At 71.0% G+C, this 196,650-nt stretch carries 182 protein-coding genes, 14 tRNA genes, 1 other RNA gene and 3 pseudogenes (1 of these 200 only partly in view); 106 read left to right on the forward strand and 94 right to left on the reverse strand.

The annotated features are described in order from the left end of the window. A protein-coding gene (locus OTB20_RS00770; RefSeq protein ID WP_267754439.1) for a M24 family metallopeptidase crosses the window boundary here: on the reverse strand, positions 1-454 show its 5' portion. 416 nt of this gene lie to the left of the window's left edge; the window shows 454 of its 870 coding nt (coding positions 1-454); its start codon is at positions 452-454; its stop codon lies beyond the left edge, outside the window. A gap of 227 nt (positions 455-681) precedes the next feature. On the opposite strand from OTB20_RS00770, the gene OTB20_RS00775 reads away from it, so the two are divergent. The 5 genes from OTB20_RS00775 (at position 682) to OTB20_RS00795 (ending at position 4,979) form a co-directional block, all read left to right on the forward strand. Further along, the gene (locus OTB20_RS00775) at positions 682-1,710 is read left to right on the forward strand and encodes an ABC transporter ATP-binding protein (protein ID WP_267814476.1); all 1,029 of its coding nucleotides are present in this window, start codon (positions 682-684) and stop codon (positions 1,708-1,710) included. After that, positions 1,700-2,587, forward strand: coding sequence for an ABC transporter permease subunit (locus OTB20_RS00780; RefSeq protein ID WP_267814478.1), 888 nt, complete (start codon positions 1,700-1,702; stop codon positions 2,585-2,587). The genes OTB20_RS00775 and OTB20_RS00780 overlap by 11 nt, the downstream gene beginning before the upstream one ends. Then, a complete protein-coding gene (locus tag OTB20_RS00785; protein ID WP_267814479.1) occupies positions 2,584-3,495 on the forward strand; it encodes an ABC transporter ATP-binding protein in 912 nt (303 codons plus the stop codon). The genes OTB20_RS00780 and OTB20_RS00785 overlap by 4 nt, the downstream gene beginning before the upstream one ends. A 14-nt stretch (positions 3,496-3,509) precedes the next feature. Next, a complete protein-coding gene (locus OTB20_RS00790; RefSeq protein ID WP_267754432.1) occupies positions 3,510-4,229 on the forward strand; it encodes an ABC transporter permease in 720 nt (239 codons plus the stop codon). Positions 4,230-4,328: 99 nt separating this feature from the next. Continuing rightward, positions 4,329-4,979, forward strand: coding sequence for a rhomboid-like protein (locus OTB20_RS00795; RefSeq protein ID WP_267814480.1), 651 nt, complete (start codon positions 4,329-4,331; stop codon positions 4,977-4,979). A gap of 204 nt (positions 4,980-5,183) precedes the next feature. Here the strand turns inward: OTB20_RS00795 and OTB20_RS00800 are convergent, their stop codons facing one another. The 9 genes from OTB20_RS00800 to OTB20_RS00840 form a co-directional block, all read right to left on the reverse strand. Beyond that, the gene (locus OTB20_RS00800; RefSeq protein WP_267814482.1) at positions 5,184-5,996 is read right to left on the reverse strand and encodes an HAD family hydrolase; all 813 of its coding nucleotides are present in this window, start codon (positions 5,994-5,996) and stop codon (positions 5,184-5,186) included. Beyond that, a complete protein-coding gene (serS, locus tag OTB20_RS00805) occupies positions 5,993-7,270 on the reverse strand; it encodes a serine--tRNA ligase (RefSeq protein WP_267814484.1) in 1,278 nt (425 codons plus the stop codon). Before serS ends, OTB20_RS00800 begins: the two co-directional genes overlap by 4 nt. 527 nt (positions 7,271-7,797) lie before the next feature. Then, positions 7,798-8,733: a prephenate dehydratase gene (gene pheA / locus OTB20_RS00810; RefSeq protein WP_267814486.1), complete on the reverse strand. Its 936-nt coding sequence runs from the start codon at positions 8,731-8,733 to the stop codon at positions 7,798-7,800. Positions 8,734-8,775: 42 nt separating this feature from the next. Beyond that, positions 8,776-10,065 carry an iron uptake transporter deferrochelatase/peroxidase subunit gene (gene efeB, locus OTB20_RS00815; protein WP_267814487.1) on the reverse strand — a complete coding sequence of 430 codons (1,290 nt, stop codon included), beginning with the start codon at positions 10,063-10,065 and terminating at the stop codon, positions 8,776-8,778. Between the two features lie 5 nt (positions 10,066-10,070). Next, entirely contained in the window at positions 10,071-12,068 is a 1,998-nt protein-coding gene (locus OTB20_RS00820; protein ID WP_267814488.1) for a copper resistance CopC/CopD family protein, read from the reverse strand. Positions 12,069-12,090: 22 nt separating this feature from the next. Beyond that, positions 12,091-12,591, reverse strand: coding sequence for a copper chaperone PCu(A)C (locus tag OTB20_RS00825; protein WP_267814490.1), 501 nt, complete (start codon positions 12,589-12,591; stop codon positions 12,091-12,093). Continuing rightward, positions 12,588-13,241 carry an SCO family protein gene (locus OTB20_RS00830; protein WP_267814492.1) on the reverse strand — a complete coding sequence of 218 codons (654 nt, stop codon included), beginning with the start codon at positions 13,239-13,241 and terminating at the stop codon, positions 12,588-12,590. Before OTB20_RS00830 ends, OTB20_RS00825 begins: the two co-directional genes overlap by 4 nt. 69 nt (positions 13,242-13,310) lie before the next feature. After that, positions 13,311-14,030: a YcnI family protein gene (locus OTB20_RS00835; RefSeq protein ID WP_267814494.1), complete on the reverse strand. Its 720-nt coding sequence runs from the start codon at positions 14,028-14,030 to the stop codon at positions 13,311-13,313. A 110-nt stretch (positions 14,031-14,140) separates the two neighbouring features. Continuing rightward, complete coding sequence (locus tag OTB20_RS00840) at positions 14,141-14,956, reverse strand: hypothetical protein (RefSeq protein WP_267814495.1); 816 nt, start codon at positions 14,954-14,956, stop codon at positions 14,141-14,143. Positions 14,957-15,256: 300 nt separating this feature from the next. Between OTB20_RS00840 and OTB20_RS00845 the strand changes: the two genes are divergently transcribed. Next, positions 15,257-15,727 carry an ATP-binding protein gene (locus tag OTB20_RS00845; protein WP_267814496.1) on the forward strand — a complete coding sequence of 157 codons (471 nt, stop codon included), beginning with the start codon at positions 15,257-15,259 and terminating at the stop codon, positions 15,725-15,727. Between the two features lie 56 nt (positions 15,728-15,783). Here the strand turns inward: OTB20_RS00845 and OTB20_RS00850 are convergent, their stop codons facing one another. Beyond that, positions 15,784-17,250: an aminopeptidase P family protein gene (locus OTB20_RS00850; RefSeq protein ID WP_267814497.1), complete on the reverse strand. Its 1,467-nt coding sequence runs from the start codon at positions 17,248-17,250 to the stop codon at positions 15,784-15,786. A 249-nt stretch (positions 17,251-17,499) separates the two neighbouring features. Then, entirely contained in the window at positions 17,500-19,110 is a 1,611-nt protein-coding gene (locus tag OTB20_RS00855; protein WP_267814498.1) for a PP2C family protein-serine/threonine phosphatase, read from the reverse strand. A 408-nt stretch (positions 19,111-19,518) separates the two neighbouring features. Here OTB20_RS00855 and OTB20_RS00860 point away from each other — a divergent pair, with 408 nt between their 5' ends. Both OTB20_RS00860 and OTB20_RS00865 read left to right on the forward strand, forming a co-directional pair. Further along, the gene (locus OTB20_RS00860) at positions 19,519-20,217 is read left to right on the forward strand and encodes a bifunctional DNA primase/polymerase (RefSeq protein WP_267814499.1); all 699 of its coding nucleotides are present in this window, start codon (positions 19,519-19,521) and stop codon (positions 20,215-20,217) included. A 206-nt stretch (positions 20,218-20,423) separates the two neighbouring features. After that, positions 20,424-21,047 (forward strand): hypothetical protein, encoded by a 624-nt coding sequence (locus OTB20_RS00865; RefSeq protein WP_267814500.1) that lies wholly within the window; start codon positions 20,424-20,426, stop codon positions 21,045-21,047. 241 nt (positions 21,048-21,288) lie between these two features. On the opposite strand, the gene OTB20_RS00870 is transcribed toward OTB20_RS00865, so the two are convergent. From OTB20_RS00870 to OTB20_RS00880, 3 genes are all read right to left on the reverse strand, one after another. Beyond that, a complete protein-coding gene (locus OTB20_RS00870; protein WP_267814501.1) occupies positions 21,289-22,263 on the reverse strand; it encodes a DUF5926 family protein in 975 nt (324 codons plus the stop codon). Positions 22,264-22,446: 183 nt separating this feature from the next. Further along, entirely contained in the window at positions 22,447-22,953 is a 507-nt protein-coding gene (locus OTB20_RS00875) for an ATP-binding protein (RefSeq protein WP_420716298.1), read from the reverse strand. 179 nt (positions 22,954-23,132) lie between these two features. Next, complete coding sequence (locus OTB20_RS00880) at positions 23,133-23,933, reverse strand: glycerophosphodiester phosphodiesterase (protein ID WP_267814502.1); 801 nt, start codon at positions 23,931-23,933, stop codon at positions 23,133-23,135. 233 nt (positions 23,934-24,166) lie between these two features. Here OTB20_RS00880 and OTB20_RS00885 point away from each other — a divergent pair, with 233 nt between their 5' ends. The 6 genes from OTB20_RS00885 (at position 24,167) to OTB20_RS00910 (ending at position 29,698) form a co-directional block, all read left to right on the forward strand. Next, positions 24,167-25,729, forward strand: a complete 1,563-nt coding sequence (locus OTB20_RS00885; RefSeq protein WP_267814503.1) for a S1C family serine protease — start codon at positions 24,167-24,169, stop codon at positions 25,727-25,729. Between the two features lie 103 nt (positions 25,730-25,832). Further along, positions 25,833-26,738, forward strand: a complete 906-nt coding sequence (locus tag OTB20_RS00890; RefSeq protein WP_267814504.1) for a LysR family transcriptional regulator — start codon at positions 25,833-25,835, stop codon at positions 26,736-26,738. Positions 26,739-26,847: 109 nt separating this feature from the next. After that, positions 26,848-27,402 (forward strand): cysteine dioxygenase family protein, encoded by a 555-nt coding sequence (locus tag OTB20_RS00895; protein ID WP_267754395.1) that lies wholly within the window; start codon positions 26,848-26,850, stop codon positions 27,400-27,402. After that, entirely contained in the window at positions 27,402-28,460 is a 1,059-nt protein-coding gene (locus OTB20_RS00900) for a YeiH family protein (RefSeq protein ID WP_267814506.1), read from the forward strand. Before OTB20_RS00895 ends, OTB20_RS00900 begins: the two co-directional genes overlap by 1 nt. 137 nt (positions 28,461-28,597) lie before the next feature. Next, the gene (locus tag OTB20_RS00905; protein ID WP_267814507.1) at positions 28,598-29,551 is read left to right on the forward strand and encodes a trypsin-like serine peptidase; all 954 of its coding nucleotides are present in this window, start codon (positions 28,598-28,600) and stop codon (positions 29,549-29,551) included. A 57-nt stretch (positions 29,552-29,608) separates the two neighbouring features. Continuing rightward, positions 29,609-29,698, forward strand: a tRNA-Ser gene (locus OTB20_RS00910). Positions 29,699-29,838: 140 nt separating this feature from the next. On the opposite strand, the gene OTB20_RS00915 is transcribed toward OTB20_RS00910, so the two are convergent. From OTB20_RS00915 to OTB20_RS00975, 13 genes are all read right to left on the reverse strand, one after another. Further along, positions 29,839-31,224, reverse strand: coding sequence for a tyrosine-type recombinase/integrase (locus OTB20_RS00915; protein WP_267814509.1), 1,386 nt, complete (start codon positions 31,222-31,224; stop codon positions 29,839-29,841). A 60-nt stretch (positions 31,225-31,284) separates the two neighbouring features. Continuing rightward, positions 31,285-31,473 (reverse strand): helix-turn-helix transcriptional regulator, encoded by a 189-nt coding sequence (locus OTB20_RS00920; protein ID WP_267814511.1) that lies wholly within the window; start codon positions 31,471-31,473, stop codon positions 31,285-31,287. Between the two features lie 176 nt (positions 31,474-31,649). Beyond that, positions 31,650-32,900 (reverse strand): DUF3631 domain-containing protein, encoded by a 1,251-nt coding sequence (locus OTB20_RS00925; protein ID WP_267814513.1) that lies wholly within the window; start codon positions 32,898-32,900, stop codon positions 31,650-31,652. 349 nt (positions 32,901-33,249) lie between these two features. Continuing rightward, the gene (locus OTB20_RS00930; protein WP_267814514.1) at positions 33,250-34,170 is read right to left on the reverse strand and encodes a bifunctional DNA primase/polymerase; all 921 of its coding nucleotides are present in this window, start codon (positions 34,168-34,170) and stop codon (positions 33,250-33,252) included. Positions 34,171-34,246: 76 nt separating this feature from the next. Continuing rightward, on the reverse strand, positions 34,247-34,411 hold the full coding sequence (locus tag OTB20_RS00935; RefSeq protein ID WP_267814515.1) for a hypothetical protein: 165 nt from the start codon (positions 34,409-34,411) through the stop codon (positions 34,247-34,249). Positions 34,412-34,422: 11 nt separating this feature from the next. Continuing rightward, positions 34,423-34,908 carry a hypothetical protein gene (locus tag OTB20_RS00940; protein WP_420716290.1) on the reverse strand — a complete coding sequence of 162 codons (486 nt, stop codon included), beginning with the start codon at positions 34,906-34,908 and terminating at the stop codon, positions 34,423-34,425. Between the two features lie 209 nt (positions 34,909-35,117). Continuing rightward, positions 35,118-37,208, reverse strand: a complete 2,091-nt coding sequence (locus tag OTB20_RS00945; RefSeq protein WP_267814516.1) for a hypothetical protein — start codon at positions 37,206-37,208, stop codon at positions 35,118-35,120. Further along, positions 37,208-38,824 (reverse strand): hypothetical protein, encoded by a 1,617-nt coding sequence (locus tag OTB20_RS00950; RefSeq protein ID WP_267814517.1) that lies wholly within the window; start codon positions 38,822-38,824, stop codon positions 37,208-37,210. Before OTB20_RS00950 ends, OTB20_RS00945 begins: the two co-directional genes overlap by 1 nt. Positions 38,825-38,903: 79 nt before the next feature. Then, positions 38,904-40,133 carry a DNA cytosine methyltransferase gene (locus tag OTB20_RS00955; protein WP_267814518.1) on the reverse strand — a complete coding sequence of 410 codons (1,230 nt, stop codon included), beginning with the start codon at positions 40,131-40,133 and terminating at the stop codon, positions 38,904-38,906. Beyond that, positions 40,130-41,002, reverse strand: coding sequence for a DUF2637 domain-containing protein (locus tag OTB20_RS00960; protein ID WP_267814519.1), 873 nt, complete (start codon positions 41,000-41,002; stop codon positions 40,130-40,132). Before OTB20_RS00960 ends, OTB20_RS00955 begins: the two co-directional genes overlap by 4 nt. Next, entirely contained in the window at positions 40,999-41,262 is a 264-nt protein-coding gene (locus OTB20_RS00965; protein ID WP_267814521.1) for a hypothetical protein, read from the reverse strand. The genes OTB20_RS00960 and OTB20_RS00965 overlap by 4 nt, the downstream gene beginning before the upstream one ends. Next, complete coding sequence (locus tag OTB20_RS00970; protein ID WP_267814523.1) at positions 41,259-41,528, reverse strand: DUF6284 family protein; 270 nt, start codon at positions 41,526-41,528, stop codon at positions 41,259-41,261. The genes OTB20_RS00965 and OTB20_RS00970 overlap by 4 nt, the downstream gene beginning before the upstream one ends. Before the next feature lie 85 nt (positions 41,529-41,613). After that, positions 41,614-41,784 (reverse strand): hypothetical protein, encoded by a 171-nt coding sequence (locus OTB20_RS00975; protein WP_267814524.1) that lies wholly within the window; start codon positions 41,782-41,784, stop codon positions 41,614-41,616. Between the two features lie 658 nt (positions 41,785-42,442). Here OTB20_RS00975 and OTB20_RS00980 point away from each other — a divergent pair. Next, positions 42,443-43,573 (forward strand): helix-turn-helix domain-containing protein, encoded by a 1,131-nt coding sequence (locus OTB20_RS00980; RefSeq protein WP_267814525.1) that lies wholly within the window; start codon positions 42,443-42,445, stop codon positions 43,571-43,573. On the opposite strand, the gene OTB20_RS00985 is transcribed toward OTB20_RS00980, so the two are convergent. From OTB20_RS00985 to OTB20_RS00995, 3 genes are all read right to left on the reverse strand, one after another. Further along, on the reverse strand, positions 43,557-44,333 hold the full coding sequence (locus OTB20_RS00985) for an NUDIX domain-containing protein (protein WP_267814697.1): 777 nt from the start codon (positions 44,331-44,333) through the stop codon (positions 43,557-43,559). The genes OTB20_RS00980 and OTB20_RS00985 overlap by 17 nt on opposite strands. 499 nt (positions 44,334-44,832) lie before the next feature. Then, a complete protein-coding gene (locus OTB20_RS00990; RefSeq protein WP_267814527.1) occupies positions 44,833-45,951 on the reverse strand; it encodes a helix-turn-helix domain-containing protein in 1,119 nt (372 codons plus the stop codon). A 30-nt stretch (positions 45,952-45,981) separates the two neighbouring features. Then, on the reverse strand, positions 45,982-46,311 hold the full coding sequence (locus tag OTB20_RS00995) for a type II toxin-antitoxin system RelE/ParE family toxin (protein ID WP_267814528.1): 330 nt from the start codon (positions 46,309-46,311) through the stop codon (positions 45,982-45,984). 625 nt (positions 46,312-46,936) lie between these two features. Here OTB20_RS00995 and OTB20_RS01000 point away from each other — a divergent pair. The 9 genes from OTB20_RS01000 (at position 46,937) to OTB20_RS01040 (ending at position 56,091) form a co-directional block, all read left to right on the forward strand. Next, the gene (locus tag OTB20_RS01000) at positions 46,937-47,350 is read left to right on the forward strand and encodes a DUF6344 domain-containing protein (RefSeq protein WP_267814530.1); all 414 of its coding nucleotides are present in this window, start codon (positions 46,937-46,939) and stop codon (positions 47,348-47,350) included. 941 nt (positions 47,351-48,291) lie between these two features. Then, positions 48,292-48,603 (forward strand): hypothetical protein, encoded by a 312-nt coding sequence (locus tag OTB20_RS01005; RefSeq protein WP_243331303.1) that lies wholly within the window; start codon positions 48,292-48,294, stop codon positions 48,601-48,603. A 182-nt stretch (positions 48,604-48,785) separates the two neighbouring features. Further along, on the forward strand, positions 48,786-49,943 hold the full coding sequence (locus OTB20_RS01010) for an acyl-CoA dehydrogenase family protein (RefSeq protein WP_267814533.1): 1,158 nt from the start codon (positions 48,786-48,788) through the stop codon (positions 49,941-49,943). Continuing rightward, positions 49,940-50,986 carry a bifunctional MaoC family dehydratase N-terminal/OB-fold nucleic acid binding domain-containing protein gene (locus OTB20_RS01015; RefSeq protein WP_267814535.1) on the forward strand — a complete coding sequence of 349 codons (1,047 nt, stop codon included), beginning with the start codon at positions 49,940-49,942 and terminating at the stop codon, positions 50,984-50,986. Before OTB20_RS01010 ends, OTB20_RS01015 begins: the two co-directional genes overlap by 4 nt. Further along, positions 50,986-52,032: an acyl-CoA dehydrogenase family protein gene (locus OTB20_RS01020; RefSeq protein WP_267814536.1), complete on the forward strand. Its 1,047-nt coding sequence runs from the start codon at positions 50,986-50,988 to the stop codon at positions 52,030-52,032. The genes OTB20_RS01015 and OTB20_RS01020 overlap by 1 nt, the downstream gene beginning before the upstream one ends. Beyond that, a complete protein-coding gene (locus tag OTB20_RS01025) occupies positions 52,029-52,478 on the forward strand; it encodes a MaoC family dehydratase (protein ID WP_267814537.1) in 450 nt (149 codons plus the stop codon). Before OTB20_RS01020 ends, OTB20_RS01025 begins: the two co-directional genes overlap by 4 nt. Then, complete coding sequence (locus tag OTB20_RS01030; protein ID WP_267814538.1) at positions 52,475-53,641, forward strand: lipid-transfer protein; 1,167 nt, start codon at positions 52,475-52,477, stop codon at positions 53,639-53,641. Before OTB20_RS01025 ends, OTB20_RS01030 begins: the two co-directional genes overlap by 4 nt. Positions 53,642-53,776: 135 nt before the next feature. Further along, positions 53,777-54,310: a SigE family RNA polymerase sigma factor gene (locus OTB20_RS01035; protein WP_267758926.1), complete on the forward strand. Its 534-nt coding sequence runs from the start codon at positions 53,777-53,779 to the stop codon at positions 54,308-54,310. Between the two features lie 131 nt (positions 54,311-54,441). Next, on the forward strand, positions 54,442-56,091 hold the full coding sequence (locus tag OTB20_RS01040; protein WP_267814539.1) for a long-chain fatty acid--CoA ligase: 1,650 nt from the start codon (positions 54,442-54,444) through the stop codon (positions 56,089-56,091). 74 nt (positions 56,092-56,165) lie between these two features. Here the strand turns inward: OTB20_RS01040 and OTB20_RS01045 are convergent, their stop codons facing one another. The 3 genes from OTB20_RS01045 to OTB20_RS01055 all read right to left on the reverse strand — a co-directional run bounded on the left by OTB20_RS01045 (position 56,166) and on the right by OTB20_RS01055 (position 60,759). Next, a complete protein-coding gene (locus OTB20_RS01045; RefSeq protein ID WP_267814540.1) occupies positions 56,166-56,744 on the reverse strand; it encodes an antibiotic biosynthesis monooxygenase in 579 nt (192 codons plus the stop codon). A gap of 14 nt (positions 56,745-56,758) precedes the next feature. Continuing rightward, positions 56,759-60,199, reverse strand: coding sequence for a PAS domain-containing protein (locus tag OTB20_RS01050; RefSeq protein ID WP_267814541.1), 3,441 nt, complete (start codon positions 60,197-60,199; stop codon positions 56,759-56,761). A gap of 119 nt (positions 60,200-60,318) precedes the next feature. After that, positions 60,319-60,759 carry an SSI family serine proteinase inhibitor gene (locus OTB20_RS01055; RefSeq protein ID WP_267814542.1) on the reverse strand — a complete coding sequence of 147 codons (441 nt, stop codon included), beginning with the start codon at positions 60,757-60,759 and terminating at the stop codon, positions 60,319-60,321. 183 nt (positions 60,760-60,942) lie between these two features. On the opposite strand from OTB20_RS01055, the gene OTB20_RS01060 reads away from it, so the two are divergent. Both OTB20_RS01060 and OTB20_RS01065 read left to right on the forward strand, forming a co-directional pair. Further along, positions 60,943-61,033, forward strand: a tRNA-Ser gene (locus OTB20_RS01060). Positions 61,034-61,261: 228 nt separating this feature from the next. Then, a tRNA-Arg gene (locus OTB20_RS01065) sits at positions 61,262-61,334 on the forward strand. An 80-nt stretch (positions 61,335-61,414) separates the two neighbouring features. Here the strand turns inward: OTB20_RS01065 and OTB20_RS01070 are convergent. From OTB20_RS01070 to OTB20_RS01130, 13 genes are all read right to left on the reverse strand, one after another. Next, complete coding sequence (locus tag OTB20_RS01070) at positions 61,415-62,698, reverse strand: tyrosine-type recombinase/integrase (protein ID WP_267814543.1); 1,284 nt, start codon at positions 62,696-62,698, stop codon at positions 61,415-61,417. Further along, entirely contained in the window at positions 62,698-62,895 is a 198-nt protein-coding gene (locus OTB20_RS01075; RefSeq protein WP_267814544.1) for a helix-turn-helix domain-containing protein, read from the reverse strand. Before OTB20_RS01075 ends, OTB20_RS01070 begins: the two co-directional genes overlap by 1 nt. A gap of 247 nt (positions 62,896-63,142) precedes the next feature. Beyond that, positions 63,143-64,540, reverse strand: coding sequence for a DNA primase family protein (locus tag OTB20_RS01080; protein WP_267814545.1), 1,398 nt, complete (start codon positions 64,538-64,540; stop codon positions 63,143-63,145). Further along, positions 64,537-64,854: a hypothetical protein gene (locus OTB20_RS01085; protein WP_267814546.1), complete on the reverse strand. Its 318-nt coding sequence runs from the start codon at positions 64,852-64,854 to the stop codon at positions 64,537-64,539. The genes OTB20_RS01080 and OTB20_RS01085 overlap by 4 nt, the downstream gene beginning before the upstream one ends. Next, a complete protein-coding gene (locus OTB20_RS01090) occupies positions 64,851-65,750 on the reverse strand; it encodes a bifunctional DNA primase/polymerase (protein ID WP_267814547.1) in 900 nt (299 codons plus the stop codon). Before OTB20_RS01090 ends, OTB20_RS01085 begins: the two co-directional genes overlap by 4 nt. Beyond that, on the reverse strand, positions 65,747-66,430 hold the full coding sequence (locus tag OTB20_RS01095) for an SAM-dependent methyltransferase (protein ID WP_267814548.1): 684 nt from the start codon (positions 66,428-66,430) through the stop codon (positions 65,747-65,749). Before OTB20_RS01095 ends, OTB20_RS01090 begins: the two co-directional genes overlap by 4 nt. Positions 66,431-66,726: 296 nt before the next feature. After that, positions 66,727-68,844 carry an ATP-binding protein gene (locus tag OTB20_RS01100; protein WP_267814549.1) on the reverse strand — a complete coding sequence of 706 codons (2,118 nt, stop codon included), beginning with the start codon at positions 68,842-68,844 and terminating at the stop codon, positions 66,727-66,729. Between the two features lie 96 nt (positions 68,845-68,940). After that, positions 68,941-69,174 carry a DUF6257 family protein gene (locus OTB20_RS01105; protein ID WP_267814550.1) on the reverse strand — a complete coding sequence of 78 codons (234 nt, stop codon included), beginning with the start codon at positions 69,172-69,174 and terminating at the stop codon, positions 68,941-68,943. A gap of 78 nt (positions 69,175-69,252) precedes the next feature. Further along, on the reverse strand, positions 69,253-69,768 hold the full coding sequence (locus OTB20_RS01110; protein WP_267814552.1) for a hypothetical protein: 516 nt from the start codon (positions 69,766-69,768) through the stop codon (positions 69,253-69,255). Then, on the reverse strand, positions 69,765-70,151 hold the full coding sequence (locus OTB20_RS01115) for a DUF6251 family protein (protein ID WP_420716299.1): 387 nt from the start codon (positions 70,149-70,151) through the stop codon (positions 69,765-69,767). The genes OTB20_RS01110 and OTB20_RS01115 overlap by 4 nt, the downstream gene beginning before the upstream one ends. Positions 70,152-70,162: 11 nt before the next feature. Beyond that, entirely contained in the window at positions 70,163-70,534 is a 372-nt protein-coding gene (locus tag OTB20_RS01120; protein ID WP_267814555.1) for an RRQRL motif-containing zinc-binding protein, read from the reverse strand. Beyond that, positions 70,531-71,370 (reverse strand): DUF2637 domain-containing protein, encoded by an 840-nt coding sequence (locus OTB20_RS01125; protein WP_267814556.1) that lies wholly within the window; start codon positions 71,368-71,370, stop codon positions 70,531-70,533. Before OTB20_RS01125 ends, OTB20_RS01120 begins: the two co-directional genes overlap by 4 nt. Beyond that, a complete protein-coding gene (locus tag OTB20_RS01130; RefSeq protein WP_267814557.1) occupies positions 71,367-71,636 on the reverse strand; it encodes a DUF6284 family protein in 270 nt (89 codons plus the stop codon). Before OTB20_RS01130 ends, OTB20_RS01125 begins: the two co-directional genes overlap by 4 nt. 417 nt (positions 71,637-72,053) lie before the next feature. Here OTB20_RS01130 and OTB20_RS01135 point away from each other — a divergent pair, with 417 nt between their 5' ends. Then, positions 72,054-72,899 carry a sigma factor-like helix-turn-helix DNA-binding protein gene (locus tag OTB20_RS01135; RefSeq protein ID WP_267814558.1) on the forward strand — a complete coding sequence of 282 codons (846 nt, stop codon included), beginning with the start codon at positions 72,054-72,056 and terminating at the stop codon, positions 72,897-72,899. A gap of 184 nt (positions 72,900-73,083) precedes the next feature. Further along, the gene (locus OTB20_RS01140) at positions 73,084-73,722 is read left to right on the forward strand and encodes a hypothetical protein (protein WP_324290318.1); all 639 of its coding nucleotides are present in this window, start codon (positions 73,084-73,086) and stop codon (positions 73,720-73,722) included. 12 nt (positions 73,723-73,734) lie between these two features. Here OTB20_RS01140 and OTB20_RS01145 read toward each other — a convergent pair whose 3' ends face one another. Then, a complete protein-coding gene (locus OTB20_RS01145; RefSeq protein WP_267814562.1) occupies positions 73,735-74,790 on the reverse strand; it encodes a response regulator in 1,056 nt (351 codons plus the stop codon). A gap of 861 nt (positions 74,791-75,651) precedes the next feature. On the opposite strand from OTB20_RS01145, the gene OTB20_RS01150 reads away from it, so the two are divergent. The 9 genes from OTB20_RS01150 to OTB20_RS01190 all read left to right on the forward strand — a co-directional run bounded on the left by OTB20_RS01150 (position 75,652) and on the right by OTB20_RS01190 (position 84,865). Beyond that, a complete protein-coding gene (locus tag OTB20_RS01150; RefSeq protein WP_254381969.1) occupies positions 75,652-76,017 on the forward strand; it encodes a PH domain-containing protein in 366 nt (121 codons plus the stop codon). A gap of 102 nt (positions 76,018-76,119) precedes the next feature. Beyond that, complete coding sequence (locus tag OTB20_RS01155; RefSeq protein ID WP_267814563.1) at positions 76,120-76,554, forward strand: Lrp/AsnC family transcriptional regulator; 435 nt, start codon at positions 76,120-76,122, stop codon at positions 76,552-76,554. Then, positions 76,551-77,441 carry a DUF2797 domain-containing protein gene (locus tag OTB20_RS01160; RefSeq protein WP_267814564.1) on the forward strand — a complete coding sequence of 297 codons (891 nt, stop codon included), beginning with the start codon at positions 76,551-76,553 and terminating at the stop codon, positions 77,439-77,441. Before OTB20_RS01155 ends, OTB20_RS01160 begins: the two co-directional genes overlap by 4 nt. A gap of 130 nt (positions 77,442-77,571) precedes the next feature. Beyond that, a complete protein-coding gene (locus tag OTB20_RS01165; protein ID WP_267814565.1) occupies positions 77,572-77,913 on the forward strand; it encodes an antibiotic biosynthesis monooxygenase family protein in 342 nt (113 codons plus the stop codon). Then, positions 77,894-78,775, forward strand: a complete 882-nt coding sequence (locus tag OTB20_RS01170; RefSeq protein ID WP_267814567.1) for an amidohydrolase family protein — start codon at positions 77,894-77,896, stop codon at positions 78,773-78,775. Before OTB20_RS01165 ends, OTB20_RS01170 begins: the two co-directional genes overlap by 20 nt. Before the next feature lie 76 nt (positions 78,776-78,851). Beyond that, positions 78,852-79,619 (forward strand): response regulator transcription factor, encoded by a 768-nt coding sequence (locus tag OTB20_RS01175; protein ID WP_267814569.1) that lies wholly within the window; start codon positions 78,852-78,854, stop codon positions 79,617-79,619. Between the two features lie 185 nt (positions 79,620-79,804). Further along, positions 79,805-81,400: a sensor histidine kinase gene (locus tag OTB20_RS01180; RefSeq protein WP_267814570.1), complete on the forward strand. Its 1,596-nt coding sequence runs from the start codon at positions 79,805-79,807 to the stop codon at positions 81,398-81,400. Positions 81,401-81,425: 25 nt separating this feature from the next. Then, the gene (locus OTB20_RS01185) at positions 81,426-82,664 is read left to right on the forward strand and encodes a glycosyltransferase (protein WP_267814572.1); all 1,239 of its coding nucleotides are present in this window, start codon (positions 81,426-81,428) and stop codon (positions 82,662-82,664) included. Next, on the forward strand, positions 82,661-84,865 hold the full coding sequence (locus OTB20_RS01190; protein WP_267814574.1) for an ArnT family glycosyltransferase: 2,205 nt from the start codon (positions 82,661-82,663) through the stop codon (positions 84,863-84,865). The genes OTB20_RS01185 and OTB20_RS01190 overlap by 4 nt, the downstream gene beginning before the upstream one ends. Before the next feature lie 120 nt (positions 84,866-84,985). Here the strand turns inward: OTB20_RS01190 and OTB20_RS01195 are convergent, their stop codons facing one another. Continuing rightward, on the reverse strand, positions 84,986-86,590 hold the full coding sequence (locus tag OTB20_RS01195; RefSeq protein ID WP_324290319.1) for an MDR family MFS transporter: 1,605 nt from the start codon (positions 86,588-86,590) through the stop codon (positions 84,986-84,988). A gap of 15 nt (positions 86,591-86,605) precedes the next feature. Then, a complete protein-coding gene (locus tag OTB20_RS01200; protein ID WP_267814698.1) occupies positions 86,606-87,067 on the reverse strand; it encodes a MarR family winged helix-turn-helix transcriptional regulator in 462 nt (153 codons plus the stop codon). 191 nt (positions 87,068-87,258) lie between these two features. Here OTB20_RS01200 and OTB20_RS01205 point away from each other — a divergent pair, with 191 nt between their 5' ends. Then, on the forward strand, positions 87,259-87,498 hold the full coding sequence (locus OTB20_RS01205; protein ID WP_267758953.1) for a hypothetical protein: 240 nt from the start codon (positions 87,259-87,261) through the stop codon (positions 87,496-87,498). Positions 87,499-87,592: 94 nt separating this feature from the next. Here the strand turns inward: OTB20_RS01205 and OTB20_RS01210 are convergent, their stop codons facing one another. The 10 genes from OTB20_RS01210 to OTB20_RS01255 all read right to left on the reverse strand — a co-directional run bounded on the left by OTB20_RS01210 (position 87,593) and on the right by OTB20_RS01255 (position 94,466). Beyond that, positions 87,593-88,390: a hypothetical protein gene (locus tag OTB20_RS01210; RefSeq protein WP_267814575.1), complete on the reverse strand. Its 798-nt coding sequence runs from the start codon at positions 88,388-88,390 to the stop codon at positions 87,593-87,595. Between the two features lie 94 nt (positions 88,391-88,484). After that, positions 88,485-89,339: an RNA polymerase sigma factor SigF gene (locus OTB20_RS01215; RefSeq protein WP_267758955.1), complete on the reverse strand. Its 855-nt coding sequence runs from the start codon at positions 89,337-89,339 to the stop codon at positions 88,485-88,487. A 245-nt stretch (positions 89,340-89,584) separates the two neighbouring features. Continuing rightward, positions 89,585-90,517, reverse strand: a complete 933-nt coding sequence (locus OTB20_RS01220; protein WP_420716291.1) for a SigB/SigF/SigG family RNA polymerase sigma factor — start codon at positions 90,515-90,517, stop codon at positions 89,585-89,587. A 211-nt stretch (positions 90,518-90,728) separates the two neighbouring features. Continuing rightward, positions 90,729-90,890 (reverse strand): hypothetical protein, encoded by a 162-nt coding sequence (locus OTB20_RS01225; RefSeq protein ID WP_267758958.1) that lies wholly within the window; start codon positions 90,888-90,890, stop codon positions 90,729-90,731. Positions 90,891-91,278: 388 nt separating this feature from the next. After that, on the reverse strand, positions 91,279-91,599 hold the full coding sequence (locus OTB20_RS01230) for a hypothetical protein (RefSeq protein WP_267814577.1): 321 nt from the start codon (positions 91,597-91,599) through the stop codon (positions 91,279-91,281). 102 nt (positions 91,600-91,701) lie between these two features. Further along, positions 91,702-91,788 (reverse strand) — tRNA-Ser (locus tag OTB20_RS01235). Positions 91,789-91,834: 46 nt separating this feature from the next. Beyond that, positions 91,835-92,263, reverse strand: coding sequence for a tRNA adenosine(34) deaminase TadA (tadA, locus tag OTB20_RS01240; protein WP_267814699.1), 429 nt, complete (start codon positions 92,261-92,263; stop codon positions 91,835-91,837). A 77-nt stretch (positions 92,264-92,340) separates the two neighbouring features. After that, entirely contained in the window at positions 92,341-92,922 is a 582-nt protein-coding gene (locus OTB20_RS01245) for a hypothetical protein (protein ID WP_267814578.1), read from the reverse strand. Positions 92,923-93,198: 276 nt separating this feature from the next. Beyond that, positions 93,199-93,372: a hypothetical protein gene (locus tag OTB20_RS01250; protein ID WP_243341832.1), complete on the reverse strand. Its 174-nt coding sequence runs from the start codon at positions 93,370-93,372 to the stop codon at positions 93,199-93,201. Between the two features lie 140 nt (positions 93,373-93,512). Beyond that, on the reverse strand, positions 93,513-94,466 hold the full coding sequence (locus OTB20_RS01255; RefSeq protein ID WP_267814579.1) for a universal stress protein: 954 nt from the start codon (positions 94,464-94,466) through the stop codon (positions 93,513-93,515). A 178-nt stretch (positions 94,467-94,644) separates the two neighbouring features. Here OTB20_RS01255 and upp point away from each other — a divergent pair, with 178 nt between their 5' ends. Then, positions 94,645-95,280, forward strand: coding sequence for a uracil phosphoribosyltransferase (upp, locus tag OTB20_RS01260; RefSeq protein WP_267758966.1), 636 nt, complete (start codon positions 94,645-94,647; stop codon positions 95,278-95,280). A gap of 21 nt (positions 95,281-95,301) precedes the next feature. On the opposite strand, the gene OTB20_RS01265 is transcribed toward upp, so the two are convergent. Both OTB20_RS01265 and OTB20_RS01270 read right to left on the reverse strand, forming a co-directional pair. Then, the gene (locus OTB20_RS01265; RefSeq protein ID WP_267814580.1) at positions 95,302-95,943 is read right to left on the reverse strand and encodes a LytR C-terminal domain-containing protein; all 642 of its coding nucleotides are present in this window, start codon (positions 95,941-95,943) and stop codon (positions 95,302-95,304) included. A 199-nt stretch (positions 95,944-96,142) separates the two neighbouring features. Further along, positions 96,143-96,439: a type II toxin-antitoxin system VapB family antitoxin gene (locus tag OTB20_RS01270; protein ID WP_112446725.1), complete on the reverse strand. Its 297-nt coding sequence runs from the start codon at positions 96,437-96,439 to the stop codon at positions 96,143-96,145. 88 nt (positions 96,440-96,527) lie between these two features. Here OTB20_RS01270 and OTB20_RS01275 point away from each other — a divergent pair, with 88 nt between their 5' ends. Both OTB20_RS01275 and opcA read left to right on the forward strand, forming a co-directional pair. After that, positions 96,528-98,099 (forward strand): helicase HerA-like domain-containing protein, encoded by a 1,572-nt coding sequence (locus tag OTB20_RS01275; RefSeq protein WP_267814581.1) that lies wholly within the window; start codon positions 96,528-96,530, stop codon positions 98,097-98,099. A 111-nt stretch (positions 98,100-98,210) separates the two neighbouring features. After that, positions 98,211-99,146, forward strand: a complete 936-nt coding sequence (gene opcA, locus OTB20_RS01280; RefSeq protein WP_267814584.1) for a glucose-6-phosphate dehydrogenase assembly protein OpcA — start codon at positions 98,211-98,213, stop codon at positions 99,144-99,146. On the opposite strand, the gene OTB20_RS01285 is transcribed toward opcA, so the two are convergent. Both OTB20_RS01285 and OTB20_RS01290 read right to left on the reverse strand, forming a co-directional pair. Then, complete coding sequence (locus OTB20_RS01285) at positions 99,092-99,568, reverse strand: cupin domain-containing protein (RefSeq protein ID WP_267814585.1); 477 nt, start codon at positions 99,566-99,568, stop codon at positions 99,092-99,094. The two genes, opcA and OTB20_RS01285, sit on opposite strands and share 55 nt — an antisense overlap. Positions 99,569-99,622: 54 nt before the next feature. Further along, positions 99,623-100,261: an HhH-GPD-type base excision DNA repair protein gene (locus tag OTB20_RS01290; protein WP_267814587.1), complete on the reverse strand. Its 639-nt coding sequence runs from the start codon at positions 100,259-100,261 to the stop codon at positions 99,623-99,625. Between the two features lie 109 nt (positions 100,262-100,370). Between OTB20_RS01290 and OTB20_RS01295 the strand changes: the two genes are divergently transcribed. Continuing rightward, positions 100,371-101,183: a VOC family protein gene (locus OTB20_RS01295; protein WP_267814589.1), complete on the forward strand. Its 813-nt coding sequence runs from the start codon at positions 100,371-100,373 to the stop codon at positions 101,181-101,183. Positions 101,184-101,256: 73 nt separating this feature from the next. Here the strand turns inward: OTB20_RS01295 and OTB20_RS01300 are convergent, their stop codons facing one another. Together OTB20_RS01300 and OTB20_RS01305 are read right to left on the reverse strand one after the other, a co-directional pair. Beyond that, complete coding sequence (locus tag OTB20_RS01300) at positions 101,257-101,604, reverse strand: DoxX family protein (protein WP_267814700.1); 348 nt, start codon at positions 101,602-101,604, stop codon at positions 101,257-101,259. 117 nt (positions 101,605-101,721) lie between these two features. Then, a pseudogene (locus OTB20_RS01305) lies at positions 101,722-102,024 on the reverse strand (molybdopterin-dependent oxidoreductase); the annotation flags it as partial. A 244-nt stretch (positions 102,025-102,268) separates the two neighbouring features. Here OTB20_RS01305 and OTB20_RS01310 point away from each other — a divergent pair. Next, positions 102,269-103,114, forward strand: coding sequence for a universal stress protein (locus OTB20_RS01310; RefSeq protein WP_267814591.1), 846 nt, complete (start codon positions 102,269-102,271; stop codon positions 103,112-103,114). Between the two features lie 58 nt (positions 103,115-103,172). Here the strand turns inward: OTB20_RS01310 and OTB20_RS01315 are convergent, their stop codons facing one another. Continuing rightward, the gene (locus OTB20_RS01315) at positions 103,173-104,873 is read right to left on the reverse strand and encodes an aspartate:alanine exchanger family transporter (RefSeq protein ID WP_267814592.1); all 1,701 of its coding nucleotides are present in this window, start codon (positions 104,871-104,873) and stop codon (positions 103,173-103,175) included. Positions 104,874-105,162: 289 nt separating this feature from the next. On the opposite strand from OTB20_RS01315, the gene OTB20_RS01320 reads away from it, so the two are divergent. From OTB20_RS01320 to OTB20_RS01380, 13 genes are all read left to right on the forward strand, one after another. Beyond that, entirely contained in the window at positions 105,163-105,345 is a 183-nt protein-coding gene (locus tag OTB20_RS01320) for a hypothetical protein (RefSeq protein WP_267814594.1), read from the forward strand. 71 nt (positions 105,346-105,416) lie between these two features. Continuing rightward, entirely contained in the window at positions 105,417-106,667 is a 1,251-nt protein-coding gene (locus OTB20_RS01325) for an ATP-grasp domain-containing protein (protein ID WP_267814595.1), read from the forward strand. After that, positions 106,664-107,839: a branched-chain amino acid aminotransferase gene (locus OTB20_RS01330; RefSeq protein ID WP_267814596.1), complete on the forward strand. Its 1,176-nt coding sequence runs from the start codon at positions 106,664-106,666 to the stop codon at positions 107,837-107,839. Before OTB20_RS01325 ends, OTB20_RS01330 begins: the two co-directional genes overlap by 4 nt. 261 nt (positions 107,840-108,100) lie before the next feature. After that, entirely contained in the window at positions 108,101-109,117 is a 1,017-nt protein-coding gene (locus tag OTB20_RS01335; protein WP_267814597.1) for an amino acid--tRNA ligase-related protein, read from the forward strand. 107 nt (positions 109,118-109,224) lie between these two features. After that, positions 109,225-109,950 carry a hypothetical protein gene (locus OTB20_RS01340; protein WP_267814598.1) on the forward strand — a complete coding sequence of 242 codons (726 nt, stop codon included), beginning with the start codon at positions 109,225-109,227 and terminating at the stop codon, positions 109,948-109,950. Then, entirely contained in the window at positions 109,947-111,401 is a 1,455-nt protein-coding gene (locus OTB20_RS01345) for a hypothetical protein (protein WP_267814599.1), read from the forward strand. The genes OTB20_RS01340 and OTB20_RS01345 overlap by 4 nt, the downstream gene beginning before the upstream one ends. A 66-nt stretch (positions 111,402-111,467) precedes the next feature. Then, positions 111,468-113,054 carry a GNAT family N-acetyltransferase gene (locus tag OTB20_RS01350; protein WP_267814600.1) on the forward strand — a complete coding sequence of 529 codons (1,587 nt, stop codon included), beginning with the start codon at positions 111,468-111,470 and terminating at the stop codon, positions 113,052-113,054. After that, the gene (locus OTB20_RS01355) at positions 113,051-114,121 is read left to right on the forward strand and encodes a S66 family peptidase (RefSeq protein WP_267814601.1); all 1,071 of its coding nucleotides are present in this window, start codon (positions 113,051-113,053) and stop codon (positions 114,119-114,121) included. The genes OTB20_RS01350 and OTB20_RS01355 overlap by 4 nt, the downstream gene beginning before the upstream one ends. Then, on the forward strand, positions 114,109-115,383 hold the full coding sequence (locus tag OTB20_RS01360) for an MFS transporter (RefSeq protein WP_267814602.1): 1,275 nt from the start codon (positions 114,109-114,111) through the stop codon (positions 115,381-115,383). Before OTB20_RS01355 ends, OTB20_RS01360 begins: the two co-directional genes overlap by 13 nt. A 41-nt stretch (positions 115,384-115,424) precedes the next feature. Then, the gene (locus tag OTB20_RS01365; protein WP_267814604.1) at positions 115,425-116,642 is read left to right on the forward strand and encodes a hypothetical protein; all 1,218 of its coding nucleotides are present in this window, start codon (positions 115,425-115,427) and stop codon (positions 116,640-116,642) included. A gap of 5 nt (positions 116,643-116,647) precedes the next feature. Beyond that, positions 116,648-117,865, forward strand: coding sequence for a cytochrome P450 (locus tag OTB20_RS01370; RefSeq protein ID WP_267814606.1), 1,218 nt, complete (start codon positions 116,648-116,650; stop codon positions 117,863-117,865). 60 nt (positions 117,866-117,925) lie between these two features. Beyond that, positions 117,926-120,589, forward strand: a complete 2,664-nt coding sequence (alaS, locus tag OTB20_RS01375; protein WP_267814607.1) for an alanine--tRNA ligase — start codon at positions 117,926-117,928, stop codon at positions 120,587-120,589. Continuing rightward, a complete protein-coding gene (locus OTB20_RS01380; RefSeq protein ID WP_324290320.1) occupies positions 120,586-121,227 on the forward strand; it encodes a YbaK/EbsC family protein in 642 nt (213 codons plus the stop codon). The genes alaS and OTB20_RS01380 overlap by 4 nt, the downstream gene beginning before the upstream one ends. A 4-nt stretch (positions 121,228-121,231) precedes the next feature. On the opposite strand, the gene OTB20_RS01385 is transcribed toward OTB20_RS01380, so the two are convergent. Next, a complete protein-coding gene (locus OTB20_RS01385) occupies positions 121,232-122,272 on the reverse strand; it encodes a helix-turn-helix domain-containing protein (protein ID WP_267814609.1) in 1,041 nt (346 codons plus the stop codon). A 93-nt stretch (positions 122,273-122,365) separates the two neighbouring features. On the opposite strand from OTB20_RS01385, the gene OTB20_RS01390 reads away from it, so the two are divergent. The 4 genes from OTB20_RS01390 to OTB20_RS01405 all read left to right on the forward strand — a co-directional run bounded on the left by OTB20_RS01390 (position 122,366) and on the right by OTB20_RS01405 (position 124,618). Continuing rightward, a complete protein-coding gene (locus OTB20_RS01390; protein WP_267814610.1) occupies positions 122,366-122,695 on the forward strand; it encodes a hypothetical protein in 330 nt (109 codons plus the stop codon). A gap of 103 nt (positions 122,696-122,798) precedes the next feature. Continuing rightward, entirely contained in the window at positions 122,799-123,062 is a 264-nt protein-coding gene (locus OTB20_RS01395; RefSeq protein ID WP_267814612.1) for a hypothetical protein, read from the forward strand. Positions 123,063-123,590: 528 nt separating this feature from the next. Continuing rightward, complete coding sequence (locus OTB20_RS01400) at positions 123,591-124,037, forward strand: GntR family transcriptional regulator (RefSeq protein WP_267814613.1); 447 nt, start codon at positions 123,591-123,593, stop codon at positions 124,035-124,037. A gap of 11 nt (positions 124,038-124,048) precedes the next feature. Next, a complete protein-coding gene (locus OTB20_RS01405) occupies positions 124,049-124,618 on the forward strand; it encodes an HD domain-containing protein (protein ID WP_267814614.1) in 570 nt (189 codons plus the stop codon). On the opposite strand, the gene OTB20_RS01410 is transcribed toward OTB20_RS01405, so the two are convergent. Both OTB20_RS01410 and OTB20_RS01415 read right to left on the reverse strand, forming a co-directional pair. Next, positions 124,606-125,079 (reverse strand): NUDIX hydrolase, encoded by a 474-nt coding sequence (locus OTB20_RS01410; RefSeq protein WP_267814616.1) that lies wholly within the window; start codon positions 125,077-125,079, stop codon positions 124,606-124,608. The two genes, OTB20_RS01405 and OTB20_RS01410, sit on opposite strands and share 13 nt — an antisense overlap. Next, positions 125,076-125,846 carry a helix-turn-helix domain-containing protein gene (locus OTB20_RS01415; protein WP_267814617.1) on the reverse strand — a complete coding sequence of 257 codons (771 nt, stop codon included), beginning with the start codon at positions 125,844-125,846 and terminating at the stop codon, positions 125,076-125,078. Before OTB20_RS01415 ends, OTB20_RS01410 begins: the two co-directional genes overlap by 4 nt. Before the next feature lie 569 nt (positions 125,847-126,415). Here OTB20_RS01415 and OTB20_RS01420 point away from each other — a divergent pair. The 15 genes from OTB20_RS01420 to OTB20_RS01490 all read left to right on the forward strand — a co-directional run bounded on the left by OTB20_RS01420 (position 126,416) and on the right by OTB20_RS01490 (position 137,437). Then, positions 126,416-126,736, forward strand: a complete 321-nt coding sequence (locus OTB20_RS01420; RefSeq protein WP_267814619.1) for a hypothetical protein — start codon at positions 126,416-126,418, stop codon at positions 126,734-126,736. Beyond that, positions 126,733-126,921 carry a hypothetical protein gene (locus OTB20_RS01425; RefSeq protein WP_267814620.1) on the forward strand — a complete coding sequence of 63 codons (189 nt, stop codon included), beginning with the start codon at positions 126,733-126,735 and terminating at the stop codon, positions 126,919-126,921. The genes OTB20_RS01420 and OTB20_RS01425 overlap by 4 nt, the downstream gene beginning before the upstream one ends. Continuing rightward, positions 126,918-127,562 carry a GGDEF domain-containing protein gene (locus tag OTB20_RS01430; protein ID WP_267814621.1) on the forward strand — a complete coding sequence of 215 codons (645 nt, stop codon included), beginning with the start codon at positions 126,918-126,920 and terminating at the stop codon, positions 127,560-127,562. The genes OTB20_RS01425 and OTB20_RS01430 overlap by 4 nt, the downstream gene beginning before the upstream one ends. Beyond that, a complete protein-coding gene (locus OTB20_RS01435; protein WP_267814623.1) occupies positions 127,562-128,659 on the forward strand; it encodes a conjugal transfer protein in 1,098 nt (365 codons plus the stop codon). Before OTB20_RS01430 ends, OTB20_RS01435 begins: the two co-directional genes overlap by 1 nt. Next, on the forward strand, positions 128,659-129,003 hold the full coding sequence (locus tag OTB20_RS01440) for an RRQRL motif-containing zinc-binding protein (RefSeq protein WP_267814624.1): 345 nt from the start codon (positions 128,659-128,661) through the stop codon (positions 129,001-129,003). The genes OTB20_RS01435 and OTB20_RS01440 overlap by 1 nt, the downstream gene beginning before the upstream one ends. Before the next feature lie 80 nt (positions 129,004-129,083). Next, positions 129,084-131,240, forward strand: coding sequence for a cell division protein FtsK (locus OTB20_RS01445; RefSeq protein WP_267814625.1), 2,157 nt, complete (start codon positions 129,084-129,086; stop codon positions 131,238-131,240). Positions 131,241-131,380: 140 nt separating this feature from the next. After that, positions 131,381-131,662, forward strand: a complete 282-nt coding sequence (locus OTB20_RS01450) for a hypothetical protein (protein ID WP_267814627.1) — start codon at positions 131,381-131,383, stop codon at positions 131,660-131,662. Positions 131,663-131,665: 3 nt separating this feature from the next. Beyond that, entirely contained in the window at positions 131,666-131,866 is a 201-nt protein-coding gene (locus tag OTB20_RS01455) for a hypothetical protein (protein WP_267814628.1), read from the forward strand. Next, entirely contained in the window at positions 131,863-132,468 is a 606-nt protein-coding gene (locus OTB20_RS01460) for a hypothetical protein (RefSeq protein WP_267814631.1), read from the forward strand. The genes OTB20_RS01455 and OTB20_RS01460 overlap by 4 nt, the downstream gene beginning before the upstream one ends. After that, positions 132,465-132,767: a hypothetical protein gene (locus tag OTB20_RS01465; protein WP_267814632.1), complete on the forward strand. Its 303-nt coding sequence runs from the start codon at positions 132,465-132,467 to the stop codon at positions 132,765-132,767. The genes OTB20_RS01460 and OTB20_RS01465 overlap by 4 nt, the downstream gene beginning before the upstream one ends. A gap of 12 nt (positions 132,768-132,779) precedes the next feature. Continuing rightward, positions 132,780-133,070, forward strand: a complete 291-nt coding sequence (locus tag OTB20_RS01470) for a hypothetical protein (protein ID WP_267814633.1) — start codon at positions 132,780-132,782, stop codon at positions 133,068-133,070. A gap of 86 nt (positions 133,071-133,156) precedes the next feature. Continuing rightward, positions 133,157-134,083, forward strand: coding sequence for a bifunctional DNA primase/polymerase (locus OTB20_RS01475; protein ID WP_267814635.1), 927 nt, complete (start codon positions 133,157-133,159; stop codon positions 134,081-134,083). Further along, the gene (locus OTB20_RS01480; protein ID WP_267814637.1) at positions 134,080-135,630 is read left to right on the forward strand and encodes a YfjI family protein; all 1,551 of its coding nucleotides are present in this window, start codon (positions 134,080-134,082) and stop codon (positions 135,628-135,630) included. The genes OTB20_RS01475 and OTB20_RS01480 overlap by 4 nt, the downstream gene beginning before the upstream one ends. A 272-nt stretch (positions 135,631-135,902) precedes the next feature. Further along, complete coding sequence (locus OTB20_RS01485) at positions 135,903-136,127, forward strand: helix-turn-helix domain-containing protein (protein ID WP_267814638.1); 225 nt, start codon at positions 135,903-135,905, stop codon at positions 136,125-136,127. A gap of 26 nt (positions 136,128-136,153) precedes the next feature. Next, the gene (locus OTB20_RS01490) at positions 136,154-137,437 is read left to right on the forward strand and encodes a tyrosine-type recombinase/integrase (protein ID WP_267814639.1); all 1,284 of its coding nucleotides are present in this window, start codon (positions 136,154-136,156) and stop codon (positions 137,435-137,437) included. Between the two features lie 63 nt (positions 137,438-137,500). Here the strand turns inward: OTB20_RS01490 and OTB20_RS01495 are convergent. Next, positions 137,501-137,588, reverse strand: a tRNA-Ser gene (locus OTB20_RS01495). 118 nt (positions 137,589-137,706) lie between these two features. Here OTB20_RS01495 and ffs point away from each other — a divergent pair. The 6 genes from ffs (at position 137,707) to OTB20_RS01525 (ending at position 146,019) form a co-directional block, all read left to right on the forward strand. Further along, positions 137,707-137,805: signal recognition particle sRNA small type (gene ffs, locus OTB20_RS01500), an RNA gene on the forward strand. Between the two features lie 155 nt (positions 137,806-137,960). Next, on the forward strand, positions 137,961-140,150 hold the full coding sequence (locus tag OTB20_RS01505; protein ID WP_267814640.1) for a DNA polymerase III subunit gamma and tau: 2,190 nt from the start codon (positions 137,961-137,963) through the stop codon (positions 140,148-140,150). 60 nt (positions 140,151-140,210) lie between these two features. Further along, complete coding sequence (purD, locus tag OTB20_RS01510; RefSeq protein ID WP_267814642.1) at positions 140,211-141,464, forward strand: phosphoribosylamine--glycine ligase; 1,254 nt, start codon at positions 140,211-140,213, stop codon at positions 141,462-141,464. A gap of 300 nt (positions 141,465-141,764) precedes the next feature. Continuing rightward, positions 141,765-143,372: a hypothetical protein gene (locus tag OTB20_RS01515; RefSeq protein WP_267814644.1), complete on the forward strand. Its 1,608-nt coding sequence runs from the start codon at positions 141,765-141,767 to the stop codon at positions 143,370-143,372. A gap of 130 nt (positions 143,373-143,502) precedes the next feature. Continuing rightward, positions 143,503-144,990: a N,N-dimethylformamidase beta subunit family domain-containing protein gene (locus tag OTB20_RS01520; protein WP_267814646.1), complete on the forward strand. Its 1,488-nt coding sequence runs from the start codon at positions 143,503-143,505 to the stop codon at positions 144,988-144,990. Between the two features lie 126 nt (positions 144,991-145,116). Continuing rightward, positions 145,117-146,019, forward strand: coding sequence for a phosphoribosylaminoimidazolesuccinocarboxamide synthase (locus OTB20_RS01525; protein ID WP_267814648.1), 903 nt, complete (start codon positions 145,117-145,119; stop codon positions 146,017-146,019). A 109-nt stretch (positions 146,020-146,128) separates the two neighbouring features. Here OTB20_RS01525 and OTB20_RS01530 read toward each other — a convergent pair. The 6 genes from OTB20_RS01530 to OTB20_RS01555 all read right to left on the reverse strand — a co-directional run bounded on the left by OTB20_RS01530 (position 146,129) and on the right by OTB20_RS01555 (position 148,850). Continuing rightward, positions 146,129-146,201: transfer RNA gene (locus OTB20_RS01530), tRNA-Gly, on the reverse strand. Positions 146,202-146,223: 22 nt separating this feature from the next. Then, positions 146,224-146,835, reverse strand: coding sequence for a response regulator transcription factor (locus OTB20_RS01535; protein ID WP_267757073.1), 612 nt, complete (start codon positions 146,833-146,835; stop codon positions 146,224-146,226). Further along, positions 146,832-148,076 carry a sensor histidine kinase gene (locus OTB20_RS01540; protein WP_267814649.1) on the reverse strand — a complete coding sequence of 415 codons (1,245 nt, stop codon included), beginning with the start codon at positions 148,074-148,076 and terminating at the stop codon, positions 146,832-146,834. The genes OTB20_RS01535 and OTB20_RS01540 overlap by 4 nt, the downstream gene beginning before the upstream one ends. A gap of 146 nt (positions 148,077-148,222) precedes the next feature. Next, positions 148,223-148,295, reverse strand: a tRNA-Gly gene (locus OTB20_RS01545). 79 nt (positions 148,296-148,374) lie between these two features. Then, positions 148,375-148,446: transfer RNA gene (locus OTB20_RS01550), tRNA-Gly, on the reverse strand. Positions 148,447-148,532: 86 nt separating this feature from the next. Next, entirely contained in the window at positions 148,533-148,850 is a 318-nt protein-coding gene (locus tag OTB20_RS01555; RefSeq protein WP_267814650.1) for a histone-like nucleoid-structuring protein Lsr2, read from the reverse strand. A gap of 356 nt (positions 148,851-149,206) precedes the next feature. On the opposite strand from OTB20_RS01555, the gene purS reads away from it, so the two are divergent. The 6 genes from purS to OTB20_RS01585 all read left to right on the forward strand — a co-directional run bounded on the left by purS (position 149,207) and on the right by OTB20_RS01585 (position 154,827). Beyond that, positions 149,207-149,458: a phosphoribosylformylglycinamidine synthase subunit PurS gene (gene purS, locus OTB20_RS01560; RefSeq protein WP_267757070.1), complete on the forward strand. Its 252-nt coding sequence runs from the start codon at positions 149,207-149,209 to the stop codon at positions 149,456-149,458. A 2-nt stretch (positions 149,459-149,460) separates the two neighbouring features. Further along, positions 149,461-150,141: a phosphoribosylformylglycinamidine synthase subunit PurQ gene (purQ, locus tag OTB20_RS01565; protein WP_267757069.1), complete on the forward strand. Its 681-nt coding sequence runs from the start codon at positions 149,461-149,463 to the stop codon at positions 150,139-150,141. Next, on the forward strand, positions 150,138-152,387 hold the full coding sequence (gene purL / locus OTB20_RS01570; protein WP_267814653.1) for a phosphoribosylformylglycinamidine synthase subunit PurL: 2,250 nt from the start codon (positions 150,138-150,140) through the stop codon (positions 152,385-152,387). Before purQ ends, purL begins: the two co-directional genes overlap by 4 nt. Positions 152,388-152,581: 194 nt before the next feature. Next, entirely contained in the window at positions 152,582-153,112 is a 531-nt protein-coding gene (locus tag OTB20_RS01575) for a hypothetical protein (RefSeq protein WP_267814655.1), read from the forward strand. 44 nt (positions 153,113-153,156) lie between these two features. After that, positions 153,157-153,948 carry a maleylpyruvate isomerase family mycothiol-dependent enzyme gene (locus OTB20_RS01580; RefSeq protein WP_267814656.1) on the forward strand — a complete coding sequence of 264 codons (792 nt, stop codon included), beginning with the start codon at positions 153,157-153,159 and terminating at the stop codon, positions 153,946-153,948. 48 nt (positions 153,949-153,996) lie between these two features. Continuing rightward, on the forward strand, positions 153,997-154,827 hold the full coding sequence (locus OTB20_RS01585; protein WP_267814657.1) for an META domain-containing protein: 831 nt from the start codon (positions 153,997-153,999) through the stop codon (positions 154,825-154,827). Positions 154,828-154,909: 82 nt separating this feature from the next. On the opposite strand, the pseudogene OTB20_RS01590 reads toward OTB20_RS01585, so the two are convergent. Then, positions 154,910-156,145 (reverse strand): annotated as a pseudogene (locus OTB20_RS01590) (sulfatase-like hydrolase/transferase). A 142-nt stretch (positions 156,146-156,287) separates the two neighbouring features. Next, positions 156,288-156,383 carry a putative leader peptide gene (locus OTB20_RS42685; RefSeq protein ID WP_420716292.1) on the reverse strand — a complete coding sequence of 32 codons (96 nt, stop codon included), beginning with the start codon at positions 156,381-156,383 and terminating at the stop codon, positions 156,288-156,290. Positions 156,384-156,531: 148 nt separating this feature from the next. Between OTB20_RS42685 and purF the strand changes: the two genes are divergently transcribed. Both purF and purM read left to right on the forward strand, forming a co-directional pair. Further along, on the forward strand, positions 156,532-158,049 hold the full coding sequence (gene purF / locus OTB20_RS01595) for an amidophosphoribosyltransferase (protein WP_267757064.1): 1,518 nt from the start codon (positions 156,532-156,534) through the stop codon (positions 158,047-158,049). A gap of 161 nt (positions 158,050-158,210) precedes the next feature. Next, a complete protein-coding gene (gene purM, locus OTB20_RS01600; RefSeq protein ID WP_267814659.1) occupies positions 158,211-159,281 on the forward strand; it encodes a phosphoribosylformylglycinamidine cyclo-ligase in 1,071 nt (356 codons plus the stop codon). Between the two features lie 112 nt (positions 159,282-159,393). On the opposite strand, the gene OTB20_RS01605 is transcribed toward purM, so the two are convergent. Continuing rightward, on the reverse strand, positions 159,394-159,666 hold the full coding sequence (locus OTB20_RS01605; RefSeq protein ID WP_214946570.1) for a DUF3073 domain-containing protein: 273 nt from the start codon (positions 159,664-159,666) through the stop codon (positions 159,394-159,396). Positions 159,667-159,988: 322 nt separating this feature from the next. After that, complete coding sequence (locus tag OTB20_RS01610) at positions 159,989-161,098, reverse strand: Leu/Phe/Val dehydrogenase (RefSeq protein WP_324290321.1); 1,110 nt, start codon at positions 161,096-161,098, stop codon at positions 159,989-159,991. A gap of 209 nt (positions 161,099-161,307) precedes the next feature. Between OTB20_RS01610 and OTB20_RS01615 the strand changes: the two genes are divergently transcribed. Both OTB20_RS01615 and bldC read left to right on the forward strand, forming a co-directional pair. Then, the gene (locus tag OTB20_RS01615; protein WP_267814660.1) at positions 161,308-162,162 is read left to right on the forward strand and encodes a hypothetical protein; all 855 of its coding nucleotides are present in this window, start codon (positions 161,308-161,310) and stop codon (positions 162,160-162,162) included. A 745-nt stretch (positions 162,163-162,907) separates the two neighbouring features. Next, the gene (gene bldC, locus OTB20_RS01620; protein WP_003949541.1) at positions 162,908-163,114 is read left to right on the forward strand and encodes a developmental transcriptional regulator BldC; all 207 of its coding nucleotides are present in this window, start codon (positions 162,908-162,910) and stop codon (positions 163,112-163,114) included. A 651-nt stretch (positions 163,115-163,765) separates the two neighbouring features. Here bldC and OTB20_RS01625 read toward each other — a convergent pair. Further along, positions 163,766-163,839: transfer RNA gene (locus tag OTB20_RS01625), tRNA-Asp, on the reverse strand. A 69-nt stretch (positions 163,840-163,908) separates the two neighbouring features. After that, positions 163,909-167,868 (reverse strand): ATP-dependent RNA helicase HrpA, encoded by a 3,960-nt coding sequence (hrpA, locus tag OTB20_RS01630; protein WP_267814661.1) that lies wholly within the window; start codon positions 167,866-167,868, stop codon positions 163,909-163,911. A gap of 278 nt (positions 167,869-168,146) precedes the next feature. Between hrpA and OTB20_RS01635 the strand changes: the two genes are divergently transcribed. The 3 genes from OTB20_RS01635 (at position 168,147) to OTB20_RS01645 (ending at position 170,208) form a co-directional block, all read left to right on the forward strand. After that, positions 168,147-168,587: a hypothetical protein gene (locus OTB20_RS01635; protein WP_267814662.1), complete on the forward strand. Its 441-nt coding sequence runs from the start codon at positions 168,147-168,149 to the stop codon at positions 168,585-168,587. 62 nt (positions 168,588-168,649) lie between these two features. Further along, positions 168,650-169,372, forward strand: a complete 723-nt coding sequence (locus tag OTB20_RS01640) for a DsbA family protein (RefSeq protein WP_267814663.1) — start codon at positions 168,650-168,652, stop codon at positions 169,370-169,372. Next, on the forward strand, positions 169,369-170,208 hold the full coding sequence (locus OTB20_RS01645; protein ID WP_267814664.1) for a cytochrome c biogenesis CcdA family protein: 840 nt from the start codon (positions 169,369-169,371) through the stop codon (positions 170,206-170,208). The genes OTB20_RS01640 and OTB20_RS01645 overlap by 4 nt, the downstream gene beginning before the upstream one ends. A gap of 48 nt (positions 170,209-170,256) precedes the next feature. Here the strand turns inward: OTB20_RS01645 and OTB20_RS01650 are convergent. From OTB20_RS01650 to OTB20_RS01665, 4 genes are all read right to left on the reverse strand, one after another. Beyond that, a tRNA-Phe gene (locus OTB20_RS01650) sits at positions 170,257-170,330 on the reverse strand. A gap of 22 nt (positions 170,331-170,352) precedes the next feature. Further along, a tRNA-Asp gene (locus OTB20_RS01655) sits at positions 170,353-170,426 on the reverse strand. A 39-nt stretch (positions 170,427-170,465) separates the two neighbouring features. Next, positions 170,466-170,538, reverse strand: a tRNA-Glu gene (locus OTB20_RS01660). 158 nt (positions 170,539-170,696) lie between these two features. After that, the gene (locus OTB20_RS01665) at positions 170,697-171,047 is read right to left on the reverse strand and encodes a metallopeptidase family protein (RefSeq protein WP_250751922.1); all 351 of its coding nucleotides are present in this window, start codon (positions 171,045-171,047) and stop codon (positions 170,697-170,699) included. Between the two features lie 106 nt (positions 171,048-171,153). Here OTB20_RS01665 and OTB20_RS01670 point away from each other — a divergent pair, with 106 nt between their 5' ends. The 8 genes from OTB20_RS01670 (at position 171,154) to OTB20_RS01705 (ending at position 178,769) form a co-directional block, all read left to right on the forward strand. Beyond that, positions 171,154-171,663: a FluC/FEX family fluoride channel gene (locus OTB20_RS01670; RefSeq protein ID WP_420716300.1), complete on the forward strand. Its 510-nt coding sequence runs from the start codon at positions 171,154-171,156 to the stop codon at positions 171,661-171,663. Then, a complete protein-coding gene (gene crcB, locus OTB20_RS01675; RefSeq protein ID WP_267757056.1) occupies positions 171,660-172,034 on the forward strand; it encodes a fluoride efflux transporter CrcB in 375 nt (124 codons plus the stop codon). The genes OTB20_RS01670 and crcB overlap by 4 nt, the downstream gene beginning before the upstream one ends. Before the next feature lie 108 nt (positions 172,035-172,142). Then, complete coding sequence (locus OTB20_RS01680; RefSeq protein ID WP_267814667.1) at positions 172,143-172,700, forward strand: hypothetical protein; 558 nt, start codon at positions 172,143-172,145, stop codon at positions 172,698-172,700. 269 nt (positions 172,701-172,969) lie between these two features. Further along, positions 172,970-175,495: a DEAD/DEAH box helicase gene (locus OTB20_RS01685; protein ID WP_420716293.1), complete on the forward strand. Its 2,526-nt coding sequence runs from the start codon at positions 172,970-172,972 to the stop codon at positions 175,493-175,495. A gap of 212 nt (positions 175,496-175,707) precedes the next feature. Next, positions 175,708-175,780: transfer RNA gene (locus OTB20_RS01690), tRNA-Lys, on the forward strand. Positions 175,781-175,995: 215 nt separating this feature from the next. Beyond that, positions 175,996-176,069 (forward strand) — tRNA-Met (locus tag OTB20_RS01695). Positions 176,070-176,261: 192 nt separating this feature from the next. Then, on the forward strand, positions 176,262-177,443 hold the full coding sequence (locus OTB20_RS01700; RefSeq protein ID WP_420716294.1) for a PP2C family protein-serine/threonine phosphatase: 1,182 nt from the start codon (positions 176,262-176,264) through the stop codon (positions 177,441-177,443). Positions 177,444-177,725: 282 nt separating this feature from the next. Continuing rightward, on the forward strand, positions 177,726-178,769 hold the full coding sequence (locus OTB20_RS01705) for a M23 family metallopeptidase (protein WP_267814669.1): 1,044 nt from the start codon (positions 177,726-177,728) through the stop codon (positions 178,767-178,769). On the opposite strand, the gene OTB20_RS01710 is transcribed toward OTB20_RS01705, so the two are convergent. The 4 genes and pseudogenes from OTB20_RS01710 to OTB20_RS01725 form a co-directional block, all read right to left on the reverse strand. Further along, positions 178,720-180,117, reverse strand: a complete 1,398-nt coding sequence (locus OTB20_RS01710) for a PrsW family intramembrane metalloprotease (RefSeq protein WP_420716295.1) — start codon at positions 180,115-180,117, stop codon at positions 178,720-178,722. The genes OTB20_RS01705 and OTB20_RS01710 overlap by 50 nt on opposite strands. 43 nt (positions 180,118-180,160) lie before the next feature. Then, positions 180,161-180,982, reverse strand: coding sequence for a tRNA (guanosine(46)-N7)-methyltransferase TrmB (gene trmB / locus OTB20_RS01715; RefSeq protein ID WP_267814671.1), 822 nt, complete (start codon positions 180,980-180,982; stop codon positions 180,161-180,163). A 98-nt stretch (positions 180,983-181,080) separates the two neighbouring features. Continuing rightward, positions 181,081-182,280 carry an L-2-hydroxyglutarate oxidase gene (lhgO, locus tag OTB20_RS01720; RefSeq protein ID WP_267814706.1) on the reverse strand — a complete coding sequence of 400 codons (1,200 nt, stop codon included), beginning with the start codon at positions 182,278-182,280 and terminating at the stop codon, positions 181,081-181,083. Positions 182,281-182,361: 81 nt separating this feature from the next. After that, a pseudogene (locus OTB20_RS01725) lies at positions 182,362-183,901 on the reverse strand (sporulation protein). A 645-nt stretch (positions 183,902-184,546) separates the two neighbouring features. Here OTB20_RS01725 and OTB20_RS01730 point away from each other — a divergent pair. Beyond that, complete coding sequence (locus OTB20_RS01730) at positions 184,547-186,820, forward strand: asparagine synthase-related protein (RefSeq protein WP_267814673.1); 2,274 nt, start codon at positions 184,547-184,549, stop codon at positions 186,818-186,820. Between the two features lie 611 nt (positions 186,821-187,431). On the opposite strand, the gene OTB20_RS01735 is transcribed toward OTB20_RS01730, so the two are convergent. Together OTB20_RS01735 and OTB20_RS01740 are read right to left on the reverse strand one after the other, a co-directional pair. Then, positions 187,432-189,372 carry a sigma-70 family RNA polymerase sigma factor gene (locus OTB20_RS01735; protein ID WP_267814676.1) on the reverse strand — a complete coding sequence of 647 codons (1,941 nt, stop codon included), beginning with the start codon at positions 189,370-189,372 and terminating at the stop codon, positions 187,432-187,434. A gap of 315 nt (positions 189,373-189,687) precedes the next feature. Next, positions 189,688-190,479 carry a TetR/AcrR family transcriptional regulator gene (locus OTB20_RS01740; protein WP_267814677.1) on the reverse strand — a complete coding sequence of 264 codons (792 nt, stop codon included), beginning with the start codon at positions 190,477-190,479 and terminating at the stop codon, positions 189,688-189,690. 342 nt (positions 190,480-190,821) lie between these two features. On the opposite strand from OTB20_RS01740, the gene OTB20_RS01745 reads away from it, so the two are divergent. Beyond that, positions 190,822-192,213 carry an NAD(P)/FAD-dependent oxidoreductase gene (locus OTB20_RS01745; protein WP_267814678.1) on the forward strand — a complete coding sequence of 464 codons (1,392 nt, stop codon included), beginning with the start codon at positions 190,822-190,824 and terminating at the stop codon, positions 192,211-192,213. A 147-nt stretch (positions 192,214-192,360) separates the two neighbouring features. Then, on the forward strand, positions 192,361-194,172 hold the full coding sequence (locus tag OTB20_RS01750) for an ATP-binding SpoIIE family protein phosphatase (protein WP_267814707.1): 1,812 nt from the start codon (positions 192,361-192,363) through the stop codon (positions 194,170-194,172). Between the two features lie 65 nt (positions 194,173-194,237). Here OTB20_RS01750 and OTB20_RS01755 read toward each other — a convergent pair whose 3' ends face one another. Next, positions 194,238-195,524, reverse strand: a complete 1,287-nt coding sequence (locus OTB20_RS01755) for an MFS transporter (RefSeq protein WP_267814679.1) — start codon at positions 195,522-195,524, stop codon at positions 194,238-194,240. 111 nt (positions 195,525-195,635) lie between these two features. Here OTB20_RS01755 and OTB20_RS01760 point away from each other — a divergent pair, with 111 nt between their 5' ends. Continuing rightward, a complete protein-coding gene (locus OTB20_RS01760) occupies positions 195,636-196,172 on the forward strand; it encodes a MarR family winged helix-turn-helix transcriptional regulator (RefSeq protein ID WP_267814681.1) in 537 nt (178 codons plus the stop codon). Positions 196,173-196,650 lie beyond the last annotated feature (478 nt).

The following is a 196,650-nucleotide window of genomic DNA, read 5'->3' on the forward strand; positions in this document are numbered from 1 at the left end:
AGCGGCGCTCGCGCACCTGGTCGAGGATCAGCGCGCGGTGGTCCTTCAGATCGGACATGAGCCGGTCCTGCACCGGGTTGAGGCCGAGGCTGCCCGAATATCCGATGTCCGCGGTGTAGCCCTTGTAGACCGGGGCCATGTCGAGGATGAACGGCATCCCCGGCTCCAGGGCCCGGTTCGTCGGGAAGAACTGCAGGGGGATCTTGAAGTTGGTGAAGGCGGTCCGGTCTCCGAACCAGGCGAACGGCATGTGGAACCAGTCCCTCACCCCCCGCTCGCGCAGCCACTCGCGCTGCATGCGCGCGGCCTCGCGCTCGGTCACTCCGGGGCGCAGCTGCGCCGCGACGGCCTCCGCGCACTCGTAGGAGAGGCGCTGCACTTCCCTGAACCCGCGCAGCTCGGCGGAGAGTTCCGTGGTGCGTCGCTTCGTGCGTTGCTTGGTGTCCCCAGCCATGCCAGCCGTCCGTCCGTGTAGCCGTACGCGCCCGTAACTTGACACTGATGAATGTGACAATGACCGGAGGTCACGTCAAGGCCCGTGCGTGGACCTGTGGACAAAGTTGTCCGGTACGCATCAGCCGTGAGTCAGCCTCATGTCAGGGTCCGTAGTCCTGAAGGCGGAGAAGAGATCCAGCTCCAGGTCTGACGATCCGGCCCCGGAGCGCCGCTAACGTCTTCCACGTGACTGTCATCGCGACCGAAAGCCTGAGCAAGCGGTACCCCCGAGTGACCGCCCTCGACCGGCTCTCCCTGGACATCGGGCCCGGCGTTACCGGGCTCGTGGGCGCCAACGGAGCCGGCAAGTCCACGCTGATCAAGATTCTGCTGGGACTCTCCCCCGCCACCGAGGGCACCGCCGCCGTGCTCGGACTCGACGTAGCCACCCATGGCAGCGCGATCCGCGAGCGCGTCGGCTACATGCCCGAACACGACTGCCTGCCCCCCGACGTCTCGGCCACCGAGTTCGTCGTGCACATGGCGCGCATGTCCGGGCTCCCGCCAACCGCCGCACGTGAGCGCACCGCGGACACGCTGCGCCACGTGGGGCTGTACGAGGAGCGCTACCGCCCCATCGGCGGCTACTCCACCGGCATGAAGCAGCGCGTCAAGCTCGCCCAGGCGCTTGTCCACGACCCGCAGCTGGTCCTCCTCGACGAGCCCACCAACGGCCTCGACCCGGTCGGCCGCGACGAGATGCTGGGCCTGATCCGCCGCGTCTACACCGACTTCGGCATCTCGGTCCTGGTCACCTCCCACCTGCTCGGTGAGCTGGAGCGGACCTGCGACCACGTCGTGGTCGTCGACGGCGGCAAGCTGCTGCGCTCGAGCTCCACCAGCGACTTCACCCAGACCACCACGACCCTCGCGGTCGAGGTCACCGACTCCGACGCCCACCCGGACGGCACCACCGCCCTGCGCAAGGCGCTCACGGAGGCGGGAGTGAAGCTGCACGCAGGCGAGGAGGAGGGTCTGCCCGGAGCCGGCCACATCCTCCTCGTCGAGGCCACCGGCGACGCCACCTATGACACCGTCCGCGACACGGTGGCCGATCTCGGCATCGGCCTGGTCCGCATGGAACAGCGCCGCCACCACATCGCGGAGGTCTTCCGCGACAGCGACGCGGCCGCCGCCCAGTCCGCCGCCCAGTTCGCCCAGGCCGCTGCCTGGGCGGCCACCCAGCAGAAGGGAGCCGGTTCCGATGGCGCCTGACACCTCGACCCAGATCCACAACATCGGCTACCGGTCCTACGACGGCCCCCGGCTCGGCCGCGCCTACGCCCGCACGTCGCTGTTCTCGCAGTCCCTGCGCGGGGCCTACGGACTGGGCCGCTCGGCCAAGTCCAAGGTGCTGCCGATGCTGCTCTTCGCGGTGATGTGCGTTCCCGCGCTGATCCTCGTCGCGGTGGCCATCGCCGTACCCGGCTCCACCGACCTGCCGATCAAGTACACGACGTACGCCCTGACCACCCAGGTGATCATCGGCCTCTACCTCGCGTCGCAGGCGCCCCAGTCGGTCTCCCGCGACCTGCGCTTCAAGACGGTGCCGCTGTACTTCTCGCGGCCGATCGAGCGCGTCGACTACGTGCTCGCCAAGTTCGCTGCCATGGCCTCGGCGCTGTTCATCCTCACCGTGACCCCGCTGGTGATCATGTACGTCGGCTCGCTGCTCGCGAAGTTCGACTTCGGTGACCAGACCAAGGGATTCGGACAGGCACTGGTGTCGGTACTCCTGCTGTCGCTCCTCTTCTCCGGCCTCGGCCTGGTCATGGCCGCGCTCACCCCGCGCCGCGGTTTCGGCGTCGCCGCCATCATCGCCGTGCTCCTGATCCCCTACGGCGCGGTGACCGCGGTCCAGGGCATCGCCTTCAGCACCGGCTCGACCGGAGTCGTCGAGTGGCTGGGGCTGTTCTCCCCGATCACCCTCATCGACGGGTTCCAGGCCGCGTTCCTCGGTGCGACCTCCGCCTTCCCCGGCCAGGAGGCCCCCTCGGCCGCCGCCGGCTGCGTCTACCTGCTCGTCATCCTCGGCCTCATCGCCGGCTCCTACGCCGCCCTGATGGCCCGCTACCGGAAGGCCGGGCTGTGACCATCATCGACATCGACCACACCTCCCGCTGGTTCGGGAACGTCGTCGCCGTCAACGACGTGACCATGCGCATCGGTCCCGGAGTCACCGGTCTGCTCGGCCCCAACGGCGCCGGCAAGTCCACCCTCATCAACATGATGGGCGGCTTCCTCGCCCCCTCGACCGGCACCGTCACCCTCGACGGCACCCCGATCTGGCGCAACGAGCAGGTCTACAAGCAGATCGGCGTGGTGCCCGAGCGCGAGGCCATGTACGACTTCCTCACCGGCAAGGAGTTCGTCGTCGCCAACGCCGAACTGCACGGCCTCGACGACGCGGCCGCCCAGCGGGCCCTGGCCACGGTCGAGATGGAGTACGCCCAGGACCGCAAGATCTCCACGTACTCCAAGGGCATGCGCCAGCGCGTGAAGATGGCCTCCGCCCTGGTCCACGACCCGTCGGTGCTCCTGCTCGACGAGCCCTTCAACGGCATGGACCCGCGCCAGCGCATGCAGCTCATGGACCTGCTGCGACGCATGGGCGACGACGGCCGCACCGTGCTCTTCTCCTCGCACATCCTGGAGGAGGTCGAACAACTCGCCTCCCACATCGAGGTGGTCGTCGCCGGCCGGCACGCCGCATCGGGCGACTTCCGCAAGATCCGCCGCCTGATGACGGACCGCCCGCACCGCTATCTCGTCCGCTCCTCCGACGACCGGGCCCTCGCCGCGGCCCTGATCGCCGACCCGTCCACCGCCGGGATCGAGGTGGACCTCAAGGAAGGCGCCCTGCGCATCCAGGCCGTCGACTTCGGGCGCTTCACCGAGCTGCTGCCGCGGGTCGCCCGCGAGCACGGCATCCGGCTGCTGACGGTCTCGCCCTCCGACGAGTCCCTAGAGTCGGTCTTCTCCTACCTCGTCGCGGCCTGAAGGAGCTGGCACTGATGTACAACCCCACCGTTGCCCGGCTCACCTACCGGGCCCTGCTCGGCCGCCGCCGCGCGCTGATCCTCTGCGCGCTGCCCGTCCTGCTGATCGCCATCTCCATCGCCGTCCGTGCCTTCACCGGCCTCGACGACAAGGTCGCCGCCGATCTCCTCGGAGGCTTCGCCCTGGCCACGATGGTCCCGCTGATCGGCGTCATCGCCGGCACCGGAGCCATCGGGCCGGAGATCGACGACGGCTCGATCGTCTACCTGCTCTCCAAGCCGGTGAAGCGCCCGACGATCATCATGACGAAGCTGACCGTCGCGATCGCCGTCACCATGGTCTTCTCCGCGATCCCCACCCTGATCGCCGGCTTCATCCTCAACGGCAACGGCCAGCAGATCGCCGTCGCCTACACCGTCGCGGCCCTCGTCGCCTCGGTCGCCTACAGCGCCCTGTTCCTGCTGCTGGGCACCGTCAGCCGGCACGCGGTCGTCTTCGGCCTGGTCTACGCCTTGATCTGGGAGTCGCTCTTCGGCAGCCTCGTCGACGGCGCCAAGACCCTCAGCGTCCAGCAGTGGTCGCTGGCCCTCGCCCAGAAGGTCGCGGGCGAGGGGTACGTGGACGCCACCGTCGGGCTGCCCACCGCGGCGATCCTGCTCGTCACGGTCACCGTCGGCGCCACCTTCTACGCCGGACAGAAGCTGCGCCGTCTGACCCTGGCGGGCGAGGAGTAAACCTCCCGCACCGGCGTCCACCGGATGTTTCACGTGAAACTGTGCCCCGCCCGGCCCACCGGCCGGGCGGGGCACAGTTTTGCGCGAGATGCTCGGTGCATGATCGAGTACTCCGAGCCCGAGCCGTCCAGGCCAGTGCGGTCCTGGATACGCTCCGCGCCCGGCACCCACATCTGGCTGCTGATCATCATCGTCACCAGCCTCGTGGTCGTGATCGTGCCCGACCATCTCGAACACGTGCTGCTCCACCGCAACAGCAGCAACATCCACGAGCTCGCCCAGCACCCCATAAGGGCACTGCTCAGCAGCGCGTTCTGGATCGCGGATCCGGCCTCGCTCCCGCTCTACCTCGTCCTCTTCGAGATCTTCCAGGCCAACGTCGAACGCTGGCTCGGCACCCTGCGCTGGCTCTTCATCATCGCGACCGGACACATCACGGCGACCCTGATAAGCCAGAAACTGGTCCTGATGGCGATCGAGGACCACCGCGCCCCGCGCAGCATGGTCCACGTCGTCGACATCGGTGTCAGCTACGGACTCGCGACCGCCGTCGGGGTGCTGACGTACCGCCTGCCCGGCCCCTGGCGCTGGTTCTACCTGGCCGGATCGGTGGCGTTCTTCGGACTCCCGCTCGCCACCGGCGGCACCTTCACGGACCTCGGCCACGCCATCGCACTCGCCGTCGGCCTCCTTGCCTGGCCCCTGACCCGGCACCCGCATCCCAAGCACCCGCAGCGCACGGCCCCGTAGACCGCGCCGCACCGATGTTTCACGTGAAACATGATCAGGAGCGCTCGGATCTCACGTCTCAGCCACGGAAATTGACTGGTACGAGGCGTGCGGCAGGGGCAGAGTGAGCCGTGCGGGGAGCAACAAAAAGGGTCCGGAACAGCCACTTCGAGCGCGCCTCGCGGCGCGGGCCGTTCCGGACCCTTCCCTACGTCGTGCGCGTCGTTAAGTGGCGCCCAGCAGACGCTCCAGGACCACGGCGATGCCGTCCTCCTCGTTGGAGGTGGTGACCTCGTCGGCCACCGCCTTGAGCTCCACGTGGGCGTTGGCCATCGCGACCCCGTGCGCGGCCCAGCCGAACATCGGGATGTCGTTGGGCATGTCGCCGAAGGCGATCGTGTCGGCCGCCTTCACCCCCAGCCGGCGCGCGGCCAGCGAGAGGCCGGTGGCCTTGCTCAGGCCCAGCGGCAGGATCTCCACGACACCCGGACCGGCCATGACGATGCCGACCAGACTGCCCACGGTCTCCCGGGCCACCTGGACGAGAGCGTCCTCGTCCAGCTCGGGGTGCTGGATGTACAGCTTGTTCAGCGGAGCCGACCACACCTGCGAGGTGTCCTCCAGGTAGAGCGCCGGAAGGTCCCCCTGGACCTTGTACCCGGGGCCGAAGAGCACCTCGCCCTCGACTCCGTCCCGGCTGGCCGCGATCGCCAGCGGGCCCACTTCGGCCTCGAGCTTCTCCAGCGCCAGCGCGGCCAGCTTCCGGTCGAGCGTCACCGAGGTCAGCAGCCGGTGCGCGCCCGCGTCGTAGACCTGCGCGCCCTGTCCGCAGACCGCGATGCCCTTGTAGCCGAGGTCGTCCAGGATGTGCCGGGTCCACGGCACGGCGCGGCCGGTGACGATGATGTGCGCTGCGCCCGCCGCGGTGGCGGCGAGGAGCGCCTCACGCGTGCGTTCCGAGACGGTGTCGTCGCCGCGCAGCAGCGTCCCGTCGAGATCGGTCGCGACGAGCTTGTACGGGAACGGGGCCGTGCTCACTTGGCGATCGGCTCCAGGATTTCCCGGCCGCCCAGGTAGGGGCGGAGCATCGGGGGAACTCGGACCGTACCGTCGGCCTGCTGGTGGTTCTCCAGGATCGCGACGATCGTGCGCGGGACCGCGCACAGCGTTCCGTTCAGCGTGGCCAGCGGCGCGGTCTTCTTGCCGTCGCGGTAGCGGATCGACAGGCGGCGGGCCTGGAAGCCGTCACAGTTCGAGGCGGAGGTCAGCTCGCGGTACTTGCCCTGGGTGGGGATCCACGCCTCGCAGTCGAACTTGCGGGAAGCGGAGGAACCCAGGTCGCCGGTGGCGACGTCGATCACCTGGAACGGCAGCTCGAGGGCGGTCAGCCACTGCTTCTCCCAGTCCAGGAGCCGCTGGTGCTCGGCCTCGGCGTCCTCCGGCGCGACGTAGGAGAACATCTCGACCTTGTCGAACTGGTGGACGCGGAAGATGCCGCGGGTGTCCTTGCCGTACGTGCCGGCCTCGCGGCGGAAGCACGGGGAGAAGCCGGCGTAGCGCAGCGGCAGCTTGTCCGCGTCGATGATCTCGTCCATGTGGTACGCGGCGAGCGCGACCTCGGAGGTGCCGACCAGGTAGTAGTCGTCCTTCTCCAGGTGGTACACGTTCTCCGCGGCCTGGCCGAGGAAGCCGGTGCCCTCCATGGCGCGCGGGCGGACCAGCGCGGGGGTGAGCATCGGGATGAAGCCGGCCTCGGTGGCCTGTGCGATGGCCGCGTTGACGAGGGCGAGCTCCAGCAGGGCGCCGATACCGGTGAGGTAGTAGAAGCGCGAGCCGGAGACCTTGGCGCCGCGCTCGACGTCGATGGCGCCCAGGGACTCGCCGAGCTCCAGGTGGTCCTTGGGCTTGAAGCCCTCGGCGCCGAAGTCGCGGATGGTGCCGTGCGTCTCCAGGACGACGAAGTCTTCCTCGCCGCCGACGGGCACGTCCGTGTGGACGATGTTGCCGAGGCGCAGGAGCAGCTGCTTGGCGGCTTCGTCCGCCTCGTTCTGCTCGGCTTCTGCCGCCTTGACGTCCTGCTTGAGCTGATCGGCCTTCTTCAGCAGCTCTGCCCGTTCCTCCGGAGAGGCCTTGGGGATGAGCTTGCCGAGCGACTTCTGCTCGCTGCGGAGTTCGTCGAATCGCATGCCGGAAGACCTGCGGCGCTCGTCGGCGGAGAGCAGCGCGTCGACGAGGGCGACGTCCTCTCCACGGGCGCGCTGCGAGGCGCGGACACGGTCAGGGTCTTCACGGAGCAGCCGGAGGTCAATCACCCCACCAGGCTACCGGGCCGTGCTTCCCGGGAGAGCACCGATATCACGCTGCGTGTCGCTTTGTCTCAATTGCCGCGAATGGAAAACTTCCGGCCGGGGACTGGAACCGATCCTTCCGCCGGGGCCGATAAAACAGGCCCCATTCGTCGAAAAGGGGCAGGGTGGCAGCGATCGGGCGGCCTCTGAGCAGGACGGGAGGGCCTTCCTTGTCCACAGGAATTCCCCGGAGAACCGGCTTATCCACAGGCTGTGCGCCAGATCTGTGGACACAGGAATAGATCCATCTCGACTGTGGAGCGAGCGAGCTCAATCAGGGTTCAAACCACCCTCACACACTCATTCGGGTGGGAATGACTCGCCCCAAAGAGTTGATCGGTGATACACGGGTGACGCCGTTCACCTCCCGCTCGTCAGCGCGAAAGCTGCGCCCCCCGACCGATTTGTCGACCTTGTCGTGCCACTCTGTCGACTTATCCCCAGGCCCGCATCCGCCCCTGTGGATAACTCTGTGGACAGTGGACAGAGCGTTAGGGGCGCCCGTCGAGGCAGCGCGACAGCCAGTCCGAGGCCGCGGTGAACTCGCCGTCCGAGGTGCCGGCCCGGGCGGCCTGAACGTCACCCTGAGCGACACCGGCGCGCGGGTAGGAGCCGAGGAACCGGATCTGGGGGCAGGTGCGCTTGAGGCCCATCAGCGCCTCGCCGACCCGGCGGTCGGAGATGTGCCCCTCCGCGTCGACGGCGAAGCAGTAGTTGCCGATGCCCGCACCCGTCGGCCGGGACTGGATCAGCATCAGGTTCACCCCGCGGACGGCGAACTCCTGGAGCAGCTCCAGGAGCGCACCGGGGTGGTCGTCGTCCATCCACAGCACGACGGAGGTCTTGTCCGCGCCGGTCGGCGCGGCCGGCCGGGCAGGACGCCCGACGAGCACGAAGCGGGTCTCCGCGTTCTGCGCGTCGTGGATCTCGGTCACGAGCGGGACCAGCCCGTAGGTGGCGGCCGCGAACTCGCCCGCGAAGGCGGCGTCGAAACGGCCCTCCTGGACCAGCCGGGCACCGTCGGCATTGGACGCCGCCGACTCCCACAGGGCGTCTGGAAGGTTCGACCGCAGCCAGTTGCGCACCTGCGGCTGGGCGACCGGGTGCCCCGTGACGGTTTTGACGTCCGACAGCTTGGTCCCGGGCCGCACCAGCAGCGCGAACGCGATGGGGAGGAGCACCTCGCGGTAGATCATCAGCGGTACGCCGGCGGCCAGCTCGTCCAGGGTCGAGGTGACCCCGCCCTCCACCGAGTTCTCGATCGGGACCAAGGCCGCCGCGGCCTCGCCGTTGCGCACGGCGTCCAGGGCGGCCGGCACCGAAACCATCGGGACGAGCTCCCGGGTCGCGGCTTCGGGGAGGGTTCGAAGGGCGGCTTCGGTGAACGTGCCCTCGGGACCGAGATAGGTGAAGCGGGTGGCCGACATGCGATCAGCCTAATGCCGGGGCCCGGACGCCACCCGGGCTGTTCACCCTTCGAGCAGCCGCTGGCCCACGTACTCCCCCGCGCTCGCACCGGGCGGCACCGCGTACAGGCCGCTCGACTCGTGCCGGATGAATTGCGACAGGGCGTCGCCGCGGTCGAGCTTGCGCTGGACGGGGACGAAGCCGCGCGTCGGATCGGCCTGCCAGCAGATGAAGAGCAGTCCCGCGTCGGGTGTTCCGTCCGCGGCGATCCCGTCGTGGAAGGAGAAGGGGCGCCGGAGCATGGCCGCCCCGCCGTTCTGTGCGGGCGCGGAGATCCGGGCGTGCGCGTTGGAGGCGATGACCGGCTTTCCGTCGGAGCCGATCTTGTCGAGGGCCATGGCGGTGGTCTCGCCGCCTCCGGTCAGCGGGGCACCGGTGGCCTTCGTACGGCCGATGACCTGCTCCTGCTGGGCGAGCGACTGCTGGTCCCAGTCGTCGAGGAGCATGCGGATACGGCGTACGACGGCGTACGAGCCCCCGACCATCCAGGCGTGCTCCGGGGGCACCGTCCCCTGGACGAAGATCCGCTTGTCGAAGTCGGCCTCGGTGGGCTTCGGATTGTTGGTGCCGTCGACCTGGCCCATGAGGTTACGGGCCGTCATGGGTGCCGCGGTGGCACCCGGAGAGCGGTTGAAGCCGTTCATCTGCCAGCGCGGCCGGGCCGCCTCTCCGGCGTCCTTCTGCAGTGCGCGCAGCGCGTGGAAGGCGACCAGCGCGTCGTCGGACCCGATCTGCACCCACAGGTCGCCGTTGCTGCGCTGGGCATCGAGCCGGTCTGAGGAGAAGCCCGGCAGCGGGTCGAGGGCGGCGGGGCGGCGGCCGGTGAGGCCGGTGCGTTCGAAGAAGGAGTAGCCGAAACCGAAGGTGACGCTGAGGGACGAGGGGCCGGAGCCGAGGGCGATGCCGGTGTCGGCGACCGGCGCCGTCCCGCCCGCCATGAGCCGGCGCGCGGTATCGGACCACCGCCGCATCAGGGCGGCGGCCTCGGTACGCCCGGCGCCGGGCGCCAGGTCGAAGGCGAGTACGTGCCCCTTTGCCTGAAGAGGTGTGGTGATGCCGGACTGGTGATCACCTTGGAAGGCGACCTGTGTGGCGCCGAGGCTGCCGGGAGCGCCGCCGGAGCCCGTCGTCCCGGACCCGGGCCCCTCGGACTGGACCAGGGCCGCGCCGGCGGCGCCGAGTGCGAGCCCGGCGGCGCTCGCGGCGCCCACCGTGCCCAGCAGGCGGCGCCGGGAGATCTCGATGCCGGGGAGCCCTGTGGTGGTCTCGGTGGTGTCGCTGTTCTGGGTCATGCTGGTCAGCCGATCTTCACGTTCTTCTGGACGGTCGTCTGGTCGATGTCGGAGGTGCGGACGGTGACGTCGATCCGCCAGTCGCCGGCCAGCGGAAGCTGGACACCCGACGCGCTCCAGTGCCCCGGAACGGCGCGCTCGGGGAGGACGGGAAGCGGGCCGATCTCCTTGGCCTCCAAGGTGAAGGACACCTTGAGCTCGGGCAGATCGAGCGGCTTGCCGTCGGGGGTCTCGGCCCAAACGTGGAGCGTGTTCGCTCCGACGCGGCCCGGGTCCAGCTGAAGCCTGACCGAACCCTTGCCGTTCTGACCGCCGGTGTCGAAGGGCAGCGTGACCTTGACCGCGCGGTCCGGAACGGCGGTCGCGGTGGAGCCGCGGCCGGCCTCCAGCTCCGCGGCGCGGCCGGGCTCGGTGCTGGTGAGGATGGTGGTGACGGCCAGCAGGACCACGGCGACACCGGCCTCGGCGAGGACGGACCGGCGCAGGCCGGAGCGGCCCGGGTCGGCGTCGCGCGCCTGCTTCTCCCGCGCGGTGCGCCGGGCGGCACTCTGGCGGGCGAGCTGCGCGGCTCGCCGGGGGTTGGAGGCGCCGCTGTCGGGGACGGCGGTGGCAACCGGGGTGACGGTCGATGTTTCACGTGAAACATCGGAGGCGCCCTCAGCCTCAGCCTCGGTCTCGGCCGCTCCCTCACCCTCGGCCGCTCCCTCGCTCCCGGCCAGCCGCGAGGTCCACTTCCGGGAGGTGTAGGCGATGGCTACGACGGTGCCGACGAGGCCGATCTTGATGAGCAGCAGCCGGCCGTAGTCGGTCCCCGTCAGTGCGGACCAGCTGCCGACCTGGCGCCAGGCCTGATAGGTGCCGGTGCAGGCCAGGACGAGGACGCTGGTGAAGGCGACGGTGGAGAAGCGCCGGATGGCTGCCCGCTCGATCCCGGGCACCTTGTGGAGCGCGACGAGCAATGCAGTGAGTCCGCCGAGCCAGGTGGCGACGGCCAGCAGGTGCAGGATGTCGACGGGCATGGCCAGGCCGGGCTGGATACCGGTGGACGCGTGCTCGGACAACGCCCAGGTGGCGGCGATACCTCCTGCGACGACGGTTCCGCCGATACCGAGCCCGAAGACGAGGTCGCTCTCCGCCTTAACGTCCTCTTCGGGGCTGTCGGAAGCCGCGTCCGAGGTGTGGCGCCGGGCATAGGAGCCGAACAGGACGGTGATGAACAGCGCGGCGGCGCCGAGGAGAAGGAGTCGCGAGACGAGCGAGGCCCCGGACTTGGTCTCCAGGACGGCCTTCAGCCCGGTGAGGTCGAAGGCGTCGGCGAAGTTCCCCGACCCCGTGTAGGGGTTGCGGAGCAGCAGCATCACGAGGGTGGCCGCGGTGAGCGCGACCCAGGCCCGTACGACCAGCTTCTGCATGGGCCGTTCGGCGGCGCCCCGGCGCCAGCACAGGAGGATGAAGGCGGCGCCGCCGACGAGCACCGCGAACCCGGCGTAGGCCACGTAGCGTGCGATGCCGTAGGCGATGGCGACGGGCCCGTCGCCCGCCGTGCGCGAGGGCAGTGAGAAGGCGGTCTCGGAGGGGGCCCCGATGGAGAAGGTGAAGGCGCCGGAGACCGGATGGCTGTCGGCGGATATGGCCTGCCAGGCGACGGTGTAGGTGCCGTCCGGCAACCCCGGGCGCAGGGCGGTGCCGTACTGGATGGTGTTCCCGCTGCAGAGGTCGCGCAGCTCACCGGTGTCGATGCGTTTGCCCTGGGGATCCAGGACGCGGATGGAGTCGCCGTTCATGGCGACCCCCTCCGAGAAGGTGAGGGTGACCTGGGCGGGCGCCGTGGCGACCACCGCCCCGTCCGTGGGGTCGCTCGCGGTCAGGGCGGCATGGGCCGAGGCCGGGCCGGCCGCGGCGAAGAACGCCGTCAGCAGGGCCGCGAGGACCAGCGTGAGCCGCGGCAGGAGAGCCGTGGCACGGACGCGGGCCGTGGATGGGGTCGGGGCGGTGGCCGTCATGGCGTTTCAGTCCCTCGGTCCGTCAGTGGGAGGTGCCATCGGTGGATGCCGGAGCCTTGTACGTCCGCTCCTTGACGTCCAGCTCGACCTTGACCGGGCCGGACTTCTCGAAGCGCAGTTCGACGGTGACCTTGTCGCCGACCTTGGGGGTGTTCTTGAGCCCCATGAACATGACGTGGCTGCCACCGCGCGCCAGCCGCAGCTCGCCCTTCGCGGGCACGTCCAGGGACTGCACCTGCTGCATCTTCTGATCCTTGGTCTCGTGGACCTGCAGATCGTCGGAGAGCGGGCTCGTGACTCCGGTCAGCTTGTCGGCCGTCTTGGAGTCGTTCTTGATGACCATGAACGCGCCGGCCATCTTGTCGTTCACGGGCTCCGGCATGTAGCCGCCGCTGACCGTCAGCTTCGGCTGGTCGCCGGAGCCGGACGCCGAGTCCTTGGTGTCCGCGGAGCAGCCGGATATGGCGAGCGCAGCCGTCAGGGAGAGGGCGACGGCGAGGGTGCGGGTGGTGCGGGCGGTCACGGGTTCTCTCCCTTGACGATCTTCGGCAGATCCTTGGTGTAGTCATCGACGGTGGTGCTCTCGCCGTAGAGGAGGTAGCCCTCGTCGGTCTTGGGCGAGAAGGCGATGACCTGGGCGCCGTGCATGGAGACGACGTTGCCGTTGGCATCCTTCTTGGCGGCCTCGATACCGATGCCGAGCGTGCGCGCGGCCGCCTGGATGGTTGCGAAGTCCCCGGTCAGCCCGGTGAACGCCGGGTCCTGGCCCTTGAGCCACGCGCCGAGGGACTCGGGATTGTCCCGTTCCGGGTCGGTGGTGATGAAGACGACCTGGAGCTTGTCCTGGTCGGCCTTGGGAAGTGCCTTCTTGGCAACGGCGATGTTGCTCATCGTCAGGGGGCACACGTCGGGGCAGAGGGTGTAGCCGAAGTAGATGAGCGTCGCCTTGCCCTTGGTCTGCTCGCGCAGGTTCCACGGCTTGCCGGTGGTGTCCGTCAGGACGACGTCCGGCTTGTCGAAGGGGCGGTCGAGCACGGTGGCGGGGCCGGCTTTCGCCTGGCCCTCGCTGATCTGGGTGACCTGGCCGGTCTTGGCCGGTTCACCACCGCAGGCGGTGAGGGTGAGGGCGGCCGCCGCCACGAGGGCGGCGAGCGTCACACGTGTGGTGCGCATGGGAAAGTCCCTGAGATCGGGGGTTGTACGGGTGGATCCGCAGCCGGCCGGCTGTGCGGGATCGGCAGGTCAGGAGGTGCGGCGGCGCGAGGCGATACCGAAGGCCACGCCACCGAGTCCGATGACGATGCCGGCGACGCCGAGCGCGCGTGCGGTGGTGTCGGAGCCGGTCTTGGCAGCCGCCTCGTCGTGGCTGTCCTTGGGGTCGGCGGCGGCGTTCTTGTCGCCGTCCGTCTTCGCGTCGTGGTGGTCGCCCTCCGCCGGGGCGGCGTTCAGCTTGAGGACGGGGGCCGGGTTCTGCGGTTCCGCAGCGCCTTCCTTGGCCTCCTCGATCCAGCGGACGACCTCGCCGTTGTCGTAGGTCTGGATCGCCTTGAAGACCATCTTGTCGGCGTTGTCGGGGAGCTTGCCGATGGAGAGCGGGAACTGCTGGAACTTGCCGGACTCGATCTTGCCGCCTGTCCAGGTGACCTTGGTGACGGCTTCGTTGATCTGCTTGCCGTGCACGGTGAGCGGCTTGTCGAGCTTGGTCTTCTCGACGTTCACGATCCAGCCGGGAACGTCCTGCGGCATGACGGAGGAGAGCGGCTGGTCGACGGGGAAGTTGACTTCCAGCTGGGTCGTCGCGGCGCCGTCCCGCTCGTTGGGGACCTTGAAGTTGATCGTGGCGTAGCCGCCCTTGGTGGCCTCGCCGGGCTGCACGCCGACATGGGCGAAGGCGGTGCCGGACAGGAGGAGGACGGAACCGGCGGCGAGGGCGGCGGCGAAGGAGACGCGAGAGGTCTTCACGGCAGAAACACTCCACGGAAGCGGTGGTGACGGCGGCTCCGCACGCGGCGCGCACGGAGTTCGCGGCACCGGTACTCCCGATGTGAGTCCCGGGGAGAACAGATGCCGCTTCAGGCTGCGAGGGCGAATGCCGTCGGCGGCCCGCGCCTGATCACCGTGTGCTGGAGTGCGTCCCGGCCCGTGAAGAGCGCGGGACCGGTCCCGGCTCCCGCGGCCCGCGGGGTACGGGCAGGCCTGCCCGCGAGCCCCGCGCCGAGGGCCCGTACGTAGGCCAGCGCGGCGCGCAGCGGGCGCACCGGTCCGGCTCCGGCGGAGAGCCTGGACAGTTCGAGGAGGCGGAACAGCGCGGCGTCGCCGCGCCCGAGCAGCCAGCCGGCGGCGAGTGCGGCCAGCAGGTGCCCGATCAGCATGGCCGGGCTGAGCAGGCCGACGAGTCCGGTGGCCGGCTCCACGAGGCCCTGCCCCATGGAGGCGTGGGCCATGTGGCCCTGAGCCTCGGCCTGCGCGGCCACGGCGTCCGGGTCCAGCCCGGCGCTCTCCACGATCCGCCGGGCATCCGCCGGGTTGAGCGGGACGGAGTTGCCCCCGCACACCAACTGGGCGGCCAGTGCCGCGAGCGAGGTCTCCGAAGAAGTACCGCCGCCCGCCGGGGCCTTGTGCTGGCCGAGGCCGAAGAGGGTGTGCAGCGCGAGCTGTCCGCCGGCCAGCGCCGCGGCGATGCCGGGCAGCGACCGGCGGCGTCCCGCGAGCGGGGCCGCGACCGCGAAAACGGAGAGGAAGCCGGCGCACAGGGACCACCAGGGCACCGTCGCGCAGGAGGCCAGGGCGTGCCCGACCGCGGACAGCACGACACAGACCGCGGTGAACACCGCGGCCCGGATCAGCCTGAGGCCGAGTCCGGCCTGCGTCGCGTGGGGGGCAGTCATGGCTGGGCCATCATCGCACTGGGCTCAGGCGCCTCATACGGCAGGTGCGACAGATAGTTGCATCCCCGCGCACGGATGCCTCGTACGCGTTCCGTGTACGGATGCCCCCCGCACCTCTCCCCGTGGATGCCCGTACTCACTTCTCGCGGATGCTTGTGCGCGCCCCCGTACGCGCTCCCGCGCACTCCCCCATGCGCAGCCCCGCATACACCGCCGCCCGGGAGAGCCGCATCGGCCGAATGAGGGCTCTGTCGCCCCTGGGGGGCTTAGCCCCGGCGCGGGGAGGCAATACGTAACCCTATGAGCATCTGGTGGTCTCTCCACTTGAGGCGCGAAGCAGCGAGTGTGCCCCTCGCGAGGCGGCTGCTGTTGGGGACGATGGAGACGGCGGGGGTGGACCCGGACATCTCCTTCGACCTGTCGGTGGCGTTGAGCGAGGCGTGCGCGAACGCGGTGGAGCACGGTGGCCGCGAAGCCCCGTGCTCGGGATTCACGGACGGCGAATCTCCGGAAGGGACCGGGGCGTACCACGTCACGGCCTACCTGGACGGGGACCGCTGCCGCATCGAGGTGAGCGACTCGGGTCCGGGGTTCCCGGCCGCGACGGTGTCCCGGCGCAGACCCTCGCTGTCCGAGCACGGCCGGGGCCTGCACCTGATCGAGGAACTCGCCGACCACGTCCGGTTCCGCAACCGGCCGGGCCGGGGCGCGGTGGTCAGCTTCGACAAGATGCTGAAGTGGCGCGACGGCGCACTGCTGAAGGTGTCGTAGACGCGCCGATGGGCGGAACCCGACGAGGGTTCCGCCCATCGGCGCGTACGGGGGCGTCAGCTCTTGAGCCGCGCCATCCACGCCTCGACCTCGTCCGAGGTGCGGGGCAGCCCGGCCGACAGGTTCCGGTTGCCGTCCTCCGTGACGAGGATGTCGTCCTCGATCCGGACGCCGATGCCGCGGTACTCCTGCGGCACCGTCAGATCGTCGGCCTGGAAGTACAGACCGGGCTCGACGGTCAGGCACATGCCCGGCTCCAGCGTGCCCTCGACGTACGCCTCGGTGCGCGCGGCGGCGCAGTCGTGGACGTCCATGCCGAGCATGTGGCCGGTGCCGTGCAGGGTCCAGCGGCGCTGCAGACCGAGCTCCAGGACCCGCTCGGCCGGTCCCTCCACCAGGCCCCACTCGACGAGCTTCTCGGCGAGCACGTGCTGCGAGGCGTCGTGGAAGTCGCGGAACTTCGCACCAGGCTTGACGGCGGCGATGCCGGCTTCCTGGGAGGCGTAGACCGCGTCGTAGATCTTGCGCTGGATGTCGGTGTACGTGCCGCTGATCGGCAGCGTGCGCGTGACGTCGGCGGTGTAGAGGGAGTGGGTCTCCACACCGGCGTCGAGCAGCAGCAGGTCGCCGGAGCGGACGTCGCCGTCGTTGCGGACCCAGTGCAGGGTGCAGGCGTGCGGGCCGGCGGCGCAGATGGAGCCGTAGCCGATGTCGTTGCCCTCGACGCGGGCACGCAGGAAGAAGGTGCCCTCGATGTAGCGCTCGGAGGTGGCCTCGGCCTTGTCGAGCACCTTCACGACGTCCTCGAAGCCGCGGACGGTGGAGTCGACGGCCTTCTGCAGCTCGCCGATCTCGAACGCGTCCTTCACGGCGCGGGCCTCGGAGAGGTAGACGCGCAGCTCCTCGTCGCGCTCCTTGGTGACCTTGTCGGTCAGGGCGGTCTCGATGACGGAGTCGTGGGCGCGCACGGTGCGGACCGGGCCCTCGGCCTCGGCCAGCTCCTCGGGGAGCTTGCGGACGTCCTTGGCCGGCATGCCCAGGAGCTGCTCGGCCTCCGTGAGGGAGTGGCGGCGGCCGACCCACAGCTCGCCGCTGCCGGAGAGCCAGAACTCGCCGTTCTCGCGGTCGGAGCGGGGCAGCAGGTAGACGGTGGCGGTGTGGCCGGTCTCCCCCGTGGGCTCCAGGACCAGGACGCCGTTCTCGGTCTGGTCGCCGGTGAGGTACGCGTACTCGGTCGAGGCGCGGAAGGGGTACTCGGTGTCGTTCGAGCGCGTCTTCAGCCGGCCGGCGGGGACGACGGGGCGCTCACCGGGGAAGCGCCGGGACAGCGCGGAGCGGCGGGCGGCGGTGTGCACGGCCTGAGCGATCGGCTCCAGTCCACGCAGCTCGGTGTCTGCCCAGCCGGTGCGCATGCTTGCCGCGAGTTCCTCGCTGACACCCGGGTACAGCCCGTTCTTGCGCTGCTTGTGCTTCTTCTTGGGCTGCTCTTCTTCCGGGGTCTCCGGGGTGAGCTCGTCAGCCACGTCTTCTCCTCAGTACGACGGACACGGACCGGGTATGGACCTCATCCATCGTATGTGTGAGCGGACTCCCCCCGACGGGTCGTGTGACAAATCCGCCAAACCGGGTCACACGCCCCGGGCCGCTCGAACCGTCTCACGTCCCGCGTCTCACGTCCCGCGTCACACGTCCGCATCACACCTTCTGTGTCCCGTGTGGCCCGTCCCGCGTGACCCGTGCCGTATCACCCGTCCCGCATCACCCGTCCCGCATCACTCGAACCGTGCCGCGAGCAGCACGATGTCCTCGGAGGTGTCCGCGGGCGAAATGCCGCCGCCCCCTTCGCCGTCCGGCAGCACCGTCCGCAGGATGTGGTCGCAGATGGCGGCCGGGTCCTCGCGGGCGCTACGGGGAATCCCCGCGGCGGCGGCGTGCAGCCGCGCGTACGCCCGGTCCATCGGGTCCCCGGTCCGACGGAGCAGCCCGTCCGTGTAGAGCAGCACCGTTTCTCCGGGCGCGGGCTCGATCTCCACGCTCGGGGCCTCCCAGCAGGACAGCATCCCCAGCGGCGCGGAGAGGGTGGTCTCCACGTACTCGGTACGCCGCTCGCCGATCAGCAGCGGCGGAGTGTGCCCGGCTCCGGCCAGGATGAGCTTGCGTCCCCGGTCGCCCGGCCGGCCGCCGGCCTGGCCACCGGCGGGCTCGCAGTAGGCGAAGAGCGCGGTCGCCGAGCGCGCGGGCTCGGTCAGGCGCAGCAGCAGCTCCAGGTCGGAGAGGACGGCGACGGGGTCCTCGCCCTCCATGACGGCGTACGCCCGCAGCGAGGCCCGCAGCCGGCCCATCGCGGCGATGGCGCTGGGGCCCGACCCGGTGACGGAGCCGACGGCCAGCCCGAGGGCGCCCTCCGGCAGCGGCAGCGCGTCGTACCAGTCGCCTCCGCCGTGCGGGCCGGTGTGGTGCCGGGCGGCGAGCTGGACCCCGGGGATCCGCGGGAGCCTGCTGGGCAGCAGTTCCTCGGCGACGATGGCCAGGCTGGACCGGGCGCGCTCCACCTCCAGCATCCGGGCGAGATGCTCGGCGGCGTGCCGGACGTAGAGCCCGGCCAGGTCGCGCTGGCGGTCGCTGGGCTCGGCCTGTTCGTCGTAGAGCCAGACGGCCGCACCGAGCCGGCCGATGGCCTCGGCGGTCAGCGGCAGCGAGTAGCTGGCGGCGTAACCCAGGCGGGCGGCGACCTCGCGGTGCCGGGGGTCGACCGGGGTGGTGTGCCCCCCGGCGCCGGGGCCGGGGTTCGTTCCGGGCTCGGGGAGGACCTCGGAACCGCCGTGGGCGTCGGGCAGGCCGTCGAGGATGCGGCCGTGCGAGGTGGCGCTGCGCGGCACCGTCTCGATGTGGCCGAGGTCGGCGTGGCCCAGCCCGAGGCCGATCGTGGTGGTGGGGCCGAGTCCGTCGGAGGGCTCCAGGACGATCAGGCCGCGCCGGGCGCCGACGAGGGAGGCACCCGCTCGCAGGAACTCCTGGAGGGAAGAGGTGAGGTCACAGGCGCGGGCGAGCCGCTCGGTGAGTTCGTGGAGGGTGGTGAGGTCGGAGACCATGCCCGCGAGCCGGTCCTGAATGACCGAGCTCGCGGCGGGGCCCTGTGCCGGAGCGTGGGCCGTCCGCGGGGTCGTGGTCGTGGTGGTGGGCACCGGTGTGGGCGCCACAGTGTGCGGGGACGCTGTGACAGCTGGATCGATTCCAGCCACTTTCGGCAGATGCGGGGCGCTCATGGCGTCCGCCTTTCCAGCTGGTGCGATTCGCCATATAGCATCGCAAACCCCCAGATCATGCTGCGCCGCTATCAATGAATCCACATCTACACGCACACGAGGAGCGATGTCCAGCATTGCCCAGCTGGGAATCCTGGTGTCCGTGGGGCGGCAACTCACTGTTCGGTCAAGGCTAGAACTTGGCCGGAAAGGGCAGGGAGCGGGCGGTTTTTGCGGTCGACTGGGCGAGTCCTTCAGCCTGTCCGGGTACGTAATCGGTTGCACCCGGGGAGAGTTGGCGCAGCCCGGTGCCCGCCGGGAACCGCCGGGCACGGCCCGTCGTCCCCATCGACGACAGCCGTTCCCCCGCGCAGTCCCGGGTCGCGTACCGCCTTCGCCGGACGTTTCATGGACCCGTAAGACAACTGCACGAACCGTGTGAACCTGCTTCAGGCGGACAGTGACGCGAAACGTGCACGTGTGGTGAACCACCGCTTACATGGTGTGATGTGGCCCTCGGCGTTCAACGGAAAGGAACGAGCGCTCATGCGCGAGATCCTCGGAAGGCGTCTCCAGCGGCTCCGCAATCGTTTGCGAACCCTGCGCCCCGCCCCGCCGCAGGGCAGCGGGCCCGCTCTGCTCGACGCGGCGCTCACCTGCGCCACCACCTGGCGCTGGCCCGTACTGCCGGGCGTCGGACGCTCCGGCACCGACAGCACCCGGTGCGCCTGCCCCGACCTCGACTGCGCCGTGCCCGGCGCGCACCCCTTCGACCCCGGGCTGCTCGCGGCCACCACCGACCCGCGGATGGTGTCCTGGTGGTGGGCCAACCGGGCGGGCGCCCCGATCCTGCTGGCCACCGGCGGGACCGCGCCCTGCGCGGTGAGCCTGCCCGCCGCGGCGGCCGAGCGCGCCGTCGTACGACTGGACGCCCTGGGAATGCGCCTCGGGCCGGTCGTGGCCACGCCCACCCGGTGGTCGCTGCTCGTGGCGCCGTACTCGCTGGAGCGGCTCGGCGAGGTCCTCTATGCCAAGGACCACGTGCCTTCCTCGCTGCGTTTCCACGGCGAGGGCGGCTACTTGCTGCTGCCGCCCTCCGCCGCCATCGGCGGCGGCCAGGTGCGGTGGGAGCGCGAGCCCGCACGGGCCGGGGAGATCTGGCTGCCGGAGGTGGAGGCGCTCGTGGACGCGCTGGTGGAGGCGAGCAGCGAGGCACCGGGCGGCGGGAGCCGGCTCGCGTACTGAGGCCGGTGCGCCAAATCCGGTGTGCCGAACCCGGCGTACCAAACCTGACCCACCAAACCTGACCCACCAAACCCAATGCACCGAGGCCCGCGTACTGGCGCCTGTGCACTGGCGGATCACTCGTACGGGTGTCAGCGAGACGAGTTTCCAAGGGAATTGGGCGCGGGGATCTCCGCGCCCCATTCCCGCATCGCTATCTTCGGCGAATGAATCTCCGCCTGATCGGTATCGGCGCCGGTGTGTTGATCATCTTGTCGCTCCCGTTGGCGGGAGCGATCGCCGGGCCGGATTTCGCCGGTCAGGGCGATGGAAAGGGTGGAGGACTGCTCTCCACTTTCGGGCTCGGTCGCCCTTCCGCGGATGACCCGAAGTCTTCGGGCTCCGCGGATTCGGGCGGCGAGGGCGCGAGTTCCGCCTCCGGCCGGCCCCGTACGCTGGCAGCAGGCGGGGCGCCGGCCCGCCCGGGTCCGGCCGAGCAGTCGCGTACGGACGCGCGCTGCGGACCCGAACTGTCCTCCCCGCAGGGGGTGGAGGCGCAAACCTGCGTCCTGTCCGGTGACGGCCGGACGTGGGGGCGCAGCTACTACCGCAACACCAGCGGCCGCGCGCTCGACGCGGTGCTCACGGTGATGGGTCCCGCGGGGCGCACGGTGCAGATCCGCTGCGCGGTCGGCGCGGGCGACGAGCCGGGGCTGTGCGAAACGCCGAGGGAGGAGTCGGCCGGGTCTCCGGGCGATTACTCGGCCGTAGCGGAATTTGCAGTTCCGGATGATGAAGGAGCCCTGCTCCTGCGGTCCGGGAGCAACTCACCGGAACCGGGTGACGGTTGAGCGTCACCGAAAAATCAAAGGCCCGGTCGCTGGCGACGGGGGATGCACCAGCGACCGGGCTACAAGAACGGTAACAAGAGATCGCCTGTTCGCAAATTCGATCTCTGATATTCGGACACCGATTTGCAGGCGATTAGCGGGAGTTGTGACCCCGATCACCGGTGGCGGGTCACCGGTGACCCGCCTGTGGGACCTCCCGCAGGCTCTCGTGCCGGGCTCCCGAAGAGGCCCGGCGTCCCGGTCAGCTGAGCGTGACCTGGCGGTTGGTGAGGCCGCCGCGTGCCCGGCGCTCCTCCGTGGTCAGCGGCGCGTCCGTCGCGAGGGCCGCGGCAAGGCGCTCCGCGAGCTCGGCCGCCGGCTTCTCCACATCCTCCGCCGAGACTCCGGTGGGCAGGTCCCAGACGGGGACCATCAGGCCGTGGGCGCGGAAGGAACCGACCAGCTTGGTGCCCTCGCCGAGCGAGGACGTGCCCGCCGCGTGCAGTCGCGCGAGCGCGTCGAGCAGCTTCTCCTCGGGGTGCGGCATGACCCAGCGCAGGTGGTTCTTGTCCGGGGTCTCGCACCAGTAGGCGGCGTCCGCACCGGTCAGCTTGACGGTCGGGATGGCGGCCGCGTTGGCGCGCTCCAGGGAGGCGGCGATCTCCGGGGAGGCGTTCTGGGCGCTCTCCGCTTCCGGAATCCAGAATTCGAACCCGCTGTGTACAACCGGCTCGAAACCGCCGTCCGCGGACAGGAGATCCTGAAGTCGCGGACCCTCGGCCGGCACCCGGCGGGCCGCGATGACGGTGCCCGGCTCGGCGACGAGCGCGCGCTCCAGGGTGTCGGCCATGTCCCGGGCGAGGTCGCCGGTGGTCGAGTCGTTCTGCAGGCCGAGCAGGACGGAGCCGTCCTCGCGGCGCAATGCCGGGGAGGCCAGCGGGAGTACGGTCACCAAGGTGACGGAGGGGACGCCCTCGGGCAGTCCGCCCTTGAGGGTGAGCGGCACGGTGGCGGCGGGGACGAGCTCGCGCAGCGCCACCCAGTCGCACTCGCCGGGCAGGCCCTCGAACGGGCGGGCCACGTGCTCGGTGACGGCGTGCGCGGCGGCGGCGCCGTGGCAGGCCTTGTAGCGGCGCCCGGATCCGCAGGGGCAGGGCTCGCGAGGGCCCACCACCGGGATCTCCCCGCTGTTGAGCTGCGGCTTTGCGGACTTCGCGGCGGGGCGCTTCTTGGCCATCGTGGGTGTCTCCCGGTTGCGGCGGTACGGCGTCGGTCTGGGCGCGAGCCTAGCCGTTCGTACCGCCACAACCGGTGCCCAGCCGTTCGTACCGCCACAACGGGTGGGGGCGGCCGGAAGCACGGTCGGCGTGTGCTCCCGGTCGGTCGCCATCTGTCCACCCGCGGTCGGGTACCGATCGGATCAGGGATCCAGATCGTCGAAGGCCGTACTGAAATCGATCGCCGGGGGCGCGACGCGCGTAGCGAAATCCTCGTGCCGGGTCCCACAGGCGACGATCGCCCAGACGGTGACCTCACCCGCCGCTCCGTCCCGGACACCCCAGTCCTGGGCCAGGGCGCTGATGATGTTCAGCCCCCGTCCGCCCCGTGCGGTGACCGAGGGTTTGGCCGGGATGGGGCGGGTGGGCCCGCCGCCGTCCGTGACCTCGACCGTCAGACGCCCCGCTTTGTCCACGCGCCACGACGCCTGTATCCCACCGTCGCCGATCTCCCGGATGGCCAGCGGTCTGCCGTGCCGGCAGGCGTTGCTGAGCAGTTCGGAAAGGATCAGTACTGCGTCATCCACGATCGATTCGGACAGTCCGCTGATGCGCAACTGCTCGCGCATCCGGTGCCTTGCCTCACCCACGCCCGCAGGACCATGGGACACGTCCATGCACGACGACGTGGGCACTTCTTGTGCCACCATCAACGCCACCCCCGGAACCTCCTTAGCCCCACGCATGGTCTGGATGCCCCAATGGCCTGGACCGGAAACCGCCGCACGGGCGCCCGCTGACGCATTCGCGGCGCCGAATGCGGAGCGGATGCGCCGGTGCACACCCTGTAACGGATGGTTCGTGTGTGACGGATGCGCAAAACGGGACGTCAGCGGCCTAGCTGTGACAGAACTTGTCGTGGTCTGTTCGTGATGATGGCTTCTACACCTAGATCAGCGCAGAGCTGAACATCTTCCGGATCGTTCACGGTCCACGCGTGTACGGAGTACCCGGCGGCCTGAAGTTTTCGGATGAAGCCCGGATGGCCGCGGACGATCCGCATCCCCGGCCCGGCGATCCGGATCCCGGCCGGCAGCCTTCCGTCCCGCATCCGGGGCGAGATGAACTGCATCAGGTAGACGGTCGGGACCGTCGGGGCGGCCGCCCGGATCCGGTGCAGGGAGCGCGCGGAGAAGCTCATCACCCGGACCGGGTGCGGGCCCTCGGCGGGCGGGGCGTCCAGCGCGAACCGCTTCAGGAGGAAGAGCAGGCGCTCCTCCACCTGTCCGGCCCAGCGGGTCGGGTGCTTCGTCTCGATCGCCAGCTGTACCGGCCGCCCGGCGTCCGCCACCAGTTCCAGGAGCCGCTCCAGGGTGAGTACTGAGGTCCGCTCGGGGTCCGAGTCCCAGTCGGGAGACTCTTCGCGGTCCTTCCACGAGCCGAAGTCGAGGGCGGCGAGATCGGCCAGCTCCAGGGCGGAGACGGCGCCCCGGCCGTTGGAGGTGCGGTTCACCCGCCGGTCGTGGACCAGGACCAGGTGGCCGTCGGCCGTGAGCCGGACATCGCATTCGAGGGCGTCGGCCCCGTCCTCGATGGCCTTGCGGTAGGCGGCCAGGGTGTGTTCGGGGGCATCCTCCGAGGCGCCGCGGTGGGCGACGACCTGGATGGGGCGCGGCGTTGCGTGGGTCACCGGCTCATGGTGCCACCGAGAGGGCCGCGGATGTCGGGGGAGCCCTGTGGGTGCTTCTGGGGATGCGCCCGAAATGTCGGAGATAAAGGATGGGGGAGACTCACAGGTCCGGCTTACAGTGCTCTGACGGGCCATGGGAAAGGCTTTGCCCAGGAACTTGTACGGCACGTCGAACGTTCAGCCGGACCGATCGCCCGTATTTCTGAAGCCGTGTGTGACGAGGAGACAGCGCTGTGAGCACCGAGAACGAGGGCACCGCGGCCCCGACGCCTCCCGCGGGTCCGCCCGTACACCCGGTGGCCGCGCCCGTCGACGCCGCGCCCGCCGCACCGGCCCCCGTGGAGCCGCCGACGCAACAGCTGCCGCCGACGCCCGTGCCCGGCGCCGAGCCGACTCAGCAGCTCCCCCACACCCAGGCAGCGCAGCCCGCGGTTCCGGCCTACGCCGAGACCCCGGCCCCGCCGGTCACGCCGGCCTACGCCGAGAGCCCCGCTCCGCCGGTCACCCCGGCCTACGCCGAGAGCCCCGGTCCTGCGCCGCAGGCGACGGGCGCCGAGGGCTGGCCTCCCCCGCCGCCCGCGGCCCCCGCTTACGGGGCTCCCGGGTACGGGGCCGGTGACGGCCATGGCGGTGGCGGCTGGGGCGCGCCCCTGGGCACCGAGGGTGCACCGCAGCCCAAGCGGAAGGGCAAGGGCGGCCTGATCGCGGGCGTGGTCGCGGCGGCGCTCCTCGCGGGCGGCGTCGGCGGCGGCGTCGGCTACTGGGCCGCCGACCGGAGTGCCAACGGCTCCGGCTCCACCACGGTCAGCGCCGGCAACACCCCCAAGGAGCTCAAGCGGGATCCGGGATCGGTCGCGGGCCTGGCCGCCGGCGCGCTGCCCAGCGTCGTCACCATCGAGGCCTCGGCCGGCGACGGCGAGGGCGGCACCGGCACCGGGTTCGTCTACGACCAGCAGGGCCACATCCTCACGAACAACCACGTGGTCGCCTCCGCGGCGAACGGCGGCAAGCTCAGCGCGACCTTCTCCGACGGCAAGAGGTACGAAGCCGAGGTCGTGGGCCGGGCCCAGGGCTACGACGTGGCCGTCATCAAGCTGAAGACCCCGCCGTCCGGCCTCAAGCCGCTGCCGCTCGGCGACTCGGACAAGGTGGCCGTCGGCGACTCCACCATCGCGATCGGCGCCCCGTTCGGCCTGTCCAACACGGTCACCACCGGCATTGTCAGCGCCAAGAACCGCCCGGTCGCCTCGGGTGACGCCACCGGCGGCAAGAACTCGTACATGAGCGCGCTGCAGACGGATGCCTCGATCAACCCGGGCAACTCCGGTGGCCCGCTGCTCGACGGCCGTGGCGCGGTCATCGGCATCAACTCCGCTATCCAGTCTGCGGGCAGCGGCGGCGTGGGCGGCCAGGCAGGCTCCATCGGCCTCGGTTTCGCCATCCCGATCAACCAGGCGAAGAACGTCGCCGAATCGCTGATCAAGACGGGCAAGCCGGTCTACCCGGTGATCTCGGTCTCCGTGGACCTCGCGGCCAAGACCGACGGCGCGAAGATCTCCGAGACGGGAGCGTCGGCGCGCGAGCTGGTCGACCCGAACGGCCCGGCGGGCAAGGCGGGGCTGAAGCCCGGCGACATCATCACCGAGCTCGGCGGCAAGCCGATCGACAGCGGCCCGACCCTGATCAGTGAGATCTGGACGTACAAGCCGGGTGACACGGTGAAGCTGACCTACCTGCGCGGCGGAAAGCCGACCACGGTGGACATCACGCTCGGCTCGCGGGTCGGCGACAAGTAGCGGCCGGCCGTCGGTGGACGGCAGACCCAACTGGCTTGATGGTGAGGGGCCGTAGGCGCGATTGTGCCTGCGGCCCCTCCCAACGTCCGCTTATGCTTCGACCGTGTTCGATTCTCGGCACATACGGACGTTCCACGAGGTGGTCGCCTCGGGGTCCTACTCGGCCGCCGCCCGCGTCCTCGGGTACACCCAGCCCGCGATCACCCAGCAGATGAAGGCGCTCGAACGCGCCGTCGGCACCCCGCTGTTCACCCGCGTCGGGCGCCGCATGCAGCTCACCGAGGCCGGGGAATCGATGGCCCGGCACGCCGAGTCCATCCTCGGCAGTCTCGCCGCCGCCGAGGCCCAGCTGAAGGCGTACGCCCGGCTGCGGACCGGCCGTGTCCGGCTGTGCGGGTTCCCCAGCGCCAACGTCACCCTCGTCCCGGAAGCCCTGAGCAGCCTGGCCAAGGACCACCCGGGCATCCAGGTCGAGCTGCTGGAGGGGGAGCCCCCGGACTCCCTGCGCAGGCTGGAGCGGGGCGAGTGCGATATCACCCTGGCCTTCACCTATCCCGGCCTGCACGAGGAGGTGCCGGAGGAGGTCGCCGAGGTCAAGCTCATGGAGGACCAGCTGACGGTGCTGCTGCCGACCGGGCACCCGCTGGCCCGGCGGCGGGCCGTGAACCTCGCGGACCTTTCCGAGGAGCGGTGGATCGCCGGCTGCCCGCGCTGCCGGGCGAATCTGCTGCACGAATGCGCGGGGCTGGGCTTCGTCCCCGACATCCGGTTCGCCACCGACGACAACCTGGTGGTCCAGAGCCTGGTCGCACAGGGCCTGGGCGTGGCCATGATGCCCGCGCTGGTGCTGCCCTCGCTCTCACTCAGCAAGGTGTGCGGGCGGGCCCTGCTGCCGGCCGCCCGCCGCCACATCGCCGCGCACGTGTACCGCGACCATCTGCGGGTCCCGGCGACGGCGGTGGTGCTGGAAGCCCTGAGGCAGGCGGCCTCGAACCGCGTCGGCTGCTGAACCGGCCGACGGACGGGTCCGGCATCTTTCCCAACCCATAAGCGGGTCTTTGGATTTCAGCTGAGAACTGTCGTTGGACGTGATGGGTCGGCTCCCCGACCCTCCCCATATGACCACCACCACGCCGGCCCGCACGACCGCGAGGACGGCCGCCCTCGTCAGTGAGATCCGTTCGGTCGTGGACCGGGGGCTGGCCCCCGATCTGACCGCCTACCTGGTCGGCGAACGGCTCGCCCCACACCTGGGGACGCCCGGTCTGCTCACCGCCGAGCAGCGCGAGGGACACCCCGACCGCTACCGGCAGCACGTCCTGCACGCGGAACCGGACGGCAGCTTCTCCGTCGTGGCCCTGGTGTGGCTGCCGGGCCAGGAGACCGCCATCCACGACCACGTCTCGTGGTGCGTGGCCGGTGTGCACGAGGGCGAGGAGAGCGAGCTCCGCTACCGCCTCGCCCCCGCCACGGCCACCACCGGCGCCCGGCTGGTGGCGACCGAGCACGTGGTCAACGGCCCCGGAGACGTCTGCGGGTTCGCCCCGCCGGGAGACATCCACAAGGTCCGCAACTCCTGTCGCACGAAGGCGATATCCCTCCACGTGTACGGAGCCGACGTCAGCCGTCTGGGCAGCAGCGTCCGCCGCGTCTACACCCTCCCGACCGACTGATGGCCCTGCTGAACCGCCCGGTACGCGGGGCGGCCTCGCGGGAACCGATCGATGTTTCACGTGAAACATCGTCACCGTGGCCCGGATTGGGACTGGCGGCGGCCGGCGTGCTGGCGGCTTGGTCGGTGCATCGGCTGGCCCCCTGGGCCCCGATGCTGACGGTGTCGGTGCTGCTCGGCATCGCCGCGGCTCACCTCCCCGGCCTACGGGGCTTCGTACGGGGAACCGCGCGCCCCGGCCTCTCCCTGGCCGGGCGGCGCCTGATGCGGATCGGAATCGTCCTGCTGGGTCTGGCGCTGGGCCTGGACGAGGTGCTCCGGCTGGGCTGGGCCACTGTGGCGATGGTGGCCGCGGTGGTGGCGGCGACCTTCCTCGGCACTCTCTGGCTCGGCCGGCGACTCGGGCTGCCCGGGGACCAGCCGTTGCTGATCGCCACCGGGTACTCGATCTGCGGGGCCTCGGCCATCGGAGCCGTCAGCCAGGTGTCGGGCAGCGACGAGGAAGACGTGGCCTCCTCGGTGGCGCTGGTCACCCTGTGCGGCACCCTGGCCATCGCCGTACTTCCGTTGCTCCAAGCCCCGTTGGGCCTCTCGGACCCGGAGTTCGGCCGCTGGGTGGGCGCGAGCGTCCACGACGTCGGCCAGGTGGTGGCTACCGCTCAGACGGCCGGCCCGGGGGCCCTCGGCGAAGCGGTGCTGGTCAAGCTGATGCGGGTGGCGATGCTGGCCCCGCTGGTCGCGGCGGTGGCCTTCTCGGTACGGGCCCGCAACCGCGGGGTGCGTACGTCCTCGGGCCGCCGGCCGGCCCCGGTGCCGCTGTTCGTAGCCGGCTTTCTCGCGGCGGCCGCGCTGCGGGCCACCGGGACACTTCCCGACGTAGCGCTGGAATGGGCGCACACCGCCCAGGAACTGCTCCTGGCCGCAGCCCTGTTCGGCCTGGGCAGCGCGGTCCACCTGCCCACTCTGTCCCGTACCGGCGGCCGGGCCGCACTGCTGGGCCTCGCGGCCTGGGTGGTGGTGGCCGGAGCCTCGTACGCGGGCGTCCTCCTCACCTCCTAGGACGTGGAGTTGGCCAATTCCTGGCCGGAACCGACCGAACGTTCCGACTGGTGCCTGACTTCTCGTTCCCGGCGTGCCACCCTGCCCCGGATCCGCACCGACAGCTCTTCATCCGGGCACGGCAGAAGGAGTCATGCGTGAATCACCATCGGACAGCCATATCGGTCTTGCTCGCTACGGGGGCCCTGCTCGCGGGTGCGTTGACGGCGGCCTCCCCCTCGGCCGCCGCGCCCCGCCCCGCCCCGGGCTTCTGGTCGGCCGAGCAGATGCGGGCCGCCGCCCCGCTGGACATCACGGCCGCCCCGGGCGCGGCCACCCGCACGGCTCCCGTCACCGCGGAGCGCCCCACCACCATCGCCCCGACGCCGGCGAGCGCCTCCCCCACGGGGTCGGTCGCCTCCCCCGCGGCCTTCCCCCAGCCGGGCGGAGCCTGGACGTCCGGCGGCGCGGTGGTCAAAACCTCGGGCCGGGTCTTCTTCACCTTCAACGGGAAGAGCGCCTCCTGCTCGGGCGACTCGATCACCAGCGTCAACGGCAGCACGGTGATCACCGCCGGCCACTGCGTGAAGTACCAGGGCGCCTGGCACACCAACTGGATCTTCGTCCCGGGGTACGAGAACGGGAACGCGCCCTACGGGCAGTGGACGGCGACCAAGACCTTCGCGACCGACCAGTGGGTGGCGAGCGAGGACATGAACATGGACGTCGGCCTGGCGGTCGTCGCCCCGCTGAACGGCCAGACGCTCAGCCAGGCAGTCGGAGCCCAGGGCATCGTGTTCAACGGCGGCTACAACAAGAAGATGTACGCCTTCGGCTTCCCGGCGGCGGCCCCGTACGACGGCACCAAGCTCGTCTACTGCAGCGGCAACACAAGCAAGGACTTCCTGCTGACGAAGGACCACGGCCTACCGTGCAATATGACCGGCGGCTCCAGCGGCGGCCCCTGGTTCCAGGACTTCAACGAGGCGACGGGCCTGGGCGTCCAGGCCTCGGTGAACAGCTTCGGCTACACCTTCCTGCCGAACCGGATGTTCGGCCCCTACTTCGGCAACGAGGCGAAGGCTGCCTACGACAAGGCCCAGACCGCCTGACCCCCCGAGAAACCCAGCGCCGCCCCACCCCCACGGCCCGGTACTCTGTACCGGCCAGGTGGGTTGCCCGAGCGGCCTAAGGGAACGGTCTTGAAAACCGTCGTGGCAGCGATGTCACCGTGGGTTCAAATCCCACACCCACCGCCAGGTCAGAGAAGTAGCAGGTCAGAGGGCGTGAACCCGATTCGGGGTCACGCCCTCTCTGCTCACCCTGTCTCACCCTGGAGCACTTGTATCCCGCTGTTGACCAGCGCGTATGGGCCATGTGTGGGCCAGGACCACAAGACTCACGCGCCGCTCAGACCCTTCTCGATGAGCTCGTTCGCTCGGGACTGCTGGCCCTTCAGGATCTTGGCGTAGAAGCGGAAGAGCACGGTGAGGCTGTGTCCGGCCCGTTGCGCGACCTCCATCGGATCCACCCCGGAGTTGATCCACAGGGACACCCCCGCGTGCCGGAGCGAGTACGGCACATCTGCGAGAGGCGTCTTGGCATCCTCCGCTGGCAGGGCCTTGATCCGTGCCGCGTCCCAGAGGTTGCAGTACTCCGTCGAGCGGATCCGTCCCCCCTGTGCAGCCCGGAAGAGTCGCCCGTCGTCGGCGACCCCGTACTTCTCCTTGTGGTCGCGGAGCATCGCGGTCAGTACCGGCGGGATAGGAACGGACCTGGTCGCGGTCCGGGCCCGGCGCTTCAGCCCGCGCTGCTCGTACGACTGCCCGTCGTCGGTCCACCCCGAGCCGACCTCGGGGCGACTCCCCGCGAGGACAAGCTCTCCCCACCCGGTTGAGGGCAAGATGCAGTCCGCAGCGCGAAGGGCAGCGATCTCCGAAGGACGCATGGCCGCGTAGTACAGGCAGCCGAAGAAGCCGGCCATGTGCTCCCCTCGCCCGCTGGACTGCTTCACGGCGTCGATCAGAGCTGCGGCCTGATCGGGGTTGGGGACGTACCGGAAGTCGACCTCGTCGTCCTTATCGGGCGCGGTCCAGTCGAGACGGCCAAGAGGGTTAGCGGGGAGGGTGCCACGCTCGACGGCGTATCGCAGGGCGTTGCTCATGACCATGCGCTTCCGGTTCACCGTGTTGTCCGCAGCGGGCTTCCCGTTGAGCTTCTTGGACAGAGCATCAAGAGCCCCACGTAGGCGTTCCGACCGCGCGACCTCGGTCATCTTGACCGTGTTCGATGCGATCCAAGTAAGGGCGGCCGCGATGTCCTCCGGCGGCTTCTCGATCTCGTGCCGCAGACGAAGGGGGCCGTCGTCTGCCTGCACCGCGCGGAACGCCCACCCGTACAGCGCCTGCCGCAAGACGGCGGAGTCGGGAGCGCCGCGTGAGCTGGATACGAACGCCGGTGTCACGGTGGCGAACGTCTCGGCGATGCTCGCGCGGTGCTTGGCTGCGGCCTTCGGCCACTTCATCAGCACGTAGGCCGTGGCGTGCTCGTACCAAGTAGGTGTACTCAGCGCCTCGAACTCCGAAGCCGGCAGCCCGGTCTGCTCGTCGAACCGCTCCCGATTGCGAAGCGCGGTGAGCAGCTCGGAACGTCGACCGTCGGCCTGCACCTTGAGCTTGAAGCTTCTGGAGTGCGGCCGCTCTCCCGCTCGCCACCGCAGTTCGAACGGCTTGGGGCGCCCCTTCCGCTCTCGGATGGACCAGATATCAACGTCGTACGTCAGCATTTCTCTCCAATTGGAGAGAGGGCCCACCGAAGGGTGGGCCCTCTCTCTGAGTGGGGCGGGTCAGGCGGCGACTTCCTCGCACCCGGACAGCCAGGTGTCCAGGTCCGCACGGCGCACGCGGAGCTGGCCGTTGGGGAGCTTGATGAGACGCGGGCCTTGTCCACGGGCGCGCATCCGGTAGAACGCGGCTCGGCTCATGCCGATCTCCGTCAGCACTTCGGGGAGCTTGAGCATCTGGGGGCGCGCCATGAATGTCTCTCCTTCGCGAGCACTGGGAGGGTCTCCCCTCCCTCACGGGGGATCCGCAACATCCGCCACGCCGCAACATTGCTGGTCAGCGGCTCGGGTCTGTGGCGGATCGGGATTCTGTGGCGGATAGGTGCCGCCACACGCGTGGTGTGGCGGCACCTGGGGCCGATGGCCGGTTATCCGGCGACGGGGAAGAGCGGTGTGGCGGTTTCTGCGTGCGTGTGGCGGATGGCCGTGGCGGTATCCGCCACAGATTCACCCCCGCTGACCTGCGGTGTGGCGGATGTTGCGGCTGTTGCGGATTTCAGGAGGGGCGGGGGACAGTAGCGCTCCCACGCGTCCGTGAGGTCCTCGGCGTAGTAGCCCTTGGGGGTGCCGGAGGCGGTACGGATCCCACGCGGCTTGATGGGCTTGTTGCCGGGGGTGACGTATTGGCCGAGGAGGCGGGCCAGGGTCCGGGAGTTGAGCGGCTTGTCGTCCAGGTCGGCCCAGGGCGCTTCGTCCATGCGGAGGAGGCATTCGAGGATGACGGCGGTCGACATGCGGTCGGCGCCGCAGAACACGTGGTCGCGAAGGTCCGTGAGGAGGCGGACCCCGGTGGAGGACTCGTCGTTGTCCTTCGCCGCGGCAACGAGTTCGAGGCAGGCGGTACGAGCACGGGCGGGCCAGTCGCCTCCGGCGGCGTCGGCGACGGCGAGGAGCGGCTCCCACACGTCCGCCGGCCGGTCCGTCACCCCTTCCGGCATCGCGGGCCAAGCTCCGGCCACGCGGTCGCGGACGCTGTCGGCCCACTTCGCGAGGCGGTCGCGCAGCGCGTGGCCCTGCTGCTCGTGGACGCGCTGACGGTAGGGCTCGACCTTCTCGTTCGGGGCGCGCTTGCGCATGCGGACGATGACCGAGCGGGTCAGGACGGTGTCGGGCAGGGAGCCGAGTCCCGCCATGGCCACGGCGCAGTACGAGGGGAAGATCTGCGCAGTCTGGTTCGAGCCGTCTCCCACGCACCGCAGCGCGCCGCCGCTGCGCCGGTAGCCCGCGTTGAGGAACCCTCGCAGCGCTTCGTCGGGCCCTGCCTTCGGGCCGAAGATGGTGTCGACCTCGTCGAAGAGGACCGTGGGCAGGCCCTCAGGGGCGCCGACGAGGCGGTAGAGCCCGTTGGCGGAGGCGGACACGGTGGTGACCGGGCGCGGGGTGAGGATCTCCACGATCTCCAGTGCCCGCGACTTCCCCGATCCGGGCTCCGGGGACAGGAACGCGATCCGAGGTGTGGTCTCGAAGCAGTCGATGAGGTGGGCGTGCGCGTCCCACAGGACCACCGCCACATAGGCGGCTTCGCGGGGGAAGATGTTGAACCGGCGGTGGAAGGCTTCCACCTCGTCGAGCAGCGCGGCCCCATCGATGGGTACGACCGCGGGCTTGGGGTCGCTCATCAGGCGGCCTTCCCTTCCTGGGATACGAGCAAGGGGCAGACGGTCCGGTGCCGCACGTGGTCGTCGATCAAGGCGAGTGCGCGGCTCTGGCCAGCGGCGAAGAGGTCGCGGCCGCACGTGCACCACGACCGGGCGGACGGGGTCGCTCCTCGTCCGGGTGCGCTGATGTGGAGCCAGGCGACCGGCCGACGTCCGTCGTCCCGGCGCGGGTCAGGGCGAACAGATGAAAGGACGCCTTCGGCGACGACTTTCAGCGCGCCACTGCCGCCGGTGGCCGGGGCTGGTTCGGCGATGCTGGGGCCGGTGGGTGCCGGGGTGGGGCCTTCCAAGGGGGGATGAGGGTGGGTGCTCATGCCGCATCCCGGGCCCGGACCGTACGGGCGGAGCTGTCTAGGGCGCTTCGGATCGTGGAGCGGCACTCGGCAGCGGTGAGTCCCCGATCCTCCCCTGCCGCTTGGAAGGCCTCCTCCACCACGTCGCGGGGGAGGTCGCCCCACGCGACGAAGCGCCCCACCTTGAAGGCGCTCCGGTTGAGCGTGTTGTTCGCCTGACCTGCGGGGGCGGTACGGACGACGTTGCACTCGGCGTCCAGCGCGGCGCGGGCCGCGCTGGTGCCGCTGACGGCCGGCGCCGCGAGCCGACGGGCCGGGACCGGGGCGGGCGGCTGGAGCAGGAGCAGAAGCCAGCCGGGGAGCTCTGCGACCGGGGCGGGGTCGGTCACCTCGTACATCCCGGCCGGGATGCTGCTGCCGGGGGCGACGACGTATCCGCCGGCGGCTCGGGTGTCGATGAGCGGGCCGAGCTTGCCCGCCGTGTTCCCCAGCCGGATCCCGGCCGGGGCGGTGAAGTACAGGTGGGCCCCGTCGGAGGGGGTGCGGGTGCGGTAGGTGGTGGGGACGGCCTGCCCGGCGCGCTCGCAGAGCGCCGTAAAGGTCTCCGCGCCGCCAGGCGCGTCCTGACTGCTGTTGGGCTTGGGGGTGTCCAGGTCGATAACGATGAGTCCGGCGGGGCCGGTGGCCAGGCCGATGTTGTACGGCTTGTGCGTCCAGCAGCGGACGATCGCGTCCTGGTCAGTGGTCGCGCGCTGCTCCCACTTCAGGTGTCCGTCGGCGCAGCCTTCGGTGCGGGGGCAGCGTTCCGCGCTGTGGAGAGCTGGGGTCTTCGATCCGGGCCGCAGGGGGAAGAGGGGCCAGCCTCGGGCGGCGAGGCTGAGGGCTTCGGCCAGGAGCCGTACGCGGTCGTCTCGCCGGATGGGGGCGGGTTGGGTCATGCTTGGGGTCTCCAGTTCTGAGGTTCTGGAAGAGGGCGGCCCGGACTTTGCCGAGAGCGGGCCGCCCTTGGTGCGTCTACTGGCAGGTGCAGTCGGGGCGTTCGCTGCTGCCGTTGGCTCCGCAGCCGCAGCAGTGCGCGTAGGGGTACGGGTCACCGCCGTCGAGGGGCTCGCACAGCTCGCAGTCGACGCCGTCGTAATCGGGGTCGCAGTCGGGGTTGTCGGGGCTCCAGGCAGTCATGGGCTGGCCTTTCAGCGGTTGTTGATGGTGCCGGTGGCGCGGCCGAACATCCCGGACGCGCTGATGTTCTGCGTGACGTGCTGCACGGGCGTCGCACCCCTGCCACTGGTTCCTCGTGTGGTGCGGAGGAGGAGCGGTGCGAGGGTGCCGGCGGCGATGAGGGCGATGGTTGCCCAGAGGGCTTCGGTCATGGCGATCAGTCCCGGGGCGGCGTAGGAGATCCCGAACCCGGCCGCGGCGATCCCGCCGCCGACGGTCGGGGCGAGCAGGGCAGTGGTCTTGGCCCACGCCGGGACCGGCTGCGCGACCGGGGCGGGCGCGAGGGTCTGGGGCTGGGTGTAGGCGAGGGTCCGGGAGCCGTTCGGCAGGGTCACCATCTCGACTCCGGGCGGGAGTTCAGCGAGCGGCATGACTGGCTGCTGGATGGCGGTGGGGTAGTAGATCGGGTCGCCGTAGCGAGTGGCGGGGGTGGTGCTCGTGCGGGTGTGTCCATGCACGGCTGGGCTCCCTCATGAGCACGGGACCACACCTCAACGCTTAGGTGTGGTCCCGTGGCGGCTTGTCTTGTCGCTTGTCGTCTGACTTGTCGCGTGCCCTTGTCTTGTCGCTTGTCTTGTCGCTTGTCGCCTCCCAGGTCAGAGCCCGCTTACAAGCCCCTAGGGGGGCCGGGAGGGTTGTTCTGCGGGGGTGGCGACAAGCGACAAGGTCAGTCCTCGTCGGGGATGCTGTGGGCGTGCGTGCGGTGCACGTAGCGGGTCTTCGTCCCGGCCCCGACGCGGACGGCTTCGCCTTCATCCGTCCAGGCCTTGAGCCACCCGGCGACGGTCTGGCGGGAGGTCCCGTACCGCTCAAGCTGCCGGGCGATCGCGGACGCTCCGGTCCCTTCCGGCCCGGCCGCGATGAGCACGGTCAAGGCGGCCTGCCGGGCGGCGTTGTCCTCCTCTCGGTGCGCGGACAAGTTCAGCCCCGGCCGCCGTGCCGGCTCCTCCTCCGGCTCCGTCTGGGGGGCGCTGGTGAACTCGACGGACATGAGGCGCTCGAACTCGGCGTCCACGCCATCCGTCTCCGTGACGGCCGGGGCCTGGTTGCGGTGGGCGGAGAGGTTCAGCCCCGCGCCCGCAGACGCCGTGGCCGACGTGCTGGGGGTGGGGTCGGTGTGCTGATGGTCGTTGATCCATGCGGTGCGGCCGTGGTCCCAGCGGCGGGCGTAGTCGGCACCGGCCGCCTTCGCGGAGACGGCGTCCAGTCGGGGGTGGCGGTCGGAGGTGGCGTGGACGATGTCGCGGATCTGGGCGGGCAGGATCCGCCACGTCCCGAACAGTGCAGCGGGGGATTCGGGGGTGCCCATGAAGCCGGTGCCCTTGTGCGGGGCCTGCTCGATCCGCAGACCGCGCGCGTCGGGGAACAGCTTGGACAAGTCCATGCCCTCGGTCGCGCCACCGGTCAGAGCTACCCGCGTTTTGGCTTCCCGGCGGATCATCATGTTGCCGAGGACGGCGCCGGTCGCGCCGAGTGCGGTCAGGACGGTGCGGATGCCCATGGCGCGGAGCATCCGGATCACTTCGAGGATCTTCTTGGCGAGCTTGCGCTTCTCGGGCTCGTTGCTGACGAGGATCTCGGCGCCCTCGTCGATGACGAGCATGATCTGCGGAATCTCGTGGCTGATCGGCAGCAAGTCCGTGTTCGCCTTGGCCATCAGGTCCTGATAGGCGCGCTTGCGGTACAGCCCGACCCGCAGCGCGGCGTCGAGCATGAGGTCGGCTTCCTCGTGGGAAGCGGCCAGCCAGTCGATCCCCGGCCGCACCGCGGCTCCCTGGCCGGAGCTGTCCATCGCGGGGCGGACCCAGGGAAGGCCGGCGGATCCGGCGTTGAGGTCGATGACCCAGGTCAGGATGTCGGTGGCGCGGGCGAACCCGGCCAGGATGACGTGGACCATGTTCGTCTTGCCCGACCCGGTCGGCCCGACCACGAGCGCGCACTGCTCGCGGAGGTAGGTGAGGATCGCGTCCGCGTTGGTGCGGTAGCCCCACGGGATGCCGGTGTGGACTGAGAGGGCGCTGTAGTCGGAGGGGTAGGGGACTTCGGCGGCGAGGACGTTGACGGTGGTGACGTCGATCAGGACGCGGCCCTGGTCGATGCCCGGGGAGGCGGCGGCGGTGCAGCCGTGCGGGAGGCGGGCATCGGCGGAGAGGCGGGCGTTCTCCTTCGCGATCCGGTCGTAGGTGGTGCCGCCGGCGGGGAGTTCGGCGTCGATGGTGAAGCCGGTGTTCGTGGGCCACATCTCCACCGCCACGACCCGCAGGGTGATCCCGCAGACCCGCTGGACGCGGTCTACCCACTCCGCGGCGATGCCCCGGCGTTCCGCCGACAACTCCCGGGCTACCTGCCGCTCGGCGAGGGCCAGGGCTTCGAGTTCGCGGGCTTCCTCGTAGAGGCCGACGGCGCGGGAGGAGGCGCCCATGCCGACGCCGATGACGGCGAGGGATCCGAGGGCGGTCCAGTTCAGGGGGCCGGTGGCCAACGCCCATGTGGTCCAGCCGGAGCCGAGCAGCCAGGAGGCGGCGCGGGAGCCGATGGTGCGGGCGGCGAGCTTCTGCCGCAGCCCCGACGCGGTGTGCCCGATCGCTCCGACGGTGCCGACGGCCAGTGCCCAGGTGGGGGGCATGTGGGCGAGGGTTCCGACGGTGGCGACGGCGTAGGCGCCGGTGGTGGCGGACAGGGCGCCGGTGATGGGGCCGTGGCCGGCGGCCCAGTCCAGCGCGAGCCCATTGTGTTCGATGGTGTGGGTGGTGGTCATCAGACGTTCCAGCCCTTCTCGGCCTCGGGCCCGTTGCGAGGGTCTTCGTGGCGGGCGATGTCGGCCTCGTGGGCCTGGCGGAACGCCGGTCCCAGGTCTTCGGCGACCGCGACGGCGCTGTTGAGGGCGCCGTAGATGTCGGCGAAGCCGTCCGCGACGGTCTTCTCCAGCGGGAACTCGGTGTCGGAGCGCTCCGCGAGGATCTGCATGACGTTCGCGATCGAGGTGAGGGCTTCGGGCAGGCCCTCGATCATCGCGAGGATCTCCATGGCGCTCTCGGGCTCGTAGGCCTGCGCCGCGGCTTCCATCTCGGCGGCCAGCTCTTCGAACCTGAACCCGGATGCGTTGCTCACAGCTACTCCTTGGCTGGCGGGAGGTGCGGGAACGTGCGTGGTGGGACGAGCGGCCCGGTCACCGAGCAGGTCACCCTCGATGTCCTGCTCGCGCTCGGCGGTGGCCTGTTCTTCGGCGGCCTGCTCGTCGGCTTCGAGCTGGGCGCGGATCTCCTCATCCCGGGCTTCGCGCTCGGCGCGGGCCCGGCCGACGAGGAACTGGTAGAGACGCCGGCCGGGGAACATCAGCCAGCTCCAGCGGAGCTTGCGACCGATCGGCGTGGACACCAGCCCAAGGACGCCGAGCGCCGCGCCGAGCACGGCGGATGCGGCCCGCCGGGCCTGGAAGCGGGCGGCAGACCGGCGCAGGGCCTTCCGCGCGGCCTTCTGCGCGGGGGCCTTCAGCGTCGCGATCCGCTTGCGGTGCGCCGCTTCCTGCACCCCGGCCCGACCCTTGGCGACGGTCCGGCCCGTGCTGCGGTCCCGTATCGAGCGGGCGGTACCGACGGCCTTGTCGCGGATGGCTGCGGCTTTGCCCATGGTCTTGGCGAGGGTCCGAGCCGACGGGCCACGGCCGGTGGCCCGTGCTCCTGCAGCACGCTCGGCAGCCTTCACCGCCCGCCGGGTGTCCGCGACCTGCCGCCGGGCCTGAACCGCCGCCGTCCGCGCGGCGGAACGAGTCGGAGTTTGAGTCCTGGCCTGCGAGCGCAGCGCCCCGACCTGCCCTGCCCGGCCACCGGCCAGACGTCCGACGGTCTGCGTGGCACGCTGACGGGCTGAGGGCGACCCCGACTTCCCGAAGGAGGTGCCGGACTGGCCAGCGGCTCCGCCGCCCGCACGGTGCCGGGCCTGCCCGGCGGCCCTACGGGATCCGGTACCGGCCCCACCGCTGCTTCGGGGGCTGGTGCGGGGCTGGGTCGGGATCCGACCCGAGACACCACGGCCCGCGCCGCTGCCGGAGGTTCGGGTGCCGGTCGGGGTGGACTTGGCTGCGGGCTTCTTCTTGCCGGCCTTGCTGCGGCGGTGGGCGGCGGCGGTTCCCAGGACGGCGGCGCCGGTCATGGCGATCGCAGCGGCGACCGGGCCCCCGGCCAGAGCGGCCGTGGCCAGCAGACCCGCGGCCGTGTTCGTCCCCGACAAGGACAGCGGCACCACGGGGAACCCCCCGGCGGTGTGCTCCACATTCTTGGCCGAAGCGGTGCCGGTGGTCTCGGCCGGGGCAGGGGTGTGGGTGGGGGTGGATTCTTCGGGTGGAGCCTGCGCTTCTGCGGTGGTCTCGGTCATGCTGAACGTGCTCCTTCAGGGGAGAAGAGGGCCCGGCCGACGCTGTAGGAGGCTGGCGGCTGGGCCCTTGCCGAGTGGTTCAGGCGACGCGCTGTTCATCGGGGTACGCACCCGCCGCGGCGGATCCGAGCAGGGATCGCAGGGCGGCTATGGCCTGTTGGGGTACGACACCGTTGCCGAGGGCTTTGAGCTGGGCCGTGCGGGACAGGCCCGGGACGTCGGTGACGTGGCCTTCGGGCAGGCCCATCAGCCACTCGACCAGGGGCGGGTTCAGTCGTCCCACAGGGTCAGTTGGCCGGGGAGCGGGGCGTCCGATGACGTGCTCCCAGCGGGTGATCGCGGTGGTGTAGGGGCCCCAATCCGGTGCGCTGCCGAGGGGAGTGTCAGGTCCCCCTTGCTGCCGCGCTGGTTCGGGCCGCCCTTGCTGCCGTCCGTCGCCCGAGGGGTCGGAAGCAGCGAGCACACTTCGGCCGCCAGGCACAGGCCGTGCGTCCCCGCTTCCTGCGAGGGGGTGCGCCTGGTCTGCCGGTTCTCGTTCGCCGACGCCCTCGGGGTCGGCAGCAGTGCCCCGCTGAACGTCAGGTCCGTCAGCGTCGGTGAGCTGCTGCGAGGGTTCGGCGCCGTCGCCTGACGGGCACCCTTGGAGTCCCCGACCAACGGCGTCGGCAGCAGGGAGACGACGTGCCGCAGGTTCATGCCGCCCTGCGCCGCGTGCCCCGCCCCGGTCGCCTCCGACGTCGACGGCGTCGGCAGCAGCGAGCCGACCACCGTGGGGAGCTGTCCGTCCTGCCCGCCCCCACGCCAGTCCCGCGCCGCCGGGGTCGGCAGGCCAGGCGAGGAGGAAGAGCCGGTTGCGCTGGTGGGCGGCGCCGACGTCCGATGCGCGAAGAGTGCGCCACTGCGCATCGAACCCGAGGGCGGCAAGGTCGGCGAGGACGGTGTCGAATCCGAGGGAAAGGTGCCCTGCGACGTTCTCAAAGACCGCGTAGCGGGGTCGAAGAACGCCAAGGGCACGGGCGATGTGGGGCCAGATGTGCCGGTCATCGGTGACTCCCTTCCTCTTGCCGGCGGAGCTGAACGGCTGGCACGGGTAGCCGCCGCACACGACGTCGACCGGGCCGACCTGGTGCCAGTCCGCTTCGGTCAGGTCCCCGAGGTTCGGGACGTCGGGGAAGCGGTGGGCGAGGATGCGGGCCGCGCCGGGGTCGTTGTCCGCGACCCAGGTGAGGGAGCCGCCCATGACGGCCTGGACGGCCATGTCCAGACCGCCGTAACCGGTGCACAGCGAGCCGATCCGCAGGCCGCTCACACCGGGGTCCCGGCCATGGCCTGCGGGGCGTGCTCGCCGTTGCGGGCGGCGAGGATCTGCTTGCGCCCCCACGACTCGCTCATGCCGTACGCCTCACCCAGCGCCCGCGCGGACAGAGGCCGTGCGGCCTGTACGGACTCGGCGTACGTACGGCGCGCTTCCTGCCGCGACCGCTCCAGCTCGGCGTCCTCGTAATCGGCCTGCCGGGCATTCTCGTCGCCGGAGCGTGCGGGCCGTGCGGAGAGGGCGTGCGGGGTGTGCGGGCTTTCGGGCCGTACGTCGTCCTCACGGGCTGTGAGCTGCGAGTACTCGGGCCCGGCGGGCAGAGGTACCGGGTCGGGATCCTGGACGGGCGACCGCTCGACCGTTTCGGTCGCGACGGTGTGCGGGGGGTGTGTGGGATGTTCCGCATCCTGTCCGCACGCTTGCGCACGCTCCGGGGCCGGGTGGTGGTGGAGGACCTTCGCCACCAGGTCCGAGCCGAAGTAGATCGACCCGACCGGCAGCGACGTCGCCAGCAGCACCAGGCCCCAGTTCGCCGGATCCCACACGGCCAGACGGCCCACCAAGGCGCCGTCCTGGTGGAGTGCGGGCACCAGCCCGTGCACGTAGTTCAGCACCAGGGACGCGGTTGTGTAGGCAGCCAGGACCCGCAGCGCGTACGACCGCGCCGGCCCCGACAGGACCAGCGTGGCCACCAGGGCCAGCGCCATCAGACCGTCGACCACCACCGGGTACAGCAGCGCCGCCGTCGTATCCGCACCCACCGCCGTGGCCACGTCCCGCAGCGCGTTCCACGACACTCGGAACGCCATCAACACCACCGCCACCAAGGCCAGCACCAGGAGGGTCTTGCCCCGGCGGTTCACCGGCTGGCCCCGTCCGCCGTGAACTCGAACGGCGTGTAGGTGACGGGGGCCTCGGCAGTACGGCGCCGGATCTCACTCGCGGCCTCCCACCGGTCCTCGGCGTAGGCGACCACGATCCGTACATCGCCCGTGCGGCGCTCCAAGAGGCGGAGATAGGCGCGTTCGTCGGTCGCGGCGAGCGACGGCAGCGGCACGTCCAAGGCCGCGACGATCGCGGACAGCAGGTCCGCGACAGCGGACTTCTCAGTGCGCTCGCTCATGCGGCACCACCAGGCATGCTCACCGCGATGGCCTGGTTGGTCAGGTTCCTCCGCACGGCCAGAACCTTGCGGCGGGCCCGGCGGATCCGCCGCTCGTCCAGCTCGGACGGCATCCGGTCCAGGACGGCGATCTCCGCGTCGAGGAGGTCGACGTCCGCCAGAATCAGCGGCATCTCCTGCTCGATCGCGTCCAGCTCCGCATCCGACGGCTCCAGGCCCTCGGACCACGGGGTAACGAGGTTCTGAAGTGCGGCGATGTGCTTCATGAGTCGTGTTCTCCCTAGCAGGTGGACGGCTCGAAGCGGCCCCGGTGCTCTAACACCGGGGCCGCACGTCGTTGGGGTTGGAAGATCAGGCCGGGCGCGGGTAGTGGCTGACGCTCGGCTGGGTGTGGAACGGCTGGTCCTGGCAGTCCTCGGACCAGCTCTGGTGGCTCCAGCAGGTCTTGCGGTCGTCGCCGTGCAAGCCGGCGTCCTCCAGTTCGTTGTCGCGCTGGATGGCCGCGGCGAGCTTCTTGTTCATCTCGAACCCCTTCCGGGGCCGGTCTCTCCGGCTCCCCTCAACCCCGCACGTAGAGCGCCGAAGCGCCGGACGCGCGGAGGAGGCAACCGCCCTGAGCGGCGAGTCACCGGCTATCCCGGTGCGCTGTCGCGGCGGCTCAGGGGATGACGCGAAGGGCGTGCCCGTCCGCGCCGGTCCAGCGCGATCGGGGCCAAAAGTCTTAAGCGGATCACGATGTCCTCCTACGTCTTCAACAGGGATGCAGCACTGCAAGGGGGACCAAGTCCCCACCCTCCGGCCGTTGCTCGCGGTCACCGGGCCACCTCGCCAGTCGGGCGCCAACCGCTCGCCCTGTCCCCTGGCCTTTAGCGGGATTGCAGCGTCCCCGCCCTCAGCTGTCGGCCCATTCCGTACCGGGCCTTTTGCTTCGTGCACACCAGAGTTGGGCCCTCGCAGGCCATCTGGTGCGCACCAGAAGCATGGCATCTGGTGCGCACCAGATGCAAGCCCTTGGTTCGTTCGGGGCTTGCCGGCGTTCTTCCGGTGTGACTTCAGGAAACGGCCCAGACGGGGGGTCTCGGTAGCCAACAGGGGTTAACCTCAAGGGTGTTAACCCGCTCCCACCTGCGGCGATTCGGTTAAGCCCTTGCAGGTGGCACGGCCATCGGAGGCGATGCACGTGGGCAAGGGATTACGAGCTGTTCGTACTGCGCGGGGATGGTCGCAGGAGCGGCTGATCTTCGAGATTGAGCGCTACGCGCGGCAGCACATGCTGAACGTCGCATCGAGCGCGAGCTTGAAGACCTACGTGTCGGAGTGGGAGAACGGCCGGCGGGCCATCACGGAGCGGTACGCCGTGATCCTCCGGCCACTGCTCGGGGTGACGGACGTCGAGCTGGGCGGGGAGCCTGCACGCGCAGCCCCCCAGCAAGCAGACGGTTACGAAGACCTGTTGAGCCGAATCGACTCGGCGCGGAGCGTCAGCGATTCCATGGTGAGCACCTTCTTGGACCAGACCGAGCTACTTCGAACCATGGACCGGCAGATGGGTGCATCGGGCCTGGTGGACCAGATGAACGGCCACCTGACGACGATGGAGGACGCGCTCACCTTCGCGGTTCTGCCAGGAACTCGTCGTCCCATCGCAACGGCGTTGGCCGGAGCGGCGACTTTGGCGGCATGGCAAGCGCTGGACGCGGGGTCTGTGGAGCGCGCCTGGAGGCACTACGAGCTGGCAAAACGAGCTGCACAGGACGCTGACGCGCCGCAGTACTTGGCTCACGCCATGGGGGAGCAGGCGTACGTCCTGGGCGATGCCGGGCGCCCGGAGATGGCGGTCGAGCTCATCCGGGATGCGCAGCGCACCCACGCGGAGCGGCAGTCACCGCGCCTTCGGGCTTGGCTGAGCGCGGCGGAAGCTGAGCTGTGCGCCGCCGCCGGCAGGCACGAAGATTCCAGGCACGCGCTCGACCGGGCGGCGGCGGCCCTGCCAGAAGGCGCCCATGCCCGCGACTCCGACATGTTGAGCATCTTCCTGAACGGGGACCACCTGGCGCGCTGGCGGGGCAATGTGCTGGCACTCCTGGGCGACAGCTCGGCCATGGACGACCTCTACGCGTCGCTCCAGACGACTGACCCCACGTTCGTCCGCGCCAAGGCAGGCCTTCACAGCGACCTGACGCAGGCGCACCTTGCCCGCGGCGAGTTCGACGAGGCCCGCTCGAACCTTCAGCAGGCGCGCCTGCTGGCGAACCGCACGGGGTCCGTGCGGCATCGCCGGCGTGTGGAGCTGCTTACGGGGCGGCTGTAGCCCGCGACGCGAGGACGTGAAGGAGGGCGACCAGGGTTCCTGACCCCATGAGCTTCCCTTCGGCCATGAGTCCGGGGATGTCCGCCAGGGGCACCCAGGCGATCTGCCCGGCCTCCTCAATGTCCGTGGGTTCGCCCACCTTCACCGCACCGCGCGCCACGAAAATCTCGTGGGGCGAGTCGACCATGCCGATCATGGGCTGGTACGTCACGACATGCTCGATGTTCGTCGGGTGCCAGCCGGTCTCTTCCTCCGTCTCGCGCGCAGCCGTGGTCGCCGCGTCCTCGCCTTCGTCCACGATCCCGCCGGGGAGTTCCCATCCCCACTGCTGCGGGACGAAGCGATAGCGCCACAGCATCAGGACGCGCTGCTGCTCGTCGATCACAGCCGTGATCGCCACATGGTGGAGGCGCACCACGTGGTGCTCGAACCGCTCGACCCCGGGCGGCTCGACGTCGACGAGGTCGAGGTTCACCCACCGGTTCTCGTAGACCGTCCTGCTGCCGTGGATCGTCCAGGGCTCCTGCTCCGCCGGCGTGGCAACGGTCTCGACCCCTACGACCCGGTAGGAGCTGCGGTCATACGCCTTGATGAGCCGCTCGCTCGCCAGGCGCGCGAGTACCTGCCGGAGGGCGGTACGGCCGATCTCCAGCTCGGCGCTCATGGTCCGCTCAGAGGGAAGCTTCTCGCCGGGCCCGTACTTGCCCGACTCGATCCACGACCGGATCGTCTGGTAGACCCTCGTCGACTTCGGTCCCATCCTCAGAGCACTCTCCCCGTTCGTCGGCTGGTACCGGCCAGCGTAGTCGCGGGTCAGCTCGGGGGACTCGGCCATACCTGTCTCTCTTCCGGTCTGATGGTGAGGACGACTTCAAGGTCTCCGACTCGGCAGGAGACGCGGCCCAGTGATCTCGGAGCAGATCTGGGCCGATGCGCGGAAGCTCTGGGACTTCCAGCAGATTGGCACGAGCTGCGGCCGTGCTCCGTTGAGATCGGCCTGGGCAGCGAATACTTGGGCGTGGCGGACCTGACGGTCGGCCTGAACCCAGTGGGGCAAGTTAATCGCTTCCTGACCTATCCAGATCAGGGTTACACGACTGGTCAGGAAGTCCCATAGGCGGTGATAGCAGCCCTTAGTCAACTTCGCGATCAGGGACTGCTTTTTCGGGCCATCAGCCGGGTCAGGCACTTCGCAGCGCTTGGCAAGGGGCTCCGCAGGGCGACTGCTGAGCCCCTTGCCTCATTATCGGCTGTAGCGGTCAATCTGTGAATTCGTCCGCGAGGTCGAACCGGCGCTTTAGATTGTTGCCCCAGCTGTGCGGCCACTTGCCTTCATGGTGTAGGCGTCCCACTACGATTCCTGGTGCAATACCGATCTCTTTAGCAAATGACTCTGCACTGGAGATACTCTTGAGCGTTTCGAGTCGCTGAGCATAGCGTGCTGGGATTAGGATGTCGCGAGCAAACGCGTCTGCTTCCAATTCCTGAGGATCTGAGGACGCTCCCTTGCGTGCAGGTTCGACGCGAATCTCTTGCTTTCCGTGCAGCAAGACGTGTCCAAGTTCATGGAACACCGTGAACCAGAACTGATCGTCGCTTTTGTAGCGCAAACTCAGCTGAACAACGGCCTTTGTTGGAGAGATCCATCTAGTTGCACCGCAAGACCTGCTGCCAGTTACCTCCTTGACGAAGACCACGGCTACACCATTTCGTGCACAGCTCTTGACCAACTCCGGCTCGAAGTCCTGAGGTGCCATGACCGTCAGTGCTCGAAGCCGTGGGATCTCTGATTGGAGGCCGCTCTTGTTGAAGGGAGCGCAAGGTACTTCGAATGCCGCGATTTCTCCGAGGCGTAGCCAGGATGCGACCGCACCGATTTTTACCTCGTAGGCCTGAGTCTGCCTGAAAGCAGCAGCAGGCTTTTCGTAGAGTTCCGTCCAGGCGTCGAGCGAAGAGACGGAAAAGAATGCAAGCAATTGTTCCCAACGCGACTGTTTGTCTGATGGCTCCGCAGGAACGTGGCCTCGCTTGATGAGCTCCTGGACGGGAAGTGACTTCAACCAGTTACTGAAAGCGGCAGGATCCCTAGTCTCCCGCAGGCGCCGCCGCGCCGACTGATAGTCGGCCTCAAGGCGATTCCAGAATCGGGCGCGGATTTTCGTGACGCTTTCGAGCTTTTCTGCCACTTCAGGCGAGAGGGAAACGATGCCTTTGGTGAGTTGATTCAGATGTTTTGGGCTAATCCCGGCCCGGAGAGCAAACTCGCGTTGCGTCATTCCGGATTCCTCAAGGAACTCCAGAATTGTCTCTCCCGGCGGAACTGCGTAGTCAGGCTCCTCAGCGGTGTACAGTTCGCGGACAGCGCTGCTATTACTCATTTGCGTTACCCCCAGTCCGGATACTGCTCGCTAGTGGTAGTCTTCGATCTCCTCGATGGTGACTGCTGTCACGCTTTCCCATTTGAGGCCACCCTGTTCGTCTTCCTCGTACTCCGTCGGAGAGAAGACCAGTCTCCAGTTGGCCGTGAGGTGCAGTGACAGCAACCCGGCTTTGTCGCCCGACAGTGCATGGCATCTGCCGACTGCTGGAGGGCGCAGGTCCTCCAGAGTTTCGGCCGCCCGTAGCGCAGCGAGGCGCTGTGCGATCTTCTTGGCCAGCTCAGCTCCGTATGTCCGACGCATCTCGCGCTCGGACTCACAGACCTTGCCGACCTTCCGATCCGCGTACGTCACGTCCATTGTACCCACCGCCCCCCACCATACGTTTACGGAATCGGTAAACGCCATCATACCGAGACGTGTGCCGCCCGTGGCAAAGATCGCAATGTCGTACCGGTCCGTGGTGCCATGTGGTCGACGTGCTGCCCGGCGGTGTGAGTGATGCTCGTTGCGGTGGTGGTGGGGCATGTGTGGGCCAGCTGTGGCCACAGGAACCTTCATCGGGACCTACTGCACAGGTCAGGACCCGCATGGACATTGCAAGGGGACCCGTCTTGAAAACCGTCGTGGCAGCGATGTCACCGTGGGTTCAAATCCCACACCCACCGCAGCAGGCCCGCATACGCGCAGGCCAGAAGGGGCGCCCCTCACGAGGGGCGCCCCTTCGTCGTGCGGCCCCCCTGTGCCCGGTGGCTCGGTAGCTCCTGAGGGCGATCGAGTTCGCGGCCTTCTTGGCCGGGCCCAAGGCCTTGGCCGGCAGTCCTCATCTCCTCCTTGCTCAGTAGGCAGGATTGTGTGATTAGACCCTTTGGGTGGTGTTTGTCGGAAGAGCGGCGCGGGGCGTGGAGGCGTTCCGGTTGCGTCCGCATGATGGCGAATGTATTCAGATCCGCCCGTCAGAACATCGCGAAATGAGGGAACCGTCATGGCACACCGCAGCACCGTCACGTCGATCTGGACCACCGTCCTCGCCGCACTCGTGGCCCTCCTCGCCTCCCTCGGTTTCGGCGGCAAGACCGCCCCGGCCGTCTCCTCGCTCTCCTCCCCCGCCGCCCCCGCGACCATCGCCGCGGCTGCCACCGCGAACCGGCCGGCCTTCATGGCCCGGCGGACCTGGCGGGCCATGATGCGCGGCGGTTCGCTCCCGCCCACCATCAAGCAGCGCATCCGCGCCGAGGCCCACGGCAAGACCCCGTCCGTTCGCCGCTCCACCACCGCCCTGGCCGCCGGCTCCGGAGCCGAGTCCGAGTCCGGCGTCGACGACAGCGTCCGTAGTGCCACGATCGCCGCAGCGGTTCGCGTCGGATCCGCTCGCCGGGAGATGGCACTCGCCGCGTAGTGAGCGGCACCGAGAATTCGTACCGCGTAGATGAGGGACCCGTACGAGCGGGTGCAGGACGTAGGACCCGTACAAGCGGGTGCAGGACGTACGACCCGTGCAAGCGGGTGCAGGACATGGAGCTCGGCACGAGCGGTTGCCGGACGTAGGACCCGTACAAGCGGGTGCAGGACGCACGACCCGTGCAAGTGCAGGGCATGGAGCTCGGTACAAGTGGGTGCAGGACGTAGGACCCGTTACGTGTAGGTGCAAGACGTGGGATCCAGTACAAGCGGCACAGACGCAGGACCCAGTACATGAAGGACGCAGAACCCAGCACACGCAGGTGCAGGACCTGGCACCCAGTACGAGCAGGTGCAGGACCCGGCACCCAGTGCGAGCAGGTGCAGTGTGCAGATCCAGTGCGCAGTACCCGATACCCGATACCCGATACCCAGTACGCAGGACGAGGCAGAGCCCAGGAGTGAGGTAGCAGCAGGCGCTGGAGCCCGGTCGGTCGGTGTGAGTAGGCCGCGACCGCGGATCGTGCCGTGAAGGTGCCCCGGAGCGGGGCACAGTGGCATTGCCCCGGCGGGCGCCGGGGGCGTGCCGGGGGCGTGAAGCTTGGCAGCGCAGGGCCGCAGGCCCGGGAGACGGTGGGGTTCCCGGACGGAGCGGTCCATTTCGGCATGTCCGGGGCGGCCGGATTGGCGGAACGGTTTTCCCCTTGCCCGGCAGGGGTTTCAGCGGGTCTCGAGCCGCTGACCTGGGGCGCCGAGGGCGCGAATGGGGTTTATCCGATGTTGGTCATACTTGCGGGGGAATCGACGGCTCCGGGGTGGTTCGCCGGGGATTCGGTGGGCAACTCTGGTCTGGCGACGTCGTCAGCACACAGAGCGACCGAGGCGGTCGGCCAACTGCCTTGGAGTAACCCACACTTCGGTTTTCTGGAGGATAAAGACATGGCAAGCATCCGCACCGCCCGCGTCATCGCCGCCGTCGCCGCTCTCCCCCTCGCCGTCGCCCTTTTCGGAGGAGTCGCCTCGGCCGACAACGGCTCCTTCGCGAACGACGGATCGAATGCGAGCGTCGCCAGCATCATCGGCAGCGGCGTCGGTGGCAACAATCACGGCAACTCCTCCACCTCACAGCAGGTGGCCACCGGATCCGGCGCGTCCAACCAGAACAACACCGCGCAGGTCAACGGCTCGGCCTTCACCGCGATCGAACAGCACAACTCCAATGTCGCGGTGAACTTCTACCCCTGGTGGTAGCCGCGGCCTGAGCCGCACCGACTGTTGAGGGCGCCTGTGCGACCGGACCGGCTGGGGTCCGGTAGCGCAGGCGCCCTCGGGCGTTTCCCGCGCTCGGTCACTGCGCCCCGGCCTTGACATCCACCTGGAATCTGACGGACAGTCAGCTCCACTTGATGATGTGATGCCGGGAGGCCAGCGCCGTGCACCTCGCCCCGACCGAAGGCCAGTTGCGGCTCCGCTCAGAGCTGCGGGAGTACTTCGGAAACCTGCTGCCGGACGGGGTTCCCGACGACCCCGCCGAGCAGCGCGCACTACTGCGCCGGATAGGCGCCGACGGACTTCTCGGCCTCGGCTGGCCCGTGGAGTACGGAGGCCAGGGCCGCGGCCCCGACGACCAGTTCGTGTTCTTCGACGAGGCCTACCGGGCCGGCGCCCCCGTCTCCATGGTCACGCTCAACACGGTCGGCCCGACCCTGATGAAGTACGGGACGCAGGAGCAGAAGGACTACTTCCTGCCCCGGATCCTCAAGGGTGAACTCGTCTTCGCCATCGGCTACTCCGAGCCCGAGGCCGGCACGGACCTCGCCTCCCTGCGTACCAAGGCCGTCCGGGACGGGGACGACTGGCTGATCGACGGCCAGAAGATCTTCACTTCCAACGCCCAGAACGCCGACTGGATCTGGCTGGCCTGCCGCACCGACCCGAAGGCCCCCAAGCACAAGGGCATCTCCATCATCCTGGTGCCCACCGACGCCACGGGCTTCGCCTGGACGCCGATCGACACCGTCGGCGGGCTGACCACGACCGCCACGTACTACGACTCCATCCGCGTGCCCGCCGGCAATCTCGTCGGCCCCGAGCACGGCGGCTGGGGCCTGATCACCAACCAGCTCAACCACGAACGGGTCGCCCTCGCGGCCATCGGCATGCAGGCCGAGGACTTCTACGAGGGCGCGCTCGACCACGCCCGCACCCCCGACCCGGTCACCGGCGAGCGCCCCGCCGACCGGCCCTGGGTGCAGTCACGGCTGGCCGAGGCACACGCGCGGCTCGCCGCCGTACGCCTCCTGAACTGGCGCCTCGTCCAGGACGTCGGCGCCGGCACCCTGGCCCCGGGCGACGCGAGCGGCGTGAAGTTCCTGGGCACCGAGTCCACCGTCGAGGTGTACCGGATCTGCCAGGAGGTGGTGGGGGAGGAGGCGCTCATCCGGGGGTCCGGGCCCGCGGTCTTCGCGGGGGGCGAGCTGGAGCGGATGAACCGGGCCGCCCAGATCAACACCTTCGGGGGCGGCGTCAGCGAGGTCCAACGCGAGATCGTCGCCATGATGCGGCTCGGTATGAAGGGAAGGAAGCGATGACCGCCACGCCCGCCACCGAAGCAGCGAAAGCGGCTTCAGGAACAGAAGAAGCGAAGGCGGAAGCGGAGGCAGCGCGCTTCCACACGCTGCTCACGTCCTTCGAAGGGCAGCCCGCCGCCACCGCCGGACAGGGCAGGGACGCGGTCAACCAGCCGATGATCCGCCACTGGTGCGAGGCGATGGGCGATACCAACCCCGCCTACACCGGCCCGGACGCCATCGCCCCGCCCACCATGCTCCAGGCATGGACGATGGGCGGGCTCTCCGGCCACGGCGACCGCTCCTCCGCCTACGACGACCTCCTCACCCTGCTCGACGGCGCGGGCTGCACCTCCGTCGTCGCCACCGACTGCGAGCAGGAGTACCTGAGGCCGCTGCGCCCCGGCGACGCGATCACCTTCGACGCCGTCATCGAGTCGGTTTCACCGCGCAAGACGACCAAGCTGGGCACCGGCCACTTCGTGACCACCCGCATGGACGTCCGCGTGAACGGCGAACTCGCAGGGACCCACCGCTTCCGGATCCTCAAGTACGCCCCGGCGGCGAAGAAGGCCACCGAGGCGAAAGAGGCCACGGAGACGCAGAAGCCCACGGAGACGCTGAGGCCCACGGAGACGCTGAAGCCCACCGAGGCGAAGAAGCCCGCCCAGCGCCCCCGCCCCGTGATCAACCGCGACAACCAGGGTTTCTGGGACGGTGTCCGCGAGCACAAGCTGCTGATCCAACGCTGCGCCGCCTGTGCGACGCTCCGCTTCCCCTGGCTTCCGGGCTGCAATACCTGCGGGAGCCCGGACTGGGACACGGTCGAGGCGTCGGGCGCCGGCACGGTGTTCTCGTACGTCGTCATGCACCATCCGCCCTTCCCCGCCTTCGACCCCCCTTACGCGGTGGCCCTCGTCGAACTCGCCGAAGGGGTCCGCATGGTCAGCAACATCACCGGCGTCCCGTACGACAAGGTCCGCATCGGGTTGCCCGTGCGGCTGGAGTTCCTGCGCGTGGACGAGGAACTGGAACTGCCCGTCTTCCGGGGGAGCGAGGGCTGATGGACTTCCACCCCACCGAGGAACAGGCCGCCGCGGCCGGGCTCGCCGCCCAGATCTTCGGCGACCTCGCCACCCACGACCGCCTCGGGGCCGCCGGCACCGGCAGCGACGCCGAGCTGTGGAAGGCCCTCACCACCGCCGGGCTGACCAACGCCGTCGAGGACGTCGGCCTGCTCGGCCTGGTGCTCCTGCTGGAGGAACAGGGCCGCACGACCGCGCAGGTCCCGTACGCCGCCACCTGTGTGTACGGGATCCTCGCCCTGACCCGGCACGGCAGCGACGAGCAGCGCGCCCGGCTGCTGCCCGCACTGGGCTCCGGCGACGCGGTCGCCACCGGAGCCTTCCCGGACCGAGGCCGGATCACCGCCTCGCCGGACGGCCGGCTCACCGGCGGCGCCCCCGCCGTGCCCTGGCTGCGCGAGGCCACGCACGTCCTGGTCCCGGACGGGACGGGAGCCCTGTGGCTCGTACGTACGGACGCGCCCGGGGTGCGTACGGAGCCGGTGGAGACCACCGCTCCCTGGTCCGCCGCAAGCCTGACGCTGACCGCCGCCGAGGCGGAACGGGTCGGCGGGGAGGGCGCCTACGCGGACGTACTGGCTGTCGCCAGGACCGCCTTCGCCGGACTCCAGGCAGGGGTTTGCGCCGGCTCGCTGGCCCGCGCCGTGGAGTACACCTCCACCCGTGAGCAGTTCGGCCGGCCGCTCTCCACCAACCAGGGGGTCATGCTGCGGGCCGCCGACGCCTACATGGACACCGAGGCGATACGGGTGACCGCGTACGAGGCGGCCTGGCGCGTGGACGAGGGGTTCCCGGTGGGCGAGCACGCGCTGACGGCGGCCTGGTGGGCCTCGGAAGCGGGCAAGCGGGTCGTCCACGCGGGCCAGCACCTGCACGGCGGCATGGGCGCCGACCTCGACCATCCTGTCCACCGGCACTTCCTGTGGGGACGCCAGCTCGACGCGTACCTGGGCTGCGGCAGCGAACTGCTGGCGGAGCTGGGCGCGGTCCTGTCCGAAGACACGCCCGAGGGGGACGAGGCATGAACATCGGCGACACGCTGCCGCCGCTGGAGATACCGGTCGGCCGCACCCTGATCGTCGCGGGCGCGATCGCCTCCCGCGACTACCAGGACGTGCACCACGACGTGGTGCTCGCGCGGGAGAAGGGCTCCCCGGACATCTTCATGAACATCCTGACGACCAATGGTCTGGTCGGCCGGTACATCACCGACCACCTGGGCCCGCGCGTGGTCCTGCGCAAGGTCGCGATCCGCCTCGGCGCCCCGAACTACCCCGGCGACACCATGACGCTGACCGGCACCGTGATCGCCCTCGACGGCAACACCGCCGAGATCCGGGTGGTCGGCGCCAACGGCATCGGCCACCACGTCACGGGCACCGTCACCGTCACGCTGGACACCGCGCCGTCCGGCCCGGACAGCGCGTCGTCCGGCCCGGACACCCTCGGCACCCCGGAGGCCACGGCATGAGCGTTCGCACCCGTGACCAGCTCGGCGGCCGGGCAGCCATCGCCGGTATCGGCGGGACCGAGTTCTCCAAGGACTCCGGCCGCAGTGAGCTCAAGCTGGCCGTCGAGGCCGTGCACGCGGCCCTCGACGACGCCGGGCTCACCCCCGCCGACGTGGACGGCATGGTCACCTTCACGATGGACACGAGCCCCGAGATCACCGTCGCCCAGGCGGCCGGCATCGGGGACCTCTCCTTCTTCTCCCGCATCCACTACGGCGGCGGCGCCGCCTGCGCCACCGTCCAGCAGGCCGCCCTCGCCGTCGCCACCGGGGTCGCGGAGGTCGTGGTCTGCTACCGCGCCTTCAACGAGCGCTCCGGCCGCCGCTTCGGCTCCGGCGTCCAGCAGCGCGAACCCTCCGCCGAGGGCGCGGCGCTCGGCTGGTCGCTCCCCTGGGGGCTGCTCACTCCGGCCTCCTGGGTGGCCATGACGGCGCAGCGCTACCTGCACGCCTACAACCTGACCCCGGAGGCATTCGGCCACGTCGCGGTCACCGACCGCCGACACGCCGCGAACAATCCAGCCGCCTACTTCTACGGCAAGCCCATCACCCTCGCCGACCACGCGGCCTCGCGCTGGATCGTCGAGCCGCTGCGGCTGCTGGACTGCTGCCAGGAGACGGACGGCGGCCAGGCCATCGTCGTCACCACCGCGGAACGGGCCCGCGACCTGCGGCAGAAGCCCGCCGTGATCACGGCGGCCGCACAGGGCGCGGGCCGCCGCCAGGAGGCCATGTCCTCCTTCTACCGGGACGGCCTCACCGGGTTGCCGGAGATGGACGTGGTCGCCCGCCAGCTGTGGCGCACCAGCGGGCTGCGGCCCTCGGACATCGACGTCGGCATCCTCTACGACCACTTCACGCCGTTCGTGCTGATGCAGCTGGAGGAGTTCGGCTTCTGCGCACCGGGGGAGGCGGCCGATTTCGTGGCCGCCGACGCACTGCCGCTCAACACCCACGGAGGCCAGCTCGGGGAGGCGTACCTGCACGGCATGAACGGCATCGCCGAGGCGGTCCGCCAGCTGCGCGGCACCTCCGTCAACCAGGTCTCCGGTGCTGCCCACGCCCTGGTCACCGCCGGTACCGGGGTCCCGACCTCCGGTCTGATCCTCGGCGCGGACGGCTGATCCCGATCCTTCTGGAAGCCCCGCCTCCTCCACCTTCAGGAGGTGGGGCCGGCCCCAGCCCTACAACCTGAGATGGATCCCGCTTCGGCACTTGCGGCCGATCCGCCGCGGCCGCGCCGCTCCTAGCGTGGGGGGATGACCCCGCCTGTGTGCACGCTCGCCTCGAACCCGACGCCGTACCCGTCGTTCTCGGCGTACGTCCGGACCCGCGGCACGGTCCTGATGCGCACCGCGCGCTCCCTCACCGCCAACCCCTGCGACGCCGAGGACCTCCTCCAGACGGCGCTGGCCAAGACCTACGTCGCGTGGGACCGCATCGAGGACCACCGCGCCCTGGACGGCTACGTCCGCCGGGCCCTGGTCAACACCCGCACCAGCCAGTGGCGCAAGCGCAAGGTCGACGAGTTCGTCTGCGACGAGCTCCCCGAGGCCGACGAGCCGCCGGCCGCCGACCCCGCCGAGGCGCAGGCGCTGCGCGATGCGATGTGGCGCGCGGTGACCCGGCTGCCCGACCGGCAGCGGGCGATGGTCGTCCTGCGCTACTACGAGGACATGAGCGAGGCCCAGACCGCCGAGCTGCTCGGGGTGTCCGTGGGCACCGTCAAGAGCGCCGTCTCCCGGGCGCTGGTCAAGCTCCGTGAGGACCCGGAGCTGACGCCCGTCCGCTGAGTCCGCCCGATGTTTCACGTGAAACATCGGCCGTGTTTCTACTCTTGGGTAGTGACATGCCGACCGGTACGTGCGCAGAATCGCAGCATCCGTAGCCGCCGCAGCGCCGCAGCGCTCACCGGGAGGACGCTTTGCTGAGCACCATGCAGGACGTACCACTCCTCGTCACCCGCATACTGCAGCACGGGATGACGATCCACGGAAAGTCCCAGGTCACGACCTGGACCGGGGAGGCCGAGCCGCACCGCCGCAGCTTCGCCGAGATCGGGATCCGTGCCACGCGCCTGGCCAACGCCCTGCGCGATGAACTGGGCGTCCAGCAAGACGACCGCGTTGCGACCCTGATGTGGAACAACGCGGAGCACGTCGAGGCCTACTTCGCGATCCCCTGCATGGGGTCCGTCCTGCACACGCTGAACCTGCGGCTCCCTCCCGAGCAGCTGGTCTTCATCGTCAACCACGCGGCCGACCGGGTCGTCCTGGTCAACGGCACCCTGCTGCCGCTGCTCGCCCCGCTCCTGCCGCATCTGCCGACCATCGAGCACGTGGTGGTCGCGGGCGTCGGCGACCGCTCCGTGCTGGAGGGCCTCGACGTGCGCGTGCACGAGTACGAGGATCTCCTGGAGGGCCGCCCCGACACCTACGACTGGCCCGAGCTGGACGAGCGCCAGGCGGCGGCCATGTGCTACACCTCCGGCACCACCGGGGACCCCAAGGGCGTCAGCTACTCCCACCGCTCGATCTACCTGCACTCGATGCAGGTCAACATGGCCGAGTCGATGGGCCTGACCGACAAGGACACCACGCTCGTCGTCGTTCCGCAGTTCCACGTCAACGCCTGGGGTCTGCCGCACGCCACCTTCATGACCGGCATCAACATGCTGATGCCCGACCGCTTCCTGCAGCCCGCCCCGCTCGCCGACATGATCGAGCGCGAGAAGCCCACGCACGCCGCGGCCGTCCCCACCATCTGGCAGGGACTGCTCGCGGAGGTCACCGCCAACCCGCGCGACCTGACCTCGATGAAGCAGGTCACCATCGGCGGCTCTGCCTGTCCGCCCTCCCTCATGGAGGCCTACGACAAGCTGGGAGTCCGGGTCAACCACGCCTGGGGCATGACCGAGACCTCCCCGCTGGGCACCATGGCGCACCCGCCGGCCGGGCTCAGCGCCGAGGAGGAGTGGCCGTACCGGCTCACCCAGGGCCGCTTCCCGGCGGGCGTCGAAGCCCGTCTGTCCGGGCCCGGCGGCGACCGCCTGCCGTGGGACGGCGAGTCGGCGGGCGAGCTGGAGGTCCGTGGCAACTGGATCGCGAGCTCCTACTACGGCGGCGCGGCCGGCGAACCGAGCCGCCCCGAGGACAAGTTCAGCGAGGACGGCTGGCTCAAGACCGGCGACGTCGGCGTGATCAGCCCCGACGGCTACCTCACCCTGACCGACCGGGCCAAGGACGTCATCAAGTCCGGCGGCGAGTGGATCTCCAGCGTGGAGCTGGAGAACGCGCTGATGGCCCATCCCGATGTCGCCGAGGCGGCGGTCGTCGCCGTCCCCGACGAGAAGTGGGGCGAACGCCCGCTGGCCACCGTCGTCCTGAAGGAGGGGGCCACTGTGGACTACGCGGGGCTGCACGCCTTCCTCGGCCGGTCGATCGCCAAGTGGCAGCTGCCGGAGCGCTGGGCGGTCGTGGTGGCCGTTCCGAAGACGAGCGTCGGCAAGTTCGACAAGAAGGTGATCCGCAAGCAGTACGCGGACGGCGACCTCGACGTCACCGAGCTCGGCTGAGACCCGCACCGAGCTCGGCTGAGACCCGCACCGAGCTCGGCTGAGCGCCGCATCGGGCTCGGCCGAGCGGGGGGCTACTGGCCCCGCGTGAGCCAGGGCCGCAGCGCCCTGCTGATCGCGGGCATGGCCACGTAGGTCATCAGGGTGCTGAAGACGACGGCGAAGGCGGCCGTCCGCAGTACGAAGTGCAGGTTCACCAGGTACGGCCCGAGCAGCGCGTTGCCCGCGAGCGAGATCGGGAAGATGGCCAGCCCCGAGCTGATGGCCATTTTCCACCGCGGCGGCGCGGGCCGGGCCGTACCCGGCTTCGCGAACCAGGTCTCCATGCCGTGCAGTTCGCGCCGGGCTATCTCGGTGTGGTGGTGCCCGAGGCAGTTCGAGAACCAGGCGGCGCGCTCGGCGGAGTCCTGCCACCGCTGGAAGGCCGCATGGTTGCGGAACCGGTGCACCAGGAACCAGGGCCCGCCGTCGACGGCCGGGCGGAACAGTCCGTACCCCAGGTGGTCGGGGAAGGCGGCGGCCGTCTCCAGGATCCCGTGGGCCCAGGCCTCGAAGTTCTCCTCGTGGCCCGGATCCACCTGTCGCGCGATGAGCAGGCTGACCTCCCCGTTGTCGGCGGGGACGGTCTGCTCGCTCGTGTCGATGATGGCCATGCGGCCAACAATGACTAGTCGGTGCCGATCTTGGCCAGCAGGTCCACGATGCGGCCCTGCACATCGGCCGAGGTGGACCGCTCGGCGAGGAACAGCACGCTCTCGCCCGAGGCCAGTCGCGACAGTTCGGCCGGCTCGATCCCGGTGGCCGTGTAGACGACCAGCGGGGTGTGGTTCAACTGCCCGTTGGCGCGTAGCCAGTCCACGATCCCGGCCCGGCGGCGGCGTACCTGCATCAGGTCCATCACCACCAGGTTCGGCCGCATCCGCGTCGCCACCTCCACGGCATCCGTATCGGCGTCGGCCCGCGCGACCTGCATACCGCGCCGCTCCAGGGCGGCGGTCAGCGCGATGGCGATCTCGTCGTGCTCCTCGATCAGCAGCACCCGGGAGGGGTGCTGCTCGCTGTCGCGCGGGGCGAGCGCCTTGAGGAGCACGGCCGGATCGGCGCCGTACGCGGCTTCGCGCGTGGCGTGCCCCAGTCCGGCCGTGACCAGCACGGGCACCTCGGCGGCCACCGCGGCCTGGCGCAGCGACTGCAGCGCGGTCCGGGTGATCGGCCCGGTCAGCGGGTCCACGAACAGCGCGGCGGGGAACGCGGCGATCTGCGCGTCGACCTCCTCGCGGGAGTGCACGACCACCGGGCGGTAGCCGCGGTCGCTGAGTGCGGCCTGCGTCTGCGCGTCCGGAGCCGGCCACACCAGGAGCCGGCGCGGGTTGTCCAGCGGCTCGGGCGGCAGCTCGTCGTCCACGGGACGCGGCACGGGCCGGTTGACCACCTCGACGGCGCCCCCGGGTCCGTCGAGCGGCTCGGGGCCCTCGGCGGAGCCTGCCTCGGGGGCTCCTATGGCGAAGGCACGTCCCTCGGGCGCGGGCTCCGCGAGCCGGCGCCGTCGGCCGGAGCCGTTGGTGTCGGTGGACCCGCTCTGGCCGAGGCTGCCCAGTGCGCGGACGCTGATCGGCGCTCCGGCGGCCTCCGCGGTGGTGTCCTGAGGCTGCCGGGCTCCGGGTACGGCGATGGGTCCGCCGCCCTCGTCCTCCGGGGCGGTACGGGCCGCCGGAACCGGCCAGGCCGGGGTGGCGGGCAGTGCGCGCCGCCGCCCGGTGGGATGCGTCTCGGGGCCTACGGGGCCCTGTGTGCCCGAGTCCGGCTGCCCGGCGGCGTCTTCGGTGGCGTCGGTACCCTCGGCGGCCTCGGAGCCGGAGACGGGCGCGCCCAGCACCCGGCGCCCGCGCCGCCCGCCCGGGGCGCCGGCCCCGGCCTCGGCGGGAGCGGGGGCGGGGCCGGCCATGGCGGGGGCCTGCGGCGGCTGCGGAGCCGGCGTCGGCCCGGCCGGGAGCGCGAAGCCGCCCTCGGGGGCGATGGGCCGTACGGGAGCGGGGGAGGGCATGGGCGAGGGCATGCGCCCGAGCCCGGTCGCGGGCACCGGACCGCCCGGCTGCGCCGGCCCGGCCGTACCCAGGGCGCGCCGCCGCCCGGCGGGGTGCTCGGTCAGCGGAACGGGGAGTCCCGGAAACGGGGGCACCGGAGGGACGGGAGCCACCGGCACGGGCGGGAGCGCGGGCAGGGCGGTCCCCTGCGGGGGTACAGGCCGTCCGGAGCCGGCCGGGCTGCTGTCGCCGCCACCGGAGTCGCCGTCGCTGCCGTCGCCGTTCTGGCCGCGGCGCCGTCCCGTGCCGCTTCCGCCCAGGCCCGCCGGGTTCACGGGGGATTGGGCGAGCTCGGCGGGAGCGCCGTCGCCGGGCCGGGCGACGGCCGCGGCCCCGCCGCCCCGGCGCCGCCCGGACGGCAGCGCGAGCGCGCTCCCGCCGTCGGCGTCCGGGCCCGCGCCCTTCACCGCGCCGGTGCCTTTGCCGGTTCCGGCGCCCATGTCGGCGTCGTCGTCGAGGAACGCGTCCACTCCGCGGCGGGCCCGGCGGCCGCCGGATACCTGTCCCGGGCCGCCCTCGGTCCCGGGCTTCTCCGGGGGAGCCTCCGCCGGCTCGGGCAGGGTGACAGTCCCGGCTCCCGCACCCAGCGGCAGCTCCAGCACGTACGCCCCACCGGGCGCGCCCGGCACCTCCACCGTCTGCAGCACACCGCCGTGCGCCGCCACGATGCCCCGCACGATCGGCTCGTGCACCGGGTTGCCGCCCTCGTACGGCCCGCGCACCTCGATCCGTACGACCTCGCCGCGCTGCGCGGCCGCGACCACGATCGTCGAGTCCATGTACCCGCTGCCCTGGCGGGTCTTGCCGGTGGCGTCCACCCCGGCGACGTCCGCGATCAGGTGCGCGAGGGCGGCCGCGATCCGTTCCGCGTCCACCTCGGCCTCGATGGTCGGGGCGTGCACGGCGAACTGCGCACGCCCGGGGCCGATCAGCTCGACCGCGCCGTCCACGCCGGCCGTGACGACCGCGTCGATCAGCACCTTCTCCTTGTCGAGCTTGTCGCCGCCCGCGTCGAGGCGCTGGAAGGCGAGCACGTTGTCGACCAGCGTGGTCATCCGGGAGTAGCCCGCGGCCAGGTGGTGCAGGAGCTGGTTGGCCTCGGGCCACAGCTGTCCCGCGTCGTCGGCGGCCAGTGTGGCCAGCTCCCCGCGCAGTTCCTCCAGCGGTCCGCGCAGGGAGTCGCCGAGGACGGACAGCAGTTGGGCGTGGCGGGCGGCCAGCGCGTCGTAGGAGCGCCGGTCGGTGAAGGTCATGACGGCGCCGACGAGCAGTTCCCCGTCCCGTACGGGAGAGGTGGTCAGGTCCACGGCGACGGGCTGCCCGGCCTTGTTCCACAGCACCTGGCCGCGGACCCGGTGCTTGCGTCCGCTGCGCAGGGTGTCGGCGAGCGGGGACTCCTCGAAGGGGAACGGCGAACCGTCGGCGCGCGAGTGCTGGACCAGCCCGTGCAGTTCGCGGTTGCCGAGGTCGGTGGCGCGGTAGCCGAGGATCTGGGCGGCAGCCGGATTGACCAGTACGACCCTGCCGTCGGTATCCGTGCCGACGACGCCCTCGGCGGCGGCCCGCAGGATCATCTCGGTCTGGCGCTGGGAGCGGGCCAGCTCGGCCTCGGTGTCCACCGTCTGCGAGAGGTCCCGTACGACGAGCATCAACAGCTCGTCGCCGGTGTACGAGGGCTGCGGCTCGCGGTAGGCGTCACGGCCGTCGAGGTGGGCTGCGGTGACCTCGACGGGGAACTCGCTGCCGTCGGTGCGGCGCGCGACCATTCGCTTCGGGCGGGCGCGGCCGCCCTCGTCCTCGCCGGGCCGGCGCATGGAGCCGGGGATCAGCTTGGAGTCGAATTCGGGCAGGAGGTCGAGCACGCCGCGGCCGACGAGCCCGGTACCGGGGCTCTCCATGACCTCAAGGGCGATCGAATTCGCGTTGACGACCGTGCCGTTGGCGTTGACGAGCAACAGCGCGTCCGGAAGAGCGTCGAGTATTGCTGCGAGGCGAGCAGCGCCTCGGGATGGCCTGCTGCTCACGACGAGCTTCCTCCCTGACCACAACTACCGGCATGTCACGGGAGGAGTCTAAGCGCACGGGCCCCCGGCGAGGGGGCGGATGCCCGGCGCATACCGCCCGATAGGCGCATCTTCCCAGGTCAGGAACGCCCACCTGGAAGCACAGGTTCCAAGTCGTTCCACCGGCGGATCTCGCATCCGTTCGTCCGGCGGAACTGGGAATCCACCCTGTCGCCGTGCCAGGTTCCGGTGATCCGGGCGGTGGCCCGGCCCCCGTCCTGCATGGTGCACAGCTGATCCTTGGGCTCGGGCGAGAAGGGGTCCCTCCCCTCGCGCGCGAGGGTTTCGAGGCGGGCGCAGGCGTCCTCGGCCCGCGGGTGGTTCCCGCCGGGCGGGTCGCACTCCAGCCGGTACTCCCCGTCGGCACGGGGGTTGCCCGTGCCGGCCACGACGATGGTGAGCCGGTCGGGCGTGTCTGCGGGGGCGGCCAGGAGCCGGGTCAGGGGCGCCAGCGGGGGCAGGGGGCCCGCCGCCGCTGCGGCCAGTGCGGAGGTGACGGCGAAGGCGGCGAGACGCAGCATGGGGAACTCCAGGTCTGTCGTACGTCGTACGACAGACCAACGACGGGCCGGCGCCGACGTTCTGCACGGGGCGCTTAAGGCTTTGCTCTGCGGGCCGCCCTCCTTGTACCGTGGGAGCGGATTGGTGACCGGCCCCTGGCCTGTGTCATCATCTGCACGCACCTTCGTACGCGGGGGTGTGCTGGAGGCGTCGCCTAGTCCGGTCTATGGCGCCGCACTGCTAATGCGGTTTGGGGCTTACCCCCCATCGAGGGTTCAAATCCCTCCGCCTCCGCACTTCACGAAGCCCCGGTCCTTGCGGACCGGGGCTTCGGTGCGTTTGGGGTCCCGGCGGGCCTCGCTCCGGTCTGGCCGGACCGTGCCACGGGGCCATCCGGATGATCTTCTTCCGGGCTGTTTTTGCAGGTCAGCGCGGGTGGGGCTAATGGATTTCGCGTCCCGGCGAGGTCCATGTATTGTTGTTCTCGCAAGGCCAACGGGGCGCAAAACCCCGGCCAGCCAAGCACTCGTAGCTTAACGGATAGAGCATCTGACTACGGATCAGAAGGTTGCAGGTTCGAATCCTGCCGAGTGCACGCTGATCAGAAGCCCCCTGGAGATTCTCCAGGGGGCTTCTGACATCAACGGGTGACATCAACGTGTGGAGCCGGCCCGATTAGGCAGCCGGAGATTCCTCCTCAGCGTCACCCTCGCTCTCCCTGGATTCGTCAACGCCGAGCACGTCGTCCATCCGGTCGGCGGCGGCCCGCAGGGTCGTCTGCATAACGTGCGCGTAGGTGTCCAGTGTCATCGTGATCGTGCTGTGCCCCAGCGTTTCCATGATCGTGCGAGCGTCCACGCCCTGAGCGAGCAGCAGTGAGGCGCACGTGTGGCGCAGGTCGTGCACGCGCACCCGCCGGACCTTGGCGTTGCCGCACAGGATCGTGAGCATCCGATTCAGGCTGCGCGGGTCGGTGGCGCGGCCGGTCGACGTCGTGAAGATCAGCCCGCTCGGCTGGTGGGCGAGCGGCTGCCATTTCTCGCCGGCCACCTTCCGGGCCGTCTCCTGCTGCTTCTGGTGGGCGAGCAGCGCGTCCACGCACCGCTTGGGAAGCGAGACGGTACGGATGGAGCGCGTCGTCTTCGGGGTCCCGAAGATCAGCTCTCGCCGGATTCGCTGGAGGTTGCGCCGCACCCTGAGCTGTCCGCCGACCAAGTCGACGTCCGACCAGGTGAGTCCCAGGACCTCCCCGCGCCGCAGACCGGTCGAGATCAGAAGGAGCCACAGCGCGTACAGGCGGTGGGGCCGGGCGGTCTTCAGGAGCATCCGTACTTCGGCCGGGTCCAGGGGGTGCACTTCTTCTCGCTTCACGGTGGGGGTCTCCACGATCCGGGCGACGTTGCGCGCCACGAGTTCCTCACGGACGGCCTGCTGGAGCGCTGAGCGGAGCACGGCGTGCACGTACTGGACCGTCCGAGCCGATGGCCGGCGCGCGCAGCACCGCCCGACCGCGCAGCAAGCTCGGTCCTCCTTGGCGCGCGCGGCATCGGCGCCGCGCATGCAGCAGAGGCACCCTGCCTTGAAGTCGGCGAGGAACCTGCGGACGTCGGTGGGCGACAGCCGGTTGAGTCGCTTCGTGCCGAGGGCGGGACGGATGTAGAGGCGAGAGAGCCCCTCGTAGCTGTTGAGCGTTGCGGGCTTGAGCCGGTTCGGGGCGATGGCGGCGAGCCAGTACGTCAGGTACTCCCCGAAGGCCATGGACGACGTCGCGGCCGGGATGCCCTGGCGTGTCTTGTCTTGCAGCTCAATGAGCTTGTCGCTCACCTCCTCGCGGGTCTTGCCGTAGACGAACTTCCGGACTCGCGTGCCGTCCGGCCGGTAGACGTAGGCAGCCGCCTGATAGCGGCCGTCCTTGCGCTTCGTGATGGTGCCTTCCCCGTTGGCGCGCCTCTTGGCCATCAGGCAGCCTCCTCAAGCTTGTTGTGGATGTAGGTCTGGAGGGAGTCGAGGGGGATGCGCCGTGCGCGGCCCTCGGTGTAGCTGGGCAAGGCGCCCGAGCGCAGCAGGTCGTAGAGCTTGCTGCGGCTGAGCCGAAGGGCGTGCATGGCCTCGGGCACGGTGATGGCTTCATGGGTCGCGGGCAGCGTGAAGCTCAATGCGGGCTCCATGTGGTGTGAGACGGGCCGTCCGGCCCCTCTGAGAAGTTGGCGGCACAATGCCGTGGGTCGCGGACCATCGCGGACCACCCCATCTGACCTGCGGTTTTTCGGGGCGGATGAGCGGACCATCGCGGACCAGCCGCGCAGGCGTGGTCCGCGATGATCCCGTTTCGGGGTTGGACGAATCCGCAGGTCAGACGGGGTGGTCCGCGATGGTCCGCGACCCGGCGGAATGTAGGCGGCGCTACTCCGGAGCGTCCGAAGCGAGGCGCAGGGCAATCCCCGTGTAGGTCCGGGTGCGGACCCCGCCGTCACGGGGCCTGGTGGTGGTGAGCTGGGGGACGACGGATTGGAGGTTGCGGCCGAAGACCTGCTTGGTTCCGGCGCGTACGCCGTTGTCTTCGGCCCACTCGCGCCAGACGGCCCACAGGGCGTCTACGGGTACTTCGCAGGCAGGGCCGGTGTTGCAGCGTTCGCGTACGAAGGCGCTGGTGGGGGAGGCGGTGTCTTGCATGATCATGACCGCGTCCTGGGAGGAGGCGGGTTGGGTGATCCGGCTGGTCTGCTGGAGTCGGGCGAGGCCGTCGAGGGCCCAGTTGAGGATGCCGGGCATCTCGCGCTTGAGGGATTCGTCGAGGGTGGTGTCTTCCTTGCCGAGCCAGGAGACGGTCATGTTGAGGACGATGAACCGTCGGGCGATCACGCCGGAGGAGTCTCCGAAGCTGGGGAGTTCGTTGGTGAGGATCATCAGCCGGGTAGGCAGCTTCCCGGTCCACAGGTCGCGGTACTTGCGGTCGATGTCGATGGTGTCCTCACCGGAGATGGTGAGAAGTCGTTCGACGACCTGACCGCCCTCGTTGCCGGTCAGGCGTGCGTCGGAGATGACCGCGAGGGGTTTGTCGACGAGGGAGGACAGTCCGAAGTTGGTGCCGAGGCTGGCCAGGGTGGGTCCGGCGATGTTCTTCTTGCCGACGAACTCGGTCAGGACCCGGGTGATGGTGCCCTTCCCGGACCGGGTGGGGCCCTTGATCAGCAGGATCTTTTGCTGGTCGGTGCGGCCGGACAGGACGTAGCCGAACCATTCCTGCAAGGCCTGGATGGCGCTGGGGTCATCGGGCCAGAGCTGGTTCAGGAACTTCTGCCAGGCAGGGGCCGTGGCGTCCTCGTCGTAGGCGAACGGCACTGACACGAGGTTGAAGAACCCCGGTGTGTGGGGCAGCAGCGCCCGGTCCCGGATCCGCAGGAGCCCGTTCTCGCACGCCACGATCGGGCTTCGGTCACCCGCGGCTTCTTCCCGATCGGTCCACGAGGGAGCATCTACCTCCGAGGGCAGCAGCGTGATGGCCGAGAGAGCGTCCAGGAGGTTGCTCAGCTTGGTGCGGGTGGGCGCCCAGTCCTTGACCTCGGGCAGACCGTCCTTGTCCAGACCCGCGACGTAGGTCGCGTGCTCCAGCTCCTTGTAGAGAGTGGCGCGCATCTGCTGTTCTTCGAACTCGCGCCAGCAGGTGCCCGTCCAGCGCATCCACGCTCCCCGCCACCGCCTGCACAGCAGACGTTCCTGCTCGTCCTGCCAGCCGGGCAGGATCCGGCGTGCGACGGCCATCGGGTTGGACGGAGCGGGCAGCTCCTCGGCGAGGCTCATGCGGCCTTCCTCCCTTCCTGGGTGGGGGTGATGTGGGGGCAGAGGGTGCGGTGCTGTTCGTGGTCGGCGATCAGGGCGAGCGCGCGCCGCTGGCCGGCGGCGAACAGGTCCCGCCCGCACGCGCACCAGGACCGGACCGACGGGGTCACGCCGCGTCCGGGGGCGGTGATGCGGAGCCAGGCGACGGGGCGGCGCCCGTCGTCCCAGCCGGGGTCAGGACGAGGGACGGGAAGGACGCCTTCGGCGACGACCTTCCGCGCACCAATGCCGTCCGTGGCGCGGGCCGGTTCGGCGGAGCTGGGGCCGGTGGTCACGCTGCCCTCACCGCCACAGCAGCAAGGCCGCGCGTGACTGCGCGTTCGGCGTACGCCTCGGGCACCCCGACGTCGACGGCCGCGTCGATGATCTGGCGCCCGAGGGTCTCCAGTCCGCACGGCCCCGGGCACGCGGTGTGCTGGTTGGCGAGGAACCGGGCGACCCCGTAGGCGGTACTGCCGGCGCCCTGCTCAAGGCAGGCGGCGACCCTGGCCAGACCCCGGGTAAGGCCGGTCTGGACGAAGGTGTCGGTGTGGCGGCAGCCGGTGGCAACCGACCGGTCCCACACGGCGTGGGCCGGAGACGAAGAGTCCACCTCCCCGCGAAGGGGCCGGGTGGACTCTTCCCTCACGACCAGCGTCCGGACGACGTCCGGCAGGGCGGTGATCGGGCCGGTGCCGGTGCCGCGCCACACGGCGTAGGACATGAGGGACTTGACGTCGACGCCGGGTCGCACCTTGTTCGCGGACTGCATGGCGCCCTGGTAGATCCAGTGCTCCCCGCGCGAGGTGGGCACCACCTTGGTGGCGGGCAGGGTCTGGCGGGCCCATGCGACCGCGTCGGCGTTGTCGAGGTCCACCACGGTGAGGCGGGCCCCGCCGGGGTGGTAGGCGACTCCTCCGGCCTGGCGCCAGGCCGGAGCCCAGGCAGGTCCGGTGAGGACGTCGGGGTTGGTGGTGGCGGCGGCCCAGCCGTGGCAGGGGGCCGGGCACTGGCAGGGCCCGGCGAACTTCATGTGCGGGCGATCGCCGCACTGGCACGGTCCGGTGGTCTTGCTGCTGGTGCAGGCGGGACAGTTCCCGAAGGGGAGCTTGCCCTCCCTCAGCGGCAGTACGGGCAGGCCCAGTTCCGTGAGCCAGAGCGCGGTCCGCAGGTGCCCGGTCGCGGTCCTCATGCGGCCACCGCCCCGATGCTGAGCTGGGCAAGGGCCTGGCGGCCGATGTGCTCGGCGTAGGCCGGGGGGATGCACTCGCGGATCCCGTCGCGGTTCATCCACGGGACGTCCATGACGCGGCGGGCGTGGGGGACGCCGGAGAAGTTCCCGACGAACTGTCCGAACCAGCCGTCGGGGATGGGGCGGCCCATCTTGGCCTGCGGCGCGGTGTGGGCGGGGTGAGGGGGCGGGGTGAGGGTGAAGCCGCCGCCGGTCTCGAAGTACCGGTGCCGGTACGTCTGAAGCCCGAACATGGCCCCGCAGAGCATTACGGGCTGGTGGAGCTTGTGGGCGGCGCCCCGGACGTTCTCCATGACCCACGGGCGGCCCGTCGCGTTGAGGGCTTCGCGGGTGGGGGCGATGAGGTCGGGGTGGGTGTTGCCCTGGATGCGCTGGCAGTCGGTGTCGTGCTGGCAGGGCGGGGAGGCGTGGATGAAGCCGAAGCCGGCGCCGAACTTGTGGATGAAGTCGATGGCGTCGGACTGGTGGAAGCCGAGGGGGTAGCGGGGCTGGGCGTCCTTGTCGACGCCGGTTACCTGGAACCCGGCGTGGTGGTAGCCCATGCCGGCGCCGCCCTGGCAGCAGTACGCGTCCAGTAAGCGGGGCTGGTGCTCTCGCGGGATGTGGGTGGTGTGGGTCATGCTGGTCTCTCCAGTTCTTGCGTTCTGGACGAGAGCGGCCCCGCTTCATTGGCGTGAGTGGGGGGCCGCTCTCGGCATGTTCGGACGGGTGAAGCGGAATCCCCGCTGCCGAGCGGGCAGGGAGGCTTGGGCACCCCCTGCCGGGAGGCCGCTGGAGGGGGTTTCGGGGGTCTGACCTGCGGCGCCTCCCTGCCTCCCTGGCAGATGATTTACGCAGGTCAGGGCCAGGGAGGAGGGGCAGGGAGGGTGTCAGGGAGTTCTCCCTGCCTCCCTGACCGTGAGACGGTCGGCTCCCTCTACTCAGCGGCAGAAGCGGAACCGGTCTCGGGGCGGTTGGCGAGGACACGGGCGACGCGGTCGCGGCCGATGACCATGCGGCCGTCGGACTTGTAGGGGGCGGCAGGGGTGCCGTCGAGGACGCGCTTGAGGTTGATGAACGTCCAGCCGCCGTACGCCTTCTCGTTCAGCGTGGCGAGGCGCTTGAGGACGTCCTGCGTGAGGACGCGCGGCTCGGAGCCGAGCACGGACAGGATGTCCGCGAGCGGGTCGATGGCCGGCCCGTGGTCGGTGGTGTGCGTGGTGGTGACTCCGTTGCGCAGGGCCTTGGCCTGGTCGGCGATCTCGATGGCCTGCTCGGTGTCGATGTAGTGGGTGCGGACGGTGATGGATGCCTGCCCGGCGGGGATGGCGATGCCGTCGGAGGCGGCGACGACGGTGCCCTTGTCGAGGCCCTGGCGGAGCAGGTGCGGGGCGGCCCCGCCGTCGATGGCCTTGTCTCCCAGTGCCATGCGGGCCTGGGATTCAGTTCCGAGCACGAGGGAGATGCGGGTGTGTGCGCCTTCGCGGACGAGCTTGGGGAGGTTCTGGTCGGTGGGGTCCTGCGTGCCTTCCCACAGGAGCACGTCCACGGCGCGGCCCTGGTTGTGGATCTTCCGGACGGCCATGAAGTACCGGGAGGTGGCCTTCGACCCGCCGTAGGGGCGCTTGTCGTCCCCGACGGTCGGGCACATGAACGCGACCTGCGCTTCGTCGACGATGCCGACAAGCGGGTCGAAAACAGTTCCGGGCGGGGCCTGGATCCGGCGCTCCATCTCCGCGACCAGGCCCTCGACCATCTCGGTCGCCTGCACGACGTGGCCGTCGGTGGGGCCCTGGATCAGGGTCGTGGCCAGGCCGTCGAACATGGCCCAGTCGCCTACGCCCTTGAGGTCGGCGATCCGGAACTCGACCGCCTTGTCCTTCGCGAGCCACAGGGCCAGGGCGCGCAGGGCAGCGGTCTTGCCCTGGTTCGACAGGCCCGTGATCAGGACCATGCGCTGGTACAGGCTCATGGCCGCCGCGTCGCCGCGCAGGTCCTGGCCCCAGGGGGCCTTGCCGGTCTTGTAGTTCGCGGTGACCACGTCGGTGGTCAGCGGGGAGGGGCCGATCGGCTGGTCGAGGGCGCCGGAGTCGGCGATCCACAGCCGCACGGTGCGGGCGGCCACGGGGATGGTGATGAAGACCTCGTGTTCGTGGCGGGCGAGGTTCTCGGCGAGCTTGCGGCGCCGTCCCTGGACTTCGGCGGTGGAGACGCCGGAGGGGAGGGTGACGTCGACTTCGACGCCGCATCCGGCGATGCGGATGGGGCCGAGCATCGCGGCGCCGGCATCCCCCATGTCCTTGATGGCGCCCCGCAGCGGGGCGATCCCGAGGTCGCGCAGGGCGGTGACGACGATGGACGGGGTGATGGGCGCTCCGGCGTCGTCACGTTGCTGGGCGGGGAGCGTCCACTGCGGTGCGGTCTGCTGTCGGCGGCCGACGCCCCACAGGGCCAGTAAGGCCAGCCACGGGCCGACCGTAAGCGCGGGGCCCCACACGACGGTGGCCACGACCACGATCATGCGGATCGCTTCGATGACCGCGCCGATCGGGGCGAACAGCCACGAGATGTCCTTGTTGGCTATGGCCAGCACGATCCCGAGCAGGAGCAGGCCACCGACGGTGAGGCCGGTGCCGACGGCCGCGCTTTTGGCGAGGTCGGGGGCGGAGCGGAGGAGGTCCATGCGGCGGTGGTGGCGGCCGGAGCGGAAGCGCTGCAGCCGGTCCTCCCACTCCTTGGCTTCCTCGAAGTTCCCGCCCGCTTCGGCGGCTCGGATCATCCGCTCGTACCGGGACGCGGTCCGCCCGTCCCACGTCCGCTTCGCCGTGATCCGGGTGCCACCGATGACGTACATGCCGTGCCGGGCGACCAGCCGTGCGGCGGTGCGGGCCTGCTCGCTGGTGACGGCCGTACGCACGCCGGATGCGGTGCGCTTCCACACCCGCACCGGCCGGACCGTGCCGGCGGCGGCCGGGGCGGGTGTGGGGGAAGCCGCGGTAACGGTGTCGGTCGGGGTCGAGGGGTGTTTGAACAGGGGGACGACGTTGTCGGTCATGCTGAAAGCTCCTGCTCTCACTGACTGGCTCAGGGTGGGTGGGGTCCGGGGCGGCCGACGTTCTTTGGCGAGAGGGGCGGCCGCCCCGGGGCACAGCTACTTCGTCTTGAGGTTCTTGGCGCGGGCCTTGCGGGCGGCCTTCTCGGCCTCTGCCACGTCGGCGGCGTGCTGGGCTTCGCGTTCGCGGGCGCCGTCGACGATCCGCTCGAACTTCCGCTCCAGGTCGCCCTGGTAGACGGTCTGAGAAGCGATACCGCGCTTGGCCATCCGGGCGGTCAGCCACGCCATCTTGGCGATCTCACCGGCGGTGTACTTCGGGTCCTGCGCCATCACGGGACTCCTTCCGGAGCCGGTCTGTCCGGCTCCCCTCACCACCCACACGTGGTGGGTGGATCGGGCAGCCGACAGCTAGCGGATCTTCCGGGCGAGCCATTCCAGGCGCTTGGCCTCGCGCTCATCCGCGTCGACCTGCCGGTTCATGCGTTGGGCATCCCGGTTGGACAGAGCCGTGATCCGGTAGTTGTTGTGCAGCGCGCGCACCGCGTCACCCGTCGCCTTGGCCCGGGAGTACTGGACTCCATGGACCAGCTCGTGCACGAGGGTGATGGCCGTCTCCCGGCGATCGGTCCCGCATGCCTTGGCGTTGATGACGATCAGGACCCCGTTCGGGCCGATCGTCGTGCAGCCGCACACGGCATCGGCGTAGCGGTAGTGGCGCTCCAGGCTGCGCCCTCCCAACAGGTCCTCGTGGGCCCGCTGGACGGTGTCCTCCATGCCTGCGCGGTCCGTGACCACGATCTCCAAGGTGCCCAGACGCTCCCGCATCTGCTCCCTGACGAGCGTGGCGGCCTGCTCGGCCGACGCTTCGACCTGCGCGAGGACCGGCGCGTGTCGACGGGCCAGCTTGTATCCCCTGATCTTCATGCGCCCCTCCCACGGGATCGTCGGGCCTTGCGCACGTTCTTCACGGCCTGCGTCCCGCTCGGGCTGCCGATCGACTTCACGACGGTGTGGACGGCCCAGCCGAGGACCAGCGCGAGGAAGGTGAGGAAGGCGATGTTCGCGGCGATCGCGGTCAATGCGGCGATCAGGAGCGGGCCGAAGTACACGCCGGCCGCGACCGCCCCGGCGCCGATGCCGGAGCCGAGCGCGATGCGCTGGACGGTGCGGTCGGGCGGGGCCTGGTGGATGTGCTGGTGCACGACCTGCGGCCCGGCGTACGCGGCGGGCAGTGTGTTGGGGTCGGCGTAGACGTGGGTGCCGTCCGGTAGCTGGACGACGGTGGCGTGTGCGGGGAGTTCGGGCAGGTGGTTCACGGTCAGCCCCCTTCGGGGTAGGCGCAGGGAACGCACATGCCGAGCGAGGCCGGTATGACGTATCCGGCGTCGCAGTTGCATTCGGGGCAGGTGCGGCGGGCGGTGTTGGCCTTCGCCAGCGCGGCGGTCTTGGCCGGGGTCATCGGGCGGACGGGCTTGGCCCGGTCGACGCGGTACAGGAACGCGATCAGCGGGCCGCGCCGGAAGCGGGGGCGCAGGACCTGACCGGCGATGTCCTGACCGCCGGGACGCAGGCCGAGGGCCCGTAACTGGCGGCGGGTGGCGAGACCGTCCGGGGCCAGGCGCCACGGGAAGGTGGGCAGGCCGTGGACTCTTCCCATCGGGTCGTGGCAGTCGGCGAACGACAGGCTCATCCGGCCACCGCCGCAGCCGTGTCCCGCTCGCGCTCCGCCTTCAAGGCCTCCCGCACGACCCGGGCCTTAGCCGGGGAGGTCCGCAGAGCCTTGCGGATCCCTTCGCCGGTCAGCTTCTCGATCGGCCACGACTCCGTCAGGCTCCGCGCTTCACCGAGAAGCTCGGCATCCGTACGGACTGGGCGGGTCGATCGGGCAGCCGCCGGGACTCGACCGGTCGCCCGACGAGGACGCGGCGACTCGACAGCCGCGACGAACAGTGCGGGCGCCTCGATCGCCTCGATCGGGACGGGGGTGGAAGAGTCCACCTCCCGCTTCGGCTCCGGCAGCTCGACCGTGGGTTCGCCCTGCTCAGGGGTGGACCGATTTACGGTGGTCTGGGTCGATTCCTGAGTGGCCGGTTCGATCGGGGGCTTGTGATGGAGGACTTTGGCGACGAGGTCGGAGCCGAAGTAGATCGACCCGACCGGGAGCGACGTCGCCAGCAGGACGAGCGCCCAGTTCGCGGGGTCCCAGTCGGCCAGTCGAGTCCAGTCGATCGACTCGGCGTGCAGCTCGGGCAGCAGCCCGTGGACGTAGTTCAGGACCAGCGACGCGAGCGTGTACGCAGCCAGCACCCGCAGGGCGAACCGTCGGGCCTCGTCGGTCAGCACGAGCGCGGCGACGAGCGCGAGGGCCATCAGGCCGTCGACCACGAACGGGTACAGCGTCGCCGCCGTGCCGTCCGCGCCGATCGCCCTGGCCACGTCCCGCAGCGCGTTCCAGGAGACCCGGAAGGCCATGGCGACTACGACGACCAGCGCGAGGACGAGTGCAGTCTTGGCCTTGCGGTTCATGCCGCGTCACCAGAGGAGGGGAGGTGCGCGGCCCGGTTCTCCAGCGCGGTCCGCTCCGCCAGCACCCGCCGGCACGCCCGGCGGAGCCGCTGTTCGTCCACCTCGGTGGGCGTCCGGTCCAGCGTCATGATCTGCGCGTCGAGCAGGTCGCGTTCCGCCAGGATCAGCGGCATCTCCTGCTCGATCGCGTTCAGCTCCGCGTCCGTCGGCTCCAGGCCGTCGGACCACGGGGTAACGAGGTTCTGAAATGCAGCGATGGACTTCATGGGTCTTGCTCCTTCGAGAGAGGAACGGGCCCGAACAGCAGCCCCTGGCGTTCCCGCGCCGGGGGCTGCACTTCGTCTGGGGGGTGGAGCGGTACGCGCTGTGCGGTCTCTTTCGGGGACGCGGCTGCCGGTTCAAGGAACAGCTCGCTAGGGCCCCGCTCTAGGCAGAGACCAGACCTTTCGGTCTGCCGTACGGACTGACCAGGGCCGCAAGCGGCTGTCCGCCATCCTCGGCCCGCTCTGCCCCGGGCCCCTTGTCATGCATAAGTGCAGGTCAAAAGACTGCTAGGCCCCCACGCTTTTTCTTGCCTAGGGGGTCTATGCGCCGACCTGATAGCCAAGGTAGGCAGTTCCGGCGTAGCCGTCAAGCCCCCCTCGCGGTATGGTTGCTAGACCCCCTAAGCGCGGAGGCTGTGAATGCACGCGGAGATGCAGCGAGTGGCCGAGGTCGCGGCCCCTGTCGACCGGGCCAAGGCTGCGAGCGACCTGATGACGGACTACCAAGGGCGAGTAACCGAGCTCTCCCGGATCCGGCGGGAGGCCATTGAGGAAGCGTCTGCGGCCGGCATGTCTCAGTCGGAGATCGCCGCCCTGCTGGGCGTCAGCCGTGGCCGGGTCGGACAGCTCGCCTCCCAGGGGCCGCCCCCGGAGCGCGCCTTCTTCGGCACCGACCTCGTGACGATCTCGCTCGGCGGGAAGTATGAGGCGGGCAAGTCCCCCTCCGAGAATCCCGGCGAGGTAGTCGCGAGGGAAGACCTGGGCAACTTCGACCGGATCCGGAAGCTGCTCGCGACGCTCAAGCTGGATGCTCAGTACGAGGTGATTCCGCCTAGCGGCATGGTGAACCTGAACCGCGACAATCACGTGGTGGTCTGCGGTCCGCGCCTTTCGCCGATCGTTGCGCAGGTGCTCGAAGGTGACGACTACCTGCGCTTCGAGAAGGACCACGCTTGGCACTTGGTGGACCTGAAAACTGAGGAGCGTTTCAGGTCCCCAATGGACGAGGACGGCACCGCAGGGGACTTCGGGTACCTGGCTCGGCTCCCTCGTCTCGACGGGCGAGGGACGTTCCTGTACGCGGCGGGGATCCACGCCATCGGTGCAAACGGTGTCGTCCACTGGCTGGAGAACAACTTGCCGGAGCTCTATCGCGAGGTGCGCACTCGCCGCTTCTCGACGCTGATCTCCTGCCGGTACGACCCCAAGACGCTGGAAGTCCTGGAAAGCAAGAGGGTCACCCCGATCTACCGACACGAGGCGTGACATGTACGTGAGCGTTGCAACTCAGGCTGGAAGCCCGGCTCCGAACGAGGATTGGGTTGGCGCCACGTCTTCCCTGGCCGTGGTGCTGGATGGACTAAGCACTGCGGGCTTGGATACCGGCTGTCGGCACGGTGTCCCGTGGTACGTGGCGCAGCTTGGGGGGCACCTTGTCGCAGCGCTCACGGTGGCGGACAAGTCCCTCTCGGAGGGACTGGCTGTGGCGCTGGAACAAGTCGCGGCCCTGCACCCGACATGTGACCTGAGGAATCCCGGAACGCCATCTGCCACCGTGGCACTCCTCCGTGAGCAGGAGGATCGTTTCGACCACCTCGTTCTCGCCGATTCGCCGATCGTGCTTCAGGGGCAAGACGACGTCATCGTGCTCACGGATCTCCGCGTTGACGAGGTCTGTGCGGAGCAGCGGGCCGAGACGGAGCGGTACGAGACCGGAACGCCGGAGCACAGCGCGAGCGTGGCCAGACTCGTGGCCGCGCAGCGTTCGATCAGGAACACGTCCGAGGGCTACTGGGTCGCTTCCGCCCATCCGGATGCCGCATATCACGCCCTGACGGGGAGTACGCCGGCGAATGAGGTCCGTGCGGCCGCAGTCCTATCGGATGGAGCCTCCCGCCTTGTCACCGAGTACCAGATGGCCACGTGGGCGGCTGTCTTCGATGAACTCCACACGCACGGCCCGGCGTCACTGATCGACACTGTCCGGAAGGTGGAGGCCACCGACCCGCACGGGCGGCGGTGGCCTAGGTACAAGGCTGGGGACGATGCCGCCGTGGCCTTCTGTGTAGTGCCTGACTGGCGCGTGTAATTCGATTTTCGGCTACTCCGCATCCGACCTCTTGCGGAGAATGCGAGGTGTCTCGCTCGGTGTGCGTGTTCTATTGTAGAGGTCAATGAAAACCGCCACCTTGGCGCGCAAGGACCAGGGGTCAAATGGTTTTACGATGAAATCAACTGCCCCTCCGGCGTAACCTCGAAAGCTGAGGTGCGGGTCGGGCCCAGACGAGCTGAGGAAAATAAGCGGGATGTCCCGGGTGCTCGGCCTTCTTTTGATGGATTTCGCTAGCTCAAATGCGCTCATCCCGTCCATTTCTGCCGAAAGGATGATGAGCGCTACGTCTGTAATGGCGTCGAGCGTTCGGAGCGCTTTCTCACCAGATGTGGCGGAAATTAGTTTCTGATCGAGGGGGGAAAGTATTGCCTCCAAGGCCAGGAGGTTTTCCTTACTGCTGTCGACAAGGAGAATCTCTGAGGGTGTCCTGGGCGTCGATTCCGTGGCGGCCGGCTGTGCCTCGATGGCTGCGAGTTGACGTTCGAGTAGCTCACACCGCTGCTCAGCTGCAGCGTGGCGGGTTCTTGCTGCCTCAAGCTGGTCTTGTAGTTGCTTCACGGTGAGTCTTAGGCGATCACGCTCAGTCTTGAGGGTGGTGAATCTTGAAGAGTGGATTTCCAACTCTCCTGACAGCTCTATGACTTGCTGACTTCTGCGTACCTCCGCCTGGCTGAGTTGTAGTTGTAGGTCGGCAATGCGGCGATGGCGTTCCTGAAGGGCTTCGGTAATCACCTGACGTTCCAGGGCGGCGGTGCGTGAGTCTCGATCGGCTTCGGCCAATTGGTCTTGTAGGATTTGTACCGCATGGCTTGGTGAGTTGCTGGACTTCAGTGCGCTTTGGTGAAGACTCTTCAATACGAAAATGGCTTCAGGTGTGGGGCTAGTTCCGAGTTCCTCGGTGGTGTCGGCGAGCAGGGCCGCGACGAAATCCCATGGTGGAACTCGGGTTCCATTGAGATATCGAGAGACCGATCCGGCGTCCCGGTTCCGGCGAGCAGAATAGCGGCGCACGGAAACGTGCAGGCGAGTGAATAGCTCGCGCATCGCTGTGCATAGTTTGTGTGCCTCGGGAGATATTTCTCCCGTAAGCGGTAGTAGCTCCCCCACCTTGATGACCCTTCGTCTTCGTTGCCAAAGCCCTGGCAACACCGTTGCGCCTGTCGCAACACTTCGGTCACGGCTCAATGTGAACGCACCGCACTACGGCGGCATACAGAAAGGTACTGCGCCATGCGTTCGCCTATGCAGTGGATCGACCTGATTGCCTGCGCTTCGGTGGTGGGTGTCGGTCTCGGCCTGGTCGCCGTGGACGTTCGACCTGACGTCGTGATCACCGTGACCGTAGGGCTCTCAAGCCTCTACTCGACTTGGGCCAAGGGTGTCCTGAGGGCCGAGGCGCCGGGAGACCGAGGCTCAAAGCCCTGACTCTCGTCGGCATTCATGCGCCCAGCCGCTGGTGCCGCTGACATCAGTCGATGACATCAACGTGCGTGCACACCGGCGTACAGGCACGGCCGAGCGGCCACGTTGGGACGTGCACGACTGAGGATGCTGCGGTGGTCCAGCCGTAAGTTCGCATGAGGGCACGCGCCTACGGATCAGAAGGTTGCAGGTTCGAATCCTGCCGAGTGCACAGCCCAAGAGGCCCCCCGGTTCACCGGGGGGCCTCTTGCGTTGTCCTTCTCCTCTTTCCTCTCGCCCCTGCGTCCTGTGGGTCCTGTCCGGTCATCTGTGTCCTCCCTGTACTCCTCAGTGATGAGGCCTGGCTCCGGGGGACTACGGGGAGAGATGGCTCTGGCGGGGGACGCCGGGTGACGGAGGGCCCGGATACGGTTTCTTGGAGATCGACTCGCGAGGGGCCGACCCTCCCGGGACCGGCTCGCCGGGAAAGCAGGGGGAACTCACATGGGACTTTTCGGGAATGCGCACGCCGTGGATCCGGCGTCGGCGCACCGCGAGTACGCACGGCTGCTGGGGCAGGGGGAGCAGGTGCACGCCGCGTATCTGCTGATCCGCGACACGATCCTGTTCACCGACCGGCGGCTCGTGCTCATCGACAAGCAGGGGCTCACGGGGAAGAAGGTGGAGTACCACTCGATTCCGTACCGGAGCATCACGCACTTCTCGGTGGAGACCGCCGGCCACTTCGATCTGGACGCGGAGCTGAAGATATGGCTCTCCGGGAGCTCGGCGCCGATAGCGAAGACCTTCACCAAGGGCGTCGACATCTACGAGGTCCAGGCGATCCTGACGCAGTTCGTCGCCCGGTAGCCGGCCCGGGAGGTCGACCCGAATGCCGTTCGGTCTCGGGGCGCCATTTCAGGATCAGGTACCGTCTCCGCGAGGCTTTGCAGGGACGTGGGAGGAAGTTCGGTGGACGACATCGACCGGGCGCTGATCCAGCGCCTTCAGGAGGACGCGGGCCAGCCGTATGCGGCGCTGGCGGCTTCCGTCGGGCTCTCCGCGGGCGCCACCCACGAGCGCGTACGCAAGCTGCGCGAGCGGGGGGTCATCCGGCGCACGACGGTCGAGGTGGATCCGGCGGCCGTCGGCAGCGGGGTACTGGCCTACGTCATGGTCGACTCCACGGCCTGGATGGGCGACTCGCGGGCCGCCTTCGAGGACATCGCGGAGATCCAGGAGGCGCACATCATCGCCGGTAGCGCCTCCGTCATGGTCAAGGTCCGCACGGCCACCACCGAGCAGCTGCAGGACGTCCTGCGCCGGCTCTACGCCATCGACGGTGTCAGCGGGACGCAGGCCACCGTCGTCCTGGAGACCTTCTTCGAGCGACCGCTCCCTCTGTGACCTGGTGGTGCACCGGGCTCCGGTGGGTTGACGGCAGGCCCGCCATCGGCTGGTACGGGCGGGGACCGGGTGGGGGAGAGCGCACCAGCCTCCTCCAGTACGGGCAGCCGCTCGCCTTCGCCGCCCGGGGAGAGCGCCACTGCCTCGGCGTGCGGCGGGCCGGGCGGCGGACGCCGTGCCCGACGGAGCGGACCGTGCCCGGCCGGACGGGGAACGCCCAGTGCCCCGAGTGCGCCGGCCTGGACCGTTCCTTCTCGGTGGCGGCCGATACCAACGCCGGAGATCCGCGTACCTACCGGGTGTACCTCGCCTGGTTCGGGGCCGGGCTCGTCAAGGTCGGCATCACCGCCGAGGAGCGCGGGACCGCCCGGCTCCTGGAACAAGGGGCGGTGGCCTGGGCCTGGCTGGGGCGCGGGCCGCTGATGGCCGCCCGTCGCACCGAGGAACTGCTGCGGGCCGCGCTCGGAGTGCCCGACCGGATCGCCTATGTCCGCAAGCGGTCCGTGCGGGGAGAGTTGCCGCCGGGGCCCGAGCGGGCGGCGGAGGTCGCCGCCCTGCACGCACGGGCGGCCGCGCTGGACGGGTGGCCGGAGTCGCTGGAGAGGCTGGAGTGCGAGGTGACCGACCACGCCGGGGCGTTCGGGCTGGACGCGCTGCCCGCCCCCGCCCGGATGATCACCGAGATGGCGCCCGGCGGGACCGTGGCCGGGCGGCTCGTCGGCGCGGCAGGGCCCGATCTGCACTTCGCCGACGGGCTGGTGGTGGACACCCGGCTGCTCGCGGGGTGGGAGCTGGTGGCGCCCGGAGAGGGCAGCGCCACCGATGTGCCCGTGGCCGGGATCCCGACCGCCGTGCGGGAGCCCGCCGCGCAGGACGGGCTGTTCTGATCCGGCCCGGCGCGATCCGACGGGCTCGCCGATGGCGAGCAGGGGTGCAAGGTCAAAACTTGGATCCCTTTGGCTTCCCGTGCCGATTTCCGGTGGACATGCCTGGCCCGGGCCGCAGAGGGTGGTGGGCATGACCATCCAGCCCGTACAGGCCTTCGAACCGCCTTATGTGATCAGTGTTTTCACCAGTGTCCGGACCGTCGAGGACAGCGGATATCCCGAGACGCTCGACCGGATGAGCGAGCTCGTGGGCGCCAATCCGGGCTTCCTCGGCTACGAGTCCGCGCGCACCCCCGGCGGACTCGGAATCACCGTCGCCTACTTCCGCGACCACGAGTCCCTCGCGCTCTGGCGCAAGGACATGGAGCACCAGGCGGCGATGAAGCAGGGCCGCGCCGACTGGTACGAGAGCTACACGCTGCATATCGCGACGGTCGAGCGGAGCCACGGCTTTGTCCGCGACGACGGCTGAGGCCGTCCGGGCCTTCCGGGAACGGCTCGGGGTGCCCGGGCTGGTCGACGTACACACCCACTTCATGCCCGAGCGGGTCCTGGACAAGGTGTGGGACTACTTCGACGCGGTAGGCCCGCTGACCGGCGTCGAGTGGCCCATCACCTATCGGCACGAGGAGGAGCAGCGGGTGGCACTGCTGCGGGAGTTCGGGGTCCGGGCCTTCACCGCCATGCTCTACCCGCACAAGCCGGCCATGGCGGCCTGGCTCAACTCCTGGTCCGCGGACTTCGCCGCCCGCACCCCCGACTGCCTGCACACCGCGACCTTCTTCCCGGAGGACGGGGCGGGGGACTACGCCCGCCAGGCCGTCGAGGCGGGGGCCCGGGTCTTCAAGGCACACCTCCAGGTGGGCGGCTACGACCCCACCGACGACCGGCTCGACCCGGTCTGGGGGCTGCTCGCCGAGGCCGGGATCCCGACGGTCGTGCACTGCGGTTCGGGTCCCGTCGCGGGGAAGCACACCGGACCCGAGCCGATCGCCCGGCTGCTGGCCCGCCACCCGCGGCTGCCGCTGATCGTCGCGCACATGGGGATGCCGGAGTACGCCGACTTCCTCGACCTCGCCGACCGGTACTCCGAGGTCCGCCTCGACACCACCATGGCCTTCACCGACTTCTCCGAGCAGTTCAGCGGCTTCCCGCCGCAGGACCGCGGCCGGCTCGTCGACCTCGGCGACCGGATCCTGCTGGGCACCGATTTCCCGAACATCCCCTACCCCTACGAGCACCAGCTCGAGGCCCTGGAACGGCTCGGCCTCGGCGACGACTGGCTGCGAGCCGTCTGCCACGACAACGGAGCCCGGCTGTTCCGGCTGGCCTGAGGGGCGGGCGGGGTTTCTCAGGGAATTCACAGGTTCAGGCAAGATCGCTCTCACGGGCGGCGGCCAGCGTGTACGCATGACTGCGACGACCACTTCCCACGCGTCCACGTCCGCCAGCAACCACACGGCCCTCGTCCGGCCCGACGGCAGCCCCTGCCGGGTACTCGTCGTGGACGACGAGGCCGCCCTCTCCGAGCTGCTCTCGATGGCCCTGCGCTACGAGGGCTGCGAGGTCCGCAGCGCGGGCGACGGGGCGGGTGCGGTGCGCGCGGCCCGTGAGTTCCGGCCCGATGTCGTCCTCCTCGACATCATGCTCCCCGACATGGACGGGCTGGCCGTCCTCGGCCGCCTGCGCCGGGAGCTCCCGCACGTGCCGGTGCTGTTCCTGACCGCGAAGGACTCGGTCGAGGACCGCATCGCGGGCCTGACGGCCGGCGGCGACGACTACGTCACCAAGCCCTTCAGCCTGGAGGAGGTCGTCGCCCGGCTGCGCGGCCTGGTCCGGCGCTCCGGTGCGGCGCAGGCCGCGCGCGGCGGGTCGGTGCTGGAAGTCGGCGACCTGCGGCTCGACGAGGACAGCCACGAGGTGACCCGGGACGGCCAGGAGGTCCACCTGACCGCGACCGAGTTCGAGCTGCTGCGCTACCTGATGCGCAACCCGCGCCGGGTGCTGAGCAAGGCGCAGATCCTGGACCGCGTGTGGTCGTACGACTTCGGCGGCCAGGCCAACGTCGTCGAGCTGTACATCTCCTACCTGCGGCGCAAGCTGGAGAGCGGTACCGGCCGCCCGCCGATGATCCACACTCGGCGCGGCGCCGGCTACCTGATCAAGCCGGCCGAGTAGTGGCGGCCCGCCCGCACCGGCCGTCCCGTCGTGCGAGCGAGGCCGCCGAACCGCAGGACGTACGAGGACCCGCGGGCTCCCGCCGCCCCCGTCGGCCGGGCCGCCCCGCGCGTCCCGGCGGCCCCCGCCGCCCCAGCCGGAACCGGCGGCCCTGGTCGCTGCGGACCCGGCTCGTCGTATCGGCGGTGGCCCTCATCGCCGTCGTGGGCGCGGCCATCAGCACCGTCACCACCGTCGCCCTGCGCTCGTACCTGGTCGACAAGGTCGACGAGCAGCTGCGCGTCTCCGTCGAGATGGCCAGCCGTCCCAACGTGGGCAAGATGACCCGGGAGAGCAACCTCGGCATCGTCCTGGCGCCCGGATCCCCGTTGGGCGCCGCCGGGGTCCGCCTCGACGCGGCGGGCAGAACGGTCGACAGCGTCCGCAGCCAGCGCAGTGCCGGAACGGCCGGCGCCGGCGGCGGCGGATCCGTTCCCGGCGACCATCCGCCCCTCACCGCGGAGCAGGCCTCCGCCCTCGCCGGGGCCGCCCGCAAGGCAGCCGGTGGCTCCCCCGGCGACCCGGTCGAGCTGCACCTGCCCGGCCTCGGCGGATACCGGTCGCTGACCGCGCCCGACGGCAGCATCGTCCTCGGCTTCCCGCTCACCGAGGTCGACTCCACCGTGCACACCCTGATCGCGGTGGAGGTCTTCGTCACCCTCGCCGGGCTGATCGCGGCCTCCCTCGCTGGACAGGCCCTGGTCGGCGTCGCCCTGCGCCCGCTGCGCCGGGTCGCCGCCACCGCCACCCGGGTCTCCGAACTTCCCCTGCACAGCGGCGAGCCCGACCTCCACGAGCGGGTCCCCGACGCCGAGGCCGACCCCCGCACAGAGGTCGGGCAGGTCGGTGCCGCCCTCAACCGGATGCTGGGCCACGTCTCCTCGGCCCTGACCGCACGCCAGCAGAGCGAGACCCGGGTCCGCCAGTTCGTCGCCGACGCCAGCCACGAGCTGCGCACCCCGCTGGCCTCGATCCGCGGCTACGCCGAACTGACCCGCCGGGGCCGCGAGGAGCCGGGCCCCGACACCCGGCACGCCCTGGGACGTATCGAGTCCGAAGCCACCCGGATGACCGGGCTGGTGGAGGACCTGCTGCTGCTGGCCCGGCTCGACGCGGGCCGCCCGCTGTCCACCTGTGACACCGATCTGGCCCCGCTCGTCGTGGACGCCGTCAGCGATGCCCGTGCCGCCGGCCACGACCACCACTGGCGCCTGGAGCTCCCCGACGAGCCGGCACGCGTTCACGCCGACCCGGCCCGGATCCAGCAGGTACTGGTGAACCTGCTGGCCAACGCCCGTACGCACACGCCGCCAGGCACCACCGTCACGGCGCATGTTTCACGTGAAACATCCGCCGTCCGGCTCCGGATCGAGGACGACGGCCCCGGCATCCCGTCGGCACTGCTGCCCCACGTCTTCGAGCGCTTCGCCCGCGGCGACGCCTCCCGCTCCCGCTCGGCGGGCTCCACCGGCCTCGGCCTGGCCATCGTGCAGGCCGTGGTCTCGGCCCACGGCGGCCACGTCGGCGTCCGCAGCACCGCCGGCCGCACCTCCTTCGAGGTCCTGCTCCCCCTCGCCGACTCCCCGGCCGACCCCACGACCGAACCCGCGATCGGCACCACGACCGAACCCAAGACCGGCACCACGGTCGAACTCCCGGCCGGCACCACTCCCGACCGCCTCCCCACCCCCGCCGCGCAGCCGCACTCACAGACGGGCCACAGGGTCACCACACAGCGGTGACAGCCCGGCCCGGGAGGGTCGGGGCATGCCTACCGACACCTCTCCCGGAGCGCTCCCGGTACGGGCACCCCTCGCTCCCGTACCGGGCGAGGCCGTCCTCGACGTGGTGATCCCGGTCTTCAACGAGGAGACGGACCTCGGTCCCTGCGTGCGCAGGCTGCACGAGCACCTCACGCGGACCTTCCCGTACCCCTTCCGCATCACCATCGCCGACAACGCGAGCACCGACCGCACCCCCGAGGTCGCGGCCGCCCTCGTCGCCTCCGTGGCCGGGGTACGCAGCACCCGGCTGGAGCAGAAGGGCCGCGGCCGGGCCCTGCGCACCGTGTGGGGGGACTCGGACGCGCCCGTCCTCGCGTACATGGACGTGGACCTCTCCACCGACCTCAACGCCCTGCTGCCACTGGTCGCCCCGCTGATCTCCGGGCATTCCGACCTCGCCATCGGCACCCGCCTGGCCCGCTCCTCGCGGGTGGTCAGGGGAGCGAAGCGGGAGTTCATCTCCCGCGCCTACAACCTGCTCCTGCGCTCCTCGCTGTCCGCCCGCTTCAGTGACGCCCAGTGCGGGTTCAAGGCCATCCGCCGCGAGGTCGCGACCCGGCTGCTGCCGCTCGTGGAGGATTCCGGCTGGTTCTTCGACACCGAGCTGCTCGTCCTCGCCGAGCGGGCCGGCCTGCGGATCCACGAGGTCCCGGTGGACTGGGTCGACGACCCCGATTCCACCGTTCACATCGCCCGGACCGCCGCGGAGGACCTCAAGGGCGTCTGGCGGGTCGGCCGGGCGCTGGCCGTCGGCGCGCTCCCGCTGGACCGGCTCGCCCGCCCCTTCGGAGACGACCCGCGCGGGCTGGCCCGCCAGCTCCTGGGCTTCTGCGTGGTCGGCGTCCTGTCCACCCTGCTCTACCTGCTCCTCTACTCCGCCGCCCGGACCGCCGCCGGCCCCCAGCTCGCCAACGCCGCCGCGCTGCTGCTCTCCGCCATCGCCAACACCGCCGCCAACCGCCGGCTCACCTTCGGCGTCCGGGGCCGGGTCCGGGCCGTGCGCCACCAGGCCCAGGGGCTCGTGGTGTTCGCCATCGGCCTGGCCCTGACCAGCGGATCGCTCGCCGCCCTCGGGGCCGCCAGCACCGAGCCGGGGCACAGCACCGAGCTGGCCGTCCTGGTCACCGCCAACCTCGCCGCCACCGTCCTGCGGTTCCTGCTCTTCCGCGCCTGGGTCTTCCCCGAACGGCGCGCCACTCCCGCGAAGGAAGATCCCCGATGACCACGGCAGCACTGCCGCTCCACCCACCCGTACCGCCGGCCCGGCCCCTCGGTGCCCGCGCGCACACCGCCCGGCCCGGCTGGGAACGCCCCGCCTACCTCGGGCTGCTCCTCGCCACCGCCGTCCTGCTGCTGTGGGACCTGGGAGCCTCCGGCTACGCCAACTCCTTCTATTCCGCCGCCGTCCAGGCGGGCGGCGAGAGCTGGAAGGCCTTCTTCTTCGGCTCCTCCGACGCCGGGAACTCCATCACCGTCGACAAACCCCCGGCCGCCCTGTGGCCCATGATGCTGTCCGTCCGGCTCTTCGGGCTCGGTGCCTGGCAGATCCTCGTCCCCCAGGCGCTCATGGGCGTCGGCACGACGGCCGTGCTCTATGCCGCCGTACGCCGCCAGTTCGGCCCGGCGGCGGCCCTGATCAGCGGAGCCGTCCTCGCGCTCACGCCCGTGGCCGCGCTGATGTTCCGCTTCAACAACCCCGACGCGCTGCTGACCCTGCTCATGACCGTCACCGTGTACTGCGTGCTCCGGGCCCTCGACGGCGCGCACACCAAGTGGCTCGTCTGGGCCGGGGTGGCGGTCGGGTTCGCCTTCCTGACCAAGACACTGCAGGCCTTCGTCATCCTGCCGCCCCTCGCCGTGCTGTACGGGGTCTGCGCGCCAACCCGGCTGCGCAGGCGCCTCGGGCAACTGCTGCTCTCCGGGCTCGCGATGGTGCTGGCCGGCGGCTGGTGGGTGGCGGTCGTCGAACTGTGGCCCGCCTCCTCCCGCCCGTACATCGGGGGATCGCAGAACAACTCCTTCCTGGAGCTGACCCTCGGCTACAACGGCCTCGGCCGGATCAACGGCGAGGAGACCGGCAGCGTCGGCGGCGGGGGCCGCGCGGCCGTCGAAGGCGCCGCGGGGGGCGCCCCCGGTGGCGGTGGCGGGATGAGCTGGGGAGAGACCGGCATCGACCGGCTCTTCTCCTCCAACATCGGCGGCCAGATCGGCTGGCTGCTGCCCGCCGCGCTGATCCTGCTCGTCGCGGGCCTCGTGGTCACCTGGCGTGCCGGCCGGGCCACCGACTCGCTGGAGGGCATGGCCCGTGCGGCCTTCCTCGCCTGGGGCGGGGCGCTGCTGATCACGGTGCTGGTCTTCAGCTACATGCAGGGCATCTTCCACGAGTACTACACCGTGGCCCTGGCTCCCTACATCGCAGCCCTGGTCGGCATGGGCATCGCCGTCCTCTGGGAGGAGCGGGGCAGCCGGGCCGGGTCCCTCACGCTGGCGGGGACCCTGGCTCTCACGTCGTACTGGGCCTTCGTGCTGCTCGGACGCTCCGCGGAGTACGTGCCGTGGTTGCGCTGGTTGATCCTCACTGCCGGACTCGGCACGGCCCTGCTGCTGCCGTTCGCCGCGCGGCTGGGGCGCCGCAGCGCACTCGGCGTGGCGGCAGCCGGCCTGGGCGTGTCCCTGGCCGGACCCCTCGCGTACTGCCTGACCACGATGACCACCCCGCACACGGGCTCGATCGTCACGGCGGGTCCCGCGGTCGCGGGCGGCCGGGGCGGCCCCGGCGGAGGGATGCGCGGCTTCGAGATGCCGGGCGGCGGCGGGATGCCCGATGGGGGCGGCGGAGCCGCACCCCAGGGCATGCCCCCGGGCGGAGCCGCACCCGGCGGCCAGGCCCCCGGCGGCCAGGCCCCCGGCGGCCAGGCCCAGGGCGGTCAGGTCCCGGGAGGCGACCAGCCCACCGACGGCGGCCGGAGCCGCACCGGCGGCGGTCCGGGGGGCGGCGGCATGGGCGGTCTGCTCGGCGGGACGAAGACCAGCGTCGAGGCCACGGCCGCGCTGCGCGCCGACGCCGACCGGTACACGTGGGCCGCGGCTGCCACCGGCTCGCAGAACGCGGCGAGTTACCAGCTGGCTTCGCAGAAGCCGGTGATGGCCATCGGCGGCTTCAACGGCAGCGACCCCTCGCCGACCCTGGAGAAGTTCAAGGAGTACGTGAGCGGCGGGAAGATTCACTACTTCATCGGCCAGAGCAGCGCGGGAGCCGGCGGCGAAGTCGGTGGCGCCGCCGAGACCGGCACCGCTGCCCGCGGCGGGGGCGGCCCCGGCGGGGGCGCGAGCAGCTCCATCGAGACCTGGGTCGAGGCCAACTTCAAGGCCTCCACGATCGGCGGAGCCACTTTCTACGACCTCACCGCGCCGACGTCCTAGGCGTCCCAGCTGGACCAGTTGGCCGGGCCGCCCGCGGAGGGGTGACCCGGCCGGCTTCGTTCACCGGCCCCGGCGGCCCTGCCAGTACCCGCAGGGCCGCCGGGGCCGGAGACGGTACGGCTACTCCGCCGAGGCGGCGGCCGGCTCCTGGGCCGCCGGCTTCGACCTCAGGGCTACCTCCTTGATGAACACCACCAGCACCAGCGCGAGCAGCGCGGTGGGGGCGGCGTAGAGGAAGACGTCGCCGACGCCGTGCCCGTACGCGGACTCGACGACCGTGCGGAACGGCTCGGGAAGCTTGTCGAGGTCGGGGATCCCGCCTCCGCCGGTACCGCCGTGCCCCATCGCGGCCGCCTTGGGGCCGAGCTCGGTGAGACCGTCCTTGACGTAGTGGGTCACCCGGTTGGCCATGACCGCGCCGAGTGCGGAGACGCCCACCGCGCCGCCGAGGGAGCGGAAGAAGGTGACGACCGAGCTGGCGGCGCCGAGGTCCTCGGGGGCCACCTGGTTCTGGGCCGCCAGGACCAGGTTCTGCATCATCATGCCGAGGCCGAGACCGGTCAGCACCATGAAGATCGCGATGTGCCAGTACGCGGTGTCGTAGCGCAGGGTGCCCAGCAGGCCGAGTCCGGCGGTCAGGAGCACACCGCCGGAGACGAGCCAGGCCTTCCACTTACCGGTCTTGGTGATCACCTGACCGGAAACAGTGGAGGAGACGAAGAGCCCGCCGATCATCGGAATCGTCAGGATTCCGGACATCGTCGGGGACTCGCCGCGGGCCAACTGGAAGAACTGGCTGAAAAACACAGTGCCCGAGAACATCGCGATGCCGACGAAGAGCGAGGCCGCCGAGGACAGGCTGATGGTCTTGTTGCGGAAGAGGCGCAGCGGAATGATCGGGTCGCTCGCCCGGGACTCGACGAGCAGGAAGAGCAGGCCGAGGACGAGCGCGCCACCGGTCATCGCCCCGGTCTGCCAGGAGATCCAGTCGTACGAGGTGCCGGCCTGGGTCACCCAGATCAGCAGCGTGGAGACGGCGCCGCTGATCAGGAAGGCGCCGAGCCAGTCGACCTTGACGTCGCGGCGGACGACGGGCAGGTGCAGGGTGCGCTGGAGCACGATCAGGGCGATGAAGGCGAAGGGGACGCCGACGTAGAAGCACCAGCGCCAGCCCAGCCAGCTGGTGTCGGTGATGACCCCGCCGAGCAGCGGTCCGCCGACGGTGGCGACGGCGAAGACCGCGCCGAGGTAGCCGCTGTACCGGCCGCGCTCGCGCGGGGAGATCATCGCGGCCATCACGATCTGGGCGAGGGCGGAGAGTCCGCCGACGCCGATGCCCTGGACCACGCGGCAGGCGATGAGCATGCCGGTGTTCTGGGACATGCCCGCGACCATCGAACCGACGACGTAGATGACCAGGGATATCTGGACCAGCAGCTTCTTGCTGAAGAGGTCGGACAGCTTGCCCCACAGCGGGGTCGTCGCCGTCATCGAGAGCAGGGCGGCCGTCACCACCCAGGTGTACGAGGACTGGGTGCCGCCGAGGTCGCCGATGATCTGGGGCAGGGCGTTGGAGACGATCGTGGAGGACAGGATCGCCACGAACATGCCGAGCATCAGCCCGGAGAGCGCCTTCATGATCTGCGGGTGGGTCATGGGCGGGCCGTCGGACGCGGTCTCCGGCCGGCCGTCTCCCCGCACACCGGTGGGTGTGGTCGTAGCCATGTGTTTCCTTCGGTACTAGAAGCTCGATCGGAGTCGGGCCAGCAGGATGTTGAGATGGTCGATGTCCGCGTCGGACCAGCCGGCCAGGGCCTTCTGCAACGCGGTGGTGTGACGCGTGCCGAGCTCGGTGAGGAGCGCGCGGCCCGTTGGGGTCAGGCGCAGGATCCGGCAGCGGGCGTCGTCGGGGTCGGTGTCGCGGGTGATCCAGCCGCGGTCGGCGGTGTGCGCGACGTGCCGACTGGTCACGGAGATGTCGATGGCCAGGTACTCGGAGAGGCGGCCGAGCCGCATCTCGCCGTGGCGGTCGAGCACCGTGAGGACGGCGGCCGAACCGGGCGGGCAGTCGGAGGGCAGGCTGCGGGCGAGGTCGCGCTTGACGGCGCCGATGCCGGTGAGCTGACGGGCCAGTTCCGCGTAGCGCGTGGCCGATCGCGTGGCGGGCGTGGCAGGCGTGGCCGATGCGGGCGGTGCGGGCAGCGCAGGCAGTTCAGGCAGCGCGGGCGGTACGGGCAGTGCGTGCGGTGTGGTCGATGCGAGCGGTGTGGTCACCGGGACCCCCCTCCGAATGTCGTTGCTTCGGGCAACCATAGAAGCAGATGGTTGTTACAGGCAAATGAATCGGGGGGCTGGGCGGTAAAGGAATCGGAAAACCCGCTAGGGTCCTGCGCATGGCTGCGAATCACGACTCGAACCACAACTCACCTGTACCCGAGGGCGACTACGACCCCGCGGGCAGTACCCAGATGTTCCGGGCGTTCGTCGACGAGCCGGTGCCGGCCCCCGCCGTCCCGGGCTCGCGCATGCAGAACCGTGCCGCGCGCAAGTCCGGACCGGGCGCCGGCCTGTGGATCGGCGTCGGCATCGCCGCGGTGGTCCTGATCGCCGTGGTGGCCTGGCTCGCGCTCTGAGGGCCGTGCGCTGAGGCGCTCTGAGGGCCGTGCCCCAAGGGTCGCGCTCTGAGGCGCCCCGAGGTGGGTGTCGCCCCGCGGTCCGGCCGCCGGCTCAGTTCCAGGTGGCCGTGACCTTCTGGGTCTCCACACGCATGCCCAGGGGGACGCGCCAGGACTCGACGCAGATCCGGTAGGTCTGCGTCTTCTTCGCGCCGCCCGCGATCGGGGCGGGCAGCGGCTGGGTCGAGGTGATGGTGGCCCAGTCGACGCCCAGGGCGCCGATGATGTGCGTCGCGAAGCTGACCGTGCCCGAACGGGCAGCCTTGCCACCGGTGTTGGTGAAGGTCACCGTGACCTGCTCGCACCAGCGTTCCGCCGTCGCGGTGCGGGTCGGTGTGCCGATGCTCAGCTTCGCCGGGGTGGCCGGAGGTGGCGCCGGGGCCGTGGGTCCCGGCTTCGGGGGCGGGCTCGACGGAGTGCCCGGAGTACCCGGAGTGCCGCCCGGGGTGGTGGGAGGGGTCGTGCCCGGGCCGGTGCCGGGCGGGTTTCCGGAGCCGCCGGGGCTGGTGGACGTGCCTCCGCCCGTGGCGCCGCCGGGGGGCTGGGAGCCGGGGACGCCGGTCGGCGTACCGCCCGGGACCGCGCCCGAGGAGCCTGCCGGAACATCGGCCGAGGTGCCGGCCGACGCGCTGATGGAGGACGCGGAGGATCCCGGCGCCGCCTGCGGGAGCGCCTGGAACTCGACTCCGGCCTTCGGCGCGACGTTCTCCCCCGCATCCCGTTCCGGACTCAGGGCAGCCGCGCCCACGGCCACGTAGCCGTCGCGCGCCGGGCCGCCGCAGCCGGTCAGGGCGGCGGCAGTCGTGGCGCACAGGACGAGGATGGCAGCTGGCCGGGATGCTCTTGGCATCCCGGCAGTTTTCCTGACGTCTCGTCAATTGGGAAGTGGCTGCGGTGGATTGCCCCGGTGCACCGGTACGCCGGTACACCGTCGGACGGGGCGGCTACTCGCCGATCAGGCCGACGCGGAGCTGCGCGAGGGTGCGGGTGAGCAGCCGGGAGACGTGCATCTGGGAGATGCCGACCTCTTCGCCGATCTGGGACTGCGTCATGTTCGCGAAGAACCGGAGCATGATGATCTGCCGCTCCCGGGGCGGGAGTTTGGCCAGCAGCGGCTTGAGCGACTCGCGGTACTCGACGCCCTCCAGCGCGGTGTCCTCGTACCCGAGCCGGTCCGCGAGGGAGCCCTCGCCGCCCTCGTCCTCGGGAGAGGGCGAGTCGAGCGAGGAGGCGGTGTACGCGTTGCCCACGGCGAGGCCGTCGACGACGTCCTCCTCCGAGACCCCGAGCACGGCCGCGAGCTCCGGCACGGTCGGCGAGCGGTCCAGTTTCTGGGCGAGCTCGTCGCTGGCCTTGGTGAGGGCCAGACGCAGCTCCTGGAGCCGGCGCGGGACGCGCACGGACCAGGAGGTGTCCCGGAAGAACCGTTTGATCTCACCGACGACCGTCGGCATGGCGAAGGTCGGGAACTCCACGCCGCGTTCGCAGTCGAACCGGTCGATGGCCTTGATCAGCCCGATCGTGCCGACCTGGACGATGTCCTCCATCGGCTCGTTGCGGCTGCGGAAGCGGGCCGCGGCGTAGCGCACCAGGGGGAGGTTCAGCTCGATCAGGGTGTCGCGTACGTACGTCCGCTCGGGACTGTCCGCTTCGAGGCCGGCGAGCCGGTGGAAGAGGGAGCGGGAGAGGGTTCGGGTGTCGATCCGGGTGTCGATGGCTTCCGAGCGGTGGGACACTGCCGGCGCTTCACGCTGCTTGACGAGCGTGAGCACCTTGGAGCTGCCCTGGTCTACGGACATGCCACCCCCTTGAGGTCGCGGACGGTCGCGCTTCTCTGCGTGCCCGTCGGAGGAACGCAGCCTCCACCTGAATACCGGAGGCGGGGCTGCGGCAAACGCGGTTCCAGCAGAATGTCACATGTCGGCAACACGCTGTAGCGCCATGTCGACAAGTATCTCCAGCGACAGAACGCGATAGACCTGCTCTAGGGCGGGAAAATGCCGGTCTGTCGGGAATCGTGTGGATTGATCTCCACTCGATCCGGCTAAGCCTCGATCCTGTTTGCGGATCGCAGCCGGGCGAAGCTCCGGGCGAGGAGCCGGGAGACGTGCATCTGGGAGACGCCGAGCTCGGCGCTGATCTGCGACTGCGTCAGGTTGTTGTAGTACCGCAGCAGGAGGATCCGCTGCTCGCGCTCGGGCAGCTGTACGAGCAGGTGGCGCACCAGGTCGCGGTGTTCCACGCCGGCCAGCTCGGGGTCCTCGTAGCCGAGGCGGTCGAGCAGTCCGGGAAGCCCGTCGCCCTCCTGGGCGGCCTCCAGGGAGGTCGCGTGGTAGCTGCGGCCGGCCTCGATGCAGGAGAGCACCTCGTCCTCGCCGATGCGCAGCCGCTCGGCGATCTCGGGGGTGGTGGGGTTGCGGCCGTGGAGGGTGGTGAGGTCCTCGGTGGCGGCGTTGACCTGGACCCACAGCTCGTGGAGGCGTCGCGGGACGTGGACGGTGCGGACGTTGTCGCGGAAGTACCGCTTGATCTCGCCCACGACGGTCGGCATCGCGAAGGTCGGGAACTGCACCCCGCGCTCGGGGTCGAACCGGTCGATCGCGTTGATCAGCCCGATCGTGCCGACCTGGACCACGTCCTCCATCGGCTCGTTGCGGCTGCGGAAGCGGGCGGCCGCGTACCGGACGAGCGGGATGTTGGCCTCGATGAGGGCCCCGCGGACCCGGCTGTGCTCGCTGGTGCCCGGCTGCAGGTTCTTCAGCTGCCCGAAGAGGACCTGGGTGAGGGCCCGGGTGTCCGCGCCCCGGCTCGGAGGTCTGGGGGCGACCGGGAGCTCCCCGGGAGCCTCCTGCTGGGGCGGTACGTGGGACTCCTGCGGCGGTGCCTGCGCCGGGTCCCGGTGCGGTTCCTGTGGGTGCTCCTGCTGCGGGTCCTGCTGGGGCGGCACCTCAGGCGCAGTACTGGCCGGCACGGTCACGCCACCCCTTCACGTCACGTCATCAACTCATCCGTCAAAAGCGGTCATAGCATCACAAGACATGTGCACTGTGTGCAAGCACCTCATATCTCCGTGTTGAGGGCGAGTTGGACATACCCGGGCATCATGCCCCGTGTCCGAGAACGCAAAAAGCCCCCCACCCGTCGGAGTGGGGGGCCGGAAAGTCCGGAAACCGCTTCGGCGTACGGGTTCAGCGCACCAGTTCGGTCATGAAATCGCCGATCGCCGTTGCGGCATCCGAGATGCCTTGGAAACCTATTTTCACCATATCGGCGGCTTTTTCGGGCTGAGTGATGATGACGAAGAGGACGAAGACGACGAGGGCGCCCGAGAGCAGCTTCTTGGTATCCACGTGCGCTGTCGGCCTCCCCAACCGGTCCTGCAAGGTCGGGGGAGTCTATCCGCTCGCGTTCGAACACTCACCTGCCCTTTAGGGACCAATGACCTGGCGGAGCGGGCCCTTTGCCGGTGTGCCGACGGCCTCGGACGGCGCAGTATTGAACACGAGCCCACCGGTTCTGGCAGGAAATCGGTGAGCGAGGGACAGGACCTCACTGCGGGGTCCGAGCCGCAAGCTTCCCCCCTGACTGCGGCTTGGACTGGCAGGTTCCGTCCTCATCGGGGGAAGTGGCTTGTCCCCCCGATGCCACTTCCCCCGTCCCAACCGTTGAAGGTCCCGACTCAGGTCGGGGCCTTCTTCGCGTTGTCCGCCGAACGGTTTCCGCCCGGTTCCCGCCCGGCTACTCCAGGCCGCCGGCGAGGTCGGTGATCGGCTGGACCGGGGCGATCACGGGCGCGAGCTGGTTCGGCAGCTCCATCAGCTGGTTGAGCTGGTTCAGGCCGCCGCTGACCTGCCCGCCGATCTCCTGTACCGAGGACGGGGAGGCGCCCTCCGGCACGCCCTGCGGCGCCGGCAGGTCGGGGAGGGTGAGGGGGGCGATCGGGGCGGCGGAGGCGGCGGGAGCCGCGAGGCCCGCGGCGGCCCCCGCGAGGGCGAAGGCGGCGAGGATGCGCTGGGTCTTGGTCATGCCGTGACAACGGCCGAGGGCGCGGGCGGTCACGCGGGTGTCCCCCGGAAGCCGGATGCCTGCAGCCGAACGCCGAGCGGCAAACGGCAAACGCCGAAAGCCCCGACCCTTGCGGGGCGGGGCTTTCGATCAGTGCGGTAGCGGTGGGATTTGAACCCACGGATAGCTTGCACCATCACACGCTTTCGAGGCGTGCTCCTTCGGCCGCTCGGACACGCTACCGAGAGAGAGCTTAGCCCAAGGAGACCCGTGCTCTGAAATCCATACCTCAGAGCTCGCGGAAGAAGTCCGTGAGCTGTCGGGCGCACTCCCCCGCGAGCACACCGGCGATGACCTCGGGCCGGTGATTGAGCCTGCGGTCCCGTACGAGGTCCCACAGCGACCCCGCGGCGCCCGCCTTCTCGTCGGACGCCCCGTAGACGACCCGGGCCACCCGTGACTGCACGAGGGCGCCCGCGCACATCACGCACGGCTCCAGGGTCACCACGAGGGTGCATCCCGGAAGCCGCCATTCCCCCAGGGCGGCGGCCGCCCGGCGCAGCGCCAGTACCTCGGCGTGCGCCGTCGGGTCGCCGGTCGCCTCCCGCTCGTTGTGCCCGGCGGCGAGGAGCTTGCCGTCCGGGCCGAGCACCACGGCGCCGACCGGCACGTCGCCGGCCGGCACCGCCCGGGCGGCCTCCTGGAGCGCCAGGCGCATGGAGTCCTGCCACGGGTCCCGTACGGGATCGGGTGCGTACGGGGTGGGCTGCGGGGTGTGGTGGTGCGCGGGGACCACTAGCGGACGGCCTCCAGTACCTCGGTGGCGCCGAGGGATTCGGCGATCTCCGAGAGCGCGTCCCCGTTCAGGGTCATCAGTTGTCGGTTGCTGACCCCGAGGTCGTCGAGCAGCCTTGGGTCGCCGAGCGGGCCGGCGGGTGCCGGTTCGGCGCCGGCCCGGACATCGTCGTCCGCGTCCGTGTCGTCAGGGTTCTCCTCGTCTCTGTCGGCGGGGTCGCCGTCCGGGTAAGAGGCGGTGACCTCGTCCTCGCCGTCCTCGGTGCCGTCGAGGTCCAGCTCGTCGAGTTCGTCGTCCTCTTCGTCCTTGCCGAGCAGTTCGTCGGTCAGCATCGACCCGTAGGAGCTGCGGGAGGCGGCGGAGGCGTTGGACACGTAGTAGCGCGGGTCCTCTTCACCGTCCACCCGGACGACCCCGAACCAGGTGTCCTCCTGTTCGATGAGGGCTACCACCGTGTCGTCGTCGACAGAGGCGGAGCGGGCGAGATCGATCAGATCACTCAGGGACTCGACGACGTCGAGTTCCATGTCGCTCGCTTCCCACCCGTCTTCGGTGCGCGCGAGCAGTGCGGCGAAATACACCGTGACTCTCCCACTGGTCGTAGGCGTGCCGGTTGGAGGTCCCCCCGGCCGGAGGTGGGTGGGGGTGGAACGGCTGTCGTGCTCGCCGTTTCGTAACCCCGCCCAGTCGGCATCGTGGCAGAAACGGAGCCATTGCGAGAGGTCTTCCGCACCGTGGCGCTGGCCGCGCGTGTTGTACGGGGCCTCGAGCTGGGGGCGGGACGGCGGCCGGGCGGCGGCCGGGGACCCGGCGCGTCGGGTCCCCGGCGGGACTCGGGCGGGGCCTCCCGGCAGGGCTCACCAGCGGAAGGTGCGCATGCGCATCTGCTGGCGCATGCGGGCGGCGCGGGCGCGTCTGGGCTGGACCCGGTCACGCAGTTCCCGGGCTTCGTGCAGGTCACGGAGGAACTGCGCGCGCCGGGCTCGGCGCTGCGCCGTGGTCTCCAGTGGCTCGTGATCGTCGTCGGGCATGGGTCACCAACCCTGGCTGGTCCGGTCCGTCCCCCGAACCCCCACCTTCCCTCGGACCAGCCGTTTGATGCCAGCTTCCGCCATGACCATGAATGGATTCGGTCCGATTGCGACAATCCCGGCGAGTTCGGTCGCGGCGGCTACGCGGACCCTTCCGGGGACTCGGAGAGGGTCGGGACGACCGCCACCGGCCCGTGGGCGTGCTGCAGCACGGCGTTCGCGACCGAGCCGATCATCAGCGACCGGATGTGCCGGCGCGGGTGGTGGCGGCCCACGACGACCAGCGCCGCCGAGTTCGAGGTGGCGACCAGGCGCCCGGCCGCGTCCCCGGGCACCGCGGCCTGTTCGACGCTCACGCCGGGGTACTTCGCCCGGAACGGTGCGAGCCGCTCGGACTGCGAGCGCAGCATCTCCCGCTCGGCGGGCACCGCGTTCTCGTCCTCCCCCACCAGCGCCTCCGGCGGGATCACCGCGAACGGGCTGTCGATCACCATCGTCGGCGACGGCGGGATGCTGTACGCCGAGACCACCTGGAGGCCGGTCCCCCGCGCGGCGGCCTCCGTGAACGCGAACTCCAGTACGTTGTCGGGCGTCTCCGCGGCGTGCAGTCCGAGCACCACCCGGCCGGCCGAGGGCTGGGCGGCCACCTCCACTCCACGCGCCTCGTGCGCGACCACGACCACGGGGCAGGCGGCGCTGGTGGCCACGGCGCGGCTGTTCGAGCCGAGCAGCAGCGAGGCGAAGCCGCCGCGGCCCCGGGAGCCCATCACCAGCATCCGGGCACCCTCGCCGACCTGCCGCAGGGCTTCCGGGACGGAGCCCTCCAGGGACTCGTAGCGGACTTCGGAGGGCAGCGGGCCTCCTGCGGCCAGGTGGGCCCGTATCCGCGCGCTGACGGGGTCCTCGGTGCCTTCGGGCTCGGCGGCGTCGTACAGCGAGGAGCGGCGCGCCGCGTACAGCTGGGCACTGTCGGACAGCACGTGGGCGACGAGGAGCCCGGCGCCGTGGCGTACTGCCGCGGCCCTTGCCCACTCCAGGGCCTTGAGGCTGTGTTCGGATCCGTCGACGGCGGCGATCACCATGGGGTGGGTCATCCGTCCAGCGTGCTGGGGGTCCGGGCGGGCCGCATCTCCAGGGGTTTGCGGGCGTGGCTGCCGCTTCGGGCACGAACGGGTGGGCACAGCGCGTAGCCTTTTGGGTGTGGGTCGCGTGTTTGCGGCCGTTTGCGCAGGTCGCAGGTGGAAGCCTGGCAGCTGAGTCTTGGAGGATGTTGTGCGTTTGCAGGTCGTGGATCACCCGTTGGTGGCGCACAAACTGACCACCCTGCGCGACAAGCGCACCGACTCCGCCACCTTCCGGCGGCTCGCCGACGAGCTGGTGACCCTGCTCGCGTACGAGGCCACCCGGGACGTGCGCACCGAGCAGGCCGACATCGTCACCCCGGTCGGTCCGACCACCGGCGTGAAGCTCTCCTACCCGCGGCCGCTGGTCGTACCGATCCTGCGCGCCGGTCTCGGCATGCTCGACGGCATGGTGCGGCTGCTGCCGACCGCCGAGGTGGGCTTCCTCGGCATGGTCCGCAACGAGGAGACCCTGGAGGCCTCCACGTACGCGACACGCATGCCGGAGGACCTCTCGGGCCGCCAGGTCTACGTGGTGGACCCGATGCTCGCCACCGGCGGCACGCTCGTCGCGGCGATCAAGGAGCTCATCAAGCGCGGTGCGGACGATGTGACCGCGGTGGTGCTGCTGGCCGCGCCCGAGGGCGTCGAGATCATGGAGCGCGAGCTGGCGGGCACGCCGGTGACGGTGGTGACGGCCGCGGTGGACGAGCGGCTCAACGAGCACGGATACATCGTGCCGGGGCTGGGCGACGCGGGCGACCGCATGTACGGCTCGGCCGAGTAGCCCGGCTTCCCCCTCAGGGGGTCAGCACTTCTTGGCGGGCGCGGGCTGGGGGTTGGCCAGGACGGCCAGTGCCTTGTCCGCGTCGGCCTTCGGGGTGAGCTCCTTGAAGGCGTCGCCCAGGATCAGGTCGATGTCCGTGCTCTCGCGGGTGTCGGTCTGCTGGGTGGCGCCGGCGAGGTTGGTGCCCAGGACGGAGAAGGCGGCCTTGTCCGTCTGGGGCGAGCCGACCAGTATCCCGGCGCCCGGCACCTTCTTGTCGAAGTCGGCGGGGGCGTTGCCGACCTTGCCGATGATGAAGCCGCGGTTCTTCAGCTCGTCGCCCACGGCCTTGGCCAGGCCCGCGCGCGGGGTCGCGTTGTAGACGTTGACCGTGATCCCGCCGGGCGGCGGGAGCGCGACCTTCGGCGCGGCGGCGGCGGTGGAGCCCGCCTTGGGGGCAGGTGTGGCGCAGTTCTTGGCGGCGGCGGTCTTGCGTTTGTTCGCGTCGCCGCCGAACACGTCGATGAGCTGCACGGCTCCGTAAGCGATCAGGGCGAGCCCGATGATCGATCCGAGCACCATGAGGACGATCCGGCGGCGGCGTCGAGGGCGGGACATGCGGGGGTAAGCCGCTCCCGTGACCTTGTACTTTCCGCCCATGCCAGGGGGAGTGAGCATGCTCATGTGCGCAGCGTAATGCCGACTGCTGCCGATGCCCACTGAATCATCTGTTGATAGGGCAAGGCTGACCCGAAAGGCGCAACCAGGACCTATCCGGCAGCCGGACAGAGCCTGTCAGACAGTCGTTCGGGGCGTGTCGGCCAACCGCTCGGAGCCGTCGGGCCACCGCTCGGGGCCTGTCCGGCGCTCCGGGGCGGGCGGATCAGCCCAGTTCGAGGACGCGCGCGTGCAGCACCTGGCGCTGCTGGAGCGCGGCGCGGACGGCGCGGTGCAGGCCGTCCTCCAGGTACAGGTCGCCCTGCCACTTCACGACGTGTGCGAAGAGGTCCCCGTAGAAGGTCGAATCCTCGGCGAGCAGCGTTTCGAGGTCGAGCTGGCCCTTGGTGGTCACAAGCTGGTCGAGCCGGACCGGGCGCGGGGCTACATCCGCCCACTGCCGGGTGGTTTCCCTGCCGTGGTCGGGGTACGGCCGCCTATTTCCGATGCGCTTGAAGATCACACGGAAAGCCTACCGGGCAGGGGCCTGCGGGCGCAGCCTTGCGATGACGGTGCAAAGGTGGCAAACAGCGCTATTTCGGGAGTGATGTATGAGCCAGAGCACCGACCCCGCGTCCCCTGCCGGCCAGATCGCCGCGGGGTACGCCTTCACCGGACCCGCGCTCGATCTGGGGGCCCTGCTCTGGGACGGGAGCTGCCTGCCGGACCGCCAGATCCGCATTCCGCTGTCCATGCTCAACCGGCACGGGCTGGTCGCGGGCGCCACCGGCACGGGCAAGACCAAGACGTTGCAGCTCATCGCCGAGCAGCTGTCGGCCAACGGCGTTCCGGTCTTCCTCGCGGACATCAAGGGAGACGTCTCGGGGATCTCGGCGCCCGGTGATACCAACGCGAAGATCGAGGAACGGGCCAAGGACGTGGCCCAGGAATGGGAGGGCACCGGCTTTCCCAGCGAGTTCTACTCACTGGGCGGGATCGGCCCCGGAATCCCGCTCCGGTCCACCGTGACGAGCTTCGGGCCTGTCCTGATGTCCAAGGTGCTCCAGCTCAACCAGACGCAGGAACAGTCGCTGGGACTGATCTTCCACTACGCCGATACCAAGGGCCTGGAGCTGATCGACCTCAAGGACTTGCGGGCTGTCGTCGCCTTCCTCGTCTCGGACAAGGGAAAGCCCGAGCTCAAGGGCATCGGCGGACTGTCCACGGTGACCGCCGGAGTGATTCTGCGGGCGCTCACAGCCTTCGAGCAGCAGGGGGCCGCGGAATTCTTCGGCGAGCCCGAATTCGACACCAGCGAATTCCTCCGCACGGCCTCGGACGGACGCGGACTGGTCTCGGTACTGGAGCTCCCCGCGGTCCAGGACAAACCACAGCTCTTCTCCACCTTCCTGATGTGGCTGCTGGCGGACCTGTACACCGATCTTCCGGAAGTCGGCGATCTGGAGAAGCCCAAGCTGGTCTTCTTCTTCGACGAGGCGCACCTGCTCTTCAACGGGGCCTCGAAGGCCTTCCTCGAAGCCATCACCCAGACGGTCCGGCTGATCCGCTCCAAGGGCATCGGCGTCTTCTTCGTCACCCAGACCCCCAAGGACGTGCCGGCCGACGTGCTGGCGCAGCTCGGCAACCGGGTGCAGCACGCGCTGCGCGCCTTCACCCCGGACGACGCGAAGGCGCTGAAGGCGACGGTGAAGACCTTCCCGAACTCCCCCTACGACCTGGAGGAGCTGCTGACCCAGCTGGGCACGGGCGAGGCGGTGATCACGGTGCTCAGCGAGAACGGCGCCCCGACACCGGTGGCGGCGACCCGGCTGCGGGCCCCGCAGTCGCTGATGGGGCCGATCGACGCGGCCGCGCTGGACCAGGCGGTGAAGTCCTCGCTGCTCTACTCGCGGTACGCGGAGCCCATCGACCGGGAATCGGCGTACGAGAAGATCAGCGCCGAGCAGGCGGCTGCGGAGGCGGAAGCCGAGGCGGCGGCCGCCGCGGCGGAGGCGGAGAAGCAGGCGAAGGCGGCGGCGAAGGCGGCCCCGAAGCCGGATCCCTCGCTGGCCCAGCAGGTGGTGGGCAGCGGGCTCTTCCGCTCCCTCGCCAGGTCGATCGGTACGCAGCTGGGCCGCGAGATCTCCCGGTCCGTCTTCGGCACGGCAAAGCGGCGCCGCTGACACCGCGCCGCCGGCACCGCGCCGCTGACACCGCGCCGCCGGCACCGCGCCGCCGGCACCGCGCGGGGGATGCCGTAGGTGAGGCCCCGCGGGGCCTGCGAGACTCGGAGCATGCGGACCGAACTCACGGATACGACCTCCAGCAAGGTCAACCGGGCCCTGCTCGACGCGCGACGGGCCATCGGGAGTCCCACGATGGGGCTCGTGCTCAACCTCCTCGTCGCCACGGACGAGGAGAACGCCTACGACGCCGTCCGCGCGGCCTCCGAGGCCTCGCGGGAGCACCCCTGCCGGATCATCGCGGTGATCAAGCGCTCCGCGCGCGGCTCGCAACGGCTGCGGCAGAACCGGCTCGACGCCGAGCTGCGGGTCGGCTCCGACGCCGGATCCGGGGAGATCGTGCTGCTGCGGCTGCACGGAACGCTCACCGAGCACGCCGGCTCCGTGGTGCTCCCGCTGCTGGTGCCGGACGCGCCCGTGGTGGCTTGGTGGCCCGCGGCGGCCCCCGCCGCGCCTGCCCGGGACCCGCTGGGCGTCCTCGCGCAGCGCCGGATCACGGACGCCGAAGCGGCTGCCGACCCGGTCGCGGCGCTCGATGCCCGCGCCGGCGCCTACGAGCCCGGGGACACCGATCTGGCCTGGACCCGGCTCACCCCGTGGCGCTCGCTCCTGGCCGCCGCCCTGGACCAGAAGCCGCTTCCCGTGACCGGTGCGGCGGTGGAGAGCGAGCCGGGCAACGCCAGCTCCGAGCTGCTGGCCCGCTGGCTGGAGGACCGGCTCGGGGTGCCCGTGGAGCGGGTGGCCACCGAAGGCCCGGTCATCACCCGGGTCCGGCTGACGACCACCGGAGGGGAGATCCGCGTGGACCGCCCGGACGGGGTCCTGGCCACCCTGCTCCTGCCGGGCAGCCCCGACCGCAAGGTGGCGCTGAAGATCCGCAGCAGTGCCGAGCTGATCGCGGAGGAACTGCGACGGCTCGACGCCGACGAGATCTACGCCTCGGCGCTGCGCTTCAGGCGGCCGGCCCAGGCGTCGCTCTCCGCGTAGTGGTTGTCGTAGACCGGCTGGCTGTCGATGAGGTCCTGCACCGTGGCCTCGCCGGCCCGGACCCGGCCGAGCAGCCGGTAGTAGTCGAAGCGGCCCATGCCGGGGGTGAAGCCGACGAAGACCTCGGCGGTGCTGTCCGCGGCGGGGGCGAAGGCGTGCTTCACACCGGCCGGCACGGCGAGGAAGTCACCCTTGACCAGGGTGTGCACCTCGTCGCCGACGAGGAAGTCGAGCCGGCCCTCCGTGACGTGGAAGAACTCCGTCGCCTTGGTGTGGAAGTGCACCGGGGCGCCGGCCGCGCCGACCTCGAAGGTGGCCGTGTTACAAGTGAGTTCGGCGGTGTCCGTGAGCAGTGTGATCAGGCTGCCGGGATTGTCGGAGACGGTCTCGGCATCGGCGGCACGGGTCAGATTCTGAGGCATAGTCACGAGCTTAGGGGCACCGTCTGACAACTGGCCGGATATCCACCCGAACGGTCAATTCCGCTCGGTGGGACCGCCGGCGGCGCCCTTGGCGGCCTTCGCGGCGGCCTTCGCCTCCTGCTTGTGCGCCCGTACCTTGGCCAGCGACTCCGGCCCGGTGATGTCGGCCGCCGACCGGTAGACGTTCGCCGGCCCGTACCCGCCGGCCGCCTCGCGCCAGCCCCGCAGCCGCACCCCGAACCGCTTGCCGAGCAGTGCCAGGAAGATCTGCGCCTTCTGCTCCCCGAAGCCGGGCAGCGCCCGCAGCCGCTCCAGCAGCTCGGCGCCGGTGGCCGCGTCGGACCACACCGCCGCCGCGTCCCCTTCGTAGTGCTCCACGAGGTACGCGCACAGCTGCTGCACCCGTTTCGCCATCGACCCCGGGTAGCGGTGCACGGCCGGCTTCTCGGAGAGCAGCGCGGCGAAGGCCTCCGGGTCGTAGGCGGCGATCGTGTGCGCGTCCAGATCGTCGGAGCCGAGGCGCCGGGCGATCGTGTACGGCCCCGAGAACGCCCATTCCATGGGTACCTGCTGGTCCAGCAGCATCCCGACCAGTGCGGCGAGCGGACTGCGCCCGAGCAGCTCGTCGGCCTCTGGCTGCTGGGCGAGCCGGATGGTGACCCCGCCCGCGGCAGCGTCGTCGTCTTTGTCCATGTAACCCAGGATCCCGCGCGGCGGTGCTCCACGCGCGGTAGTCAGACCCCGCGCCTAGCGTGAAGAGCGAGACGGGTCACGTCGCACACGACACAGGAGTCGATCGATCATGACTGAGTTCACGGAAGGCGCGCCCTGCTGGGCGGACGCGATGTTCTCCGATCTGGAGGGCGCGAAGACCTTCTACGCCGACGTGCTGGGCTGGACCTTCGGCGAGTCCAGCAGCGAGTACGGCAACTACACGCAGGCCTACTCCGACGGCAAGGCCGTCGCGGCTGTCGTGCCGCCGATGCCGGGCGCGGAAGGCCATTCGCAGTGGTGTCTGTACCTCGCCTCGCCCGACGCGGCGGCCACGGCCGAGAAGATCAAGGCGGCGGGCGGTGAGCTCCTGATGGAGCCGATGCAGGTCGGCTCCTTCGGCACCATGGCGATCGCGAAGGAGCCGAGCGGCGCGGTCTTCGGCGTCTGGCAGCCGGGCGACCACAAGGGCTTCGAGAAGATGGGCGAGGCGGGTGCCTACTGCTGGGCGGAGTTCTTCTCGCGCGACGTGGCCAAGGCGGACGCGTTCCTCCCGCAGGTCTTCCCGTACGGGGCCCAGCAGATGGACGTCGGTGACTCCCCCGAGACGGCCGGGATGGACTTCAAGGTCTTCAGCCTCGACGGCCCGGAGAACCCGGTGCTGGGCCGGATGAGCATGGGCTCCGAATTCCCGGCGGAGATCCCCTCCTACGTCCAGGTCTACTTCGCCGTCCCGGACTGCGACGAGGCGGTCGCGAAGACCCAGGCACACGGCGGCAAGCTCCACTTCGGCCCGATGGACAGCCCCTTCGGCCGCTTCGCGGCGGTCGCGGACCCGCAGGGCGCGGCCTTCGCCGTGATCGACGTGTCGAAGACGGAGGGCGAGATGCCGAAGTTCGCCTGACGGGCTTTCGGCCGGGCGGGCGGGGTCACCGGGTCGGTGGCCCCGCTGTGCCGCGCCGGGGGCGAGCCTCGGCCTAGACCGCGAAGCCGAGGGCGAAGGCCGCCACGACCGGGGCGGCGTAGATCACCGGGAACGGGATGTGCTTGTACGAGCGGGCGCGGATCACGGTGACCACGGCGCCGGTGTAGTAGAGGACCAGGCCGATACCGGCGGCGATTGCGATGACCGGGACGAAGAGGCCGATCAGCAGGCCCAGCGCTCCCGCGGCCTTCGCCGCGCCGAGCGGGGTCCACCAGGCCTGCGGGACCTCGTACTCCTCCATGGCCTCCACGACCCAGGCGGCGCGGCTCAGGAGCGAGTAGCCCGAGAAGCCCGACATGGCGGCGGCGAGGACGGCGACGACGGTGGCGGCGATGTTCATGGGTGGCTCCTCGGGGGGCGGTGTGGTGTGGCTACACCGCACTGACCCGTGGCATCCCGCGCGTGTGACAGGAATCTGGGAAAAACCTTTCCGGGCGCATCGGCCGGCCGCCCGGGTGCTGATGTAGCGCGCCCCGCACCGGTCCGTGGGAACCACCAGCTGCGCACCCGCCCCATTGAGGTCCTCCCCGTCGAGGCGAGGCGCCAGCAGCACCGGGCTCCTGCCGAAGTCGGCGTCCAACTCGGCCCAGGACAGCATCGAATGGTGCCCGCCCCCGCAGTCGAAGGTGACCGCGGCCCGGTGCTGCGCCCAGTCCCGCAGGTCCGCGACGCTGAGCGTCGCCGGGTGGTCCAGGTCTCCGTGCAGGATGAGTTCGGCCATGGGCACTTCATGCCCGACTCGAGTTCTCCGGGGCCCCATCTGCAAGGTTCGGGGCTGGATGTGAGTCGCAGTTGTGTGTCTACTCGTCGGTTCTGCCTGGCAGATCTCGATTCGCCATGGCGTCGGGCCGCACCTGGCCGAACTGCTGTCGGGGGTCCCACCGCCCCGGGAGGCGCCGGAGGGCCTTGGTGAAGTATGCCAAACGGGGCAAAACGTCCGGTGGGGGTAGCGTCGTAGGAGCGACCAGAAAATGGCCGCGGCATGTGAAAGAAGGGTGCCGCCGATGTCCGTCCAGTCCGTCCCGCCAGCCCAGCCCGCCCAGCCCGTCCTCCCCTTCCTCGTCGGGTTCGACGGGTCGTCCCGGAGCCTCGCCGCCGCCCGGTGGGCCGCCCGTGAGGCCCGGGCGGCCGGGGTCCCCCTCCGGCTGCTCCACGTGGGCCAGGCCTGGCCGACCGTCCAGCCGATCTCCCCGGAGTTCCAGCCCGTGCTCGGCGCGAGCGAGCTCGCGGCCGTGGCCGTACTGTCGTCGCTCGCCGAGGAACTCCGCGGCGCCCACCAGGGGCTGACCGTGGAGACGGCCACCGCCGAGGGGGGACCCGGCAACGAGATCCCCCGGGCGGCCGCCCGGGCGAACGCCGGGCTGATCGTGCTCGGCGCGAGCGGCGACGAACGCCACGTGGTCCCGCTGCTCGGCTCCACCGCGCTGCACGTGGCGGGACGCTCCGAGGTGCCGGTCGTCCTGGTCCGGGAGCCCGCGGAGCGCGCGCCGCACGGACACGGGGTCGTCGTCGGGGTGGACCCGGAGGGCGACTACGCGGCGGTGCTCGACTTCGCGTACGCCTGGGCGGCGGAGCACGCGCTGCCCCTGCGCGCAGTGCACGTGGGCCCGGCGGGCCCCGAGCCGCTCGAAGCGGCCGTGGCCGAGGCGGGCGCGCGCTACCCGAACGTGCCGGCCGAGTGCGTGACCCGCCCCGGCGACGCCGCGCACGTCCTGGTCGAGGAGGCGGCCACGGCCGACCTCCTGGTCGTGGGCCGCCGCCACCACCGACCCCTGCACGGCATGGGCCCCACGGACCACGCGGTGGCCCATCACGCCCACAGCCCGGTGGCCCTGATCCCGCACGGGTGACCGCGGCCGGCCCCCCGCGGTCGCGGCCGCGGCTCCGCGGCCGCGCCGCACCCCCCGATCACCGCCGCAGCAGCACGATCACCGAGCCCCACACGGTCAGCAGTACGTTGCCCAAGGCGTACGGGACCGTCGTGCCCAGGGCCGGGATCTGGCTGCGGGCACGTTCCGTCAGGGCGCCGAGGGCGGCCGTCGTGGTCTGGGCACCGGCCAGGGCGCCGAGCAGGATCGGCAGCGGGAGGCGCTGCACGAAGTGCCCGTAGGCGAATCCCGCCAGCAGCGGCACGCACGTCACGGCCGCGCCCCAGAGCAGCAGGGGCCAGCCGGCTTCGCGCAGCCCCGGGACGAAGCTCGGGCCGGCGTTGAGGCCGACGACCGTGACGAACACGCACAGCCCGAGCGTGCCCATCAGCCACTGCGCGGCCGACGGCAGGTTCCCGTAGGTGGGGTACTTGCTCCGGATCCAGCCGAAGACCAGCCCCATCAGCAGCGCCCCGGTGGAGGTGGACAGCGACAGCGGCGCGCCGGCCGCGTGCAGTGCCGGGATGCCGAGACAGCCGCCGAGGAAGAGCCCGAGCGCGATCCACACCATGTCCGTCGCGAAGCTGGTCGGCACCGGCTTGCCCAGCCGCGTCGCGGCCTCCTCCACCCGGGTGCGCGGCCCGGTCAGGACCAGGGTGTCGCCCCGCTCCACGGTGCTGTCGAGCCGCACCCGCAGGTCGGCGCCGGCCCGCCAGTGCCCGTCGACGAAGACCCCCGGCATGAACTCCTCGTGGCGCAGGGTGCGGATCGTGCGCCCGCTGAGGTTCCGGGTGGTGATGACGACGTGCAGGGTCTCGGTGCGGTAGGCGAGGAGCTCGAAGTCGTCCGCTTCCATCCCGATGTGCGTCCGCGCGTCGTACGCGACGAGGTCGCCGCGGACCGCACTGACGGCCAGGATGTCCCCGATCTCGACGCGGGTGTCCGGGGTGTGCTCCAGGATCGCCCCGGCGCGGCGCAGCCGGGTGATGTAGACGCGCCGACCGGCGGCCTTCTGCTCCGCCTCGAACTCCCCGATCGTGCGACCGGCGAAGGCCGCCACGTCGACGGCGTACGCGCGCAGCACGTGCTTGTAGTAACCCTCCCCGGCGTCGGGGTCGTCCTCGGCGGCCTCCAGGTCGGCGGCGAGCACGGCGCTCTCCTCGGCGAGGTCCCGGCGCAGGAGGTGGGGCAGGATGCCGGCGAGGAGCAGCGCGGGCAGAACCGTACCGAGGGGGTACGTGACCGCGTAGGCGACGGCGATCAGATGGGACTGGTCCCGCGCCTCGGCCGCGCTCACGCCGGGCAGGTGGGAGATGGCGTCGGAGCCGACGCCGATGACGGCGGACTGGGTGAGGCCGCCGCCGAGCAGCCCGGCGGAGAGTCCCGGCCCGTAACCGGCGAGGGTGGCGAACGCCCAGGCGCCGGCCAGTCCGGTGACGCAGACGATGACGGCGAGGACGACCTGGGGGAGGCCGTCCTTGCGCAGGGCGCGGAAGAACTGCGGGCCCACGTCGTAGCCCAGGGCGAAGAGGAACATGAGGAAGAAGACGGACTTGATCGGACCGTCGATCTCGACCTTGGCCTGGGACCCGATGACCAGGCCGGCGACGAGGCATCCGGTGACGGCCCCGAGGGCGATCGACCTGTACCGCAGACGGCCGATCAGGAAGCCGACGGAGATGGTCAGGAAGATCAGCAACTCGGGATAGGGCCGGAAGATCTCCGCCCTGAGCCAGTCCATCCACGCCACCCGCACCCACCCGCTTCCCACCCGCCGGCGCCGCCACCACGGCAGCCCGGGCCGCCTCGGGAAACGGTATGCGCCGGTATGCCCGCCCGCACCCGGAAGTACGGGCCGGGCCCCCGCGTCAAGGCCCGCTGGCCTGCGCCGCCCGCCTGCTCGCCGGACCCGGGGGTCGGCTCGGGCACCTGCCTGCCAGTCCGCAAGATGCCACGCCGATCGCTTGGCTCGCGGGTGACACCCGGCGCAGAATCGCTGTCATCGCTTCGGATCATCAGGGGGAAACACCATGAAGCTCTTCGTTCGTGCTGCCGCGAGCATTTCGGCTATCGCTGCTGCTCTGGTCATCGGATTCGGGTTCGCCGGCGGGGAAACCGTCAATTCCGCGGACGCCGCTCCGGCCGTTGTCACCGAGACCGCGACCACGGCTTCGGTGAACGGCAACGGCAACGACAGCCTCAACTGGGACTGATACCGAAGCGAATGGAACGCGGTAAGCCCGGAATAGGTGCGGGACAGGAACAGACGGCAGGGATGGACGAAATGAATCTCTTGGTGTGCCGGTGGGACCGGGTGACGCTGCGGGCATTGCTGGACCGGGGCGCCAGGGTGACCCTGGTCTACGACGAGTGGGAGGCCGCGAACCGGGCCATCGACCCGGAGCTCATCGCCCGCGTCGACAGGCACTACGTGATCCGCAGCTTCGACGCCCTGGACGAGATGGCCCAGCTCGCGGTCGACATCCGGTCGGCCGGGGTGAAGATCGACCGGGTGTTGAGCCTCTCCGAGTTCAGCCAGTTCAGCGCCGCCTACCTGGCGACCCTGCTGGGCCTGCCGCAGCCGGCGGTCGAGAAGTCCGTCCTGATGCGGGACAAGCGCGCGATGAAGGACCGGGCCCGGCAGGCGGGCATCACCTGCGCCCGGTACGTGTCCCTCTCCACCGCGGACGTCGAGGGCTCGGTGCGCCGGGTCACCGACCAGCTCGGCTTCCCCGTGGTCGTCAAGCCCGCCGCGGGCCTCGGATCGGTCGCCACCTCCCTGGTCTCGGAGCCGGAAGAGCTCGCGGGGATCCTGCGTGCGGCCGGCAACGAGACCGTCGCCCAGTTCCTGATCGCCGAGGAGCCCATCGACGGCGACGAGTACCACGTGGACGCCATCTGGGAGAACGGCAAGGCGCAGATCCTCGGCGTCAGCCGCTACCTGCGACCGCGGATGACGGTGACCACGCCGGGCCGGGACAACGGCTCGATCCTGCTGCCGCGCGAACCGGAGCAGGAGCTGTACGCCGAGGTCGAGGAGCTGCACGAGCGGATCAACGCCGCTTTCGACATCACCGACGACATCACCCACCTGGAGATCTTCCGCCGGGCCGACGGCCGGCTGTGGTTCTCCGAGATCGCCACCCGGTTCGCCGGCGGGGCCATTCCGGAGAGCTTCGGACCGCTCGGCGCCGACCTGCGCGAACTGTGGGTCGAGGCGATCATGGGCGCCGGCGCCGAGCCGCTGTCCCTGCGCACGCCGCCGTACCCGTACATCGGCTGGATCAACCTTGCCCCGGCCGAGCCCGGACTGATCGTCAAGGAGCCCTCCGACGAGGAGATCGCCGCCTTCCCGTACGTCCTGGACACCATCCGCTCCCGCCCGGCCGGTTTCGAGATCGGCGAGTTGCACCCCTCGGTGTGGTGCCTGCTGCTGGTGCTGGGCGCGGACAGCGAGGAGCAGTTCCGCGAGCGGGCCGCCGAGCTGGAGGCCGCGCTGCTGCCCTCGTACGAGATGGGCCCGGTGACGGCGTGACCGCGTCGCTCACCGAGGCGCCGACGTCTGCGCAGGCATCTGCGCCTACGTCTGCGCAGGCGTCCGGGCCTACGTCCGGGCCTACGTCCGGGCCTACGTCCGGGCCTACGTCCGGGCCTACGTCCGCGCCGGAGTCCGCCAAGCTCGGGTTCGGGGCCCGGTTCACCCAGCACATGGTGCTCGCCCGGTGGACGCCCGGGACCGGCTGGTCACCGCTGGAGCTGGTGCCCCACGCCGCGCTGGAACTGTCGCCCGCCGCCATGGCGCTGCACTACGGCCAGGCCGTGTTCGAGGGGCTCAAGGCGTACCCGCGCCGGGACGGTTCGATCGCGCTCTTCCGCCCGGACGTCAACGCCGCTCGGTTCAACCGCAGCGCCGTGCGCCTGGCCATGCCGGACATGCCCGTCGAGGTCTTCACCGAGGCGTGCGAAATCGTGGTGCGCGCGGACGCCTCGGAGGTGCCGCGCGGCCCGGGGCAGAGCCTCTACCTGCGTCCCTTCATGATCGCCGTGGAGCCGAGCCTGGGGGTGCGGCCCGCGCAGGAGTATCTGTTCGCGGTCATCGCCTCACCGGTGGACCACTTCTTCGCCGACGGCTACCAGTCGATCGACGTGTGGTGTGCACCGGACCACATCCGGGCCGCGCCCGGCGGCACGGGCGCCGCCAAGTGCGCGGGCAACTACGCGGGCAGCCTCGCCGCCAAGGCGGAGGCGCTCTCCCGGGGATGCCACGAGGTGCTGTGGCTGGACTCCCGCGAGCACCGCTGGGTCGAGGAACTCGGCGCGATGAACTTCTTCTGCGTCACCCGCGACGAGTCCGGCACCCCGCTGCTGGCCACCCCGCGCCTGTCGGGGACCATCCTCGCGGGCAACACCCGGGGCAGCCTCATCGAGCTGGCGGCCTCGCTGGGCATCCGCACCGTCGAGCGTCCGGTGTCCCTCGCCGAACTGACCGCCGGGGACGGCCGGGTGACCGAGGCGTTCGCCTGCGGCACGGCGGCCTCCGTGGTGCCCATCGGGGCGGTGACCGGTGAGGCCGGAAGGAGCGTCATCGGCGACGGCCGGCCCGGTGAGATCACCACCCGGCTGCGCGACGAACTCGCCGCCGTCCATTACGGGGAGAAGGCCGACCTGTTCGGCTGGATGCACCCCGTGGCACCGTCCGTCCCCTAGCGGGTCGACCGACGGGATGAAAAGGGTTGTTGCCACCGGCTCCCGCCGGCGGCGACAACCCTTTTCGCATTTCCCCTTCGATGTTCCGGACAACCGGAATTCGGCCCGCCGGGCAGGAGGATGCCAGGCCGCCTCGCGCCAGCCGAAAACGATGAATTCGGCGCCGCGAACCCACAGGATGGATTCACGAAACCGGTCTGGTTTCCGGCGCGTTGCAGGCTGACCGAGCCCGCGCCCATTGCACAGGACTTAGGGGATCAAATGGCCACGCCCACGTACACCCACGGTGGTTGGCGTCCTTCGGCAGACCGCTTTCTGGAGATCGTCGACCAGCCGCTCTACCGCACCCTGGTGGACCTCCAGGACCTCGTGACCACCGAGACCGCCTTCTTCTGGAGCGAGCGCGGGGTCAAGTCCGTACACCTGCCCATCACCACCAACAGCATCTCCAGCCCGATGGGCCTGGGCAGCGACTCCCTGCCCGTCGAGATCGAACTCTTCGGCCAGCGCACCTTCCTCGCCGACTCCATGCAGTTCATGCTGGAGTACGGCTGCCGCCTCAGCCCGCAGGGCGCCTGGTACCTCATGCCGAGCTTCCGCGGCGAGGACTGCGACGAGACCCACCTCAACCAGTTCTTCCACAGCGAGGCGGAGCTGCCCGGCGGCCTCGACGAGTGCATCGAGGCCGTCAACGCCTACATGCGCCGCCTGGCCCAGGCCGTCCTGGACCGCTACGCCGACGACGTGCGTGCCATCGCCGGCTCCACCGAGCACCTGGAGCGTATGGCGGGCCTGGAGTCCTTCCCGCGCATCACGTTCGACGAGGCCGTGGCGCACCTCGGTGACGACGCGGAGGCCGTCGAGGAGCAGGGCGGCTGGCGCACCCTGTCCCGCCACGGCGAGCGCCGCCTGATGAACGAGATCAGCCCGATCCTGTGGGTCACCCACTACGACCACCTGTCGGTGCCCTTCTACCAGGCGTACGGCGACGAGGAGGGCCGCACCGCCCTCAACGGCGACCTGCTCTTCGGCATCGGCGAAACGGTCGGCTGCGGCGAGCGTCACGTCGACGGCGAGCAGGCCCGCAAGGCCCTCGCGCACCACCAGGTGCCGGAGGCGGACTACGACTGGTACGTCCGCATGAAGGACGCCCGTCCGCAGCACACCTCCGGTTTCGGCCTCGGCATCGAGCGCTGGCTGATGTGGGTGCTCCAGCAGAACGACATCCGCGAGCTGCAGCTGGCTCCCCGTCTGAACGGCGTCACCGTCACCCCGTGACAGCTGCTCGTCGCCGAACCGGCGCCCCCCGGGGCGCCGGCCGGCGAGCCACCCCGAGCCCGCCCGAGCCGCCCCCATCCCCCCGCACTGGACGTACTGGACCCACCATGCCCTTGACCACCAACGCCCCGGCGCCCGCCACCGAGCTGGTCCGGCGCGCGTACGGGCCCGCCGGGCACTACGTCCTCGGCGGCCCGGCCCTGGAGCGGCTGCGCCACTCCGAACAGCTCGTCGAGCGGCTGCTGGCCACCGCCTCCGTTCGCCGGACGCACCTGCCCGTCCTCGTACCGCCGGTCCTGGTCCGGCCGGTACGCGAGCTGCTCCGCCCCACCCTGCGACGGACCGCGCTGACCACGCACAACTCCGAGCAGCCCACCGGCTGGTACCCCACCGCCGGGCTGTGCCTGCGCGGGCTGCCGCTCGTCTCCAAGCAGCGGTTCAGCTGGCGTGAACTGCCGGTCGGCTTCTGGTCGGGCGGTCCGGCCGTGGCCCCGGTGGCCGGGGGCGACGCCGAGGACCTGGTGTGCGCGGACGGGCTGCTCGCGCGGCCCGAAGGGCAGGACGGCGGCCTGGCACCACTCGTGGACCGGATCCTCCACGAGCTCGGCGTCCCCGCCCGGCCGACACCGGAACCCTGGGCGCTTGCCGGGGAGTCGCTGGTGTGGCGGCACGAGGGCCGGGTGACCGCCTCGGTGACCGCCCTGCCCGCGGAGGCCGCCAAGCAGTACGGCGCCTGCTACATGGACGCCGACAACCGGCTGCGCCCGCTGGACATCACCTTCTTCCACATCAGCCAGTTCGCGCTGCTGCGCGGGACGGAGGCCGCCGCGTGACCCCGCAGGCACAAGCCCCGGTGGCGGCCACCACCGGATGGGCCGGGGACGCCGCGGCGCTCCAGCGCTCCCACATCATCCACGCCAAGTACCCCGTGGCCGGGGCCAGCGGCTGGCTGCCGCACGGCTACGCCCTCTGCTCCCGGGTCGTGGACGCCTTCCGCGGGCTGTTCGCCGAGGGGGGCTACGAGGAACTCGGACTGCCCTCGGCCGTACCGCTGTCCGCCCTGGAACGGCAGGCCGGTTCGATCAAGAGCTTCCTGGACCGGGTGTACCTGCTGCGGGACGCCGAGGGGCAGGGCGCTCCGGGCGGTGGCGAGCCGCTGGTGCTGGCCTCCACCATCGAGGCGCAGATCTCCCTGGTGATGGCCGACTGGCTGGCCGAGGGGCGCACCCCGCCGTTCCGGGTCACCACCGTACGCACGGTGGGCCGCCACGAAGGCCACGGAATGCGGCCGTTGTGGATGGAGCGGTTCGTGTGGCCGTTCTTCGAGGCGCAGGCCGCTTTCACCGGCGACTCGGCCGCCGACACCGCCTTCCTGCTGCACGGACCCGGCCGGGTGGCGGCGGGGATGGGCCTGGCGACCTTCGCAGTCGAACGGGTCAAGGAGCCGGGGGCCGGGGGCGCCTACGCCGACCGGCGCCACGAGCTGGTCACCCTGCTGCCGGAGGGCACCTCGACCACGCTGACCTCCGTCTACGAACTCGGCACCCGCTTCAGCGAGACGTTCGGGGTGCACAGCGCGGGCGAACCGCTGTCCATGCTCAACTTCGGCTTCTCGGCCCGGCTGGTCCTCGCCCTGCTGGTGCACTCGCACGCAGACCCCGAGCGCCCGGTGTACCACCCGTCCGTGGCTCCGGTGCAGGTGGCGGTCGTCCCCTCCGTACTGGAAGGCATCGAGGAGGCCGCCGCGCTGGCCGCAGCCCTGGGGGAGCGGGGCGTACGGGCCGAGGTGTACGACGACCACCGCGGCCGGCGGGCCCGGATCGCCAAGGCCCGGTCCCACGGCGCCCCCCTCTTCCTGACCGTGGAGGGGCCGGAGCGGGGTGGGCAGCTGCTGCTGGGCGCCGACGCGGACGCCGGCGATCCGGTGGACCCGGAAGGCGGACCAGACGCGCTCGCGGAGCAGGTGACCGCGCGCCTGGAGGCGCTGGGCACCGAACTGCGCCGGGTGCGGGCCGCCGAACACAGCTCCCGCGTCCTGGACCTGGACGCCTTCCCCGGACCGGACACCGTGCCCGCGGCCGCCCGCGTCCCGCTGTGCCGCGCCGAGGCGTGCGCCGGCGCCGCGCTGGGCAACCTGGCCGGCCTCAATGTCATCGGCCGGCTCGCCGGGGAGAACGGGGTCCCGTCCGACGAGGCCGCCGCACCGCACCGGCCGTGCGCCGGCTGCGGTCGGCCGACCGGCTCGTCGGTGCTGCTCGGCCGCAAGTTCCGGGGCGAGAAGTAGGCCGAGCGGGCCGCGCAAGGGCCGTGAAAGGCCGGAGAAGGACACGAAATGGAGGAGAGAAGAGCGATGAACCGGTTTCCCGACGCCGTACTGCGGACCGAGCGCATGGTGCTGCGGCCGTTCGCCGAGCGGGACGTGCCCGGGGTCCGGGCCGCCTGCGACGACGCCACCACCCAGCGCTGGCTGCCGCTGCCCAGCCCGTACACCGAGGAGCACGCCCGCTGGTGGTGCACTCAGGGTTCCCCCGAGTCGCTGAGCAGCGGCGACGGCATCCAGTTCGCCGCCGAGGACGCGGCCACCGGTGAACTCGTCGGCTGCTTCGGCCTGAAGCGGACCGACTGGCGCGAGCTGACCACCGAGATCGGCTACTGGACCGTCCCGGCCGCCCGCGGCCGCGGCTTCGCCCCCGAGGCCGTACGCGCCCTCACCGACTGGGTGTTCGCCGCCACCCCGGTCCGCCGCGTCATGCTGCTGGCCGCGACCGGCAACACCGGCTCGCAGCGGGTGGCGGACAAGGCCGGGTTCAGCCGGGAGGGCGTGCTCCGCGAGGCGGGGACCACCCACGCCGGGCGGGTGGACCTCGTCGCCTACGGGCTGATCCCCGCCGATCTGCCCGGCGTACGGGCCGGGGCCCAGGAGGCCGCCGCCGGCGCGAAGCCGGTCCCGCTGGGCCCGGTCCGCACCGAGGTGCGCGACCACCTCACCTCCGCCACCGTCCTGATCAGCGCCCACGAGCACACCGGCGCCGAGCTCATCTTCCACGACGAGACCTCGCAGCACACCTACCGCCAGTCGGTGGAGGAGCTGATGGAGCTGCTCGGCACGCTCGGCCGTAGCCATCTGCCCGAGCCGCCCGCCACCGTGGGGGCGCTGGTGCTCCCGATGCCGTACTACCGCCGGTTCAAGCCCGAGGGCACGGCCGTCGACCCCGAGACGTGCAGCCGGATCATCCGCCACCGCAACCTCGAACTCATCGACGAGTGTGCCCGGTTCCGCAAGGACCACCCGGTGTCCGCCGGGCTGCCGGTGCCCGCGCTGATGGCCGACCCGTTCCGCGACGCCGAGGAGTTCGCCGCCGACTACGAGGGCCGCCTGGACGAGGTGTTCGCCCTCAAGTGGCACCCGCCGGCCGCCGAATCACCCATCGCCGCGTACGTGGCACGCGGCTATCTCGACCTCGGAGCCCGCTGGAACGTCCCCACCGTGCTGCACTGCTCGCCCGAGGGCCGGCTCGGAGACCTCGCCGAGATCGGCTCCGACGCCGTTCCCGCCGCCGTCGCCGCGGGGGCGAGGATCAGCATCGCGCACCTGGGCTTCAACAACCCCGGTCTCACCGAAATCCTGGCCGAGCCAGGGGTGTTCGCCGACCTCGGCCCCTGGGAGGCCGTGTGCGAGCGGACCGTGGGCGACCCCGGCCCGGCGGACTCCGACGCCCGGCTCGCCACGTTGATCTCCGAGTGCGGACCGCGGCTGATGTTCTCCCTGGACACCCCCTGGCACCTCCAGCCCTGGGACGACGGCCGGATCCTCGGCGCGGAGACCTCCGAGGCGGTCCGCCGCATCCTGGACTCGGCGCGGCTCGGCAGCGCCGACGGCTCCGCCCTGTTGTCGGGCAACGCACTGCGCTTCCTGTTCGGCGAGGAGACGGCGTGAGCCCCGCCCTGCCCGTCACCACGCCACCGCCCCGGCTCCGGCCGGGCGCGGTCGTCGGAGTCGTCGCGACCAGCGCCTGGGCCGCCGGCCGGTTCCCGGCCCGGACCCGGCGGGCGCTGGCCGCACTGGAGCACGCCCTGGGCTGCCCGGTCCGGCTCGCCCCGGAGGGCCGGTACGCGGGCTCGATCGCCGGTACCGGCCGCGAGCGGGCCCGCGCCCTGCTCGACCTGTACGCCGACCCCGAGGTCGGCGCGGTGTTCACCACCATCGGCGGCAACAACTCCAACGACCTGCTGGAGCACCTGGACGAACTCGCCACGCTGCCACCGAAGATCCTCGTCGGCTACAGCGACAACACCGCGCTGCTGCTGGGCTGCCAGGCCATCACCGGCACCACCGTCTTCTACGGTCCGGCCCTGCTGCCGCAGTTCGGCGAATGGCCCGATCCGTTCCGGGAGACCGTGGACCATCTGCGGCACACCCTGATGGGCCCGGGCGACGACGCCTGGCCGCTGCCCTCGTGGTGGACACAGCCCTACGGGGACTGGGCCGCCGCCGACGAGGAGGCCCGCCCCCGGCACCCGGGCAGCCCGTACGTGCTGCGCCCCGGCCGGGCCGAGGGCGTGCTCTTCGGCGGGAACCTGCCCACCTTGAACTTCCTGGCCGGCACCCGCTGGCTGGCGCCCCCCGACGGCCCCACCGTGCTGTGCCTGGAGGGCACGGAGGACGGGCTGGCCGTCCCGGCATTCCAGCGCAGCCTGACCCACCTGACCCACCTGCGCCACCTCGGGATCACCGAGCGGGCGAGCGCGGTGCTGATCGGGCGGACACCCGGTGGCCCGCACGGCGCGGAGCGCAGGGACGCCCTGCACCGGATCCTGCTGGACGCCTTCCCCGATGACGTCCCGATCGTCCTCGACCTGCCCTTCGGGCACACCGATCCGATGCTCACCCTCCCGCTCGGGGCCGCGGTGAGCGTCGACGCGACAGGCGAGCGGCCCCTCGTGCGCCCACTGGCCCCGACCGTCGCCGCCCCGGCCCGAAAGGAACCACCGTGTCCCTCCTGAAGGATCTCGCCGCACTGCCCCGCCCGGCGCGTGCGCTGCTGGCGCTCGGCGCGGTCAACAACATCGGGTCCGGCCTGGTCCTGCCCTTCCTCGTCGTCTACGTGCACCAGGTCAACGGCCTCGGCCTGCGGACCGCCATGCACGTGGTCTCGGTGACCTCGCTCGCCGTGATCGTCGGCGGGCTCTACGCGGGACGGCTCGCCGACCGCATCGGGCCGCGCCGGGCAGCCGCCGCACACATGGCACTGAGCGCACTGGGCGTGGCCGGCTACGCCGTCGCGTCCGACGCCTGGCACTTCCTGCTGGCGGCGGCGGTGTGGGGCATCGGGCTGGGCGGTTCCTCGGCGTGGAACGCGCTGCTCGCCGCCTCCGTTCCGCACGAGTCCCACCCGGTGGTCTTCGGCTCCAGCTTCACCCTGGCCAATGCCGCCATGGGCATCGGCGGGCTACTCGGCGGCGTGGTGGCCAGCACCGCCCATCCCCTGTCGTTCCGTCTGCTGTACGGCGCCGACGCGCTCAGCTACCTCGGGGTGGCGGTGCTCATGCTGGTGCTGCGCGGGCTGGACCCCACACCCGAGCCGCAGTCCACGGCGCCGGCCTCGGGGGCCCGTCCGGCCGGCTACCGGCAGGTCTTCGCCAACGGCCCGTTCCTCCTGGTGATGGGGCTCGGCGCGGTCCTCTACTTCGCCTCGTACGGGCAGCTGGAGGCGGGTTACCCCGCCTTCCTGGTGACCCACACCGGAGTCGGCACCTCCGCCATCGCGGTGCTGTTCGCCGTCAACACCGCCGCGGTCATCGCCGCCCAGGTGCTCCTGTACGACCTGGTCAAGCGCTGGCGGCACACCCGTACGGTCGCCCTGGCCGGGCTGCTGTGGGCGGCGAACTGGGCCCTTGTGCTGGGCGCGGCGGACCTGCGGAGCCGCGCGGCCCAGCTCACCCTGCTGATCACCGCGATGGTGCTGTTCGCCACCGCCGAGACGCTGTACGCCACCGGCATGCCCTCCCTGGTGAACTCGCTGGCCAGCCCCGAGCTCCGCGGACGGTTCAACGCCGCCTACGGCATGTCCACTTCGGTGGGTTTCGTGACCGGCCCGCTCGTCGCCGGGGCGCTGGTCGTCTCCGGGTCCGCGATCCCCTACGCGGCCGGGATGGCCGCGCTGTGCGTCGTCGCACCACTGGTGTTGGTGGCGGTCCGTGGACGGCTGCTCCAGCCGGACGCCGCGGCCCCGGCCGAGCCCGCGTCCGAGCCCGCCCTGATCTGACCGCCCCACCCGCCCACCGACGCCGAGGAGAGGACTGCCCCATGACCACAGGATCCGTCCGAGTGACCGCCGACCGACCGGCCGACGCACCGCCGGCCCGCGCACAGGAGACCCGTACCCAGCAGGCCGAAGCCCGGCCGGCCGCCGCAGCGCCGTGGTGCGCCGGCTCCGGCCCCGCCGACGCCGTCACCCTGGGGTACCTGGAGACCGGCGGCGCCGCGGTGGACCCGGGACAGCTGGGCGAGGTGCTCGGCCGTGCCCTCGGCGGCGGCCCCGTACCCGTGGCCGTCCACGAGACTCCCGGAGAGGGCTGGGACGCGGTGGACCACGCGGTGCGGGCCGCCGAGCACGCCTCGCCGCTCCCGTTCGGCCCGGCCGGCGGCGCTCCGGTCCGCGCCGAGCTGCACCGCTGGACGGGCGGCTGCCTGCTGCTGGTCCATGTGCACCCGTCGGCGATCGACCCCTCGGCCCTGTGGCTGCTGGAGGCGGCCGTCGAGCGGTGCTGGGAGGACCCCTCCGCGGGGCCGGAGCCCTCCGCCCTCACGCACACCGCGCCGTCCGCCGGCACCGGCCCGTCCAGGCCGGCCGGGCTGCCGCCGTACCGCCACATCGTCCTCGAACGCCCCGTACTGGACGGCCTGCTGGCGCGGGCCGCGGACCCCGAGGCCACCCCGGGCTCCGTACTCTTCGCCGTCTACGCCCTGGCCCTGGCCGGGCACACGGGGCGGCGGGACCTCGGGGTCGGCCTCGCCGTGCCCGGGCCCGGACTGGTGACCGTGGGCGTCCACCTTGCGGAGGGGGATCCGGAGGCCGCCTTCCAGGAGACCCTGGCGGCCGCCGCCAGGGCCGTGCGCCGCCACGGCGAGGGCCGCGACTCCGGCCAGGAACCCGGTCACGAGGAGGACCTCCCCGGCGGGGCGACGGGCGCGGTGTTCACCCTGTGGCCGCTGTGCGCCTCCCGGACCCTGCGGCTCGGCGGCGCCGAACTGGCCCCCGTCCGGCTCCGCCCCCGGATCACCCCCGGCGAGGTCCTCGCCGAGGTCATCGACCCGTCCCGGCCCGACGGACGGCTCCACCTGCGGCTGACGTCCGACCCGGCCGTGTTCGGCGAGGAGGCCCTGCACGAGCTGGCCGCCGCAGTCGAGGACACGGCGCGGCGGCTCGCGGCCGGCCCGTATCCGCAGCGGCGACCGGAAGCACTCGACACGCCGGACACACCGGAAGCACTCGACACGCCGGACACACAGGAAACGCGGTAACGCCCATGCCCACCGAGACCGCCGCTGCCTTCTCGCCCGAGGAGATCCTCGCGCCCGAGGTAGCCCTCGACCCGGCCGCCTTCTTCGCCCGACTGCGCACCCACGATCCGGTCCACTGGAACGAGCCCACCCGCAGCTGGTACGTCACCCGGCACGCCGACGTCGAAGCGCTCCTGATGGAGCCCGCCCTGGGCGCCCGGGACAAGAGCGCCATGCTCGCCGCGATGACCGAGGACATGCGGGCTGCCTTCGCCCCCGTCGAGCAATTCCTCGGCAAGTGGCTGGTGTTCGCCGACCCGCCCTACCAGCTCAAGGCGCGCAAGGCCCTCCAGCGGGCCTTCACCCCGCGCAGCCTGGCCCCCTTCGCGCAGACCGTGACCCGGTGCGCCGAGGAGGCGGTGCGAGCCCTGCCCGCCGGCGAGGGAGACCTGTTCCAGCAGGTGGCCCGCCCCTACGCGCTCACCGCGATCTGCGCCTTCCTCGGCATCGACGACGCCGAGCGGGCCGACGTACTGCGCTGGTCCGACGCCCTGATCGGGTACCTGAGCATGCCGGTCCTGGAGAAGGACACCGCGCTGGCCGCCGGGCGGGCGGTACGGGAGCTGACCGGCTACGTCACCGGCACCGTGCTGCCCCGTGGAGCCGGCCCCATGGCCGCCCTGCTGGCCGGACTGTACGCCGACGGCAGCGGGGAACTCGACGCCGAGGAGGTCACCGCGCTCTTCGCCCAGCTGCTCACCGGGGGAGCCGAACCGGTGGCCACCGCCGCCGCCGTCGGTATGGCCTGCCTGCTCGCCGACCCCGCGCAGCACCGGGCCCTGCGCACCGGCGAGATCCCGTACGGCGCGGCCGTGGAGGAAGCCGTCCGCTTCGCCTCGCCGTTCAACTTCGCCCCGCGTACCGCCCGGGAGGACTTCTCTTTCGCCGGACACCACATCGCCAAGGGCGACCGGGTCGTCCTGGTACTGGCGGCCGCCGACCGCGATCCGGAGGTCTTCCCCGACCCCGACCGGTTCGACATCCGCCGCACCGGAGGCCGTCACGTCGCCTTCGGACGCGGCGGCCACTTCTGCCTCGGTGCCGCACTCGCCCGGATGGAGATCGAGGCCCTGTTCCGGGCCATCGACGACCGCCACCCGGGCCTGCGGGGCGGCAGCCCGGCCATGGTGCGGGAGCCGGCCTTCGGAGTGACATCCGTCTCCGCGATCCCGTGCCTGGTCTGACCGCCCGACCCGCCCCACCCACCCTCCACCGCCGTCCCACCGAGCACCGAGGTGACATCCGTGCACTCCCAGCAGATCCGCTCCACCTTCCTGGACTTCTTCACCGCCCGCGGCCACGAACTCGTACGTTCGAGCCCCCTGGTGCCCGACGATCCGACGCTGCTGCTCGCCAACGCGGGCATGAACCAGTTCAAGCCGTACTACCTCGGTGAGAGCCCGGCGCCGTACCCGCGGGCCGTCTCGGTGCAGAAGTGCGCCCGTACCTCGGACATCGAGAACGTCGGCCGGACCGCCCGGCACGGCACGTTCTTCGAGATGCTCGGCAACTTCTCCTTCGGTGACTACTTCAAGCAGGAGACCATCGCCTACGCCTACGAGCTGGTCACCCGCGATTTCGGGCTGGACCCGGAGCGGCTGTGGGCGACCGTCTACCTGGACGACGACGAGTCGATCCGCTGCTGGGAGAAGGTCGGCATCCCCACCTCGCGCATCCAGCGGCTGGGCAAGGAGGACAACTTCTGGTCCATGGGCGTGCCCGGTCCGTGCGGCCCCAACTCGGAGCTGTACTACGACCGCGGCCCGGCCTTCGGACGGGACGGCGGCCCCGCCGTCAACGACGAGCGCTACATGGAGATCTGGAACCTGGTCTTCATGCAGTTCGGGCGGGGTGAGGGCGAGGGCAAGACGGACTACCCGATCCTCGGCGAGCTGCCCATGAAGGGCATCGACACCGGCATGGGCCTGGAGCGGCTCGCCCTGCTGCTCCAGGACGTGGAGAACGTCTGCCAGACCGACCTGCTCGCCCCCACCCTGCACACCGTGCAGGAGCTGGCCGGGCGCGGATATCCGGGCAGCGGCGCCGAGAAGGTCTCCTTCCAGGTGGTCACCGAGCACGCCCGCGCCATGTCCTTCCTCATCGCGGACGGCGTCCTGCCCGGCAACGAGGGACGCGGCTACGTACTGCGCCGGCTGATGCGCCGGGCGGTCCGGCACGGGCGGCTGCTCGGGATCGACGGGCCGGTACTGCCCGCCGTGACCGGCAGCGTCATCGCCAACCTGGGCACGGCCTGGCCCGAACTGGCCGAGCAGGCCGACCTGATCGAGCAGATCACCCGGGCCGAGGAGGAGTCCTTCGGGCGCACCCTGCGGCAGGGCGCCAAGCTGCTCGACGCGGCCGTGCGCCGGGCGAAGGAGGAGAACTCCGGGACACTGTCCGGCGAGACCGCGTTCGAACTGCACGACACCTTCGGCTTCCCCGTCGAGCTGACGCTGGAGTCGGCCCACGACGCGGGACTCGCCGTGGACGAGGACCGCTTCAAGGCCCTGCTCGCCGCCCAGCAGCAGCGTGCCAAGAGCGGCGGCAAGGCGAAGACCGCCGCCGCGCTGCGCCGTCAGGAGGCCTACCGCGAACTGGTCGCCCGGCACGGCCGGACCGAGTTCCTCGGCTACGAGCGCACCACCGCCGAGGGCACCGTCCTGGCCGTGCTGGACGAGGGCAGCCCCGTGGCCGCCGCGTCGGCCGGGCAGCAGATCGAACTGATCCTGGACGCCACCCCGTTCTACGCCGAGCGGGGCGGCCAGGTCGGCGACACGGGTGAGCTGCGCACCGCCGACGGGACGGTCCTGGAGATCACCGACACCCGCAACGGACTCCCCGGCTTCCACGTGCACACGGCGCGGGTCGTCGAGGGCGAGATCCGCTCCGGCCAGACGGTCGAGGCCGCCGTGGACGCGGTACGCCGGTCCTCGGTCGCCCGCTCGCACTCGGCCACGCACGTGCTGCACGCGGTGGTCCGGGAAGTGCTGGGCAAGCACGCTGTGCAGCACGGCTCGCTGGTCGACGACGGGCGGCTGCGCTTCGACTTCGTGCACTTCTCGGCCCTGTCCCAGAGCCAGTTGGAGGAGATCGAGGCACGGGTCAACCAGCGGGTCCTCGCCGACCCGGAGGTGCGCGTGTGGCACGCGGACCGCGCCGAGGCGGAGCGTGCCGGTGCGCTGGCCCTGTTCGGGGAGAAGTACGAGGACACGGTGCGCATCGTGGACATCGGCGACTTCTCCCGGGAGCTGTGCGGAGGCACCCATGTCGCGCACGGTGCTCAGGTCGGTGCGGTGCGGCTGGCCGGTGACGTGTCGGTGGGCGCGAACCTGCGCCGCATCGAGGCATGGACCGGATTCGAGGCGCTGGCCTCCGCGGACCGCGAACGCCAACTGCTGCGGGAGCTCGCGGGGCTGCTCGGCAGCCGTCCGGAAGACGCGGTGGGTGCCCTGCGCAAGCGGCTTGAGCTGCTGGCCCGGGCCCAGGGCGAGGTGGAGCGGATGCGCGGGGCGGAGCTGACCGCGCTGGCGGCCGGGCTCGCGGAGAAGGCGGACGCCGTGCCCGGCGGGCTGCTGGTCGCCACCCGGGTGGAGGGCGTCACCGCACAGGAGCTGCGACAGCTGGCCTCGACGGCGGCCGTGCGGATCGCCTCCGGCGCCGGGATCGTGGTCCTGGGCACCGCCCACGAAGGCAAGGCGATGCTGGCCTCGGCGGTGGGCGCCAGGCTGCGCGAGCGGGGCATCGAGGCGCGGGAGGTGCTGTCGGAAGCCGCCGCGGTGATCGGCGGCGGCGCCGGCGGCAAGGGCGCCCTGGCGAGCGCGGGCGGCCGGCACGCCGACCGGCTCGGCGACGCGCTTTCGCTGGCCCGGGCCGCGGCGGCCACGGTCCTGGGACGGAGCACGCGGTGACGGCGGGCCTGGAGGTCCTGGACGTACGCCGCCGGCGACCGGCGCACACGCCGAAGCCCCTGCCGGGTCCCGTACGGCCGCCCCGGGCATCCCCGGAATCGCCGAAGCCCCCCGTACCCGCCGCACCGGTGCGGCCGGACCCGGAGGGGCCCGGTGTGGACGTGCACGCCACCCTGGCCGCCCTGTTCGAGGCGGCCGGGGCCCGGCACCGGTTCCTCGCACATCCGCCGGAGGGCCGTACCGACGTGGCCAGCGAGCTGCGCGGGCACCCGTTGGACCGGGCAGCGAAGTCCCTCGTGCTGCGGGTGGCCTTCGGCAAGCGGCAGCGCCAGTACGTCCTCGCGGTGGTCCCGGGCCACCGCCGGGTGGACCTGGACGCGGTCGCCGACCTGCTCGGCGGCACCGGCGCGGCCTTCGCCTCCCGAGCGGTCGCCGAGCGGCTGACGGGCGCCGTCAGCGGCGCCATCGCCCCCTTCGACCTGGCCTCGGGCGAGCTGGAGATCCTGGTCGACGAGGAGCTGACCGCCCACGGGGAGATCTTCTTCAACACGGGCCGGCTCGACATGTCGGCAGCCCTGGCGGTCTGCGACTACCTGAGCCTGGCCCGGCCCTCGGTGGCCCGCATCGCCCAGCGCTGACGGCTCACAACCACCCGCGCTCGGAGGCGCGTACCCCGGCCTCGAACCGGCTGCGCGCCTCCAGGCGGGCCATGATGTCGGACATCAGGCGGCGTACGCTCCGCACGGAGATCGCCAGCTGCTTCCCGGCCGCCTCGTCCGTCATCCCGGACGCCAGTAGCCTCAGCAGCTCCCGCTCCTGGGGGCTGAGCCCCTGGTCGTCCGGCTGCTCGGCGGTGCCCAGCGGGCGCGCCTCGTCCCACAGCCGGGCGAACAGCGCCAGCAGCGCCGCGATGATGGTGGGCTGGCGCACCACGAGCGCGCCCCGGCCGGATTCGAAGACGTCGATCGGCAGCAGGGCCACCTTCTGGTCCACCAGGATGATCCGCATCGGCAGCAGCGGAGCCGTCCGCACCTCGCCGCCGCATCCGTTCAGCCAGGCCGCGTACCGCCGGGTCGCCGGATGATTTCGGACGCTGTCCAGATAGATGGTGCGAATGGCGACCCCGCGCTCGACGATCTTTTCGTCGAGCTCCTTGCTGGCCTCCATGCTTTCCGAGGTGAGCGAGGCCCGCGGAATCAGCGCGAGAACCTCACTCGTGGCCTCCCGGGAAATCTCCTCCAGGAACAGCCGGACGGAATCGACCCCGTTCAGGAATTCGACGTGGCCACCGCCCTGGGAATCCGCCTGGCCGCGTTCGAAATCGGCCATGAGATCGGCCATGGCGGCCCGGCCATTCTCCAGACGGCGCTGCCGTTCAAGAATGTCCTGCTGCTCAGCGGAGATGAGCGCGCCGATCGCCACGCTGGGCTTCACGACGTTGAACATCCCCGGGTCTTCCCAGGAGGGGCGCACGAGCGAAGTCGCGGCCAGTTCGTCCAGGCCGAGCCTGATCTCCTCTTCGGAAAGTCCGAGTTCGCGGGCGAGCTCGGTGACGCTCCACTCGTGGTTTCTGATCATGGCCTTGTAGACCATTTCGGCACACTGGCCGATACCCAGGCACGACAGGGGTGCGTCGTGTGTCCGGGTCGTTTCGGTATCAGACTGTCCGGCGAACAGGTCCATCGGTCCATCCATGCGTGACATCTTCCGGCCAGTCACTTTGCTGCCGCATCAATGACTGGGTTGGTTGCGGCCCGGCACAGGACAATAAGTCCCATGCATGTGACCGCATTGAAGGTGGAGCGAAATTCATTCCACCCCACCGAGGATTCCGCGAGCGCCGCACGCGTCGCGCACTCATTCATCATCCGGATGCTGAGCGAAACGGCCCGTTCGACACAGGACTCGAGGAATCTGCAGCACAGCTACGTTACTCAGAGCGCAGACGAGTTCGGCATCGTCCTTTTCTTCAATTCGGCCGACCCGGCGGAAGCGATGAGGCAGACTCGCGTAATTTCCGAGGCCATGTCCGCAAAGTTCCCAGAATCCGCCGGTCGTTGGCGGATTCATTATCACTCACACAGGATACATCCGTCCGCATTGTGAAGTTGTTCACGGACATCCCCGACAGACCGACACAACTACCCTGACCGGATCCCACCCCTTTCGGCCAGGCAGTGCTGCCGCCGCGGCCCTTGCGACCCTGCTCTTGGGTCGCCCTGCTCTGACTCCGGCCGCAGGAGTACTGCTGTCGGCCGCCACCGAGTTGCTCCGATCCGCCCTGCCCGTCGTGGGCGCGTGCACCGGCGAAGACCTCGTCGCCCACACCTCGGGCGCCGGCACGGGACGGGCCCTCGCCTGGGTCCGGCGCGGCCCGCGTCCGGGGAGAATCCGGCGCACGCGCGGGCGCTCCATCGCGGGGATCGTGCGGGACGTCCGGGGCCCGCAGACCAAGATGTCCGCCGTGCAGTAAGTGTCGGCTGACCCGGAAGCCCCCGGTAGTGAGGGTCGGGCCCTGGTCACACTGCAGAACGGCTTCCTGCAGTTCAGCGACGGGGCAAAGTCCATCAGCGGATCCGCCGCCGCCACCGTTCCGCCCGCCACTGTTCCGGGCGTCGGCCCGCGGCCGGTGCGCGCGCCGGGGAGGGGATCGCCCAGGCAGGCGCAGCCGAGACGGGCAACGCAAAGAGCCCCACCGCAAGCGGTGGGGCTCTTCAACGTATTGCCCGGTGAGAGCAATGGCGGAGGATACGAGATTCGAACTCGTGAGGGGTTGCCCCCAACACGCTTTCCAACTGTGCGCACGGCCGTCCGGGGACGTTCAGGGGGGTACGCGGGGCATGTGAGCCGGGGGGCCTGTACGGCGCTGAACGGTGGCGACCGGCGGCGTACTGGACAAAGACCAGGACAACGAATGCCGTGGGAGGAACACCCCCCGGTCGGGTGCCGAGCCCCGTGGCACCCTTGGCAGCGAGTAACGGCGAGAGCGAGAGGAGCCCACGTGTCGGAGGCCAGTCCGCGCGGAACCTACCTGGGTATTTCGGAGGCACTGCGCAGGGGAATCGAAGAGGGCGAGATCGTTGACGCGCTGCCGTCTGAGGCTGATCTCGTCAGCCTGCATGGGGTCTCCCGCAACACGATCCGCCGCGCGCTGAAGGTCCTCGAAGCCGAGGGGGTGCTTCAGTCCGCGCCAGGCAAGGGCTGGAGCGTTGCACGGGGTGGTGACCGGCGATCCCTCGTGGAGCGGATGACTGACGTGATCGCAGAGGATTCGCTGGCGATCGGTGACGTCTATCCGTCCGAGGCCAAACTCTGCGAGCGCTTCGAGGTCTCCCGCACGGCCGTGCGCCGTGCCATTGCCCAGATGGAGGGAACAGGCTTGCTCGACACTGTCCACGGCAAGGGGCGCACCGTACGCGCCCTCCCCACTCAGACCGGCCGGCCGTAGCCTTGGCCGTCATGGGACTGACTACTTGGGCGTACTCGCTCTCCGAATCGCTGCTGTCCGATCCGCTGCCGCGTCGCTGGGCGCACTCCCTCGGGGTCGCAGAGCGCGCCCGCTCCCTGGGCCCGATCCTCAGCGCCGATGCGGAGCTGCTGGAAGCAGCCGCGGTGCTGCACGACATCGGCTACTCGCCGAGTCTCGCCACCACGGGCTTCCACCCGCTGGACGGGGCCCGGTTCCTCCGCGACCAGGAGGGCGCGGACGATCGGGTCGTCCGCCTCGTGGCCCACCACTCCTGCGCTCTCCTGGAGGCCGAGGAGCGAGGGCTCAGGCAGGAGCTGGAGAGTGAATTCGAGCTGGAGCGTCCCGACCTCGTGGACGCGCTGCTGTTCTGCGACATGACGACTACGCCGGACGGGCTCCACACCACGCCGGCGCGGCGGCTGGCCGAGATCGTGGAGCGGTACGGGCCGGACACGATCGTCGGTCGCTTCATTCAGCGTGCGGCACCGGAGATCCATGCAGCTGCGGAACGGGTGGAGTCCCGTATGGCCAAGGCAGCCGCTGGCGATCAGCCGATGTAGGGCTCAGACCGCGAGTCGTCCAGGCCGTGCTGGATGCGCAGCCGCATAGACGGGTGGATGTCCAAGTTGTCGAGGTCCGCCGGATCCATCCAGCGGACCTCTTTCGACTCGCTGCTCGTCCGGAGTGAACCGCCGGTCGGGTGTGCGCGGAAGCAGATCGAGAACTGCTGCCGCACCTCGCCGTCGTCGTACGCGAGCACGTGCTGAGGGTCGGTGTAGAGCCCGGAGATGCCGTCGATCTCGACCGTGATCCCCGTTTCCTCCTCCACCTCCCGCACGACCGTGTCGCCGATGCTCTCGCCGATGTCGTGGCCGCCTCCGGGGAGCGCCCACAGGTCGTTGTCAGTCTTGTGGATGATGAGGAGCCGTCCGGCGTCGTCACGGACGACCGCCGTGACCGAGGGGACCACGGAGTTGGCGGCTGGCGCGTTGGGGTCGCGGAAGTAGTCGATTCGGCTCATGCGTGTGGACCTCCGAAGTCGACGGGTGATGCGATGGGCCTGGCCGTTTCCCAGACCCGTTCGATGCTCTCAGCGTACGCATCGAACAGTTCACCCCCAGGTACCCGCTGGATGTGCAGGACCGGGGCCATGTACGCGCCGACGCCGTACAGGTGGCCGTTGGCCAGCATCTCGTCGTCAGCCCGGTAGATCGAGTTGTAGAGAGTTGTGGCGTGCAGTCTGAACTCGACCCCCGGGAGTCCGAAGAGGGGGCCGTAGTTGACGAGGGCGTTCCGAACCTTGCTGGCCATGGCGGATCCGATGCCCTCATCAGCACCGCGCACCGCGACGGCCGGGCTCTCCGGTTCGCCGAGCATGAAGCGGATGGAGACGCCGGCCGCTGACTTCTCCTTCACGACCTGGTGGAACGTGGAGTCTTCGGTTAGCCAGAAGCCGGAGTAGACGAGCACGTCGAAGTGCTCCTTCGCCTTCGCGTAGAGCTGCGGCCACAGGCGGTTCGGTACGACGGAGCGGTGCGGATACAGCTTGATCAGCTCTGCATTGCCTGCCTCTGTGACCTCGGCAGATGTGCGCTCCTCCGGCCAGAGGTAGGACATCTCGCACTGAAGCAGTGAGGCGGCGGCGTACTGGAAGCGCCGGTAAGGCTTGCGCTTTGGGTCACCGATCCAGCGCTCCACCGTCTTCGCCGACACCCCTAGTCGGGAACCGACTTGATCGAGCGTCAGGCCGCTCTCGATGATCGCGCCGCGCAGTCGTTCGTTGGCCATGCCGTGCTCTCCCCCCTGGGACGACTTGGTGCGACTTCACCCTAGCGAAGTCGTCCACAAGTCGTACATGTGCGAGGTCGATCGTCTTCCGTCCTGAGGCCAATCTGTAAGCAGATCGAGCGAGGGACTCGCAGAACACCAAAAGGCCGAAGGGCTTGACGGGGCGAATCCTTCTCTGCAAGATGAGGAACACGTAATACATGTTCCTCATGGAACGCCCGGAGGAAAGCCCGCAGGGGTGAGTACGAAGGCCGCGTCCGTTGCTTGAGAACTGAAGAGCGTGCCGACCCAGCCACATGCACACGTGTGGTGATGGGTGCAGGCCACCACCCCGACCGCCCATGTCGGGCCAGGTGCCTGCCCGGATCCGCCTTCTCGGTGGATCCGGCATTGCTTGATCGGAGGGCTTTGCCCTCCGTGTTGCTCCGATGGTCGTAGGTCAGGTTCGACTCCTGGCCGGAGCACGGGCCCCGTCTTCTGGGGCTCTCTGTGCAACCAGCCGAGGGCTGTCGCCTCTCTCCAAAGACCGCGACTGCCCTGGCTCCCTTCGCTGATCAGGAGAGATCCACATGCGTTCGTACATCGGCAACCACCAGATCGTGAACCCGGCCGAGTTCGAAGAGCTGGCCCTCGGCTTCGATGAACTGCCGCTCGGGCTGGACCGGGACCTGTTCCGGGGCCCGCTGACCCCGGAGACGGCCCAGGAGCGTGCGGCCCGTGAGGCGGTGGCCCGCGAGGTCATCGCGGAGCTGGCCGCGATGGGCGAGGGCGGGGACGAGATCGCCGCGTGGGACGCGCTCTACGCCGACGCGCTCACCCGTACCGTCCCCTTCCTGCGGGGCGCGGCCCGTGACGCCGGCCGTTCCTCCTGGATGGGGGAAGCGGCATGAGCGCCCGATCGATGCAAGACCTGCACCGGGTGCTGATCTGGCTCGGTTCGCTGGCCGTCGTGAGCTGCACCGTGAGCGCCGTGGCGGTGCACGAGGGCTGGCTCCTCGGGGTGGCCGCGCTCGGTTTCGGTGTCCAGCACATCGGCTGGTCGCTTCACCGGCGCCGGATCGGCGGTGCGGCATGAGCCACACCTTGGCGGCCCTGTCCGCAGCGCTTCCCCTGGCGTCCGGCTGGTCCGTACACAGCCTGTGGATGCGGCGCCGGATCGAGACGGCCCGCCGCGACCCGCTGACTGGGTTGTGGACGCGGGACCCCTTCGAGGAGCGGGCCCGCAAGAGCCTGGCCCGAGGGTGCCAGCGCGCCGTACTCGTCTTGGACCTCAACCGGTTCAAGGAGATCAACGACACCCTCGGTCACGCGGCCGGAGACGCGGTCATCCGCGAAACCGGGCAGCGCCTGGGCCGCTGGGCCGAGGAACACGCCGGGATCGCCGGACGCCTGGGCGGAGACGAGTTTGCCGCCCTGATCCCCGGCTACGGCATCGACAAGCTGCGCGCCGACCTGTTCATGCTGACGGGCCGACTCGGCCAGCCGGTGCCCTTCGAGGGGCGCCCCATCAAGGTGAGCGCCTCGATCGGGGCCGCCTACTACCGCACCGGAAACGGTGACCTCTCCACCCTGCTGCGCCGAGCTGATGAGCAGATGTACCGGGCCAAGCAACGTGGCGGGGGCTGGCGCATCGCCCACCGGCTGACGGTTCCCGAGGTGGGCACGGTCAACGGTCGTCGTGATGGCCGCCGTGGTACGAGCGGGGTGGCGGCGTGATGGCGACCCGCAACGCACTGAGCAAGGCACAGAAGATCGTGTTGACGGCCGCGTTCGTGCCCATGCTCGCTACCGGCGTCGCCGGTGGGGTGGGGACGTTCAGCAACATCAGCCGCGCCTACGGCTCCGGCACGGCGCTCGGCGCGGTGGCGGCCGGGGAGGGCGCGACCGCCGTTCTGGCGCTGGTGCTCCTCGGGCTGACGATGCTCGGCCAGTCCTCCCCCGGGATCATCCGGATCGGCTTGTGGGCCCTGCCGGCCGCCGCATCGGTCATGGCCGCGATGGCCGCCGATGAACCGGGCCGCACTGTGATCTACGCCGTGACCCCGATGGGCATGTGCGTCGCGGCCGAGGGCATGGCGTTCCTGGCCCGGCGGATCGTGGTCCACCAGGACGGCCGCGACATCGAAGCGGAGGCGAAGGCTGCCGCCGTGGTGCGGGCCCTGGCCTACCACCGTGCCCGGGCGGCGAACCACCCGCAGTCGAGGGTGCGGAAGTCGTCCGACCGGACGTCGTGGAAGCTGGCTCGGAAAGTCGGTTTGGGGGACGCGTCGTTGGGCGCTCGACTCCTGGACGTCCAGCGCGACCGGCTCACCAGCGGTGCGGACGCCGCCCTGGCCGCGATGTTCACCGCCCCCACAAACCAGCATGAAACGGCAGAGTTCACCGTAAATCGGTTGGGGTCTGACCTGCACGAGTCGGCCGCCGAGGCCCTGCCCGTGACGGCTGAACTTCCCGCCCCTGAGTCGGTCGACTCGGCACCGGTCATCGAGCCGGTTGCCCTGCCGGAGTCGCTTCCGGTAGCCGAGCCGGTCGAGCCTCCCCAGTCGGCTCCGGTGAAGGCGGTCGCTGCTGTGGAGTCGGCTCCGCGTCGGGCGACTGGTCGGGTGCCGAAGTCGGCCCGTACGCCCCGACCGACGCGTGATTCGGATGAGCTGCTGGACGAGGCCCGGTCGATCACGGCCAACTGGTCCGATGGCGAGCTGACAGCCGAGGCGATCCGTAAGGCGGTCCGTACGTCGTCCGCCAGGGGCCGTCTGCTGCGCGACACGCTCAAGGTCGAACGCGCCGCCGCCGCTGAAGCGACGGCCGTGTGATGGCCGGGGATGGCATACCCGTCTACTCATGGAGGCTCGCCCCGGACGGGCTGGCCACGCGCCGTCAACTCCGCGCGGCCGGCCTTCGCCCCGGCGGACAGGACGTCGTGGCCCAGCTTGAGCGACCGCGCTACCGGCGGAAGCCGCTGACCGCCTACCTGTACCGCGTCGACCTGGCCAAGCCCGTTCGGCCCATGACCCCGGCCAAGTGGGATGCGCTTGCCCTGGCGATGCTCGCGCGCCGTACCTGCCCCCAGTGCTCCACCGACGCCGGATACGTCATCCCGGCCTCGCTCGGCATGTGCGTGCCCTGCGCCTACCCCGAAGAACAGCGCGCCGCCTGAAGCAGAGGCCCGGACGCCTCGCCGTCCAAGCGTCGTCCGGGCCCCTTCCACCCCACTCGCTATGAGGGAGCAGATCCACCGTGTCTGATGTCCATGTCACTGACCAGAGCGAGGACCTGGAGCGCCCCGGCGCCGAGGTCTTCGACATCACCACCAAGCGCCCCACCGTCCCGGCCCCGGCGGGTCCGCCGGCCGATCGTTACGACGACGATGAGGAGGAGTCGCCGCGGTCGCGGCCGGTCGACTCCAAGGACCTGCCGTCGCCGGGGATCACGACTTACAAGCGGCTGCCGATCATTCCTTCCTGGCTGAAGTCGAAGCCGGGGTTCGTCTCCACCACCCAGCGCGCGACGAGCAACGCGTTCTACGCCACCGCCTTCCACGGCATCCGCACCCCTTGGTACGCGCTGCAGCTCGGTCGGCTCGCCCCGCGCGGCGTGGCCCGACTGGTCCGCGACACCAACGCGTGGGTGTGGGACGCCGAGGCGGCCCCGCTGCGGGCGTATGAGGTCTATAAGGAGAACACCTCCGAGTACCTGAAGCTGTCGCGGCAGCGTGACAGTCGGGTGCGGCTGCGGATGCTGGTCACCGTGGTGGCGCTGATCTTCGGTACCGGCTTCGCGCTGACCATGTACGTCATGGCGCCCGGCTGGCTCGCCGTGTTCGCGTCGGCCGCCGTGCTCGCCGCCGGTTTCTGGGGCGCGCCGAAGGATCAGCCGGTGATCGGGCCCGCCGTGCTGAAGACGGAGCTTGAGAAGCTCACCGGGATGCTCGTGCTCCGGGCTCTGGACAACATCGGCAACGCGAAGCTGACGGCCGCCATCAAGAAGGGCGGCGACATGAACGGCCTGCGGTTCACCTCGGAGATCACCCGGGACGGGCCCGGCTACCGCGCCGATCTCGACCTTCCCTGGGGTGTCACCCCCGAGGACATCATGGAGGCCCGCAAGCCGCTCGCTTCCGGGCTACGCCGCAAGGTGGGCTCGGTGTGGCCGTCCTCTGACCCGACCGAGCACGAAGGGCGCCTGGTCCTGTGGGTGGGCGACAAGCCCATGAACGAGACCAAGAAGCCAGCCTGGCCGCTGTTGAAGTCGGGCAGCGTGGACCTGTTCAAGCCGGTCGTCTTCGGCAACGACCAGCGCATGGCCGATGTCGCCGTCACCCTCATGTTCGCCAGTGTGGTCGTCGGCTCCATCCCCCGCATGGGCAAGACGTTCCTGATGCGTCTGTTCCTGCTCATCGCCGCTCTGGACCCGCGTGCCCAGCTCTACGCGTTCGACTTCAAGGGCACTGGCGACTTCGGTGCGCTGGAGCCGGTCTGTCACCGCTACCGGGCAGGGGATGAGGATGAGGACATCCTCTACGTCCTCGAATCGCTGCGGGAACTGCGGGCCGAGCTGCGGCGACGGGCGAAGGTCATCAAGTCGCTGCCGCGCTCGCGCTGCCCGGAGTCGAAGGTGACCGCCGAGCTGGCCAACGACAAGAGCCTGGGCCTGCACCCGATCGTCGCCGGATTCGATGAGTGCCAGGTCCCCTTCGAGCACGAGAAGTACGGCAAGGAACTCGAAGAGATCTGCACCGACCTGTGCAAGCGCGGCCCGGCCCTCGGCATGGTGACGCTCTTCGGCACCCAGCGCCCGGACGCGAAGTCACTGCCCACCGGCATCAGCGCGAACGCGGTGCTGCGGTTCTGCCTCAAGGTCATGGGCCAGCCCGCCAACGACATGGTGCTCGGGACGTCGATGTACAAGGCGGGGTACCGGGCCACGATGTTCTCCCGCACCGACCGGGGCATCTGCTGGATGGCCGGTGAGGGCGATGACCCACGCATCGTGGCCTCCGCGTTCGTCGACGCGGTCGCCGCCGAACAGGTCGTCGTGCGGGCCCGCCGGATGCGCGAGGAGTACGGCAACGTCACCGGCCACGCCATCGGCCAGGAACCCGAAAGCGGGGAAGCCTCCTTCGACCTCCTCGCCGACATCCTCAGGGTCGTGCCGGCCGATGAGGAGAAGGTCTGGAACGAGAAGGTCGCCGCCCGCCTCGCCTCGCTGCGCCCTGAGGTCTACAGCGGCTGGAAGGCCGAGACGGTGACCACGAACCTCAAGCCGCACGGCATCACCGCGCAGGACGTCTGGGGCTCCACCACCGCAGGCAAGGGCACCACCCGACGCGGCATCGCTCGCGCCGACATCAGCGCCACCATCACCGTCCGTGACGGGAAGCGGTCCGGGGGCTGACTCGCACCGCTGCTAGACCTAGCGGCCACCGCTGCTAGGTCTAGCACCCCCGCTAGCACCCCGAACCGGCTGCCATCAGCGATCTCGTACCTAGCAGCCGACCTGCGAAAACACCGGAAACCCCGCCCGAGAGGCACTCCATGACCCTCATCCTCCTTGCTAGCGCCTGCCTGCTCATCGTCACACTCGGTTACATCAGCGTGTGTGCGTCCAGCCCGTTCGGCACGTGCCGCAAATGCAAGGGCTTCGGCTACGCGATGAAGACCGACCGCAAGGGCCGCCTCAAGCGAGGCAAGCACTGCCGCCGCTGCGACGGCCACGGCAAGCGCATCCGCGTCGGCCGCCACCTCTACAACCTGTGGCTCCACCTCTACCGCGAGGCCAACCCCGCCCCCCGCAAGACGTTCGCCCCGAAGGGATAACCCATGGCCATCACCCTCTCGCTCGTCGCCCTGTTCGGGCTGGTCCTGTTCTTCCTGCTCCGCTCCAAGACCCTCGGCTACGGCTCCGCGTTCGTCGCCATGATGTTCGGCTTCTTCCTCGCGTCGACCGGGGCCTCCGGGCCCATCAACGAACTCACCACCGCCGTCATCAACGCCGTTTCCGATCTCGGGAGCCAGGGATGAACGAGCCCATCACCTACCGGCACTGGGCACTCGACCTCGCCCCCAAGGCGGCCCCCGCCGTGGCCACCACGACCGTGCTGATTCTGGGCCGGATCTGGAACGCCAACGGCGCCGAACACTCCGTCGGAAACGCGGCGCTGATGGTCGTCCTCGCCGCCGGAGCCGCGGCGGCCGGCGCGTTCTCCTCCGGCAACCACGTCGGTGGCAGCGTGATCGCCGGAACCGCGTTCGCCGCATCCGGAGGCCTTGCCCTGGCCGGAGTCGCCGGATACGCCGATGGCCTCTCCCTCCCGATCCTGCTGTGGGCCCTGGCCACCACCGTCGCCTACGGACTCGCCGCCCGCTACTGGCGCACCGACCGCCGCGAGACAGTCACCTTCGAGCGGCAGACCCTCGGCCGCCGCGAGGACCACGCCCACGTGGAGCGGGTGGAGGCCCTGCGAGCCGGAGCACAGATCGAGGTGGCTCGCTCTGGCGCTGCCTACGCCGAACAGCTCGCCAACGCCCTCATCACCCGCGCAGCCCTTCCCGGCTTCAACCAGCAGGCCATCACGGACGCGGGGCTGCCCGAACTTCCCCCTGCCGAACGGAAGGACTGGTGACCGGGCCCGAGGCGGCATACGCCACCGCGCCGAGCGTCATCAGCGAAATCGGATGGACCGTACGCGGAGCCCGTGACTGCCGCAGCGGCATCCACGTCCGTGAGTTCTGGCTCCGCAAGGCCGCACTCCTGGACCGCATCGCCCTCACCGACGACGACCCCGTCAGCGGCGACGCAGCGACCTGCGCCACCGAAGCGGCCCGGCGGCTGATGGAGATCGACCACGCGGACGGTCCCCGCACCGCAGACCCCCGCGGCTACGTCCGCGAGGAATACGCCCTCTGGCTCCGCCACCACTGAGGAGAGATCGCTATGAGTTCCAGTCCCGCCCTGAGCACCACGCAGCACCCCACGATGCACACGCAGGTCGACGGTGTCAGCTACCGGCCCGAACGAGTCAGCGTGATCTCGGCGCTGTCCCACATCCGCAGCGCCCGCAAGAGCCCCAAGCACGTGGACGCGGTCAACGTCTACGCCTTCACCGGCCGCGACGGAATCCCGCTCCACGTGGTCTACATCCACCACACCCCCGGCCGCTGGCACGGCGTCCGTGACGTCATCGACGTCTACGAGATCCCCACCGCCACGCTCACCGACCTGTAGCTGTGCCCGGGGCGGTCGCCTCTCTCCAAAGACCGCGACCGCCCCGGCTTGCCCAGTCCCTTCGCAGAAACAGGAGCACCCTCAGCATGACACCAACCCCCGCCCCGACGCTGCTGCGCGCCGCCCTGGCCGCCGCTGAGCGCGGCTGGCCCGTCTTTCCCCTGCGCCCCGGAGACAAGCGGCCCGCAGGGCACCCCGAACGCAACTGCCCCCGCACCGGCCGGTGCACGGACGGACACCGCACCCCCGAACAGCGCGCCACCCTCGACCCCGGGAACATCACAGTGTGCTGGCAGGCGGCCCCCTACAACGTCGGCATCGCCACCGGCCCCGCCGGACTCCTCGTCGTAGACCTCGACATCCCCAAGGACGACGACGGACCCGCGCCCGAGGAATGGGCCGGGGCAACGGACGGTCTGGACGTCTTCGCGATGGTCTGTGAGCGCGCTGGCGAGCGGCTGCCGACCGAGACGTTCACGGTGCGCACCCGCCGTGGCGGACAGCACCTGTACTTCACCGCCCCCGCCGAAAAGCAGCTACGTGGGAGCGCAGGACGCCTTGGGTGGAAGGTCGACACGCGAGCCTGGGGCGGGTACGTGGTCGCGGCCGGCAGCACGGTCGGCACCGGCTCGTACGAGATCATTCACGACGCTCCCCCGGCCCCCCTCCCCACGTGGCTCTGTGACCTCCTCATCACGCCGCCCGCGCCCGCCCCGGTCCCTGTGGCCGTTCTCCGCTCCCGGATCGGGAAGGCGGACCGTTACGCGACGGCTGCCCTGAACGGTGAGGTCGCCAAGGTGGCTGCCGCCGTCACGGGCGCCCAGAACACCACGCTCTACAACGCCGCGTACGCCCTCGGCCGCCTCATCGCCGCCGGAACCCTCACCGAGACGGAAGTCACCGACGCGCTCACCGCCGCCGCGCCGCAGGGCCTCGCGCCGTCCCGGATCGCAGCCAGCATCCGCGACGGCATCCAGCGCAGCGCCCGCAACACCTTGGGAGGGGCGGCATGACCACACAGCCCGTGGACAGCAGCGAGCTGTGGGCGGGATTCGAAGCTCTGGACGCTGAGCAGGCAGCAACCGCGCCGTGGGAGGAGCCGATCCCGCTCACCGCCCGCCGCGAACTCCCCGCGTTCCCCACCGAGGTCTTCCCGGCCTGGCTGGGCGACTACGTGCGCGCGGTCGCGGAGGAGACGCAGACTCCCGTTGACATGGCCGCCTCCCTCGCCCTCGCCGTGCTCGGCACCGCTGCCGGGGGCCGCGCCGTGGTTCACGTCCGCAGCCGGTGGCGCGAGCCCGTCAACGTGTTCGTGGTCGTCGCGCTGCCCCCGGGCAACCGCAAGTCGGCCGTGTTCAACCTGATGGCTGACCCGCTCTACCGCTGTGAAGCGCTCCTGGTCACGCAGTCCGCCGGGCGGATCGTGGAGGCGGAGATCACCGCCCGGCTCGCCAGGGAGGTTGCGGACAACGCGGCGGCCAAGGCGGCCCGCGCCGACGCGGACAAGCGCGACCAGCTCGTCGCGGAGGCCATCGGCCTCGCACAGGCCGCCGAGGCGGTCACCGTGCCCGCCAAACCCCGTCTGCTGGCCGATGACGCCACCCCCGAGGTCATCGCCTCACTCCTGGCCGAACAGGGCGGCAGGCTCTCCGTGATGTCCGCTGAGGGCGGCATCTTCGACATCATCGCGGGACGCTACTCCGGCACCCCGAACCTGGATGTCTTTCTGCGTGGGCAGGCAGGCGACCGGCTGAGGGTAGACCGCCGGGGACGCGAGGAGTTCATCGAGTCCCCGGCCCTGACCATGGGCCTGACCGTCCAGCCCTCTGTTCTGGAGGACATCGGCCGTATTAAGGGAGCCAATGACAGGGGCCTGTTGGCCAGGTTCTTCTACTCCCTTCCGACCTCGCTCGTCGGGCATCGCACGATCCTGCCCGACCCGATCCCGGACGCGGTGGCTACCACCTACGAGGAGAAGATCACCGCGCTGACGATGTCGCTGGCGGACTGGACGGATCCGGCAGTACTCCAGCTCTCCCCCGAAGCGGGTGACGTGCTCGTGGCGTTCGAGGAGCGGCAGGAACCGCGGCTGCGGCCCCGTGGGGGCGACCTCGCTCACGTCGGGAACTGGGCCAACAAGCTGGGCGGCGCAACCTGCCGCCTGGCCGGGCTGCTCCACCTGGCCGCGCACCCCACGAACGGGCACACCGAGCCCATCAGTCCGGACACCATGCGCGCGGCGGTGAAGCTGATCGACTACTTCACCGGTCACGCACTGGTCGTCTTCGACCTCATGGGCGCCGACCACACCGCCAACCGCGCTCACGCCGTGCTGGAGCTGCTGCGCGCTCAGCAGTGGAGCGAGGTCAGCAAGCGCGACCTCATGGTGAAGCTCTCCCGCTCTGAGTTCCCCACGGTCGCTGATCTGGATCCCGCGCTTGAGCTGCTGGACGACCACGGATTCATCCGCTGCCAGCCCGTCCAGCGCACCGGAGGCAGGGGCCGGCCGCCGTCCCCGCGCTACCTCATCCATCCCCAGCTGAGCGACCCGACCGTCTGACCCCCGCCACAGAAACCACAGAATCACAGAAATAACCCCACCTCGCCCCTGACCTGCACAAACACCGGCCAGGGCGCCAGGAGGGCCGTCGCCACAGAAACCCACGGAAGTCCCACACAAATACCCGCCCACCCCCGGGCCCTTATTTCTGTGGGACTTCCTGCGGTTTCTGTGGCGGTCCACCCCCACGGAGGTTTCCGCAGGTCAGCCCCCCTGCCCCGGGTTTCTGTGTATTTCGTGGTTTCTGTGGCGGGCCGCCAAGGAGCGAGCCCATGCATGACGCCCATGACGCCGTGTCCCACGCGGCAGATCCAACGCTGGTGCTGCTGACCGTCGAGGAAGCCGCCCGCCGACTCCGCGTCGGCAGAACCACCTGCTTCGCGCTGATCCGCACTGGCGCGCTGGAGTCCGTCCTGATCGGTGGACTCCGCAGGGTCCCGGTCGATGCGCCGGCCGAGTACGTGACCCGCCTCCGCACCACCCAACACGCGGCTTGACGGCCACCCGAGACAGGAGTCTGCCTGTGGCAGAGAGAAGCAAGAAGGGCACCCGCCGCGCCAACGGCGAAACCGCGATCTACTTCGGAAAGGACGGCCGCTGGCACGCCAGAGTGCCGATGGGCTACCGGGACAACGGCGAGCCGTACCGGAGGCACATCACCCGGACTACTGAAGATCTCCTGATGGATGAGGTCAAGCGGCTGGAGAAGCAGCGTGACCAGGGGACTGCCCAGCAGCCCGGGAAGCTGTGGACGGTCGAGAAGTGGCTGTGGCACTGGGTCGAGAACATCGCCAAGGAGGTCGTCAGCGAGAACACCTACGACGGCTACGAGGTGGCCGTTCGCGTGCACCTCGTTCCCGGCATCGGCAAGCACCGGATTGACCGGTTGGAGCCGGAACACCTGGAGAGCCTCTACCGCCGGATGAAGGCGAAGGGCAGCAAGCCCGCCACGGCTCACCAGGCCCACCGGACCGCGCGCACCGCCCTGGGAGAGGCGGTACGGCGTGGCCACGCGGCAAAGAACGCCGCCGCGCTGGCCAAGCCGCCGAGGGTGGAGGAGGCCGAAGACGAGATCGAGCCCTATTCGGTCGAGGAGATTCAGAGCCTGCTGATCGAGGTGAACAAGCGCCGCAACAGCGCTCGCTGGATGCTTGCCCTCGCGCTCGGCCTGCGGCAGGGGGAGACGCTGGGGCTTCGGTGGGCCGATGTGGACCTGGAGAACGAGTACCTGAAGCTGCGCCGGAACCGGCTGCGGCCGAAGTACGCGCACGGGTGCAAGGAGGCTGAGCCGTGCGGCCGGAAGGCCGGGTACTGCCCCATGCGCAGCCAGGTGCGGCGCGAGACGAAGAACACCAAGTCGCGCGCGGGGCGGCGTGCGGTGCCCCTGCCGGGCCCTCTGGTTCGGATGCTCCGGGCGCACAAGGAGGTGCAGGCGCGCGAGCGGAAGGCGGCTGGCGACCTGTGGACTGAGTCCGAGTACGTGTTCACCAAGCCGCGCGGCGGTCCGCTCAGCCCGAACACGGACTACCACGACTGGAAGAAGCTCATCGGCGACGCGGGGGTGAGGGATGCGCGCCTGCACGACGCACGGCACACCGCCGCGACCGTGCTCATGCTGCTGGGGGTTCCGGACCGGGTCATCGACCAGATCATGGGTTGGGAGCCGGGAACGTCTGCCCGGATGCGAGCGCGGTACCTGCACGTGCCCGACGCCATGCTGAAGGACGTGGCGCAGAAGATCGCTGAGGCCATCTGGGGCCCCTCGGAGAGGGTCCTTGTGGACAAAGACCAGGACAACGAGGTCTGAGGAACGAAGAAGAGCCCCACCGCAAGCGGTGGGGCTCTTCAACGTATTGCCCGGTGAGAGCAATGGCGGAGGATACGAGATTCGAACTCGTGAGGGGTTGCCCCCAACACGCTTTCCAAGCGTGCGCCCTAGGCCACTAGGCGAATCCTCCGGGGCAAACAATACAAGACGTTGAGGGGTGCTCGCGAACGTGATCGTCCGGCGGGGAAGGACGTGGAGTCCGTGCCGGGTCCGGCTCGATTCCGGGGCCTTCCATCCGCTAGGGTGGGGCCAGCCCCTCACGTGGCGCTATCTCACCCAACTCCCCCAGGGCCGGAAGGCAGCAAGGGTAAGTGGGCTCTGGTGGGTGCGTGGGGGGCGCTTTGCGTTCCGGGGCGGGTTCAGGACCGACCGGGGCAGGACTGGTGGCCGGGGCCGGGACGGGCCGCAGCAGGCACCGGAGCCGGCCGGGGCGGGCAAGCCGGGACAGGCCGACCGGGTCTGCGGGCCGCTGTTGTCGGTGGGCCCGGATAACCTCGTAGACGTGTCGTCCCTTGCGCTGTACCGCCGCTACCGCCCCGAGTCGTTCGCCGAGGTCATCGGGCAGGAGCATGTCACTGCCCCGCTGATGCAGGCCCTGCGGAACAACCGGGTCAATCACGCGTACCTGTTCAGTGGGCCGCGAGGCTGCGGCAAGACCACCAGCGCGCGCATCCTCGCCCGCTGCCTGAACTGTGAGCAAGGCCCCACGCCCACTCCCTGCGGGGAGTGCCAGTCCTGCAAGGACCTCGCGCGCAACGGGCCGGGCTCCATCGACGTCATCGAGATCGACGCCGCCTCGCACGGTGGTGTGGACGACGCCCGTGACCTGCGTGAGAAGGCCTTCTTCGGGCCCGCCTCCAGCCGGTACAAGATCTACATCATCGATGAGGCGCACATGGTCACCTCGGCGGGCTTCAACGCCCTGCTGAAGGTGGTCGAGGAGCCGCCGGAGCACCTCAAGTTCATCTTCGCCACGACCGAGCCCGAGAAGGTCATCGGGACCATCCGGTCCAGGACGCACCACTACCCCTTCCGGCTCGTGCCCCCCAGCACCCTGCGGGACTACCTCGGCGAGGTCTGCGGCCGTGAGGGCGCCCACGTCGAGGACGGGGTGCTGCCGCTGGTCGTGCGCGCAGGTGCCGGATCCGTCCGTGACTCCATGTCCGTCATGGACCAGCTCCTGGCCGGCGCCGCCGACCAGGGTGTGACCTATGCCATGGCCACCTCGCTCCTCGGGTACACCGACGGGACGCTCCTGGACGCGGTAGTGGACGCGTTCGCCTCCGGGGACGGGGCCGCCGCCTTCGAGATCGTGGACCGGGTGGTGGAGGGCGGCAACGACCCGCGCCGCTTCGTCGCCGACCTGCTGGAGCGGCTGCGCGACCTGGTGATCCTGGCCGCCGTGCCCGACGCCGGGGAGAAGGGGCTCATCGACGCCCCCGCCGACGTCGTCGAGCGGATGCAGGCCCAGGCCTCCGTCTTCGGGGCCGCCGAGCTGTCCCGCGCCGCCGATCTGGTCAACACCGGGCTCACGGAGATGCGCGGAGCCACCTCGCCCCGGCTGCAGCTGGAGCTGATCTGCGCCCGGGTGCTGCTCCCCGCCGCCTTCGACGACGAGCGCTCGGTGCAGGCGCGGCTCGAGCGGCTGGAGCGCGGCGGTGCGGCCTCCGCCGCCGCGGCCTTCGCCCAGGCCCCCGCCATGGGCTACGTACCCGGTCCGGAGGCCCACGCCATGGCGCCCGCGGCCGTACGGGCCCCCGTGCAGACGGCGGCCCCGGGGCAGTCCGCCCCAGCACAGGCGGCCCCCGTCCAGCCGGCTCCCGTGCACCACCCCGACCCCGCCCCGGCGCCCGTGGCCGCGCCCGAGCCGGCGGCCCCCGCTGCGGCGGCCCCGGCCGCCGCGCCCGGCGCTTGGCCCGGAGCCGCGCAGCCCGGCGGCGGCGCCCCCGGTGCCTGGCCCGGCGCGGCCACCCCCGGCGCCCCCGCGGCCCCGGCCGCCGCTGCCTGGCCCGGTGCTTCCGCCCCCTCGGCCCCTCCCGCCGCCCCGCCGGCCCCCGCGCAGGCCCCCGCTCCGGCGGCGTCCGTCGCCCCGGGCCCGGGGATGGCCGCCGGTGCCGGGCAGATCCAGGCGATGTGGCCGGCCGTCCTGGAAGCCGTCAAGAACCGCCGCCGCTTCACCTGGATCCTGCTCAGCCAGAACGCCCAGGTCGCCGGCTTCGACGGCACCACCCTCCAGCTGGGCTTCCCCAACGCCGGAGCCCGCGACAACTTCGCGAGCAGCGGCAGCGAGGACGTCCTCAAGGCGGTGCTCGCCGAGCAGTTCCAGGTCACCTGGAAGATCGAGGCCGTGCTCGGCGGAGGCGCCCAGCCCATCGCCCCCGTGTCCGCGTCCTCCTACGGGGCTCCGCCCTCGCCCGCCTACAACCAGCCGCAGGCCCAGCAGGCCCCGCACCAGCAGCCGCAGCAGTCCCAACAGCCCCAGCAGTCGTACCAGCAGCAGCCGCCGCAGCCGCAGCAGTCGTACCAGCAGCAGTCCCAGCCGCCCGCCCACCAGGCGCCCCCGCCCGTAGCCCCCGAGGACGACGTCGCGGAGGCCGACGACCCGGACCTCGTGGACACCGCACTGAGCGGACACGACCTGATCGTGCGCGAGCTCGGAGCCACCGTTGTAGAGGAATACACGAACGACTAGGGAGCCCGACTTGGGTGCCCGCACGAAGGGCACCCGGGAACCCGGGCTAGTCTTCATGGCGTGAAGGTCCTCGTCATCGGCGGCGGCGCCCGCGAACATGCCCTGTGCCGCTCTCTGTCCCTCGATCCCGACGTCAACGCGCTGTACTGCGCTCCCGGTAACGCCGGCATCGCCGAGGTGGCCGAGCTCCGCCCCGTCGACCCGCTCGACGGCGCGGCCGTCGCCCGCCTCGCCACCGAGCTCCGCGCCGACCTGGTCGTCGTCGGCCCGGAGGCCCCGCTCGTCGCCGGGGTCGCCGACTCCGTGCGCGCGGCTCGCATCCCCGTCTTCGGCCCGTCCGGCGAAGCCGCGCGGCTGGAAGGTTCCAAGGCCTTCGCCAAGGACGTGATGGCCGGCGCCGGAGTGCCGACGGCACGCAGCTACGTGTGCACCACCCCGGACGAGGTGGACGAGGCCCTCGACGCCTTCGGCGCCCCGTACGTCGTCAAGGACGACGGCCTCGCCGCCGGCAAGGGCGTCGTGGTCACCGAGGACCGTGCCGCCGCCCGCGCCCACGCGCTGAGCTGCGACCGCGTGGTCATCGAGGAGTTCCTCGACGGCCCCGAGGTCTCCCTCTTCGCCATCACCGACGGCGTCACGGTGCTGCCGCTCCAGCCCGCGCAGGACTTCAAGCGCGCGCTCGACGGCGACGCGGGACCCAACACCGGCGGCATGGGCGCGTACTCCCCCCTCCCCTGGGCCGACCCGAAGCTCGTCGACGAGGTCATGGCCTCCGTCCTGCAGCCGACCGTGGACGAACTGCGCCGCCGCGGCACGCCCTTCTCCGGGCTGCTCTACGCGGGCCTCGCGATCACCTCGCGCGGTGTGCGGGTCATCGAGTTCAACGCCCGCTTCGGCGACCCCGAGACCCAGGTGGTCCTGGCCCGGCTGCGCACCCCGCTCGCGAGCGTGCTGCTGAACTCCGCCAACGGCACCCTGGACGCCCAGGCCCCGCTCGTCTGGCGCGAGGACGCGGCCGTCACCGTGGTCATCGCCTCCCACAACTACCCGGAGACCCCGCGCACCGGGGACCCCATCACCGGCCTGGCCGACGTGGCCGAGCAGGACGCCCCGTACGCGTACGTGCTGCACGCCGGGACCCGGAGCGAGGGCGACGCGGTCGTCAGCGCGGGCGGTCGCGTGCTGTCGGTGACGGCGACCGGTTCCGATCTGGCGCAGGCGCGGGAGCGGGCGTATAAGGCCGTCGCGCGGATCGGGCTCGACGGCTCGCAGTACCGCACGGACATCGCGGCGAAGGCCGCCGAACACCGCTGATCAGCAGGATCCGACGGAAGCGGGCCCGGTGCGCACTCGGTGCGGCCGGGCCCGCGCGCATGCTCGCGTACGAGTGCATCCGGCCGCGTTCGAACACACCCAGCTTTACCCAAAGCCATTCCATCGGGTGATCGTCACCCGGTCTGCCTGACGTCCGGCCCCGCCCCAACTATGGTGCGGCGCAAGCATTCCGGGTCTCATTCCGGCACATGGCCCACCGGCATTGCGATGTCAGGGGCTGGTGTCACAGTGGGGGAGTGAGCAACGCCGACGCAGGGCAGAGGGGGGTGAGGTCCGGCCGTGTCCGGAACCGGTTCGATCGCTGAAGTGGGCGCGCCTTCCGCGCGTTCCCGCGCTTTGGCCGTGCTGCGCGTGCGCAGCAGGGCGCTGGCCGTGGGGCTGCTGCCCGCCGCCGTCGCCGTGGTGCTGGTGAGTGCGCGGATGACGGGCCGCCTCGCCGGTGACCCCTGGCAGGCCGTGACCCTCGCCGTGTGCGCCGTCGCCGCCTTCGTCCTGCTCGTCGGCGGGATCTTCGCCGCCGTCGTCCTGCGGGCGAGCCCCGCCATGACCCCGACCGTGCCGCTGTCGGAGTCCGCCGCCCCCGACCTCTACCGGCTCGTGCGGGACCTGGCGGACCGGATGGACGTTCCGGCGCCCTCCGCGATAGCCCTGACCCCCGACTGCGACAGCTGGCTGGAGGACCGCACCCACCCGGCACACCGCCGGGCCACCGGCCGCATAGCCGGTGGGGCCGCCGGAGCCGGCGGCCCGGAATCCGAGCCCGGGGCCGCCCCGGTGCTGGTGATCGGCTCGCCGTTCCTGTGGTGGATGAGGGTCGCGGAGCTACGGGCCGTCCTCGCGCCCGTCGTCGCCGGTACCGGCCCTTCCGCGCACCCGGACATAGCCGACGCGCGTGGATTCGTACGGGGCCTCGACGCCGCCGTGGACGTGGGCGGCCGGCGCTTCCTCGGCTGGATCGCCGCCCCCGCCCGGCTGCTGCTGCGGCTGTGCCGGGTGGACGCCGCCGAGATGGAACGCGGGGTCGCCGCCGCCGCCTCCGACCGTGCACAGGGTGTGGACTACGCGCTGCGCATCGCCGCCCAGGAGCAGGTCGGTCTGGCCTACGCGGGCTGGGACCGGCTGCTGACCCGCGTCGCACTGCCCGCCTGGCGGATGGGCCGCTGGCCCGCACACCTCGACGCGGGGGTCGTCTCCGCGCTGACCGAGCTGTCCCGCCGCGACCGGCTGGCCGACGGGTTCACCTCGAGGCTGGGCGAGCGCCCGGCGTGCGATCTGCTGGACCAGCCGGGAGCGGTGGACGAGGCCGCCTCGCTGCTGGCCGCGCGGTTGTTCCACGGAGGGCCGGCCGAGGCCGGGCCCGACTGGTCGCCGGTGGACTGGGCGGCCTATCCGGAGGAGGTCGTCGACCGCAAGTGGCGGACGGAGGCGGCCCGCCTGCTCGCCGCGCTGGACGCGCTGTCGGCGTCCTCGTCGCCCGCCGCCTCCACGGTGGAGCGGGTGCTGACCCACCTCACGGACGCCGACGCGGACGCTCTCGCGGGCCGGCTGAGCGGTGACCTGGCGCGGGAGGCCGTGCCCGTCGCGGCCGCCGCCGCGGGCCGCGGGGCCGACGCCCTGCCGCTGTTCCCGCTGGAGACCCCGCGCAGCGGGCGGGACCTGCTGGCGGACCACGTGCTGGCGCTGGTGTGCTGCGCGGCGGTCGACTCCGCGGGCGCTGAGCCCGGACTGGACTGGCTGGACGGGCCCGTCCTGCTGGTCGCCGGCGTACGGCGGGCGGATCTCGCCGGACGGGTGCTGTCGCTCGTGGAGGACGGGGACTCCGGGCCGCTCCGGGACTGGCTCGCGGAGGTCGGCGTACGCGCCGAGAAGCCGGTCCGCCTGGTGTAGCTCCCCGGGCCCGGGTGCACTACGGGATCCCCGATGAATTTTTCGCGACGAACGGTGACGGACTGCGTGCGTTATGTGATGTGCTGGGACCGGTCGTGGCGTTCGGGGGAGCGAGGGAGGGGAGCACGGTATGGGTGCGGAGCAGATCCGGCGTTGGGAGTCAGGTGCGCTCGCGCACGCGGTGACCGATCCCTTCGGCCAGGGCCCCCTGCCGTGGTTCCGGGGGAGCGAGCTCTACTACGACGACAGCGGACAGGTCGTGCCCTGGTACGTGGACCCGGCGCTCACCACCGGACCGGGGCAGCAGGTCCCCCGGCCCAGGAGCAACGGCGGCCAGCGCACCGCCGACGACGTGCACCGGCAGATCAAGGGGTTCGCCTCCACCGGAGCCGTCGCGCCCGGTGAGGCCATCGACTTCCACATCACCGTGGATCCGCCCCAGCAGTTCTCCGTGGACGTCTACCGCATCGGGCACTACGGCGGCGACGGCGCCTCCAAGATCACCACCAGCCCCCGGCTCTCGGGCATCGTCCAGCCCGCGCCCCTGACCGCCGACCGCACCGTCTCCTGCCACCACTGGTGGCTCTCCTGGCGGCTCCAGGTCCCCTCGTACTGGAGCGTCGGGGCGTACGTGGCGGTCCTGACGACCGCCGACGGGTACCGCTCCCACATCCCCTTCACGGTGCGCGACGACCACCCGGCCGATCTGCTGCTCCTGCTGCCGGACATCACCTGGCAGGCCTACAACCTCTACCCGGAGGACGGCAGAACGGGCGCGAGCCTCTACCACGCCTGGGACGAGGACGGCCGCCTGCTCGGCGAGCGCGACGCCGCCATCACCGTCTCCTTCGACCGCCCCTACGCCGGCGCGGGCCTGCCCCTGCACGTGGGCCACGCCTACGACTTCATCCGCTGGGCCGAGCGCTACGGCTACGACCTCGCCTACGCCGACGCCCGCGACCTGCACGCCGGCCGCATCGACCCCACCCGCTACCGGGGCCTGGTCTTCCCCGGCCACGACGAGTACTGGTCCCGGCCCATGCGCCGCACCGTCGAGCGCGCCCGCGACCACGGCACCTCGCTCGTCTTCCTCTCCGCCAACACGATGTACTGGCAGGTCGAGCTCTCCCCCTCGCCCTCCGGAGTCGACGACCGGCTCCTGACCTGCCGAAAGCGCCGCGGTCCCGGCCGTCCCAGCCTCTGGCGCGAGGTCGACCGCCCGGAGCAGCAGCTGCTCGGCATCCAGTACGCGGGACGGGTCCCCGAGCCCGCGCCCCTCGTGGTGCGCAATGCCACGCACTGGCTCTGGGACTCCACCGGAGCCGTCGAGAACGACGAACTGCCCGGCCTGGTCGCGGGTGAGGCCGACCGGTACTTCCCGCGCACGCAGCTCCCCGAGCACCAGAGCCGGATCCTGCTCGCGCACTCCCCGTACGAGGACGGCGAGGGCCACCGCCGCCACCAGGAGACCTCCCTCTACCGGGCCCCCAGCGGCGCGCTCGTCTTCGCGTCCGGAACCTTCGCCTGGTCCCCGGCCCTCGACCGCCCCGGGCATGTGGACGAGCGGGTCCAGCGGGCCACCGCCAATCTCCTCGACCGGATCTGCAAGCGGGACTGACCCGGACCGGGCGGGGGCGCGGGCGCGGGAGCCAGAAGGGGAACCGGGCCCCGGACCCGTTGTCCGCGTTCGCGAACGGGTACGGGAGAATGGCCCTGCGCTCGTACAGAACCACAGGGAGACCCCGTGTCCGGATTCGTCGAAAAGCCCGAGCCGGTCCAGGTGCCCGGCCTCGTCCACCTCCACACCGGCAAGGTGCGCGACCTCTACCGCGACGAGGACGGCCGGCTGGTCATGGTCGCCAGCGACCGGATGTCCGCCTTCGACTGGGTGCTGCCCACCGAGATCCCGGACAAGGGCCGCGTGCTCACCAAGCTCTCGCTGTGGTGGTTCGACCAGCTCCAGGACCTCGTCCCGAACCACGTGATCAGCGCCGAGCTGCCCGAAGGCGCCCCCGCCGACTGGGCGGGCCGCACGCTGATCTGCCAGAACCTCGACATGATCCCCGTCGAGTGCGTGGCCCGCGGCTACCTCACCGGTTCCGGCCTCGCCGAGTACGTACAGACCCGTACGGTCTGCGGACTCGGCCTCCCCGAGGGCCTCGTGGACGGCTCCGAGCTGCCCGCGCCGATCTTCACCCCGGCCGCCAAGGCCGCGGTCGGCGAGCACGACGAGAACGTCTCCTACGAGGAGGTCGCGCGCACCGCCGGCGCCGAGACGGCCGCTCTGCTGCGCCAGACCACCCTGGCCGTGTACGGCAGGGCCCGGGACATCGCCCGTGAGCGCGGCATCCTCCTGGCGGACACCAAGTTCGAGTTCGGCTTCGACAAGGACGGCAACCTGGTCGCCGCCGACGAGGTGCTCACCCCGGACTCCTCCCGGTTCTGGCCGGCCGACCTGTGGGAGCCGGGCCGCAGCCAGGCCTCCTTCGACAAGCAGTACGTCCGCGACTGGCTGAACTCCCCGGCCTCCGGCTGGGACCCCAAGGGCGAACTCCCGCCGCCGGCCCTCCCGCAGGAGGTCGTGGAGCAGACCCGCGCCAAGTACGTCGAGGCGTACGAGCGGCTCACCGGCCAGTCCTGGACCTGAGCCGGGAAGACACGGAGGGGCCCCGGAAACGGGGCCCCGACCGGGGCCCCCGCGCGGCCCCGGAAACGAAAGAAGCCCCGGTCCGAGGACCGGGGCTTCTTCACTGCTGAGCGGACAACGCGACTCGAACGCGCGACATCCACCTTGGCAAGGTGGTGCTCTACCAACTGAGCTATGTCCGCATGCGCCGTAGCGCGAGAACCACTATACCCAACCTCGCTCCCGTGCGAGACGCACTGCCGTGTGGCGGTTCTCGGCGCCCAGCTTGGAGGCCGCCGAGGACAGGTAGTTCCGTACCGTCCCCGGGGACAGTGCGGCCCGCTCCGCGATCTCCGCGATCGGTGCCCCGTCCCCCGCCAGTTCCAGCACCTCGGCCTCGCGGGCGGTCAGCGGGGAGTCGCCCGCGCTGATCGCGTCCGCCGCCAACTCGGGGTCCACGTAGCGGCCTCCCGCGTGCACGGTCCGGATCAGCTCGGCCAGCCGCTGCGCCGAGACGGTCTTCGGCGCGAAGGCCCGTACGCCCGCGGCGAGGGCCCGCTTCAGGTGCCCGGGCCGGCCGTGGCTGGTCACGATCATGGTCTTGCAGTCGGGGAGTTCGGCCCGCAGGGATGTGGCCACGCTCACACCGTCGGCCCCCGGCATCTGCAGGTCCAGCACGGCCACGTCCGGCCGGTGGGCCCGCGCCATCGCGAGTGCCTCCGGCCCCGAGGCCGCCTCCGCGACGACCAGCAGGTCGTCCTCCAGGCCCAGCAGCGCGGCGAGCGCGCCCCTGATCAGGTGCTCGTCGTCGGCCAGCAGTACGCGTACGGGGCTCATGCCCGCGCCTCCGGTTCTCGGATCGGCCCGGCCGCCTGGCCGGGAATCTGGGCCAGCAGCCGGAACCGGCCGCCGTCCACCGGGCCGGCCTCCAGCGTGCCGTCCAGCACGGCGAGCCGTTCCCGCAGGCCCGCGAGCCCCGAGCCCGGCGGGCCGGCCGGGGCCTTGGGGGCCCCGTCGTTCTCCACCACCAGCGTGAGCGTGCCCGAGGGCGCCGCCGTCAGCCGGATCACGCAGCTGCGGGCGTCGCCGTGCCGCAGTACGTTCGTCGTCGCCTCGCGCACCACCCAGCCGAGCGCCGACTGGGCCTCGGCGGGCAGTTCGCGGCCCGGTTCGTAATCGACCCGGCAGTCCATCCCGGCCGCGTGCAGCACCCCGCGCGCACCCTCGAGCTCCACCGCGAGGTTCGCCTCCCGGTAGCCGCGGACCACGTCGCGGACCTCCTTCTGGGACTCCCGGGCGATCCGCTGCACCTCGATCATCTGCTCCACGGCTTCGGGGCGTTCGCGCCGGGCCAGCTGGACGGCCAGCTCGCTCTTGAGGGCGATGACCGCGAGGTTGCGGCCCATCACGTCGTGCAGGTCCCGGCCGAACCGCAGCCGCTCCTCGGCCACCGCGAGCTGCGCCTGCACCTCGCGGGCCCGGTCCAGCTCGTACACGGTGTCGAGGAGCCAGCCGGAGAACCCGCAGGCCGCGCAGAGGAAAGCGCTGGTCATCAGCACCCCGACGGCCAGGCCCGCGGACTCTCCGGCCGAGATGCCGAAGGCGAGGGAGGCCAGAGCGACGAAGGCGGCCGTGGCCGGGGCCACGTAGCGCATCTGCCGGATCCCGCGCAGGCACAGGACGAGCGTGCCGCTGGTGAAGCAGGTCATGCCGACGATGACGGTCGGGGTCACCGACGGCTCGCCGGTGAGGCCGGCCGCGCGCAGGGAGAGCACGCCCAGGCTGGCGGTGGCGGTCGCGGCGGTGACGCCGACCGCGAGGCGGACCGGGCGCTCGCGCAGGCCCAGGATCCAGTCGAGCGACCGGGAGGAGAGGAAGCCGACGAGTACGGAGTGCGCGCACACCGTCAGGAAGAGCGAGACCGCGACCGGCGCGGAGGTCTTTCCGGCCATCGAGCCCAGCGCGGCCAGTCCGATCGACACGATCTCGATGACCACGAAGAAGTGGAACGACCAGCGCGTGTACAGCTCGACCTTCCCCGCGCTGCTGCGGTTCTTCCACCAGCCGCTGAGTTTCATGACCTCAGTCTCGTGGGCTTCGGGCCGGAGGGGCCATGACACCTGTCATGGATCTCGGATATCCGGCCTGCGGTGATGTCGGCGGTGGTGTGTTTCGAGGGCATACGACAAAGACCCCGGTCAATGACCGGGGCCTTCATACGCTGAGCGGACGACGCGACTCGAACGCGCGACATCCACCTTGGCAAGGTGGTGCTCTACCAACTGAGCTACGTCCGCATGCTTCCCACGACAAAACTGCCGTGCGATGCGTGCATCACTCTACCTGATCCACAACCGTGGTCGGTAAAGCGAGCAGAGCGGGTGACAGGGATCGCACACTGCGCCTTCCCCCTGGAAGGGGGATGTTCTGCTACTGAACTACACCCGCACGACTTCGGGGTCCGACCTGCGGCCTGGCCCCTTGGCGTGATCCACACACTAGCGGACCGAGTGGGGTGGATGGCAAATCGGCTCTCAGTGAGCCGCGTTGTACTCCTCGTAGACCTTCTTGGGGATCCGCCCGCGCGGCGGTACGTCGAGCTGGTTGGAGCGGGCCCAGGCCCGGACGACCGCCGGGTCGGGGGCGATGGCGGTGTGCTTGAAGGCCTTCCCGGAGCGGGCCTGGCGGCGGCCGGCCGCCACGAACGGGGCCAGGCCCTTCCGCAGTTTCTTTGCGTTGGCCACATTGAGGTCGATCTCGTACGTCTTACCGTCCAGCCCGAAGACGACCGTTTCCGCTGCTTCTCCGCCGTCGATGTCGTCGGAGATCGTGACTACTACGCGCTGGGCCACGGATATCGGTCCCTTCGTGCGACGCCGCTCCCCGCTGACGTGCGGGGACGAAGCGGTGATGTCGCCTGTGTGGATGTTTCGGAAGAATGCATCTTTCTGGCCCCACCATGCACCGCGAAAAAGCCAGTGCACCGGAGGAATCCTTTGTACCCCGATTCTCATTGCATTGCGAAGCCCAGTTAATTCTCTCCGCGTGTCTTGCCGCAATCCCGGACACATGGTTTTCCGGCGGATTTTGCGAAGCGTTGGTGAAGCCCAATCCGTCCGACGGTGACCCGCGCAGCGTATCTACCCGCGTAGAAATTTCGGCCGGGTACGCTGATGGAACCGCCTTCGCACCAACCACCTCATCGGGAGTGCCAGTGGCACGCGTCGTAGTCGACGTCATGCTCAAGCCGGAGATCCTCGACCCCCAGGGCCAGGCGGTGCAGCGTGCACTGCCGCGCCTGGGCTTCGAAGGGGTCGCCGACGTCCGCCAGGGGAAGCGCTTCGAACTGGAGGTGGAGGGACCGGTCGACCAGGCCGCCCTCGACCGCATCCACAAGATGGCCGAAACCTTCCTCGCCAACACCGTCATCGAAGACTTCACCGTGAAGGTCGAGGCCTGACGGTGACCACTCGCATCGGAGTCGTCACGTTCCCCGGAACGCTCGACGACCGTGACTCGCTGCGCGCCGTGCGCCTCGCGGGAGCCGAGCCCGTATCGCTCTGGCACCGCGACAAGGACCTGCACCAGGTCGACGCGGTCGTCCTCGCGGGCGGCTTCTCCTACGGGGACTACCTGCGCGCCGGAGCCATCTCCCGCTTCTCGCCGGTGATGGAGAGCATCATCGAGCAGGCCAAGGGCGGCATGCCCGTCCTCGGCATCTGCAACGGCTTCCAGATCCTCACCGAGGCCCACCTGCTGCCGGGGGCGATGCTCCGCAACAACCACCTGCACTTCATCTGCCGCGACCAGAAGCTGCGCGTGGAGAACGCGGAGACCGCGTGGACCGGCGACTACACCGCCGGCCAGGAGATCTCTGTACCGCTCAAGAACATGGACGGCCGCTACGTGGCCGACGAGCGGGTGCTCGACGAACTGGAGGCCGAAGGCCGAGTGGCCTTCCGGTACGTGGACGTGAACCCCAACGGCTCGCTGCGCGACATCGCGGGCATCACCAACGCCGCGGGCAACGTGGTCGGCCTCATGCCGCACCCCGAGCACGCGGTCGAGCCGCTGATCGGGACCGGCCGCACCGACGGCCTCCCGTTCTTCACGTCGGTCCTGAAGAAGCTGGTCAGCGCATGAGCCTCGACACCGTCAAGAACGCCACCGGGACCCCGGACGCCTCCCAGCCCTGGAAGGAACTCGGCCTCAAGGAGGACGAGTACGCCCGGATCCGCGAGATCCTCGGCCGCCGCCCCACCGGCGCCGAGCTCGCCATGTACTCCGTCATGTGGTCCGAGCACTGCTCGTACAAGAGCAGCAAGGTCCACCTGAAGCAGTTCGGCGAGAAGGTCCCGCCGAACGACGCCATGCTCGTCGGGATCGGCGAGAACGCCGGAGTCGTCGACGTCGGCCAGGGCTACGCGGTCACCTTCAAGGTCGAGTCGCACAACCACCCGAGCTACATTGAGCCCTACCAGGGCGCGGCCACCGGCATCGGCGGCATCGTCCGCGACATCCTCGCCATGGGCGCCCGCCCGATCGCCGTCGTCGACCCGCTGCGCTTCGGCGCGGCCGACCACCCCGACACCAAGCGCGTCCTGCCGGGCGTCGTCGCGGGCATCGGCGGCTACGGAAACTGCCTCGGCCTGCCGAACATCGGCGGCGAGGTCGTCTTCGACGCCTGCTACCAGGGCAACCCGCTCGTCAACGCCGGATGCATCGGCGTCATGAAGCACGAGGACATCCACCTCGCCAAGGCCTCCGGCCCCGGCAACAAGGTCATCCTCTACGGCGCCCGCACGGGCGGCGACGGCATCGGCGGCGTCTCCGTGCTGGCCTCGGAGACCTTCGACGACTCCAAGCCCACCAAGCGCCCCGCCGTCCAGGTCGGCGACCCCTTCCAGGAGAAGCTCCTCATCGAGTGCACCCTGGAGATCTTCAAGGAGAAGCTGGTCGCCGGCATCCAGGACCTCGGCGGCGCCGGGCTCTCCTGCGCCACGAGCGAGCTGGCCTCCGCCGGCTCCGGCGGCATGCGTGTCGACCTCGACACCGTCCCGCTGCGCGACGCGACGCTCTCGCCCGAGGAAATCCTCATGAGCGAGTCGCAGGAGCGCATGTGCGCGATCGTCGAGCCGCAGTACGTCGACCGCTTCATGGAGATCTGCGAGAAGTGGGACGTCATCGCCACCGTCATCGGTGAGGTGACCGAGGGCGAGCAGCTGGAGATCTACTGGCACGGCGAGCTCATCGTGGACGTGCCCCCGGGCACCGTCGCCCACGAGGGCCCGACCTACAACCGCCCCTACGCGCGCCCCTCCTGGCAGGACGCGCTCCAGGCGGACGACGCGGGCAAGCTGCCGCGGCCGCAGACCTCCGAGGAGCTGCGCGCGCAGGTCCTGGCCCTGGTCTCGTCGCCGAACCAGGCGTCGAAGTCCTGGATCACCGACCAGTACGACCGCTTCGTGCAGGGCAACACGGTGCTCTCGCAGCCCGAGGACGCCGGCATGGTCCGCATCGACGAGGAGACCAACCTCGGCGTCGCCATGGCCACCGACGGCAACGGCCGCTTCGCGAAGCTCGACCCGTACACGGGTGCGCAGCTGGCCCTGGCCGAGGCGTACCGCAACGTCGCCGCGACCGGCGCGAAGCCCCTGGCGATCTCCGACTGCCTGAACTTCGGCTCCCCCGAGGACCCGGACGTCATGTGGCAGTTCGCCGAGGCCACCCGCGGTCTCGCCGACGGTTGCTTCGAGCTGGGCACTCCGGTGACCGGCGGCAACGTCTCCCTCTACAACCAGACCGGTGACATCGCGATCCACCCGACCCCGGTCGTGGCGGTCCTCGGTGTGATCGACGACGTAAACCGCCGTACGCCGATGGCGTTCGCGGAGGCCGGCCAGCTGCTGTACCTGCTCGGCGACACCGCCGAGGAGTTCGGCGGCTCCGCCTGGTCCGAGGTCGTGCACCAGCACCTCGGCGGCATGCCGCCCAAGGTGGACCTGGGCCGCGAGAAGCTCCTCGGGGAGATCCTGATCTCGGCCTCGCGCGACGGCATGATCGACGCCGCGCACGACCTGTCCGACGGCGGCGTGATCCAGGCGCTCACCGAGTCCTGCCTGCGCGGCGGCAACGGTGCGCGGATCGTGGTGCCCGAGGCGCTGGACGCCTTCACCTTCCTGTTCTCCGAGTCGGCGGGCCGGGCCATCGTGGCCGTCCCGCGCAGCGAGGAGCTCCGCTTCACCGACATGTGCGGTGCGCGGGGCCTGCCGGCGACCCGGATCGGTGTGGTGGACGGCGAGGAGATCGAGGTCCAGGGCGAGTTCACCCTCCCCCTGACCGAGCTCCGCACCGCCCACGAGGGGACGATCCCGGCCCTGCTCGCCTGAGCCGCCGCTCGTCGTGATCCTCGGTCCGAGCCCCCGTCCGGAAGTTCCGGACGGGGGCTCGGCCGTGCCGGCGTCCGCACCCTTGCACGGGGTCATGTGACGACGTAACTTCGCCGCATGCAGCAGGAATCGGATCAAGAACCGCGGCAGTGCGCCACACGGACGGAGCGCCGGCCGGCCGCACCGGACAGCCGGTGACCAGGGGAAAGGTTCTCCTGAGCATCGTCCTCGCGGCCTTCCTGGCGCTGGGCGGCTGGGCCATGTACGACGGGAACCGGACGCGTCAGGACAGCCGGGCGGAGATCGTCGAGGCCTGCCAGGGTCTGGTGGACCCGGATGCGGTGATGCGGTACGGCGACTCCGCGGAAAAGGTGGATGCCCGCCCCGCGGGGGACCACCTGTGTCTGCTGCGCAAGGCGGGGACGTTCGAGGGGCAGGAGGACATGTTCGACTACTTCTCGCTCACGGTGGTCACCTCCAAGGACGCAGAGCCGGGTGAGAGCCGGTTCGACCTCGGCGTCCGCGGTGTCGTGGTGATCGCGAAGTGCGCCGATCCGGTCGAGTCCGCCGGGGTGACCTCCCTGCGGGTGACCGCCGCCTCCGAGCTCGAACGCGCGGACCGAGGCGAGCCCGGCGCCCTGGCGGCACTGGCCCGCGAGGCGGCCCTGCGGGCGGCGGCGAAGGCGGGCTGCGAGACCGTTCTGCCCGAAGCCCCGCGGGGCTGAGACGCGCGGACTACCGGAGCGCCGGGCGGCGTAAGGTCGGCCCCATGCCTCCCGCCAAGAAGAAGCCGCGTGCCTACGACCACGACCGGACCCGCGCGGCCGTCGTCGCCCAGTTCGGGCATGTCCGGGACGCCGTACGGGAGTTGGACTCCGAGCAGCTCGACCGGCCGAGCGGGGTCGGGGACTGGACCGTCGCCGAACTCGCCGCGCACATCGCGTGGATCGCCGACTCGCTGGCCGGCGGCCTCGCCCGGCCGCCCGCCGCCGTCGCCGAACTGGCGGCCGCCGAGTGGCCCTTCGCGACCGCCTCGCTCGCCGGGAAGATCGCCGAGGCCGCCAAGGAGACCTTGGAGGGCGCCCCGCTCACCGAGCTCTACGACCGGGCCGGCGCCCGCCTGGCCGAGGCGCTCGAGGCGAACCCCGGCGGCCGCGTGCTGGACCTGTGGATCGGGGCCATGACCCTGGCCGACTTCCTGGTCACCCGTACCGTCGAGCTCGTCGTCCACACCGACGACCTGCGCCGCGCCACCGGACTGGACATCCCCGTCGACCGCCAGGCCCTGGCGGCCTGCACCCGGCTGCTCGCCGACGCCCTCGCGGTCAAGGCTCCGGGCGGGGCGGTGGAGTTCCGTGTCCCGCCGTTCGCGGTGGTGCAGTGCGTCGAGGGGCCCCGGCACACCCGCGGCACCCCGCCGAACGTGGTGGAGACCGATCCGCTGACCTGGATCCGGCTCGCCACCGGCCGTACGAGCTGGGCCGAAGCGCTGGACGGGGCCCAGGTCCGGGCCAGCGGCGAGCGCGCCGACCTGTCGGCGCTGCTCCCCCTGATGAGCTGACCGGGCGGGCCCGCGGAACCGCCGGGGCGCCGGCCGCGTCCCACCGGCATGCGTACGCTGCCGCTCCTCCCCGCCGCCCTGGTCGCCGTACTCGTGCTGTCCGCCACCGCCACCGCCTGTGGTGACGACGGTGCGAGCGGGAGTCCGCGTCCGGACCGGGGCTTCACCGGTACCTGGTCCGTGGTGAGCCTGACCGTGGACGGACTGACACTGACCGCGCCCGACGCCGCCCAGCTGACGCTCGAGCCCGTCAGGACGGGTCACGAGGCGCAGGCCACGGGCAACTACGGCTGCAACGGGTTCACGGCCCGGGTCGTCTTCGACTCCGAGACCACGATGACCGCACGGCCCGGCGCCTCCACCGACATGGCCTGCGAGAACATGCGGTTCGAGACGGCCTTCGCCAAGCTGTTCCAGGGCCGGCTGACCGTCCGGGAGCAGCCCGACGCCGTCACCCTGAAAACCCCCGAGGGAAACGAGATCAGCTTGAGCACGAAGCCCCGTACCCCCGACGCCCCTCTCGTCGCCACCGTGTGGACGGTGGACTCCCTGCTCGGAGCGGGCACGGCGAGTTCCCTGCCGTCCGGGGCGCAGGGCAAGGCCCGCTTCACCGTCGGCGCCGACGGGTCCGCGAGCGGCAGCCTCGGCTGCAACCGGTTCAACGCGAAGGCCGCCGTCGAGGGCCCCTCGATCACCTTCGGACCGCTCACCACGACCCGGATGGCCTGCACCGGCCCCGAGGGGCAGGTCGAGCGGACGCTGACCGAGCTGTTCGGCAACGGCCGGCTCGACTGGCGGATCCAGGGCGACACCCTCGAACTCACGGCGAGCGCCGATGGCAAGGGCCTCACCGCGAAGGCGGCCTCCGCCGCCGAGTGACCCCGGGGCCGCGACGCACGGGGCTCAGACGTACGGGGCTCAGACGTACGCGGTTCGCCGTCCTTCGCCATCGCCCCGGCGATCAGCCCGGGTAGGGCAGCAGCCCCGCGTCCGTCTTCTCCCAGGCCGCCCGCAGTTCGGCCAGCCGGGCCGGCTCCAGGGGGGCCTTGTCGGCCTGTTCGCGGAGGTCCCCGGCCAGGTTGAACAGCTGGTCGCGGCCCGCCTTGCCGCGGTAGTACTTCCAGTCCCCGCGGCGCAGCGCCCGCTCCCCGCGCACCCGCCAGAAGAGGCTGCGCTCGGCGGGCTTCTCGCCGCGCAGCAGGTACCCGGCCAGGCTGCCCCCGTCCAGCGGGTACGCCGGGTTCGCGCGGGCGCCCGCCAGTTCCAGCAGGGTGGCCGTCCAGTCCGGGGTGAAGACCGGGACGCGGCTGACCTGGCCGCCGTCGAGCCGGGCGGGCCAGCGCACGATGTTCGGGACGCGGATGCCGCCCTCCTGGAGGGAGGCCTTGTTGCCGGAGAGCGGCCAGTTGTAGGAGAAGCGCTCCCCGCCGTTGTCGCTGGAGAAGAAGACCAGGGTGTCCTCCTCCTGGCCGGAGCGCTTGAGCGCCTTCAGCACCTCGCCGACCGAGCGGTCGAGGTCCTCCACCATCTGCTTGTACTTCTCGACGGACCCGCCGTCCTACTCGGCGTCGCCCTCGTACAGGTCGTACTCGCCGCCCAGGCCGAGCTTGGAGTAGTACTCCAGGGCCCCGCCGAAGTTGCCGAAGAACTCGTCCCAGCCGGACTTGGTCGGGCTGTAGTCGGGCAGGTGGCCGCAGTGCCACTTGCCTATCAGCGCCGTCGAGTAGCCGGAGCCGCGCAGCAGCGAGGCCAGCGTCGGGTGGGTCGGCTCCAGGCCCGCCGATTTGTCGGCGATGGGCTCGGCGAGCCCGCCCTTGGTGCGGCCCGGATAGCGGCCCGTGTAGAGGCTGAAGCGGGTCGGGGAGCAGGTCGCGGAGCCCGAATAGGCATCGGTGAAGCGGACGCCCTGGCGGGCGAGCCGGTCGAGGTTCGGGGTCTTGATGTCCGGGGAGCCGTAGGAGGACAGGTCGGCCCAGCCGAGGTCGTCCCCGAGGATGAACAGGATGTTCGGGCGGCGGGACCGGCGCCCCCGCTCGGCCCGGAACTCCCGCTCCTCGGGGCCGGAGTGCCGCGCTTCCGCGGCCGGTGCGGCGTGGGCCGGGGAGGCGGCGCCCAGCCCCACCGCCGCGGCGGCCGCGGTCACGCCGACCGCGCCGCCGAAGGCGCGCCGGGACAGGTTGGGGTCGTACGAGGTCACGGGTACTCCAGAACACGGCCCGCCGGCCGTCCGGCGCGGGCCGGCTCCGGGCAGCGCGGGACGGCGCAGGGCACGGCGGAGCGGGCTCGGGCGGAAAGCGGCGGGAAAAGGAGAAAAAGGAAAGGGGAAAAGCGGCGTGTGACTACGCAGAACAGCGACAGATCGCGCTGGCGACACGGACTAGGTCCACGTGTCGGCGCGCTACGAGGGTGACGGAGCGGTCACCGAGAGGCTGCATGAGCCGGAGCTTGTACGAAACGACAGGCGCCTGTCAACCAGGGCAATCCGGATATTGAGACGAACAGGTTTCGTCACCCTGTGTGCTGTGACATTTCCTGGGCATCCCCAATTCGGACCAGTGGTCGATCTCGCCTACACTCATAGATGTGCCTCGTGGTGATGGACGACTCAACCACGACCTGCTCCCCGGTGAAAAGGGCCCCCAGGACGCTTGCGGCGTCTTCGGTGTCTGGGCTCCGGGTGAAGAGGTCGCCAAGCTCACCTACTTCGGACTGTATGCACTGCAGCACCGCGGACAAGAGTCCGCGGGTATCGCTGTGAGCAACGGTTCCCAGATCCTCGTCTTCAAGGACATGGGTCTCGTTTCCCAAGTCTTCGACGAAACCTCTCTCGGCTCGCTCCAAGGTCATATCGCGGTCGGTCACGCCCGCTACTCGACCACCGGAGCCTCCGTCTGGGAGAACGCGCAGCCCACTTTCCGCGCGACCGCCCACGGCTCCATTGCCCTGGGTCACAACGGCAACCTGGTGAACACCGCCGAGTTGGCCGAAATGGTCGCCGACCTCCCCCGTCAGGACGGCCGCGCCACCCAGGTGGCGGCCACCAATGACACCGACCTGGTCACCGCCCTGCTGGCCGGCCAGACGGACGACGACGGCAAGCCCCTGACCATCGAGGAGTCGGCCACCAAGGTCCTCCCGAAGGTGAAGGGCGCCTTCTCGCTCGTCTTCATGGACGAGGGAACGCTCTACACCGCCCGTGACCCGCAGGGCATCCGCCCGCTGGTCCTCGGCCGCCTGGAGCGCGGCTGGGTGGTGGCGAGCGAGACCGCCGCCCTCGACATCTGCGGCGCCAGCTTCGTCCGCGAGGTCGAGCCGGGCGAGCTCATCGCGATCGACGAGAACGGCCTTCGGACCTCTCGCTTCGCGGAAGCGAAGCCCAAGGGCTGTGTCTTCGAGTACGTCTACCTGGCGCGCCCGGACACCGATATCGCCGGCCGGAACGTCTACCTCTCGCGTGTCGAGATGGGCCGCCGCCTGGCGAAGGAAGCCCCGGTCGACGCCGACCTGGTGATAGCGACGCCGGAATCCGGAACGCCCGCCGCCGTCGGCTACGCCGAGGCCAGCGGGATCCCGTTCGGAGTCGGCCTGGTCAAGAACGCCTACGTGGGCCGGACCTTCATCCAGCCCTCGCAGACGATCCGCCAGCTCGGCATCCGGCTGAAGCTCAACCCCCTCAAGGAAGTCATCCGGGGCAAGCGCCTGGTGGTCGTGGACGACTCGATCGTCCGCGGCAACACCCAGCGCGCCCTGGTCAAGATGCTCCGCGAGGCCGGCGCGGCGGAGGTCCATATCAGGATCTCCTCGCCGCCCGTGAAGTGGCCGTGCTTCTTCGGCATCGACTTCGCGACCCGGGCCGAGCTCATCGCGAACGGCATGACGGTCGACGAGATCGCCACCTCCATGGGCGCCGACTCCCTCTCGTACATCGCGCTCGACACGATGATCGAGGCGACCACCATCCAGAAGCCCAACCTCTGCCGTGCCTGCTTCGACGGCGAGTACCCGATGGAGCTGCCCGACCCGCAGCTCCTGGGCAAGCAGCTTCTGGAGACCGAGCTGGCCGGCGGCACGGACGCCGCCGACGCGCTCCGGCGCCCGTAGGGCCCGAGGCAACACAGCGGTCCGCGGGCTCCCCCGAGCCCGCGGACCCGTAGCCCTCTTCATCCTGCTCACCCTGCTCAAACTGCGCGCGGGCTCGTCTTTCCAGCTTCTCCCGGGCCCTCGCACCACACGCAGCAACGACACGAAAGCTCTCTCCTGTCATGACAGAGAAGACCACCGGTGCCAGCTACGCAGCCGCGGGCGTGGACATCGACGCGGGAGACCGCGCCGTCGAGCTGATGAAGGAGTGGGTGAAGAAGACGCAGCGCCCCGAGGTCCTCGGCGGCCTCGGCGGTTTCGCCGGCCTCTTCGACGCCTCCGCCCTCAAGCGCTACGAGCGCCCCCTGCTGGCCTCCGCCACCGACGGGGTCGGCACCAAGGTGGACATCGCCCGCCGCATGGGCGTGTACGACACCATCGGCCACGACCTCGTCGCGATGGTCATGGACGACATCGTCGTCTGCGGCGCCGAGCCGCTCTTCATGACCGACTACATCTGCGTCGGCAAGGTCCACCCCGAGCGGGTCGCGGCCATCGTCAAGGGCATCGCCGAGGGCTGTGTCCTGGCCGGCTGCGCCCTGGTCGGCGGCGAGACCGCCGAACACCCGGGTCTGCTGGGCCCGGACGACTTCGATGTGGCGGGCGCCGGCACCGGCGTCGTCGAATACGACCGGCTGCTGGGCGCCGACCGCATCCGTGAGGGAGACACCGTCATCGCGATGGCGTCCTCCGGTCTTCACTCGAACGGGTACTCACTGGTCCGCCACGTCCTCTTCGACCGGGCCGGAATGTCCCTGGAGGGCCACGTCGAGGAGCTCGGCCGGACCCTCGGCGAAGAGCTGCTGGAGCCGACCAAGATCTACTCGCTGGACTGCATGGCTCTCACCCGAACGGCCGATGTGCACGCCTACTCCCACATCACGGGCGGCGGCCTCGCGGCCAACCTCGCCCGGGTGATCCCGGAGCACCTGCACGCCACGGTCGACCGCTCGACCTGGGCCCCCGGCGCGATCTTCGACCTGGTCGGCAAGGCCGGGCAGGTGGAGCGCCTGGAGCTGGAGAAGACGCTGAACATGGGCGTCGGCATGATGGCCGTGGTCCCGCAGGAGTCGGTGGACGTGGCCCTCACGGCGCTGGCGGACCGGGGCGTCGACGCCTGGGTCGCGGGAGAGATCGTGGACCGCGGCGAGCACGCCGAGGGCGCGACGATGACCGGCGACTACGCGAACTGACCGGTCGGAGCCGAGCCTCCCACCTGTGCGGACAGCACGAAAACCCGGCCCGGGGCGATGCCCTGGACCGGGTTTCGTGCTTTATGCCTGCCGTGCAGACACCGCGAAAGCGTCAAGCACCGCGACGATGCGCCGACGGACCGGACTCTTCGTCCTCGTCTTCGTCGTCATCGTCGTTGTAAAGAGCCGCGTACTTGGCGTACGGGTCGTCTTCATCTTGATCGTCATCGTCATCGACTTCGACCGGCACGCTGACAGGCAGCGGCGGATCAGTCGGCGATGCGCCCAGCTCATTGGCCAGACGCGACAAGTCAGTCCCGCCGCTGCTGTACTTCAGCTGGCGGGCGACCTTCGTCTGCTTGGCCTTTGCCCGGCCGCGCCCCATGGCTCGACCCCCTCGGTGACGGGGCTCGACGGCCCCAGAGTCTGACACGCGTTCATGGTTCGGAGCGGGCTCTCCGTGGAGAGACCGTCCGTAGGGGTTTAACGGTACCTGCTTCCGCGGCCATACGGTACGCCGCCCGCATGACGCGCCCCGGTGCAGTACCAGCAAGGCGCCCCGTCCTCGCTGGTCAGCTGCGATTTTAGCCGTTTCCTGACAAGCGACCCGCCGAAGCACAGTGAGTTCCGTCTCGCTGTGCCCCGGCGGGCCGCCCAGAAGCCCCGTAAGAGCCCCGTGAGGAGCGAAAGCGGGGTCAGGCGGTGGGTCAGGCGGTGCGTGCGGTGCGGGCGTCCGCCATCCGCTGCTCGGCGATGCGGTCGGCCGCCGCAGCCGGCGGAATCCCGTCCACCTTCGCACGTGCGAAGATTTCCAGCGTGGTGTCGAAGATCTTCGTGGCCTTGGCCTTGCAGCGGTCGAAGTCGAAGCCGCGCAGCTCGTCGGCGACCTGGATGACCCCGCCCGCGTTGACCACGTAGTCCGGCGCGTAGAGGATCCCGCGGTCGGCGAGGTCCTTCTCCACACCCGGGTGCGCGAGCTGGTTGTTCGCCGCGCCGCACACCACCTTCGCGGTCAGGACCGGCACGGAGGTGTCGTTCAGCGCGCCGCCGAGCGCGCAGGGGGCGTAGATGTCCAGGCCCGCCACTCGGATCAGCGCCTCGGTGTCGGCGACGGCCGTCACCTTGCCGGGGTGCTTGTCGAGAATCCTCTGCACCGACTCGGCACGGACGTCCGTGATGACGACCTCGGCGCCGTCCTGCAGCAGGTGCTCGACCAGGTGGTGGCCGACCTTGCCGACACCCGCGACGCCGACCTTGCGGCCGCGCAGGGTCGGGTCGCCCCACAGGTGCTGGGCGCTGGCGCGCATGCCCTGGAAGACGCCGAAGGCGGTGAGGACCGAGGAGTCGCCGGCGCCGCCGTTCTCGGGGGAGCGGCCGGTCGCCCAGCGGGTCTCGCGGGCCACGACGTCCATGTCGGCCACGTAGGTGCCGACGTCGCAGGCGGTCACGTAGCGGCCGCCGAGGGACTCCACGAACCGGCCGTAGGCCAGCAGGAGCTCCTCGGACTTGAGACCACCCTGTTCCCTGCTGGCCGGGTCGCCGATGATGACGGCCTTGCCGCCGCCGAGGTCGAGCCCGGCGAGCGCGTTCTTGTACGACATGCCGCGCGAGAGGTTCAGCGCGTCGAGGACGGCTTCCTCGTCCGAGGCGTACGCGTGGAACCGCGTGCCACCGAGGGCGGGGCCCAGTGCGGTGGAGTGGATCGCGATGACGGCCTTCAGGCCGGAGGCTCGGTCCTGGCACAGCACGACTTGCTCGTGGCCGCCCTGTTCACTGCGGAACAGGGTGTGCAGGACGCCGTCGGTCATTTCGGTCACGGTGGTGACTCCCATGGAAGAGATGCGGCGGGAAAGACGCCCGCCCTGCGGGTGGGGGAGGGCGTGCTGGGAGCAGCGTAAGACCTGAGGGGCCCCCTGATCCGCCCTGTTCGGAGATCGGGACGTTCCGGGGGTGCGGGCCGGCGCGCGGGCGGCGCCGCGGGGCCGCCGTCGGAGTAGCGCCGGGCAGGGCGGGGGAGTACGAGAGCGTGACCGAATCCCCCGATCCCCGGCTGCCGTCCGCCCGCTCCGCCCCCGCTGTCCCCTACGCCTCCTACCTGCGCGTCTACGAACCGCTGACGGCCTTCCCGGAGCCCGAACGCACCCACTGGGCCGACTACGCCCGGCGCGGGGCGACCCCGACCGCCCAGGACGAACTGCGCCGGTCGCTGGTGGACTTGGTGCGGGTGCCCGTGGTCGGGGTTCCCGCGCACGAGAGCGCGGACGCCTTCACCACCGAGGTCGACGGGGTTCTGCTGATCTGCCCGTGGCGGACGAGGCTGCGCGGCTGGCTCGCGCTCCAGGAACTGGTGGCCGAGCTCCCGGGCCCCGTACTCGACGCCGCCCTGCCCGCGGCCGCCCGCCGTCGTGCGGCCGAGGAGTACGAGGCCTGGCGCGGGCGCAATCCCGACGCGCGGCCGTGGATCCGTACGGGGGTCTGGCAGGTTCCGCTGCGCTGGTTCGTACTGGTGGCCGACGAGGAGCGGGAGTACGTGCCGGGCGAGGGGCTGCGCTACCGGACGCCGATGGTGCAGGCCCGGCGCCGGCTCGCGCGGGGGCTGCGGACCCTGCGCGAGGCGGAGGGGTACGGGATGCTCGCCGAGGGGCTGGTGGAGGTCGGGAGCTGGCTGGAGGAGTTCCACCCCCGCTCGATGGTGGAGCTGGACTACGGCGGCCTGCTGCACGCGCTGCCGGCGGACCGGCTCGCGTCCGACCACTCGGCCGGGGACCTGGCGGCGGGGCTCGCGGCTCTGAGGGCCGGGGACCGGGACGGAGCGGCGACGACGTACGGGGCGCTGGCCGACCGGTGGCGGGAGGTCCGGGAGAGGCTCTTCGCGAACTAGTGCTGTGGCCGGAAAGGTTCACCGTGTCGCGGCGCCCGGCACGGCACCTCGCGGCGTTGTCGGACCGGGCAAGTACGTCCAGTACGAGCCTCGGCCCTCCGCCTTGCGATGCACCGCACCGGACACCGCGACCCGGCAAACCTTCCCGGCCACAGCACTAGCCGGGCGATCAGGGCGTCCCGAGTGACCTGCGTGACTCGGATAGCGACTCCGGGCGCCGTTGTCCATCCACCGATCGGCCGAGCACGGAAGAGAACGGCCAGCTCAAGGCCGTGATGCCCTCTTTTGGGTCTTTGTTCCGGGACCTACGTCCCGATACGGGCCATTGGCCCAAGCGTGACGGACCGCACTATCTACACCCTTGCGCCCTTCCCCTACCCTCGTGCCAAAATAGGACAAGGAGTCCGGGGAGGGTTCCTTTCGCCCAACTAAGGGCGGAATGCTCGGTATTGCACTCTACGGGGGGTCTGATGACTCCTGATCGCTCTGTGACTGATCGTCACAGTGGGGTGACTGTCCGTTATGAGATGGTCCATCGGCTTCCGCCGCTGATGAACACCTCGGAGGGCAATTCCATCGGTTTGGCCGTCGAGGCTGGACGGATGGTGTAGTTGTAGTGCCGAGGACAAGCCGTTCGTCCTATAACCGACTCGGCCCGCGTATGTCCATTTCGGGCAACGTGGGCCAAGGTGCAGAATTTAGAGGAAAGAACCGAGATGGTTCGGTTCTCCCGAGGAGGCCGCTCATGACCGCTCGCACCCCTGATGCCGAGCCGCTGCTGACCCCGGCTGAGGTCGCCACGATGTTCCGCGTGGACCCGAAGACGGTCACCCGTTGGGCCAAGGCTGGCAAGCTCACGTCCATCCGCACCCTGGGTGGACACCGCCGTTACCGCGAGGCTGAGGTCCGCGCACTGCTTGCGGGAATTCCGCAGCAGCGCAGCGAGGCCTGAGGTTCCGCAGCACCCTAATTACCGGGTCTATATCGGGTCCCCCAATCCGATGAGACCCACGTAGCTTCAAACGACCGGACCTGCCCCAACAGGTTCATCAGTCGTTCGATCGCGCTGGACTCCGCCGGGTCCAGCGCGATCTTTTTATGCCCTGGTCAGGGGGCTGTCGCGCTGGTGTGCGGAGTCGGCGGGGATGGGTGCCATTGCACATATTAAATCGAGCGTGCGTATGGGTCCGATAAAAGCGTGGGTCTCAAAAACACATGGGGTGACTCCCGTCACAGATGATCACTCTTGTGGATCAGGCATTGCACCCCGTAAAGGGACGTGTCGCGCAGAGCGCATCATCCGGACGGGCGATCTCCCGGGCGATCTCCCCGAAGGTGTCGCAGGACGAGTCGCCGGTGAGTCGCCGAGTGAGCCGCAGGCTTCACGGGTGGGCGTGGGCGAGGTTCTCCGCGGGCCCGCCGCGGGCCTCCAGGTCGCCCCCGGGGCGCCCCGGAGGGCCGGGTGGGGTTCTGGGCGGCTCAGGGGTCCAATAGGGGCCCTGGGGCGGGCTGGTGGGGCACCGGTGTTCCGAGTCCCCGTGCTCCGCTGCCGGAAACGCGTCAGGGCCCGCATCCCTGGGGGATGCGGGCCCTGACGATCTTGCGAACCTGACGGGACTTGAACCCGCGACCTCCACCTTGACAGGGTGGCGAGCTAACCAACTGCTCCACAGGTCCTAGTTTTGCGGCCGCTGGGCGGCTGCGATTCAGACTGTACCGCAGCTCAGGGGGTGCAGTCGAATTCGATCACCGAGCAGGTCCCGGGGCCGCCGCGTCCACCGCCTTCACGATGCGTTTGTCGGAGACCGCATAGGCCGTTCCGAGCGCGTGCGCGAAGTAGCTGACGCGTAGTTCCTCGATCATCCAGCGGATCTCGGTGACCTCCGCCGGGACCGGCCGCCCCTTCGGCAACTGCTCCAGCAGCCACAGGTACTCGTCCCGCATCTGGTGGACCTTCTCCATGCGCGTGGTGTCGCGCTGGACGCTCGTGGGCATCTGCTGGAGCCGGCGGTCGATGGCCACCAGGTAGCGCATGAGGTCCGGCAGCCGGCGCAGTCCGGTCAGCGTGACGAAGCCGGCCGGCATGAGGGCCGCGAGCTGCGTCTTGGCGTCCTGGACGTTGGTTACCAGGGCGAGGCTGGCCGTGGTCTTCAGACGGCGTTCACAGGCCTGCCAGGCGGCCAGCACCTGCTGCACCTGCGTGATCGTCCGTACGGTCGTGTCCACCAAGTCGGCCCGTACGGCCTCGTAGAGCTTGCGGAACCCGGGCTCGTCCCAGGCCGGGCCGCCGTGGTCCGCGATCAGCTTGTCGGCCGCCGCGGTCGCGCAGTCGTCGAACAGCGCCTGGATGGAGCCGTGCGGATTGCGCGACAGCGCCAGCTTCTGCTGGTTGCTCAGGTGGTCCGAGGCGAACTTCGCCGGATTCACGGTGATGTTGAGCAGGATCAGCCGCCGGGTGCCGAGCCGCATCGCCTGCCGCTGCTCGGCCTCGGTGTCGAAGAGGCGTACGGAGACGCTCGTACCGGCGTCCACGAGCGCCGGGTACGCCTTCACCGGCTGGCCGGCCCGGCGGGTCTCGAAGACCTTGGTCAGCGCGCCGAACGTCCAGTCCGTCAGCCCGGTCTTCTCCACCGACTCCCCGCCCTCGCGCTCGGCGCTGGCGGCGGCGGCCCGCGAGAGGGCCTGGCGGGCCTTGGGCCCCAGCTGGAGCCGCAGGGCCTCCAGGTCCTTGGCCTCGGCGAGGTTCTTGCGGCGCTCGTCGACGATCCGGAAGGTGATCTTCAGGTGGTCGGGGATGCGGGTGAGGTCGAAGTCCTCGGCGCCGACCGGGACCCCCACCATCCGCTGGAGTTCCCGGGCCAGCGTCACGTGCAGAGGCTCCTGCAGCGGGTGCGCGGTGGCCAGGAAGCGGGTCGCGAAGTTCGGCGCGGGCACGTAGTGCCGGCGGATCGGCTTCGGGAGGGACCGGATCAGTTCGGTGACCACTTCTTCGCGCAGCCCCGGGATCTGCCAGTCGAAGCCCTCGTCCGTGACCTGGTTCAGCACCTGGAGCGGGACGTGGACGGTCACGCCGTCCGCGTCCGCGCCCGGCTCGAACTGGTACGTCACCCGGAACTTCAGCCGGCCCTGCATCCAGAAGTCCGGATAGTCGGCCTCGGTGACCCCGGCCGCCTTCTCCGTCAACAGCATCTCGCGCTCGAAGTCGAGCAGTTCGGGCTCGTCCCGCTTCTTCTGCTTCCACCAGGAGTCGAAGTGCGCCCCGGATACCACGTGCTCGGGGATCCGCTGGTCGTAGAAGTCGAAGAGCGTCTCGTCGTCGACCACGATGTCGCGGCGCCGGGCCCGGTTCTCCAGCTCCTCCACCTCGGTGAGGAGCTTGCGGTTGTCGGCGTAGAACTTGTGGGGGGTCCGCCAGTCGCCCTCGACGAGGGCGTTGCGAATGAACAGGTCCCGCGAGACCTCGGCGTCGATCCGGCCGTAGTTGATCTTCCGCTGGGCGACGATCGGCACGCCGTACAGCGTGACCTTCTCGAAGGCCATCACAGCCGCCTGGTCCTTCTCCCAGTGCGGCTCGCTGTACGTGCGCTTGATCAGGTGCTGGGCGAGCGGCTCGACCCACTCCGGCTCCACCTTGGCGTTGACCCGGGCCCACAGCCGCGAGGTCTCCACCAGCTCGGCCGACATCAGGAACTTCGGCTGCTTCTTGAACAGCGAGGAGCCCGGGAAGATCGCGAACTTGGCGGACCGGGCCCCCAGGTACTCGTTCTTGTCGGTGTCCTTCAGCCCGATGTGCGACAGCAGACCGGCGAGCAGCGAGATGTGCACGCTCGTCTCGGGGGCGTCGGCCTCGTTGACGTGGATGCCCATCGACCTGGCGACCGTACGCAGTTGCGAATAGATGTCCTGCCATTCGCGGATCCGCAGGAAGTTCAGGTACTCCTGCTTGCACATCCGGCGGAAGGAGGACGAGCCGCGTTCCTTCTGCTGCTCCCGGATGTAGCGCCACATGTTCAGGAACGAGAGGAAGTCGCTCGTCTCGTCCTTGAACCGGGCGTGGTTCTGGTCGGCCTGCGTCTGCTTGTCCGAGGGCCGCTCGCGCGGGTCCTGGATCGACAGGGCGGCCGCGATGACCATGACCTCGCGGACGCAGTTGTTCTTGTCCGCCTCCACCACCATGCGGGCCAGGCGCGGGTCCACCGGCAGCTGGGAGAGCTGGCGGCCCATCGGGGTGAGCCGCTTCTTGTGGTCCTTCTCCGCCGGGTCCAGGGCTCCCAGCTCCTGCAGGAGCTGCACGCCGTCGCGGATGTTGCGGTGGTCCGGCGGGTCGATGAAGGGGAACTTCTCGATCTCGCCGAGGCCGGCCGCGGTCATCTGGAGGATGACGGAGGCGAGGTTGGTGCGCAGGATCTCGGCGTCCGTGAACTCCGGACGGGTCAGGAAGTCGTCCTCCGAGTACAGCCGGATGCAGATGCCGTCCGAGGTACGGCCGCAACGGCCCTTGCGCTGGTTGGCGCTGGCCTGCGAGATCCGCTCGATGGGCAGCCGCTGGACCTTGGTGCGATGGCTGTAGCGGGAGATGCGGGCGGTGCCCGGGTCGATCACGTACTTGATGCCGGGGACGGTCAGGGAGGTCTCGGCGACGTTGGTCGCGAGAACGATCCTGCGTCCCGTGTGCTGCTGGAACACCCGGTTCTGTTCGGCGTGCGAGAGGCGCGCGTAGAGGGGGAGGACCTCGGTACCGTGCCCGTATGCGGCTCCGCCGCGGGGCAGATTGCGCTTGTTGAGGGCGTCCGCGGTGTCACGGATCTCGCGCTCGCCGGAGAGGAAGACCAGGACGTCGCCCGGCCCCTCCGACTGGAGCTCGTCCACGGCCTCGCAGATCGCGGTGATCTGGTCGCGGTCGCTGTCGTCGCCCTCCTCCTCCAGGAGCGGGCGGTAGCGGACCTCGACGGGATACGTCCGGCCGCTGACCTCGACGACAGGGGCCTCGCCGAAGTGCCGGGAGAAGCGCTGCGGGTCGATGGTCGCCGAGGTGATGATCACCTTGAGGTCGGGGCGCTTGGGCAGCAGCGTGGCGAGGTACCCGAGCAGGAAGTCGATGTTCAGGGACCGCTCGTGGGCCTCGTCGATGATGATCGTGTCGTACGCGCGCAGCTCGCGGTCCGTCTGGACCTCCGCGAGCAGGATGCCGTCCGTCATCAGCTTCACGAAGGTCGCGTCCGGGTCCACCTGGTCGGTGAACCGGACCTTCCAGCCGACGGTCTGGCCGATCTCGGACTTCAGCTCGTCCGCGATGCGTTCCGCGACCGTGCGGGCCGCGATCCGGCGGGGCTGGGTGTGCCCGATCATGCCCCGGACCCCGCGCCCCAGCTCCATGCAGATCTTGGGGATCTGCGTGGTCTTGCCGGAGCCGGTCTCGCCCGCGACGATCACGACCTGGTGGTCGCGTATCGCCTCGGCGATCTCGTCCTTCTTCTGGCTGACGGGCAGGTTCTCGGGATACGTGACCACGGGCATCCGCGAGGCGCGTACGGCCAGTCGCGCGGCGGCCTTTTCGGCCTCCGCGGCGATCTCGTCGAGCGCGGCCTGCTTGGCCTCGGGCTTGCGGATGCGGCGGGCGCCTTCGAGGCGGCGGCCGAGGCGGTGCGCGTCACGGAGCGAGATCTCACCGAGAAGCGTCTGCAGGGCGGCGAAGGAAGTAGACATACCTGGTCGAGGATCTCACCCGTAGGTGCCGGGTGGCGAACGCATTTGTGGGGCGGACCCGTACCATTTCGGGACGAGTGCCCCGACTCGGCCGAGTCGGGTTCCGGTTCCGGGCCCTGAGTGGGCGCTGCGCCGGCCCCGAGGTGGCCTCGAGCCGGTCCCGGTCGGCCCTGAGCCGCCCCCGGGGTGCGTCTCCGAGCCGGTCCCGGGGTCTGTCCCCGGCCGGCCCCCGGTCCGTCCGCCCATCCGCCCCGAGTCACCGTGAGAGGCCGTCCGCGATGCCCCGCCCCCGACGCCGCTACGTGCTCGCCGTGCTGCTGGGCTGGGCCCTCCTGGTCGCAGCCTTCGCGCCCGGGGCCGCGGTGGCGCTCCCCGCGCCGACGGCGGCCGTGGCGGACCTGCCGGGGGCGTATGCCGCTCCCCTGCCCGGAGCCTCCGGGTCGGACTCCGTACGGCCCGCGGAGCCGGGTTCCGCATTCGGTGCGGGCCGGGCCTACACCGACCGGCCCGGGCCCGCCTGTGCGCCCCGGGACCCCGGGCAGGGCGGGGCGCCCGCGCTGCCCGCTCGGGCCGGGGCCGACCAGGCGCAGCCATCGGCCGCAGCGGAGGCTCCGGCCGGGGTGCCCGGGCGGTCGCACGCGATACCCGTACGGGTCCTCGTGCGCGGGCCCGCCCGGTCGGCGCCGTCCCCGCTGGAGCTGTCCGTGATGCGGGTCTAGGAGGACCGGCCGTCCGCCCGCCCGGTCCGTACCCCCGTTCCGCACAGTTCTGGAGCACCCGTATGTCCGCTTCCTCCCGCAAGCCCCTGCTGATCTCCGCCGGGGTCGCCCTCGCCGCCGTCACCCTCGGCCTCGTCTCCTGGCAGGCCACCGCCCCCGGCGACACCCCCGCCCGGCCGTCCGCGGCGTCCTCTCCGGAGGCCGGATCCACCACCGACCCCGCCGCTCGGCTCAAGGCGCTGGCCCGCCGCGAACCCGGCGACAAGCTCGCCGCCGGCCGCGCCGACGCTCCCGTCGTCCTGATCGAGTACTCCGACTTCAAGTGCGGCTACTGCGGCAAGTTCGCCCGCGACACCGAGCCCGCGCTCGTGAAGAAGTACGTGGAGGACGGCACCCTGCGCATCGAGTGGCGCAACTTCCCGATCTTCGGCGCCGACTCCGAGGCCGCCGCCAAGGCCGCCTGGGCGGCGGGGCAGCAAGGCCGCTTCGCGCGGTTCCACGCGGCCGCGTACGCCGAGGGCGCCAAGGAGAAGGGCTTCGGCGAGGAGCGGCTGACCGAGCTGGCCCGGGAGGCCGGGGTCCCGGACCTCGAGCGCTTCAAGACGGACATGGCCGGGGACCAGGCCGCCGCCGCGCTCGCCAAGGACCAGGAGGAGGGCTACCGCATCGGCGTCACCTCCACCCCGTCCTTCCTGGTCAACGGGCAGCCCATCGCCGGAGCCCAGCCCCCGGCGGCCTTCGACGCCGCCATCGCCGAGGCCAAGGCGCAGGCGGCCGCGAAGTGACCGACGTCGGCTACCTGGCCGCCCTGCTCGGCGGCCTCCTCGCGCTGCTCAGCCCGTGCAGCGCCCTGCTCCTGCCCGCCTTCTTCGCGTACTCGATCGACTCGACGTCCCGGCTGCTGGCGCGCACCGGGATCTTCTACGCGGGCCTCGCGAGCACCCTCGTACCGCTGGGGGCGGCCGGTTCGTACGCCGGGCGGTTCTTCCACGGCAACCGCGAAGGCCTCGTGCTGTTCGGCGGCTGGCTGATCATCGCGCTCGGGCTCGCCCAGATCCTGGGCCTGGGCTTCGCCCCGAAGCGGATCTCGGAGCTGTCGGGAAGGATCCGGCCGACCACCGCCCTGTCGGTGTACGCGCTCGGCGCGGTCTACGGACTGGCCGGCTTCTGCGCCGGGCCGATCCTCGGCAGCGTCCTGACGGTGGCGGCGGTCAGCGGCAGCCCGGCCTACGGGGGCCTGCTGCTGGCGGTGTACGCGCTGGGCATGGCCGTGCCGCTGTTCGTGATGGCACTGCTCTGGGAGCGCTTCGACCTGGGACGCCGGCGCTGGCTGCGCGGCCGCGCCCTCTCGGTCGGCCGCTTCCAGCTGCACACGACCACGCTGGCCTCGGGCGTGTTCTTCATCGTGCTCGGCGTGCTGTTCCTCGTCTCCGACGGGGCGAGCGCCCTGCCGGGGCTGCTGGACGTGGACGACTCGTTCGCGGTGGAACAGCGGGTCCAGGCCGTGGCGGACGCGGTACCGGACTGGGCGTTGCTCGGGCTGGTGGCCGTGGCGGCGGCGGGCGTGGGCCTGGCGCAGTGGCGCCGCCGGGAGCGGGCGGCGGGCGCCGAAGGGGAGTGAGGAACGAAGAAGGCCCCGTCCGAGGGACGGGGCCTTCTCACTTCGCGGTGGCTGGGGCCGGGGTCGAACCGGCGACCTATCGCTTTTCAGGCGATCGCTCGTACCAACTGAGCTACCCAGCCACGAAACCGTTTCCGGTCTCAGCGAACCTGACGGGACTTGAACCCGCGACCTCCACCTTGACAGGGTGGCGAGCTAACCAACTGCTCCACAGGTCCTTGCAATGTGCGAGAACAAGTCTCGCACACAGTTTTGCGTACCCCCAACGGGATTCGAACCCGTGCTACCGCCTTGAAAGGGCGGCGTCCTGGGCCACTAGACGATGAGGGCTAAAGGCCCGCCGGGCACTTTCCAGCGCGTCGGGGACGTGAGAAGCATATGGGATCCCGGCGGCGATCGCCAAAACGGTTTCCGCAGGCGGGTCCCGGGTACTGCGGACGGCCGCACGGCGGGCCGGGACCCGGCCCGCCGTGCATGGGACCGGGGGGTCAGCCCCAGCCGAGTTCGTGGAGCCGCTCGTCGTCGATGCCGAAGTGATGGGCGATCTCGTGGACCACCGTCACGGCGACCTCGTGCACCACCTCATCCGTGCTCTCGCACATCCGCAGGGTCGGCCCCATGTAGATCGAGATCCGGTCGGGCAGGACCCCGGCGTACCACTCGCCGCGCTCCGTGAGCGGGGTCCCCTCGTAGAGGCCGAGCAGTTCGGGGTCGTCGGAGGCGGGCTCGTCCTCCACGAACACGGCCACGTTGTCCATGACCCGGGTCAGCTCCTCGGGGATCGAGTCCAGCGCCTCGGCCACCAGCTCTTCGAACGCGTCTCGCGTCATCTCCAGCACGGGGCCATTCTCCCGTGCCGCGGCGCGATCGGGGCGGCCCGTTTACGGCGGGCCGGGACCCGGCGCGCGAGAATGGCCCGGTGGCTACATGCGAAGCGGGGTGCGGATGACCCGGCCGGCGGAGGGGGCCGAGGCCATCGACCCGGACGTCGACCTCCACGTGCCGGCGCAGCGCGCCGAACCACAGCGCCGGGTGCTCGCGGCCGTGGCGGCGGGCGGCGCCGTGGGCGCCTCGGCGCGGTACGGGGTGGCGCTGCTGTGGCCGGCCGCGCCCGGAGCCTTCCCGTGGGGCACCTTCTGGGTCAACGTGGCGGGCTGCGCGCTGATCGGCGTCCTCATGGTGCTGATCAGCGAGGGCGGCCGGTCGGCGCATCCCTTCGTACGCCCCTTCCTCGGGGTCGGGGTGCTCGGCGGATTCACCACCTTCTCCACCTACGCGGTGGACTTCGCGCGCCTGCTCGACGCCGGTGAGGCCGTTACCGCGCTGGCGTACGCCGGGCTCACGGTGGCCGGGGCGCTGGGCGCGGTGTGGGCGGCGGCCGCGATCACCCGGCGCGCGGTCGGCGACGGCCGGGGACACGGCCCGGGACACGGCCCGGGACGGCGGCGGGGATGAACTGGCTGATCGTCATGGTGGGCGCGGCCGTCGGGGCGCCCCTGCGGTACCTGACGGACCGCGCGGTGCAGGCCCGGCACGACTCGGTCTTCCCCTGGGGGACCTTCGTGGTGAACGCGGCCGCCTCCCTGGTGCTGGGGGCGCTGACCGGGGCGGTGCTGGACGGGGCCGCCTCCTCGCGGCTGAGCCTGCTGCTCGGTACGGGACTCTGCGGGGCGCTGAGCACCTATTCGACGTTCTCCTACGAGACGCTGCGGCTTGCCGAGCGGGGCTGGAAGTTCCTGGCGGTGGCGAACGTGGCGGCGTCGGTGCTGGTCGGCCTGGGCGGGGTGACGCTGGGACATCAGGTGGCGGGACAACTGTTCGCCTGAGAGCGCGCCACCCGTCTCCCCCCTGGGGCGTGTCTCTTACGGGGCAGAGGGAGTTGGGCACATTGACCCGCTCACTGCGGACCTTTGCCTGTGTTCCGGAGGTGCCCCGTGCGCCAGTTGTCCGCTTCCCTGCGACCCCTCCGACTCGCCGTCGCCGCCCTCGCGGTGGCGGCGACCGCCGGCTGCATGAGTGTCGGGGAGGACGCCGCGAAGCCCGGCCCCTCCGCCTCCACGGGCGCCCAGGGCGGCAAGTCCGGCGGCGGTTCCGCGTCCGGGAAGACCGCCGGGACGCAGGGCTCCGGCCACGGCTCGAAGGGCGGTACGGGGAACCAGGACGGCAAGGCCGGCGGCCCCGGGACCACCGCCGGCGCGGCCGGGGCCTCCCCCAGCCCCGGCGCGCCGGCCGGTCCGCCCGGGGCCCCCTCGCCCTCGGCCGGTCCGGGTGGCGGAGCGGGCGGCCAGGGACCCCAGCCCTCCGCGGGCGGTTCCGGGTCGGGCTCCGGCGGAGCGGGCGGCTCCTCCTCCGGGGGCGGCCAGCCCGCCTCCCCGACCCCGCAGGAGCCGACTCCGGCCCCGCCGGTCACCCCGCCGCCAGTGACGGAACCCACACCGACGCCGGAGCCCCCGCAGCCGGAGCCGACCGGCGCGGAGGGCGGCCAGCCCTAGGCCTCGGGGTAGTCGCCGGGGTGCCCCCCCGGGGTCTGGCGCGGATGGTGTTTTCGCAGGTCAGCGCCTTCTTCGGGGGAGGGACTTGCCAGACCCCGGGGAGGGTGCGTATGGTTATAGATCGTTTGATCCCATTGCCCGGCGCCGACTCCGAAGAGCGCCGCGTGGCGCGTACTCTCCCCAACCGTGGCTGACCGCATTGAGGCGGTCGATTTGCGATTCACGGAGTTTGGGCGCGTGCCGAGACTCCGAGAGGTTTCGCATTTCGCATGTCCATTTCCAGTTCTGACCGTTCCGTCATGCCCGAGAACGACTCCAACGAGATCGTCGACGCCGAGACCCTTGCGGTCACCGAGGCCATCGAGGCCGTAGTCGCCGACGAGATCATCGAGGCCCTCGAGGCCGACGTGACGAACCACGAGTCCGACGAGTCCTTCGAAGACTCCACCGAAAACTTCGACGACGCCGAGGCCGAAGACGCCGACGCAGACGCCGAGCCCACCCTGACCTTCAGCGACCTCGGTCTGCCGGACGGCATCGTGCGCAAGCTCGCCCAGAACGGCGTCACCGCGCCCTTCCCGATCCAGGCCGCGACCATCCCGGACGCCCTGGCCGGCAAGGACATCCTCGGCCGTGGCCGCACCGGCTCCGGCAAGACCCTCTCCTTCGGTCTGCCGACCCTGGCCTCGCTGGCCGGCGGTCACACCGAGAAGAAGAAGCCCCGCGCGATCATCCTGACGCCGACGCGTGAGCTCGCGATGCAGGTCGCCGACGCTCTCCAGCCCTACGGCGACGTCCTCGGCCTGAAGATGAAGGTCGTCTGCGGCGGTACCTCCATGAGCAACCAGATCTTCGCTCTGGAGCGCGGTGTCGACGTTCTCGTCGCCACCCCGGGCCGCCTGCGCGACATCATCAACCGCGGCGCCTGCTCCCTGGCGAACGTCCAGGTCGCGGTCCTCGACGAGGCTGACCAGATGGCGGACCTGGGCTTCCTGCCCGAGGTCACCGAGCTGCTCGACCAGATCCCCGGCGGCGGCCAGCGCATGCTCTTCTCCGCCACCATGGAGAACGAGATCGGCACCCTGGTCAAGCGCTACCTGACGAACCCCGTCACGCACGAGGTCGACAGCGCGCAGGGCAACGTCACGACCATGACGCACCACGTCCTCGTCGTGAAGCCGAAGGACAAGGCGCCGGTCACGGCCGCCATCGCCGCCCGCAAGGGCCGCACCATCATCTTCGTCCGCACCCAGCTGGGCGCCGACCGCATCGCCGAGCAGCTCATCGAGTCCGGCGTGAAGGCCGACGCGCTGCACGGCGGCATGACGCAGGGCGCCCGTACCCGCGTCCTCGCGGACTTCAAGGACGGCTACGTCAACGCGCTCGTCGCCACCGACGTCGCCGCCCGCGGCATCCACGTCGACGGCATCGACCTGGTCCTGAACGTGGACCCGGCCGGCGACCACAAGGACTACCTGCACCGCTCGGGCCGTACCGCCCGCGCCGGCAAGTCGGGCGTCGTGGTCTCCCTGGCCCTGCCGCACCAGCGTCGCCAGATCTTCCGCCTGATGGAGGACGCGGGCGTGGACGCCTCGCGCCACATCGTCCAGGGCGTCGGCGCTTTCGACCCGGAGGTCGCCGAGATCACCGGTGCCCGTTCGCTGACGCAGGTCCAGGCCGACTCCGCGAACAACGCCGCGAAGCAGGCCGAGCGCGAGGTCGCCGACCTCACCAAGCAGCTCGAGCGCTCCTCGCGCCGCGCCGTCGAGCTCCGCGAGGAGGCCGACCGCCTGGTCGCCCGCTCCGCGCGTGAGCGTGGCGAGGACCCCGAGGCCGCTGTCGCCGAGGTGGCCGAGGCCGCCGAGGCCGAGGTCGCGGCTGCCGCCCAGACCGAGGCGATCGCGGAGGAGCGCCCCGCGTTCCAGAGCCGTGACGACCGTGGCAACTACGAGCGCCGTGACAACCGTGGCGGCGACCGTCGCGACGACCGCGGTGGCGACCGTGGCGGCTTCCGCTCCGGTGGCGACCGCGGTGACCGTGGTGGCGACCGTGGTGGCTTCCGCTCCGGTGGCGACCGTCCGTCCGGTGGTGGCTTCCGCTCCGGTGGCGACCGTCCGTCCGGTGGTGGCTTCCGCTCCGGTGGCGACCGTCCGTCCGGTGGTGGCTTCCGCTCTGGCGGCGACCGTCCCTCGGGTGGTGGCTTCCGCTCCGGTGGCGACCGTCCGTCCGGTGGTGGCTTCCGCTCCGGTGGCGACCGTCCCTCGGGTGGTGGCTTCCGCTCCGGTGGCGACCGTCCGTCCGGTGGTGGCTTCCGCCGCGACGACCGTCCGTCGGGCACCTTCAACCGTGACGACCGCGGTGGCGACCGTGGTGGCTTCCGCTCCGGTGGCGACCGTCCGTCGGGCACCTTCAACCGTGACGACCGCGGTGGCGACCGTGGTGGCTTCCGCTCCGGTGGCGACCGTCCGTCGGGCACCTTCAACCGTGACGACCGCGGTGGCGACCGTGGCGGTTTCCGCTCCGGTGGCGACCGTCCGTCGGGCACCTTCAACCGTGACGACCGCGGTGGCGACCGTGGCGGTTTCCGCTCCGGTGGCGACCGTCCGACCGGTGGCGGCTTCCGCTCCGGTGGCGACCGTCCGACCGGTGGCGGCTTCCGCCGCGACGACCGTCCCTCGGGCGGCGACCGCCCCTACGGCCGCCGCGACGACAACCGCCCCTCCGGCTCCGGCTCGACCGGTGGCTCCTCCTTCGGCCGCCGCGACGACAAGCCCCGCTGGAAGCGCAACGACTAATACCCGTCGCTGAACTGAGCGGCTGACAGGGCCCCTACGACACTCGTCGTAGGGGCCCTGTCGCGTTGGGGTTCCGCCCACGGGTACGGGGCGCTGACGACCGGCCAGACGTCACGGGCGCTGACGACCGGGCAGACATCACCGGGCCGGAGGACCGATATGCGATCGGCTGTCCCGCGCTCTGCGGCTATGCTCTGGGGTGAGCACGCCGAGGGCCATTAGCTCAATTGGCAGAGCAGCGGACTTTTAATCCGTTGGTTGTCGGTTCGAGTCCGACATGGCCTACTGCTCACAGCGCCCCACCCGGTCCTCCGGGTGGGGCGCTTTTGTGTCCTGAGGGGCAGTCAGGGATGTGCGGCCCGGTCCGCTCACGGGGGTCGGCGACGCTGCCGACGGGCCGGTTTTACGCCTCTGACCTGCGGCGATGTGCCCGTCGGGGGTGGTGCGGACGTTAATTGGCGGAGGCCTCCCCCCGGATGGCGTAGAGTTGGGTTTACCGACGCGGGGTGGAGCAGCTCGGTAGCTCGCTGGGCTCATAACCCAGAGGTCGTAGGTTCAAATCCTGCCCCCGCTACTCAGTACGAAGGCCCGGTCCCCTCAGGGGGGCCGGGCCTTCGTCGTATCCGCCTTCCCTTCCGCTCCTCTCCCCAGTCCCCTTCCGCGTTCTCTTCCGCGTCACTCGAACGGTCCCGTCCGGGTCGCCGTACGGGCCCTCCTGCCGCCAGCCTTGGGGGGGCGAGGCGGACCGGGCGGCAGGGAGAGCAGCGTGGTGGGGCTGGGCCGGCAGGGCAGGGGCGACCGCGTCTTCGACGCGGTCGCCGGCAGCGCCGTGGTCCGCCGGGTCGTCAAGACGCTCCCGGCCGCACTGATCGCCCTCGGCCTCCTCTTCGACGTGCTGACCCCGCCCAGCTTCACGGGCTCCCCCTTCTTCTCCGCCGCCCCCCTCATCGCCGCCCCGCTGTTCACGCTGAGGGGCACGGTCATCACCGGGATCGCGGCCACCTTCGCCGTGATCGTGCTGCACATCTACAACGGCACCACCTTCAAGGTGGAGGCCATGACCGAGCTGGCCACCGTCCTGACCGTCTGCGGGCTGGCCTCGCTGATCAACATCGTCGTGCGGCGCGGTACGGAGCAGCTCGCCTCCGCACGCGGGATCGCCGAGGCCGCCCAGCGCGCCGTACTGCCGACGCCCGCCGAGCGGATCGCGGGCCTGCGGGTCTCCGCCTCCTACGAGGCCGCGCAGGCCGACGCGTTCATCGGAGGCGACCTCTACGCCGTGCAGGACACCCCGTACGGGGTGCGCCTCGCGGTGGGTGACGTGCGGGGGAAGGGGCTCGGGGCGGTCGAGGCCGTCGCCGTGGTGCTCGGGGCGTTCCGGGAGGCGGCGGAGAGCGAGCCCTCGCTGGAGGGGGTGGCGCGGCGGCTGGAGCTGGCGCTGGCCCGCGAGGGAGCCTGGCGCGGCAGCCTGGACGCGGTGGAGGGGTTCACGACGTGCGTGCTCGGAGAGATCCCGCTGGGGGCAGGCCTGTTGAGGCTCGTCAACCGGGGCCACCCCGGGCCGCTGCTGCTGTACGCGAACGGGGACCTCGTGGAGCTGTCCCCCGCCGAGCCGGCGTTGCCGCTCGGCATGGGGGACCTGGGCGGCTGGCCGGACCGGGCCCAGGAGTGGTCCTTCCCGGAGGGGGCGACGCTGCTCCTCTATACGGACGGGCTGACCGAGGCCCGGGACGGGGCGGGGGCCTTCTATGATCCGGCGGCCCGGCTGCGCGGGCGGGTCTTCTCCGGGCCCGACGAGCTGCTGAGCGCGCTCGCCGACGATGTCCGCCGCCACACGGGCGGCGCCGCGACGGACGACATGGCCCTCCTGGCGGTGGCCAGACCGGGTGCGGGGCAGCCGGACCGGCGGCGAACCGTGCCGGTGGTCCCGAAAGGGGACGGAGCGTGACCGCGGGGGCGCGCTCGGCAAGCATTCTGACGGACCATCATTGTGAAGATGTGGCGAGAGAGGTAGGGGAGGGGGCCGTTGTTTGCCCCGGTTGGTCACTGAATGCTGCGATAAGTCCTGGCCAGAGCTGGGCACTCGGTGGCTGATTGTCATTAACGATCAATCGCAACTGCTTGGAATCACTCCCCTTTCTCTATTACCGTTCGATAACGCAGAGCGGTCGTCCCCGCCGTCGCAAGAGACGGCACCGTGCGCGTGCTCGCCCATGAGGAGTGTGCCCCGGTGGCCTCCAACTCGCCTGCCCATGAAGGCATAGAAGCCCCGGAGCAGCCCACCGCCGGAGCCTGGGGAGAGTGGAACCCCACCGAGGACTCGGCCCGGCCGCCCCGCGGCAAGCACCGCGTGCTCAAGCAGCGCGGGGGACTGGCCCGTTCCTCCACCGTCCTCGGCGTCGGCGTGATCGCCGCGGTCGGCGCGAGCGGCATCGCCACCGCGCAGGACCGGCCCCAGGTCGCCATCTCCCTGCCCTCCCTGCCGCTGCTGCCCTCCCTGCCCTCCCTGCCGGAGGCACTGGGCGGCGCGGACCAGGACGCCGCCGCCGACGCGGCCGAGGCGCCGGCGCGGACCGGGATCTTCCCGCAGCGGGCCGACCGCCGCTCGGACGCGGGCGAACTGCTGCGCAGCCGCATCCTCCAGCAGGCCGAGTCCCAGCAGGAGGCCGCCGCGGCCCAGGAGCGGGCCGAGACCGAGCGGGTGGCGCAAGAGGCCGCGGCCACCCAGGCCCGCGAGGCCCAGGCCGCCAAGGAGGCGGCCGAAAAGGCGGCGGCCGAGGCGGCCGAGAAGGCCGCGGCCGAGGAAGCCCGCGAGGCGCAGGCGGCCAAGGAAGCGGCCGAGGCCAAGGCGAAGGCGGAGCGTGCCGCCCGGTCGGCCGGCTCCTTCTTCCTGCCCACCTCGGCCTACACCCTCACCTCGCACTACGGCGACTCCGGCTCGATGTGGTCCTCCGGCCACCACACCGGCCTCGACTTCGCCGCCCCGACCGGCACTCCCGTCAAGGCGGTCGGCTCCGGCAAGATCACCTCGGCCGGCTGGTCCGGTGCGTACGGCTACCGCATCGTGCTGGAACTCCCCGACGGCACCGAGATCTGGTACTGCCACCTGTCCTCGATGTCGGTGACCGCCGGGTCGGTCGGCGCGGGCGACACCATCGGCCGGGTCGGTGCGACCGGCAATGTCACCGGCCCCCACCTCCACCTCGAAGTGCGCGAAGGCGGCGCTACCGTGGACCCGCTGGCCTGGCTGACGGCACGGGGTCTGAACGTCTAGAACCCGGCCCGGCGGCCCCCGCCTCCCCGGGCCTCCGGGGCGCCGGCAGGGCGGACAGTGCGGGCCCGCGGTCCGGCGGAACCTGCCTCCGGTCCTGCGGTACGTGCCCCGGGCCCGGCCCGTCGAGCGGGCCCAGGGGGTCGAACCAGGGCGGGAGCAGCTCCTCCAGCACCGCCGCCCGGGACAGCGCCGGGCCCGCCGTCGCGCGGCGCAGCCAGAGCCGGCGCAGCAACTCCCGCTCCCGGCCCGCGAAGTCGGGCTCCCGGGCCGAGCCGCCGCTGCGCGCCCGGTGACGTAGCAGAGCGAGGGCCGCGGCATCGGCCCCGTACAAGGCGACCGCCCGTCCCGCCGGACGGCCCCCGGTGCTCCGGGCCAGTGCGCGGGCCAGGGAGCGCGCGGGCATCGACACCAGTGCGGGCACCTCGGCCGGGCTCAGCCAGCCGGCGGCCGCGTACACGGCGAGTTCCCCGGCGACGGCCCGCAGCCGGCGGCGCCGTATCCACACGGCCAGCCAGACCAGCAGCCCGAACGCCGGGACCATCACGCAGCCGTAGACCACGTAGAACCCGGACTCGCCGAGGTCCGAGGAGCTGTTCCACAGTGCGTGCAGCCCCATGGCCGAGGCCAGGCCGAGCAGCGGCAGGCCGATCCGGCGGGTTCGGCGCGCGGTGAGCGCGGCGGCGCCGAAACCGAGGCCGGTGGCCACGGTGAACAGCGGATGTGCGAACGGGGACATGACGCCCCGGACGAAGAACGTCGCCGCCGTCACGGAGTTGAGCACCCCGGTGCCGTTCGCGACGTCCTCGTCGAAGGCGTTGCCGAGATAGAGGATGTTCTCGGTGAAGGCGAAGCCGATGGCGGTGAAACCGGCCATCACGAAACCGTCGGCGGGGCCGCTGAACTGGCGTCTCCTGAACAGGAACACCAGCAGCAGGGCGGCCGCCTTGGCGCTCTCCTCGACCACCGGGGCGATCGCCACCGAACCGAGCTGGTCGGCATCGGAGGGGTCGGCGGTGGCGGCGGCTATCCACTGGGTGGCGAAGCTGTTGGCCAGTATGGCGATCAGCGCAGCGGCGCACGCCCCCCAGCCGAAGCAGAACAGCAACTGCCGCCACGGATGCGGCGCGGCCCGCCCCACCCAGTGGAACGCCGCCATGAGAGGGGCCACCGGCAGCAGGGCCAGGCCCAGACCGACGAAGAAGCCGGGTGTACCGGTCTGTTCGCGTACGAGTTCCAGGATGGAGATGCCGCAGAAGCCGAGCAGCACGACGAGCACGTACGTACGCACGGCGCCGGACGTGCGCGGCACACGGCGCAGCAGCCGCAACGGCCGGGTCGCTCGGGACACGCGATGACTCTACCGAGCGGACCCGACACGCGGAGTGATGTTGTCAGTTCTCCGTGTTACCTGTGCGCCTGAAGAGGAGGTCGTGTACGAGGTGCCCCTTGTCGAGGCCCTGACCCTCGAAGCGGGTGAGCGGCCGGAAGCCGGGCCGGGGCGCGTAACCGCCGTCGGCCTGCGTGTTCTGAAACTCCGGCTGGGCCGTCAGGACTTCGAGCATCTGCTCGGCGTACGGCTCCCAGTCGGTCGCGCAGTGCAGGATCGCCCCGGGTGCCATGCGGGTGGCGGCCAGCGCGAGGAACTCGGGCTGGATCAGGCGCCGCTTGTGGTGGCGGGCCTTGGGCCAGGGGTCCGGGAAGTACACGCGGAGCCCGGCGAGGGATTCCGGGGGGAGCATCTCGCGGAGCAGGATGATGGCGTCGCCGTTCGCGACGCGGACGTTGGTGAGGCCTTCCCGCTCGGCGAGGGCGAGGAGGTTGCCCTGCCCGGGGGTGTGAACGTCGGCGGCGAGGATCCCGGTGCCCGGGTCGGCGGCGGCCATCTGAGCGGTGGCCTCGCCCATGCCGAAGCCGATCTCCAGCACGACGGGAAGCCCGTCGAACATCTTCTCCAGATCGATGACCTCGTGCCCGTGGATGTCGAGCCCCCAGGTCCCCCAGAGCCGCTTCAGGGCTTCGCCCTGCCCGGTGGTCACCCGGCTGCGGCGGGGCTGGAAGCTGCGGATCCGCCGCTCGTGATGCGACCCGGCCGGATCGGGCGCGGGCCCGTCGGGAAACCGCGGCTCGGTACGCCACTTCGGCGGCACGTAGGTACGGGCAGCCTCCGGCGCGGGCTCGGAGGCGGGATTCTGGGGGCTCAGTGACTCAGACACAATCCCCGGATTCTACGCGCGGCCGGTGAGCGGGCACGCGCTGACGCCGGGCTCGCCCGCGGGCCCCTCCGGGCGGTGGCCGGCCACCTGACCGTGGCCTACGCCGCCCGCAGGGCCTTGAGCGCGCGCCCCGCGATCTCCCGCCCGATCGGCAGCGAAGCTGTCGCCGCCGGCGAAGGCGCATTCAGCACGTGCACCGTCCGCTCCCCCTCCCGGATCAGGAAGTCGTCCACCAGCGTCCCGTCCCGCAGCACGGCCTGCGCCCGCACCCCGGCCGCCGCGGGCACCAGATCCTCCGCGCGCACCGCCGGCAGCAGCCGCCGTACCGCCTCGACGAACGCCGCCTTGGACAGCGACCGCCGCACCTCACCCGCTCCGTACCGCCAGTGCCGCGCGGCCATCCGCCAGGATCCCGGCCAGGCCAGCTCGTCCGCGAGGTCCCGCGGCCGGACCACGCCCCAGCCGTACCCCTCGCGGGCCAGCGCCGGCACCGCGTTGGGTCCGACGTGGACTCCGCCGCCGATGCCCCGGGTCAGGTGGACGCCGAGGAAGGGGAACGCCGGGTCCGGCACCGGATAGACCAGCCCGCGCACCAGCTCGGGCCGGGCCAGGTCGTAGTACTCGCCCCGGAAGGGCAGGATCCGCATCCCCGGGTCGTCCCCGGCCAGCCGCGCGATCCGGTCGCACTGCAGTCCCGCGCAGTTCACCAGGACCCGTGCGCGCACCACCAGACCGGTGCTCGTCCGCACCGCCACCCCGGCCGCGCGGCGCGAGATCAGCTCGACCGCGCCGCCGTAGACGATCTCCGCGCCCGAGGACTCCGCCAGCTGCCGTGAGACCCGCCCGTAGTCCACGATGCCCGTGGTCCCGACGTGGATCGCGGCGAGCCCGCGCACCTGCGGCTCGTACTCCGCGATCTGCGTCGCCCCGAGCTCCCGTACCGGGATGCCGTTCTCCCGGCCGCGCTGTACGAGCGCGTGCAGCCGCGGCAGCTCGTCCCGCTCGGTGGCGACGATCAGCTTGCCCGTCACCTCGTGCGGGATGCCGTGCTCCGCACAGAACTTGACCATCTCGGCCGCGCCGCGCACCGCGAAGCGCGCCTTGAGGGAGCCCGGCTTGTAGTAGATCCCGCTGTGGATCACGCCGCTGTTGCGGCCCGTCTGGTGCCGGGCGGGGCCGTCCTCCTTCTCCAGGACGACCACCCGGGTCCCGGGAGCCAGCCCGGCGAGGGCATGCGCCGTCGACAAACCGACGATCCCGCCGCCGATCACCAGCACATCGCAGTCCAGCCTGCCCATGCCGCCCACGCCGCCGCCCACACTGACACCTCCCACCCCTGCATAGTGCACCCCGCCACTGACAACGGGGCCACGCGGGGCCTATGCCGGGGTCACCAGCAGAGGCCTGGCCCGCTCGCGCAGTTCGGCGACGCGCGGTTCGTCCCCGTACGGTTCCAGCCGGTGCAGGAGGTCCCGTACGTACTCGGTCGTCCGCGCGGACGAGATCCGACCCGCGACCTCCACCGCCCGGGTCCCCGCCGCGCACGCCGCGTCGAGATTCCCGGACTCCAGCTCGGCCACCGCGCTCACGATGAGCCGCAGCCCGTGTGATCGTACGTACTCCTCCGTCGGGCGGGACAGTGCCTGTTCCGTGAAACGCCGTACCTGGAGCGGGAGTTTGAGATCCCGGTAGCACTCGGCGGCGTCCGCGGCGAAGCGGTCGTACGAGTAGAAGCCCAGCCAGGTCGGATCGGCGTCGCCGTCCCGGGCCCGTTCCAGCCAGCCCTCGGCGGCCCGCAGCGCGGCCCCGGCTGCCGCCGAATCGCCCGCTTTCGCGTGCGCCCGGGCCTCGACGAGGCGGAAGAAGCTCATGGTGCGGGCGGTGGCCAGGCCCCGGTTGCGCTCGACGGCGGCCTGCGCGAGGTCCACGCCCTCGTCCGGGAAGTCCCGGTACGTGGCCTGCAAGGACATCGAGGCCAGCACGTACCCGCCGAGCGGTACGTCGGCTGCGGCGCGGGCCAGGCGCAGCGCCTGGATGTAGTAGCGCTGCGCCGCTTCCTGCTGCCCGGTGTCGAAGGCCATCCAGCCGGCCAGCCTGGTCAGTTCGGCGGTCGCCCCGAAGAGTGCGCGGCCCACCTCGTCGGTGTAGGCGCCGAGCAGCAGTGGCGCCGCGTCCACCCGAAGGCATTCGGGGACCATCGAGGAACGCCAGTCGCCGCCCCCGTACTTGGAGTCCCAGCGGCGGGCGTCCTCGGCGGCCTCGCGCAGCTTGGTCACATCGCTGTGGCCCACGCGCTGCGGGCTCCCGGGGTCGGGCGCGGGCGGCGGGCGCGTTTCACCCGGAGGCTGGGCGGGCACACCCCCGACATGGGCGCGCGGCGGCGCCGGCAGGCCGGCCCGCGCCGCCCCGCCCCCCCGCGGCCGGCACCGGTTCGCGCGGCGCCGGTTCGCGCGCCACCGAGCTGTCGGCGGGAGATATCAGCCAGCGCGAGGCCGGTGTCGCGTACGCCGACACGGAGAAGGAACCGGCGAGCGACTGCCAGATCCCGCCACCCCCGCGCCGGCCGGCCAGGTCGAGCCGGTAGAGGTCGGTGGCCGAACGCACGGCGGCGGCCACGTCGCGCGGGAAGGCCAGCCCCACTTCGGGCGCCGGATCGGCGTCCGCGAGCCCGATCTCGTGCAGTGGCACGGGCCGGCCGAGTTTCGCGCCGATGGCGGCCGCGATCAGATGCGGGGCGGCGCCCTGCGGCACCATGCCCTTCGACACCCACCGGGCCACCGAGGTCTTGTCGTACCGAAGGGTCAGACCCCGCTGAGCGCCGAGATCGTTGACCCGGCGGGCCAGCCCGGCGTTGCTGATGCCCGCGAGGGCGAGGACGGCGCCGAGCTTCTCATTGGGCTCGCGGAGCTCCCTGGACATGCGCCACCCCTCGTCACACGCGGAACGCAGACGCCGCCGGGGCATAGGCGCCCGGCATTTCGTAAACCCAGCGTAGTTCCCCGCCTCCCAAGCGTTAAGGCCCCCTGTTCCGTATGGCGGGATTGTTGTCCGTATGCACAGTCGGGCAGGGACCCGGGGCCGGGGCGCACGTGTCAGCGCGTGCTCCGCCCGTGTGGCTGTGCGCCCGCCCGTGCGCTCTGGCCGCTCCGTGGGCCCGGCGATTCGATGTGCGGTGCGTGGGTCGGCCCGCCGCGTGACCGGGCGGGCCGGGGGATGCCGCTGCCCCAATCCCCGCGGGTGGCGGAACGGTCCGGGGGGTGGATCCCGCCTCCCGGACCGCGCTCCGCCGGGCAGGCCCGGGAGGCGGCCCCGAAGGGGTCCGCGCAGGGCTCTCAGTACGGCCGAAGAATGGCCGAAACCGACCTATGGGACGGTCGGAACGGAACGCCAAATACCGCATGTCCGAGGCGTGTTCGTTTATACATGCGCCCCCCTTAACCACTCTCGCACGCCTGTCTCGTGGCAGCATGGACCCGAGCCACCCGGGGTCCCTCCGGCCGCGCCCAGGGCGCCGGCCGCGCGGTTCGCACCCCGGTCAGGTGCCCACGGGCTGGGGAGGCGGCGGTGCGCTGGTTGGTGGGTTGGAGCAGTATCGCCGCGAGCTTCGGCACGGCCGGACGGGTCGCGGGACGAGGTGCTGCACGAGCCTTTGACCAGGGCGCGTACGGCTCGGGCCGCGGGTCCGGCTCAAGTTACGGATCCGGCACGGGCCATGGATCCGGCTACGGATCCGGCCCCGGCCCCGACGCGTGGGGCGACGGCCCGGTCCGCGGCGGGCTCGCCGACGCCGGCCACCCCGACGAACCCGGCGCCGCCCACGCCGACCGCACGGTGGTCCCCGTCGGCGCCCAGCTCCTCTGGGGCGACCCCGACCCCCTCTGGGCCGTCGGAGACTGGCGCCCCGACGAGATCCGCACCCTCACCGCCGATCCCGCGGACCCCTTCACCCGCCTCGCCGTCCTCGGCTGCTGCGGCGCCACCGACGAGGAACTGCGCCGCGCGCTCTACGCCGCCCGCGGCGGCGCGCTGCGCCACCTCACCCAATGGCCCGGCAGCTACACCGCGGTCGTCCAGGCCGGCCGCCGCATCACCGTCGTCGGCGACCTGGCCGGTGCCCGGCCCGTCTTCTACACGCCCTGGGCGAGCGGGACCGCCTACGCCACCGCCGCCCTCCCGCTCGCCGACCTGATCGAAGCGCAGCTCGACATCGGCCATCTCGCCGCCCTGCTCGCCTGCCCCGACAGCCCGGAGGCGCTGGGCGACGGCACACCGTACGTCGGCGTACGCCGCATCCCGCCCGGCCACGCGCTGATCCTGCGCGAGGGCTCGCGGGAGATCACCGGCTACGAACCGGTGGCCTCCCTGGCGGTGGCCGCCCCCGAAGCCGACCCCGAGCACGCGGTGGAGGGCGTACGGGAAGCATTGGTCGACGCGGTGCGCGCCCGGCTCACGGCTCCCCGGCATGCTCCCGAGACACTGCCCTACGACCCCGGGCCCGTCCCCGGCATGGGTCCCGCCGACCGGCGAGCCGCGCGCGGCGCCCCCGCGCCCGTCCCCGGAGTCGGCGCCGACCTCTCCGGAGGAAGCGCCTCCGCGACCCTCGCCCTCCTCGCGGCCGGCCTCCCGGGGGCACCGGGCGCCCTGCTCGGCGGCACCGGGCAACGCCTCCTCGCCCTCACCTTCAACGACCTGGCCACCCCCCAGGGCCGCGAACCCGAACTGGAACGCGCCCACGCCATCGCCTGCGACCCCCGCCTGCACCACGTGGTCGTGGCCGCCGCCGAGGAAGCCCTTCCGTACGCCGACCTCGACGGACCCCTCACCGACGAACCGGGCCCCTCCCTCGTCTTCGCAGCCCGCGAGCGACGCCGCCTCGCATCCGGCTCGGCCGACCACTTCACCGGCCACGGAGCCCGCCAGGTCCTCGACGCCCACCCCGCCCGGCTCGCAGACCTCCTGCTCGACCGGCGCCGGCGCCACCTGCTGCGCCCCACCCTGGCCCTCGCCCGCTCGGCCCCGGGCGACTCCCTCCTCGTCCCCCTCACCGTGTACTCGGCGGCCCGCCGCCTGGCCCGTACGCCGTACCGCGCAGGCATGGAGGCCGCGGCCGCCCGCCTGCGCGACGGAGTCCCCGCCACAGGCCTCTCCTCCCCGGTGGACGCCTCGCTCGCCGCCCTGACCTGGTCCCGGCCGGGCCCCGCGGCGGCCTGGCTGACGGGCGAGGCACTGGCCGAGGTATCGATCCGCCTCACCGCCGCCGCGGGTCGCCCCCCGCTCTCGCTGCGCCCCGGCGAAGCCCGGGCCCGCGCCGTCCTGGCCAGGCACGCCGCCGACCACCGGGTCTTCGAACAGGCCGTCGAGGTCCGCAGCCAGCGCCTGCACGCCCCCTTCCTGGACAACCAGGTCGTACGGGCCGCCCGGGCCCTCCCCGAAGCACTGCGCGTGCAGCCCGGCGCACGGGCGGCGGTCCTGCGCGGGGTCCTGTCCTCCGCCGGGGTCCGGGAACTCCCCCCGGGGTGGGGCGCCACGGACCACGCCCCGAACGAATCGGCGACCCGCCTGGGCCTGCGCGCGGCCCTCCCCCACCTCCTGACCCTCTTCACTTCCCCGCTCCTGGCGGACGCGGGCCTGATCGAAGCCCGGGTCGTCCGCCAGGCCCTCCTGGACGCGGCGGACGGCCGCCCGGTCCCGCTCGACGGCCTCGCCGAACTCGTCTCGATGGAACTGTGGCTGGGCCGCCTCCTCGCCCGCCGGGGCACCTGCTGGACCGGCACCACCACCCCCCGCCGCCGAGCGGTCCCCACAGGCGTCCCCCTCCGCCGCCCGGCCCTGTCCTGACGCGGGGGCTCGCCTCCCGCGTTCCCAGGTCGCGAGCACCTCCGGCGAGCTCGCCCTCTCCCGAGGCCGGTACGCCGCCGCCCGCACGGGGTACGAGCAGTGCCTGCGCCTCATCCGCGAGGTGGGGGCGCACATAGAGCCCCCTTCGCGCTCGTCCGGATCGCCGAGACCTCCTTCTGCGCCGGTGACTTCGACAGCTCACCGCCGGGCCCGGCAACATCGACGGCATCCTCCCCGCCCACGAAGACGGGCCCGATGGCAGGCCTGGCCAAGATCGCACCGACGCTGGCCGACGCCGGACCCGACGCCGACGCCGTCGCCGGATGCTGCGCGGAGCGGGTCCTCGCGTCCGTCGCCGAGTCCGCAGCCGTTCTGCCGGCCGCCGCCGGGCACCAGGCCGAGGCCGTACGGTCCTCGCGGCCGCCACCGCCTGGCGCGCGGGAAACCCGCGCCCGGTCCCGGAGACCATGGCCCTGGCGGAGTTCCCGGCGCGAGCACCGCCCTCGGCGGAGCCGCGGCGCACGCCCGCGAGGAAGCAGCGGGTGCGGCACTCTCCCCGTCCGGGGCGGCGGCGCTCGTCACCGCCACCACCAACGCCGCCGTCGCCGGGCTCAGCGGCAGCTGATGACGGAGTCGGCCCAGGTCGCCAGCGTCGGCAGGCGCCCGCCCTCGGCGCGCTCCACGACCAGGCGCAGCGTCTTGTGCCCGGAGAGGGGGACGGACACGCTCGCCGCCCGGTCCTGGTGGCCCAGGGCCCGGGACCGCCACAGCCGCTGCCCGTCCGCGTACACGGAGAAGCGCACCGTGCCGTCCGTGAGCAGCGACATCCCGTCCACACCGGCCCGCGCGGAGAACTGGACGCAGCTCCGGTTGAGGGTGATTTCCACGGAGGAACGGGAGCTGACGGTGATGCCGTGCGAGAAGCGCTGTCCGCCGATCAGCGGCCCCCAGCGCTGCCACACCCAGCTGCTCCGCCACGTCTCGATTTCGGGACCGTCGTGGGACCCGTAGGCGGACTGCCCCAGTGAGGAGAGCCGAAATCCCTGCGGGGCCTGCGGCGTCGGCTTGGTTGGCGTCGGCCTCGGCGGCGGTGTGGGACGGGGCGTGGCCCAACTGGGACTCGGAGCGGGGGAGGACCGCGCAGGGCTCCGCGAGGGCTCCGGCGCGGCCGGCGCGACGGCCACCGGCGGCTTCTTCGCCTTCGGGGGCGGTACGGATCCTCGTGCCGCCGGCGGCTGCGCCTGCGACGGGCCCGGTTCCCGCACGGCGGGCGCGGAACCCCGGGGCACCGGCACGGCCACGCTGGGCGCCGGGTTCGCGCGGACGAGCGGCGCGGCGTCGTCACCGGCCAGTGCGAACACCACCCCGGCGGCCGCGGCCACCACGACCCCGGCGGCGATGGCCGCCTTGGCCGGCAGCCCCAGCCCCTCCGAGGCCACGGCTCCGCCGACTCCGCCCCCACCGGCGGCTCCACCAGAGGCCCCGGCCCCCGCAGCCCCTGCTCCGGCAGTTCCGGCCCCGGCTGTCGACCCGCCCGCGGCTGCGGCAGCGGCCCCGGCACCGCCCGCGGCGACGGCCCCGCCGGCCACCACTCCGGCCGCCTTGGCCGCGTACCCGGCGGCGAACCATCCGATGACGGCGACCGGCAGCAGCGCGGGAATCCCCGCGTTGACGTCTTTGAGCTCCCCGATGGCGAGCCGGCACTGGGCGCACTCTTCGAGGTGCTTGCGCAGCCCCAGCTCGGCCCGCATCCGCAAACCCCCGCGGGCGTAAGCCCCCAGCCGGTCGGCGTACCGGGCACAGTCCCCGCCGGAGCTCAGCGCGGTGCTCACATGGGCTTGGAGGTAGGCCTGCTTGAGGCCCTCGCGGGCCCGGCTGGCCAGGACAGCGGTGGCGTTCGGGCTCAGCCCGAAGAGCGGGGCGATCGCGCTCGGCGAAGCCTCCTCGACGGTGGTGTGCCAGAGCACGGCCTGCCAACGCTCGGGCAGGCTCCGGAAGGCCTGCATCGCGAGGGTCTGCTCGGCCGCGTGCATGGCCCTCACATCGGCGCCGAGTTCCAGGGTGTCGTCCCCGGTCAGTCCGACCGCGCCGTCCCGGGAGCCGGAGGCCTGCTCCGCGAACAGCGCGAAGTCCTCGACCAGGTGCTCCCGCTTCGCCGTTTTCGCCCAGGCGGCGGCGACCCGGCGCACGGTGGTCAGCAGGTAGGCACGCACCGACTGGTCCGGACCCGCCCCGCCCCGTACGGCCTGGAGGGTCCGCGCGAACACCTCGGCCGTCAGATCGTCAGCGGTGTGCCCGTCGCGGCAGCAGGTACGGGCATAGCGGCGCACGCCGTCGGAGTGGCGGCGGAACAGTTCCTCGTAGGCCCCGTCGTCGCCCCCGCGCATCCGGGCGATCAAGTCCCCGTCGGAGGGCGGGAGTTCTTTGCTCGACCCGTCGGCGTGCCGGCCGCCCGGTTCGCGCTGCGCCGGGACCTGCCTTGCGGGCAGGCTGCCCGCCTCGACTTCGCCGCCGGCGCCACCGTGTGGCTCGTCCCGACCGTCAACGCTCATCGCGGAAGCCCCCGCACGACCCACTCAACCGGTACACCGATCCAGCGTGGCACACGGCGGGCACGCGCCGAACCGGTCTGCACACCATCCACTCGTCCGGGCAGGCTCCGGCGAATCACCGTACGGAGCCTCACCCGTTCGAGCGAGAGGTCACATGAAGGATCCGGTTGACGACCGCCACCGGCACAGGCCCTGCCGCCCAACCGACGAGCCGCCCAACCGACGAGCCACCCGGTCCGCGAACCACACGTCCCGGGCAACCCGCACCGGCCGACGCCCCGCACCGGCCGCCCCCGAACTGCACCGCACCCCGAACTACACCGCCCGGGACCGCAGCCCCTCGAGCAGGATGTCGAGCAGCCGCGCGGAAGCCGCCGCCTGCTGCGCCGCGTCGGGCAGCGCGGGCGCTGCCGTCGCTATCACCAGCAGCACATCGGCCACCGTGACATCGGCGCGCAGCGCACCGGCCTCCCGGGCCCGGTCCACGAGGCGGCCGACGACCTCCAGCAGCTCTCCCGCGCCCGCGTCCTCCGAGGGCTCGTCGTCCAGGCCGGTCCGCGAAGTGCCGACGACCCGCAGGTCGGGCGCCCCGCCGACCACGACGGCCTGACGCTGGTGCGGAACCCGCGCGGCCTCGTCGTCCGCCCCGTCCTCATCGGGGCCGCCGACCCGCAGTACCTGCGGAGGAAGCAGCCGCCCGGCGCCGGAGGCCACGGAGGTGCGCAGGAAGCACGACAGCGCCTGCCACGGCTCCTCCTCCTGGCCGAGAGCCGTACGGGCCTGCTCGGTCAGTCGGGAGGTCTCCTCCTCGGCTATCCGCCGGACGAGGACGTCCTTGCTCGGGAACCGCCGGTACACGGTGCCGACGCCGACCCGCGCACGCCGTGCGACGTCCTCCATCGGAGCCCCGTAGCCGAGCTCGCCGAAGACCTCGCGGGCGGCCCGCAGTACGTGTTCGAGGTTGCGCTGGGCGTCGACGCGCAGCGGTGTGGAGCGGCCCACGCCGTGCGTGGTGGCGCCCCCCGCCATCAGCCGCCCATGGGCGTCGGTCACGGCCGCGGCCGACGACAGAGCGGTGGCAGAAGCATGGAAATCGGAAATGTTCATATGTATCCCCCGGTAATTATTTGTCTCCCCCCGGAGACACTCCCCGCCTTCATGTCGAGGGGGCCACGGTCATGTGGGCCCGGTCCTACTCCTCGACGAGTTACGAACATAGTTGAGCCAGAGTCAATTCAGAAGGGGCTGCCCCGGACGGACCACCGCCCGATCGGAGCATTCACCCCGAATTTTCCGTTCCAACCTCCCGGAATCACTCATTCCGTACCGCCTGACCTGCACGCCTTCCCCTCCATCAGCACCCCCTGACGGCCTCGCCCACCGTCCCCTCCGGTCACACAATTTGTCGGGGCTGTGGACAAACTCCCGGCCACGTTGCGTCATGGGACGGTGAAGGCTGCTAACTCGCGGGGCACGGCCCCCGGTACCCCGCCCCGCACGCGGATCCTGATCGTCGGCGGCGGCTACGTAGGCATGTACACGGCACTCCGGCTCCAGCGAAAGCTGAGAACCGACGAGGCCGAGATCACGGTGGTCTCTCCCGAGCCGTACATGACGTACCAGCCCTTCCTCCCCGAAGCGGCGGCCGGCTCCATTTCCCCGCGTCACGTCGTGGTCCCGCTGCGCCGTGTCCTGCCGAAATGCCGCATCGTCATCGGAGAGGCCCGGCAGATCGACCACGCCGCCCGGATCGCGACCGTCACCACGCTCGCCACCGACGAGGAGGGCGGTGGCCCCATCGAGATCGAGTACGACGAACTGGTCCTCGCGCCCGGCTCCGTCTCCCGCACGCTCCCCATTCCGGGGCTCGCCGAATACGCCATCGGCTTCAAGACCGTGGAAGAGGCCATCGGTCTGCGCAACCACGTCATCGAGCAGATGGACATCGCCTCCTCCACCCGCGATCCCGCCCTGCGCGACGCCGCCCTCACCTTCGTCTTCGTCGGCGGCGGCTACGCCGGTGTCGAGGCCCTCGGCGAGCTGGAGGACATGGCCCGCTACGCCGCCCGCTACTACCACAACATCAAGCCCGAGGACATGAAGTGGGTGCTGGTCGAGGCCAGCGACCGGATCCTCCCCGAGGTCGGCCCGGAGATGGGCACCTACACGATCCGCGAACTGCGCCGCCGCGGCATCGACCTGCGCTTGGAGACCCGGCTCGAATCCTGTGAGGACCGGATCGCCGTTCTCAGCGACGGCGCCCGCTTCCCCACCCGCACCGTCGTATGGACCGCCGGCGTCAAACCGCACCCGATCCTCGCCGCCAGCGATCTGCCCAAGAACGAGCGCGGCCGCCTCGCCTGCACCTCCTTCCTCACCGTCGAAGGCGTCGAACACGCCTGGGCCGCCGGTGACGCCGCCTCCGTCCCCGACATCACGGCCCCGGAGAAGGGCGTCGCCTGCGCCCCCAACGCCCAGCACGCCGTCCGCCAGGCCACGGTCCTCGCCGACAACCTCGTCTCGTCCCTGCGCGGCGGACTCCTCACCGAGTACGCCCACAGGTACGCGGGCTCCGTCGCCTCCCTCGGATTCCACAAGGGGGTGGCCCACGTATACGGACGCAAGCTCAAGGGCTACCCTGCCTGGCTCATGCACCGCGCCTATCACCTCAGTCGCGTCCCGACCTTCAACCGCAAGGCACGCGTGCTCGCCGAGTGGACGCTCTCCGGCCTCTTCAAACGCGAGATCGTCTCGCTGGGGTCCCTCGAACATCCCAGAGCAGAATTCGAACTCGCGGCGGGCGGAGGCCCCAAGGACCCCCCGAAGAAGACCGAAGGCTGATGCTGTCAGTGCCGCCGCCCACACTGGACGTGTGACCATAGGTGGGCTCACACCTGCACAGAGTGACATCAGCGTGACATCCGAGTGCCACCCGATCGCCACCGAGTGACACAGCGACCACGAGCGACACCACGAGGCTTGAACGCAGTGAACTTCACGCGCTGGAGCGCCCGGTTTCCCGGAACGCAGCGTCGCGCCGCCGCCCGGTCCGAACACGCCGCCGCCCAGGCAAAACGGGGCGAGGGTTCGGTCCCGGCCGCCCGCGGCGCCGCCGGCCATTCCGCGACCGGCACGGACGGCTGCCCCGCCGACCCCACGGTCCGCGGTACCGGCTCAGCCCCCGCCGCCGGTTGCGCCACGGCCCCCACGGCCGCCGCCGACGGTGCGGGGGCCCCCGCACCCTCCCTCGACGAGCTCTCCGTACGCGACGTCCTCGGCTGCCTCCCGGCCCTCATCGCCCTCGTGCACGGCCCCGAGCACCGCGTCGCCTACGTCAACGACGCCTACACCGCCGGCTTCGGCGCCCGCGCCCCCGGCGCCCCCGCGCACCTGGCCCTGCCCGAGCTCGGCGACCTCGGCCTGCTCCCGCTCCTGGACCAGGTCCAGCGCAGCGGCAAGCCCCGTACCGCCAAGAACCGCACGGCGCCCGGCGGCACCAGCTCGTACACGGTCACCTGCACGCCGATCGAGTTCCCCAAGACAGGCGTCGACACCGGCGGGACCGACGTCGCCGCCGGATCCGACGCCGATGCGGAAGCCCACGCCGGCGTCCTTATTCACCTCGCCGACGTCACCGACCACGCCGAGGCCGTCGAACGGCTGCGCGCCAGCGAGCGTCGCCAGCGCGAGGCCGCCGTCACCCTCCAGCGCTCCCTCCTCCCGCAGGAGCTCGAACAGCCCGACGACCTGTGCGTCGCCGCCACCTACCAGCCCGGCGGCACCGAAGCCGCCGTCGGCGGCGACTGGTACGACGTCATCACCCTCGGCGCCGGCCGTACGGCCCTCGTCATCGGCGACGTCATGGGCCGCGGGGTCCGCGCCGCGGCCGTCATGGGCCAGCTCCGCACCGCGGTGCGCGCTTACGCCCGCCTCGACCTGCCGCCCCACGAGGTCCTGCAGCTCCTCGACGGACTGGCGGCCGAGATCGACGCCAGCCAGATCGCCACCTGCGTCTACGCCGTCCACGACCCCAATGAGGGCCTCCTCGCGTACGCCTCCGCCGGCCACCTCCCGATCCTGGTCCGCGACGAGGACGGCACCGTCCGCCGCGCCGCCGACCCGACCGGCCCGCCGCTCGGCACCGGCGGCTGGCTGCACACCTCGGGCACCATCGCGCTGGGCCCCGGCTCCACCGCCGTCCTCTACACCGACGGCCTGGTCGAACGCCGCGGCGAGGACATCGACGAAGGCGTCGCCGCCCTGGAACGCGCCCTCTCCGGCGCCCAGGGCACGCCCGCCGTCATCTGCGACCGCCTGATGCGCGCCCTCGGGGTCGACGCCGACCACGACGACGACGTCGCCGTACTCGTCCTCCAGCAGCCCGCCCGCACCGGCGCCGACGCCGAGCTCTTCCACAACGCGGCCCTGGAACTCCTCGGCGGCGTCGAGGCGGCCCCGCGCGCCCGCGCCTTCGCCCAGGGAGTCCTGGCCTCCTGGCGCTTCCCGGTGGAGCTGTGCGACCTCGGAGTCCTCGCGGCCAGCGAGCTCGTCGCGAACTCTCTCCAGCACGGCACCCCGCCCATGCGCCTGAGGCTGCGCCGTACCGACCGCCGGCTGATCATCGAGGTCACCGACGGCGACGACCACCTCCCGCGCCGCCGCCGCGCCGAACCGGCCGACGAGACCGGCCGCGGCATTTCCATCGTGGCCACCATCGCCTCGGCCTGGGGCTCCCGCCGTACGCCAGGCGGCGGCAAGGCCGTCTGGTGCGAGTTCGCCCTCCCCGACAAGGCCCCGTAACCGCACACGACGAAGGCCCCGGTCCACCGGACCGGGGCCTTCGCCACACCTCTGTTCCTACGCGCCTACGCGGGCACGGACTCGGCGTCCTTGACCCTCTTCACCACGACGGTGCTCCCGGCCAGCGACGGGTTGTCCTGCATCGGCGTCAGCTGCTTCCCGAGCCGCAGCGCCAGCCCGGCGATGCCGAGCGAGACCAGGACGAAGATCCCGATGTAGAGCATCGGCACACCCGCTGCCAGCGGCACCCCGAGCGGCCCGAGCGCCAGCGCCATCTGCTTGACCAGCGCGAAGGCCGAGTTGTACTGGCCCACGGAGCCCTCCGGCGCCAGGTCGGCCACCAGCGGCGCCAGCGTCGGCGACAGCATGGCCTCGCCGATCCCGAAGAGCCCGTACGTGAGCACGAACGCGGCGGCGGCCACGACGGCGCTGCCGTGTCCCAGACCGGAGAAGCCGGCGATGATCCACGCCACCGTCCAGATCAGACCGACGAGCGCGATCACCCGGGACCGGCGGTGGTTCACCACCAGCCGCAGCACGACGAACTGGGCGAGCACGATCGCCCCGGTGTTGGCGGCGAGCGCGAAACCGAGCGTGGACGGGGAGATCCCGGCGGCTTCGGTACCGAAGGCGGCGAGACCCGACTCGAACTGTCCGTAGCAGGCGAAGAAGAGCACGAAGCCGAGGACGCAGAACTGCACCATGGCCTTGTGCTCCATCAGCCGCTTCCAGCCGCCGCCCGCCTGGGCGGCGTCCTTGGCCAGCGCGGTGCTGATGGCTGGCACCTGCGGCATCCGTACGGTGGCGATGACCCCGACCAGGACCAGGAACATCACGGCCTCGATGCCGAAGAGCAGGGTGAAGCTGCCGGGACGGCTCTCGTCGACGATGAGCCCGCCGATCAGCCCGCCGATGCCCAGACCCAGGTTCTGCATGAAGAACTGGAGGGCGAAGGCACGCGTCCGGGTGGACGGCGTCGAGCACCGCACGATCATCGTGGCGAGCGCCGGCTGCATGACGGCCTGCCCGGCGCCCAGCGCGAGCGCGGAGAGCAGGATCGAGACCACGCCGGTGGAGAGCCCGAGCGCCAGCGCACCGAACGACGCGACGACGGCCGCACCGATGACGACGGGGACCGGACCGCGCCGGTCGATCACCCGCCCGGTGAAGGGCAGCGCGAGAAGCGCACCGAGGGCGAAGGCCATGAACGCGCCCGTCGCCCACATGGGGTCCAGCTCTCGCACCTTCGCCGCGTAGACATAGAGGAACGGAACCGTGAAGCCGATACCGAACGCGGTCAACGCGTTCCCGGCCTGGATCCGCCGCATCGCAGCGCCCATCACCCTGGTCACTTCTCACCACCTTGATTACTGAAGCCTCAAGACTTCATACCTAAAGTTCAATCCTTAACTCTACACACCGAAGGAGTTAGACGCCAACGGCCTCGTGCAATACTTCGAACCATGGGTGACACCCCCGACGGCACTACGCCCGTCCACGAACCGAGCCTCGACGAACAGATCGCCGTCTATCAGCGCGAGTTCCAGGACCTCGACCCCCAGGTCGAGAAGGTCGTCTCGGCCCTCAGCCGCCTGAACCGCCGGATGAACGTCGCGTACGGCCGCCAGACCGCGGCCCTGGGCATCAGCAACGCGGAGTGGGAGATCCTCAAGGCCCTCGTCCTCTCCGGAGCCCCGTACCGGATGGGCCCGAGCGAGCTCGCGAAGCAGCTGGGCCTCACGCCGGCAGCGATGACCCACCGGATCGACCGCATGACGGCGGAGTCGCTGGTCACGCGAGAGCGGGACGAGAACAACCGCGTCCGCGTGATCGTGGAGCTCACCGCGGAAGGCCGCAGCAAGTGGCTGGACGCGATGCGCGCGGCGACGGTCTTCGAAGAGGACCTCCTGCAGGACCTCTCCACGGCGGAGCGCGGCGTACTGGGCGACATGCTCACCCGCCTCCTGGACCGCGTAGAGGACCTCCAATCCCCGCACTGATCGCGTAGTGGCCTCGCCCCGACCCTGGGGTTGACACGGGAGCCGGGGGTCCGTATGGTTCTTCGAGTTGTCCCTGAGTAGAAATGTTTCGGAGACAATAAATCCCGCCGCCTAGTCGCGGCACCCAACTCAGCAAGATCTCCCACTGGGAACGCATTCGGCATGCCCGAATTCATTCCTGAAGGTCGATTATGAATCGCCCGGGAAATCCACTAGAGTTCAGGGAGTCGGAAGGGCCTAACAGCCCGGAAGGCAAACCCCGCTGACTGGGAGTCAGGCCCGAAAGAGTCTGATAGAGTCGGAAACACAAGAACGAAGGAAGCGCCCGGAGGAAAGCCCGAGAGGGTGAGTACAAAGGAAGCGTCCGTTCCTTGAGAACTCAACAGCGTGCCAAAAATCAACGCCAAAAGTTGATACCCCGTCCATTTCGGTGGATGAGTTTCCTTTGAAAAAGACCTGTGAGGTCGCGGTTCTGCCG

This window comes from Streptomyces sp. H27-H1, assembly GCF_026627445.1.
Lineage (GTDB): Bacteria > Actinomycetota > Actinomycetes > Streptomycetales > Streptomycetaceae > Streptomyces.

What these genes read in the sequence shown, in the direction of transcription:
- OTB20_RS42685 (WP_420716292.1), bottom strand. Translation starts at nt 156,383, where the DNA reads ATGCAGCCTCTCGGTGACCGCTCCGTCACCCTCGTAGCGCGCCGACAC.
- OTB20_RS01370 (WP_267814606.1), top strand. Translation starts at nt 116,648, where the DNA reads ATGCCCACCGAGACCGCCGCTGCCTTCTCGCCCGAGGAGATCCTCGCG.
- OTB20_RS01670 (WP_420716300.1), top strand. Translation starts at nt 171,154, where the DNA reads ATGACCCGGCCGGCGGAGGGGGCCGAGGCCATCGACCCGGACGTCGAC.
- OTB20_RS00780 (WP_267814478.1), top strand. Translation starts at nt 1,700, where the DNA reads ATGGCGCCTGACACCTCGACCCAGATCCACAACATCGGCTACCGGTCC.
- OTB20_RS01025 (WP_267814537.1), top strand. Translation starts at nt 52,029, where the DNA reads ATGAACATCGGCGACACGCTGCCGCCGCTGGAGATACCGGTCGGCCGC.
- OTB20_RS01455 (WP_267814628.1), top strand. Translation starts at nt 131,666, where the DNA reads ATGGCCATCACCCTCTCGCTCGTCGCCCTGTTCGGGCTGGTCCTGTTC.
- tadA (WP_267814699.1), bottom strand. Translation starts at nt 92,263, where the DNA reads ATGCGCCTGGCGCTCCAGGAGGCCGCCCGGGCGGTGCCGGCCGGCGAC.
- OTB20_RS01640 (WP_267814663.1), top strand. Translation starts at nt 168,650, where the DNA reads ATGTCCGCTTCCTCCCGCAAGCCCCTGCTGATCTCCGCCGGGGTCGCC.
- OTB20_RS01285 (WP_267814585.1), bottom strand. Translation starts at nt 99,568, where the DNA reads ATGCCTCAGAATCTGACCCGTGCCGCCGATGCCGAGACCGTCTCCGAC.
- bldC (WP_003949541.1), top strand. Translation starts at nt 162,908, where the DNA reads ATGACCGCTCGCACCCCTGATGCCGAGCCGCTGCTGACCCCGGCTGAG.
- OTB20_RS01210 (WP_267814575.1), bottom strand. Translation starts at nt 88,390, where the DNA reads ATGCCAAGAGCATCCCGGCCAGCTGCCATCCTCGTCCTGTGCGCCACG.
- OTB20_RS01095 (WP_267814548.1), bottom strand. Translation starts at nt 66,430, where the DNA reads ATGACCCACACCACCCACATCCCGCGAGAGCACCAGCCCCGCTTACTG.
- OTB20_RS01430 (WP_267814621.1), top strand. Translation starts at nt 126,918, where the DNA reads ATGAGCCACACCTTGGCGGCCCTGTCCGCAGCGCTTCCCCTGGCGTCC.
- OTB20_RS00975 (WP_267814524.1), bottom strand. Translation starts at nt 41,784, where the DNA reads ATGAACAAGAAGCTCGCCGCGGCCATCCAGCGCGACAACGAACTGGAG.
- OTB20_RS01045 (WP_267814540.1), bottom strand. Translation starts at nt 56,744, where the DNA reads ATGGCCATCATCGACACGAGCGAGCAGACCGTCCCCGCCGACAACGGG.
- OTB20_RS01320 (WP_267814594.1), top strand. Translation starts at nt 105,163, where the DNA reads ATGAAGCTCTTCGTTCGTGCTGCCGCGAGCATTTCGGCTATCGCTGCT.
- OTB20_RS00925 (WP_267814513.1), bottom strand. Translation starts at nt 32,900, where the DNA reads ATGAGCGACCCCAAGCCCGCGGTCGTACCCATCGATGGGGCCGCGCTG.
- OTB20_RS01070 (WP_267814543.1), bottom strand. Translation starts at nt 62,698, where the DNA reads ATGGCCAAGAGGCGCGCCAACGGGGAAGGCACCATCACGAAGCGCAAG.
- OTB20_RS01605 (WP_214946570.1), bottom strand. Translation starts at nt 159,666, where the DNA reads ATGGGGCGCGGCCGGGCAAAGGCCAAGCAGACGAAGGTCGCCCGCCAG.
- OTB20_RS00865 (WP_267814500.1), top strand. Translation starts at nt 20,424, where the DNA reads ATGAATCTCCGCCTGATCGGTATCGGCGCCGGTGTGTTGATCATCTTG.
- OTB20_RS01470 (WP_267814633.1), top strand. Translation starts at nt 132,780, where the DNA reads ATGAGTTCCAGTCCCGCCCTGAGCACCACGCAGCACCCCACGATGCAC.
- OTB20_RS01020 (WP_267814536.1), top strand. Translation starts at nt 50,986, where the DNA reads ATGGACTTCCACCCCACCGAGGAACAGGCCGCCGCGGCCGGGCTCGCC.
- OTB20_RS00860 (WP_267814499.1), top strand. Translation starts at nt 19,519, where the DNA reads ATGCGCGAGATCCTCGGAAGGCGTCTCCAGCGGCTCCGCAATCGTTTG.
- OTB20_RS00900 (WP_267814506.1), top strand. Translation starts at nt 27,402, where the DNA reads ATGGCCCTGCTGAACCGCCCGGTACGCGGGGCGGCCTCGCGGGAACCG.
- OTB20_RS01385 (WP_267814609.1), bottom strand. Translation starts at nt 122,272, where the DNA reads ATGGACCTGTTCGCCGGACAGTCTGATACCGAAACGACCCGGACACAC.
- OTB20_RS01175 (WP_267814569.1), top strand. Translation starts at nt 78,852, where the DNA reads ATGACTGCGACGACCACTTCCCACGCGTCCACGTCCGCCAGCAACCAC.
- OTB20_RS00950 (WP_267814517.1), bottom strand. Translation starts at nt 38,824, where the DNA reads ATGACCGAGACCACCGCAGAAGCGCAGGCTCCACCCGAAGAATCCACC.
- OTB20_RS01100 (WP_267814549.1), bottom strand. Translation starts at nt 68,844, where the DNA reads ATGACCGACAACGTCGTCCCCCTGTTCAAACACCCCTCGACCCCGACC.
- OTB20_RS00830 (WP_267814492.1), bottom strand. Translation starts at nt 13,241, where the DNA reads ATGCGCACCACACGTGTGACGCTCGCCGCCCTCGTGGCGGCGGCCGCC.
- OTB20_RS01030 (WP_267814538.1), top strand. Translation starts at nt 52,475, where the DNA reads ATGAGCGTTCGCACCCGTGACCAGCTCGGCGGCCGGGCAGCCATCGCC.
- OTB20_RS01290 (WP_267814587.1), bottom strand. Translation starts at nt 100,261, where the DNA reads ATGGACAAAGACGACGACGCTGCCGCGGGCGGGGTCACCATCCGGCTC.
- OTB20_RS00895 (WP_267754395.1), top strand. Translation starts at nt 26,848, where the DNA reads ATGACCACCACCACGCCGGCCCGCACGACCGCGAGGACGGCCGCCCTC.
- OTB20_RS01080 (WP_267814545.1), bottom strand. Translation starts at nt 64,540, where the DNA reads ATGAGCCTCGCCGAGGAGCTGCCCGCTCCGTCCAACCCGATGGCCGTC.
- OTB20_RS01475 (WP_267814635.1), top strand. Translation starts at nt 133,157, where the DNA reads ATGACACCAACCCCCGCCCCGACGCTGCTGCGCGCCGCCCTGGCCGCC.
- OTB20_RS01315 (WP_267814592.1), bottom strand. Translation starts at nt 104,873, where the DNA reads ATGGACTGGCTCAGGGCGGAGATCTTCCGGCCCTATCCCGAGTTGCTG.
- OTB20_RS00795 (WP_267814480.1), top strand. Translation starts at nt 4,329, where the DNA reads ATGATCGAGTACTCCGAGCCCGAGCCGTCCAGGCCAGTGCGGTCCTGG.
- OTB20_RS01425 (WP_267814620.1), top strand. Translation starts at nt 126,733, where the DNA reads ATGAGCGCCCGATCGATGCAAGACCTGCACCGGGTGCTGATCTGGCTC.
- OTB20_RS01365 (WP_267814604.1), top strand. Translation starts at nt 115,425, where the DNA reads ATGACCACAGGATCCGTCCGAGTGACCGCCGACCGACCGGCCGACGCA.
- OTB20_RS01520 (WP_267814646.1), top strand. Translation starts at nt 143,503, where the DNA reads ATGGGTGCGGAGCAGATCCGGCGTTGGGAGTCAGGTGCGCTCGCGCAC.
- OTB20_RS00920 (WP_267814511.1), bottom strand. Translation starts at nt 31,473, where the DNA reads ATGGCGCGCCCCCAGATGCTCAAGCTCCCCGAAGTGCTGACGGAGATC.
- OTB20_RS00820 (WP_267814488.1), bottom strand. Translation starts at nt 12,068, where the DNA reads ATGACGGCCACCGCCCCGACCCCATCCACGGCCCGCGTCCGTGCCACG.
- OTB20_RS01005 (WP_243331303.1), top strand. Translation starts at nt 48,292, where the DNA reads ATGGCAAGCATCCGCACCGCCCGCGTCATCGCCGCCGTCGCCGCTCTC.
- OTB20_RS01255 (WP_267814579.1), bottom strand. Translation starts at nt 94,466, where the DNA reads ATGACCCACCCCATGGTGATCGCCGCCGTCGACGGATCCGAACACAGC.
- OTB20_RS01685 (WP_420716293.1), top strand. Translation starts at nt 172,970, where the DNA reads ATGTCCATTTCCAGTTCTGACCGTTCCGTCATGCCCGAGAACGACTCC.
- purM (WP_267814659.1), top strand. Translation starts at nt 158,211, where the DNA reads ATGACAGAGAAGACCACCGGTGCCAGCTACGCAGCCGCGGGCGTGGAC.
- OTB20_RS01165 (WP_267814565.1), top strand. Translation starts at nt 77,572, where the DNA reads ATGACCATCCAGCCCGTACAGGCCTTCGAACCGCCTTATGTGATCAGT.
- OTB20_RS01585 (WP_267814657.1), top strand. Translation starts at nt 153,997, where the DNA reads ATGCGTACGCTGCCGCTCCTCCCCGCCGCCCTGGTCGCCGTACTCGTG.
- OTB20_RS00875 (WP_420716298.1), bottom strand. Translation starts at nt 22,953, where the DNA reads ATGGTGGCACAAGAAGTGCCCACGTCGTCGTGCATGGACGTGTCCCAT.
- OTB20_RS01535 (WP_267757073.1), bottom strand. Translation starts at nt 146,835, where the DNA reads ATGAGCCCCGTACGCGTACTGCTGGCCGACGACGAGCACCTGATCAGG.
- OTB20_RS00970 (WP_267814523.1), bottom strand. Translation starts at nt 41,528, where the DNA reads ATGAAGCACATCGCCGCACTTCAGAACCTCGTTACCCCGTGGTCCGAG.
- OTB20_RS01015 (WP_267814535.1), top strand. Translation starts at nt 49,940, where the DNA reads ATGACCGCCACGCCCGCCACCGAAGCAGCGAAAGCGGCTTCAGGAACA.
- OTB20_RS01760 (WP_267814681.1), top strand. Translation starts at nt 195,636, where the DNA reads ATGGGTGACACCCCCGACGGCACTACGCCCGTCCACGAACCGAGCCTC.
- OTB20_RS01410 (WP_267814616.1), bottom strand. Translation starts at nt 125,079, where the DNA reads ATGAGCCGAATCGACTACTTCCGCGACCCCAACGCGCCAGCCGCCAAC.
- OTB20_RS01110 (WP_267814552.1), bottom strand. Translation starts at nt 69,768, where the DNA reads ATGAAGATCAGGGGATACAAGCTGGCCCGTCGACACGCGCCGGTCCTC.
- OTB20_RS00995 (WP_267814528.1), bottom strand. Translation starts at nt 46,311, where the DNA reads ATGGACGTGACGTACGCGGATCGGAAGGTCGGCAAGGTCTGTGAGTCC.
- OTB20_RS01250 (WP_243341832.1), bottom strand. Translation starts at nt 93,372, where the DNA reads ATGCCCGACGACGATCACGAGCCACTGGAGACCACGGCGCAGCGCCGA.
- OTB20_RS00945 (WP_267814516.1), bottom strand. Translation starts at nt 37,208, where the DNA reads ATGACCACCACCCACACCATCGAACACAATGGGCTCGCGCTGGACTGG.
- OTB20_RS01450 (WP_267814627.1), top strand. Translation starts at nt 131,381, where the DNA reads ATGACCCTCATCCTCCTTGCTAGCGCCTGCCTGCTCATCGTCACACTC.
- OTB20_RS01190 (WP_267814574.1), top strand. Translation starts at nt 82,661, where the DNA reads ATGACCACGGCAGCACTGCCGCTCCACCCACCCGTACCGCCGGCCCGG.
- OTB20_RS01580 (WP_267814656.1), top strand. Translation starts at nt 153,157, where the DNA reads ATGCCTCCCGCCAAGAAGAAGCCGCGTGCCTACGACCACGACCGGACC.
- OTB20_RS01440 (WP_267814624.1), top strand. Translation starts at nt 128,659, where the DNA reads ATGGCCGGGGATGGCATACCCGTCTACTCATGGAGGCTCGCCCCGGAC.
- OTB20_RS01145 (WP_267814562.1), bottom strand. Translation starts at nt 74,790, where the DNA reads ATGCGCGAGCTATTCACTCGCCTGCACGTTTCCGTGCGCCGCTATTCT.
- OTB20_RS00915 (WP_267814509.1), bottom strand. Translation starts at nt 31,224, where the DNA reads ATGCTGACGTACGACGTTGATATCTGGTCCATCCGAGAGCGGAAGGGG.
- purL (WP_267814653.1), top strand. Translation starts at nt 150,138, where the DNA reads ATGAGCCTCGACACCGTCAAGAACGCCACCGGGACCCCGGACGCCTCC.
- OTB20_RS01120 (WP_267814555.1), bottom strand. Translation starts at nt 70,534, where the DNA reads ATGAGCCTGTCGTTCGCCGACTGCCACGACCCGATGGGAAGAGTCCAC.
- OTB20_RS01000 (WP_267814530.1), top strand. Translation starts at nt 46,937, where the DNA reads ATGGCACACCGCAGCACCGTCACGTCGATCTGGACCACCGTCCTCGCC.
- OTB20_RS01740 (WP_267814677.1), bottom strand. Translation starts at nt 190,479, where the DNA reads ATGAACATTTCCGATTTCCATGCTTCTGCCACCGCTCTGTCGTCGGCC.
- OTB20_RS01335 (WP_267814597.1), top strand. Translation starts at nt 108,101, where the DNA reads ATGGCCACGCCCACGTACACCCACGGTGGTTGGCGTCCTTCGGCAGAC.
- OTB20_RS00855 (WP_267814498.1), bottom strand. Translation starts at nt 19,110, where the DNA reads ATGCTGGACATCGCTCCTCGTGTGCGTGTAGATGTGGATTCATTGATA.
- OTB20_RS01275 (WP_267814581.1), top strand. Translation starts at nt 96,528, where the DNA reads ATGAGCCAGAGCACCGACCCCGCGTCCCCTGCCGGCCAGATCGCCGCG.
- OTB20_RS01350 (WP_267814600.1), top strand. Translation starts at nt 111,468, where the DNA reads ATGAACCGGTTTCCCGACGCCGTACTGCGGACCGAGCGCATGGTGCTG.
- OTB20_RS00840 (WP_267814495.1), bottom strand. Translation starts at nt 14,956, where the DNA reads ATGACTGCCCCCCACGCGACGCAGGCCGGACTCGGCCTCAGGCTGATC.
- OTB20_RS01205 (WP_267758953.1), top strand. Translation starts at nt 87,259, where the DNA reads ATGGCTGCGAATCACGACTCGAACCACAACTCACCTGTACCCGAGGGC.
- OTB20_RS01125 (WP_267814556.1), bottom strand. Translation starts at nt 71,370, where the DNA reads ATGAACCGCAAGGCCAAGACTGCACTCGTCCTCGCGCTGGTCGTCGTA.
- OTB20_RS01150 (WP_254381969.1), top strand. Translation starts at nt 75,652, where the DNA reads ATGGGACTTTTCGGGAATGCGCACGCCGTGGATCCGGCGTCGGCGCAC.
- efeB (WP_267814487.1), bottom strand. Translation starts at nt 10,065, where the DNA reads ATGACCCAGAACAGCGACACCACCGAGACCACCACAGGGCTCCCCGGC.
- OTB20_RS00935 (WP_267814515.1), bottom strand. Translation starts at nt 34,411, where the DNA reads ATGACTGCCTGGAGCCCCGACAACCCCGACTGCGACCCCGATTACGAC.
- OTB20_RS01300 (WP_267814700.1), bottom strand. Translation starts at nt 101,604, where the DNA reads ATGAACATCGCCGCCACCGTCGTCGCCGTCCTCGCCGCCGCCATGTCG.
- OTB20_RS01090 (WP_267814547.1), bottom strand. Translation starts at nt 65,750, where the DNA reads ATGAGGACCGCGACCGGGCACCTGCGGACCGCGCTCTGGCTCACGGAA.
- OTB20_RS01055 (WP_267814542.1), bottom strand. Translation starts at nt 60,759, where the DNA reads ATGCTGCGTCTCGCCGCCTTCGCCGTCACCTCCGCACTGGCCGCAGCG.
- OTB20_RS01735 (WP_267814676.1), bottom strand. Translation starts at nt 189,372, where the DNA reads ATGAGCGTTGACGGTCGGGACGAGCCACACGGTGGCGCCGGCGGCGAA.
- OTB20_RS01325 (WP_267814595.1), top strand. Translation starts at nt 105,417, where the DNA reads ATGAATCTCTTGGTGTGCCGGTGGGACCGGGTGACGCTGCGGGCATTG.
- OTB20_RS00990 (WP_267814527.1), bottom strand. Translation starts at nt 45,951, where the DNA reads ATGAGTAATAGCAGCGCTGTCCGCGAACTGTACACCGCTGAGGAGCCT.
- OTB20_RS01485 (WP_267814638.1), top strand. Translation starts at nt 135,903, where the DNA reads ATGCATGACGCCCATGACGCCGTGTCCCACGCGGCAGATCCAACGCTG.
- OTB20_RS00930 (WP_267814514.1), bottom strand. Translation starts at nt 34,170, where the DNA reads ATGACCCAACCCGCCCCCATCCGGCGAGACGACCGCGTACGGCTCCTG.
- OTB20_RS01035 (WP_267758926.1), top strand. Translation starts at nt 53,777, where the DNA reads ATGACCCCGCCTGTGTGCACGCTCGCCTCGAACCCGACGCCGTACCCG.
- OTB20_RS00870 (WP_267814501.1), bottom strand. Translation starts at nt 22,263, where the DNA reads ATGGCCAAGAAGCGCCCCGCCGCGAAGTCCGCAAAGCCGCAGCTCAAC.
- OTB20_RS01635 (WP_267814662.1), top strand. Translation starts at nt 168,147, where the DNA reads ATGCCCCGCCCCCGACGCCGCTACGTGCTCGCCGTGCTGCTGGGCTGG.
- OTB20_RS01390 (WP_267814610.1), top strand. Translation starts at nt 122,366, where the DNA reads ATGCATGTGACCGCATTGAAGGTGGAGCGAAATTCATTCCACCCCACC.
- hrpA (WP_267814661.1), bottom strand. Translation starts at nt 167,868, where the DNA reads ATGTCTACTTCCTTCGCCGCCCTGCAGACGCTTCTCGGTGAGATCTCG.
- OTB20_RS00985 (WP_267814697.1), bottom strand. Translation starts at nt 44,333, where the DNA reads ATGGGACCGAAGTCGACGAGGGTCTACCAGACGATCCGGTCGTGGATC.
- crcB (WP_267757056.1), top strand. Translation starts at nt 171,660, where the DNA reads ATGAACTGGCTGATCGTCATGGTGGGCGCGGCCGTCGGGGCGCCCCTG.
- OTB20_RS00965 (WP_267814521.1), bottom strand. Translation starts at nt 41,262, where the DNA reads ATGAGCGAGCGCACTGAGAAGTCCGCTGTCGCGGACCTGCTGTCCGCG.
- OTB20_RS00790 (WP_267754432.1), top strand. Translation starts at nt 3,510, where the DNA reads ATGTACAACCCCACCGTTGCCCGGCTCACCTACCGGGCCCTGCTCGGC.
- OTB20_RS01540 (WP_267814649.1), bottom strand. Translation starts at nt 148,076, where the DNA reads ATGAAACTCAGCGGCTGGTGGAAGAACCGCAGCAGCGCGGGGAAGGTC.
- OTB20_RS00845 (WP_267814496.1), top strand. Translation starts at nt 15,257, where the DNA reads ATGAGCATCTGGTGGTCTCTCCACTTGAGGCGCGAAGCAGCGAGTGTG.
- OTB20_RS01130 (WP_267814557.1), bottom strand. Translation starts at nt 71,636, where the DNA reads ATGAAGTCCATCGCTGCATTTCAGAACCTCGTTACCCCGTGGTCCGAC.
- opcA (WP_267814584.1), top strand. Translation starts at nt 98,211, where the DNA reads ATGCGGACCGAACTCACGGATACGACCTCCAGCAAGGTCAACCGGGCC.
- OTB20_RS01295 (WP_267814589.1), top strand. Translation starts at nt 100,371, where the DNA reads ATGACTGAGTTCACGGAAGGCGCGCCCTGCTGGGCGGACGCGATGTTC.
- OTB20_RS01420 (WP_267814619.1), top strand. Translation starts at nt 126,416, where the DNA reads ATGCGTTCGTACATCGGCAACCACCAGATCGTGAACCCGGCCGAGTTC.
- OTB20_RS01480 (WP_267814637.1), top strand. Translation starts at nt 134,080, where the DNA reads ATGACCACACAGCCCGTGGACAGCAGCGAGCTGTGGGCGGGATTCGAA.
- OTB20_RS01310 (WP_267814591.1), top strand. Translation starts at nt 102,269, where the DNA reads ATGTCCGTCCAGTCCGTCCCGCCAGCCCAGCCCGCCCAGCCCGTCCTC.
- OTB20_RS01415 (WP_267814617.1), bottom strand. Translation starts at nt 125,846, where the DNA reads ATGGCCAACGAACGACTGCGCGGCGCGATCATCGAGAGCGGCCTGACG.
- lhgO (WP_267814706.1), bottom strand. Translation starts at nt 182,280, where the DNA reads ATGGGCAGGCTGGACTGCGATGTGCTGGTGATCGGCGGCGGGATCGTC.
- OTB20_RS01340 (WP_267814598.1), top strand. Translation starts at nt 109,225, where the DNA reads ATGCCCTTGACCACCAACGCCCCGGCGCCCGCCACCGAGCTGGTCCGG.
- OTB20_RS01405 (WP_267814614.1), top strand. Translation starts at nt 124,049, where the DNA reads ATGGGACTGACTACTTGGGCGTACTCGCTCTCCGAATCGCTGCTGTCC.
- OTB20_RS01265 (WP_267814580.1), bottom strand. Translation starts at nt 95,943, where the DNA reads ATGAGCATGCTCACTCCCCCTGGCATGGGCGGAAAGTACAAGGTCACG.
- pheA (WP_267814486.1), bottom strand. Translation starts at nt 8,733, where the DNA reads ATGTCGGCCACCCGCTTCACCTATCTCGGTCCCGAGGGCACGTTCACC.
- OTB20_RS01195 (WP_324290319.1), bottom strand. Translation starts at nt 86,590, where the DNA reads ATGGCTACGACCACACCCACCGGTGTGCGGGGAGACGGCCGGCCGGAG.
- OTB20_RS01105 (WP_267814550.1), bottom strand. Translation starts at nt 69,174, where the DNA reads ATGGCGCAGGACCCGAAGTACACCGCCGGTGAGATCGCCAAGATGGCG.
- OTB20_RS01460 (WP_267814631.1), top strand. Translation starts at nt 131,863, where the DNA reads ATGAACGAGCCCATCACCTACCGGCACTGGGCACTCGACCTCGCCCCC.
- OTB20_RS01135 (WP_267814558.1), top strand. Translation starts at nt 72,054, where the DNA reads ATGCACGCGGAGATGCAGCGAGTGGCCGAGGTCGCGGCCCCTGTCGAC.
- OTB20_RS01435 (WP_267814623.1), top strand. Translation starts at nt 127,562, where the DNA reads ATGGCGACCCGCAACGCACTGAGCAAGGCACAGAAGATCGTGTTGACG.
- OTB20_RS01215 (WP_267758955.1), bottom strand. Translation starts at nt 89,339, where the DNA reads ATGTCCGTAGACCAGGGCAGCTCCAAGGTGCTCACGCTCGTCAAGCAG.
- OTB20_RS01185 (WP_267814572.1), top strand. Translation starts at nt 81,426, where the DNA reads ATGCCTACCGACACCTCTCCCGGAGCGCTCCCGGTACGGGCACCCCTC.